Origin of the sequence: Micromonospora sp. NPDC049204, from assembly GCF_040647935.1 — a bacterium.
Classification (GTDB): domain Bacteria; phylum Actinomycetota; class Actinomycetes; order Mycobacteriales; family Micromonosporaceae; genus Micromonospora.
Genome location: NZ_JBEZDC010000003.1, coordinates 226,340 through 454,346, shown reverse-complemented (window position 1 = coordinate 454,346; position 228,007 = coordinate 226,340). Strand labels below are relative to the sequence as shown.

The window sequence follows — 228,007 nt, the reverse complement described above, 5'->3', positions numbered from 1 at the left end:
CGCGTCCGGCGAGTCACCGGCCGGCAGCGCCGGCAGTCGGCCCACGCTCACCCGGTCGGGCAGGGCGATCCGGCGCGGCGCGGCCAACTCCTCGCGCCACCGGCTGGCCGCCCAGGCGCGGTGGTAGGGGCTGAACACCCGGTAGTGGTCGCCGCCACCACCGGGCCGTAGGGCGCCCGGCTCGACCACGGTCAGTCCGGGAAACAGTCGGAGGTGCAGCCGGTGCCGCTCGCACTCCGCGCGCAGTCGCCGCTCCCGGCGTCGGGCGTGGTGGCTGACGTCGGCGGAGAGCGCGACGGCCGAGGCATCGACCTCACCGGCCAGCCGGATCGTCTCGGCGACCGGGTCACCGTGGCGTACCACCAGGTCGCCGCCGCGCTCGCGCAGCTCGGCGCGCAGGTCGGCGAGGGCCTGGTGCAGGAACCGGGTGCGGTTGGCCGACAGGTCGGCCAACTCCGGGTCGAGCACGTACAGCGGCACCACCCGGTCGAAGGCCGCGCAGGTGGTGGCCAGCGCCGGGTGGTCGTGCACCCGCAGGTCGCGGGTGAGGAGCACGATCGCGGTGCCGACGGTCACCGGGCCTCCGGGTCGACCGTCGGCCCGGGGATGGTGACCGGCGTACCAGTCGAGGTGAGCAGTGCGCGCGCGGCCACCGCCATCCGTCGCCGCTGCGGCACCAGAGCGCGCCCGGCGAAGACGTCGTAGTCCAGCGCGGCGACCTCGTCGAGGATGCCGCCGTACAGGGCGTACGCGGTGCGCATGCAGGCCTGCGAGGCCGGCTCCAGCATGGTGATGCCCGGCGCGGCGGCCGCGTAGTGCGCCTGGGCGCGGGTCACCTCGTACTCGATCAGCTCACGGGTCCGGGGCGTGCCGCGGCCCCGGGCCCGGGCCTCGGCCAGCTCGTCGCGGGTGACGCCGAACTTCGCCAGGTCCTCGTCCGGCAGGTAGGTGCGCCCCCGGTCGAGGTCCTCCGCGACGTCCCGGATGAAGTTGGTGAGTTGGAAGGCGAAGCCGAGCTGTCGCGCCGGCTCCCGTGCCGCCACCGGGTCGGAGGTGCCCAGGATCGGCAGCATCATGGTGCCGATCACCGCCGCCGAGCCCTCCATGTAGTCGAGCAGGTGGTCGTAGGTCGGGTACGCGGTGACGGTCAGATCCATCGCCATGCTCTTCAGAAACGACGCAAAGTCGTCCCGGTCGAGATCGAAGACGGCGATCGTGTGCAGCACGGCCGGCAACAGCGGGTCGTCGACGGCGGCGCCACGCAGGCCAGCCATGAACTGGCTGGCCCAGTCGTCCAGGCGGGCGGCCCGCTCGGCCGGCGGCAGGTCCTCGGTGCGATCGACGATCTCGTCGGCGTAGCGGGTGAACCCGTAGAGGGCGTGCACATGTCGCCGTTTCCATGCGGGCAGCAGTCGGGTGGCGAGATAGTAGGTGCGGCCGTGACGTCTGTGCAGCTCACGACTCCGGTCATAGGCAGCGGTGAGATCTGTTTCCACCGGCCCTCCCTCATTTATCGACGCACCAATCGACGCAACTCGTAGCCTAGGGTACGCTCAGCCGCATGGCCAACGACGCAGTTGCGGGCAATGCGACTCGTGTGGCGGCGGCAGAGCCGGTCGACCGGGACGACCCGGTCCAGGCCGTTCTGGCCGCGTACACCCATGAGCTGGTCACGGCCGTCGAGGAGACCCTGACGGCCTTCCTCGCCACCGAGGTCGACTCCCTGAGCGAGATCGACGCCTCGATGGGCGCCTTCGCCGCCTCCGCGCGAGAGGCCGTCCTGGTGGGCGGCAAGCGGATCCGGCCCACGTTCGCCTACTGGGGCTGGCGCGGGGCGGTCGGCGGCGACGAGGCCCTGTCACCCGTGCTGCCCGCGCTGGCCGCGCTGGAGTTGCTGCACACCTTCGCCCTGGTGCACGACGACGTGATGGACGCCTCCACGACCCGTCGCGGCCGGCCCACCGCACACGTCGCCCTCGCCGACCAGCACGTCCAGGCCGGCCACCGCGGTGATCCCGGGCGGTTCGGCGAGGCCGTCGCCGTGCTCATCGGCGACCTCTGCATGGTCTGGGCCGACCAGTTGCTGGCCCACGCCACCGTGCCACCGGCCCGACTGTTCGAGGTGCGCCGCTGCTACGACCAGATGCGGGTGGAGACGGTCGCCGGGCAATACCTCGACGTGCTCGGCGAGAACGATCCGGCCAGTTGGTCGGTCGATCGGGCGCTGCGGGTGGCTCGTTACAAAACCGCCAGCTACACCGTCCAGCGCCCACTGCTCTTCGGTGCCTGCCTGGCCGGGGTGCCCGCGAACGACCCACTGGTCTCCGCGTACACCCGCTACGGCCTCGCCGTCGGCGAGGCGTTCCAGCTCCGCGACGACCTGCTCGGCGTCTACGGCGATCCGGCCGCCACCGGTAAGCCGGCCGGTGACGACCTGCGCACCGGTAAGCCGACCGCGCTGCTCATGCTGGCTCGGGAGTTGGCCACGCCGGCCCAGCTGAGCGCGTTGGAGCGGGCTGGCGACGAACCGGTCGACCGGCTCGCCGAACTGGTGGCCGAGACCGGCGCGGTGGCGCGGGTGGAGCGGATGATCGCCGAGCGGGTGAGCGACGCGCTGGCCACGCTCGACGCCGCACCCGTGGACCGGACGGCGCGGACCGCGCTGACCGGTCTGGCCACCGCCGCCGCCAACCGGCGGGCCTGATGAGCGACTTGAGCAAGGAGGTGGTCACGTGCGGACGGTGACAGGACGGACGGACCGGGTGGTGGTCGTCGGCGCCGGGCTGGGCGGGCTCGCCTGCGCGCTGCACCTGGCCGGCAGCGGTCGACAGGTGACCGTGCTGGAGCGTGAGCCGGTGCCCGGCGGGCGGGCCGGACGCCTCGGCGTGGACGGCTACGAGTTCGACACCGGCCCGACCGTGCTCACCATGCCCGACCTGATCGCCGAGGCGCTCGGCGCGGTCGGCGAGGAGTTGCACGACTGGCTCGACCTGACCCCGCTCGACCCTGCCTACCGGGCGTACTACCCGGACGGCTCAACCCTGGACGTACTCACCGACACCACCCGGATGGCCGCCGAGATCTCCCGGGTCTGCGGGCCGCGCGAGGCCGACGGTTATCTGCGCTTCGTCGAGTACGCCCGCGAGCTGTGGCGGCTGGAGCGGACCGACTTCATCGAGCGCAACCTGGACGCGCCGACCGACCTGATCACCGGCAACCTGCTCAAACTGCTCGGCGGCGGGGCCTTCCGACGACTCCAGACGAAGATCAACCAGTTCTTCCGGGACCCTCGTACCCAGCGGATCTTCTCCTTCCAGGCCATGTACGCCGGCCTCGCACCGCACGACGCGCTCGCCATCTACGCGGTCATCGCGTACCTCGACTCGGTGGCCGGGGTCTACTTCCCACGCGGCGGCATCCACGCGGTCTCCAAAGCCATGGCGGGCGCCGCCGAGAAGCACGGCGTGCAGATCCGGTACGACACCACGGTGACCCGGGTGGAGACCGCGAACGGCCGTGCCACGGGTGTGCTCACCGCCGACGGCGAGCTGGTGCGGGCGGACGTGGTGGTGCTCAACCCCGACCTGCCGGTCGCCTACCGGGACCTGCTCCCCGCCGCGCCACGGCGCCGGCTCACCTACTCGCCGTCCTGCGTGGTTCTGCACGTCGGCTCCCGGCAGGGCTATGCGAAGATCGCCCATCACAACATCCATTTTGGACGCGCGTGGAAGGGCACCTTCGATGAGGTCATCCGGCGGGGAGAGCTGATGACCGACCCGTCGCTGTTGGTGACCAACCCGAGTCGGACCGACCCGTCGGTGGCCCCACCGGAGCGGCACACCTACTACGTGCTCGCCCCGGTGCCCAACCTCCACCGGGCCCCGTTCGACTGGCGCGGCGACCTGACCCAGCGCTACAGCGACCAACTGATCGGCACCCTGGAGGAGCGCGGTTACGTCGGTTTCGGCGCCGGCGTCGAGGTGCTGCGGGCCATCACCCCCGCCGAGTGGGAGGAGCAGGGGATGGCCGCGGGCACCCCGTTCGCCGCCGCGCACACCCTCTTCCAGACCGGCCCGTTCCGCCCGTCGAACCTGCACCGCGACCTGCCGAACGTGGTCTTCGTCGGCTCCGGCACCCAGCCCGGGGTGGGCGTACCGATGGTGCTCATCTCCGGCAAGCTCGCCGCCGGCCGAATCAGTGGGGAGATTCGATGAAGAGTCGAGAGGAACACCTGGTCGAGCTCGTCGACGAGACCGGCAAGGCCCACGGCGAGTTGACCGTCGCAGCCGCACACCAGCCCCCGGGGCAACTACACCGGGCCTTCTCGGTGCTGTTGGTGGACCCGGACGGTCAGGTGCTGCTCCAACGCCGGGCTGCCGTCAAGACCCGCTTCCCGCTGCGCTGGGCCAACTCCTGTTGCGGCCACCCCCAGCCGGGCGAGTCACTCGCCGAGGCGGCCAATCGGCGCCTGCGCGAGGAGTTGGGCGCGGGCCCGGTCGAGTTGACCGAGGTCGGCGTCTACGTCTACTACGCCGAGGACCCCGCCACCGGTCGGGTCGAATTCGAGTACGACCACGTGCTGCGGGGTGATTTCCTGCCCGCGGCCCCCCTACTGCCGGACCCGGACGAGGTTGCCGAGCTGCGGTGGGCCGACCCCGCCGCCCTCGAAGCCGACCTGGATCGCGACCCCCGGTCGTACGCGCCCTGGCTGGGCGGGGTGGTGAGCCGGCTACTGCGCCCCTCGGGCGCACCCGCTCCGGTCGTGCCCCCGCCCGGATCGTCGGCGGATGACACGGCGGAGCGGTCGGGTGGTCGATGAGGCGCTGAGCGCGGGCGCGGTCGCACGCCGGCTGGGGGTGGCGGTGACCACCCTGCGCACCTGGCATCAGCGCTACGGGCTCGGGCCCAGCGAGCACATCCCCGGCCACCACCGCCGGTACACGCCCACCGACCTGGCCCGCCTCGAGATCATGCGACGGCTCACCGCCGAGGGGGTGAGCCCCGCCGAGGCGGCCCGCTGGGCTCGCCAGGCACCGGAACCGGTGCCCACCGACACCGTCGCCCCAAGCCGGATCCATCGAGCGGGCCGGGACGGCGGCGGAACCATCCCGGTGGGCCGCGCCGGCCCGGCAGCCCGTGGGTTGGCCCGCGCCGCCATGCGGCTGGACGCGGCGGCGATCAGCGAGACGATCGCGCACGCCCTGGCGGCTGGCGGTGTCGTCGCCACCTGGGAGGGCCTGCTGCGCCCGGTCCTCGCCGGCATCGGCGAACGCCACGCCGCCAACGCCGGCCTCATCGAGGTGGAACACCTGCTGTCCCGCTGCATCTCGGAGTCGTTCGCGGCGGCCAGTCGGGCCAAGGTTCCCACCGGACCGGCCCGCATCCTGCTCTCCTGCGCGGACGAGGAGCAGCACACCCTGCCGCTGGAGGCGTTGGCCGCCGCTCTCGCCGAGGCCGGGGTCAGCTACCGGACGCTGGGCGCCCGGGTGCCGGTCGCCGCCCTCCTGGAGGCGGTCAACCGGACCGGGCCGGCCGCTGTGGTGCTCTGGTCGCACACCCGGGCCACCGCCGACCCGGGTCAGCTCAGCGCGCTGCTGGCGGCACCGCGCCGCCCGTTGCTGGTGCTCGCCGCCGGGCCCGGTTGGCGAGCCGACACGGTGCCGGCGGGGGTGGTGCGGCCCATCGACCTGGCCGAGGCCGTCTCGCTCGCCGTCGCGGTTCGGGACTCGCTGGACCAGTCGAGGCGTGACTGACCGCACTGTCGCCCATATCTCGGCGTGAACTACCGTCGGGGGTCCGCCCACCCCGACCCCTCCGGGAGCGAGCAGATGCAAGCCCGCGCCGTTCTGGCGTCCGTCCTCGCCATGGCGCTCGTCTTGTCCGGATGCGCCCAGCCGGACCGCACCATCGCAGCCGCCGGCGCACCGCAGCCGGCGACATCGCCCACGCCCACGGCGTCGCCGCACCCGACCGTCGCCAAGCCGCCCAAGCCCCCGTTGCGACCGTTGCCGGCCAAGCTCCCCGCCGGCCTGCGGCGCAACACCGGCGCGCGCCCGGTGGTCCTGACCTTCGATGACGGACCCAGCCCGGCCTGGACACCCAAGGTGCTCGACCAACTGAAGGCCTCCGGCGTGACGGCCACCTTCTGCGTCGTCGGTCGTGAGGTGCAGCGTCACCCGGAGTTGGTCCGTCGGATCGTCCGCGAGGGACACCAACTCTGCAACCACAGTTGGCGGCACGACCTCGACCTGGCTCGGCGACCGGTCGCCGAGATGAAGGCCGACCTGGAACGCACGAACAACGCCATCCGTGCCGCGGTTCCCGGGGCGAAGGTGCCCTTCTACCGGCAGCCGGGCGGCAGGTGGACGGCGGAGGTGCTCGGGGCGGCGAAGGATCTCGGCATGCGCCCCCTGCACTGGTCGGTCGACCCCCAGGACTGGGACAAGCCGAACGCCGCCACGATCGGCAAGCGGGTCCACGCCGCCGCCCGCCCCGGCGCCATCGTGCTGCTGCACGACGGGGGCGGCAATCGGGCTGCGACGCTCGCCGCCTGCCCCCACCTGATCGCGGACCTGAAGCAGCGCTTCGGCATCGCCCGACTCCGCTAGACCACCTTTGACCTGCTGTTATGGCCCGATCCGAGCCCCTGCCGATACCGATTTTGTTCACCGACCAGGCATCACGTATGCTTTCCAAGCCTCCGGCGGGGCCGGATGGGAGCAAGTCTGCTTGAAGTTGCAAATGTGCAATGATGGCGGGGCCGCCCTCATCGTCTAGCGGCCCAGGACGCCGCCCTTTCAAGGCGGTAGCACGGGTTCGAATCCCGTTGGGGGCACGACCGGCGCAAGCCGGAGCAACACAAGCTAGGTCCTGTGGAGCAGTTGGAGTGCTCGCCGCCCTGTCAAGGCGGAGGTCGCGGGTTCAAGTCCCGTCAGGACCGCAGCGCTGACGCCGCGCCTCGCGCGGCGTTCTGCGTATCGGAGCATGTCTCCCTACCGCCGGTTCGTCCGGTTGTTGGGTAACATGGTCCGAGCGACACGGCCAGGTAGCTCAGTTGGTACGAGCGTCCGACTGAAAATCGGAAGGTCGGCGGTTCGACCCCGCCCCTGGCCACATAGCCTTTCGCCGGGCTACAGAGGTCCCCACCAGCGGAAACGCAGGTGGGGATCTTGCTGTTCCGGCGCCTTTCTCGGCGGCCCGCCGGAATGTGATCGACTCGACTGCCCGGAATCGGGGCGTCCGAGTCGGCGGAACACCGCGCGCCAAAATCGATGGGATCATGGGCCGGTGGCGGGGCCGAGCGCACGGCCGTCAGTCGTCGCGGCCCTGCTGGCGGTGCTGCGCCACACCGGTCTGGATCGCCTCCCACACGCTGCGCCCGGCCTGTCGCAGCGTCTCCCCCGCCTGCTCGGCGAGCTGCGCAGCGCTCTGCGCCGCGGCCTGCGCCCCACCCAGAGGACCACCGCCGCCGTCACCGGCTCCGGACGGGCTCGGGCCGGCGGCGGGCGATGTACCGGGTCGGTTGCGCCCCTGCCCGGTCGACGACTCCGCCTCGGTGCCCCGACCCGCTCCGGACGGTCGCTTCCCGTCATCCGAACCTGCCGGCCGTTGCCCTTCCGGGTGGTGCCGCTCCCCGTGTCGCCGGCCGATCGGGTAGTGGCCCGGCATTCCGCCGGACTCCGGTCGTACGTGATCCCCCGGCCGAGGGCCACCGGTTGGGGACCCGGGTCCCCCAGCGCGGGGTCCCGGTCCACCAGCGTGCGGCTCAGAGCTTCCGGCAGGTGGCCCCGAGCCCGGCCGACCCGCTCCCGGCCGATCGACGCCTGGCCGACCCGCTCCCGGCCGACCCATTCCCGGGCGGTCGCCGCGCACTCGGTCGCCGCCCGACTGATCGGCGTCCACCCGACCGGCGCCCTCCCGGACCGGGCCGACGACGGTGCCGGCAGTGCCCCCCTGCTGGTCCGGCCCGCCGAGTACGCCGTCGGAGCGGCGCACCGACGTCTCGACCGCCCCGGCCCCGTGTGCTGCCTGCTGTGCGGCGCGGTCCACGCCGTCGAGGGTGGTGCCAGCCGTCCGAGCGAGCGCCTCGATGATCTGCGGGTTGCGATCGAGGGTGTCGAGTGCTCGTCCGAGAATCGTGGTCAACTGCTCCAACCGCACCCGCAACTGCGCCTCGGCGTGTACCCCGTTGATGTCCAGTTCACCGCTGTTCAGGCGCACACGTACGCCGGCGTCGACCTGGATCAGGTTGGCCACCCGGGCTCGCAGCGACAGGTCAGCGTCCAAGCCGTCGACCGCCACCCGGATCGAGTCGACGGAGACCTTCGGAATGTCGAGCAGGACGTCCGGGTCGACCCGGTCCGGCTCCCGCTGCTGCGCGCTCTCGCCCATGCTCTCCCGCCCGCCTGCACACCGGCCCGGTCGTCCGGGCCGTTCGGCGCGGTTACCCGCTTTCCGGCCGGGCATCCCGTCCGTGGGGCATCGACCGACGACATGTCCGGAACCGGGCATCGCACGAAGCTGCACACGCGGGCATCAGCCGGTATGGTCCGGGCCTATGGGACAGGAAATGACTGATCCGGCCGACATCCGGCATGACGTCGACCAGTTCTCCTTACGGTGCCGCCTGCATGTCCCGAGTTCCGCCGAGCGCGCGTTCGCGGTCTTCACCGACGAGCTGACCGACTGGTGGGTCACCGAATACACCTGGTCCGGCCCGGACGCGCTGGCCGAGCTGGGCATGGAGCCGCGGGCTGGCGGCATGCTCTACGAGATCGGCCCGTACGGCTTCCGCTCCGACTGGGGTCGGGTGCTCACCTGGGACCCGCCGCGCCGGTTGGTCTTCGTCTGGCAGATCGGCCCCGACCGGGCGCCGGTGCCGGACCCGGCCCGCGCGAGCGAGGTCGAGGTGCTGTTCCACAGCGAGGGGCCGGAGCGCACCCGGGTCGAGCTGGAGCACCGACACTTCGACCGGCACGGCGAGGCTGCCGAGGGATATCGCGAGGCGCTCACGGCCGGCTGGCACGAGTTGCTCACCCGCTACGTCGCGACGGTGTCACGCCACCAGCCCACCACCCCCGCCTGACCGTCCGCGCCACCAGCCCACCACCCCCACGGCCATCGGGGACCGAGCCTTCACACGGCCTTCAGTGGCCGAGTTGCCGGGCCGGCGTGGTGGCGCCGCCGAGGTCCCGACCACCCAGGTCCGCGTGGCGACCGGCCTCCGCCCCCGACCCGAAGCCGGTGCCGCCCAACCTGCGTGGCGGTGCGGTGCGCAGTCGCGGGTACTGCTCGGCGAGCCGCCGCTGCACCCGGTCGGAGCGGTCGGCCAGCACCAGCGCCACCGACGGGACCCCCGACTCGCTGGCCGCCGCCGTTTCCGCCGCCCAGAGCCGGCCTCCGATCACCTCCGCGAAACCGGCCAGCCAGGATCGGCGGAAGGCGGCGGGATGATCGTCGGCCGGCACCGCGGTGGCGGCCAGGCCGTGCGCCGCCTGCACGAGCAGTGAGGTGAAGAGCAGGTCCACCCGTTCCAGATCACTGGCGAAGCCGAACAGGTGCAGCGCGAAGCCGTTGCCCTGCCGGCGTCGTACGCAGCGGCAGCGCAGTGGTTCGGCGACCGCGGCGAGCAGGCCGACCTTGTCGCGGGCGTAGGGGGCGACGATGTCCAGGACCCGGTCGCCGACCGGGTCGGTGGTCGGGTCACGGGCGGCGAGCAGCGCCCGGTCCACGCCGTAGCGGGCGATCAGCTCGGTCGCCTTGGCGGTGAACGCCTCCGCCTCGGCGGGTGTGCAGGCCGGGTCCTCGGCCTGGGCGAGCAGCTTACGCACCTTGCTCAGCATGGCCTCGGACATGACTAAGAGCTATCACACGGGTCGGATGCCACCGGGGCCGCACCACGATCAATCGATCGTTATCATCGTCACTGATCGATGATCAGTCCAATACGGACGGTCAGCCAACCGTTTCCGGAGGAACGCATGCCATCCCCAACCGCTCGACTGTTCGCCGTCGCCACGGCCACCGCACTGCTCTTCGCCGGCGCGCCCGCACAGGCCGAACCGACCGGATCGGTCGCACCTGTCACCGCCGGGCCGAACGCCTTCGCCCCGCTCGCCACCTGTTACGGCGGGGCGGTCCGGTCCTTCTTCCAGACCGGCCGCTACGGCGGCCAGGCCGGCCAGTTCCGCACCACGACCCGCTGTCGCGACATCAACGTCCGCAACGCGAGCGTGTACGCCACCGAGGCGTGCGTGATCTTCGTCGACAAGACCAGTGGCTGCAACTACTGGACCTACCTCCCGGCCAACTCGGACTGGACCACGGTGGCGACGAACGTCCGGGACGGGGTCAACTTCCAGGTCCGCTTCGAGAACCTGCGGTACGAGTACGAGCCGCTGATCGCCTACCACGCGTTCTGAGCGACCGTGCGGGCGCGGCGTCCGTTCCGCCGGACGTCGCGACCCCACGGCGGTCACCCGGCGCGGCTGCGCAGGGTGGCGATCGTCGAGCCGGCCAGGGTGAGCAGGCAGTCCGGGAGCAGCCCGTCGGCCGCCGCCGCACCGAACAGCGCCTCTCCGGTCGGTTCGTCCCGATTGGCGTACGCGCTGACGAAGCGGGCCACCCAGCGGGTGTCGTAGTCAGCCTGATCGATTCCCGGGAAGTCGAGCGCCGCCCCGCTGGCGGCTGGCGCGTCGCCGACCATCGTCGCGGCCAGGCACCAGGCCACCCCGTACGCGCCGCTCAGGCCGGCCCGGTCGACGACCGCGTCGAATGCTCCCACCACCGCGTCTCCATCTCCGGTCAGCGCCGAGCGGAGCACGGCGGTCGCGTCGTCGAACGTCTGCTGTGGTAGGTCCGTCACGCAGCGCACAGTAGGACTGGCGGTCAAGTGATCCCGACGACCGTCACTGTCCGTGTTCAACGCGAGCTACCTGCGCTTTACGCCACCTCCACGGTCCCGCCGATGGCCTCGGCACGCTAATGTGCGCAGCGGACCTTCGCCGGAGGAAGGACGACCATGTTCGTATCACGCCGCTCGCGGGTAGCCTCACTGGCTGCCTGCGCGACGATCCTGCTCGCCACAAGCGCTTGCGGGGATGACAAGGCCAAGGAGTCAAGCGCCCAACAGGTGCGCCTCTACGGCACGGACGGCAACATGCTCAACTCCTACCCAGCGGAGTTGAAGGAACGAGCGAGTCTGGTCGACGGAATGAAGGGCACCACGCCACTCGTACCGCTGCCCGAGGACTTCAAGAGTCGGCTGAAGACCGTCAATCCGGCGCTGACGGACTATGTGTACTCCGCCGAGACGTACGACGCGGTGGTCGTCGCCGTACTCGCCGCTCAGCTGGCCGGAAGCACCGACCCGGCTGCCATCGCGAAGCAGATCGTCGCCGTGACCAACGACGGGCAGCGCTGCGAGGACCCGGCGACGTGCCTCGCCATGGCCCGTAACGGGCAGGACGTCGAGTACCGCGGTGTCTCGCTGACGCGGGCGGGCTTCACCGACAAGGGTGAGCCGGCCACCGCGAGCTACGCGACCCTGACCTTCGACGGGCAGCAGATCAACGACGGCAAGACCGAGTTCGTCGGCGCGGGTATCGAATCGGCGGCGAGCACCAAGACGCCGCCGAAGCCGAAGAAGCAGCGGCCGACCGTGGACCCCGACCAGCAGCCGCTGATCCTGGGCGGCCTGCTGCCGAAGACCGGTGACCTGTCGATCGCCTACCCGCCGATGGCGGCCGGCGCCGCGCTGGCGATCCGCGAGATCAACGCCGCAGGTGGCGCACTGGGCAAGCCGGTGACGTGGGTGGACGGCGACGACGGCACCAACCCGGCGGTGGCCAAGGCGACGGTGGCCAGGCACGTGACCGAGGGCGTCAGCGTGATCATCGGCGCGGGCGGTTCGGGCATCTCCCGGGCGGTGCTGCCGGACGTGGTGCAGGCCGGGAAGATCCTCTTCTCCCCCTCCAACACCGACAGCAGCCTGACCGACGTGGACGACGGGGGCCTCTACTTCCGCACGGCGCCGCCGGACAGCCTCCAGGGTCGGGCGCTGGCCGACGTCATCCTCCGCGACGGATCGCAGAAGATCGTCATCGTCGCCCGCAAGGACTCCTACGGTGAGGGCCTGCAGGGCACCGTGCGTGACGAGCTGGACAAGGCCGGCATCACCAGCGACCGCCTCAAGCTGCTCACCTACGAGCCGCCCGCCGACGCCAAGGCTCCCCCGGTGGACTTCTCCGGCGGCGCCAAGGAGATCAAGGACTTCGGCGCGGACGCCGTACTGATCATCGGCTTCGGTGAGTCGGCCTCGGTGATCCGTTCGCTGGCCGACAGCGGAGTGCAGATCCGGCAGTAGCACCACCAGAGGCGAGAACGGCCGCACCGATGCGAGCGTCGGTGCGGCCGTTTCGTTTGCGGGAATCACCGCGGCCGACGGCGCTCCAGGAACTCGGTCATCCGCCGGTGCTTCTCCTCGTCCTCGAAGAGCACCGCCTGACTGACCAGGTCGAGGTGAGGGTGCGCGGCGGCCGGCGCGTCCACCGCCAGCTTGGTCAGCCGCAGCGCCAGCGGGGAGCCCAGGGCGATCTCGTCCAGCACCGCGTGCGCCACCGTGAGCAGCTCGTCGGGCTCGTCCACCACCTGGTTCACCAGGCCGATGCGCAGCGCCTCCGCGGCGTCCACCCGCCGGCCGGTGAAGAGCAGCTCCTTGGCCCGGCCCTCACCGATCAACGCCGGCAGCCGGTGAGTCGCGCCCGCGCCGGCCAGGATCCCCAACCGCACCTCCGGCTGACCGAAGACCGCGCGCGCCGTGCACACCCGCAGATCGCAGGCGTACGCCAGTTCGGCGCCACCGCCCAGCGCCGGGCCGTCGACGGCGGCCACCGTGGGCATCGGCAACGCCCGGATCCGCGCGAAGGCGGCGGAATTGATCGCGGCCAGGGCGTCCGTGCGACCCCGCTCCCGGAGCTGGGCGATGTCGGCGCCACCGGCGAAGATGCCCGCCGTCCCACCGGTGAGCAGCAGCAGCCGGGGCCGCGCTTCCAACTCGGCGCAGACCTGGTGCAGCTCGGCGATCAGGTCAGCGTCGATGGCGTTGCGCTTCTCCGGCCGATCCAGGGTCACCACCAGCCGGTCCGGCCGCTCCTCGATTCGCAGCCCGCTCGTCGCGCTCACTGCTTGACCCCGCCGTTCCACTCGTAGAAGCCGTGCCCCGACTTCTTGCCCAGCCGCCCCTCGTCCACCATCTCCACGAGCAGTGGCGGCGGCGCGAAGCGGTCCCCGTACGCGGCCTGGAGGGTGCGGGCGATGTCCAGCCGTACGTCGAGGCCGACCAGGTCGGTGAGCTCCAACGGGCCGATCGGGTGCCGGTAGCCGAGCACCATCGCCTTGTCGATGTCGGCGGGGCTGGCCACCCCGTCGGCGACCATCCGGATCGCCTCCAGCCCGAGGGTGACCCCGAGTCGGGAGGTGGCGAAGCCGGGCAGGTCGCGTACGACGACGGGGTCCTTGCCCAACCGGCCGGCGAGCGCGACGGCCGCGGCGGTGGTCTCCTCGGCGGTGGCCGGGCCGACCACGATCTCCAGGAGGGCCATGGCCCAGACCGGGTTGAAGAAGTGCAGGCCGAGGAAGCGCTCGGGCGCGTCCAACCCGGCGGCCAGGTCACCGATGGCGATGCTTGAGGTGTTGCTGGCCAGCAGTGCCGGGCGCAGCGCCGCGGCGTCGCGCAGCACCGCCCGCTTCAGGTCCAGCCGCTCCGGCACCGCCTCCACGATCACCTCGGGGGCCGGGGCGACCTCGGCGAGCGCCGGCCGCAGCGTGACCCGCTGCCGGTGCGTGGCGGCCTCGTCGGCGCTCAGCTTTCCGCGTTGCACGGCCCGTTCCCACAGCTCGGCGAGCCGGTTCTGCGCGGCCCTGCCCCGCTCCGGGTCCACCTCGACCAGTTCGACCGTGTGCCCGGCCCCGGCCGCCACGTACGCGATGCCGAGCCCCATCGTGCCGGCACCGACGACCACGAAACGTCCGCTCATCACGCCTCCCTGTCCCGCCGGCCGGCGCGCGGGGTCCCCGCCACACCGAGCTGGGTGTTTCGCCTGCTCCGCTCGCTCATGTTGCGACCCTAGACAGCTCGACGATCCGGCCCATGCTTGGGGGAGCGCGGGATCGGGTAATGACGGCCCGTCAATCGAGGGAAGGACCAGTCGACATGAGCCAGGCACCGGAGAGCGTCACCGACTCCGCGATCGTGGAGACCCGGGGCGACGAGCGGGTCGAGCTGCTGCGCGCGGACACCAACAACGACGGCAAGACCGATGTGTGGGTGGTGGACACCGACGGCGACGGCAAGGCCGACCTGTTCCAGTTCGACACCGACGGTGACGGCAAGGTGGACATCACCATGGTCGACATCGACGAGGACGGCCAACCGGACGAGGTGGTCGACGGCGACGGCGGCCTCCCGCCCGAGCAGCTCCCCCCGACCGTCCAGGTCTGAGCGGTACGACGGCCCCTGCGCCCGCCGGCGCAGGGGCCGTCGCTCATTCGGCGAGGCGCAGGGTGGCCAGGTAGTAGGGGGCGTCCCGATCATCCACGTCGGTCAGCCGCCAGCCGGTGCCGTGCACCAGCGCGGCGAACTCGTCGGCCGAACAAACCAGGTAGTCGAACCATTCGGTGCTCAGCTCGCGGTAGCGCAGCCGGAGCCGGAGTTGACCGCCGAGCCGGCCCCGCCGGCGGTTGCGCTCGTGGTAGCTGGTGTGCAGCGGGTCGCGGGTGCCGTACGGGTCGGTGCCGTGCGCGATGATCTGCGCACCCGGTCGGGCCAGCGCGGCGAGCGCGGCCAGGAACTCGGGAGCGCGCTCCCGCCCCTCGAACAGCCCGAGGTTGTTGCCGAGCAGCAGGAACGTGTCGTACCGCCGTCCGTCGGCGACGTGGGTGTCGACGGTGCCGTGCACCAGCCGTCGGACGCCACGACGCCGGCTGACCGCCAGCGCACCCGCGGAGGTGTCCAGCCCGGTGACCGGTACCCCGCGCTCCTGGAGCAGTAGCGCGATCCGGCCGGCGCCGGTGCCGATGTCCAGCGTCTCGCCGCGTACCCGGTCCACGGCCCGGTGGTCGTACGGCTGCCACTCCTGCGGCCCGTCCAGGTAGTGCGCGGCCGGGGCGCCGTTGATCAGACCGTCGTCCCGCTCGATGATCTCGATGACCGGCCGGGGTAGTCGGCCGCCGACAAGCGGTCGCGGACCCACCCCGGTGGCCACGGCAAGCGTGTCCCGCAGCAGTTCGCCGATCACGTCACCGATTTGAGGCTCGCCCGTCACGGCGTTCACGCTATCTGTCCACTCGGCGGCCGGTGGCGGCCGTATCCTGGCGGCGTGACGACGCTGGACCGGCTGTCCGCCGAGAAGTATCTGCTGCTCACGACCTTCCGCAAGGATGGTCGGGCGGTGCCGACCCCGGTCTGGGCGGTCCGCGACGGTGAGGCGCTGGCGGTCTGGACCGGAGCCGACTCGGGCAAGGTCAAACGGATCCGCAACAACGGCAAGGTGACCGTGGCGCCCTGTGACGTGCGGGGGCGTCCACACGGGGCGGAGGTGTCAGCTCACGCCACGATCTACGGCGGCGGTGACACCGGTCGGGTTCGTGATCTGCTCAAGCACAAGTACCGGCTGATCGGCCGGCTGAGCCTGCTGGGCAGCCGCTTGCGCCGCGGCGAGGGCGGCACGGTCGGCATCCGCCTGACGCTGACCGAGGACCCGCGCCGAGGGTGACGCCGGCCTCGGGCGGCGCTGAGGTCGGTCATACCTGGCCCCGGCCATGGAAAGGGGCGGTGGATCGAGATCCACCGCCCCTGACCGGAAAAACTGGAGCCGCTCAGTCGCCCTGCCGTTGCTGCGGGATCTGACCCTGCAGCAACGCCCTGACCTCCGACTCGCGGTATCGACGGTGGCCACCCAGAGTGCGGATGGCGCTGAGCTTGCCCGCCTTGGCCCACCGGGTCACCGTCTTCGGGTCGACACGGAACATCGACGCCACCTCGGCCGGCGTGAGTAGCGGCTCTGGTTCGTGCGTTCGCGATGCCATCGGTCACTCCTCCACATGTATAGACATCGGCCGGGGTCCCGCCGGCCGACGCGTCTCCCATGGTCCGGCTAGTCCCCGATGTCCGACATGGGCCGAACGGATGAAGGTCCCTAGACGGACGGATGAACCATGCCCGATTTTTACGACTTTTACACGGCAGAATCTATCTTAATGGGACTCATGATCACGGTTCGTGATGCGTCGACTACGAGCACACTTCACCTTGGGAGCGCTCCTACGGGCATTTGCCCTAGTTGCACCGCTCCAGCAGCTGCACCGCACGCCACCGGGCCACCAGTTTGTCGTACGCGGCGGACGCCTCCTCCGCCTCACCCCGCGACAGCCCCGCCAGGCCCTCGGCGACCAGCTCGGGCGAGTCGTCCGCCGCGAGAGTCTCGTCGGGAAGCAGGTCGACCAGGCCGCCGTAGTCCAGTTCGACCACCGACCGAGGATGGAACTCCTCCAGCCAACGAGCCGCCTCCTCCACCGCCTCGGTGATCGGCGCCTCGCCCACCGACTTGCGCAGGACGGACAGCGCCCGGGACGACCGACGGCGGGCCTTGGAGATCTCCGTGCGGTAGCGCAGCGCCCGGCGACCGGGCTGGGTGACCAGGTCCCGCTCGGCCGGCTCGAAGAGCACGAACCAGCGCAGCGGCACGCCCCACGTGGCGATCTGCTCGTGCACCCGGGGCACCCCGTGCTCCAGCACCCGGGCACCACTGCGCCAGTCGTCGATCACCGCCCTGGCCTGCCCGGCCAGCACCGGCGGCACGAAGGCGTCGGCGAGCACCGGGGGCACCCCGTCCCGGGCGCTGAGCGCCGCCTCAGCGACCCGGATCCGCAGGTTCCAGGGGCAGACCAGCAGACTGTCGTCCGTCTCCAGGACGTACGCCTCCTCCGGCAGGTCCGGCAGTCGGGTCCAGCCAGCGCCCAGCGCCTCGATCACCGCCGTCCGCTGCCGGCCGGGACCCTCGACCGGAGCCACCGCCCGCCCCTCGGAGACATAGCGACGCCAGTAGCTCTGCCGGTCTCGGTCGAAGGCGGTCAGCGGTTCGTACACGCGCAGGTAAGAAGCGAAGAGCGACGGCACGGCGCGATCCTCCCACGAACCGCACCCGTACGCGGTCAGCGGCCGGACCACGCGCGCCGCAACGTGGGACGGCGGCGGCGCGTCGAGCGCTCGCAGGGCGGCCGATACTAGGCTCGATCACACCGGCAGCATCCCGCCGGCGTCCACCAGGTCCGCGTCCCACAAGGGCGCACACCACTCCAGGAGCCAACAATGGGTGTATTCGCGAGCACCGACGACCCGGTATCGACAGGTCACGAACAGGTCGTGTTCTGCCAGGACAAGCAGAGCGGCCTGAAGGCGATCATCGGGATCTACTCCACCGCGCTGGGGCCGGCGCTCGGCGGCACCCGCTTCTACCCGTACGACAGCGAGGACGACGCCCTCGCCGACGTGCTCGACCTGTCGCGCGGGATGGCGTACAAGAACGCGCTCGCCGGGCTGGACCTGGGCGGCGGCAAGGCCGTCATCTGGGGTGACCCGGAGCAGATCAAGAGCGAGGCGCTGCTGCGCGCGTACGGACGCTTCGTGGAGTCGCTGGGCGGTCGCTACTACACCGCCTGTGACGTCGGCACGTACGTGGCGGACATGGACGTCGTGGCCCGGGAGACCCGCTACGTGACCGGGCGCAGCGTGGAGCACGGTGGTGCCGGCGACTCGTCGATCCTCACCGCCTGGGGTGTCTTCCAGGGCATGCGGGCGGCCGCCGAGCACGTCTGGGGCACTCCGAGCCTGCGGGGCCGCCGGGTCGGGGTGGCCGGGTTGGGCAAGGTCGGCAAGTACCTCACCGGGCACCTGCTCGAAGACGGCGCCGAGGTGGTCGCCACCGACGTCAACCCCAAGGCGCTGGCGTGGGTGCGTACCAACCACCCGCAGGTCACCCTTCTGGACGACGTCAGCGCGCTGGCCGCCGCGGACATCGACGTGTACGCGCCCTGTGCGCTGGGCGGCGCCCTGAACGACGAGAGCGTGCCGGCGCTGCGCGCCAAGGTGGTGGCCGGCGCGGCGAACAACCAGCTCGCCCACCCGGGCATCGAGAAGCTGCTCGCCGACCGGGGCATCCTCTACACCCCGGACTACGTCGTCAACGCGGGCGGCGTCATCCAGGTGGCCGACGAGATCGAGGGCTTCAACTTCGAGCGGGCGAAGCTGCGGGCGACCCGGATCTACGACACCACGCGCGAGATCCTGCGCCTGGCTGACGCCGAGGGCGTGCCGCCGGCGGTGGCCGCGGACCGGCTGGCGGAGCGGCGGATGGCGGACATCGGCCGGCTGCGCGGGATCCACCTGCGCTGAGCGTTCCCGGAGGCGGATCGACGGGATCCGCCTCCGGGCCTCCCTGGCCGGCTCGCCTGGGTAAGCTGACGTCGGGTCAACTTTGATGCGGTTTGTCCGGTGTCACGGGTGCTAACCGATCCGCTCCTTACCCGGTACACTGGGTGACGGCCGGATCGACGCGACGCGCAGAGCCGGCTGACGGTAACCCGAGGTGCCGAACGGTGGCATCCCCATGTACCGTAAGAGCCACGAGAGATGCCTGACGTCATCGGGGCCCGCCTTCGGGCTGCCCCGCATTCTGTGCGAGGGGGTCGAGCCATGGGGCGCGGCCGTGCTAAGGCCAAGCAGACGAAGGTGGCCCGGGAGTTGAAGTACCACTCCCCGAACACCGACCTCACCGCCTTGCAGCGCGAACTGGCGGGTGCTGGTAAGTCTGAGCACCACTTCGACGACAACTCGAAAGAGTCCGTCGACGACGATGATGAGGATCACGCGGACGACGACCCGGATCCCTGGGTCCGTCCGACCCGCTGACCTCTCGACGCAACTGAGCACGCGGTAAGTCCGCGTGCTCACGCACGTTCCGTGCAGGTGTAGTAGCCGACGATCAGGGGCCTGACCCGACCGGAGTGACTCCGGTCGCCCGACAGGCCCCCGATCGTGGCTCACCTCAGCGTGGGCGATTGTTCCAGTTGTAGAACGTCGGGATGTTCTCGAAGTGGTTCCAGGCGCAGACCGCGCTGGCGCCGTCGCTTCCCGAAACCTCGGAGCGCAGCCTCCGCGCGTCTTCGGCCTCCTGCAACAGCGCGACGAGCGCGGGACCCGCCTCCCGCACCCGTTCGGTGACGCCGTCGTCCGCTTCGCGCTCAGGGCGCCGGTGACTGGTGGTCTCGGGCATGCTCCAACACTCCCTCCAATAGGCGGATCTTGCTGTTGCGGCAGTGCTCGGTCTCCGTACCGTCAAAACGCCCCAGCTCGAAGTAACGGTTGGCGGCGTGGCCACCCCCGCAGAAACCGAAGTACGGGCAGGACACCCGGCAGGCCTCCACCCCGGCCAGGAACTCGCCGACCCACGGCGTCGCCGCGGCACCGGCGATGATCTCCGCCAGCGGGGTCCGCAGCACGTTGCCGCTGCTGAAGTCGCCGTAGCGAGGGTCGCTGAAGCCGGCCAACTCCGGGGACAGCACGATCACCGAGCCGTCGTGACCGATCGTCGGGATCGGGTCCAGGTGGCGGGGCAGCACCCCGTCCTCCGAGTTGTCGAGCACGGCCGCGGCGTAGCGCAGCGACCACTCGATCTCGCGCAGGTGGATCCGGGGATCCCGACGCCAGGCCGCGACCAACTCGGCCCAGAAGCCGGTCACCGCAGCCGGGTCGTGGCTGTTGTCGCGGGTGTTGACCCCCTCGGTCTCCTCGATGTTGACGCCCAACACGTCGCAACCCAGGTCGAGGAAGTAGTCGTACAGCTCGGTGGCGAGCCCCGGCTCCGGCCGGGACACCACCGCCAGCGCGGAGAACGGCAGGCCGTGCCGACGCAGCGCGTCGACGCCCCGCAGGATCCGGTCGTACGCCGGCTGGCCGCCCCGGTTGACCCGGTCACCGTTGCGCGACCGGGGACCGTCGACGCTCACGCTCACCCGCATTTCGTGCCTGGTGAAGAAGTCACACCAGTCGTCGTCGATCAGGGTGGCGTTGGTCTGCACGTGATGTTCGACGTCGGGCCCGAACGGTGCCATCAGGTCGGCCAGGTGCTCCCGGCCGGCCGCCAGCGGCTCACCGCCGTGCCAGACCACCGAGAACCGGCCCGCCGCCGCCCAGGGGTTGACCGCCGCCGCGACCGCCGCGGCCACCGTCACCGGCATCCGCCGGTCGGCAGCCCGAAACGGCAGATAGCAGTACGTGCAGTCGAGGTTGCAGAGGGTGGTCGGCTGCATGACGACGTACGACGGGACGGCCGCCAGACCGCGCATCCCGCTGAACGACTGTCCCCGAGCAGCCATCGCCCTCCTCCGCCTAGCCTGAGCCCTTCAGGCTAGGCGGCATTGGCCACTCGGGTGAAGCCCTGATCAGGTGCCCGTACGATCACCAGCGCGTGATCAGCCGCGGGTGTGCTGACCGACCATCTGCACGTTGCCGGTGCCCTCGATGATCTCGCCGGCCTGCCACGCCTCGACCCCACGGCCGGTGAGCGTGGCTAACGCGCGGTCAGCATCCTCCGCCGACACGATCGCGAACATGCCGACACCCATGTTGAAGGTCGACTCCATGTCGTGGTCGTCGATGCGACCCTTCGACTGGATCAGGTCGAAGATCGGCTGCGGCTTCCACGTGGACCGGTTGACCACCGCGTCGACGTGCTCCGGCAGCACCCGGACCAGGTTGCCGGGGATGCCGCCGCCGGTGATGTGGGACAGCGCCCGCACCTCCGCCTCGGCGATCAGCTTGAGGCAGTCCTTGGCGTAGATCTTGGTCGGGGTGAGCAGTTCCTCGCCGAGGGTCCGCTGCCGACCGAAGTCGTCGATCACGATGTCGAGTCGCATCCGGGCCGCACCGAGCAGCACGTGCCGGACCAGCGAGTAGCCGTTGGAGTGCAGGCCGGAGGAGCGCATGGCGATCACCGCGTCGCCCACCTCGACCCGCTCCGGGCTGAGGATGTCGGCTTCCTCGACCACGCCGACACCGGTCGCGGAGATGTCGTACTCGTCCGGGCGGAGCACGCCGGGGTGCTCGGCGGTCTCCCCGCCCAGCAGCGCGCAGCCGGCGTAGCGGCAACCGTCGGCGATGCCCGCGCCGATCTCGGCGACCTTGTCCGGCACGACCTCGCCGGTGGCGATGTAGTCGAGCAGGAACAGCGGCTCGGCACCACAGGCCACCAGGTCGTCGACGACCATCGCGACCAGGTCGATGCCGACGGTGTCGTGGATGTCCATCTGCTGGGCGATAACCAGTTTGGTGCCCACCCCGTCGGTGGAGGACGCCAGGATCGGGCTCTTGTACTTCTTCGTGTCCAGCCGGAACAGGCCGGCGAACCCACCGAGGTCACCCATCACCTCAGGGCGGCGGGTCTGGCGCACCTTCGACTTGAGCAGTTCCACCGCGCGGTCGCCCGCGTCGATGGAAACTCCGGCGTCGGCGTACGAAACCGAGCGTTTGCGGGCCTGCCGGCTGGTGCCGGCAGTCCAGGGCTGTCGGTCGCCGCCGGCGCCGGTCGGGCTGCTTCCTGCGCCGTTGCGCTCGGACACGTGCGTCACGGTTCTCCCCTTTGGTTCTCGGTGCCGCGCCGACGGTGGCCGGGCCGCGCCGGTTGGTGCTACGGGCGGTTTGCGGTAACGCCACCCGGAGTGGCGACGGACGAGCCGTTTGTGTGCGGGGCTTCCGGCGCCGAGTTCGTGACCCGTCGACCCACCCCTTCGAGCACGTGCTTGCCGATCAGGTTGCCGGCCGGCAACTCGATCGGGTACTCCCCATCGAAACATGCCCGACACAGCCGGGTCTTCGGCTGCTCGGTTGCGGCGATCAGGCCGGGAAGGGAAACGTAACCCAGCGTGTCGGCGCCGATGGAGCGCCGGATGCCGTCGTTGTCCAACCCGTTGGCCAGCAGCTCCGCCCGGGTGGCGAAGTCGATGCCGTAGAAGCACGGCCAACTGACGGGCGGGGAGGAGATCCGGACGTGCACCTCCAGCGCCCCCGCCTCACGCAGCATCCGGACGATGGCGCGCTGGGTGTTACCCCGGACGATCGAGTCATCCACGACCACCAGGCGCTTGCCCCGGACGTTCTCCCGCAGCGGGTTGAGCTTGAGGCGGATGCCGAGCTGACGCAGGGTCTGCGACGGCTGGATGAAGGTGCGACCCACGTACGGGTTCTTCATGAGGCCGGCGCCGTAGGTGATGCCGGACGCCTCCGCGTAGCCGATCGCGGCCGGGGTGCCGGACTCCGGCACCGGGATCACCAGGTCGGCCTCGACCGGGTGCTCCTTGGCCAACTGTCGACCGATCTGCACGCGGGCCGCGTGGACGTTGCGCCCGGCGATCGTGGCGTCCGGACGGGCGATGTAGACGTACTCGAAGAGGCAGCCCTTCGGCTCGGGCGCGGCGAACCGGGTGGAGCGCAGCCCGTTCTCGTCGATCGCGATCAGCTCGCCCGGCTCGACCTCACGGACCACACTCGCACCGACGATGTCCAGGGCGGCCGTCTCGCTGGCCACCACCCACCCGCGCTCCAGGCGGCCGAGCACCAGCGGGCGGACGCCGTGCGGATCGCGGGCCGCGTAGAGCGTCGACTCGTCCATGAAGACGAAGCTGAACGCGCCGCGCAGCTGCGGCAGCACCTCCAGGGCGGCCGCCTCGACCGACAGGTCCGGTCGGCCGGCGAGCAGCATCGTCACCAGGGAGGTGTCGTTCGTCGAACCGTCCGCGACGAGGCCGCGCTCGGCGACCTCCTTCTCCAACTCGGCGGTGTTGACCAGGTTGCCGTTGTGGGCCAGCGCGATGGTCGTACCGGAGGTGGTGGACCGGATCGTCGGCTGGGCGTTCTCCCAGTTGGACGCGCCGGTCGTGGAGTATCGGGCGTGCCCGATGGCCAGGTGGCCGCGCAGGCTCGCCAGGGTGGGCTCGTCGAAGACCTGGGCCACCAGGCCGAGGTCCTTGTAGACCACCACGCCGGAGCCATCGCTCACCGCGATGCCCGCCGCCTCCTGGCCGCGGTGTTGCAGGGCGTAGAGGCCGAAATAGGTCAGGTTGGCGACCTCTTCGCCGGGCGCCCAGACGCCGAAGACACCACAGGCGTCTTGGGGGCCAGGTCGTTGGGGGTCAAGGTCGTGGCTCAGCCGGCCGTCGCCTCGGGGCACCTACCGCTCCCTCATGCTGGTCTGGACCGGCTGGGCGGGATCACGGGCGGATCCACACTCGTCTGCCGGGACCACTCTCATCGCCTGACAGTGTACGCGAATCGCCATCGGCACAGATAGTCACGTTTCCCATGCTGAGCGTCACGGTGAGTAGGACATCAGACGATCAGAGGGGAAGATAGGCCGAGAGGTCCGCCCGGACGCCGCTCATCTGGACGCGACCCTCGGTGACCGCCTCCGCCCATCCGATCCGCCCGGTGGCCAACTCCAACCACGTGTCCGCAGCCATCTCGACCACGTTTGACGGGTTTCCCCTGGTGTGTCGAGGGCCGGGTACGCACTGGATCGCACCGTATGGTGGTACGCGCACCTCCACCGATCGGCCGGGGGCGCGCTCCGCGAGGATGGCCAACAACGACCGGACCGCCTCCCGGAACACCGGCCGTTCGGGTGTACGCCCCTCATCGAGCGCCGACAACGCGGCCGCAACGGCAGCGGACTTACTGTGCGGAGAGGACACGAAGGGACGATACGACCCGAAGGCCAGCCACCTGACGTTGGCCCTGGGTCGCGCCAATCCAGTTGGACAAGGCATAGTTGCCGACGGCGTATTCGAACCGTGATGATCCCCGGCCCGGCGCCCCGCCGGTCAGAGGGAAGTCAGCCCGGAAGGCGGTGGACGTGTCAACACACCGACGTGCCTGGAAGCAGCGGGCCGGTGTGGTCGTAGCGCTGGTTGCCGGCGCTCTGCTCGCCGTCCCCGCCACACCAGCAATGGCCGCCAAGATCAGCACAGCTGACAACTCGGCCACGATCGACGCGGGCAAGAGCAGCACCGTCAACGTGCTCGTCCGACCGGACCCGGACGAGAAGTCCGCGGACATCGACATCACCGACCTGCCCGACGGCGTCACCTGCGGGGGCTGCGGGCCGATCAACTTCGACTCGGCCGACCCGAAACCAGTGACGCTGACCCTGACGGCAGCGGGCGACGCGCCTGCGGCCAACGGCGCCTCGGCGAAGATCACGGTGTCGGGAGACGGTGGTTCCCGCACGCTCCGGGTCACCGTCAAGGCGGCCGCCGCGCCGCCGCCGCCGCAGACGCCGACCGTGCAGTCGGTCTCCGGCAAGGTGGTCGTCCAGGCCGACAGCAAGGCAGTGCCGAACGCGGTGGTCATGCTGCTGGACAGCACCGGCAAGCGCTTCGACACCACGAGCGACGGTAGCGGCAACTTCCGCTTCACCGGCACCACGGAGAAGCCGATCGCGCCGGGTCGGATCGACCTGGGTGCCACCTTCGACAACGTGCAGGCCCGCAAGACACTGACCGCCTCTGCCGGACAGGCCATCACCGGGCAACGGATCAGCCTCGCCATCAAGGTCGAGGGGACACCCACCCCCACGCCGTCCACCACCGCCGAGGTCACTCCCTCCGAGGAGCCGGCCGACGAGGGCGCGGGCGACCAGGCCGCCGACGACGCCAGCGCGGGCCCGCCGGCGAACGCCTCGAAGACCGAGGAAGGCGGCAACGGCGCGGGCTCGTACCTGATCATTCTGCTCGGTGGTCTGCTGGTGGCCGCCGGCGTGGGAACGATCGTCCTGCTCTGGATGAAGCGCAAGGAGAACGGCGGCGACGACGACGCCCCGGCTGCGGCTGGTGGCGGCGCTGTGGTGCCGCCGGCACGGGGCGGTTACCGCGGCCCCGACGACCAGGCCCGGATGGCCGGCGGCCGGCCCGTCGGCGGCGCGGACCCGACCATGGTCGGCGGTGCGGCGCTGAGCGAGGCACCGACGATGATGCACCGCCCGGTGGTCGACGACGTTCCACCGGACCCGTACGGCGCCCCGGCGCAGGCGTACGGCGGCGCGGGGCAGCAGGGGTGGGGCGGCGCCGGCTACGGCGACGAGGCCGCGCCCGGCGGGTACGGGGCCGGCGGCTACGGCAACGCTCCCGCGTCCGGTGGCGGCTACGGCTCCCCGGCAGGTGCCGAGGGCGGCTATGGCCCCGCTGACGGCTACGGTGCGGCACCGGGTTCTGGTGCTGGTTACGGCAACGCACCCGCCTCCGGTGGCGGCTACGGCAATGCTCCCGCGTCCGGTGGCGGCTACGGCAACGCGCCGGCTTCCGGCGGTGGCTACGGCAGTCGCGACTACCCGGCCCAGCCCGGGGGGACCGCCGCCTACTCGCCCGCTCCCGCAGGCGGAGCGGCCTACGGCGAGCGGTACGACGAGCCCACCGGCCGGTACACCGGCGACAGCACCCAGTACCCGGCACCGGCCGACCCGTATGCCACGGGCGTCTACCAGCCGGAGCAGGGGCAGGGGTACGGCCAGCCCGATCCGGCTCCGTACGGCGGCGGTCGGGCCGCCGAGCCGACCGGAAGGTACGGCGGCCAGCAGGCCGGCGGGTACGAGCCGGGCGGCTACGGCCAACCGGCCGGCGGCTACGACCAGGGCGGCAGCTACGGCCAGGAGCCCCCGCAGCAGCGCGGCGGCTACGACGACCGAGGCTACGAGCAGGGCGGCTACGGCCAACCGGCCGGCGGCTACGACCAGGGCGGCACCTACGGCCAGGAGCCCCCGCAGCAGCGCGGCGGCTACGACGACCGAGGCTACGAGCAGGGCGGCTACGGCCAACCGACCGCCGGGCGGCCCCGACCGGAGACCCCGCCCCCGACCGACCGGGGTGGCCGACGTCTCGACTGGCTGGACGACTGACCGAACACAGCGCACGGAAGCGGCCACCCGGATCTCCGGGTGGCCGTTTCGCATTCACGATCTACTCGTGGTCAAGAAAGTCGTGGTGTCCCGCCTGCCTGGACCCCGCGGCTTCCCTGCACGCGGAGTGATCACTCAGGTACACGCTCAGGCGGCGGCGAAGACACCCTGGTTGAGCACCGGCACGACGTCCGACACGCCGATCCGGACGGCGACGTTCACGTCCTCGGCGAAGCCGCCCTCGGTCAACTCCCGCCCGGACACGCTCCCCCGCACGGCGGCTGGCACATCCGGGGTGCTCGCCAGCGCGGCGAGTGCCATGGCGGCCTCCACGGACAGCCCGCCCGGTACGCCGGAGAGAGCGTCGAGCACCGAGGCGGCACCGAGTTGGTCCTCCACCGACGGGCGCAGCGACCCGTCCGGCCACCGTTCCCCGGAGGCGATCACGCCGATCGGAGCGTCCACGGTGCCGTACCCCTGGCGTCGTAGCCAACGCCCAACGGCCGGTGCGTTACGCAGGCACGCCGCGACCACCGGCAGGCCGGTGGCGCTGGCGGCGGCGCTGATCGCGGAGCCGTTCGGTGAGGGGAGCACCAGATCCGCCACCACCGGTGCGGTGCTCAGCGCGGCGGGCGAGAGCGACCACGGGTGTTCCGCGCTCACCTGCCGTCTTCCCACCGCCGCGACCGCGCCGACGCGCACCGCGTACTCGGCGGCCTGCTCACCCCAGGGGAACGGGTGCACCCGCATGCCCCGGGCGACCGCCACCTCCACGGCGGTGGTGAACGACAGCACGTCCACCACCACCAGCGCCGCGCAGACCCGGCCGAGCTCGGCCGCCCCGGTCAGCCCCCAGTCGAACCGGGCACCGGAGCCGGGTTGGCCGTAGACAGCGGCCGCCAACGCCTCAGCGCTCGTCAGGCGACGGTTCGGTGACACCGGTGTCAGACTCGGACGACCGGCCAGGCTGTGCCGGACCGATCGGCTCGACAGCGCCGGTCTCCGGGGACGGCCCCGAAGAGGCGATCGGCTCGGAGAGCACCTCAGCCGGGTCGATCCGCTCCGCCGGGGCGACCGGCAGTGGGACGGCCTCGACCGCGCCCGCCACGCCGGTGGCCGGCGCGGGCACCTCGACGGCCGCCGAACCCCCGAAGAGGCGCGGCAACGTCTCGGTGTGCGCCCGGCGCAGCTCGTCCAGCTCGATCCGGAACTGGCCGTGCACCTCAAGGGCGCCGCCGGTCGGGTCGGTGACACCGATCAGCTCGAACGGCACCCCCCGCTCGGCGCAGAGCGCCGCGAACGCCTTGTCGTGGCCGCGCGGCACCGACACCAGCGCCCGCGTGGCGGACTCGCTGAACAGGTAGACGAACGGCATCGAGCCCTCGGCGAACTGCTCCGGCACCGCGATGCGGGCACCGACGCCGCGGCGCAGGCAGGACTCGACCAGGCTCTGGGCGAGGCCGCCGTCGGAGAGGTCGTGCGCGGAGGCCAGGTGACCCACCCGGGCGGCCTCGGCCAGCAGGTCGGCCAGCGCCTTCTCCCGGAGAAGGTCGACCTGCGGCGGGATGCCGCCGAGGTGCTCGTGCGTCACCCAGGCCCACTCCGAGCCGGACAGCTCCACGTTCGTCTCGCCGAGCAGGTAGAGCTGGTCGTGGTCGCCACCGGGCCGCGGGACGAAGCCCATCGGCACCCGGTCGGCGACGTTGTCCAGCACACCCAGCACACCGACCACGGGGGTCGGGTGGATGGCCGCCGCGCCGGTCTGGTTGTAGAAGCTGACGTTGCCGCCGGTCACCGGGATGCCCAGCTCCAGGCAGCCGTCCGCGAGGCCGCGCACGGCCTCGGCGAACTGCCACATCACGCCCGGGTCCTCCGGGGAGCCGAAGTTGAGGCAGTTGGTCACGGCGATCGGCTTCGCGCCGGTCACCGCCACGTTCCGGTACGCCTCGGCCAGCGCCAGCTTGGTGCCGTGGTACGGGTCGAGCCTCGCGTACCGGCCGTTGCCGTCCACCGACAGCGCCACGCCGAGTCCGGTCCGCTCGTCGATCCGGATCACCCCGCCGTCCTCCGGCTGGGCGAGCACGGTGTTGCCCAGCACGTAGCGGTCGTACTGCTCGGTGACCCAGGTCTTGTCGGCCAGGTTCGGCGACGCGATCATGCGCAGCAGGGTCTCCCGCAGCGCCTCCGGGTCGGCCGGGCGGGGCAGCGTCTCGGCCCGGTCGGCCTGGAGCAGGATCAGGTCGGCCGGCTCACGCATCGGCCGGGCGTAGACCGGACCGTCGTCGACAAGCGATCCCGGTGGCACGTCGACGACCAGGTGGTCCTGCCAGGTGATCAGCAGTCGACCGGGGCGGCCGTCCGGCTCCGGTGCGGTGACCTCACCGATCGCGGTGGCGAGCACGCCCCACTTCTCGCAGGTCTTGAGCACCGCGTCCAGCTTGTCCGGCTCGACGACCAGCAGCATCCGCTCCTGCGACTCGCTGGCGAGGATCTCGTGCGGGTCCATCGAGGGCTCGCGCAGCGGCACCCGCTCCAGCCAGACCCGCATGCCGGTGCCGGCAGCGGCGGCGGTCTCGGTGAGCGCGCAGGTCAGCCCGGCACCGCCGAGGTCCTGGATGCCGACGACCAGTTGGCCGTCGTACAGCTCGAGGCACGCCTCGATCAGCAGCTTCTCGGTGAACGGGTCACCGACCTGCACGGCCGGCCGGCGTGCCTCGCTGCCCTCGTCGAAGGTGGCGCTGGCCAGCACCGAGACGCCGCCGATGCCGTCCCGGCCGGTCTTGGCGCCCATCAGGACGACAACGTTGCCCGGGCCGGCGGCAGCCTTGTTCTGCAACCGGTTGACCGGCAGCACACCCAGGCACAGCGCGTTGAGCAGGGGGTTGCCCTGGTAGGAGGGGTCGAAGACCAACTCGCCACCGATGTTGGGCAGGCCGAGGCAGTTGCCGTAGCCGCCGACACCGGCGACCACGCCGGTGAGCACCCGGGCGGTGTCCGGGTGGTCCGCGGCACCGAAGCGCAGCGGGTCCATCACCGCGACCGGGCGGGCGCCCATGGCGAGGATGTCCCGGACGATGCCGCCGACGCCGGTCGCCGCACCCTGGTACGGCTCGACGAAGCTCGGGTGGTTGTGCGACTCGACCTTGAAGGTCACCGCCAGCTCGTCGGAGACCTGCACGACACCGGCGTTCTCACCGATGCCGGCGAGCAGCCGGTCGCTGTGCACGGCCTGCTCGCCGAACTGGCGCAGGTGCACCTTGCTTGACTTGTAGGAGCAGTGCTCGCTCCACATGATCGAGTACATCGCCAGCTCGGACTGCGTGGGCCGGCGGCCGAGGATCTGCCGGATCCGGTCGTACTCGTCGTCGCGCAGACCAAGCTCGGTGTACGGCTGGAGCTCGCCCGGGGTGCCACCGGCGCGCGGCACGGTGTCCACGCCCTCGGTCCACACGGCGGTGTCCAGCGGGGCCGGAGCGGCGGGCTGCGCCGCGCTCGGCTCGGCCGACTGCGCCGGGGCGGAGTACGCCTCGGGCGTGTCGCGTACCGGGTCCGGATGGGTGGTCATGACCTCTCCTCGCTGCGCTCGTGCCCGCCAGACCGACGGTTGAGCAGACCGATGATCGTGTCGCCGGTCATGCCGGCGTCCCCACCAGGTGCTTGAGGGCCGACGTGAAGAAGCCGAGGCCGTCCAGCGAAGGACCGGTGAGCGCCTCCACCGCGTGCTCGGGGTGCGGCATGATGCCGACCACGTTGCCCGCGGCGTTGGTGATCGCGGCGATGTCGCGCTGCGACCCGTTGGGGTTGCCGCCGACGTACCGGGCGACCACCCGGCCCTCGGCTTCGAGCTGGTCCAGCGTCGCGGTGTCCGCGACGTAGCAGCCCTCGCCGTTCTTGACCGGGATGAGCACCTCCTGGCCGGGCTGGAACGCGTTGGTCCACGCGGTGCCGGCCGACTCGATGCGCAGGACCTGGTCCCGGTTGCGGAAGTGCAGGTGCTGGTTGCGGGTGAGCGCGCCGGGCAGCAGGTGCGCCTCGCACAGGATCTGGAAGCCGTTGCAGATGCCGAGCACCGGCAGACCGCCCTGGGCGGCGTCCACGATCGTCTCCATCACCGGGGCGAACCGGGCGATGGCGCCGCAGCGCAGGTAGTCGCCGTAGGAGAAGCCGCCGGGCAGCACCACCGCGTCCACCCCGTACAGACCCGGGTCACCGTGCCAGAGCCGGACCGGCTCGGCACCGGCGATCCGGACGGCCCGGGCCGCGTCCCCGTCGTCGAGCGAGCCGGGGAAGGTGACGACACCGACCCGGGCGGTCACGAGCGGGCGCCCGCGGTCTCGTCGGCCTCGACCAGGCGGATGGTGAAGTCTTCGATCACCGGGTTGGCAAGCAACTTGTCGGCAATCTCCCGAGCGCGGTCCAGGTCCGGTTCACCTGTGAACTCGATCTCGATCCGCCTGCCGATCCGAACCGAGGCGACGTCACCGACGCCGAGCCGGGGCAGCGCGTTTGCGACGGCCTGGCCCTGCGGATCGAGGATCTCGGGCTTGAGCATGACGTCGACGACGACGCGAGGCACTGGGCACTCCTGACTGTGTACGCAGTTGGGTGCCGACCCACAACGGGCGAGCGCAGCCAGCGTACCTGGCAGATATCGCCACGGGCGCACCGGCCGGGTGCAGTTCAGGCAGTGATCGACATTACCGACGCTCAGGATGACCCAGGGAGCGCGACAGGTGGCCCCACCAGGACATATACGGCGCTTTCGGTAGCCGAATCGTTACATTGATCAATCCCGATCAAAATCTTGATAACGGCAGCCCCGAGGCTTATCGTGCATCGATGTAAGTCGATGTAAGCATTGGTGGGAACCCCCGCTGTCGCCCTCCCGCACCCGGCGACCCCGGGTCCGCCCGTCCAAGGAGTCCACCCGATGCGCATCCGCCCCCTGCTCGCCGTCCTCAGCACCGCGCTGGTCGGTGCCCTCGGCGCCGCCTCCGGCGCGTCCGCCGCCCCGCCCGGCCCGCAACCCATCATCGGCGGCAACACCGTCGCGTCCGCGCCCTGGGCCGCCGCGGTGCTGAGCAACGGCTCGTTCACCTGCTCCGGCAGCGTCATCGCCGCGCAGTGGGTGCTCACCGCCCGCCACTGCATCAGCGGCACCATGTCGGTGCGGGTTGGCAGCGTCTACCGCGCCTCGGGCGGAGTCACCCGTACGGTGAGCGCCACCTACACCCGCAACGACCTCGCCCTCATGCGGCTCTCCAGCACAGTCAGCACGTCGACGGTCACCCTGGCCAGCAGCAACCCGCCCATCAACTCGACCAACTCGATCTACGGGTGGGGCATGACCTGCTACAGCGGCTGCTCCGCGTCCAGCCAGCTCAAGACCGCCACCGTGCGGGTGACCAGCAACAGCGTCACCGACGCGTACGGCGGGCAGGCGATCCGCAGCACGGAGATCAGCGGTAACGCCTGGCGGGGCGACTCCGGCGGCCCCCAGTTCTACAACGGCCAGCAGGTCGGCGTCGCCTCCACCGCCGACGGCTACAGCATCCAGAATTACGGCAGCGTTGCGTACAACCGGGCCTGGATCACCTCGGTGGCCGGTGTCTGACGGTTAACGCCACACGCGGCGCGGATGGTCGGCCCCGTGTCGGCCGTCCGCGCCGCGCTGTTTTGCAGCATCCGATCAGGTGAACAATGCGCCCGATCGGGTCAGGCCACTCCTGACAGCATCGGAACCGTGCTGGTCGTGACGACGGAGCAACTGCCCGGCTATGAGATCCGCCAGATTCTGGGCGAGGTCGTGTCCTCGATGGCCAGGACACGCAACCCGTACCGCGAGGGGGTCAAGAACCTGCGCGGCGGCGCGTACGACCCGATGGCCCCGGACAACCTGACCCGGTGGCGCACCGACTCGGTGTCCCGGCTCGGCGAGGAGGCCCTGCGGCTCGGCGCGAACGCGGTGATCGGCATGCGCTTCGACAGCCGCGACTGCGGCGAGATGTGGATGGAGATCTGCGCGTACGGAACGGCGGTGGTCGCCGTACCCAAGATGCCCGAGGTCATGCCGGCCGACCAGCCGGCGGTCGCCGCGGAGACCGCGGAGGTCGCGGGCTTCACGGAATCGCCAGGTGGCATCGCCGAACCGGCAAGCGCCCCCAACCTGAGATCGGCAGCAGAAACCGCAACCGGCGACTAACCCACCCCACCCCACCCACCCCACCCCGCCCGAACCCCACCCCGCCCCCACCCACCCGCATCCCGTCCGGTGATCAAGAGGTTTGCGTCAGGTAGGAGATCAAAGTTGACGTAAACCTCTTGATCACCGAGGCGGGGCGGGGGTGGGGGGCGGGTGGGGTGGGGTGGTGGCTGGGCGGGGTGGGGGTTAGAGGATGGGGGGTGGGGCGTAGGTTGCGGCGTTTGGGTGAGTTTGGACTACCTTGGTGATTCGACGGGTGATCGCTTCGACCTGGGCGGCGGCGGCGCCGACGAAGGCGGATCGGTCCGCGACCAGGGCGTCGATGTCGGTGCGGGACAGGCCGAGCCGGCCGTCGGCCGCCAACCTGTCGAACAGGTCGTTCTCCGGCGAGCCCTGTTCGCGCATGGCCAGGGCCACCGCGACCGAGTGCTCCTTGATCACCTCGTGGGCGACCTCCCGGCCGACACCCCGCCGGACCGCCGCCACCAGGATCTTCGTGGTGGCGAGGAACGGCAGGAACCGCTCCAACTCCCGGTTGATCACCGCCGGGTACGCGCCGAACTCGTCGAGCACGGTGAGGAACGTCTGGAACAACCCGTCGGCGGCGAAGAACGCGTCCGGCAGGGCCACCCGGCGGACCACCGAGCAGGACACGTCCCCCTCGTTCCACTGGTCACCGGCCAGCTCGCCGACCATCGACAGGTAACCCCGGATGATCACCGCGAAGCCGTTAACCCGCTCCGACGAGCGGGTGTTCATCTTGTGCGGCATCGCGCTGGAACCGACCTGACCCGGCTTGAAGCCCTCGGTGGCCAACTCCTGGCCGACCATCAACCGGATCGTGGTGGCCAGCGACGACGGCGCGGCGGCGGTCTGCGCCAGCGCGGCCAGCACGTCGAAGTCGAGCGAACGCGGGTAGACCTGCCCGACGCTGTCCAGCACCCGGGAGAAGCCCAGGTGCTCGGCGACCCGCCGTTCCAACTCGGCCACCTTGTCGGCGTCGCCGTCGAAGAGGTCAAGCTGGTCGGCGGCCGTACCGACCGGTCCCTTGATCCCCCGCAGCGGATAGCGGGCGATCAGGTCCTCCAACCGCTCGTACGCGATGAGCAGCTCCTCCGCCGCCGACGCGAAGCGCTTGCCCAGCGTGGTGGCCTGCGCCGCCACGTTGTGCGAACGGCCGGTCATGACCAGCTCGGAGTGCTCGTACGCCAGCCACGCCAACCGGGCGAGGGCGGCCACCACCCGGTCCCGGATCAGCTCCAGCGAGGCACGCACCTGAAGCTGCTCGACGTTCTCGGTGAGGTCCCGTGAGGTCATCCCCTTGTGCACGTGCTCGTGCCCGGCGAGCGCGCTGAACTCCTCGATCCGGGCCTTCACGTCGTGCCGGGTGACCCGCTCCCGCTCGGCGATCGAGGCGAGGTCGACCTGGTCGAGCACCCGCTCGTACGCCTCGACCACGCCGTCCGGCACGGCCACACCCAGGTCGCGCTGAGCGCGGAGCACGGCGAGCCAGAGCCGCCGCTCCATCCGGACCTTCTCCTCCGGAGACCAGAGGGCGACCAGTTCGGGCGAGGCGTACCGGTTGGCCAGCACGTTGGGGATCGTCGTCACGTACCTCATTGTCCCGCACCCGCCGACCGGCGCCTGGACCGGGCCGGGCTGTCCGGGCTGCTGCGCTCAGCGTTCCAGGATCGCGGTCACACCCTGGCCACCGGCCGCGCAGATGGAGATCAGCCCGCGTCCGCTGCCCTTCTCGGCAAGCAGCTTGGCCAGGGTCGCCACGATCCGCCCGCCGGTGGCGGCGAACGGGTGCCCGGCGGCCAGCGACGAGCCGTTGACGTTGAGCCGGTCGGTGTCGATCGCGCCCAGCGGCGCGTCCAGGCCGAGGCGGTCCTTGCAGAACTCCGGCGACTCCCAGGCGGCGAGGGTGGCCAGCACCTGCGAGGCGAACGCCTCGTGGATCTCGTAGTAGTCGAAGTCCTGCAACGTCAGCCCGGCGCGGGCCAGCATCCGGGGCACCGCGTAGGCGGGGGCCATCAGCAGCCCCTCGTCGCCGTGCACGAAGTCGACGGCTGCCGTCTCCGACCAGCTGAACCAGGCCAGCACCGGCAGGTTGTGCGCGGCCGCCCACTCCTCGCTGGCCAGTAGCACGGTGGAGGCGCCGTCGGTGAGCGGCGACGAGTTGCCGGCGGTCATGGTGGCGTGCTCGGCGTCCGGGCCGCGGGTGCCGAAGGCCGGCTTCAGCGAACCGAGCTTCTCCAGGCTGGTGTCGGGGCGAAGATTCGCATCGCGGGTCAGCCCCAGGTACGGCGTCATCAGGTCGTCGAAGAAGTTCCGGTCGTACGCGGCGGCCAGCCGTTGGTGTGAGCGCAGCGCCAGCTCGTCCTGGGATCGCCTGTCGATCTGCCAGCGCAGGGCGGTGCGGGCGGCGTGGTCGCCCATGGACAGGCCGGTGCGCGGTTCGGCGTTGCGCGGGATCTCCGGTTTGAACGGCTGGAGTGGCCGCAGCTTCGCCGCGACCTTGAGTCGTTCGCCCAGGGTGCGGGCGGAGTTGAGTTTGAGCAGGGTGCGGCGCATCTCCTCGTTGACCGCGAGCGGGGCGTCGGAGGTGGTGTCGACGCCGCCGGCGATGCCCACGTCGAGTTGGCCGAGGGCGATCTTGTTGGCGACCAGGATCGCCGCCTCCAGGCCGGTGCCGCAGGCCTGCTGGATGTCGTACGCCGGGGTGTGCGGGTCGAGCCGGGAACCGAGGACCACCTCGCGGGTGAGGTTGAAGTCGCGGGAGTGTTTGAGCACCGCGCCGGTCACCACCTCGCCGACGCGCTGCCCGGCCAGCCCGTACCTGGCGATCAGGCCGTCCAGCGCGGCACCGAGCAGGTCCGAGTTGGACGCGTCGGCGTAGCGGGAGTTGGATCGGGCGAAGGGGATGCGGTTGCCCCCGATGACCGCGACCCGCCGGATGCTTTGCACGATCCGCCTCCTCGACCTGTGTTGCTCGAACCCTACTCGCCAGTAGGCTACGCCCATGACCGACAGGTACGCGAGCTTCGTCCAATCGGCCGCCGGCCGCGCGCTGGTCAAGCGCCTCGGGCTGCCCGACCCGCCCCGACTGCGCCGGCACCACCCCGGCGACCCGCTGCTGGCCGGGCCGGCCCTGCTCGGCGCGGCCACCGGCGGCCGGCTCGCCGAGCCGCTCGCCAAGATCCTGACCACCGCCGGGGTCGAGCTGCGCGACACCACCACCGCCGCGACAGAGGACCGCTTCGGAGCCCTGGTGTACGACGCCACCGGGATCACCGACTCCGCCCAGCTCCGCCAGCTCTACGACTTCTTCCACCCGCAGGCCCGGACGTTGCTGCCCAGCGGTCGGGTGATCGTGCTCGGCACCCCGCCGCAGGAGTGCGCGACGCCCCGCGAGGCGACCGCCCAGCGCGCCCTGGAGGGGCTGGTCCGCAGCATCGGCAAGGAGTTCGGCCGGGGCACCACCGCGCAGCTCGTCGCCGTCACCCGCGCCGGTGACGACGCCGGCACACTCACCAGCCTCGAATCGACAGTCCGGTTCCTGCTGTCCGGCCGGTCCGCGTACGTCTCGGGCCAGGTCATCCGGGTCGGCGTCGGCGCGGCGAGCGCCCCGGCGGACTGGGACCGCCCGCTGGACGGCCAGGTCGTGCTCGTCACCGGCGCGGCCCGGGGCATCGGTGCGGCGCTCGCGACGGTGCTCGCCCGCGACGGCGCGCAGGTCGTGGCGCTGGACATCCCGGCCGCCGGGGACGCCCTCGCCACGGTGGCGAACGACATCGGCGGTACGGCCGTGCAGCTCGACCTGACCGCGCCGGACGCGCCGACCCGGCTCGCCGACCACCTGGCCAGCAGGCACGGCCGGGTCGACGTGGTGGTGCACAACGCCGGCATCACCCGGGACAAGACGCTCGGCCGGATGGACGCTGACCGGTGGGACCAGGTCATCGACGTCAACCTCTCCAGCCAGGAGCGGATCAACGACGTGCTGCTGGAGCGGGGGCTGATTCCGGCCGGCGGGCGGATCGTCGCGGTCTCGTCGATCGCCGGGATCGCCGGCAACCGGGGGCAGACCAACTACGCGACGAGCAAGGCCGGCGTGATCGGGTTGGTCGACTCGCTCGCCCCGGCCCTGCGCGCGCGGGGGATCAGCGTCAACGCGGTGGCCCCGGGCTTCATCGAGACCCGGCTGACCGCGCGCATCCCGCTCGTGGTCCGCGAGGCGGGCCGACGCATGAACAGCCTGGCCCAGGGCGGATTGCCGGTGGACGTGGCCGAGACGATCGGCTGGCTCGCCTGGCCGGCCAGCGGTGCGGTCAGCGGCAACGTGGTCCGGGTCTGCGGCCAGAGCCTGCTGGGGGCGTGATGGGCCGCCGGAAGGAGCCGGACGACGACCTCTCCCTGCACGAGTTGATCGACGGCCCGACGGAGACGCTGTCGGCGGAGACGCGGGCCGCGGCGCTCCGGCCGGAGTCCGGCGGTCGTACCCCTGTCGAACTGGCTCGGATGCCGGCGGCCGGGGCGCTGCACCGGCGGGCGGTGCTCGGCGCGCTACCGGGTCTCGGTGGCGGGCGGCGACGTGGTCCCGACCTGCCGGCCGTCGAGCTGGCCGTGCGCGGCGTGACCGTCGACCGGGCACAGCTGGCCGACTACGACCGGGTCTGTGGGTTCCGGCTCGCCGACCGTCTGCCCGGCACCTTTCCGCACGTCCTGGGGTTCCCGCTGAGTCTGCGGCTGATGACCATGCCGGAGTTCCCCATTCCACTGATCGGCCTGGTGCACGTGGGCAACCGGATCACCGTGCGCCGCCCGATCAGCGCCGACGAGACCCTCGACTTCACGACGTACGCGGAGAACCTGCGCCCGCACGCCCGGGGACGGCAGGTGGACGTGGTGCTGGTGGGATCGGTCGACGGCGAGACGGTCTGGGAGGGTGTCTCGACGTACCTGGGTCGAGAACGCAAGCCCGGCGGCGGGGGCGACCGCGGTAGGCGTCCCGACGCACCGGCCGCCACGGCCCGTTGGCGGGTGGATCCCCGGGTCGGCACGACGTACGCGCGGGTCTCCGGGGACCACAATCCGATCCACACCTCGCTCCTGGGCGCGCGGCTGTTCGGCTTCCGCCGGCCGATCGCGCACGGCATGTGGAGCAAGGCCCGCTGTCTGGCCGCCCTGGAGAACCGGCTGCCGGACGCCTACACCGTCGAGGTCGCCTTCAAGGCGCCCGTGTCGCTGCCGAGCACGGTGAACTTCACCCTGTTGCCGGACGGCGGGTTCGCCCTGCACGACTCGCGCGGGCGTCCGCACCTGGCGGGTTTCGTGCGCTGACGATTTCCGGGTTGGCAGGGGTGCCCTCGTACGTTAAGTTATTCTCAGAGCGAGATGTTCTCAACCTGAGAGAGACGCGATGAACGAGCAGGAGTTCCTGGCCGCGTACGACCCACGGGCCTACCCGTCGGTCGCGGTGACCGTCGACGTGGTGGCGCTGACCATCCGCGACGGTGCGCTGCACCTGCTGCTGATCCAGCGCGGTCAGCAGCCCTTCGCGGGGCACTGGGCGCTGCCCGGCGGCTTCGTCCAACCCGACGAGGACCTGGCCGCCGGCGCCCGACGGGAGTTGGCCGAGGAGACCGGGCTCGGCGGCGACCGGCTGCGCCGCGTACACCTGGAGCAGTTGGGCAGCTATGGCACCCCCGACCGCGACCCGCGGATGCGTGTCGTCTCGATCGCGCACCTCGCGTTCGCCCCCGACCTGCCGGATCCGGCCGCCGGCACCGACGCCGACGCCGCGATCTGGCTGCCGGTCACCGCGTTGACCAGCCGACAGCTCGCCTTCGACCACGGCCGGATCATCGACGACGGGCTGGAGCGTGCCCGGTCCAAGCTGGAATACACCCCGCTCGCCACGCGCTTCCTCGACGCCGAGTTCACGATCAGCGAGCTACGCACGGTCTACGAGACGGTCTGGGGTCACCCGCTGCACGCCGGCAACTTCCACCGCAAGGTGCTCTCCGTGCCCGGCTTCGTGGAGAGCACCGGCGCCAGCACCGAACGCGGCGGCTCCCGCGGCGGCCCCCGCGCCCGCCTCTACCGGGCCGGCGACGCCCGCCTGCTGCACCCGGCGCTGCTGCGCCCCGCCCGCGAGGAGACGGTGCGATGAGGACGGCGGCGGCCATCGGCCTGGTCGCGGCGGCCCACACCGACGCCGACCTGTTCGGCACGGACCAGCCGGCCCGGCGTTACCGCGAGCTGGTCGCGGCCCTGCACCCCGACCGCCTGCCGGCCGACCCCGCGGTACGCGCCGAGGCCCTCGACGCGTTCGTCCACGTCACCACCCGGTGGCAGGCCCGGCAGGTCACCGTCCTCGGCGACTACCGGCTCGGCGCGCCGGCCCACTCCGGTGACCTGGCCGACCTCTTCGACGTCGGTGCCGACCGTCTGCTCAAGCTCCCCCGACGGCCCACCGACAACGACCTGCTGGCCCGCGAGGCACACGCCCTGCGCACCATCGCCGAGCGCGGCGACCCGCGCTACCTGCCGTACGTGCCCCGGCTCGTCGACGAGTTTCCGCACCGCGACACCGCGTCCGGCGCCGAACGACGGATCAACGTCATCGCCACCGCACCCGGGCTGCACGACCTGGACGAGGTGCGGCGCGCGTACCCCGACGGGTTGGACGCCCGGGACGCGGCCTGGATGTGGCGGCGGCTGCTGGTGGTGCTCGGCCTGGCCCACCGGGCGGGCGTGGTGCACGGCGCGGTCCTGCCCCGACACGTGCTGATCGAGCCGGACGGCCACGGCGTCGTGCTTGTCGACTGGTGTTTCTCCGCCCCCACCGGCACCACCATCCCGGCGCTCGTGCCCGGCCAGGAGGACTGGTATCCGGAGGAGGTCCCCTGCAAGCGGCCCGCCGGACCGGGCACCGACATCGCGATGGCCAGCCGCTGCATGAGCTGGCTGATGGGGTCGCGTGCGCCCCGCGAGCTGCACGCCTTCGCGCGGGGCTGTCGGCAGCGGTCCCTGGACGCCCGGCCCGACGACGCCTGGCGGCTGCTGCGCGAACTCGACCAGGTGCTGGACCGGCTCTACGGGCCACGCACCTTCCGACCCTTCACCCTCACCCCCTAAGGAGCTGTCATGGGCAGTGGAATCTGGTCCACCGACGTGTACGACGCCGCCGACCGCTACCGCCGGTCCACCGGCCGGAGCGCCTTCTCCTACAGCGACAGCGGGGCACGCACCGTGCACACCGCGCTCGATCCCCGCGACGCGATGCGCGAGAGCCGCGACTCCGACGAGCATCCCCGGTCGACCCCCGTCGCCGTGCTCTTCGACGTGACCGGCTCGATGCGCAACGTGCCACGCGTCCTGCAGACCAAGCTGCCGCAGCTGCTCGGACTGCTGCAACGGCAGGGGTACGCCAGCGATCCGCAGATCATGTTCGGCGCGATCGGCGACGCCACCTGCGACCGGGTGCCGTTGCAGGTCGGGCAGTTCGAGTCGGACAACCGGATGGACGACGACCTCGGCCGGATCGTCCTCGAAGGCGGTGGCGGCGGGCAGATGAGCGAGTCGTACGAGCTGGCCATGTACTTCATGGCCCGACACACCGCCACCGACAACTGGGACCGGCGCGGCCGGCGCGGCTACCTGTTCATCATCGGTGACGAACTGGCGTACCAGCAGGTGAAGGCTCGTGAGGTGGCCAAACTGATCGGCGACAACCTGGCCGAGGACGTGCCGCTGCGGCAGGTCGTCGACGAGGTGACCCGCCGCTGGGACACCTACTACCTGCTCCCCGCCGGCAGCCACTACGCCGGCAACGCCAAGGTGCTCGACTTCTGGCGGGATCTGCTCGGGCAGAACGCCGTCGTGCTCGACGACCTCGACGCGGTCTGCGAGACCATCGCGCTCACCATCGGCCTCGGCGAGCAGGCCATCGACCTGGACGAGGGCCTGCGCCACCTGGACCACGCCGGTTCCAGCGCCACCGGCACCGTCTCGAAGGCCCTGGCCCGCCTCGGCCGGGGACGACGGGCCGAGGTGTCGACGCTGCCCGCGTTCACCGACACCGCCGGTGGGGTGAGGAGGCTGTGAGGCATGTGGCGGTGGTCGACCTCGGCTACGGCGACGCCGGCAAGGGCACGGTGGTGGACTGGCTCTGCGCCACCCGGCCCGTGCACACGGTGATCCGCTTCAACGGGGGTGCGCAGGCGGCGCACAACGTCGTGCTGCGCGACGGGCGGCACCACACGTTCGCGCAGTTCGGTGCCGGGACGTTCCACCCCGGTGTCCGTACCCACCTGTCGCGGCACGTCGTGGTGGACCCGCTGGCGCTGGCCGCCGAGGCCGACCATCTCGCCACGCTCGGGGTGACCGACGCGCTCGACCGACTCACCGTCGACGGGGACGCGCTGCTCGCCACCCCGTACCACCGGGCCGCCAACCAGGCCCGGGAGATCGCCCGGGGAGCCGACCGGCACGGCTCCTGCGGGCTGGGGGTGGGCGAGGCTGTCGCGTACGGTCTCGCCCACCCCGACGACGCGCCCCGGGTCGGCGACTGCCGCAGCCCAGCGCTGCTGCGCCGTCGGTTGACCGCCCTGCGGGACCGGCTGACCGCCGAGCTGGGTCCGCTGGACGCGCCGCCGGTCGAGGACTGCCTGCCCGCGTTCACCGGGTTCGCCGGGCGGGTCGCGATCGTGGACGGAAACTGGCTCGCCGGAGCACTGCGCGCGGGGACCTGCGTCTTCGAGGGGGCACAGGGGGTGCTGCTCGACGAGTGGCACGGCTTCCACCCGTACACGACGTGGAGCACCACCACCTTCGCCAACGTGGACGGCCTGCTCGCCGAGGCGGGCCAGTCCGGCGACGCGACCCGGATCGGGGTGCTGCGGATCGTCACCACCCGGCACGGTGCCGGCCCGCTGGTGACCGAGGACCCGAGCCTGTCGTTCACCGACAGGCACAACGCCACGAACCCGTGGCAGGGCCGGTTCCGGTTCGGCCACTTCGATGCGGTCGCCCACCGGTACGCCCTCGCGGCGGCCGGTGGGGTCGACGGCCTGGCGCTGACCCACCTCGATCTGACCGGCCCCGACCTGCGGATCTGCCGCCGCTACGACACCACCGACCGGCTCACCCCCGGCCCACCCGGTGACCTGGACCGGCAGGCCGCGCTCACCGCCCGCCTGCTGCGCTCCCGCCCGCTCTACGACGATCCACCGGCGGACTGGGCGGAGGCGATAAGCACGGAGCTGGCCACCCCGGTGGTGCTGACCTCGCGCGGCCCCACCGCCGACGACAAGACCCCCCACGGCCCACTGCTCGCCCAACCAGCCCTGGTCCACTCGGCCTAACCCGACCCTCCCTATACCGCCGCTTCGGCACCGGGACCGGTCGTGCCCGGCGAGCATGGGGGCATGGACTCCGCGCTCGACCTGCTCCGACAGCTCGTCACCTCACCATGGGTGTACCTGCTGATCTTCGGGCTCACGGCGGTCGACGCGTTCTTTCCAGCCGTACCCGGTGAGGCGGCCGTCATCACCGCCGCCGTGCTCTCCACCAGCGGCAATCCCAACCTGGCGGCGGTGATCGTCGCCGCCGCCGTGGGCGCCTGCGCCGGCGACCACATCTCGTACGCCATCGGGCGCGGTGGCGGCGCGAACCGGCTCGCCAGGTTTCCCGACGGCAGCCGCCGACGGGCCAGCTCGGAATGGGCGAGACGCGCGCTGAACCGGCGCGGCGGGCTGATCCTGACCACCTCCCGCTACCTGCCGGGAGGCCGGACGGCGGTCACCCTCACCATGGGCGCGGTGCGCTATCCCCGCCGGTCGTTCCTGCTCTACGACGCGATCGCGACGGTCACCTGGGCTTTGTACTGCGGGCTGCTCGGCTACTTCGGTGGGCTGGCCTTCGAGCGCCACCCCGTCAAGGGCGTCCTCGCCGGGATCGGCCTGTCGGTGCTCGTCACCTTCGGCATCGAGGGCATCCGTTGGCTGCGACACCGGTCGCGCCACTGACCGGACCGGTGGCGGCGGGACACCCGTCACAGCAGGTCGGCGTCGTACACCAGGATGGCCAACTGCACCCGGTTGCCGGCCTGGAGCTTGGCCAGCGCGCGGCTGACATGTGCCTTCACGGTGGCCTCGCTCATCGTCAACCGCCTGGCGATCTCCGCGTTGCCGTGCCCGCGGGCCACCTCCCGGACGATCTCCAACTCCCGCGTGGTCAGCGGCGCCAGCCGCTCCCGAGCCGCCTCCCGGCGGGCCGGGCCACGCTCGGCGAACGAATTGAGCAGGCGCCTGGTGACCGTCGGGGCGAGCATCGCGTTGCCGGCGGCCACCGTGCGGACGGCTGCCGCCAACTCCCGGGGCGGGGTGTCCTTGAGCAGGAAGCCAACCGCGCCGGCCCGCAGCGCCCGGTGCACGTACTCGTCGAGGTCGAAGGTGGTCAACATGATCACCTTCGGTCCGGCGGCGACCACGTCGGGCGCGATGGTCAGCCCGTCGACGCCCGGCATCCGCACATCGAGCAGCACCACGTCGGGACGTAACCGCTGGGCCTGCTGCAACGCGCCGGCGCCGTCCGCCGCCTCGCCCACCACCGTGATGTCCTCGGCCGCCTCCAGGATCAGCCGCAGCCCGGCGCGGAGCAGGTGCTCGTCGTCGACCACCACCACCCGGATCACGCCGCACCCGCCAGCGGGATCAGGGCGCGGACCAGGAAGCCGCCGTCCACCGGGGTCGCCTCCAGTCGGCCGCCGAGCAACTCCACCCGCTCGCGCAGCCCGAGCAGCCCCTGACCGGAACCGGGCAGGGACTGGCCACCCTCGGACGGACCGTTTTGGACCCGCACCTCCAGCCCGTCGGGCAGGTAGCGCAGGCACACGGTCGTCTCGGCGTCGGCGGCGTGCTTGCGCACGTTCGTCAGCGCCTCCCGGACCACCCGGTACGCCGTGCGCCCCACCGTCGCCGGTAGCGCCGTCGGAACTCCCTCGTCCCGCCGGTGCACCCGCAACCCGGCGACACGGGACTCCCCGATCAACTCGTCCAACGCGTCGAGCCCCCGCTCCGGCAGCACTGCCGGACCGGCCTGCCGCAGCACACCCAGCACCTCGCGCAGGTCGGTGAGCGCCTCCCGCCCGGTCGTCCGGATCAGCGCGGCGGTTTCGACTGTCGCCGGAGCGGTCGCGGTCACCTCCAGCGCCCCGGCGTGCACCACCATCAGCGAGACCCGGTGCGCGACCACGTCGTGCATCTCGCGGGCGATCCGGGTCCGCTCCTCGGCGCGGATCCGGTCGGCGCGGGCCTCCTGTTCACGTTCCAACCGCTCGGCCCGGTCCCGCAGGGCGGCGAGCGTCTCCCGGCGCGCCCGCACCCAGAGGCCGAACACCAACGGAAGCCCGACCAGACCGGCGGCGAGGAAGAACACGTTGCCGGTGGTGGCGGTGGTGATCCGGCGTACGCCGCCCACCGCCAGCCCGACGAGCACCCCACCGGCCAGCACCGTGGCCGCACCGACGAGGTAGGCGGCAAGCCGACGGCCCCGCAGCCGCAGCCCCGCCTGGTACGAGGCGACCACTCCGGCGGCCGCGGCGGCGAGCACCAACCAGCTGGCCGTCGCGGCCAGGAACAACGGCCAGCGACGGGTCCGGACCGTACTGGCGGCCCAGCCCGAGCCCACGGCGATGGCCAGCACGACCGCGCCCGGCAGCGGCGAGCGGACTCCCAGGTCACCTGTCGCGCTGGCCCAGACGGCCACGGCGACCAGGACGGCGAGCAGCAGCGGGGCGTACCGCTGGACGACCCGCCGGAGGGCGACGGCGCTGGTGGCCACGGGGTGAGCGTAGGGCTCCGCCGAAGGCTCGGCTCGCCCCACACCGTCGGATGCGGGTGTCCTGGGGGATGACCCCTACCCGGCCTCCGGGCCGAACCAGACCTAAGTGATGGTGTCCCGCTGACCACTGGCCGATGGCAGGAACCGCCGCCCACACCAGCATCGGGGCATGGATCTGCTCGACCTGCTGCACGAGACGATGTCCTCGCCGTGGGTGTACCTGGCGATCTTCACGATCGCGGTGCTCGACGGCTTCTTTCCGGTGGTGCCGAGCGAGACGGCGGTGATCACCGCCGGGGTGTTCGCGGCCTCCGGCGCGCCGTACCTCCCCGCGGTGATCCTGGTGGCCGCGGCCGGGGCACTGATCGGCGATCACGTCTCGTACGCCATCGGCCGGGGTGGTGGCACCCGGCTACTCGACCGGCTCCCACCCGAGGGTCGGCGTAGGCGGGCCATCGAGTGGGCGCGTCGGGGCATCGCCACGCGGGGAGGACTCATCCTCACCGTGGCCCGCTACGTGCCGGGCGGCCGGACGGCGGTCACCCTCACCATGGGCGCGGTGCACTATCCCCGCCGACGGTTCCTGGTCTTCGACGCGCTCGCCGCCGGCTCGTGGGGGCTCTACTCCGGGTTGGTGGGATACCTCGGCGGGATGGCCTTCGAGCAGGACCCGCTGCGTGGGCTCCTGCTCGGTCTGGGCCTCGCCCTGGGGGTGACGACGATGGTCGAGGTGGTCCGCTGGCTCGGCCGGCGTCGCCGATCCGCGCGATCGGCGACGGCGGACGAGCCGGATGCCGGTGAGCTGATCTCGGGCGGCCAGCCGGCGCGCTGATCTCGGGGCGGCCCGGCCGGTGCGCGGGCTTCGGGGCGGGGTCAGTCGGCGGCCGGGCGCCAGACGACGCCGTGCAGGAGTTGGCCGGCGCCCAGCCAGGCCACGTTCATCATCCGGGTGGCCGTCTTCTCCGAGTCGGCTTCGGGGTGGTCCGCGAGCCAGTCGGCAAGCGACTCGGTGGCGCCGACCAGGGCGTACGCGACGACCTCCAGGTCGACGGCGGCGATCTCCCGACCCTCGGCGCGCAGTGCGTGGTCGAGCATTCCGGCGACGACCTCGACCAGCCGGGCACGCATGGTGGCCAGTTCGCCGGCGAACGGCTGCTCACCCCGAGCCTGCCGGTAGAGCACCGCCCAGCCGTCGCGGTGCGCGCCCACGAAGCCGAAGAACGCCTTCAGCCCTCGCCAGAGCCGAACGTCGGCCGGCAGGTCGGGGGCGGCGGCGCCGGCGATGGCCTGCATCATGCGGGTGCCCTCCCGGTGCAGGCAGGCGACGAAGAGTTCTTCCTTGGTGCCGAGGTACGCGTACACCATGGGCTTGGAGATGCCGGCATCCTCGGCGATCTCGTCCATGCTGGCGGCGTGGAAGCCACGTCGGGAGAAGACCTTGACGGCCGCGTCAAGCATCTGCTGCTCACGAACGGCGCGTGGCAGGCGCTTGAAGGCGGGCGGTGTGGACACCTTGCGAGCATACCTACTCGTGCGTAGGGTTACGCACGAGTAGCCATATCTTGCGGAAGGCGCACCTGATGACTGACTTCGACCCGGCCACCTTCGCCAACGTCGGCCCCAAGGAGTTCGCCCAGCTGGTCAAGTCCACCCCGGACGACAAGATCGCCCAGGTGATGTCCGGTGACCTGCGCGGCAAGGTGCTCGGCGAGGTGTTCGGCCGGATGCCGTCGCTGTTCCGCGCCGACCGGGCCGGCTCCACCAACGCGGTCATCCACTGGGTCATCACCGGTCGCCCCGACGGCGGCAACGACACCTACGAGGTGGTCATCGCCGACGGCACGTGCGTGGTGAACGAGACCCCGCAGCACGACCCGAAGCTGAGCCTGACCATGGGCCCGGTCGAGTTCCTGAAGATCGTCTCCGGTGGCGCCAACCCGGTGATGATGTTCATGACCGGCAAGCTGAAGGCGAAGGGCGACCTCGGCCTCGCCGCCAACATCGCCAACCTGTTCGACATCCCCAAGGCCTGACATGGCCGAGTTCTCGCTCGACCTGAACGAGGAACAGCGGGATCTGCGCGACTGGGTGCACGGCTTCGCCGCCGAGGTCGTGCGCCCGGCCGCCGCCGAGTGGGACGAGCGCGAGGAAACCCCGTGGCCGGTGATCCAGGAGGCCGCGAAGGTCGGCCTCTACGGCTTCGAGTTCCTCGCCACCTGCTGGGCCGACCCGACCGGGCTCTCCCTGCCGATCGCCAGCGAGGAACTCTTCTGGGGTGACGCCGGCATCGGCCTCTCCATCTTCGGCACCTCGCTCGCCGTCGCCGCCATCTACGGCACCGGCACGCCGGACCAGCTGGTCGAGTGGGTGCCGCAGTGCTTCGGCGACGTCGACTCACCCGCCGTCGCCGCGTTCTGCTCCAGCGAGCCGGAGGCCGGCTCCGACGTCGGCGCGATGCGCACCCGGGCCGTCTACGACGAGGCCACCGACGAGTGGGTGCTCAACGGCCAGAAGGCGTACGCCACGAACGGTGGGATCGCCGGCGTGCACGTCGTCACCGCCTCCGTCGACCCCGCGCTCGGCTCCCGCGGCCAGGCCGCATTCGTCGTACCCCCGGGCACCCCCGGCCTGGCCGCCACCCGCAAGCTGCGCAAACTCGGCCTGCGCGCGTCCCACACCGCCGACGTCTTCCTCGACGGGGTACGTGTGCCCGGCCGCTGCCTGCTCGGCGGACGAGACGCCCTGCTGGCACGCCTCGACCGGGCCCGCTCCGGTCAGCGGGCCACCGGGCAGGCCGCGATGCGCACCTTCGAACTGACCCGACCCACCGTCGGCGCGCAGGCGCTCGGTGTGGCGCGGGCCGCCTACGAGTACGCCCTGGACTACGCGAAGGACCGGGTCCAGTTCGGACGGCCGATCATCGAGAACCAGGCCGTCGCGTTCGCACTCGCCGACATGCGGATGGAGATCGACGCAGCCCGGCTGCTGGTCTGGCGTGCCTCGTGGATGGGCCGCAACAACCGCCCGTTCACGGCGGGCGAGGGATCGATGTCCAAGCTCAAGGCCGGCGAGGTCGCGGTGTCGGTCACCGAGAAGGCGGTGCAGCTACTCGGCGGTGCCGGTTTCCTGCGCGATCACCCGGTGGAGCGCTGGTACCGCGACGCCAAGATCTACACCATCTTCGAGGGCACCTCCGAGATCCAGCGACTGGTCATCTCCCGCGCGATCTCCGGGACGCAGATCCGCTGACTCGGCGGAGGCGGGCGTCGAGGCCGCGGGATTCACATACCGCGGCCGCCACCGGATTCCACGATCTGTGCCGTGTTCGTCACCCCACACGGACGTGAACTGGGCCTTCCGCCGGACCCAGTGCATGATCAAGGACGACGCCCTGACGGACGGGGAAGATCCGCTGCCCTGTCCGCGCACCACCCCGAGGAGGTCTGCGGCATGGACCTGCCGTTCATCATCGCCACGCTGACCCGCCGTGGACTGCTCACCCCCGGCAGCCCCGTCCGGGTCGCCGCGCAGCTCAACGCGTTGCGGACGTGGGGATGGAGCCTGGGCGGCGAGTTGCGCCAGGCAGCCGCCCGGGACCCCGGCCGGACGGCGGTCATCGACGAGAACGGCGTCGAGCTGACGTACCACGATCTGCTCGACCGGGCCGAGCGGATGGCCCGCTCGATGCGGGCGGGCCTCGGCGTCCAGGCCGGTGACCGGATCGGTGTGCTCTGCCGCAACCATCACGGGCTGATCGAGACGATCGTCGCGGCCACCCTGCTCGGCGTCGACGCCGTGCTGGTCAACACCGGGCTCTCCGCCGCCCAACTGGGCACCGTCACCGAGGAGCAGCGGCTGCGGCTGCTGGTGCACGACGACGAGTTCGCCGAGCGGGTCCTCGGCCTCCCCGCCGAACTGCCCCGCCTCGACGAACGAGGCCGCGAGGAACTGGTCGCCGGGGCGCTGCCGGGTGACCTACAGCCGCCGGAGCGGGACGGCCGGATCATCGTGCTCACGTCCGGCACGACAGGTGCGCCCAAGGGCGCCCGCCGACCCACGCCGAGCGGCTTCGGCCCGCTGGTGTCCATCATCGACCGCATCCCGCTGCACGCCCGGGACCGGGTGATGATCGCGGCACCGATCTTCCACACCTGGGGGTTCGCCGCCCTCCAGGTCTGTTTCGCGTTGCGGGCCACCATCGTGCTGCACCGGCGCTTCGACCCGGTCGCCACGCTCACCGCCCTGACCGCGCACAGGTGTGACGCGCTGTTCGCCGTACCGGTGATGGTGCAGCGACTCCTGGAGGTGCCCGCGCCCGACCCGCGCCCCCCGCTCAAGGTCGTCGCGGTCAGCGGTTCCGCCCTGCCCGGCGGGCTCGCTCCGAGGTTCATGGACGTCTACGGCGACGTCCTGTTCAACCTCTACGGCTCCACCGAGGTCTCCTGGGCCTCCCTCGCGGCTCCCCAGGATCTGCGCCAGGCACCCACCACGGCCGGCCGACCACCCCACGGCACCCGGCTGGAGTTGCTCGACGACAACGGGCAGCCGGTGCCGCCCGGCCAGGTCGGGCGGATCTTCGTCGGCAACGAGATGCTCTTCGAGGGGTACACCTCCGGTGCCAGCCGGGAGACCCACGACGGCCTGCTCGACACCGGTGACCTCGGCCGACTCAACCCCGACGGGCTGCTCTTCGTCGACGGACGAGCCGACGACATGATCGTCTCCGGTGGCGAGAACGTCTTCCCATCCGAGGTGGAGGACCTGCTCACCCAACTACCCCAGGTCCGCGAGGCGGCGGTGATCGGCGTGCCGGACGCGGAGTACGGCCAGCGGCTGTCCGCGTTCCTCGCCCTGCACCCGGGCGAGACGCTCGACCCCGAGGCGGTACGCGAGTACGTCCGACACTACCTGGCCCGATTCTCCGTTCCCCGGGACGTGATCCTCGTGAAGTACCTGCCCCGTAACGCCACCGGCAAGGTGCTCAGCCGAGAGCTACGCCGCTACTACGGCTGACCGCCCCGGAACCGCCGGCGAGAACCGGTGAGTTCCGGGGCGGTGACCGCGCCCGTCAGTCGACCATCAGCGAGGGCCGCCAGTCCTGCTTGGCCCCGGCGAGGTCGAGGCGCTGGAACAGGCCCTTCGTGCCCTGCTCATCGAGCGTGCCGCGGTGCGCGTCGATGCGGACCACCATCCCCCGCACGTCAATCACATCCAGCCTCTCCAACCCGCTCGGATCAGCGGCAGCGTAGAAGGCCGCCTGATGACCGTCGATGGTGGTGTTCGGCGGCTCGTGCAACAGCTTCCCGTTCAACTCGGCCCGAATCTTGTCGGTCATCTCGACGTACGGGGAGAAGCCGACGTCCAGCGTCTTCGACCACTGCGTACCGGGGCTAGCGGTGGCGGGTTCGGCGCTGTACATGACGTTGGCGTACCACCGCCAGCCGTCCGGGGTCAGTGGCCCCTGAACCGTGGCATTGATCAGCCGCAGGTTCTGCGGCACCCCCCTTACCTGGGCCGGCATCTTCACCCGCTCGGTCGTGCTGAACCTGAGCTTCTGCGCCACGTGCAGGGCGATCTCGCGGGCGTCCTGCCCCTCCGCCCAGGTTGCGACATCGACCTCGGCCCAGCCGTCCGGGGCGTACTGCCAGCGGAGGGAGAGCCGGTCAGTGCCGTCGACGTCGTACTGGGTGAAGGTCGCCGTCGCGCCCCGCACATCGGGCGCGGGCGCCGTGCTCACGACGGGTGCCCGTTGGTCAATGCCCATGACCTGCGGCGCCTGCGGCGTCACCCCCTTCGGGTAGAGATCGACCGAAACTCCCGCCCAGTTCTGCGGATCGCCGCCACTCCCGCTCAGAGAGACACCCAGACCAAGAGGCGACACACCCGCCGAGTAACTCAGCCTGGCCAGGCCCGACGGCAACCAACCGAACCGCATGTACTGAACGGTCGGGTCGATCGTCTCCAAGGCGGCCGGGATCCGGGACGTGTCGGGCGACGGCACCTTCCCGGTGTACGGCTCCAGCGGAGCCAGAGCGCCGAACAGGTTCAGTGACGACGGCGTCGCCGACGGCGACCCGTCCGGCGGCGCGACCAGGCCCGGCACCGTGACGGCACCGACGACCACCGCGACCACCGCCAGTGCGGCGCCCGCACTGCGCACGTACCAGCGCTGCCGCCGCCCGGCGGTCATCGCCCGTTCGATGTTCACCACGGCGGACGGTGTCTCGGCCGCCTCGACCTCGGCGCGCATCAAGCGCGCCACATCCATTTCGTCGATCATTGTCAACTCCCGTGGGCCCACGCGTTGGTCGGCGTGCCACTCGCCTTGCCGGTCTGCATGGCGGTCGGCACGTCGTTTCGGACGGGGGCGAGCAGTCCTCGCAGCGTCGCCAACCCCTTGGCGGTCTGGCTCTTGACGGTGCCCGGCGCGCAGCCCAGCGCCTGTGCCGTCTCCTCCACCGTCAGGTCCTGAAAGAACCGCAGCACCAGGACGGCCCGCTGCCGCGGCGCGACCTGGCGCAGCGCCGCAACCAGATCGAGCCGCTCCGTGGCATCCGGGGCGGTCGGTGCGGGCCGCTCCGGTAGCAGGTCGGTGAGCAGCACCCGAGCCCAGCCGCGTCGCCGCTCGTCGATCAACCGCCGCATCAACATCGTCCGGACCAGCGCATTCAGGCTGTCGGCCCGCCGAGCCCGGGGCCAGTTGCGGTACAGCTCGGTGAGCACCCGCTGCACGATGTCGTCGCCCTGATGCCAGTCACCGCACATCAGGTACGCCGTCCGGCGCCACTGCGGCAGACCAGCGCGAACGCACTCGGTGTAGTCCGCGTCGGCCGCGGACCGTTCGACCGATCTCCGGCTCAGCGGCATCCTCGGACCTGTCCTCCCACCGGCCACCAACAGCACGGTGATCGTCCGCAAACCCGCATCTCCACTCCTCCCGTCGCTGTGCCTCCGACACCGCTAAGTCGTGGCCCGAGCAACGTCGGGTTGCCCCACGGGGGCGACAACCTCACCAGACGGGCTCATCCACCCCTTCGGTCGGCACGCTGGACGAGGAGGGTGGTGTTGGACTGTCGGCGGGCCGGGTGGTGGCAGATCGTGCACGGGCCTCGGGTGTCGTGCGGCGGCACCGGAGCGTGGCGAACATCCTGGCCGCGCGCACGCCGATCCGCTCCGCCGGCACGGAGGCATCGAGCTACGGCCCGGAACCGGGGGTCGGATCCTCCATCAGCCCGACCGCCCCTGCGGACGTTCGCGGTGAGAGGCAGGCACCCGCCCACCGATGCGGGGAGTCAGCTCGGGATCGTGATCCGGCCGTCGATCGCGGCGGCGGCGATGTCGGTGCGGTGCTGCGAGCCGGCCAACTCCACGCCGTCCACCAGCGCGTACGCGGCATCCCGCGCGGCGGCCAGGTCGGGGCCGGTGGCCGTACCGCAGAGGACCCGGCCGCCGGCGGATACCAACGCGCCGTCGCTGGCCCGGCGGGCGGTGCCCGCGTGGATGATGCCCGGTCGGTCCGCGCCGGTGATCACGTCGCCGGTGTGCGGCGCGGCCGGGTAGCCCGGAGCGGCGAGCACCACGGTGACCGCGCTGCCGTCCCGCCACCGCAGCGGCGGATGCTCGGCAAGCGTGCCGGTCGCCGCCGCGCGCAGCAGCCCGCCCAGCGGGGTCTCCAGGAGCGCGAGCACCACCTGCGTCTCCGGGTCACCGAAGCGCGCGTTGAACTCGATCACCCGAGGGCCGGCTGCGGTGATCGCGAGCCCGACGTAGAGCAGGCCGGCGAACGGGGTGCCCCGACGGCGCATCTCGGCCAGGGTCGGGTGGACCACGTCACGCATGACCTCGTCGACCAGGCCGGCGGGGGTCCAGGCCAGCGGTGCGTACGCGCCCATGCCGCCGGTGTTCGGTCCGGTGTCGCCGTCGCCGAGCCGCTTGAAGTCCTGCGCCGGCAGCAGCGGCAGGGCCGCCTCGCCGTCGGTGACCACGAAGAGGCTGACCTCCGGGCCGTCGAGGAACTCCTCGATCACGACCCGTCCGCAGTCGGCGGCGTGCGCCAGGGCGGCGGACCGGTCGTCGGTCACCACCACACCCTTGCCGGCGGCGAGACCGTCGTCCTTCACCACGTACGGGGCACCGAACTCGTCGAGCGCCCGGGCGGTGCTCTCCGCGTCCGTGCAGACGTACGCTCGGGCGGTCGGCACGCCGGCGGCGGTCATCACGTCCTTGGCGAACGCCTTGGAGCCCTCCAACTGGGCGGCCGCACCGGAGGGGCCGAACACGGCGATCCCCTTGGCGCGTAGCGCGTCGGCGACCCCGGCGACCAGCGGCGCCTCCGGGCCGATCACCACCAGGTCGGCGGCTGTCTCCACGGCCAGCGCCGCGACCGCGGCCGGATCCGTCGGAGTCACGGTCCGCAGCTCAGCCACCGCGCCGATCCCCGGGTTGCCCGGCGCAGCAATCAGCGCCGAAACAGCCGGATCGCGCACCAACCCGAGCGCGAGCGCATGCTCCCGCCCGCCACCACCCACCAAAAGAACGCGCACGACCCCGCATCCTACTGCCCACCGCGCCAACCCCCGCGGACCGCCATCCGCCCACCCCCGACCACCCTCCGCCACCCTCCGCCCGCTGGTGATCAAGAGGTTTGCGTCAGGCATCGACCTGTTTCTGACCCAAACCTCTTGATCACGGACGCGAGAGTCGGGCCGCCGTGATCGCCTGGCGGACGGTCCAGGGGATGTAGTCGGGGCGCAGGGTGTCCTGCCAGGTGAAGCGGAGAATCGTCCGGCCGGCGTTGACCATTCGGTTCTGGCGGCGGCGGTCGGCGAAGGCCGCCTCCGGCGTGCCGTGGGCGTCACGACCGTCGGCCTCCGCAATCACTCTCGGGCCACGCCACCCGAGGTCGCCGACTCCGAGCAGGTATCCGTCGTTGTCACGGACCTCCAACTGCAGCGTGTCTGGCGACACCCGCCCGTCCACGCACCGCAATCGTGTGCGGGTCTCGAGCGGCGACTGGGCACGCCCGTCTGCCTCAGCCAGACAGGATCGTGCCGTGACCGCACCTCGTCGCCCCCGAATCAGGTTCGGGATCACGTCCAGGTGCGCCGGGGTGATGCGGCCCCGGTTCAGCGCCGAGTCGAGGATCGAGACGGCCGAAAAACGATCAACCCGGAGAATGGCGTCCGAGACCGTGCGGAGCGGAGCGGTCACGCGAACGCCCGCGACCTCCCCTATCTCGCCGGGGGCGACGGTCACCTGGTGGACGACCAGCCACGGTGCCAGGACGCGCTGAGGCCGCGGTCGATCGACCGGAACCGAGACATGAACGTCTGGACTCCGGCGAAGACCAGCGATGTCGTGCAACTCCAGCGCGGTGTCCAGGACGGCGAAGGCGCCCGGTCCGAGGCTTACGACCGCCGCCCGAATCCGCGCTCGCCGCAGTGTCGAATCACTCGGCTGCGCGTCCGGCAGGAAGCAGCCGCGCAGAAGCCGTTGCCACCTGCCGGACCGATGCAACTGCCGGACTTGGTCCCTGGTCAGTCCGGCGCGCAACGCCTGCGCCAGAGTGACCATCCCGTCCTGCCGGGCCGCGACGTCGCGCAGTAGCTGGTGTGCTCGCACACCAACACCCTGCCCACCGACCCAACCCCATCAAAGCCCCTGTGGACAACCCCCACCACCCTGTGGATAACCCTAGTACCCGACCCCTCCCCCACTCCCTCCCCGCTGCCCCTCGTGATCAAGAGGTTTGCGTCAATTCCGCGCCGAATACTGACGGAAACTTCTTGATCACCGGCGCCAGGGGGGGGTGGGGTGGGTGGTGGGTTGGGTTAGGGGAGGAGGGGGTGGAGGACTACGTTTTCTTCTCGGCCTGGGCCTACGCCTACGACGCTCACCCTCGTGTTGCAGAGTTCTTCGACCCTCGCGATGTAGCGGCGGGCGTTCTCCGGGAGGTCGTCGATGGTGCGGGCCTTGGTGATGTCCTCCCACCAGCCGTCGAACTCCTCGTAGACGGGCGTGGCGTGGTGGAAGTCCGTCTGGCTCATCGGCATGTCGTCGACCCGGACGCCGTTGATCTCGTAGCCGACGCAGAGCGGCACCTTGGGCAGGCCGGTGAGCACGTCCAGCTTGGTGATGACCAGGTCGGTTACACCGTTGAGGCGGCAGGCGTACCGGGCGACGACCGCGTCGAACCACCCGCACCGGCGCTCCCGCCCGGTGGTCGTGCCGTACTCCGCACCGATCTTGCGCAGGTGATCGCCGTTGGCGTCGAACAACTCGGTCGGGAACGGCCCCGCGCCCACCCGGGTGGTGTACGCCTTGCTCACCGCGATCACCTTGTTGATCGCGGTGGGCGGGATGCCGGCACCCACGCAGGCACCACCGGCGGTCGGGTTCGACGAGGTCACGAAGGGGTACGTGCCGTGATCCATGTCGAGCATGGTGGCCTGCGCACCCTCCAGGAGCACCGTGTCGCCGCGGTCCAGGGCGTCCCAGAGCATCGCCCGGGTCTCCGCGATGTACGGCTTGAGCCGCTCGGCGTACGCCAGGTACTCCTCGACGGTCGCCTCGAGGTCGATCGCCTTGCGGTTGTAGACCTTGAACAGGATCTGGTTCTTCTCACGCAGGGCTAGTTCCAGCTTCTTGCGCAGGATGCCCGGGTCGAGCAGGTCCTGCAGCCGGATGCCGATCCGGGCGACCTTGTCGCCGTACGCCGGGCCGATGCCCCGGCCGGTGGTGCCGATGCGCGACGAGCCGAGGTAGCGCTCGATCACCCGGTCCAGTGCCCGGTGGTGCGGCATGATCAGGTGCGCGTCACCGGAGATCCGCAGCCGGGAAACGTCGACGCCGCGCTCGGCCAGGCCGTCGATCTCGGCGAGCAGCACCTTCGGATCGACCACCACACCGTTGCCGATGACGATCATCGCGTTCGGTGAGAGCGCGCCGGACGGCATCAGGTGCAGCGCGTATTTCTGGCCGTCCGGGGTGATCACCGTGTGCCCGGCGTTGTTGCCGCCGGAGTAGCGCACGACGTAGTCGACCCGCTCACCCAGCAGGTCGGTAACCTTGCCCTTGCCCTCGTCGCCCCACTGAGCGCCGATGAGCACGATCGCTGGCATCTTTTCCGCCTCCAGAAGGCTCGGGTGCCAGGTGGCGACCGCTCGGCGAGCCCGGGGTGTCAGGTTAACAAGTAGTGACGGCGTGGCCGGCAGGGGTCGCGTCGAGAGGCAGGAGGCTCCTTCCGTGTACGACGTGGTGCTGCTCACCCTCGGTTCGGAGCGGGACGCTCCCGGGGGCTGTGGCAGCGGTGGGGCCTGCTGCGGCGGCGCGACCGAGTCCGCAACCGACCCGACGAAGCAGACCGACAGCGAGCAGTGCGCCACCGAGCGGCCCCGGGTGCCGGTGCTGGCCTGCTCGGACGCGCTGATCGCCAGGGGTGCCCGGGTGGAGATGGTCACCGCCCGCTCCGACGCGGAGATCGACGCGGTGTTGGCCCGGCTCGACGGTCCGGCCCGCCCGGACGGTCTCACCTGGCCCGACCTGGACGGCAAGACCCGGCTGGTCGTCGCCACGGCGAGCGACGGGCAGTTGCGCGCCGTGCTGCGCCGACTGGTCCGGCGGTACGCGCCGGCGCCGAGCAGAAGACCGGCGGATCTGCCCGGCAACCGGACCCTGCCCGACCTGCCGCCGGTGGCAGTACTCCCGCTTGATCCGGCCCGTGGCGGCACCCACCAGGACCTGGCCGCGCAGCTCGGGCTGCCGCGCGACCCGGCGGCGGTGGCCGAGGCGGTGGTGGATGGCACGGCGCGCCGACTCGATCTGCTGCGCAACGACGGTGGCTCGGTGACCCTGGACGGCGCGTTGCTCGGCGCCGCCGACGACGACGGACGGCCGATGCACTGGCGGGCCCGGGTGGAGGTGGACGACACCGTCCTCACCAACGGCGACGAACCGCTGCTGGCCTGCGTGGTCGGCAACGCCGGCGGGTACGCGACGCTCGACGACGTCGTGCTGCTGACCGCGCCGGACCCGACCGACGGCCAGATCGAGGTCGCGGTGGCCGTGCCGGTGGTCATCCGCTCGGCGTTGGGCCGTAAACGGGTCCGCCTGGAGGTGCGGCGAGCCCGTGGACGGGCCGTTTCGGTGCTGCCCCGGGAGGGGAAGATCCCCTATCTCGACGACGGTGTCGAGGCTGAGCTGACCCGAAAGCGTTCCTGGTGGATCGAGCCGGGTGCCTGGGCGGTCTGGTCGATCTGACCCTGCGGTCGCGCCGAGCGGCGGCGCGGCTGCGCCGACGGCCCCGCCTGGGTGGATGGGCCTATCCTCGCAGGAGGACTGGGAGGGGCCGTAATGGACGAGAATGCCGACCGGGCGCAGGTGCACGGCCAGCAGCCGGTGCCGGAGCGAGACATCGAACCACTCTGGCCACCGGATCCGGCCGACCGCGGCACGGGTAACGCGGTGCCGCCGTGGGCGGCGGGCGCCCAACAGCCGGGCGCCCAACAGCCGGGCGCGCCGGGGCCGGTGACGCCGCCGGTGGACGTGCCGCCGTTCAGCCGGCCGCCGGTGCCCGGGCAGCCCGGGGCCCCGGCCCAGCCGCCGCCTTCGCCGTCCGACTACCCGTCGCTCTCCGGTGCCGTTCCGGCGCCCGGCGGTTGGGGCGCCGGCGGCCCGAACGCCGCCACGTCCGGCTGGGCGCCGCCGCAGCCGGGTTGGCCGCCGCCGGCTGACTCGGCGGCACCGCCGGTCCCGGGCCTTCCACCGAACCCGGGCACGCCGGCGGGACCGGGCACGCCAGTGGCACCCGGCACGCCCGAACCGAGCGCCCCCGGCGCGGCCGGGAGGGCGCAGCCGCCGGTCGCACCGCCGATCCCCCCGGGAGGCGTCGACCTGAACCTGCCGTTCACCCTGGATCACTCCACCGCGGCCCCGACGCCCACCGACCGCCCGAACGGCACAACCCGAACCTCGGCCGACCCGCCAGCGGCCGGACCCGCAGCGGCAGGGCCGGCACCCGAGGTCGACGGGGCCGGCGGCGACGGATCCGTTGGCGGGGTGGGACGACCCACCGAGTCACCCTGGGCCTATCCGCCGCAACGCCCCGCGTCCCACGACGCCACGGCGCCGCCGCCGCCTCCCGCGCCGCCCGTACCGCAGCCGCCGCACCCCGGTCCCGGTCCGGCGTACCCGGCCCCGCCGGTGATCCCCGGTCAGGCCGGTCCCGGGTACATCCCGCCGCCGCCGGACCTGACGCAGTTCGGCAACCCGCCGCAGCAGGGCGGACCGGTGGCCCCACCGCCCGGGCCGTATCCGCCGTCTCCGGGTTGGTACCCACCGCCGTGGCAACAGGGCGCGCCAGGCGTCCAGCCCGGGCAGCCCTATCCGGAGGCCGACGGCGTGACCCGGATGCCCGGCACCGGGTACCCGGACGCGGCCGCGTACCCGGACGCGAGCTGGGCGTCGGAGGACACCGCGGTACCGACCGCCGAGGACTTCAGCCGACGCCGACAGGTCCGGCCCGCCGACCCGATGGCGACGATGGGTGTCCGCGCGGTGGTCAACAAGATGGGGCTGCTCCGGCTCTCTCCCGGACGGCACGAGCAGGAGCTGAAGCGGGACATCGAGATGGTGCGCCGCAACTTCGGCGGGCTGCGGCAGGTGACCGTGGTCAACCCGAAGGGCGGCGCCGGTAAGACGGTGGCCATCCTGCTGCTCGCCATGACGTTCGGTCAGAAGCGCGGTGGCTACGTGCTGGCCTGGGACAACAACGAGACCCAGGGCACCCTGGGGATGCGGGCCCAGCAGGACTTCCACTCTCGCACCGTGCGGGACATGCTGCGGGATCTCGGGCAGTTCCAGGGCGCGCACGGGCGGGTCGGTGACCTGTCGCAGTACGTCCGCTCGCAGGGCGAGGGCATGTTCGACGTGCTGGCCTCGGACGAGTCGGCCACCGGCGGCGAGATGCTGACCGCTGCCGCGTTCGCCGAGATCCGCGAGGTGGTCAGCCGGTTCTACAAGTTGATCTTTGTGGACACCGGCAACAACGTGCGGGCGCAGAACTGGCAGGCGTCGATGGACGCCACCGACCAGTTGGTGGTCACCATGTCGGCCCGTAACGACTCGGCGGAGACGGCCGCCCGGATGCTCGACCACCTGGAGCAGAGCGGCCGGCAGCGGCTGGTCCGCCAGGCCGTGACCGTGGTGTCGATGCCACCGTCCCGCAAGGAGATCGACCTGCCGGCCATCCAGGAGCACTTCGCGGCCCGCACCCGGGCGGTGCTGCTGGCCCCGTACGAGCGGCTCATCGACACGGGTGAGCCGATCCGGTACGGCGGGCTCTCCGCGGCCACCCGGGACGCCTGGTTGAAGATCGCCGCCTCGGTCGCCGAAGGGCTGTGAACCGCCGACGGCCGGCCCGATGTCGGGCCGGCCGTCGGATCGGGTCAGGTGCTCGCGAGCGCGTCCGCCGCTTCCGGGTCGCAGTCACGCAGGAACTGGGCGCAGCGGGCCGCCTCGTCGGCCTCGCCGATCTCGTCCGCGGCTCGGGACAGCACGTAGAGGCAGCGGAGGAAGCCCCGGTTGGGCTCGTGTGACCACGGCACCGGGCCGTGCCCCTTCCACCCGCTGCGGCGCAGCTGGTCGAGGCCACGGTGGTAGCCGGTGCGCGCGTACGCGTACGCCGTCACCACCTGGTCCTGTGCGAACGACCGGGCGGCGAGCTCCGCCCAGGCCGCGCTGTAGGTGGGGAAGCCGGCCGCCACGGTGGCGAGCGCCTCCTCGGTGCCGGCCTCCTCGGCGGCAGCCAGGGCGGCGTCGGCCTCGTCGTTCGCGGGCAGGCGGGTGGCCGGTGGCTCTGGCAAAAGGTTCTGCATCGCCCCATTCAACCCGCTGGACAGGGCGACACGCGAGCGGGTCGGCCGACGCGTTCGGCTGAACGGCTGAGGAGTTGGTCACGCCTGCGGCCTATGCCGCTGCCATGTGTTTTCCACTACAACTAATGGTCCGGAGCCTCCCCAGGAACCGGTAACGCAGGAGCCCGGTGGCCACGGTCACCGGGCTCCTGTCGGTCGCACCCCAGGCCCGAGGTTTGCCCGCCCCCGGCGGACGGGCAGGATGGCCGGGTGCCGACCCCACCTCCCGCGGACGTCATCGAGCCGCACCTGCACGCCGACGAGATCCAGACCCGCGACGAGTTCGACAGTCAGTTGGCCACCGGCCGACTGACCGGGCTGACCGTGCAGGGCCTGCGCCTCGACCTGGCGCCGGTGCCCGATCTCACCGGCATCGAGGTCGCCGGCACGCTCTTCGTGGGCTGCCGGTTCGCCTCCCGGGACGTCGGGGCCGACCTGGTCCGGCGCGGCGCGAACGTGGTGCCGCCGTTTTCCGGGTTGCCGTACCCGACCCAGCCGTCGCACCTCTACACCCCGGAGGAGTTGGCCGCCGGCTTCGCCGAGGGCGGGTTCACCGGCATGTACGACATCCGGGTGTACGACCACTACCGGGCGCACGGCGGCGCGATGCCGGACGTCAAGGAGGCGCTGGGTCAGCGGCTGCACGACCACGGCGTGGACAACGCGTTGACCGACGCCACCCGGGCCTGGCTGACCCGACACGGGCCGCAGTCGGTGGTGGGCATCATGGGTGGGCACGCGGTGCGGCGTGGCAGCCCGCCGTACCGGATGGCTGCCGTGCTGGGTTGGGAGCTGGCGCGGGCCGACCGGCTGGTGGTGACCGGTGGCGGTCCGGGGGTGATGGAGGCGGCGAATCTCGGCGCCTACCTGGCGGACCGGCCGGCGACCGAGTTGACCGAGGCGATCGACCTGCTGGCCGACGCCCCCGACTTCACCGACCACCACCGCTACACGGCCACGGCGTTGGCGGTGCGGCAGCGCTACGCGGGCGTGCCCCGGCAACGTGGTGACGACCTCGCCTGGGCACGGGCCGGCGGCCTGGCCATCCCGACCTGGCTGTACGGGCACGAGCCGGCGAACCTGTTCGCCGGGCGGATCGCCAAGTACTTCTCCAACGCGATCCGGGAGGACACCATCCTGCGACTCGCCCGTGGTGGGATCGTCTTCGCGCCGGGGCGTGCCGGCACGGTGCAGGAGGTGTTCCAGGCGGCCACCAAGACCTACTACGGCACCGACGGCGCCAGCGGCGCGTACATCTTCCTGGACCGCGGCTACTGGACCACCGAGCTGCCGGTGGAGGCGTTGTTGCGTCCACTGCTGGCCGCGTCGCCGTTCGGTGACCTGTCGTCGACGATCCACCTCACCGACGACGTACGCGAGGCCGTCCGCCTGCTCACCGCGTGAACGACGACGGCCGGCTCCCCGCGAGGGGAAGCCGGCCGTTCGTGGATGCGTCGTTACTTGGTCATCGTGGTGCCGGTCGAGCGCAGGTCCTCGCACGCCTGGACGACACGGGCGGCCAGGCCGGCCTCGGCGGCCTTGCCCCACGCGCGCGGGTCGTACTGCTTCTTGTTGCCGACCTCGCCATCGATCTTCAGCACGCCGTCGTAGTTGCGCAGCATGTGGTCCGCGACGGGGCGGGTGAAGGCGTACTGGGTGTCGGTGTCGATGTTCATCTTCACCACGCCGTAGTCGAGAGCCTCACGGATCTCGCTCAGCAGGGAGCCGGAGCCGCCGTGGAAGACCAGGCTGAGCGGCTTGTCCTTGCCGTACTTGGCGCCGACGGCCTCCTGGATCTGGTTGAGGATCTCCGGACGCAGCTTGACGTTGCCCGGCTTGTAGACGCCGTGCACGTTGCCGAAGGTCAGCGCCGCCATGTAGCGGCCCTTCTCGCCGAGGCCGAGCGCCTCGACCATGGCCAGGCCGTCATCGGTGGTGGTGTAGAGCTTGTCGTTGATGGCGTTCTCGACGCCGTCCTCCTCGCCACCGACGACGCCGACCTCGATCTCAAGGACGATCTTGCCCTTGGCGGCCTCGTCGAGGAGCTGGGCGGCGATCTGGAGGTTCTCCGCGACCGGCACGGCCGAGCCGTCCCACATGTGCGACTGGTACAGCGGCTCCTCGCCGCGCTTCACCCGCTCCTGCGAGATGGCCATCAGCGGACGGACGAACCCGTCCAGCTTGTCCTTCGGGCAGTGGTCGGTGTGCAGGGCGATGTTGACCGAGTACTTCTTGGCCACCTCGTGCGCGTACGCGGCGAACGCCACCGCGCCGGTGACCATGTCCTTGATCGAGGGGCCGGAAAGGTACTCGGCGCCACCGGTGGAGACCTGGATGATGCCGTCGCTCTCCGCGTCGGCGAAGCCCTTGAGCGCCGCGTTCAGCGTCTGCGAGGAGGTCACGTTGATCGCGGGGTACGCGTACCGGCCAGCCTTGGCGCGGTCCAGCATCTCCGCGTAGGCCTCGGGGGAAGCGATGGGCATGTGATGCGCTCCTTACTTACCACTCTCGGCCGTGCTGGCCGCTGTTGTTCACCTGTGCGCCGGACCGCGCTGTCCTCCGCCCGGCAGTATCCCGTAGGTGGGGTGTGCCGGAACAACCGACCCGGGTGCTAGCCGTTCATCGGCGGTCCAGGTTGTCCGGCACGATGACGCTGATCAGCCAGGTGACCACTGTCATCACGATGGCGCCCCAGAACGCCGCCCAGAAACCGTCCACCTCGAACGGCAGGTCGAGCCCCCGGGCGATCCGGTCGGTGAGCAGGAACAGCAGGGCGTTGACCACAAGCGCGAACAGGCCCAGGGTCAACAGGTAGAACACGCAGCCGAGCACCCGGATGATCGGTTTGAGCACCGCGTTGACCACACCGAAGATCAGCGCCACCACGATCAGGGTGAGCACGGTGTTGCCACCCGAGCGGCCGTGCACGTCGACCCCGGGCACGATCAGCGTGGTTATCCACAGAGCGACCGCGGTGATCGCCAGTCGGATGAGAAAGCCCACCGCACCATCCTGGCACCGGGTCGCGTCGCCGAGGGCTGATTCCGCCTACTCCGCTTCCGGGCGCGGTGCCCGCCCACCCCGTACGGTGGGTGGGAACCGTGCCCCGAGACCCCCCGGGAGGGACGATGGGTCAGCCCGTTGAGGACTTCACCCCCGGCGACCACCTCGCCCCGGACGAGCGCAACCCCGAGGCGGAGCCGGCGGACGCCGTCGAGCAGGCCACCTCGGCCGTCCCGCTGGACGGTGACGGAGCGCCGCAGCGCGGCCTGGAAGTCGACGACTGGGACGCGATGGAGCAGGCCCGGGTGGTCACCGGGGACGAGGACGACTACCGCTGAGCGTTCAGCGAGCGCCGTCCACCAGCTTCGGGTGGCGGCCCACCCAGTCGCCGAGCCGATCCTCGCGCAGCGCGGTCAGGAACTCCGGGGCGAGCTTCGGGTCCGCCTCCAGATAGTGGCTGGGCCCGGTCGACTCGTTCGCCGGCAGGCTGAGCCCGACCGGTTCCAACGAGCGCAGCGTCGGGATGAGCCTCATCAGGTCCAGCATGGTGGCCTCACCCGGTGACACGGCGAGGTCCGGCCCGACGGTGCTCAGCAGCTTGGCCAGTCGTACCGGATTGGTCAGCAGGCCCTGGTCGGAGGCCGAACGCACCAGCGCGGTGGCGAAGATCCGGGCATTGCGGTCGCGGTCCTGGCTGCCCTCGGGCAGCCCGTAGCGCTGGCGGAGCAGGTCGACCGCGGCGGCGCCGTCGAGACGCTGACACGCGGCCGGGAACACCCGCCGGGTGTGGGCCGACCGCACCTGCTCAGGCAGGCAGACCGGCACCCCGCCCACCTCGTTGGTCAGCGACCGCAGAGCGGAGTACGTCAACACCACACCGGTGTCGATGCGGACACCGGTCAGGTTCGCCACCGTCTGCCGGGTCAGCTCGTAGCCTTTGGCCAGGTCCGTCGACCCATAGCCTGCGCCGAACGCGAACGCCGCGTTCAGTTTGTCGCTGTCGTGACCGGGGATCGGCACCCTCAGGTCGCGGGGCAGTGAGATCAGGTACGGGCGGCTGCGGTCGGCCGGGAGGTGCAGCAGCAGTACCGAGTCGGCCAGCGGCGGAGCCGACGTGCGACTGTCGATGCCGAGCAGCAGGACGGTCACCGGACCCGTCGCCAATGGCCGATCCGACGCTCCGATCAGGTCGGCGGTCGGCGGCGTTCCGGCGCGTTCCGGGGTGAACAGCGGCACCCCGACGCCGAGTACGCCGAGCACGGCCAGGGCCACGCCACCGGCCTGCCAGCGACGCCGACGCTGCCGGCGACGTGCCGCCAGCCGGTCGATCGCGGCCCGCAGTGGGCCGGTCGGCGGGGTCAGCGGCTCGTGCCTGCCGAAGGCGGCACGCAGGTCGTCCTCAATCATGTTCACGCCTCCACGTACTCGGCCCGGAGCGTGGCCAGGGCCCGGGAGATGGACGAACGTACGGTCCCGACGGCACAGCCGAGGATGTCGGCGATCTCCGCGTCGGGTAGGTCCTCGTAGTAGCGCAGCACCAGGGTGGCCCGCTGCCGGCGCGGCAGCCGGGACAGCCAGGACCAGATCTGGTCCCGGTCCACAGCGGTCTGCGTGTGGTCGGTGGGCACCGGCACCGTCGCGTCGGCCTCCCCGCGCAGCAGCACCCGGCGGACCCAGGAGCCGCGCCGCCAGTCGACGTACTGGTTGGTGAGCATCCGGCGCACGTAGTGCTCGGGCGAGTCCGCCCGGGCGACCCGACGCCAGTTCAGTTGGACCCGGACCATGGTCTCCTGGACCAGATCCTGAGCCTGGTGCGGATCACCGGTGAGCATCACCGCGTACCGCAGTAGCGGGGCCAGCCGCGTGTCCGCGAACTCCTCGTACGTCACTGCACCTCCCGGGGCTCCTACCGCAGATGACGGAAGCGGACGGGCAGAACATTGCAGCGAGCGTGGTCAGCCTTTTGGATGATCTTGTTGGCCAGGTGGTTCCGAGGGGCTGCGTCCAGCCTTAACGGCTCCTTAAAATCCGCAGGCTCCACCTGAACCCCCAACTGGAGGAACCCCCTCATGCTCACCCACTCCGCCCGGCGCTGGCTCGCCGGACTGGGCGTAGCAGGCGCGTTCGTCGCAGCCTCCGCCACCCCGGCAGCCGCCGCCAAGGCTTCCTTCGACATCGTCACTCACGATCTGCTCGTCGCGCCCGGCCACCTGACCTACGGCTCCTTCTACGCCCAGTCGACCGGCAGCGAGTCCGAGCCGACGTTCGGTCGAACCTCGGTGGACGTCGACCTCTCCGCAGTCGCCGGCTTTGCCACGGTGGAGCCGACGTGGGGTTGGACCTGCGACGTTTCGCCAACCAAGCTGCACTGCGAGTCCGACATCGAGGATGGCCAGTCGCCCTCGTTCGACTACCTGGTCACGGCTGAGGACGACGCGAAACCAGGGCAGAAGGGCTCGTTGGCGATCAGCCTCACCGCCGGCGGCAAGACCGCCAAGGCGAAGGCCGACGTCAGCATCGCCGAAGGCGTGGACCTGGTGAGCGACCCGACCGTCGAGGCCAGCGGCGCTCCGGGCGGCAGCGCTGGCCTGCCGGGCATCGTTCGCAACGCCGGTGCGACCCGGGTCAGTGGTGCGGTCCTCGTCGTCCAGGCCGAGTACCTCGCCGCCTACGGCGGGGACTTCTCGAACTGCAGGTCGGACGAGTGGGGGATGACCACCTTCTGCACGTTCGACACGAAGATCGAGCCGGGTAGGTCGTACAAGCTCTCCGGGAACCTTCCCATCAAGGTCGCACCGGAGGCGCGTACCGGGGCCAAGTTCCCGGTCCTGCTGGACTGGTGGACCATTGCCGACTGGGAGTTGGCGTTCAAGGACTGGCACCTGGGCGACGTCGCGCCCGGTAAGGGCGGCAGGCTTCGCCTGGTCGAGCAGTCGACGGAGCGCGCGCGGGCGCCGCAGACCGACCTCGAGAAGTGGAACAGCACCACCCTCGGGACCGTTCGGGTGACCGGCGACAACCATGCGGATCTGGCCGCCAACGGCGCGTCCGCGAGCGGCAGGAAGGGTGACGTGGTCACCGTCGCGCCGAGCTTCACCAACCATGGACCGGCCGTCGTCGAGTATCTGGGCCAGAGCACGCCGGGTATCCAGCTCGCGGACCTGCCGGTCCGGATTTCCGTCCCGGCCGACACGACGGTGGTCGAGGCAGATTCCGAGTGCGTGCCATTCGCGCCGGAGAAGGAGTGGGATCCGTGGAACGCGGGTTGGGGTGAGCCGGGCGCCAAGGAGTACGCCTGCGCGGTCCTCGAGACCCCGAACGACAAGGACTTCAAGGGCTCGTACTCGTTCGCGCTCCGAATCGACAAGGTCGTCCCGGACGCCACGGGTGCCATCACTACCGTGCTGGCCGGCGACCCGAACAAGAGCAATGACACCGCCAAGATCATCATCAATCCGACCAGCACCGACGGCGGCGACAACGGCGGCGGTAACGGGAACGGCGGCGGCGACAACGGCGGCGGCAGCAACAACGGCACGGGTGGAAACGGCAACGGCGGCTCGGGCAACAACGGCACGGGCGCCGGCGGTAACGGCGGCACGGGCGGCGGCGACAGCGGTGACGGCGGCGGCCTGCCGGTCACCGGTCAGTCCACCGGACTGATCGCCGGCCTCGGCGCGTTGTTGCTCGCCGCGGGCGTCGGTGGCTATCTGGTGGCCAAGCGCCGCCGGACCCGCTTCGTCGCCTGACCGACTCCGCACCACAGGTGCCCCGCCCACCACCCGGTCGGCGGGGCACCGTCGTACGGACTCCACGACGCGGGCGGGTGGTGCGGGGCCGGTCCGGCGCGGCTGGGACCTTGGGCTTCGGTACCCTTTGTGGCCGTGGACACAGCTGAGAAGACCCGCGCTCTCGTGGAGAGCGTCGCCCTGAACCCGCTCGATCCCAAGGATCTGTTGCAGACCTTCGGCCTGATCGGTGTGTGGGTGATCCTCTTCGCCGAAACTGGCCTGCTGGTGGGCTTCTTCTTCCCGGGCGACTCACTGCTGTTCCTCGCCGGCGTGGCCTCGTCGCCGGTGGCGGACGCGATCTTCGGTGACGGCACCCGTCTTTCCCTTGCCGGCCTGCTGATCGGCGGCCCGATCTGCGCGATCGTCGGCGCCCAGCTGGGGCACTGGCTCGGTTCCCGCTACGGCCGGCCGATGTTCGAGAAGCCGAACTCCCGGCTCTTCAAGAAGGAGTACGTGGAGAAGGCCGAGTACTACTTCCAGAAGTTCGGCCCGGCGAAGGCCGTGGTGCTGGCGCGCTTCATTCCGATCGTCCGGACGTTCCTCAACCCGGTGGCGGGCGCGCTCGGCATGCCGGCCCGGAAGTTCCTGCTCTGGAACATCGTCGGCGCGGTGCTCTGGGTGGACGGCATCCTGCTGATCGGCTACCTGCTGGCCGAGCAGATCTACGACGCCATCGGTGACAAGATCGACCGCTACATCCTGCCGGTGGTGGCCCTGATCATCCTGATCTCGGTGCTGCCGATCTTCTTCGAGTTCCTCCGCGACCGGCGTGCCCGCAAGCGCGGCGAGGCGGTCGCGGTGGTCGCGGCGGCCAGCGCCGCCGGCGCGGTGGAGGCAGCCCGCGAGGCGTTCGACCACGACCGGCACCAGCACGGCCGGCACCGCCCGGAGCACGGCCAAGACCACTGAGCCCACGTACGACGACGACGGCCGGCCCCTGGTGCGGGGGTCGGCCGTCGGCATGTCGGACCCGGCCTCCGGCGGTGCGGCCGGGGACGAGCACAGGTGTTACCCACCGATGGCGCCACCCCTGGCTCGCCACCGGACGCCGTCCCGGCGCGGGACGGCGTTTGCTGCCTACGTCAGCGGGCCTTCTTGGTGGCCCGCTTACGCGGCGGGGTCAGCAGGTCGGCGATCGTCGCGATCGCACTCGGGACCAGGCTGTAGTACGCCCAGACACCGCGCTTCTCCCGCTGCAGCAAGCCCGCCTCGGTGAGGATACGCAGGTGATGACTGACCGTCGGCTGAGAGAGGCCGAGCGGCGCCGTCAGGTCACAGACGCACGCCTCGCCCTCGGGGGCCGACTGGATCAGGCTGAGCAGCCGCAACCGAGCAGGATCCGCAAGGGCCTTGAGGACCCCGGCGAGACGCTCGGCATCGGCACGTTCGATCGGCTCGCCGTTAAGCGGCGAGATCTGAGGCATAGTCATTTCGGCCAACGCAGTTCCCACGTATTCCATCCTTCCACCAGCAGCATCGATCCGCCTGCATATCAGCAGATCCGAATCGGTAAACTTTTACGCCACAAGGCCAAGGTCAGCCAACGTATAGGCCGCCCGGTAAGGCAATCCGGCGGCTCGCACCGCGTCGCCGGCGCCTCGATCAACAATAACCGCCACGCCCACGACTTCCGCCCCGGCCTCGCGAAGCGCCTCGACAGCGGTCATCACACTTCCGCCCGTCGTGGACGTATCCTCCACCGCCAACACCCGGCGGCCGGCCACCTCCGGTCCCTCGATCCGCCGCTGCAGACCGTGTGCCTTGCCCGCCTTGCGCACCACAAAGGCGTCCAGGGCACGGCCAGTCGGAGCAGCGGCGTGCAGCATCGAGACCGCGACGGGATCCGCGCCCAGGGTGAGGCCGCCAACAGCGGCGTAATCCCAGTCGGCGGTGAGGTCGAGCAACACCCGGCCGACCAGAGGAGCGGCCTGGTGATGGAGCGTGACGCGCCGCAGATCCACGTACCAGTCTGCCTCACGCCCCGAGGAGAGCACGACCCGCCCGTGGACCACGGCCAGGTCGGTAATGAATTTACGCAGGTCGTCGTGGTCCCCCATGGCGATAGAGGTTACTGCGCAAGTCTGAACGGTGTGTGCGGGGTCCACCCTGACCAGCCCGGCGAGGCACCGATGGTTGGCGATGTTCGACTACGCTCAGCGACTGTCCTGACAGCGGCGCGCCAACGTCTCCGCACCGGCCACCGGAGGCCGGCGGGTCGGTCGGGGCTCAGTGGTCGTCGCGACCGATCCGGCCGCGGGTGTCCCGGGCGACCGCCTGGAGCAGCCGACGCGGCGCATGCCGCATGCCGGCGACGGCCACCTTGTACTTCCATGCCGGGACACTGACCATCTTGCCTTTGCGCAGGTCACGCAGGGCTTCGTCGACCACATCCTCGGCCCGCAGCCACAGCCACTCGGGCGTCTTCGACATGTTGATGCCGGCCCGCTGGTGGAACTCCGTGCGGGTGTAGCCGGGGCAGAGGGCCATCACCCGGACCCCGAACGGCCGGGCGGACAGGCCAACGGACTCGCTGAAGTTGGTGACCCACGCCTTGCTGGCCGAGTACGTCGAACCGGGCATCGCCGCACCGAACCCAGCAACCGAAGAGACATTTATCACTGCCCCATTTCGGCGTTCGGTCATCGGTCGCAACGCCGCCAGGGTCAGCCGCATGACCGCGTGCACGTTGAGCCGCAACAGGCGCGCCTCGTCCTCCGCGGTGGACCGCAGGAACGATTTGTTCAGGCTGATCCCGGCGTTGTTGACCAGAAGGTGCACGGGACCGCCGTCGGCGAGCCGTTGCTCCACGATGGCGCACCCGTCGTCGGTGGACAGATCCGCGGGGATCGTCTCCACCTCGCGGCCGTGGGCGGAACCCAACTCGCCGGCCACCTCGGCCAACCGGGCCGCGTCGCGGGCGACGAGCACCAGGTGCCAACCATCGGCGGCCAGCCGCCGGGCGAACGCCGCGCCGATACCGGCGGTGGCCCCGGTGATCAGAGCCCGACGCTCGGCAGTCGTGGGGTCGAGCGGCACGGGGGCGGTCCTCACCTGGGCGGGTACGGGGGCGCGGGCGGCGCCGATGGCGGGTGGTACGGGGCGGACGTGAACGCGGGTGGCGCGGATGGTGGCGTCGGCGGCGCGGCCGAGCGGCGGTGACCGAACCAGGCGTTCGCCGCCGGCAGGGCCAGCAGCACGGCTACTACAAGGTAACCGAGCACCTGCCCGACGGAAAGCCCGGCGTTGAGCGGGATCCACCAGGACGGGTAGGCGTCCCCGATCAGGCCCAGCAACTCGGCGAAAGCCTGGTCGTCGGCACCCAGTTGCAGTGGCGCGGCTCGTTCACCGATGAGCACCGCCACGCTGCAACAGCCGCCGAGCACACCGAGCCCACTGACCACCCAGGTGGCCACGCGGGCGCCGTTTCGCGCCGCCAGCAACCCGAGGGCCAGGGCGGCGAGCACCGGCGCGGAGAGCGCCGCCACCACCGCCGACAGCACGGCGGACGCGCGCAGCAGGGTCACCACGTCGTCGATCTGCTCCGGGCTGGCCGAGGTGTCCCGGGCGGCGGAACGGAACGCGTCGACAGTCCCGCCCAACACCACCAGGTCGACCACGGTGTAGACGAGCGCGGTCACCGCCATCACCCACAGCACGGTTGCGGCCGACAGGACGACGGCGGGCCGGCGGGCCGATGCCGATTCGGGGTACGACACGACGAATCCCTCCGGTAGGCGTCGGGTTGCAACCTACTCGGAGGGATCGTCGGCGTCGTGCTTACCGGGCCGTCAACTCGTGGGTGGTGGGTTTGACCCGGGCCGATCCCCGGGCGGCGTGTCGTCCGGCCGGTTCGCCGGCGGCGGGTAGCTCGGCTCGCCACTTGACGGGTAGCCCGGCTCACCGGACGACTGCGGGTAGCCGGGCTGACCCGGGGTCTGCGGGGCACCCGGGTAGCTGGTGCCCGGGGTCGGCGGCTCCCAGGCCGCGGTGGCCTTGCGGAAGAACGGGTGGGCCTTCGGAAGCGCCAGCAGGATCAGCGCGGTGACAAGCGCGATCAGGCTGAGCACACCGAGCAGCAGGCTGACCGGGGTGACCCAGTCGGGCAGGGCCTCGTCCAGGCGGCGCTGGATCTCGTCGGGGCTGGGTCCGTCGCCGGTGTCGCCACCGGTGTTGAAACCGCCGCTCGCGTTGCTGAGCAGGCCACCGCCCACGCAGCAGACCAGGATGCCACCGACGATCCAGGTGGTGATCCGGGCGCCGTTGCGGCCCTGGTTGTTGAACAGGGCCAGGACGCCCAGCACGACCGCGAGCAGCAGCAGCAGGATGCCGCCGCCGATGCCGATGGCGACGAAGACATCGGCCACCTGGTCGCCGTCGACGCTGCTGTCCGCGTACGCGTCACGGAGCGCGTCACGCGTCTTGCCGAAGGTGGTGAGCGAGATGATCAGCGTGATCACCTGGAGCGCCAGGAACAGGTAGATCAGGTAACTGGAGATCGACACAACTGATGGCCGCTGACGGGCCGGCGTGCTCTGGGAATCGACCATGATTCTCCTTCCCTCAGATCGCCCACACCGTATCGGCAACCGGCCGTTTCGGCATGCCGTGGCGGGCCGGCACGCCCACCCGGCCCGGGCTCAGCGCTCGCCGGATCGGGGCAGGATCGTCAGGTCAGCGGGGTCCAGCAGGTCACCGCGGGCCACTCGCCAACCCTCTTCGCCGTACGCCTCGAAGGAGAGCCGCGCCGCGCCGCCGGACTGGTAGTCGTGATAGCGCATCGTCCCTGCCGACGGCAGCCCGACCTCCTCGGTCGCGGTGTAGCGCGCCTGCCCCGTCTCGGCCCAGGTGTAGCGCCGCCGGCCGAGGTCGATGGTCGGGGCACCCGGGGTGACGCTCGCGCCCGGCTCAGCCGTCCAGAGCACCAGCTCCAGTTCGGGGCCGTCCTCCACGGAGAGCCGGTAGCGGGTGCCGGAGTCGTCGTCGAGGAGGTGCTGCACCCAGCTCCAGTCCCCCTCGACGAGGCGGATGGTGCCGCTCACCGCGTACTCCCGATCGCGGATCCGCACGCGGTCGCCCAGGCCCAGGCGAAGGGGGTCGCCGCGCCGCGACTCCGCCGTGGCGTCCGACGACCGCCCGCCCGGCCGGGTAGACCGCCGGGTCCGCACGGCGACGACGATGACGACCGCCGCGAGTACGGCAAGCGCCACCACCAGGTACGTCACTGACCTGCCCACCCGACCATCTCCCCAGGTACCTCGGCGCAGACGGTAACAATCCTCGGCTCCGGTGCGACCCGTACCGTGACCGACAGCTCAGCTACCGAAGGCAGTCGCGGCGTCGCCTGTTGTGCACGATCGCACTGTGGACGGCCGGGTGGGCGGTGGTTCGTCCGTGTCCGCAGATGGATCAAGATGTGGCGAGCCGTTGGCTGGCGTAGTTGCCAAGGGTCTCGCGGTCCATCACACAGCCGACGAATGTGGTGAACTCGCTCGGGTCGTCCCGCAGCGAGGTCCAGGCCGCTCGGGCCGCCGCCGGGTCGACCCGCTCCAGCAGCGTGGCCGCGTACGCCCGGCCGGCGGGTGTGCCGTCGGCCAGCACACGGTCGAGCTGCCGGCGGACCTCGTCGGGGTGGTCGTCGACGGCCGCGGAAACCCGCTCGTACGCCAACGTCACCGGCAGCACCTGACCAGCGAGCCCCACGCCACCAAAGGCGAGCGTGTCAGCCGCGACCAACTCGTCGACGGCCGCGTCAAGCTCCCGCTCCCACTTCTTCCCAATCCCAAACATGCCCCAACCCTTTCCCCGTCCACGCCACCGCCACCCAGTTGACCATGAGGTTATTGCCTCGACACGCCGGCGCGGCGGGCAACAACCTCATGATCAACGTCGATGGGCGGGGGTTAGGCCGGGGTTACCGAGAGGGTGTTGGGCTGGGTGTTCAGGTCTACCTTGACCGTTTGGCCGTCGCGGATCTGGCCGGACAGCAGGGCCTTTGCCAGTTGGTCGCCGATCGCCGTCTGGACCAGCCTGCGCAGCGGGCGGGCTCCGTAGATCGGGTCGTAGCCGTGCTCGGCGAGCCACTGACGGGCGGACTCGGTGATGTCCAGGCCGAGCCTGCGGTCGGCCAGCCGCCGCCGCATCCGGTCCAGCTGGATGTCGACGATGATCCGCAGGTCGTCCCCACGCAGCGAGGCGAAGACCACGATGTCGTCCAGCCGGTTGAGGAACTCCGGCTTGAAGTGCGACCGGACCACGGCCAGGACACCCTCCCGACGCTGCTCGTCGGCGAGCGTCAGGTCACCGATCACCGACGACCCGAGGTTGGACGTGAGGATCAGGATCGCGTTGCGGAAGTCCACCGTGCGGCCCTGACCGTCGGTGAGCCGGCCGTCGTCGAGCACCTGGAGCAGCACGTCGAAGACGTCCGGGTGGGCCTTCTCCACCTCGTCGAGCAGGATCACCGAGTACGGCCGACGACGCACCGCCTCGGTGAGCTGACCACCCTCGTTGTAGCCGACGTAGCCGGGCGGGGCACCCACCAGGCGGGCGACCGAGTGCTTCTCGCCGTACTCGCTCATGTCGATGCGGACCATCGCCCGCTCGTCGTCGAAGAGGAACTCGGCGAGCGCCTTGGCCAGCTCCGTCTTGCCGACGCCGGTGGGGCCGAGGAAGAGGAAGCTGCCGGTCGGGCGGTCCGGGTCGGCGATACCGGCCCGGGCACGGCGTACCGCGTCGGAGACCGCGCCGACGGCCTCGCCCTGGCCGACCACCCGGCCGCCCAGCGACTCCTCCATCCGCAGCAGCTTGGCCGTCTCGCCTTCGAGCAGACGGCCGGCGGGGATGCCGGTCCAGGAGGCGACCACCGCGGCGATGTCGTCCGCGCCGACCTCCTCCTTGAGCATCGCGCCGTCGGCCTGAAGCTGGGCCAGCTCCTCCTCGGCCTGCTTCAGCTCGACCTTGAGGGCGGGAATCCGGCCGTAGCGCAGCTCGGCGGCACGCTCCAACTCACCGTCGCGCTCGGCCCGCTCGGCCTCGCCGCCGAGACGTTCCAGCTCCTCCTTGGCGGTGGAGAGCTTGGTGATGTGGCTCTTCTCCGTCTGCCAGCGCTCGGAGAGCACGGTGAGCTGCTCGCGCTTGTCGGCCAGTTCCTTGCGCAACCGCTCCAACCGCTCGGCTGAGGCCGCGTCCGGCTCCTTGGCCAGCGCCATCTCCTCGATCTCCAGCCGGCGGACCGCCCGCTCGATCTCGTCCACCTCGACCGGCCGGGAGTCGATCTCCATCCGGAGCCGGGACGCGGACTCGTCGACCAGGTCGATCGCCTTGTCCGGCAGGAACCGGTCGGTGATGTAGCGGTCCGACAGGGTGGCGGCGGCGACGAGCGCGGCGTCGGTGATCCGTACGCCGTGGTGCACCTCGTAGCGCTCCTTGAGCCCGCGCAGGATGCCGATGGTGTCCTCGATCGTCGGCTCGCCGACAAGCACCGGCTGGAAACGGCGCTCCAGCGCCGGGTCCTTCTCGATGTGCTCGCGGTACTCGTCGAGCGTGGTCGCGCCCACCATCCGCAGCTCACCACGGGCCAGCATCGGCTTGAGCATGTTGCCGGCGTCCATCGAGCCCTCGCCCTTGCCGGCGCCGACGACCGTGTGCAGCTCGTCGAGGAAGGTGATGACCTGCCCGTTGGAGTTCTTGATCTCCTCCAGGACGGACTTCAGCCGCTCCTCGAACTGGCCGCGGTACTGCGCGCCGGCGACCATCGCGCCGAGGTCCAGGCTGATCAGCTTCTTGTCGCGCAGCGACTCGGGCACGTCGCCGGTGACGATCCGCTGGGCGAGGCCCTCGACGATCGCGGTCTTGCCGACGCCGGGCTCGCCGATCAGCACCGGGTTGTTCTTCGTCCGCCGGGAGAGCACCTGGATGACCCGGCGGATCTCGGCGTCCCGACCGATCACCGGGTCGATCTTGCCGTCCCGGGCGCTGGCGGTGAGGTCGACGCCGTACTTGGTCAGGGCCTGGTAGGTCTGCTCCGGGTCGGCGGTGGTGACCCGGCGGTCGCCACCGCGGACCGTCGGGAACGCCGCGACCAGGGCCTCCTCGGTGGCACCTGCGGTCTTCAGCGCGCCGGAGACCGCGCCACCCACCCGGGCCAGGCCGGCGAGCAGGTGCTCGGTGGACGTGTACTCGTCGCCCAACGGGCGGGCGATCTGCTCGGCGGCGCCGATGGCGTTGACGAACTCGCGAGCCAACGTGGGCTCGGCGATGCTCGAACCGCGGGCGGCCGGCAGGGCGTCGACCGCGCGCTGGGCGGCCCGGCGCAGCTCGGCGGGGTCGGCCCCGACGGCGCGCAACAGACCGGTGGCGGTCGAGCCATCGGTGTCCAGGAGTGACAGCAGCAGGTGCCATGGCTCCACGGTGGCGTGGCCACGCTGGTTGGCCAGCGCGACAGCGCCGGTGATGGTCTCGCGGCTCTTGGTGGTGAGTCTTTCGGTGTTCATGGGCTCCCCCGGATCGGCGTTGTCCACTGAGAAGGACACAACCAGAGTTGAGCGTATTCCACTCAACCTTAGCGCGTGACGCCCATCACCCCCGAGGACGCCACCGCCAGTCGAACTCCCCGGCCGCCGGGGCCGGGCCGGGCAGCGGGTCCGCGTCCGGCACCGACGACAGACCGGCCAGCAGCACCGCGAGCTGACGGCGGCGCAACTGCCCGGTCCGCTCCGGATCGGGTACGCGCACCGCCGCGCACGACTCCAACAGCAACCCCAGATCGTGTACGACCGCGTCGGGGCGCAGCCGCCCGCTGGCGCGGGCCCGTTCGAACAGGGCGGCGGCCAACTCGCCGGCGCGCATCGCGTCCCGACCCATCTCCTCGGTCGGCGTGAAGGTGCCGGCCAGGTGGACGGTGAGCGAGTGCACGTCGGCGTCGACCACCCGGGTCAGGAAGCCGGTGAACGCGGCCCAGCCGTCCGGCTCGGCAAGGGCGGCCTCGGCCTCGGCGACGTACCTGCGCAACCCGTCGTGGCAGAGCTGACGCAGCAGGTCCTCCTTGCCCGCGTACCGCCGGTAGAGCGCGCTGATGCCCACGCCCGCGCGGTCGGCGACGGCGGCGATCGGGGCCTTCGGGTCGTCGAGGAAGACGGCGCGCGCGGCTTCGAGGATGACCTCGTCGTTGCGGGCGGCCTGGGCGCGGCGACCGCCCAGCATCCTGCCGGAAGTCGTTGACATGCCCTCAGCCTAACAGTGGAACGGATCGTTCCGCTCTGCTACTGTGATTGCAGAACGAAACATTCCGTTCCGAAGGAGTTCCGGCATGAGCGACACCTCGATCCGCCCGTTCCGCGTCGAGATCCCGCAGTCCGACCTCGACGACCTGGCCGCCCGGCTCGGCCGCACGATCTGGCCCGCCGAACTGCCTGGCACGGGTGACGCCTACGGGATGAGCACCGACCGGGTGCGCACTCTCGTCGACCGGTGGCGGGGCGGGTTCGACTGGCGGGCCGTCGAGGACCGGTTGAACGCCCACCCCCAGTTCGTCACCGAGATCGACGGCGAGCAGATCCACTTCCTGCACGTCCGGTCGTCCCGCCCGGACGCCACAGCGCTGGTGCTCACCCACGGCTGGCCCGGCTCGATCCTGGAATACCTGGACGTCATCGCCCCGCTCACCGAGCCCAGCGACCCGGCCGCGCCGGCCTTCCACCTGGTCATCCCGTCGCTGCCCGGCTTCGGCTTCTCCGGACCCACCCGCAGCGCCGGCTGGAACCGCTTCCGCACCGCTCGCGCCTGGGCCGAGCTGATGAACCGCCTGGGGTACGACAGCTACGGCGCGGTCGGCAACGACGCCGGCTCGATGGTCGCGCCGGAGGTGGGCCGGATCGACCGCGAACACGTCCTCGGCGTCCACGTCACCCAACTCTTCTCGTTCCCCTCCGGCGACCCGGCCGAGTTCGCCGGCCTCTCCGAGGCGGATCAGGCCGCGCTCGGGCACCTCCAGTGGTTCTACGAGAACAAGTTCTCCTTCAACCAGGTGCACAGCCAGCAGCCGCAGACCCTGGCGTACGCGCTGGGCGACTCCCCGGTGGGGCTGCTCGCCTGGAACGCCCAACTGTTCGACGAGAGCCTGGACGCCGACTTCGTCCTGGCCAACGTGGCCCTCTACTGGTTCACCGGCACGGCCGCCTCGGCGATCCGGCTCTACTGGGAGGACGCGCACGCCGGCGAGCCGCCGACCGAGCCGACCACCGCACCGACCGCGCTCGCGATGTTCCCCGGCGACTTCCAGTCCATCCGCCGCTTCGCCGAGCGGGACCACGCGAACATCGTCAGGTGGACGGCGTACGAGACGGACGTCGAGGGCCGGGGCGACGTCGGCGGTCACTACGCCGCCCACCAGGCCACCGATGTCCTGGTCGCCGACCTCCGCGAGTTCTTCGCCAGCCTCCGCTGACCACGGCGTGCCCAACTGCCCGCGCCCGCGCTGCCGGCGCGGGCACCGGCACGCCTGGCCCCGGCGCCCGGCGGGGTTGATCCACTCGGCTTTCCGGAAGTCGCGGTATCCGGGCCACCAGAACACCGCGACATCATGAAAACCGAGTTGATCACGATCTTGTACGCCCCTAAGGGCCGATTCGCCGGGGCAACCGGGCGGAGCACGGGGTTTCGTGATCGGCGCGGAGCACGCAACGAGGGCCACCATCCAGCCGCCGGTCGCAGAAGACCCAGTGCCGTACCCCCTGATCCTCCTCGGCCGAGACGGTGATCCCGCCAAGGTCGATCCGGGCAAGGAAGGCCAGCGACCGACCGGCGGTCCGCCCCAGCATCTTGGCCCGGGCCAGGTCGGGCGCGGATATTGGCAGGTGAATGACGAACCGCTCGCTCATCGCCGCTGCACCAGGTCGGGCATGGCTGGTGATCCTCTCTCACTGCGGGTCGCTGGCACGGCCGTCCACCCGGGGGAGCGCCCGGCCGTGCCAGCACTATGCGGACGACCCAGGCCGAGAGGCCGGTTGCCTACCAGGCTTTCCGCATCCCGAGTGCCCGCCCGGTCAACATACAATGCAAAGCATTGTAGGACAAGTAGTGACCATGCTTAGCACGCGAAGTGTTGGTCGCCCGGCCAACCGCATGGGAGGATCTTGGGGCCTACCAGGAGTTGCCCATGCCCCGAGTTTCGGACCGCCAACGCATCGCGCAGGACATCCGCGACAAGATCGCTTCCGGCGAGTACGCGCCCGGCGACAAGCTGCCGTCGTTGCGCGAGATGATCGCGCACTATGGCGTTTCCGCCGAGCCGGTCCGCTCGGCCCTGTTGATTCTGCAAGCCGAGGGCCTGATCGAAGGCCACCAAGGCAAGGGCACGTACGTGGCCGAGAAGTAGATCTTGGCGCGAAAGTGCCCCTGGAGGGGCCGGATTCCTCCAAGATCTCTGGGGGTCGTCAGGACCTGTCGAGGATGATCTCCGTCCAGCGGCGCTCGGCGACCTGGCCGACGCCGAGCAGGATGTCACCGTCCCCGCCGGCGGCCACGATCGTGCCGTCGGTGAGCACCGACAGGCTTCGGTCGGGGCCGATCGGCCAGGGCAGCTCGGTGTAGCGACCGTCGCCGACCGTGGCCGTACCCGTACCCGCCGAGCTGGTCACCGCGAGCAGCCCGCCGCCGATCGGCACGACGGATTGGATATGCGGCGGATGCCCCTCGGCCCGGATCGGATCCCACCCTCGGCCCAGTCGCCAGAGCGCCGGAAAGGACCTGCGGTCCGGCCGCTCCCCGACCAGCCATGCCGTCCCGTCCCGATCGACCACGGTCCGCAGGACGCCGACCGGCCCGTCGGGTGCCGGCACCGGGGTCTGCTGCCAGCTCCGCCCCCGGTCGAACGAGACCGCCGCGTACGGCTTCCCGTCCTTCTCCCCGGCCGCGACCACCAGCGGGCCGTCGCCCGCGTCGACCGTGTTCATTGCGGGTAGGCGCGGCTGTGTGGCGAGCGGGCGCAGCCGCTGACCGTCCCACTCGCCGACCTGACCACTGCCCTCGATCAACTGGAATCGACCCTGGGCGCCGAGCCACTGCGGCGGTGGCCCGTCCAGCGTGTGCGTGAACGAGGTACCGCCGTCGGTCGAGGTCCACCAGCCGTGCGGCTCACTCCACAGCGTCAGCACCCCCGGGGCGGCGTAGAGCTGGTGGTTCTCCGCCGCCGGATGGGGATGCCGCAACTCCCGCCAGGACCGTCCGCCGTCATCGGTGGCGAAGATCCACGCCGGGCAGTCGTCGCCGGGCGGCGGCTCGCCGCAGTTGGCGAAGAGGGCGTAGCCGTGCTCGGCGTCGACGAACTCGACGTACGGCGGGTCGTACCGTTGCGGGACGGCGACCCGGACGCGGCGGACCTCTGCGACGGCGGCCGATGGGGACGGCGTGGCGACGGCCGCCCGGGACGATGGTTCGGTCGGCGGATTTCGGCGGATGTCGCCGATCGAACACCCAGCCAGCAGGGGTACGAGCAGCAGCCCCACTGCCCGACCCGACCTCCGTCCGATCATCGGCGTCTCCGAAGCGGTAGCCTTGCCCGGGTGCGAGTACGTGTGGAACAGATTGCCCTACCCGGCATCGGAGTGCGTCACGATCTGGTGACCGAATCCGGCCGTCGGCTCGGCGTGGTCTCCCATCGCAACGGTCGTCGTGACCTTGTGCTCTACGACCCTGACGATCCCGACTCCTGCCAGGCGGACATCCCGCTGACCGACGACGAGGCTGAGGCGCTGGCCGACATCCTCGGCGCGTCGCTGATGCTCGGTCAGCTGTCCGGGCTGCGTGAGCAGGCCGCCGGTCTGCTCACCGAGCAGATCGCCATCACGGCCGGCTCGCCGTACGTCAACCGCAAGCTCGGCGACACCAAGGCGCGTACCCGCACCAGCGCCTCCATCGTGGCGGTCCTGCGCGAAGGCGAAGTGATCGTTTCGCCACTCCCCTCCTTCCGCTTCGCGGCCGGCGACGTGGTGGTCGTTGTCGGGACCCGTAGAGGTCTCGACGGCGTCTCCGCCATCCTCGCCGACAGTGACCCGGACGGCTGAGGCGGATGCACGATTTCACCACGCTGCTCATCGAAGTCGGTGCGCTGCTGCTGCTGCTCGGGCTCCTCAGCCGGCTCAGCCGGCGTTTCGGTCTCTCTCCCATCCCCCTCTACCTGCTCGCCGGGCTCGCGTTCGGGCACGGCGGGCTGCTGCCGTTGGACGCCAGCGAGGAGTTCTTCGCCGTCGGCGCCGAGATCGGCGTGATCCTGCTGCTGGTGATGCTCGGCCTGGAGTACTCGGCCAACGAGTTGGTCGGCAACCTGCGCTCGGCGGCACCGGCAGGGCTGATCGACGGCGTGCTCAACGCGCTACCCGGCGCGGGGTTCGCCCTGCTGCTCGGCTGGGACTGGGTCGCCGCCCTGGTGCTCGGCGGCATCACCTGGGTCTCCTCCTCCGGCGTGATCGCGAAGGTCCTCGCCGACCTGGGCCGGCTCGGTAACCGGGAAACCCCGGTGATCCTCTCGGTGCTGGTCATCGAGGACCTGGCGATGGCCCTCTACCTGCCGCTCGTCACCGCCGTACTGGCCGGCACCGGCCTGCTCGGTGGCGGGATCGCGCTCACCGTCGCGGTGGGCACGGTGCTGATCGTCCTGGTGGTCGCCATCCGGTACGGCCACCTGATCTCGTCCGCCCTGTCGGCGAAGGACCCGGAGGCGCTGCTGCTCGGCGTACTCGGTCTGACCCTGCTGATCGCCGGCCTCGCCGCGTCGCTCCAGGTGTCGGCGGCGGTCGGCGCGTTCCTGGTCGGCATCGCCCTCTCCGGCCCGGTGGCGCACCACGCCACCGAATTGCTCTCGCCCCTGCGGGACCTGTTCGCCGCGGTGTTCTTCGTCTTCTTCGGCCTGACCACCGACCCGCAGGACATTCCGCCGGTGCTGCTGCCGGCACTCGCCCTGGCCGTGGTCACCATGGCGACGAAGACGCTCACCGGCTACCTCGCCGCCCGCCGGGTCGGCATCGCGGAACCCGGTCGATGGCGGGCCGGCCTGGCACTCGTCCCTCGCGGCGAGTTCTCCATCGTCATCGCCGGCCTCGCGGTGGCCGCCGGGAGCGTCGAGCCACGGTTGGCGGCGCTGGCCGCGACGTACGTCCTGATCACGGTGGTGACCGGGCCGATCCTCGCCCGACTGCCGGACTTCCCGTGGTTCAAGCGGTGGCTGCGTACCCGCGCGGCGGCCCAGCGGCGGGAGTCGACCCCGGTCGTCGACTCACTGCACTGAGCTCCACCTGAACGCCGCGGCCGCGTGGGTCGCGCCTTCGCGGAGGTAGAAGCGATGGGCCTCGGTTCGTGCGAGGCCGGACTCCAGGAAGACGTAGTCAGCACCCTGTTCGTGCGCCCAGGCCCGGGCCGCTGCCAGGAGGCGGGAGCCGACACCCCGGGAACGCCACCCGGGGTGCACGGCGAGATCCTCGATCGAAGCCCGACGGCCGAAGCGCACCGAAAGGATGTCCACGTAGACGCTGGCCACGCCGACGAGCTGGCCCTCCTCCGATCGCGCTTCGAGGAGCGCGACGTCGTCGTGGGCGAGTACCTGCGCGGTGCGCTCGACGGCGCGGTCGCGGTCCCAATCAGCGGGACGGCGACCGGGAGGGGCGAAAAGCCACTCCAGCCCCGTGACGAACTCGGCCTCGGCACCCCGCTGTAACCGTCGAACGTGGATTGTCATGCAAGCATCATCGGCAGCGCTGTCGATGCCGTGAACCCGACCATGCCAACGGTTGCGGAATTGCTCCTCGCGGGTACTACCGCAGCAGGCCACGGCGGGTTACCGTTTCGCCCCAGCAGCCACGGTCCCCAGGCAGCGTTGCCACACGCGGCCGAGAGCGGAAGGTTGGCCGGTGAGCGTGCAGGAGTCGACGTTCCACGGCTTCGCCAACCCCGTCGATCCGAGTCCGGCGGAGTTGCGAGCTTGGGCGTACAAGCCCGATTCGGTGCCGTTGGCTTCGATGCCACCCGACTGGGACCTGCTGGTCTCCGGTGACCGGCTGGTGCTGACACTCTTCGAGTTGGCGATGGACCAGACCTGCCCGGCCCGGCGTTTCGCCCTGCACTGCCTCTACATCTATGCGGCCGACGGCATTCGGACGAACTTCCGCGCCCACCCCAAGCGCCGCTTCCGCAAGCTCGTCGAGCAGGCCGAGCGGGACGGCGACGAGCTGATGAAGATCTGGGCGCACAACGGGCGGGTGCTGCTGGCCCGCCCGGACCTCTTCGTCTACCGGGAGTGGTGCGAGGGCGGCCTGGTCCGCGAGAACCGCCGCCTCGGCTGAGCTGCGTCTTCTAAAACGGCGAACGGGCCGGGACCCCCACCCTGGCATCACCGCCTCCCGGCCCGCACTCTGACGGCGAACGGGCCGGGACCCCCCGTGGGTCCCGGCCCGTACGTCGGTCACCGGTCAGTCCTGCTTGCGATCAGTTTCGGCTCGGCTCCGGTCGCCGCCGTGGTCGCCCTGTTCGGCGAACCGGCCCTCGACGATCCGGTCCCGGTAGGTCCCCTCGGTCACCTTGTCGAACTTCTTGCGGACGGTCTCGGCCAGGTCTTCCAACCGATCTTCCGTCTGCTGGGCGACCTTCTTCGCCGGTTCCGCCATCGCTCCCCCTCGCCATGCCGGTAGGTCCGTATTAAGCCGATTGGACCCGTATCAACAGGCTAACCGAAGCGGCCCGGACCGCGCCGGGGAATCCGGTGCGGTCCGGGCCGAGAAGACAGCTCCGGATGTGCGGCAGGTCAACGATCGGGAGTACGACGGGGTCGCCACACCACAAGCGCGGTGGACGTGCGATTGGTCGGCACGAGATCCCGTCCCGGAAAGCGGGCGAGTGATTCCAGCTCGGCCACCCGTCGGTACGCGGCGTCCAGCTCCGCCTCCAGTCGGGCCACCCGCTGCTGCGCCTGCTCCAACAGCCGCTCCAGCCCGATGATCCGCTTGACGCCGGCCAAGTTGATCCCGTCGTCCTGACTGAGCCGCTGCACCTCGCGCAGCAGCACCACGTCACGGACGCTGTACCGACGTCCGCCACCAGCGGCCCGGCCGGGCTGCACCAGCCCCAGCCGGTCGTACTGGCGCAGGGTCTGCGGGTGCATCCCCGCCATTCGAGCCGCAACCGAGATCATCAGCACCTTGGCCTCGTAGGCAGGGTCACCCGAACCGAGGAACTCGCCCGACATCCCGCTCACCTCCGCGTCCCTTCCACCGGACTAACTGACCCGACGCACCCGAGCCTCGAGATGTTCCCGGGCCGCTGGCGGGCTCTGCTCGGCGAACGCCTCCAGTGCGGTGCGCGCCTCGTCGGACAACCGGGCCGGCACCACCACGTCCAGCGTGACCAGCAGGTCGCCGGCCTGCCCGTCGCGGCGGACCACACCCTTGCCCCGGGCGCGCAGCACCCGCCCGCTGGGCGTCCCGGGCGGGACCCGCAGGGTCACCGCGCCGTCGAGCGTGGGCACCCGCAGGTCCGTGCCGAGCACGGCCTCCGCGAAAGTGATCGGCACGCTCAGCGTCAGGTCGTCACCGGTACGCCCGAACAGCTCGTCCGGCCGGACCTTGACGTGCACGAACAGGTCACCGGCCGGGCCGCCGCGCTCGCCCGGCTCACCGCGCCCGGTCAGCCGGATGCGCTGACCGTCGGCCACGCCGGCCGGGAAGCGCACGTTCATGGTGCGCGTCTTGGTGACCCCACCGCTGCCGTGGCACTCGGGGCACTTCTCCTCGACCACCGTGCCGACACCCTGACAGTTGCGGCACGGTTCGGAGAAACTGAACGACCCCTGGTTGCGGGTGGTCACGCCGGCACCGTGGCAGACCGGGCAGGTCCGTGGCTGGGTGCCGGGCTTGGCCCCGTTGCCGTTGCAGGTCTCGCAGACGCCCGGCGCCCGCAGTGTCAGGGGCAGCGTCACCCCGCGCACCGCGTCGCCGAAGTCCAGTGCCACCTCGGTCTCCACGTCCCGGCCACGGCCCGGACCGCGGGGCGCCGCCTGCCCACCGCCCTGGCCGCCACTGAAGATCGAGCTGAACAGGTCCTGGAAGCCGGCGCCGCCGAAGCGACGATCGCCGGCCCCGCCGCCGCCGAACATGTCGGAGACGTCGAAGGGCATGCCGCCCGGCTGACCCGCGCCGCGGGCGTTGCGCCGGAACGCGCCCGAGCCGAACAGCGAGCGCATCTCGTCGTACTCGCGGCGACGGCCGGAGTCCGAGAGCACGTTGTACGCCTCGGACGCGGCCTTGAAGCGCTCCTCCGCCTTGGCGTCGCCCGGGTTGTGGTCCGGGTGCGACTCCCGGGCCACCTTGCGGTACGCCTTCTTGATGTCATCCGCGGAGGAGGCCTTGTCCACGCCGAGCACGGCGTAGAAGTCCTTCTCGATCCAGTCCTTGGAACTCACCGGTCCACCCCCTCTCGACCGTCGCGGCCCGGCCGTCCCGCCCACCGCGGTGCGGTGGGCGGGACGGCCCGGTCACTGCTTCGCACTATTCCGGGTCCGCGACCGCGACCAGCGCGGGGCGCAGCAGCCGCTCACCGAGCTGGTAGCCGCGCCGCATGACCTGCACGCAGGTCGGCTCGGTGACCTCGGCCGAGGTCTGGTGCGCGACCGCCTCGTGGCGCGTCGGGTCGAACGGGTCGCCCTGTTCGCCGAAGGCGTTCAGGCCGAACTTGCCCAGCGCGGTGGTGAGCTGTTCCGCCACCGTGCCGAACGGCCCGACCAGGTCGCCGTGTTCCCGAGCCCGGTCCAGGTCGTCGAGGATCGGCAGCAGCGCGGCAAGCACCGAACCGGTCGCCTGCTCCTGCACCAGGTTGCGGTCGCGGTCGACCCGCTTGCGGTAGTTGGCGTACTCCGCCGACACCCGCTGCACGTCCCGGGTCCGCTCGTCCAACTCGGCCCGGAGCGCCTCCAGCTCGGCGCCGAGCGACGTGCCCGTGCCGGCGCCGTCAACCGGCTGCGCCGGGGCGTCCACCACCGGCGGACCGGACGGCTCCGGACCATCGGTGGAGTTGACCTCGACCTCGATCTCGTCGACCACGACCTCGGCGTCCTCGACCAGACCCTCGGCCGGCACACCGGTCTCCGCGTCGGCGGCGGTGCCCTCCGGCTCCGCCGTGTCGACGAGCTTGCGCTTGTTGCGGATGACGACCCGCTCCCCGTCGCCGGTGGTCGGCTCCGTGGGCGCGGAGCCACCCGGCGTCGACCCGGTGTCGCCCGGGTCGGCGGCTCGTGGCTTCTGCGTCATGCGGCTACCTCATCCCCTTCGCCGTGAACAGGTGTCGGAGGCTGACGGTCACTTCTTGCCGTCCTCGTCCACGATTTCCGCGTCGACCACGTCGTCGGCACCGCCGGACTGCGGGCCGGGCTGTGCGCCGGTCGCACCCGGGCCGGCCTCGCCACCCGGCTGCTGACCCTGCTCGGCCTGCTGCGAGTAGAGCAGCGAACCGGCCTCCTGGGAGACCTTCGCCAGCTTCTCGTGGGCGGACTTGATCTTCTCGATGTCCTGACCGCCGAGGGCGCCGCGCAGCTCGCCGAGGGCCTCGTTGAGCTGCTCCCGGTTCTCACCGGGCAGCTTGTCGCCGCTCTCGGCGAGGAACTTCTCGGTCTGCCACTGGAGCGCCTCGGCCACGTTGCGAGCCTCGGCGTCGTCGCGGCGACGCTTGTCCTCCTCCGCGTGCTCCTCGGCGTCCCGGCGCATCCGCTCGATGTCGTCCTTCGGCAGCGAGGAGCCACCGGTGATCGTCATCTTCTGTTCCTTGCCGGTGCCCAGGTCCTTGGCGTGCACGTTGACGATGCCGTTGGCGTCGATGTCGAAGGCGACCTCGATCTGCGGCACGCCGCGCGGCGCCGGCGGGAGGCCGGTCAGCTCGAAGGTGCCGAGCTTCTTGTTGTAGGCCGCGATCTCCCGCTCACCCTGAAAGACCTGGATCAGCACCGACGGCTGGTTGTCGTCCGCGGTGGTGAAGACCTCGGAGCGCTTGGTGGGGATGGTGGTGTTGCGCTCGATCAGCTTGGTGAAGATGCCACCCTTGGTCTCGATGCCCAGGCTCAGCGGGGTCACGTCGAGCAGCAGGACGTCCTTGACCTCACCCTTGAGCACACCGGCCTGGAGGGCGGCGCCGACGGCGACGACCTCGTCCGGGTTGACGCCCTTGTTGGGGTCGCGACCGGTGAGCTGCTTGACCAGGTCGGTCACGGCGGGCATCCGGGTCGAACCGCCGACCAGGATGACGTGCTCGACGTCGGAGATCTTGATCCCCGCGTCCTTCACGGCCTGCTCGAACGGACCCTTGCAGCGGTCCAGCAGGTCCTGCGTCATCCGCTGGAACTCGGCGCGGCTGAGCGTCACGTCGAGGTGCAGCGGGCCGGCCGCGCCGGCGGTGATGTACGGCAGGTTGATGTTGGTGGTGGTGGCGGCGGACAGCTCGATCTTGGCCTTCTCGGCAGCCTCACGGAGGCGCTGGAGGGCCATCTTGTCCTGACCGAGGTCGATGCCGTGCTCACCACGGAACGTCTTGACCAGGTGGTCGATGATCCGCTGGTCCCAGTCGTCGCCGCCGAGGTGGTTGTCACCGCTCGTCGACTTGACCTCGATGACGCCCTCGGCCAACTCCAGCAGCGACACGTCGAAGGTGCCGCCGCCGAGGTCGAAGACCAGGACGGTCTGCTCCTTGGAGCCCTTGTCCAGCCCGTACGCCAGGGCGGCCGCGGTCGGCTCGTTGACGATCCGCAGCACGTTGAAGCCGGCGATCTCGCCAGCCTCCTTGGTGGCCTGGCGCTGGCTGTCGTTGAAGTAGGCCGGAACGGTGATCACCGCGTCGGTGATCTGCTCGCCCAGGTACGCCTCGGCGTCCCGCTTGAGCTTCATCAGCGTCCGGGCCGAGATCTCCTGGGGGGTGTACTTCTTGCCGTCGATGTCGACGGACCAGTTCGTGCCGACCTCGCGCTTGACCGAGCGGATCGTCCGGTCCGGGTTGGTCACTGCCTGGCGCTTGGCGACCTCACCGACGAGCACCTCACCGTTGCGGGCGAACGCGACGATCGACGGGGTCGTCCGCGAGCCCTCAGCGTTGGCGATGACGGTGGGCTCACCGCCCTCGAGAACGCTGACGCAGGAGTTCGTCGTGCCGAGGTCGATACCGACCGCACGTGCCATCTTCGCTTCCTCGCTTCATAAGGTTGTGCAGGTGACGGGCGTCGCCCGTGGGCTGCTGGCGAGCACCGCCCGCAGCGGGCCCCACCACAAGTTGAGTGAACTTGACTCAATAGTGCCACGCGTTGGCGAATCGTCAAGTCGGGTTGAGTCAACCCGACGCAACCCACCCGTTACTACCGTCCGGTTGTTTTCCCGTGCACCGGTCGGGCACGCTTTAGCGGTGACGACGCACGGCGATTCCGCCACCCGTTCCGGCGCGCCCGCCGTCGCAGCCCGCACCGGTCCGTCGGACGCCGCGGAGGAGCCGCCCGCCACCACCGGGGGCGACGGCCTCCCCGGTGCCCTGTCGGGCCTCCGGGAGGCGATCGGTGCGACCCGGTACCCCCTCGCACTGCCCTCCGCCGGCCCCGCCCGGCACACCGCCACCGCCCTCGCCGACCAGCTCGACGACTACCTGCTGCCCCGGCTCGCCCGGCTGGACGCCCCGCTTCTCGTGGTGGTCGGCGGTTCCACCGGCGCCGGCAAGTCGACACTTGTCAACAGCCTGGTCAAGGCCCGGGTCAGCGCCGCCGGCGTGCTCCGGCCGACCACCCGTTCCCCGGTGCTGGTCTGCAACCCGTCCGACGCGGCATGGTTCCGGCAGGGTGACCTGCTGCCGGGCCTGACCCGCACCACCGAGCCGAGCGACGACCCCCGCGCCCTGCACCTCGTCACCGCCCCCGCCCTCCCCGCCGGGCTGGCTTTCCTCGACGCGCCCGACATCGACTCGGTGGTCGACGCCAACCGGGCGCTCGCCACCCAACTGCTGGCGGCCGCCGATCTCTGGCTCTTCGTCACCACCGCCGCCCGGTACGCCGACGCGGTGCCCTGGGAGCTGCTGCGCAGCGCACGGGCGCGCGGCGCGGTGATCGCCATGGTGTTGGACCGGGTGCCCGCCGAGGCCACCGAGGAGATCGCCGCGCACCTGACCGAGATGCTCGCCGAACAGGATCTCGGCCGGGCGCCGCTGTTCGTGTTGCCGGAGACCTGGGTCGACGGGCAGGGGCTGCTGCCCGAGGGCGCGACCGCGGCACTCGCCGACTGGTTCGCCCGGCTGGCCGGCGACGCGGACGCTCGGGCAGCGGTGGTCCGCCAGACGCTGGACGGTGCGCTGGCCGCGCTGCACCCCACCGTCGAGGAGTTGGCCGACGCCGCCGACGAGCAGGTCACCGCCGCCGACGGACTGGACGACCGGGTCCGTTCCGCGTACCGGGGTGCCGAGCGCACCGTCGAGCAGGGGCTTCAGGACGGCCGACTGCTCCGGGGCGAGGTGCTCGCCCGCTGGCAGGAGTTCGTCGGCACCGGAGAGTTCTTCCGCACGCTGGAGGCACGGATCGGCCGCCTCCGGGACCGGGTCGTCGCCGCCGTCACCGGTCGACCGGCACCCGCCGTCGAGCTGCGCAACGCCATCGAGTCGCAACTGGTCACGCTGCTGCGCGGGGTGGCCTCGGAGGCCGCCGAGTCGGCGTACACGGGTTGGAAGGCGCATCCGGCGGGCAGCGGGCTGCTCGAACCGGCGCTCGCCCACCCGAGCGACGACCTGCCCGAGCGCGCCGAACGGATGGTCCGGGACTGGCAGCGCGGGGTGTTGGAGCTGGTCCGGGTCGAGGGCGGCGACAAGCGGTTCGTGGCCCGCACCGCCGCGTACGCGGTCAACGCCACCGGCCTGGCCGTGATGATCGCCGTCTTCGCCTCCACCGCGTTCATCCCGACCGGGCTGGAGCTGGCCACCGGGGCCGGCACCACGGTCGCCGCGCAGGCCGTACTCCAGGCGATCTTCGGCGACCAGGCGGTGCGTACCCTGGCCGCCAAGGCCCGCACCGACCTGCTGGCCCGGGTGCGGACGCTGCTCGACGCGGAGGCCGACCGGTTCCTCAGCCGCACCGCCGACGCCCGCCCCGCCGCGGACGCCGGCGACGGGCTGCGCCGGGCCGCCGGCCGGGTCGAGCTGGCCCGGCACCGCAGTGGCCTGTCCGCTGGCGGCGACACCCCGCCGGCCCGCGACGAGGAGGGCTTCCGGTGACCAACCTCACCGGCCGGGTACGCGAGGCGTTCCGCGGTGACCAGCGGGTGGACGCCGACGCGCTGATCGCCCGACTGGACGCGGTCCGGCGCTTCCTGACCGCGGTGGACGGCCTGCTGCCCGACGCCGAACTGGTGCCCGCGCACACCCTGGTCGAGCGGGCCGGCACCCGGCTGGCGCTGTCCCGGGACCACACAGTGGTCGCGCTGGCCGGTGCCACCGGCAGCGGCAAGTCGAGCCTCTTCAACGCGTTGGCCCAGTTGGAGCTCTCGCCGGTGGGGGTCCGCCGGCCGACCACCGGCGTCACCCACGCCTGCGTGTGGGGGCCGTTGGCGGGCGCCAACCAGTTGCTCGACTGGATCGGCGTGCTGCCCCGACACCGCTTCGTCCGGGAGAGCGCCCTGGACGCGGACGACGAGACGGCGCTGCACGGGCTGGTCCTGCTCGACCTGCCCGACTTCGACTCGGTGCAGCGTTCCCACCGCCTGGAGGTGGACCGGCTCCTCGGCCTGGTCGACCAGGTGGTCTGGGTGGTCGACCCGCAGAAGTACGCCGATCGGGTCATCCACGACAGCTACCTGCGCGAGTTCCACCGGCACCGCGACGTCACGGTGGTCGTGCTCAACCAGGCCGACCGGCTGTCCCCGGCCGAGGTGCCCCGGGTCCTGGACGACCTGCGTCGACTGCTCGACTCGGACGGGCTGACCGGGGTGCCGCTGCTGTCCACCACCGCCATCGACCCGGCCGGCATGGTGGGGCTGCGCGGCGCGTTGGAGCGGACCGTCGCCGAGCGGCAGGCCGCGCTGCGCCGACTCGCGGGTGACGTCGACACGGTCGTGGCCGGCCTGGACGAGTTGGTCGGCTCGGCCCGCCCCACGGGTGGACCGGGCAACTCGACTGTCGACGGGCTGAACCGGGCGTTGGCCGGAGCGGCCGGCGTACCCGCGGTCACCACCGCCGTGGAGCAGGCGTACCGGCATCGGGCCGGCGCGGCCACCGGCTGGCCCGTGGTCCGGGGTTGGCGGCGGCTGCGACCCGACCCGCTTCGTCGACTGCACCTGCCCGGCCCGACCGGCGGCCGGGACGACCCGGCGGAGAGCCTGGTCGCGGCCACGTCGGTGCCGGAACCATCGGCCGCCCAGCGCTCGGCGCTGAGCCTCGCGATCCGCGCGGTGGCCGACCGGGCCGCCGCCGACCTGCCCGCCGCCTGGCCCGGAGCGGTGACCTCGGCCGCCCGGTCGCGCCTCGGCGACCTGCCCGACGCGCTGGACCGCACGATCGCCGGCACCGACCTCGGCCTGGATCGTCGACCGCTGTGGTGGCGGGCCGTCGGCGGTGTCCAGTGGCTGGTCACCCTCGCCGCGGTGGTCGGGCTCGGCTGGCTGGCGCTCGGGTACGCGCTGCGGGCACTGGGCCTGCCGGCGCTGGACAACCCGATGGTCGGTCAGGTGCCGCTGCCCACCCTGCTGCTGCTCGGCGGCCTGCTGGCCGGGCTGCTGGTGGCGGGGTTGACCCGCCCGGTGGTGCGCTGGGCCGCGCGGCGTGCCCGAGCCCGAGCCGAGCAGCGGCTGACGGCGAAGGTCGCCCTGGTCGGCGAGGAGTACGTGCTGGCACCGGTGCGGACCGTGCTCGACTCGTACGCGCAGGCGCGCGACGCGTTGCGGGACGCCGCCGGCCGCTGACGCCTCGCACGGCTCGCTACCGCTCTCCATCGGCCCCGGGCGGCGTAGGGTCGGAGCATGGCCACGCCTGAGACCCCCTACGACGCGGTGCTGCACGCCGCACGCGACGTGACCAAGCTGGAGTCCGCCCTCGACGCCGAGATGCTCGGCAGCGCGCTGCTGGGCAGTGTCTACGCCATCGCGGAGACCGACCGCGACACCGCCGTACGGGAGTTCGTCACCGGGTTCCTCGCCGCCACCGCCCGTCGCCGGGTCGCGGCGGCGACCACCATCCGGCAGGTCTTCGCCGCGCTCGTCCCGGACGCCGGGGGCACCGATCGGGTCCGTCCGGGCAGCCAGGCGCCCGCCTGGTCCGGGCAGCTCGGCCGGGTGCACCTCACCGGCACCTGGGCGTACGGCGACGTGTACGGCGACCAGACCTCCTACCTCGCCACCTTCGCCTACGACGACGCGTCGGGCGGCACCGAGCACGCGTTGGTGGCCCTGGTGGACCACAACATCGGGATCACCAAGGACATCTTCGTCGGCGGCCCGGCGGAACGGATCCTGGACCAGGTCCGACAGATGTGCGCCGACGACGAGTTGACCTGGTTCCGTACCGAGAATCCGGCCCGGCTCCGGGGCGAGGTGGCCCGCCATCTCGCGGTGACCGACGACCTCAGTGAGCTGCCCGGCGAGGGTTCCCTCGCGACCGACCGGGCGCTCGTCGGTGCCCGGCTGGCGCTGCTGCCCACCGCGGCCGAGCCGACCGGCCCGGCGGCGGTCGAGCCGCTCTCCGCCGCTGAGCGCACCGACCTGGTCCGGCAGTTCCTCGCCGCGCCGGAGGCCGCCCGCTTCGGGTTGGACGCCGTCGACGGCGCGGAGTTGGCCTCACTGCACTTCTGCCTGAGCCTGGTGCTGGACCACTCGGCGAGCTTCCCGGACGGCGACCCGATGCGCTGGAGCCCGGCGGTGTCGGGGCTGTTCCTGCTCGACTGGGTGCACCGCCGTGCGGTCCTGGACATGGACGACGCGGCGATGCTGCCCCGGGTGCTGCGCGCCTGGGCGCGGTACGCGTCCCGCCAGCGCGGGTTGCCGGAGGCGGCCGCGACGCGCACCGACGAGGCGATCGAGGAGATGGTGCCGGAGTTCGCCCGCCTCTACTCGACGGGTGAGCGGCGCAGCCCGGCGACCGCGGCGGTGGCGCAGCTGATGGCCGACGGGGTGGACCCGGACGATCCGGCCGCTCTGGACGCCTGGATCGAGGCGAACCGGCACCGCCTCGCCGACGACGGCGCCTGACGGTCCACCCGGGGCGGGCGACACCCCGTCCGCCCCGGCTCTCGTCCGCCCCGGCGGCGCGCCTCGGTCGGGAGCAGATCGCGGTCAGCGCAGCGCGCCGAAGACCACCGCGGCGATCAGCGCGCCGAGCACGCCACCGGCGAGCACCTGCGACACCGTGTGGTCCCGGAGCCGCACCCTGGACCAGCCGACCACCACCAGCAGCGGCGCGGCGACGACCAGCCGTGTCCCGAAGGTCAGCATCAGGATGACGAGTGTGCCGGCGGCCACCGCCGAGTGGATCGAGATCTTCCACCAGTGGCTCACCGACACGGTGACCACGAGACCGACGAGCCCGGCCACGGCCAGCGCCAGCACCGGGCGGGGTGCGCCGAGCACGACGAGCAGGGCGAGCCCCGCCGTCACCGAGGCGAGGCCGACCAGCAGCGGCGCGCGGCGCTGCTCCCGGCGGCCGACGTGGTGGTCGGTGAGGCGGCCACGGCGTACCCCGCCGACGACGTAGGCGAACGGAATGCCGATGACGAAGAGCGTGGCGAGCAGACCCCAGACCAGGCCCTGACCCGGGCGCCGCGCGCTGTGCCAGCTCACGGTGACGATCAACAACGACACGAGCACGGCCGGCGCACTCACCTCGGTGACCAACCGGGCGACCCGCAGCCCCGGGCCGGGCCGGGCGATGACCGGGCGGAGTCTCGCACCGCCGCCCACGCCACCCCCTCCGGTACGCGCCTGACGCCGGCACACCGCCGGCACCGGATGGGTCACGCCTGAGGGTCACCGTACCGTCGGGGCGGGAACCGTGGGGTGCGTTGGTCAGGCCACCGGGGAACCACCGACCGGGGGCTTCTGCGGAACGACCGGTGGCGTCGGGACCGCTGGGCCGGGCCGGCTGGTCGGTGACGCGGGAGCGGCGGGTGACCCGGGGGTGGTGACCGGCGCCGACGGTGCCCTGGTCGGCGCGGCGGTCGCGGTGGGGACGTCGGTCGGGCTCGGGTCCAGCGTGGGCGTCGGGTCCAGCGTCGGGCTCGGGTCCGGCGTCGGCGACGGGTCCAGCGTAGGGGTGGGGGCGGGATCCGTCGGGTCCGGTTCGGTGGGGTCCGGGTCGACGGGGTCGGTCGGGTCGGGATCCGGGACGTCGGTCGGGTCGGGATCCGGGACGTCGGTCGGCGTACCGGTCGTCGGCGCTGGCGGGCCGGCCGGGGGCATGGCGGGCCAGGTGCCGCGGGGGGGCTTCGGCGCCAGCGGCGGGTAGGTCGCCGGCCGTCCGGGTCCCGGGCCGGTCACGGTCTCCGATCCGGGCCTCTCCGAGGTACGCCGGGGAGCGGCGGGCAGCCAGCCGCTGGTCGGGCCGACGCTGGGTGTGCCGGGTGGCGGCAACGCCGGCTGGCTGGTCATCGGCATCGGGATCACCACCGGCCCCATCGACGGGGTCGGGATGAACGGGGTGCTGCTGTCGGGCAGCGCGGTGCTGCCGGGGGTGGCCGAGCCCGCGCTGATCGCGGCGAGAATCGGCATCGACGCGGTGCCGGCCAGCAGTGCGACGGTCAGTAGGTAACCCCGGGAGGGCCCGCCCGCGCCGGGGGCGCGGTGGACGCCGACCACCCGGCGGTAGCCGCCGGCGGACCGATGCCGGCCGAGTGCTGGCGGGCCGGGACCGTCACCTGGCTCGTACACCGCGCACCCCTTGTCGTCGGCCGTCAGTGGACATGGATGGACGCCGCGTCATCGCTTGGCCGCCACCGCCGCCAGGCTCGCCGCCGTCAGCTACAAAACAGGCATATAACCCGATAAAGATGATCCGGCGGGAATCAGCCTGGCCCAGTCACCCTCCGTCAGCCAACCTCCACCGCGTGTCGACACGCCGGGCTGACCGAACCGTGACGAATCGTCGCCGGAACGTCTCGGAACGGCAGGTCGGCAGGAGGGCGACAAACAGCGGCAAAGGGTGGGCGGTCGGAATACGGGGCGGGCGTACTGTGGGCGCGCTCACCTGCTCTGCGAATATGGAGCACGACGGCAACGCAGCCGTGACCTCCGCGCACCCACGCGGCAGGCGCGGCCCGGGGCCGGCGCTCCCGATCCGGGTTCGGCCAGAACCCGGCTCACGCCGTGCGGCAACCCCCACCGGGGCTAGGCGCGGCCGCCAGGAACCGGTCCGGCAAGAGCCGGACAGGCGCACGAGTTGCGTGGCCGGGTGACCCCCCGGTGCCGACGCAGACACGACAGGGAGAGACCGATGGCAAAGGGCGACCCCGGGGGCACCACCCGCGGCAGGCGGGCGGCACCCCGCTCCAAGAAGGGCACGGCCGGCGACCCCGAGCTGGTGCAGCTGCTCACCCCCGACGGCGAGCGGATCGACAGCGCCACCGGGCCGGACGGCACCGAGTACCGCGTCGACTTCACCGACGAGGAATACCGCGGGCTCTACCGCGACCTGGTGCTCGTCCGCAAGCTGGACGCCGAGGCGACCGCTCTCCAGCGCCAGGGCGAGCTGGGTCTCTGGGCCAGCCTGCTCGGCCAGGAGGCCGCGCAGGTCGGCTCCGGGCGCGCGCTGCGGGCGCAGGACATGGCCTTTCCGACCTACCGGGAGCACGGCGTCCTCTACTGCCGGGGCATCGACCCGATCATGCCGCTCGGCCTGTTCCGCGGTGTCGACCAGGGCGGCTGGGACCCGAACGAGTTCAAGTTCAACATGTACACGATCGTCATCGGCGCGCAGACCCTGCACGCGACCGGGTACGCCATGGGCATCACCATGGACGGCAAGGTCGGCACCGACGACGGCGAGGCGGCGATCGCCTACTTCGGCGACGGGGCCACCAGCCAGGGCGACGTGAACGAGGCGTTCGTCTGGGCCAGCGTGTTCAACGCCCCGCTGGTGTTCTTCTGCCAGAACAACCAGTACGCGATCTCCGAGCCGCTGGAGCGGCAGACCCGCGTCCCGCTCTACCAGCGGGCCGCCGGCTTCGGCTTCCCCGGCGTACGGGTGGACGGCAACGACGTGCTGGCCTCGTACGCGGTCACCCGCACGGCGCTGGACAACGCCCGGCACGGGCAGGGCCCGAGCCTGATCGAGGCGTACACCTACCGGATGGGCGCGCACACCACCTCCGACGACCCGACCCGCTACCGCATCGCCAGTGAGGTCGAGGCGTGGCAGGCCAAGGACCCGATCGCCCGGGTCAAGGCCTTCCTGGAGAAGCAGCAGATCGCCGACGCGGCCTTCTTCGCCGAGGTCGACGAGCAGGCCCGCCGCGAGTCGGTGCACCTACGTGAGCGGGTGCTCGACATGCCCGACCCCGAGCCGGTGACGATGTTCGACCACGTCTACCCGAACGGCTCTCCGCTGCTCGACGAGCAACGTGCGCAGTTCAGCCGCTACATGGAGTCGTTCGAGGGGAGCGCCCACTGATGGCCACGGAGACGCTCACCATCGGCAAGGCCCTCAACACCGGTCTGCGCCGCGCCCTGGAGAACGACCCCAAGGTCATCATCATGGGCGAGGACGTCGGCAAGCTCGGCGGCGTCTTCCGGATCACCGACGGGCTCCAGAAGGACTTCGGCGACCAGCGGGTGATCGACACCCCGCTGGCCGAGTCCGGCATCATCGGCACGGCGGTCGGTCTCGCCATCCGCGGCTACCGGCCGATCTGCGAGATCCAGTTCGACGGCTTCGTCTACCCCGCGTACGACCAGATCGTGTCGCAGGTGGCGAAGATGCACTACCGCTCCGGCGGCCGACTCAGCATCCCGATGGTGATCCGGATCCCGTACGGCGGTGGCATCGGCGCCGTCGAGCACCACTCCGAGTCGCCCGAGGCGTACTTCGCGCACACGGCCGGTCTGAAGGTGGTGACCTGCTCCAACCCGCAGGACGCGTACGTGATGATCCAGCAGGCCATCGCCTCGGATGACCCGATCGTCTTCCTGGAGCCCAAGCGGCGCTACTGGGAGAAGGGGCCTGTCGACCTGGACGCGCCGTTGTCCGAGGCGTACCCGCTGCACTCGGCCCGCGTGGTGCGGCCCGGCACCGACGTGACCGTGCTGGCCTACGGGCCGATGGTGCGGACGTGCCTGGAGGCGGCGACCGCCGCCGCGGAGGACGGCCGGGAGTTGGAGGTCATCGACCTGCGTTCGCTCTCCCCGCTGGACCTGGCGGCGGCGTACGAGTCGGTGAAGCGCACCGGCCGCGCGGTCGTGGTGCACGAGGCGCCGTCGAACATCGGCCTCGGCGCCGAGTTGGCCGCCCGGATCACCGAGGAGTGCTTCTACTCACTGGAGTCGCCCGTGCTGCGGGTGACCGGCTTCGACACCCCCTACCCGGCCTCCCGGGTGGAAGAGGAATACCTGCCCGACCTCGACCGGGTGCTCGACGCCGTCGACCGCACCTTCGGCTGGTGATCGACATGTCCCGGATCAAGACGTTCAACCTGCCCGACCTGGGCGAGGGGCTGACCGAGGGCGAGATCCTGGCCTGGCTGGTCAAGGTCGGCGACACGATCGAGCTGAACCAGCCGATCGTCGAGGTCGAGACGGCCAAGGCGGCCGTGGAGATCCCGGCGAAGTGGGCCGGCCAGGTGCAGGCGATCCACCACCCGGAGGGCACCACGGTCGAGGTCGGTACGCCGATCATCGCGATCGACACCGACCCGGGTGCCGGCCCGCTGGACGCGCCGTCGACCACGGCCACGCCCAGCGCGGACCTGCCCACCCCGTCGGCGGCTTCGCTGGCGGCGGTGGAGGTGGCACCGGCCGAGGGCATGATCGAGCCGGGCCTGATCGGCGGTGCCGCCCCGGGCGGGCGGACGGCGGTGCTGGTGGGCTACGGCCCGCGTACGACCGCCGCGAAGCGCCGCCCGCGCAAGGGCGGTGTCCCGGCGCAGGCCACGGCGGCACCCGCCGCCCCCGCTGGGGTCGATCATGGAGTTGTGGTGGGTGACAAACCAGCCGCGACCTCTACGATTCCGGCACCACAAGTCCATGATCGACGCGGCGAGGCAAGTGGCAGGGCGGCCGGCGGCGTGCTGGCGAAGCCGCCGGTGCGGAAGCTTGCCAAGGATCTTGGGGTCGACCTCGGCACGGTGACCGGGTCGGGGCCGCTCGGCTCGATCACCCGGGAGGACGTGCAGCGGGCGGTGAGCGGCGCCGTCGTGGTGGCGGAACCGCTCGCGGCGACGACGGCTCCCAGCTTCGGCGCGGACCGGGAGCAGCGCATCCCGGTCAAGGGGGTCCGCAAGTTGACCGCCGAGAACATGTCCCGCTCGGCGTTCACCGCCCCGCACGTGACGGAGTTCCTGACCGTCGACGTGACCCGGGCGATGAAGGCACTGGACCGGCTCCGGGGTCGGCGGGAGTGGCGCGACGTGCGCGTCTCGCCGCTGCTGCTGGTGGCGAAGGCGGTGCTGTTGGCGGTACGCCGGCACCCGATGGTCAACTCGACCTGGGCCGGCGACGAGATCGTGGTGAAGGAGTACGTCAACCTCGGCATCGCGGCGGCCACCGAGCGCGGTCTGATCGTGCCGAACGTCAAGGACGCCGGCCGGCTCTCGTTGCGGGAGTTGGCGGACGCGCTGACCGACCTGGTGCAGACGGCGAAGTCCGGGCGTACCTCGCCGGCGGCCATGTCCGGCGGCACCCTGACCATCACCAACGTCGGCGTGTTCGGGGTGGACACCGGCACGCCGATCCTGCCGCCGGGTGAGTCCGCGATCCTGGCCTTCGGCGCGGTGCGGGAGATGCCCTGGGTGCACAAGGGCAAGGTCAAGGTGCGTCAGGTCACCACGCTGGGGCTGAGCTTCGACCACCGGATCATCGACGGTGAGCTGGGTTCGAAGTTCCTCCGCGACGTCGGCGACTTCCTCGCGGATCCGGAGGCGGCGCTGCTCGCCTGGACCTGATCGTTCGAGACGCCAGCCACGGCCGGTGTGCCACGGGTTAACGCCCGGCACACCGGCCGTGTCCGTTGGGCGACGTAACCGTTGGTCGGACGGCTTGTTGACCTTCGATTGTTAGGCAGGTGTCTCAGCTCACCTAATAATCGATGGAAGTTTCCCGGCTTCTGCTGTTGAATAGACACATCAGGGGCTGACAACCGAATAGCTAGGGGGACCCACCAATGAGCATGATCGAGCGAATCCGCAACCACCGCGACGCCACCCGCCGCGCCCGTGCCATCGAGCACGCGCTGCGCTCGGCGAACACGCCGGCAGTTCGCGAGGAACTCCTCGTCATCGCCCAGCGTCACATGAGCTGACGCTCCACGACATTCCGCACCTCCTCCAGATCGATGGCCCACCCGGCCCGCCGGGTGGGCCATCGGCGTTCCCGGCCACCCGCCACCGGGATTCCGCCCTGCCGCAGCGCCCGGTACGGTGGGCTTCGGTCGCCGCCCGCCGACCCGGCTGAGGCCGAGCAAACCGAAGCTGCTCGACACCGACCGGCAACGGGGAGTGACGACCGGGCTCCTTGGACGTGCCGTGCCCGCACCCGATACCGTGCGGGGAGCCGGCACAGCGGTACGCCGGTGACGCCGGCAGCCATGCCGAGGAGACCGATCGGCACCGGCGAGCCGACATGTGATGGAGGAGGCGCACCCATGACGTCCGAGGGCCCGCACCGCACCGGCCAGGAGCCGGACGAGGTGTCACCGGGCGCCGGCGGACCGGCGCCGTACGGCGACCGCCCGGCGCAGCCGGACAACGGCCACAACGCCGCCGGCCCCGACCTGGGCTGGGCACCCCCGCCACCGGCGCGGCCCGACGCGTCGACGCCGGCATGGGCGACTCAGCCCGAGCAACCGCCGGCCCCCGCCTGGGGTGCCGCCGCTGCTCCACAGCCCACCGACCCGCCGCAGCCCGCCTGGGGTGCCGCCCCCGTGGCGCAGCCCAACGACCCGCCGCAGCCGGCGTGGGCGTCCGGCGGTGGCGCGAGCGAGCCGCCGCAACAGCAGCCGGTCGCCTGGCCTGGCAGCGAGGGCGCAGCAGCCCCGGCGCAGCCGGCCTGGGCCGCACCGCAACAGCAGGGCTGGACGCCGGCTGAGCAGAGCCCGCCCGCACCCACCTGGACCGGAAACGCCGCCGAGCAGCCCGACTGGGTGCAGGCCCAGCCGCCCGCGCGGGGCGCCGCACAGGTGCCGCCCGCCACCACCGCCTGGCCCGCCCAGGAAGACCCGGCCACCTCCGGTGGCTGGGCTGGCGCGGCGCAGACCAACCCGCCCACCGCTGAGTGGCGCGGAGCCGAAGCCCCGCAGGCCGAGCCGCCGCAGGCCGCCACCTGGTCCGGCGGCGCCCAGCAGGACGAGGCATCCGGCAACGGTGGCTGGCCCGCCACCGCAGCGGGACGCGACGACCAGCCCGCGTGGACGCCGGCCGAACAGTCGCCGCCGGCCTGGGGTCAGTCCGCCGAACCGGCCGAGCCCGCCCCCGGGTGGGGTCAGGCCGCCCAGCCCACCGCGGCCCGTGGCGCAGCCCAGGTGCCGGCACCGGCGACGAACTGGCCCGGGCAGGACGACCGGGCCCACTCCGGTGGGTGGGCCGCGCAGCAGCAGGCGCAGCCCGCCGGGTGGGGTGACGGCGACGCGCGGCAGGACCAGCCCGCGCAGCCGGCCGCCTGGGGCGATGCCGAGAGCCGCCCGCAGCAGCCCGACTGGGTGCTCTCACCACAGGAGCAGCCCGCCGAGCGGCCGGAGCCGGTCGGGTGGACGCCCCCGGAGCAGAGCGCACTGCCCTCGCGTGCCAGCGCGCCCGGCAAGGACGGCCCGTCGGAGGTCGAGCCCTGGGCACCCGGCGAGGTGTGGGGTCGCGCCGAAGCGGAAGCCTCCGCGCAGGCCCGTGGCGGTTGGGAGGCGGACCGGGGCGACGAGGTTCCGGCCTACCAGCCCGGCCCCGCGCCGGGCATCTCACCGGCGAACGCGGTGCCGCTGCCTCCGCAGGAGCAGCGCGTGCCGGGCGCCAGCCTGGCGGCTGCCCCGCCAGCCGACTACGCGCCCCAGGCCGCCCAGTTCCCCCCGATCCCCGAGCAGCCCGCGTACGCCGAGCGGGAGATTCCGGACGCCGCCGCGCAGTACGAGGCGGACCAGGCCGGTTGGGGCCGCGCTGAGGACGTTCCCGCGAGTGGCGCCGTGGTGCCCGCACCGCGTACCTCTCCGGAGTCCGGAGCGGGCCGCGCGGTGGTGCCGGTGTCGGACGCCGAGTCGGCAGCCGGCGCGGCGGCCCGGGCCACGGCGAGCGCTTCGGTGCCGCTGGCCAGCCGGGTGATGCCCCCGACCGACCAGGCCATCCGTCCGACCGGCACGGCCACACCACAACCCCGCGTGTACGGCCGGCCGGCCCGACCCGAGCCGGAGAACGAGCCGGAGCCGGAGGCGTTCCAGGCCGACCCGGGTGCCGAGCGCCAGGCCGCCCCGGAGTGGCAGAACGACTCCCCGCACCAGGCCGCACCGGAGTGGGCGAACGAACCGTCCCGCCCGGCCACACCCGAATGGGCGAACGAACCGTCCCGCCCGGCCACACCCGAATGGGCGAACGAACCGTCCCGCCCGGCCGCACCCGAGTGGCCGAACGACCCGCAGCGGCAGGTCGGCCCCGGCTGGGGCGGCGAATCCGCCGCTGAGCCGCGCTTCGACGACCGGCAGCCCGCCCCGAACGCGTTCGGCGAGGCCCAGGCACCGCCGCCGGCGTTCCCGCCCGGCGTGCCGTCGTTCGTCGACGCGCCCGGCAACAACCGGCCGGTGAACGGCACGCGGCCGCACGGCGGTGCCGAGCGCCCGGCCGACCAGTTCGGCGGCCCCGGTTCGCCAGCCGCCGGCACTGCCGCGGTCGGCGGCGCCTCGACCTACGGCGCGCCGAACTTCGGCGGACCGGGCTCCGGCGGGCCGGGCTTCGGCGGGCCGGGCTTCGGCGGGCCGGCCATCGACTCGGGGCCGGGCAACAGCTTCCCGCCGGCCTTCCCGCCACCGCAGCAGCCCGTGCCGTCCTGGGGCCAGGAGCCCGGTAAGTCGGATCACGGTCGGTTCGACGCGTTCAAGCCGGACGCCGAGGAGCCCAAGGCGGAGCTGCCGACGCCGAAGGTACGCAACGGTCGGGTGCTGTCCGCCGTACTGATCGCCGCGGTGCTCATCCTGGCGGTGCCGCTCGGCCTGCTGCTGCTCCTCGGGAAGGTCGGCGAGGACGATCCACCGGCCTTCGACCCGGCGGTCGGCAGCTGCGTGAAGCAGTCCGGTCAGGGTGGCGCCTCGGCGGCGACCTGCGGCGAGGCGGGCTCCTTCAGCGTCGTCTCCAAGGTGGATGCGAAGGAGAAGTGCACCGACACGACGCAGCCGCACGTGGTGCTGCCGGGTAGCGGTGCCAACCGGGTGCTCTGCCTCAAGCCGGCCGCGAAGTAACTCCACCGTCGGCGGGGTCACGGGCAACCGTGACCCCGCCGTCGTCGTACCCTCGCGACGACGACGCGGTCTGTCGTCCGGGTCACGGCGGTCGGGACCGGGGCGTGGCAGGCTGACAGGCATGGGAACGACAGCGCGTGTACGTGCGCCCGAGCTGCGGGGCCGCCAGTGGCTCAACACGGGCGGACGGAACCTGACCTTGCAGGACCTTCGCGGCAAGATCGTGATCGCGGACTTTTGGACGTTCTGCTGCATCAACTGCCTCCACGTGCTGGATGAGCTGCGCCCGCTGGAGGAGAAGTACGGCGACGTGCTCGTCGTGATCGGTGTGCACTCGCCGAAGTTCGAGCACGAGAAGGACGCCGACGCGCTCGTCGCGGCCGTCGAGCGGTACGGGGTGCACCACCCCGTTCTCGACGATCCGGACATGGACATGTGGCAGCAGTACGCGGCCCGCGCCTGGCCGACCCTGTCGGTGATCGACCCCGAGGGTTACGTGGTGGCCACCATGGCGGGCGAGGGTCACGCCGAGGGGTTGGCCCGGTTGATCGACGAGCTGGTCGCCACCCACGAGGCCAAGGGCACCCTGCACCGGGGTGACGGGCCGTACGTTCCGCCGCCGGCCCCGGAGACGGCGCTGCGCTTTCCGGGTAAGGCGGTGCTGCTGCCGAACGGCAACCTGCTGGTCTCGGACTCGGCCCGGCACTCCCTGGTCGAGGTGGCCCCGGACGGCGAGACGCCGGTGCGCCGGATCGGCTCGGGCGAGCGGGGCCGGGCCGACGGGCCGGGTGCCGCGGCGACGTTCTCCGAGCCGCAGGGGGTGTGCCTGCTGCCCACCCATGTCGCCGAGGTCGCCGGCTACGACCTGGTGGTGGCCGACACGGTCAACCACCTGCTGCGGGGCGTACGGCTGGAGTCCGGCGAGGTGGTCACCGTGGCCGGCAGCGGCCGGCAGTGGCGTGCCGAGGTCGACGACCACGCCCACGACGCGCTCGCGGTGGATCTCTCCTCCCCGTGGGATCTGGCCTGGTACGACGACAAACTGATCATCGCGATGGCCGGCATCCACCAGCTCTGGTGGTTCGACCCGATCAAGCGGACCGCGGGCATGTACGCCGGCACCACGGTCGAGGCGCTGCGGGACGGCCCGTTGGCCGAGGCGTGGATGGCGCAGCCGTCGGGGCTGTCCGTCTCCACCGACGGCGCCCGGCTCTGGATCGCCGACAGCGAGACCAGCGCCCTCCGGTACGTGGAAAACGGCGTGCTGGGCACCGCCGTCGGGCAGGGCCTGTTCGACTTCGGGCACGTGGACGGTCCGGCGGAGTCGGCGCTGCTGCAACACCCGCTGGGTGTGTGCGCGTTGCCGGACGGCTCGGTGCTGATCGCGGACACGTACAACGGCGCGGTTCGTCGCTTCGACCCGGCCACCAACCAGGTCTCCACCGTGGCGGACGGGTTGGCGGAGCCGAGCGACCTGGTGCTCAGCCCGGCCGGCGAGGTGCTGGTGGTGGAGTCCGCCGCCCACCGGCTGACCCGGCTCGCCCCGGGTGCCCTGTCGGCGGCGGGTGCCAGCACGGTCGACGGTCCCCGGCACCGCACCGAGCGCAAGCCGACCGACGTCGCGGCCGGTGAGGTCACCCTGGACATCGTCTTCACCCCGGCGCCGGGGCAGAAGCTGGACGAGACGTTCGGGCCGTCGACCCGGTTGGTGGTCTCCGCGTCACCGCCGGAGCTGCTGGTGGATGGTGCCGGCACGGGCACCGAGCTGACCCGTCGGCTGGTGCTCAACGGCGACGTCACCGCCGGGGTGCTCCAGGTGACCGCCCAGGCGGCGACCTGCGACGCGGACGTCGAACACGCGGCGTGTCACCTGACCCGGCAGGACTGGGGCGTACCGGTGCGGGTCGTCGACGGCGCCGTGACCCGCCTGCCGCTGGTGCTGCGCGGCCTGGACGCCTGAGGTGATCGGAGGGGTCCGCCCGGACCCCTCCGATCTCACGCGAAGGGTGCCAGGGTGATGTCGGCGTCGATCAGGCTGGCCCGGACCAGTTCGGCGGCGGAGACCGCTCCCGGGGTGTCGCCGTGCACGCAGATCGAATCGACCGAGCAGGGAATGACGGTGCCGTCCACCGCCACCACGATCCGTTCGGTGGCCATCCGCGCCGCGCGTTCGGCCACCTGCTCCGGGTCGGTGATGACCGCGCCGGGTGTGCCGCGCGGCACCAGCGCCCCGTTGGGCAGGTAGGCACGGTCGGCGAAGGCCTCCGCGACGACCGGCAGGCCCGCGCCGACGGCGAGTTGGGCGAGCATCGAGCCGGGTAGGCAGAGGATGGGCAGCTCAGGGTCGTAGCCGGTGACCGCCGCGACCACCGCCGCCGCCTGGGACTCGTTGGTGCTGGCCGCGTGGTAGAGCGCGCCGTGCGGTTTGAGGTAGCGGACCCGGGTGCCGAACAGCCGGCAGAACGCGTCCAGCGCCCCCATCTGGTAGGTCACCTCGTCGCGCAGCTCGGCGAAGTCGTACGCGATGTGCCGTCGACCGAAGCCGGCCAGGTCCCGGTAGCCGACCTGCGCGCCCACCGCGACCCCGCGTCGCGCGGCGCCCTCGCAGACCCGCCGCATGGTGGACGGGTCGCCACCGTGGAAGCCGCAGGCGACGTTGGCGGAGGTGACGAGGCTCAGCAGCGCCTCGTCGTCGCCGAGACGCCAGATGCCGAATCCCTCGCCCAGGTCAGCGTTGAGGTCCATGAAATCTGACGGTAGTACCTGGCCGGGCCTGCGCGAGCGGGGTCACGTCGGTGACCACCCCGATGACGGGGTATCCGCCGGTGGTCGGATGGTCGGCGAGGAAGATCAGCGGCTGTCCGTTCGCGGGCACCTGCACCGCGCCGAGCACGATGCCCTCGCTTGGCAGTTCGCCGGCCACCGCGCGGGGCAGGGTGGCGCCGGCAAGCCGCGCGCCGACCCGGTTGCTCACCGGACTGACGGTGTACGAGGTGCCGAACAGCCGGTCGAACGCGGTAGGCGTGAACCAGTCCTCCCGAGGACCGGGACCCACCATCAGGTGCAGCTCCGACTCCGCCGCGGAGCAGACGGTCAGGTCCACCGGCGCGGGTGGGCCATGCGGCTCGCCGAGGGGCAGCCGGTCGCCGTCGCGCAAGGGAGCCGGGCCGAGCCCGGACAGGGTGTCGGTGGCCCGACTGCCGAGCACCGGCGACACGTCGATGCCACCCGCCACCGCCAACCAACTCCGTACGCCCCGACGGGCCGGGCCGATCCGCAGCACCGTCCCGGCCGGCACGGTGAGCGGTCGTCCGGTGTCACCGGGCCGATCGCCCGCCCGGACCGTCACCTCGGCCCCGGTGACCGCCACCGTGGTGGCCCGGGTCAGCCGCAGCGTGCAGCCGGACAGGGTGACCTCCAGGCCGGCGGCGTGCTCCGGGTTGCCGACCAGCCGATTGGCCAGCCGCAGAGCAGCCGGGTCGAGGGCGCCGGAGCGGGGTACGCCCAGGTGCGCCCAACCGGGCCGGCCCAGATCCTGCACGGTGGTGAGCGCGCCGGCGCGTAGGACCTCGACGACGGCCGGACGGGTCATGCCGCCACCATCCGCACCCGGGCACCCGGTCCGAGCCGGGCCGGCGGGTCGGCGTCCACGTCGAAGAGGACCAGCTCGGTCCGGCCGACCAGTAGCCAACCTCCGGGGGACGCGCTGGGGTAGATGCCGGCGTACGGGCCCGCCAGGGCGACCGACCCGGGCGGCACCCGGGGGCGGGGGGTGGCCAGCCGGGGCAACGCCAGCTCGGCGGGCAGCCCGGTCAGGTAGGGGAACCCGGGGGCGAAGCCGCAGAACGCGACCCGGAACCGGGTGCCGGTCAGCCGGCGCAGCACGGCGGGCACGTCCCCGCCCCAGTGCTCGGCCACCACCGGCAGGTCCGGCCCGTCGAAGGTGACCGGTACGACCACGTCCGCCGCGTCGTCGGCTCGGTCGTCCGCAGGGGCGTCGTGGTCTTCGGCTTCGCCATCGGCGTGGTCGGGGCCGGCGGTCGCGGCGGCGACGCCGGATGCCCACCGGGTCAGCTGCTCGGCCGCGGCGGTCGGGTCGGGCAGCCCGTCGAGCAGGATCGTGCTGGCCGCTGGCACGATCTCCACGGCGGTCAGGTCACCCCGCTCCCGACGCCGCCACAGCTCGGCGCGCCACGCTTCCACGAGCGCGGCTTCGGACGTGTCGGCGGGGGCGGTGCAGTCGAGTAGCAGGGCGTGCGCCCCGACCTGTCGGATCCGCATCCGCTCATCTTCGCCGATGTCGTGCCGGTACGGAGTTCACGAGGACCGTGCCGGGCGTCACCAACACCACTACTTGCAAGTAACCTACGGTGCCGTAACCTGACTGCGTGAGTACCTCCGCCCCGCTTCGCCTGAAGCCGGTCGACATCGGTAAGCCCCGGATGCGCGGCTGGCTGCACACGTACGCCTTCTTCGTGGCCCTGATCTGCGGCGTCGTGCTGTGCTCGATCGCCGCGACCCGGCCGGGGTGGGCACCCCTGGTCAGCTGCCTGATCTACAGCGTCACGGTGTGCGGGCTCTTCGGCACCAGCGCGCTCTACCACCGTCGGGTGTGGTCGGAACGCGGCTACCAGGTCATGCGCCGGATGGACCATTCGATGATCTTCGTGTTCATCGCCGGCACGTACACACCCCTCTGCACGATGCTGCTCACGCCCCGGCCGGCCACGGTGATGCTGGCCCTGGTCTGGGGCGGCGCGCTGGCCGGTGTGGCAGTCAAGGTGGTGTGGCCGCACGCGCCACGCTGGGTGTCCGCGCCGCTCTACCTGGCGCTGGGCTGGGTGGCCGTGGCCATGTTGCCGGACATCCTGCACGGCGGCGGCGTCGCGGCACTGGTGCTGCTGATCGTCGGCGGCGCGATCTACAGCGTCGGGGCGGTCTTCTACGCGCTGCGCCGGCCCAACCCGTGGCCGACCGTCTTCGGTCACCACGAGTTCTTTCACGCCTGCACGCTGCTGGCGGCACTCTGCCACCACATCGCGATCTACTTCGCGCTGTTCGCCTGACCCAGACGGCGCGGCCGAAACGCCACGGGTGGCAGCCGCCATGATCGTGCTGGAAACGCGAGCCGGGGTCCCGCGACGCTGCGGGACCCCGGAGTTCGCGAGCGAGGATCAGACTGGCCGGCCCGGCCGACGCACCTCGCGGTACTCCTGCACGACCTGGTCGCCCTGGACCGGCACGACCCGGTCAGCCACCACGCGCTCCTCGCGGACCGGCGCGGCGACCACGGTGCGACGGCGGCTGTTCCAGAAGTAGAGGGTGGTGATCAGGCCGGCGACACCGGCCAACATCAGCACCCAGCCGACCACGGACAGGTCCAGCCAGCCCAGATCGGCTTCCACGGCGAATGCGAGGATCGCGCCCAGCGCGATCAAGAAGATGCTGCCACCAATGCCCATGTCTCGCTCCTCGGCTCTAACCTGGCGTACGACGCGCCGCGGCCGTCGGTAGGGGTGCGGCATCCATCGACTTACCCAGGCACGGAGATCGCCAATCGGGCAAGCTGGGGGCATGACGGACGCCGACTCCGAGACGCGGACACTTGTGTTGCTCCGGCACGCGAAGGCCGAGCAGGGGAGTGACGCGGCCGATGATGCCCAGCGCCCGCTCAGTGCCCGCGGGACCGCCGACGCGGCAGCGGCCGGCGCCTGGTTGGCGCACCACGGGTTGCTGCCCGACGTGGTGATCTGCTCGACGGCGAGACGTACCCGGCAGACCTGGCACGGCGTGGCGATGGGGATGACCGGCACACCGCCGGAGGGCGGCCCGACCGGTCCCCGGCCGACGGTGCGTTACGAGCCCGGCGCGTACGACGCCCATCCGGAGGAGTTGTTGGCGCTGGTCCGTACGGTTGACGCGGCGGCCGGCACGGCACTGTTGATTGCCCACAACCCGGGCATCTCCCTGCTCGCGGCCCTTCTCGACCCGGAGGGTGCGTCCGACGAGGGGTTACGGACCGCCGAACTGTCGGTGCACCGTGGCCGGTTCGCCTGGACGGAGTTGGGGCGGGCGGGAGCGCCGATCACGGCACGGCACATCGCACGCGGCTGAGCCACCCGTCGATAAGCGACGGGTGGCTCAGGGGCACGTCCCGGCGTCAGGACGGCGGCGCGGTTGGTGGCGGTGGGTCTGGCGGTGGCGGCATCATCGCCGTCGGATGGGAGAGCCGGTTCTCCTCCACGATGAGGGTCCGGGCCCGCTTGCGTCGGTCCTGCCAGAACCAGACCGTGGTCAGCAGTACGGCCAGCCCGGCCAGGATGAACACCCAGCCGACCGCCCGTACGTCGATCCACCAGACGTTGGCCCTCAGTGCGAAGGTCAGGATCGCGCCGATCGCGATGAGAAAAATGCCGCTTCCTACACCCATGTGCGCTGCACTCCCCCGTGCGGTGGCTCTGGGCGTTCCCTTTCGAGGTCACGCGACGGTTACCCGCCACGCCAGCGGCATACCCGACCGGCCCCGCCCAATACGCGGCGACGGCCGGCGGGGCAGCGCCCCACCGGCCGTCGGTGTGTCCGGTCCCGGGTGGTGCGACCCGGAAGGTCAGCCGTGCCGTGGCACGGTCAGAAGGCCTCCTCCGGGAGGTCCATGATGTCGAGGTCGGTGCTCTCGATGATCCGTCGGTCGGCGCCGATGCGGGGCAGCACCTCGCGGGCGAAGAAACGGGCGGCGGCCACCTTACCGGTGTAGAACGCCTTGTCACTGACGGTGACCTCGCCGGCCAGCGCCTTCAGCGCCACCTCGGCCTGCCGCTGGAGCAGCCAGCCGACCACCAGGTCGCCGATCGCGAGCAGGAAGCGCCGGCTGCTCAGCCCGACCTTGTAGAGCGCGCGGGTGTCGCCACCCTGCGCCTCGCCCAGCCAGCCGGTCAGCGCACCGAGGATGGTCTGCACCTCGACGAGCGCCTTGCCGAGCGCCTGCCGTTCCTCCTTGAGCTGGCCGTTGCCCGCCTCGGAGGAGATGAACTCCTGGATCTCGCCGGCGACCGCCATCAGCGCCTTGCCGTTGTCCCGGACGATCTTGCGGAAGATCAGGTCCAGGCTCTGGATGGCGGTGGTGCCCTCGTACAGGGTGTCGATCTTGGCGTCGCGGACGTACTGCTCCAGCGGGTAGTCCTGGAGGAACCCGGAGCCACCGAAGGTCTGTAGTGCCTCGTGCCCGAGCATCTCGTACGCCCGCTCCGAACCGACGCCCTTGACCAGCGGCAACAGCAGGTCGTTGACCCGCTTGGCCAGCTTGGTGGCCTTCTCGTCGCCGGCGGCCTCGGCGATGGCGACCTTGTCCTGCCAGGTGGCGGTGTAGAGGACAAGGGCACGAAGACCCTCGGCGTACGACTTCTGCAGCAGCAGCGAGCGGCGGACGTCCGGGTGGTGGGTGATGGTGACCCGCGGGGCGGTCTTGTCCGCCTGCTGGATCAGGTCGGCGCCCTGCACCCGGCTCTTCGCGTACTCCAGGGCGTTGAGGTAGCCGGTGGAGAGGGTCGCGATGGCCTTGGTGCCGACCAACATCCGGGCGTACTCGATGATCATGAACATCTGCCGGATGCCGTCGTGCTTGTCGCCCAGCAGCCAGCCCTGGGCCGGTACACCGTGCTCGCCGAAGGTCAGCTCGCAGGTGTTGGAGACCTTCAGGCCCATCTTGTGCTCGACGTTCGTGGTGTAGACGCCGTTGCGCTCACCCAGCTCGCCGGTGGTCTCGTCGAAGTGGAACTTCGGCACCACGAAGAGCGACAGGCCCTTGGTGCCGGGGCCACCGACGCCCTCCACGCCGACCGGACGGGCCAGCACGTAGTGCACGATGTTGTCGCTCAGGTCGTGCTCGCCCGAGGTGATGAAGCGCTTCACGCCCTCGATGTGCCAGGAGCCGTCGGGCTGCTGGGTCGCGCGGGCGCGGCCGGCGCCCACGTCCGAGCCGGCGTCCGGCTCGGTGAGGACCATCGTCGAGCCCCACTGCTTGTCGATGAAGAGCTTGGCCCACTTCTTCTGCCGCTCGGTGCCCTCGACGTGCAGCACGTGCGCGAAGGACGGGCCGGAGGCGTACATCCAGATCGGGGCGTTCGAGCCGAGCACCAGCTCGGCCATCGCCCACCAGAGGGCGCGCGGCGCGTTCGTCCCGCCCAGAGCCGGCGGGAGGTCGAGCCGCCAGAACTCGGAGTCCATGAACGCCTGGTAGGACTTCTTGAACGACGCCGGCAGCGGCGCGGTGTGCGTGGCCGGGTCGAACACCGGCGGGTTGCGGTCACTGTCGGTGTAGCTGGCGGCCAGGTCCTCGCGCGCGAGGCGGTCGAGCTCGGCGAGGAAGCTGCGGGCGGTGTCGGTGTCGAGATCCGAGTACGGCTCCTGGCCGAACGACCGGTCGGCACCGAAGACCTCGAACAGGTTGAACTCAAGGTCCCGCAGGTTGCTCTTGTAGTGGGTCATGCTCACTGGCCCCGCTTCCGGACAGGTGTTACCGATCAGTAACCCTGACTGTATTACTCGCGGGTAGGCAGCGACAAGCGGATCACCCAAGTGACAGCGATTACACACAACTCCGTAACCCAGCCCGGTCAGCTCTCGGCGGCACCGACCTCCCAACTCGGGACGGCCGCCGCCGCGCCGGCACGGGCACCGACGTACTCCATCAGGACCAGGGCGATGTCGTCGTCGAGGTGGCCGTGCACCCACTCGGCCAGGGCGGTCTCCAGGGAGGCCAGCCCGTCGGCGACCGTGCCGTGACCGAGCAGCCGCCAGGCGCGGTCGGCGGTGGGGAAGAACTCACCATCCCGCCGCGCCTCGCCGAGGCCGTCGGTGAACAGCAGCAGCCGGTCTCCCGGCTCCAGGCGCTCGACCCGGGGGCGGACCACCGGCATGAACCCGAGCGGGGGTGCCGGCGCCGGCGGTTCCAGCGGGATCACCGCACCCCGGCGCAGCAGCAGCGGTGCCGGATGCCCGCAGTTGACGATGGTGAGCGTGCCGCCGCGCTCCTCGACGAGCGCCGCGGTCACGAAGTCCTCGTCGCCGACGTTGCGGGCCACCGCGCGGTCCAGATCGGCGACGACGGCGCGCAGGTCCGCACGCTCGTAGGCCACGTGCCGGTAGGAGCCGAGAACGATGCTCGCCAGCCGAACCGCGTCCAGGCCCTTGCCGCGCACGTCACCGATGATCATGCGGACGCCGTAGGGCGTGTCGATCGCCTCGTACAGGTCACCACCGATCTCGGCAGTCGCGGTGGAGGAGATGTAGCGTCCCGCGACCGAGAGCGTCCCGACCTGTGGCCCGAGTGGACGCAGTACCGCCTGCTGGGCCACCGAGGCGAGCTTGGTCAGCTCGACGATCTGCTCCGCCTGCCGCTGCCGGACCGACGCCACCGTCACCGCCAGTCCGGTGACGACCGCGACCGAGACCACGCTGACCGGCGTGATCATTGACATCTTCGGCTCGGTCAGGGCGAAGCCGGCCCCGGTCAGGGTCGCCACGACACCCACACCCAGCACCACCGGCCACGACGCCACGGCGGCGGCCAGCAACGGTACGGCCGACAACAGCGCGACGTAGTGGGCGAAACGGCCATCCGCCGCCTCCACCGCCGACACGATCGCGAGCAGGACAAGGGCCGCGCCGAGGCCGGCGCGGGATCCGGGGCTCAGCGGGCGACGGCCCGACTGGAGGAGTCGCGTGGGTACGACTGACAGTTTGCCTGATCCACGTGAACCGGTGAATGAACCTGACCCGTCGTCCGAGAAGGTTCTGTCCGGCCGGCCCGGTCGACCGGCCGAATCGGCGCGACCCGACCCGGTCAGCCGAGGACCTCGTAGCGGACGGTGAGCGCGCCCACGTCGACCGAGGCGATGGTGGCGAACGCCGCCCGGGAGAGGTCGAGGCAGCGGCCGTCGATGAACGGGCCGCGGTCGTTGATCCGCACCACGACCGACTTGCCGTTGGCCGGGTTGGTCACCCGGACCTTGGTGTTGAACGGCAGCGTCTTGTGCGCGGCGGTCAGCGCGCTCGGGTTGAACGACTCACCGTTGGCCGTCAACTGCCCGTCGGAGTAGAACGACGCGCCACACGAGCCGCTCTCCACCACCTTCGGCGCCGGGGTGGTCTTCTTCGCGGTCGGCTTGGGCTTCGGCGGCGCGGTACGGGCCTTGCCCCGGGAGGCCGCCTGCTGCGACCGGATGGCCGACGGGCTGGCGGACACGCTCGGCGAAGGGCTGGCGGTCGGGGAGGTGGCCGGGGAACTGGGGGTGAGGCTGCTCGCCGCGGTGGTCGGGGTGAAGTCGAGGGTCGTCTGCCCCGACTGAGCGGAGCCGGAGGTCAGCTGAACGGCACCGACCGTGCCCCCGACCGCGAGGGCGACGCCGACCGCCGCGGTGGCCACGATGCCCGCCGGGGAGGAGAAGATGCGGGTACGGGAGTGCTTGGCTGCCACCGGCCCGGTCCTTTCGTCGTCTGAACAAACCGGGTCGGACCGTAACGAGAGAAGCACTTCCGACGTCAACGTGATCATGGTGGTATGCCCGTATTTGCACAGGTACGTGTAGCCGATCATCCGACCCCGGGTGGGCCGGCCGGCCCGGGTGCCGACCGGCCGGCCTTGGGTGTCGCAGGATGAGCGGATGCCCGCCGACCTGACCGCACGCCTGGCCGCCCTGTTCCAGTGGATCGACCCCGGGCCGGGCACCAGCCACCTGGTCAGCGACATCTCCGGCTGGTGGCGGGACCCGACGGTGCTGGCGGAGCTGGGACCGGCCCTGGTCGCGCCGTACCGCTCCGCCCGGCCGACGGTGGTGCTCGCCCCAGCGGTCACCGGGTTGCTGCTCGGGCCGTTGGCCGCCACCGCCCTCGGGGTCGGCTTCGTGGCCGCCCACAAGCCCGCCGACGGGCGGTTGCCGGCCGGGCCGCTCACCTGGGCGCAGAGCCCGCCGGACTACCGGGGCCGGCGAGTCGACCTGGCCGTACGGGACCGACACCTCGGCCCCGGCGACCGGGTCCTGGTGGTCGACGACTGGGTGCGTACCGGCGCTCAACTCCACGCCCTGTACGACATCTGTGCCGCACGCGGCGCCGAGGTGCTGGGCACCGCCGTGGTGGCGGTCGACTGCCCACCGGAGGTCGCGGCTGAGCTGCGCGTCACCGGCCTGATCAACGCGGCCGATCTGCCCACGTGACGGCGGTTTGCGGCGGCGGTACGGGGCGCACTGGCCTAGCCTCGGCAGGATGTGGCCTCGGATCGGTGGACTGCGCACCCTCGCCCTCGGCACTCCCGGTGAGCTGCGGGCGACCCTCAACACCCTGGTACTCGCCGGCGTGAAGACCGCGACGGCCGGACGGCTCGCCTACTACGCGGAAGAAGGCGAGGAGTTGGAGCACGTCGGCGAACGGCTGGCGCTTGTCGACGACGACGACGCGCTGGCCGGCGTGGTGGAGGTCACCGGGCTGGAGGTGGTCCGCTTCGCGGACGTGTCCTGGGACTTCGCCCACTCCGAGGGCGAGGGTGACCGGTCGATCGAGGAGTGGCGGGCCGGGCACTCGGCCTACTGGGCGCGGCTTGGCACCCCGGTCGATGACGACACCCCGATCGTCTGCATCCGCCTGCGGCTGGTCTCCGGCGGGGAGGGCGGCGTGGCCAGCGGCGACCTCGGCACCTGAGCCGGTCGCGGCGGCGGCGCGGTCCCTACCGGGGATGCGTGTTCAGCCGCGCAACTGCGGGAGCAGTCGGGTCGCCACGTCCGCCAGGACGGCCTCGTCGCCCGCGTACCAACTGCTGGCCCGCGGCCAGTGCGCCACCACGTCGGTGAAGCCGAGGTCGGCGGCCCGGCCGACCTGATCGGCGAAGAACTGCGCGCTGCTGAGCGAGAAGACCGGTGCGGCGTCCAGCGAGAGATAACGGTCCAGGGTTGCCGGATCGCGGCCGGCCTCGTCCAACGTCCGGTCCATCCGCGCGGACAGGGCGGCCACGCTGTCCCACCAGCCGGCCAGGTCGTTGTCGTCACCGGTGCCGGTGGTCACCCAGCCCTGGCCGAAGCGGGCCACCAGCCGCATCGACCGTGGCCCGTTGGCGGCCACCACGAACGGCACCCGGGGCTGCTGAACGCAGGCGGGGTTGTTGCGGGCGTCCACGGCGGCGAACCAGTCACCACGCCAGGTGGTGCCGTCCTCGCGGAGGATCAGATCCAGCAGCTCGCTGAACTCGGCGAACCGTTCGACCCGCTGGCGCGGCGGCAGCGTCTCGCCGCCCAGCACCGCCGAGTCGAAACCGATGCCGCCCGCGCCGAGGCCGAGGACCAACCGACCAGCGGAGACGTCATCCACGGTGGTGATCTGCCGGACGAACGCGGCCGGGTGCCGGAAGTTCGGCGACGCGACGAGGGTGCCCAGCCGGATGCGGGAGGTCACCGTGGCGGCGGCGGTCAGCGTGGCCATCGAGTCGAACCACGGGCCGTCGACAAGGTCCCGCCAGCCCAGGTGGTCGTACGTCCAGGCGTGGTCGAAGCCCCACTCCTCAACCTGCCGCCAGCGATGCCGCGACTCCGCCCACCGCTGGTCGGGCAGAATCACGATGCCAATCCTCATGATCACCAGCCTAGTCGTGCCCGCCGGAGCTGCCCTAACATCGTGGTGATGCGGAGGATCGGGCCGACGGTACGACCGGCGGGACTGTCAGATGTGCCGGCACTCGTGGATCTGCGCCTGGCGAACGCCGAAGCTCACCTCTCCCTGGCCCCCGACGTCTACCGGCTGCCGCAGCGCGAGGCGGTCGCCCACCATTTCACGGCAGTGCTGACCAAGGGGGCTGGCGGGGACGCGATTCTCGTCGCGGAGTTGGACGGGCAGGTGGTCGGAATGGTCGAGCTGCTGCGCCTGCCCGAGCCGCCGGCGCACCAGATCCTGCGTCCCGAGCCGTCGGCACAGATCCACACGGTGGTGTCCGGCACGGCCCGGGGACGCGGGGTCGATTCGGCCCTGGTCGACGCTGCCGGCCGATGGGCGGCCGAGAACGGGATCACCAGCCTGTCGGCGGGCATCCACCACCGCAACGACGGTGCGGTGCGCTTCTACCGCCGCCACGGCTACGCCCCCTCGGGCACCTTGCTGAACCGGCAACTCGAGGGCTAGCCAAGCCTGCCCGATGTGTCGAGTGCTGCCGAGGAGGTCACCGACGTCGACCGCGCAGGGCACCGCGCGGCGCTGGTTCCCGCTACCGTTCCGGCGTGGACCTACCGGCGCAGCGGGTCGAGACCGTACGAGCACTCGGCACGGTGTCGCTGGTTGCCGGGTTCATGATCTCGCTCATCACCATGGCGTCCGACTACAGCGGGCTTGATCCGCACATCCTCGCCACCTTCCTCATCCTGACCGGCCTCGGTCTGCGGATCGAGGCGGCGATCCGCAACCGCAGGTCGTAGCCGTCCCGGCCGGAGCAACAGGTGACGCGCGTCACACTTCGGCTCGGTAGGGCGCCGGCGTTCGGCTCCGACCCCTCGGGGAGCGACACCCGGGTCGAGGTGTCAGCCGAGGAGAGGACCAGGCGCGATGACGAAGGTGACCGCACAACTGTCCGTGTCGATGGACGGCTTCTACGCCGGCCCCCAGTTCGACGGGAACGGCAACTGGATGGACTCGGCGGAGAGCGCCGGGTTCTTCCGGGTGACCCGCTGGGCGACCGAGGTCGCGGCGTGGCGTGAACGACAGGGCTTCGCCGGCGGGGAGCGGGACGCCAACTCCGAGGTCGTCGCCGAGTCGTTCGGGGCCGCCGGGGCGTACGTGATGGGGCGCCGGATGGCCGACGGCGGTGAGGTGCCGTGGGGCGAGGAGCCGCCGTTTCGCGCGCCGGTCTTCGTCGTCACGCACCGCCCCCGTCCGACTCTGCTGCGCGGCGGAGGCACCAGCTTCACCTACGTCACCGAGGGCGTGGCCAGCGCCGTCGAGCAGGCGCGCGCCGCGGCCGGCGGTAAGAACGTCGCCGTGGCCGGAGGCGGCGCCCTGGTGCGGCAGGTGCTCAGGGCCGGCCTGCTCGACGAGTTGGAGCTGCACGTCGTACCCGTCGTTCTCGGCACCGGACTCCGGCTGTTCGACGCGGACCTCGACCTCGGCGAGAAGGAGGCGATCGAGCTGACGCCGACCCGGGTCATCCACACGCCGCAGGTCACCCACATCCGGTACGAGGTGAACGGTCGGGCGCCCCTCGTGCTCGACGATCGGGGCAGCGGCGGTGGCCCGACGGCGACCACCAACTGAATCCGACACGTCGAACCGAGAGGAGATGGCCATGCCGCAGCTGCTGCGGGTGCAGTGCTTCAACGTTTCGCGGGACGGATTCGGCACCGGAGAGGGACAGAGCCTGGAACGGCCCTTCGGCCACGCGGACCCCACCCCGCTGTTCTCCTGGCGGGCCGCCACCGCCAGCTTCGTGTATCGCACCGAGCCGGGCGGCACTCGCGGCCTGGACGACTACCTGACCCGCGACGCCGAGTGCAACATCGGCGCGGAGATCATGGGTCGCAACAAGTTCGGCCCCCAGCGTGGCCCCTGGGAGAACCATGACTGGCAGGGCTGGTGGGGCGACAACCCGCCGTTCCACACGCCGGTCTTCGTGCTCACCCACCACGAGCGCCCGTCGTTCAGCCTCTCCGACACCACGTTCCACTTCCTCGACGCCAGCCCGGCCGAGGCCCTGGCCCAGGCGAAACAGGCAGCCGACGGTCGGGACGTACGCCTCGGTGGTGGGGTCGACACCATCCGCCAGTTCATCGAGGCCGACCTGGTCGACACGATGCACATCGTGGTCGCGCCCGTCGATCTCGACCGGGGCGAGCGGTTGTGGGACAGCCCGGACGACCTTCTCGACCGCTTCCACCGTGAGTCGGTGCCCAGCCCGAGCGGGGTCACCCACCTGCTGTTCTGGCGACGGTGACGGCAGCCGATCCTAGGACAGGCGGGACAGCACCAGCATGCGGTTGCCGTCGGGGTCGGTGACCCGGGCGGACCGCTCACCCCACGGTTGGTCGACCGGCTCCTCGACGACCGTCGCGCCGGCCGAGCGCAGAGCGGTCACGGCGGCGTCGCAGTCATCGGCGTAGACGCACAACTCCCAGCGGTTCGCATCGGCCGGCCCGCCAGCCTCCGGGTTGGCGGCCAGGCCGAGCTCGCTGTTGCCCAGGCGGAGGGCGACGAACTCCGGAACGCCGTCGGCGGGGAACCGGTACGTCAGCTCGAAGCCGACCACGTCCCGGTAGAACCCGATCAGTCGTGGCAGGTCAGGTGTCGTCACGATCGGAAAGGCTTCGGTGAACACGGACCACCTCCACGCCGGACCCTAGCCGCGCCGAGGCTCCGGTGGAACCACCACTGTCGATACCGGTGGATGGCGTTGTTCGGTGGCCTTCTTGCGCAAAATGGTTTGCGATGCAAACCTATTGGTGATGCAGCAGCGCCAAGCGGCCTGGAGGTCACCGTGTCGGAGCAATCGAGCACCGCGCCGAACAGCAGAGACAACCCCGCGGAACTCCTCGCGACGGTGGCCGCGCTCCGCCGGCGCGCCCGGGTCGCCCGGCACGCCTACTGGTTGCCGCTCCTGCTGTTCGGTCTCCTGATCGCGGCAGCGGCACCCCTGTACGTGGAGTCGGCCGACCCGCTCGCCATGCGCGGGCCGCAGGACAATCCCGCGCTGACCGGCCTCGGTGGGGACTTCCTCGAACGCTCGGCGGGCCTCGGGTGGTACTGGTTGGTGGCACTCGTCGGCGGCTACCTGCTCACCCTCGGGTGGTACCGATGGCACGGCGCGCGGGTGGGCGTACGGACCCCGACCCGGACGTACGTCCTGGCCGGCATCATCGGCACGCTGGGCGGGCTGGTGCTGCCGATCGTGCTGCGGTTCCTGTTGCTCAACTCGGCGAACTCGGTGTCGAGCGCGACCAGCTGGGTGACCACACCACTGTTGGGCGTCTCCAATCGCGGCATGTTTCCGCATCTGGTCATCGCGGTGGGTCTGCTGGTCCTGGCCCGACTGGAACGCAGTCGCGGGCTGACGGTCGTGACCGTCTGCTACGTCGCCGCGGTCGTCCTGGTGAACGTCTACTTCCAGACCGCGGACTTCCAGCCGGGTGACCTGAACCGCTACAGCGTCCTGCTGGCGGCCCTGCTGCCGGCGCCGATCCTGCTCGTCGGTGGCATCATCGCTCTTTTCACCACGGGTAAGAGGTCGACATGAGCACCGGCACCGGCCCCGGCGGGCACCCGACCAACGGGCTCAGCGACACCGTCCACCAGCGCAACCGGCTCGGCATCCTCACCATCGCCGCCGAGGCCGAGCAGGTGGAGGTCGCCTACCTGCGCGAGGCACTCGAACTCACCGCAGGCAACCTCTCCCGACACCTCGCCGTGCTGGAAGAGGCCGACCTGATCCACATCGAGAGGGGCTACCACGGACGCAGGCCCAAGACCTGGATCAGGATCACCGAGCAGGGGCAGGCCGCGTTGACTGCCGAGATCAACGCGCTGCGGGAACTCCTCCAACGCCACCAACAGTCGGGCAGTGCCTCACCATCGGGCGGGCACGAGCAGTGACCTGTCGTACGGGTGGCATAGGTTGCCGGCCATGAATGCGTCGATGCCCGCACCGGATCCGATCACCCGGCGCGTCGAGCGCCAGGAGACACCCGTCCTGTTCATCTCGACCGCCGACGAACAGGACGCGATCACCGAGGCGTGGGATCGCCTGGAGGCGATCGTCGGGTCACTCCACGGGCGGAAGTTCTTCGGGGTCTTCGGCCCGCCCGACGGGTCATACCGGGTCTGTGTGCAGGTCCAGGACGACGACGTTGCCGCGCTGAACGGGCTTGAGTCCGGGTCGATCCCCGGGGGTCACTACCTGTCGACGACCGTGCGGGGCGAGCCGCCCGCGGTCTACTCGCACATCCCCACCCGGTACGCGGAGCTGAAGCAGGTCGCCGACCACGACTCGACGCGTCCCAGCATCGAGTTCTACCGCCGGCGCGATCAGATCGACCTGCTGATCCCGGTGAACGCCCGATAGCGACGCGGCGGTTCACCGGGCTCGCCTATCGCCCCCAGGGCTCGGCGGGTCGGCAGTCCGTTCCCGGCTTGCCGTAGACGATGGTGCCGGCAGAGTCCACGTAACAGTGGTCTGACTCGTCGGACGGCGGAAACAGCGGACGGCGGTCGATCTCGGCCCCGGTGCTGTCATAGCTGACCAACTCGGCGTCCCTGGTGACCTCTGCGTGATCGGTGAGCAGGCCGAACACCCCGTGCGCCAAGCGCGCCGTGGTCGTCTGCCCGTCGCCGTGTTCCAGCACCAGCCGTTGCACCCGAGCGGCGACCCGGCCGCTCACCGCGACGTCGCCCCCGTCGACTTCGGTCGACATGAGCAGGAGCCGCTGGATCGAGCCAGGCAACCAGGCCCGTTGCGGCCAGACGCGTTCACCGGTGGCACCCCCACTGATCTCCTCACCCGGCCGCATCGAGACATTGCAGGTGAAATAGCCGGTGTCCGTGATGAACAGCGCCACGCCGTCGTGGTCCTGTTCGGCGGCCACGGCCAGATCGTCTATTGACAGTGGAATCCGCTCCATCTGCCCGTTCCACTCCAGGCACTTCTCCACCGCCCGGTGCAGCGTCGGGGACAGCTCACCCGAACCCATCGCCAGATGCCGCACCTCGTCTCCCCTCGGCACCGTCGCCACCCCGACCACCACCGCGGCAGCCGTCGCCACGGTGGCGATCCCGAGTCGCACCGCCCTGCGGCGTCGAGGCCGGCGGATCGACGTCATCAGGTCCGCTCGCATCCGCGCCGCCCTGCCCGGCGGCAGATCGCGCTCGGCGGGCGGGTCGAGAATCTCCTTCATCGTTCCTCCTTGTTGCCGTCGGTAACCATTCGTGCCAGCCGAGCCCGTGCACGACTCACGCGCGAACGGAGCGCGCCCTCGCTGATGCCGAGGACCGTCGCCGCCTCGCCGTACGGCACGCCGGACCACAGACACAGGGCCACCGCCTCGCGTTCCGCGCGAGGTAATCGGCGGACCACCGCCAAGACGTCGGTCATCTGCCGTTCGTCATCGAGCCGCGCGACGATGTCGCCGGCCGGGTCCGCGGTCGCCTCCCGCTCCGGTGGCAACCTCCGCAGGGCCGCCAACCACCGGCGGGCCGAGCGCCACTCGGTACGGGTCGTATTGGTGGCGACCACCAGCAGCCACGGCAACGCCGACCCGTCCACCAGGACCGCCGCTTCGCCGCGTCTACGCCACGCGACCAGGAAGGTCGCCTGCGTGACGTCCTCAGCGAGCGTCCACGAGCCGGTGAGCCGGAACACGTGGTTGTAGACCGCCCGGGCGTACCTGTCGAAGAGCCGGCCGAAGGCGACCTCGTCACCGGCCGCGATGGTCGACCACAGATCCTGGTCGGACGGTTGTATCTGGCTCGTCACACCTGACTATTGCCGGTCGCGGTGGATCCGTTGCAGTCCTGCTCGAAGTCGCGGGGCGGGACGAGGTGGGACACCGTGTCAGTGGCCGTGTCACGGTCGCGTCAGGGCGGTGACAGGCCGGCCGCCGATGGTAGCCACATGACGAGTTCAGCGATTGCGGTCTCCGGGCTGCGAAAGGCCTACAAGGACAAGGTCGTGCTCGACGGCATCGATCTGGATGTCCCCGCGGGCACGATCTTCTCCCTGCTCGGCCCGAACGGGGCGGGCAAGACGACGACAGTGAACGTGCTGACCACACTGGTGAAGGCCGACGGCGGGACCGTACGCGTCGCCGGACACGATGCCGCCACCCAGGCCAAGGCGGTACGCGCCGCGATCGGGGTCACCGGTCAGTTCGCGGCCGTGGACGAGCTGCTGACCGGACGCGAGAACCTGCAACTGATGGTGGACCTGAGCCAGGTGCCCGCCAAGGACGGCAGGAGGGTCGTCACGGAACTGCTGGAGCGGTTCGATCTGACGGAGTCCGCGCAGAAGCCGGTGTCGACCTATTCCGGCGGTATGCGCCGCAAGCTGGACCTGGCGATGACGCTCGTCGGCGAGCCGCGGATCATCTTCCTCGACGAGCCGACGACGGGCCTTGATCCACGCAGCCGCCGCACGATGTGGTCGATCATCCGGGACCTGGTGGCCGACGGTGTGACGATCTTCCTCACGACCCAGTACCTCGAGGAAGCCGACCAGCTCGCCGACCGGATCGCCGTCCTCGACCAGGGGCGCGTTGTCGCCCAGGGCACGCCCGACGAGCTCAAGCGCCAGATCCCCGGCACCCACGTCCGACTCCGCTTCACCACCGTCGCCGAACTCGACACCGCCGCCCGGGTGCTCGGCGACGCCACCCGGGACGACGAGGCGCTGACCCTGCGGGTACCCAGTGACGGCGGAACCGCCTCGCTGCGGGCCCTGCTGGACCGGCTCGACGAGTACGCGATCAGCGCCGAAGGGTTCTCCGTGCAGACGCCGGACCTCGATGACGTCTTCCTCGCCCTGACGGGCGCCCGCACCCCGGAGGTTTCCGCGAAATGAGCGCCAAGTCCCACTCGATCGTCATGCTGCGTCGCAACTTCACGCATCTCACCCGCAACCCGACCTCGGTGTTCAACGCGGTCCTGATGCCGATCGTGATCATGTTGATGTTCGTCTACATGTTCGGCGACGCCTTCAACGTCGGCGTCGACTACATCGACTACGCCACTCCGGGACTGATGCTGTTGGCAGTCTGCTACGGGCTGGGGGCCACCGCGACGGCGGTGAACTCCGACATGACGAAGGGCATCATCAACCGGTTCAAAGTCATGCACGTCTCCCGGGGCGCGGTGCTGACCGGTCACGTCGTCGCCAGCGTACTGACCAACCTGGTCGCCATCGCGGCCCTGGTCGGGGTGGCCTTCCTGCTCGGATTCAGTCCGTCGGCGAGCCTCCTCGGCTGGCTCGGCGTGCTCGGCGTCATCGTGCTGCTCGGCTTCGCCGCCGGCTGGCTCACGGTCGCCCTGGGGCTCTCGGCGAAGTCTCCGGAAACGGCGGGGCTGGCTTCCGTACCGCTGGTCATGCTTCCGTTCTTCAGCAGCGCGATCGTCCCGGCGGACAAGATGGGACCCGGGCTGCGGCAGTTCGCGGAATACCAGCCCTTCACGCCGATCATCGAAACGCTGCGCGGCTTCCTCAACGGCACGCCGTCCAGCGGTGACGTGATCCCCGCCCTCGCCTGGTGCGTCGGGATCGCTCTCGTCGGATACCTGTGGGCACGTTCCACGTTCACGAAGCGAGCGTGACCGCGACCAACCGATTCCACTCCGTCCGACCGCCTTCTCGCGCCGCCTCTGCGAATCTCACTTCGCCGAGGCGGCGCCGTACTTCCCGCTCGATCCGGGCCACATCCGGCTGGGAGTGATCCTGCCGTCCCCGCACGCCGGCGCTCGCGGCGAGCAGCCGCGCGGCCAGCTCATGCTGGTCACGGCGCAGCGCCAGGTCCGCGACACCGACGAGTACCCGCGCGATCGAGGGTGCGTGCCCCGTCGCGGCTGCCGCCTCGCAGGCCAGGGAATGGTGTCTGCGCGCCGCATCGAGATCGTCCGCGACATAGCCGAGCAGGTCGTGTGTCAGCACGCGGATGTGCGCCTGTGTCGCCTCGTCGCGCAACAGGCTGGTCGCGACACCGACCTGGTGGGCGACCTCTTCGGCCTGGCCACACCAGCGAGCGAGTTCCGCCTGGGAAAGGGCCAGCATGGCCAACGCACCGGGCCACGTGACCCGCGCCGCGCATCGCCGTGCCTCGGCCATGGCAGCCGCACTGGACTTCTCATCGCCGAGCAACCAGTACAGCTGAGCCTGCCGGGACCGCATCCGGATGATGTCCTCGACGGTGCCGACCTCGGTGACGACCGCGGTCGCCTCCTCGTAGAGCTCGCACGCACGGGCGAACTCCCCGCGTACGGCAATCAGCTCCGCCAACTCGGTCAGGGCGAACGAGATCCCGAACCGTTCGCCGAGTGCCCGGAACTCGGCGAGCGCCGCCACGAGATGCGCTTCCACATCCCGACCGTCCTGGCCGAAGATGATCCGCATCTTGCCCAGCTGCAACCGGGCCAGCGCGCGTACCCAGGGATCCTCGTCGTCCAGCAGCGGTTCCCACGCTTGCAGGATCGCGTCCGGGGCTCGCAGCATGCGTTCCAGCGGGACGACGAGCGCCGTCCCCGGGTGGCTGCCGTTACCACGTTGGCTGAACTCGTACGCCTTGTGGATCCACTCCGCCGCCTGGTGTTCGTCACCCGGTCCCGAGTTGATGAAGAGCACGACGAGCGCGTACACCGTGGCCCGGATCTCGTCGCTGACCTCGCCAGGCGTCTCGGTGGCCGCCGTGATCAACTCCATGCCTTCGGTCCGGTGACCACCCAGCCACCAGTACCAGCCGGCACCCGCGGCCAGCCGCATGGCCGCGTGCGCCTCGCCCGCGGCGAGCGCACCGCGCATCGCGGATCCGATGTTGTCATGTTCGAGCTCGAGAGTGGCGAGCCAGGTCACCTGGTCCGCGCGACGAAGCTGCGGCTCCGCGGTCGCGGTCAGTTCGATGAAGTACGTCAGGTGCGCATGGCGCGCCAGGTCCGATTCCCCCGCCTCAGCGAGGCGGTGTGCGGCGTACTCCTTGATCGTGCCGAGCATCCGGTAGCGCGGAGCCTCATCGCCCTCGGCGACCACCAGCGACTTCTCGGCCAGTGCGGTGACCAACTCGAGCACATCCTCCGGCTCGACCTCGTCGCCGGCGCAGACCCGTTCGGCCGCTTCCAGGCTCGCCCCGCCCGAGAACACCGAGAGCCGGCGCAGGACCGCCCGCTCCGCGTCGGTCAGCAGCTCCCAACTCCAGTCGACCACCGCGCGCAGCGTCCGGTGCCGGGGCAACGCGGTACGGCTGCCGCCGGTCAGCAGGCGGAACCGGTCGTCGAGCCGCCTGGCGAGCTGGTCGATGGACATGGTGCGCAACCTGGCGGCGGCCAGTTCGATGGCCAGCGGCATCCCGTCCAGCGCCCGACAGATCCGCGCCATCGTGGACAGCGTGAGATCGTCGACCGCCAGATCCCTGCGCACCGCGCCCGCTCGGTCCCGCAGCAACCGGACAGCGGGAGAGGTCTCGATCTCACCGGGGCCGGCATCGACGTCCGGCAGGGCCAGCGGCGCGACCGGCCAGAGCGCCTCGCCGGTGATGCCGAGCGGTTCCCTGCTCGTCGCGATGATCCGCAGCCGCCGACACTCCCCGAGCAGCCGGTCCGCGAGCACCGCCGCCGGCTCGATGACGTGCTCGCAGTTGTCCAGGATCAGCAACGCCTCCCGCTCGCGGATCGCGGCGACGAGCCGGTCGATCAACTCCATGCTCGGTGGCTCACCGAGCAGGGCGTCCCGGAGTCCGAGCCCCGCGAGCGTCGCCTGCACCACGTCACCGTCCGCACCGATGGCGGCGAACTCGACGAGCCAGGCGCCGTCCGGCAGGTCGTCGAGCATTCTGCGCGCGGTTTCGGTGGCCAACCGGGTCTTCCCGGAGCCACCCGGCCCGATCAGGGTCGTGAGCCGGTGCTCGGCGACGAGCGCGCCGACCTCGGCGACGGCCTCGTCCTTGCCGACGAAGCTGCTCAACTCGGCACGAAGGTTGGTCTTCCGGTGCTCCTCGCGCCGCTGCTGCACCTCACCCCGCAGGAGCGCGACGTGCAACGCCGAGAGTTCCGGCGAGGGGTCGACGCCCAGCGCGTCGGCCAGCGCCGCACTCGTGCGCTGATACACGAGCAGCGCCTCGTTGTCTCGGCCGCTCGCGGCGAGCGCCCGCATCAACGAGAGGACCAGCCGCTCCCGTACCGGGTGCGCGGCCACCAGATCGGTCAGCTCCGCGATCAACTCCGGACCGTGGCCGACGCCGACCTCCACGTCGAAGCGATCCTCGAGGGCGGTCAGCCGCAGCCTGTCGAACCGGGTGACCGCCGCGTCGAGCGCCGCGCTGTCGGCCAGGCCGACGTCCTGCATCGCCGCACCGCGCCACAGATCGAGGGCCTCGCGCAGCCGCCGTCCCCGCTGCGCGCCCTCGTCATCGCGAGCCAGGCCGACGAGCCGTTCGAACCGTACGGCGTCCACGTCATCGGGTTCGACGATCAACCGGTAGCCGTCCGCCTGCCCCTCGATCGACCCCTCCGGCAGCGCCTTCCGCAACCGGGAAACCAGGCGGTGCAGGGCGTTTGCCGCATCGGAGGGCGGATGTTCACCCCAGATCCAGTCGACGAGGGTCCCCTTCGGGACCACGCGACCCGGGTTGAGCGCGAGGGCGGTCAGCAGCCCGCGCAGCCGCGCGCCCGGCACGTCGATGACGGTGCCGACGTCCGCGCGAACCTCGAATGGACCAAGCATCCTGACCTGCACCTGGCAGATCCTGCCACGAACGTGAGAAGCATCCGTGTCGCCGTGGTGCTCTGCCAACGGCTCTCCGGGCCGAGGTCGACCACGCATTCCTGGTCCTGTGCCACGCCGGTGGCACGCGGGGTCACCCAGCGCGGTTGCGCCGGGTGGCGTTGTCGTACGACTCTCGGGCGTCGAGCAACTGGTCCCAATGCTGCTCGGTCCAGGCGCAGGCAACCGCGATCGGTTCGAGCATGCTGCGGCCCACCGGCGTCAGCTCGTACTCCACGTGCCGGGTGGCCTCGGCCAGGACGGTGCGCTTGACCAGCCCGTCCCGTTCGAGGGAACGCAGCGACTGGGTGAGCACCTTGGGGGTGACGCGGCGCAGCGGCACGCGCAGCTCGGAGAACCGACGAGGCCCCTGCTCAAGACAGCGGACGATCAGCGCCGCCCATTTGTCGCCGAATCGGATCGGGGTGAGCGAGGACGGGCACAGCTCGTCGAACATGTCGGCGGGCAGAGGTTGCCTCATCACCAAACGATAACTGGTATCCCGGTGGTAACCACGACCCTCGATAGCGTCGGCACACCGGCCGGGCGCACGGGCTCCGGCCTCTGGTGAGAGGCGTGACCCATGAGGATCGTGGTCTTCGGCGCGGGCGGTCGGGCCGGACGGCAGGCCGTCGCCGAGGCGCGACGACGCGGCCACCAGGTCACCGCCCTGGTGCGCAACCCCGCTGACCACGGCGACCTGACCGACGTACGGGTGGTGGCAGGCGACGTCACCGACGCCGGAAGCATCGCCCAGGCAGCCGCCGGGCACGACGCCGCCATCAGCGCTGCCGTCGACCTGTCCGTACCGCCGCACGACTTCTTCACCGCATCGGCACGCGCCCTGGCCGCCGGCCTGACCACGGCAGGTGTACGTCGCCTGGTGGTGGTCGGCCTCGCCTCGATCATGCCCGGCGCATCCGGCGCCGCCCTGATGGACCACCCCGGCTACCCGAACGAGTACCGGCCCTTCTACCTGGGGCACGCAGCGGGCCTTGACGAGCTTCGGACCTCCGACCTCGACTGGGCCTACCTGGCCCCCGCCGGTGACTTCGACCACGGCGGCACACGCACCGGCCACTACCGGATCGCCGAACATGGCGACCCGGCCAGTCGGATCAGCTGTGCGGACTTCGCGATCGCACTTGTCGACGAGATCGAGGCACCCCGCCACCACCGCGCCGCCGCAAGTGTCCGGGAGGTGTGATGACCGAGGTCCACGACAGCCCGACGGCCTGGATCGCCGAGCACATCCGCCGGTTCGAGGAAACCGGCGGCCGGCCCCGGCCCGGCGTGAACGACCTGCTCCTGACGACCCGAGGCCGAAAGACCGGTCAACTGCGCCGCACCGCGCTCGTCTACGAACGCGATGGCGACCACTACGTGCTGGCCGCCTCGAACCGCGGCGCGGACCAGCACCCCGCGTGGTACCTCAACCTGCTCGCCGACCCGTACGTCACGGTGCAGGTCGGTACGGAGACCTTCGGCGCGTACGCGCGCCCCGCCGCAGCCGGGGAGCGTCCGCATCTGTGGCGCTTGATGGTTTCGGCCAGGTCGGAGTACGCCGCCTACCAAGAACGGACCACGCGGGAGATCCCCGTGATCCTCCTGGAACCGGTAACGAAATGAGATGCGTACGGACTGGCGTACCTGTTGGATCTCGGCATGACGCATGAGCTTGTTCGTCCTCGGAAGGCCCGACCCGGGGACAAGATCGCGGTTCTCTCGCCGTCCTTCGCCGCGGCCGGCGCCTTTCCCGAAATCCACGAGCAGGCCCTGCGACGGCTCGCCGACCTGACCGGCCTCGTACCGGTCGAGTACCCCACCACCCGGCAGGTCGGTGCGACCGCGGCGGCGCGGGCGGCGGACATCAATGCCGCCTTCGCAGACCCTGAGGTACGCGGCATCCTCGCCGTCGTCGGCGGCGAGGACCAGATCACGGTCATCCCGCACCTGGACGCGGACCTCGCCCGAGCCGATCCCAAGCCGTTCCTCGGCACCAGCGACAACACCAACCTGCACCACTGGCTCTGGGGCCTCGGCGTCGCCAGCTTCTACGGCGGGTCGTCCCAGGTACACCTCGGCCCCGGGCCGGCCGTGGACGACATCCACGTCCAGTCGCTGCGAGCGGCGCTACTCACCGGCGAGCGGTTGGAGATCACCGACCCGGGCGAGTCCGAGGATGTCGGGTTCGACTGGGCCGATCCGCGGGCGTTGACGTCCTTCGGAGAACGCGAACCGACGGAGCCGTGGAGCTGGCACGGGCCGCGTCGCGCGGTTACCGGCCCCACCTGGGGTGGATGCCTGGAAGTCATCCAGTGGATCCTGACGGCGGGACGTTTCCCGTTCACTCCGGAGGCTCTGCGGGGCGGGGTGCTGGTCATCGAGACGTCGGAGGAACTCCTTCCCGCGCGCGAGGTCGGCTGGATCGTCCGCTCCCTGGGTGAACGCGGCCTCCTCAGCGCCGTCGACGCGGTGCTGGTAGCCCGTCCGGCGGTCTCCGACCACACCCGGCGGCCCGCTACCGCGGATCGGGCACGGCTACGCGAGCAGCAACGCGACACGGTCGTCGACGTGGTGGCCCGCTACAACCCGGAGGCAGTCGTCTGCGTCGGCATCCCCTTCGGCCACACCCGACCGCAGTGGATCCTTCCCCACGGCGGCCAGGTCACCGTTGACGGCGTGGAACGGCGAGTGTTCGCCGACTATCGATAGAGCACGCTTACTCGACACGCCTTTGGCTACCGCTGCCCGCTCCTGCATCGAGCGCGCCACGGGCACCTGTCCGCACCCGGATGATTGCTGCCGCCGACAGTTCGGGTCGCACCGGGCATCGCCACCATCAACCCATAAATCAGCCTGAATGAGTGTGGAATTCATTCCTCATCACTCGGACTCTTCCCCGGTCCGGCGCCTTCCGGCTCGTGCCCGAAGCAGCAGCACGGCTGAAACCAGGTGGCCAACGGCAAGCAGTGCTGCCAGCGCGGCGATGAATATCGACCAACTGATCGGCCTCCTGATGGAAAACACCACGTACGTCACGACAAGAAGGAGCCAGACACCTCCCAGGAGGAAACCCTGCTTGGGCGTCTTCGTTGTCTGCCACCACGGGCTCCCGGCCGTTCCCATCTATGCGATCCTGCCATCGTCGGAGGAAAATCAGACTCGCGTGGCTCACCGATTGGATGGCCAGATGAGGATTCCGCCGTTCGCGTTCAGGCTGCTGTATCACCTGCGTCGGGCGTACTGGCGGATCGTCAAGCCGACCATCTACGGCGTGAAGGCGCTGATCATCCACCCGGTCGACGCCGATCGAGTCCTCCTCGTCCGACACAGCTACGGTGACCAGTCCCTCTGGAGGCTGCCCGGAGGCGGATACCGGCCGGCCCGAGAGACACCTCAGCAGGCAGCCAGGCGCGAGTGCATCGAGGAGCTGGGCGTTCAATTGGACTCGTCCGCTCTTGTGCTCGAGGAACGCGTGACCACCAACGGGGGCAAACGGGGCTACCTGGCGGTTGTCCGCCTGCACGCGACCTCGACCGAACTCAACCCAAACGGGGAGATCTCCCAGGCCCGGTGGGTAGCCGTGGACCTTACGGACCTACCCAACGACTCGGCGGTCTCCACGGGTGTGCATTCGGCCCTGGAAAGGCACCGAAGCTGAACTGGTGGCCCCCTGCCCTGTTCAGCATGGCCTAGAACCACGGAAGCCCCGGCAGGACGTGGGTCCTGACCAGGGCTTCCGTGCGTGGAGCGGGTGACGGGAATCGAACCCGCACTGTCAGCTTGGGAAGCTGATGTTCTGCCATTGAACTACACCCGCAAGCGGCACCACTGTACCCGAGTCGTCGAGCCCGTGCACCCAGGTACCCCGCCCGCCGCTCGGCCCGGGTTGATCCACTCGGGTGTCTTGGAAGTCGGGGTATCCGAGCTGCGGGACACCGCGACATCACCGAAACCGAGTTGGTCATGCCGGGCGACCGCCGGCCGGACGCGGGGCGGACAGCCGAATGCCGGCTCCGTCAGCACGGAGCCGGCACCGGCTGTCGCTGGGCCGTGGTCTAGGCGGCCGTGCACTGGACGTCACGGCTACGGCGGGTCGGGCGGGTCTGCGGCACGCTGAGCGGCGCGGGCGCCATCGCCGATGGCGCCCGCGGGTCGAGCCAGACCCGAACGGCCGGCCGGCCCGGCGCGAGGCCTGGGACGCCGGTGATGTGCTGCTCGCGGCGGGTCAGCATCGCCACGTCGATGGTGAACTCGAACAGCTGCCAGTCGACCTGCGGCTCGGCGCGGGCGCCCTGCGCCAACCGGGCGACTCGCGCCGGATCGGTCACCGGGCGGGCATGACCCGCCACGTACGCCTCGTCGTCGCTCTCCTCCGGCGGGAACGAGTGCAGCGCGTAGCGGCCGTCGCGTTCGAGGTCACGGCGCTTCGGGGAGTCGATGATGAAGCAGAACAGACCCTCGTCGGTGATGACCGGGGAGACCGGATGGACCCGGGGCCCGCCGTCGGCACGGACCGTGGCCAGATAGCCGAAGCCCGGCCCGTACTGCTGGAGGAGAACGCGGATCCCGTCGGCGAGTCGGGGCTCGTCGGCGGCGAATTCGGACCAGGAAGCCATGTGGGCATTCTATCGAACAAATGTACGAGCGGCGACCTCGACGCGCTGGTCACCGGCACCGAATTCGGGGGTTTTGAGGCCCGCGGCTAAGGTGGTCCGATGCTGCTCTCCGACCGCGACCTGGTCTCCGAGATCAAGGCCGGCACGCTGGGCCTGGAGCCGTTCGAGCCCACCCTGGTCCAACCTTCCAGCATCGACGTACGGCTGGACCGGCTTTTCCGGGTCTTCAACAACCACCTCTACACCCACATCGACCCGGCGATGCAGCAGGACGACCTGACGTCGGCGGTCGAGGTGCCCGACGGGGAGCCGTTCGTGCTGCACCCCGGGGAGTTCGTGCTCGCCTCGACGCTTGAGGTCATCTCGCTGGGCGACCAGCTCGCCGGCCGGCTGGAGGGCAAGAGTTCACTGGGGCGGCTCGGGCTGCTGACGCACTCCACCGCCGGCTTCATCGACCCCGGCTTCTCCGGTCACGTCACGCTCGAACTCTCGAACGTGGCGAACCTGCCCATCACTCTCTGGCCGGGCATGAAGATCGGGCAGCTCTGCATCTTCCGGCTCTCCTCGCCGGCCGAGCACCCGTACGGCTCGGCGGTCTACGGCTCGCGCTACCAGGGGCAGCGGGGGCCGACGCCCAGCCGCGCCTGGCAGCACTGGCGCACCTGGCCCACCCGCTGACCCCGTGAACGACGAGGGCCCGCCGCGACGAGTCGCGGCGGGCCCTTCGGTCAGTACCCCTGATCAGCCTGGACGGCCGTAGCTGTGGATCGGGCCGTCGTCGACCTTCTTCATCTTGACCGGTTGACCGGCCTGCGAGGCGTGCACCACCCAGCCGCCACCGACGTACATGCCGACGTGGTGGATGTCGCTGTAGTAGAAGACCAGGTCGCCGGGGCGCAGGTCGGCCTTGCTGACGTTCTTGGTGACGCGGCTCTGCGCGGCGGCGTTGTGCGGCAGGGACACCCCGGCCTTCGCCCAGGCGGCCAGCATCAGCCCGGAGCAGTCGTACGAGTTCGGACCCTCGGCACCCCAGACGTAGGGCTTGCCGATCTGCGCGCAGGCGAACTTGACCGCCGTGCCCGCGGCGCCGCCGGGATAGCTGCCGGGGCAGGGAGCTGGGCGCAACGGACCGCCGCCACCGCTGCCGTACACCTTGAGGCGCAGCTTCTGCAGCTTGTCGATCTCCTCGTTGATCTGCTTCTTCTTCGCCGCCAACTGAGCCTCGGTACGGGTCAGCTGGGTCACCATCTCGTCGAGTGGCGCCTTCTGCCTGGCCAGCTCGTCGCGCAGGTCGGCCACCTCGCGGACGTCCTGCTGCTGGTTGTGCGCGAAGCGGTCGAGCATTTCGAGCTGGCCGACCACCTCGCTGGGTGACTGGCTGCCCAGCACCGCGTTGACGGTCAGCACGTTCTCGCCCTTGTAGGCGCGTACGGCCAGGGCACTGACCTTGTCCATGGCGGCGTCGACCTGACGCTCCAGCGGGGCGATCCGGGCGGCCAGCGCCTGGGCCTGCCTGCGCTTGTTGGCGAGGTCGATGCGGGTGGCGTTGTGCTGTTCGATGACCGGTTCGAGTTTGTTCCAGTCGGCGTCGATCTGGCGTTCGATCTCGGCGACGGACGGGTCGGCGTGGGCCGCCGTGGCGCTGCCGGTCAGGACGACGGCGACGCCGGCCAGGGCGGCGAGCGCGGTGGTGAAGCGGGACCAGCGTGGGCGCGGCGCGATCGACGGCGGGCCGGCTGCTGCCGACCGCTCGGACGACGGCCGCGGGGCATGGAGTGCCACCGGGGTTCCGTACTCCTTCTTCCTGACCGCCTACCGGGTTAGCTGACGGGTTCGGGCGGGAAGTGGGCGCCCTACCGCAGGGACTGCGGATTCACCCCGGGGGACGTGGGTCCCCGGTTCGTTCGGAAACGACTCGGCGGTGTCGGACCGTTACCGCCCGGGCTGGACGGAGCTGCTATCGGGCCGACGAATGACCAGAGTAGAGACGCTTGTTACCACTCCGCAACCCGTGCGGCCGTGACACTCCGTACCGATCGGAGAGGATCACCGGCCGTAGGTGAAGAATTCTTTCCCAACGAGTCGACACATAGAAAGGTATTGACGCGGACTCCCGGACGGCGCGAGGGTGACCTCACCTTCATCCGTGAAATCTAGGGGGTTCGATGCACCATCCAACCCTGCTCCTCGGCCGGCGTGCGCTGCTCGCCGCCGCCGTGGTCGCCGCCGCGACCGCGGTCCCACCACCCGCAACCGCCGCCGCACCCACGGCCGACCGCCAGCAGCGGTACGCCGCCGCGGCGGCCGAGTACGGCGTACCGACCGACGTGCTGCTCGGCGTCTCCTACCTGGAGTCCCGCTGGGACAGCAACGCCGGCACACCCAGCACCAGTGGCGGCTACGGCCCCATGCACCTGACCGACGCCCGACACGTGACCGCCCTGCCCGTGGGCGGCCACCACGACACCGGCACCGAGGACCCGCGTGGCGACAACTCCCGCACCGCGCTGGCACCCGCGCCCCGGCCGGCCGAGGACCCGGCGCCACCCGCCGCCGCCTTGCAGACCGTGGATGCCGCCGCCGCGCTGACCGGCGCGACCCCCGACGCGCTGCGCACCGACGCCGACGTCAACATCCGGGGCGGGGCCGCGCTGCTGGCCTCGTACCAGCGGGAGTTGGGCGCGCCGGTCGGTGCCGGCACCGACCCGGCCAGCTGGTACGGCGCGGTGGCCCGCTACGCCGGCGCGGACAGCGCCGACGCCGCGGCGGCCTTCGCCGACGAGGTCTTCACCACCATCGGCAGCGGCGAGTCGCGGGTGACCGACGACGGCCAGCGGATCACGCTGCCGGCCCGGACGATCCGGCCGCAGCGATCGTGGCTGGACCGGCTGGGTCTGCGTCGGCTCGCCCGCCCGGACGGGCTGGAATGCCCCCGGACCATCTCCTGCGAGTGGATCCCGGCGCCCTACGCGGCGTTCGGCGACGGGGACTACGGCAACCACGACCTGTCCGACCGGCCCGCCCGGCAGAAGATCGAGTACATCGTCATCCACGACACCGAGGGAAGCTGGGCCACCACCCTGCGACTCGTCCAAGACCCGACCTACGTGAGCTGGCACTACACGCTGCGCTCGGTGGACGGGCACATCGCCCAGCACGTCAAGACCAAGGATGTCGCCTGGCACGCCGGCAACTGGTACGTCAACGCCAAGGCGGTCGGGCTGGAGCACGAGGGCTTCGCGGCGCAGGGCACCTGGTACACCGAGGCGATGTACCGGACCTCGGCGAAGTTGGTCCGACACCTCGCGCTGCGGCTGGGCGTCCCGCTGGACCGCCAGCACATCATCGGCCACGACAACGTGCCCGGCACCATCGCCGCGAACGTCCGTGGAATGCACTGGGACACCGGCCCGTACTGGGACTGGAACCACTACTTCGAGCTGCTGCACGCGCCCCGGTTGGACACCGGCACCCCCGCCACCGGTCTGGTCCGGATCGACCCGGACTTCGCCACCAACCAGCCGGCGTTCGTCGGCTGCGTCACCGCCGGCGTGCCGTGCGCGCCACGCGGCTCCTCGGCGGTGGTGCTGCGCTCCGCGCCGGCCGCGGACGCGCCACTGGTGAACGACGTCGCGCTCCGCCCCGACGGCACCCCGAACACCATGGAGGTGTCGGATCACGGCGCCCGCGCCTCCGCCGGCCAGACGTACGCGCTGGCCGGCCGGCAGGGCGACTGGACGGCGATCTGGTATCTCGGGCAACGCGCCTGGTTCCACAACCCGGCGTCCGCGCCCACCGCCAGCTGGACGGTCGGCCTGGTGGCCACTCCGAAGCCCGGCCGGACCACCATCCCGGTGTACGGACGGGCCTACCCGGAACAGGCGGCCTACCCGGCCGGCGTGCCCTACCAGACGATCTCGCCACTGCAGTACACCCTTGCCGCCGGGCAGCGGTACGCCGTCGGCGCGGTGCTGCCGGGCGAGTACTACCGGGCCAGCACTGTCGACGGCTCCTCGCCCGGTGACTGGACGGTGATCCGCGGCAAGAACAGGTACGCGCAGATCCAGTTCGGCCACCGCATCATGTACGTCGACCTGGCCGACGTGCAGCTCCTGCCGTCCCCGGTGGGCGCACCCCGCTGACAACGACGACGGCCCCCGGTCGGTGACCGGGGGCCGTCGTGTCGCACGGGGTGGATCAGCCAGGTCTGCGGAACCCGGCGACGGGCATCGTGTTGATGCTGGACACCTGCACCGGTTTACCGGCTCGTGGTGCGTGCACCATCTGGTTGTTACCCAGATACAGCCCGACATGACTCAGGCCCGAGTAGAAGAAGACCAGGTCACCAGGACGAGCCTCGGATCGCGGCACGGCCTTGCCCTCGTTCCACTGGTCTCCGGTGTGGTGGGTGAGGGAGATCCCGGCCGACCGGTAGGCGTACTGGGTCAGCCCCGAGCAGTCGAACGAGTTCGGGCCGGTGGCACCCCAGACGTACGGGTCGCCGACCTGCTGGCAGGCGGTTTTGATCGCCTTCTGGGCGGCCACGGCGAGCACACCGTTGATGGTCGGGCAGCCGGCGGTCTTGACCGTGGTCTTCGGCATCGACGCCTCAAGCTGCTTGATCTCGGCGTCGATCTGCTTCTTCTTGGCCGCCAGCTCGTTCTGCTGCTTGGTCTGCGTGGCGATCAGGGTGTCCAGCTTCTGCTTCTCGCCGTCGTACTTGGCCCGCACGGCGAGGACGCCCTCGACCTCCTTGCGCTCCTGCGCGGCCAGCCGGTCGAGGATGGTGAGCTGCTCGGTGAGCGTGTCCGGCTTGGCGCTGACAAGTAGTGCGCCAATGTCGTGCGACGGGCCCGAGATGTAGTAGCGGGAGGCGAGATCGCCGACCCGGTTGAGCGCCAACTCGCTCTGCAACGCCAGCGGCTCGATCTTCTTCTGCAGGTCCGCCGACTTCTGCCGATTGACCTTCAGCTGCGCCCTGACCTTGTTGTACTGCTCGATAGTGGGCTCCAACTGCTCCCACTTCTTGTCGATCTGCGCCTCAATCTCGTCGACCGTGGGCGCGGCGTGCACCGGGGCGGCAAGCAGGCCCGCGCCGACCACCGCGGCGGCGACCAGGACGAGCAGACGACGACCGGCCCGGCGCAGACCACCCGGCCGAGCAGACGCGGACAGGTCGTGACGATGAGGGGGCATGGTTGCCACCGGCACCGACTCCTTTGCAACCGACCGCCGGGCGCCTCGCGTGAGGGAAGGGCCGAGGCAGACGACCCACAGCGGTCGGTGCCCCACATTAGGGAAGCGCGAGGCGGTAATCAAGGCGAGTGGAGTAACCGTCACTGTCGTGCAACCGCTTGCACACCAAGGGTATTGGCGCGTCAGCCAACGATTGCCGTCAATACATCGTCGAGAGTGACGACACCGAGCGGGCGCCGGCCGTCGCTGACCAGCACCATGTGCCGCCGTTCGCGGCGCATCGCCAGCAGCAGGTCCGCCAGCGTACGCTCCGGCGGCACCACCGCCAGCGGCCGGTAGACCTGGGCCGGCACCGGCGACCGGCGACCCTGCCCCGCGTATCCGAGCACGTCCTTGACGTGCACGAAGCCGAGCACCCGCCGGGTCGACCGCTGCACCACCGGGAACCGGGACCGGCCGGTCCGGGTCGCCAACACCTCCAACGACGCCGGCGAGACGTCCTCGGCGACCGTCACCACCGTCGACCACGGCTGCAGGGCGTCCGCCGCCGTACGGCTGTGCAGGGCCAGCGCGCCGGTGATCCGGGCGTGCTGCTCCGCGTCGAGCAACCCCTCGGTGCGGGCCTGCGAGACGAGCCCGGCCAACTCCTCGGCGGTGAACACCGTCTTCACCGCCTCGGACGCCTCGATCCGCCAGATCGCGAGCACCCGGCGGGCCGCCCACTTCATCGCCAGCAGCAGCGGCTTCGTGGCCACGCAGAACGCCAGCATCGCCGGGCCGAGCCACAGCGCGGAGACCTCCGGACCGGCCAGCGTGATGTTCTTCGGCACCATCTCACCGACGACCGTGTGCAGGAAGACCACCACACCCAGGGCCAGCACGAAGGCCACCGGGTGCACCGCCCGCTCCGGCAGGCCGGCCGCGTGGAACGGTGGCTCCAGCAGGTGCGCCAACGCCGGCTCGGCGATCGCGCCCAGGCCCAGCGAGCAGACCGTGATGCCGAGCTGCGCACCGGCGATCATCAACGGGATCTGGTTCATCGCCGACAAGGCCCACCGGGCGCGTTTCGACCCGGCGGCCAGCGGCTCGATCACCGTCCGGCGGGACGCGATGAGCGCGAACTCACTGCCCACGAAGAAACCGTTGCCGAGCAGCAGCAGGACGGTCACCAGCAGCTCAGTCATCGTCGTCCGGTTCCGCCGGGCGCAGCACCCGGACCTGCTCGATCCGGTGCCGCTCCACCTCGACCACGGTGAACTCCCAGCCGCTCGCCTCGACCGTCTCGCCGGCCAGCGGGATGTGCCCGAGCTGGGCCATCAGGAACCCGGCCAGCGTCTCGTACGGCCCCTCGGGCAGCCGGAAGCCGGTCTGCTCGGCCACCTCGTCGGAGCGGAGCACCCCGTCCACGAGCACGGTGCGCTCGCCGCCGGGCACTCTCAACTCGACCGGCTCGGCGTCGTCCACACTCGCCGGGTCGAACTCGTCGGCGATCTCCCCGACCAACTCCTCGACGAGGTCCTCGATCGTCACCACGCCGTCCGTGCCGCCGTACTCGTCGACCACGATGGCCAGGTCGGCCCCGGCCGCCTTCAACGCGGCCAGCACGCCGTCCAGGTTGAGGCTCTCCGGCACGTAGACCGGCTCCCGGGCCACCGAGCCGACCATGGTCGACGCCCGGTCGGCAAGCGGTACGCCCAGCGCGTCGGGCACCCCGGCCACACCGGTCACCAGGTCCAGGGTCTCCTCGTACACGGGGAACCGGGTCCGCCCGGTCTGCCGGGACTGTTCGAGCAGCTCGGCCACGGTGGCCGTGGCACGCAGCGCGACCACGTCCACCCGGGGGGTCATCGCCTCGGCGGCCCGCTTGTCACCGAAGCGGATGGTGCGGCGCAGCAGCATCGCGGTGTCGGTCGGCAGCGCGCCGGCCCGAGCCGAGATGGCCGCCAGCAGACCCAGTTCCTCCGGCGAGCGGGCGCTGGCCAACTCCTCCTGCGGTTCCACACCGAGCGCCCGGACCAGTCGGTTCGCAGAGCCGTTCAAGCCCCGGATCAGCCAGCCGAACGTCCGGGAGAAGGTGTGCATCGGCCCGGCCGTGGCCAGCGCCGCCGGCATGGGCCGGGCCAGCGCCGCGTTCTTCGGCACCAGCTCACCGAAGAGCATGGAGAGCAACGTGGCCAGTGCCAACGCCAGGAACGGGGTGTAGCGCTCGGTGCTCTCCCCGGCCAGGGGGCGCAACAGCGGGGTGAAGAGCCGCGCCAGGGCCGGCTCGGCCAGGTAGCCGGTGAGCAGCGCGGTGATGGTGATGCCGAGCTGTGCGCCGGAGAGCTGGAAGGAGAGTTCGCGCAGCGCGGTGCGTACCGTCAGGGCGGCCTGGTCGCCGGCGGCGGCCCGCCTGTCGATCTCCGCGCGGTCGACCGTGACCAGGGCGAACTCGGCCGCGACGAAGAACGCGTTGCCCGCGGTCAGCGCAACGAAGCCGACCAGGGGCAACAGCGTCATCAAGAGCAGGCCGTCGATGTCGCCTCACCTCGGCGAGATTCTTGCACGACGGCGGCGGACCCTGAGGGCCGCCGCCGTCGATCTGCGCACCGCGGGGGGGTACGGCCTCAGCCGCCGACCGGCGCCGTCTCCCTGCCGCCCTGCGGCTGCTCCGGCTTGACCGAACGGAGCAGCACACTCGCCACGTCGATCACCTCGACCTGCTCGCCAGCGCCCTTGCCGTTGACGCCGTCGCTGAGCATCGTCGAGCAGAACGGGCAACCGACCGCGACCGTCTTCGCCCCGGTGGCCATGGCCTCCTCGACCCGGTCCACGTTGATCCGCTTGCCGATCTTCTCTTCCATCCACATCCGGGCGCCGCCAGCGCCGCAGCAGAAGGAACGCTCGCTGTTGCGTGGCATCTCGGTCAGCTCGCCCGCGATGGCGTCGCCGAGGACCTCCCGGGGGGCCGCGAAGACCCGGTTGTGCCGGCCCAGGTAGCAGGGGTCGTGGTAGGTGACCCCACCGTCGACCGGCTGCACCGGGGTGAGCTTGCCGGTGGCGACCAGGTGGGCCAGCAACTGGGTGTGGTGGACCACCTCGAACTCGCCGCCGAGCTGGCCGTACTCGTTGCCCAGGGTGTTGAAGCAGTGCGGGCAGGTCGCGACGATCTTTCGTTTGGCCTTCTCCCGACCCTCGAACGCCTCGTTCAGCGTCTCCACGTTCTGCTGGGCGAGCATCTGGAAGACGAACTCGTTGCCGATCCGCCGCGCCGGGTCGCCGGAGCAGGTCTCGCCCTCGCCCAGGATCGCGAACGACACCCCGGCCTCGTTGAGCAGCGTGGCCACCGCGCGGGTGGTCTTCTTGGCCCGGTCCTCGAACGCGCCGGCGCAGCCGACCCAGAACAGGTACTCGAAGTCGTCCACCTCGCCGACCCGGGGCACCTCGAAGTCGAGACCCTTCGTCCAGTCCTCGCGGGTGTTCTGCGGGGCGCCCCACGGGTTGCCCTTGTTCTCCAGGTTGCGCAGCATCACGCCGGCCTCGGAGGGGAAACTCGACTCGATCAGCACCTGGTAGCGGCGCATGTCGACGATGTGGTCCACGTGCTCGATGTCCACCGGGCACTGCTCCACGCAGGCGCCGCAGGTGGTGCAGGACCAGAGCACGTCCGGGTCGATGACACCGCCCTCCTCGGCGGTGCCGATCAACGGCTTGTCCGCCTCGGCCAGGGCCAGCACGTCCAGGTGCGCGAGCTGCGCCTGGGTGGCCTTCTCCTCGCCGGTCAGGTCCTTGCCGCCGCCGGCCAGCAGGTAGGGCGCCTTGGCGTACGCGTGGTCGCGCAGGCTCAGGATGAGCAGCTTGGGCGACAGGGGCTTGCCGGTGTTCCAGGCCGGGCACTGCGACTGGCAGCGGCCGCACTCGGTGCAGGTGCTGAAGTCCAGCAGACCCTTCCAGCTGAACTGCTCGACCTGGGCGACACCGAACTGGTCCTTCTCCGGGTCGGCCTCCTCGAAGTCGAGCGGCTTGCCCTGGCTCGTCATCGGCCGCAGCGCGCCGAGGCCGGAACCGGCCGGCCGGGCCGGCTCACGCTTGAAGAAGATGTTGGGGAACGCCAGGAAGCGGTGCCAGGCGACACCCATGGTGACGTTCAGCGAGATGACGATCAGCCAGGTCATCGAAATGATGATCTTGATGGCGGCGGCGACGCTGACGCCGTCCGCCCAGTCGGGAAGCACCGCGCCGACCGCGTGACTGACCGGGGTGGCCCAGAACGGGAACTCGAAGTGGTCGGTGGCGACCTTGAATCCCCGGATCACGAACCCGAAGATCAGGACCAGCAGCACGATCCACTCGACGAAGTAGCCCTGCCACATGGTCGAGCCGGTGAACCGGGACCGCCCGCCCGGCCGCGTCGGCCTGTTGCGCAGCCGGATCGCCATCAGCACCAGGATGCCGACCAGGCCCAGCACCCCGATGATCTCGGTGACCAGGCCGAAGACCGTCCAGTGCCCGATGATCGGCAGGCCACCGTCGGTGGTGACCACCTCGAAGTACGCCTCGAGCACCAGCAGCGACAGGACGACGAAGCCGACCATCACGAACCAGTGCGCGGCACCCACCACGCCCCACTTGAGCATCCGGGTGTGGCCGGCCGTCTCGACCAGCATGGTCCTGGCGCGGGTGACCTTGTCGGTGAACCGTTCCGGTGCCGGCTGCCCGAGCCGGATGACTGCCACCATCTTCAGGACCGCACGCACCGCAAGCCACACCGCTACGGCGGTGATGGCGGCCGCGAGGATCGTGGTGACGATCTGGACGCTGCCCATCGAGTTGGCCTCCCCGGTCTGCTGCCTGATGACCTCGCTTAGCTCGGTCATGCAGTGCAGCCTACGCGAAGGTTACCCAGCGGTAACGTGAGTCATCTCGCAGTAGGCCACGCTGCCTGCGGACACCATAGGGGTCCCCACCCGCGCCTGCCGGACAGGGGCGCGGTGGGTTGACGTGGGACCGCCGACACGACGGCCCCCGAGCCGGCTCAGCGCCAGCGGGAGAGCAGCCCCAGCGAGGCGACCATCGCGCCGAAGCCGACCGCGAGGTTCCAATAACCCCACGCGGCGACCGGGTACTCCTGCTCGGACAGGTAATAGAGCACCAGCCAGCCGATGCCCACGACGATCAGGGCGACGGCGGTGGCCGGCAACCACACCGGGCTAGGCTTGCGCGTCGACGCCGCCGTCGTCGGACGAACGTCCGTCGGCGGGGTGTACACCTTCTTCTTGCGGACCTGAGACTTGGGCACGACGCTCTCCAGAGGGGTGACGACCTCGTCCGGCCTGACAACCGGGCGCGGGGGCGACGGTCCATGGCCAATAATGTTCGACAGCTAGCGTAGTCCCGATTGCCCGTCCGGACCATGAATGGGGTCAGGCCGGTGCACGGAGTGACCGAAAAAGGCGGGACTGTTCGCATCACCGGCCCGGCCGGGGCGGACCGATCCCCGACACGCGGAAGGAACGCTCGGTGGAGTACACATCCGGCGCAACCTCCTGGCAGAAGGTCCTCCGACGGGCCGCCGCCGGGCTACTGCCCCGGCGACCGCGTCAACGCCGACCGGGCTGGTCGATCGGGGTGCCCCTGATCGCCGCCGCGGCGGGGCTGCTCTTCACCACCACCGCGACCACCGCCGGTGGCACCGCGCTGCGTGAGGACCGACGGCCCCAGCTCAACCAGTTCATCGAGGACCGGCGCGAGCAGGTGGCGGCGAGCGAACGCCGGGCCGCCACGCTGCGCGACGAGGTCCAGCAACGCACCAACATGCTGGCCGGCTCGGACGCCCCGATCAAGGATCAGCAGGATCGCGCCCAGGGCAGCCTCCAGGCCGCCGGATTCACCGCCCTCGGCGGACCCGGGGTCACGGTCGAACTGAACGACGCGCCGCAGCTCGACCAGACCCAGTCGGACGCCGACAACGACGACCTGGTGGTGCACCAGGCGGATGTGCAGGCCGTGGTCAACGCGCTCTGGGCCGGCGGAGCGGAGGCCATGTCAATCATGAACGTCCGCGTCCTCGCAACCAGCGCGGTACGCTGCGTCGGTAACACCCTGCTGCTCCACGGCCGGGTGTACTCCCCACCGTTCAAGATCGTAGCGATCGGCGATCCCGCTGCCCTCCAGCAGGCCCTCGCCAGCTCTGAGGGAGTCCAGTGGTTCAAGGACGCGGTCGACGACTACCAGCTCGGCTACAACGAAACGGCTTCCACGGTGCGAGTCCCGGCATTCGAAGATTCGACCTCCCTACGCTCGGCCACGGTGCCTAAGTGAGCGCGCCGGACGAGCGTCGGGACGGGCGACACCGGAACCAGACCGACGATCCGACCGCCTTCCTGCCCAAGGTCGACCGGCCCGAGCCGGCGCCGGTCCGCCCGACCCCGGCCGGCAACTGGCCCGAGCCGATGCTGCCCGCCCGACCCGGCACGTCGCGTCCGCCGGCCCCGCCGGAGCCCCCCCGCCCGGCCGACCCGACCCCCGCCCCCCGGGCTGTCGACGCACCCCCGCCGTGGCCAGGCAGCCCCGCCCCCCGATCCGGCTCGCACGGAGGGTCCGAGGGTCCGACCGCGCCCGGCCAGCCGGCCGTGGCCAATCCGGGCCCGATCCGGCCCGCTGCCCCGGACGACGCCCCGACCCGGGCGACGACCTCCGGCACACCGGGTCAGCAGGCCCCGTCCGGCCCGTCCACCCCACCGGTGGCCGACTCACCGACCGCGTTCATCCCCCAGATCGCCGCCCGACCCACGCGCCCGACCGGCTCCCCGGTCGCTCCGTCCGCGCCCGGCCCTGGCCCGGATGCCTCCTCTTCCGCCGGCCCGGGCCGTGTCCCGCCCACCGGGCCGGATCGCGTCGCCGACCCGGCCGCCACCGCGTTGATTCCCGCCGTGCCCGGCACCACCGCCACCCGGCCACCAACCCTGGACTCGACCGCGCTGATGGGTGCCGTCCCCCGCACGGCGGGCCCCCAGGAGCCGACCGACGGCGGCGACAACCCCGGCGAGCCGCCCCGGCCCCGGCGCGGCGAGCGCGTGGTCCAACTCCGGCCCCACCAGACCGGCGAGGGCTACAAGAGCGTCTACTCCGAGCTCACCCGCCCGTCGCTCGGCTCCCGAATCCGCACCGGTGTCCGCGTCACCGGCGAAGTCCTGATCACCTTCGGCCTGGTGGTGCTGCTCTTCGCCGGCTACGAGGTGTGGGGCAAGTCGGCAATCGTCGACGCCCACCAGAACGACCTCAACAAGGCCCTGGCCCAGGAGTGGGGCCCGTCCGACGACCCGACTGTCGCTCCGTCGGCCGGCCCGAGCGTCAAACCGACGCCCCCGGTACGCGGCAAGCCGCTCGCCGGCCTCTACATCCCCAAGCTCGACAAGAACTGGGTCGTGGTCGAAGGCGTCACCCAGCAGGACATCCGCTACGCCCCGGGCCACTACCCGGCTAGCGCCCTGCCCGGCCAGGTGGGCAACTTCTCCGTCGCCGGCCACCGCAACCGGGCGACCTTCTGGCGGCTGGACGAGCTCGACGAGGGCGACGCGATCGTGGTCGAGAGCAAGACCGACTGGTACGTCTACCTGGTGTCGCGGTCACAGATCGTCCGGCCCACCCAGGTCGAGGTGGTGGCACCGGTGCCCGGCGAGCCGAACAAGAAGCCGACCAAGCGGATGCTCACCCTGACCACGTGCAACCCGAAGTTCGACAACTACCAACGCCTGATCATCCACGCCGAACTGGAACGCACCCAACCCAAGACGGCGGGCCGCCCGGCGGAGCTGGGAGGCTGACCCGATGTATTCGTTCATCTGGCGGAAGCTTCCCTTCGGCCTGGCCGGAAAGCTGATCGGCTCGGTGCTGCTGGTGGCCGCCACGGTGGCCCTGCTCTGGTATGTCGCCTTCCCCTGGGCCGAGCCCCTGCTGCCCTTCGACGACGTGCAGGTCGAGTCCCCCGCGGAATCGGGCGGCGGCGGCCCGGCGACCGGCGACGCCCCGGCCGGCGACGAGCACGAACTTCCGTACGACACCGATCAGAACAACCCCGCGCCACCCTCCCCAAGCAGGTGACAATGCGCATCCTGGTGATCGACAACTACGACTCGTTCGTCTTCAACCTCGTGCAGTATCTGGGTCAGCTCGGCGTGACCTGCGAGGTCCGCCGCAACGACGAGATCGACGTCGACGCGGTGGGCAGGGTGGGCGCGGCCGGCATCCTGCTCTCCCCGGGGCCGGGCAGCCCGGACCGGGCCGGCATCTGCCTGGACGTCATCCGGCAGTACGCGGGCGAGCTGCCGATCTTCGGTGTCTGCCTCGGTCACCAGGCGATCGGTGAGGCGTTCGGGGCGACCGTGACGCGAGCGCCCGAACTGTTGCACGGCAAGACCTCCGAGGTACGGCACGAGTCGGTGGGCGTACTCGCCGGCCTGCCCGACCCGTTCACCGCCACCCGGTACCACTCGCTCGCCGTGCTGCCCGACACGCTCCCGGACGAGCTGGAGGTCACCGGCTGGACCGGCTCCGGCGTGGTGATGGCGATGCGGCACCGGACCCTTCCCATCGAGGGCGTCCAGTTCCACCCGGAGTCCGTGCTCACCCAGGGCGGTCACCTGATGCTGGCCAACTGGCTGGCCGGCTGCGGTCACCAGGAGGCGTTGGAGCGTGCGCCCGCACTGGCCGCCGAGGTCGACGCCCGCCGCCGGTCGGCCTTCGTCACCACCTGAGGCCGCGCCGCCCGATCAGCGGGCCGGTGGACGGCACGTAGGCCGGATCAGCCGCGCAGCGCGTCCCGCACCGCCGGATCCGCGGGCGAGCGGACCGCGGGCGGGCGACCACGGACCGCGTCCCACGCCGCTTTGCCGCTGGCGAAGTAGTCCCGGACCGACTTCTCGGCCAGCAGGAACGGGCCGCAGTCGTCACATCGTGCGGTGACCCCGTCGACGTCGAGGCCGAGATGCCGGCACAGCGTCACCGCCCGGGACAGATGGTAGGACTGGGTCACGATCAGAGCCTGCTGGACGCCGTACACCTCGCGCGCTCGGGCGCAACTGTCGTACGTGTCCAGGCCGAACGGGTCGGCCACCACACGACGCGCGTCGACACCGAGCCCGGTGAGATACGCCGTCATCACCGCGGGCTCGTCACCCGACGTGCCGCCCCCGTCGCCCGAGACGAGCACGACCTTGGCCCGCCCGCTGGTCACCAACTCGGCGGCGGTCTCCAGGCGGCCGGCGAGCCGTTCACCGGGCCGCTGCCGATCGGCCGCCACGGCGGTACCGAGGACGATCACCACGTCGGCGGCCGGCGCGTCGGCCTCGGCGTACACGTGGCCGCGAGCGGCGAGCGTCGTCCACAGCCACGGAAGACTGGCGAGCAGCAGCACGGCGACCCCGAGGATCACCAGACGTCTGCGGCGTCGCGGACGTCGACGCACCACCGACCCGCCGCCGGCCACCTCGGCGTCACTCACACCGCCGCCTGGAGCGGCCACCGGCCAGCCAGGGGCTTCGACACGCCCTAGTCCTCGGGGAGCCGGCTCGGCGGGGGCGGGAACGGCAGACCGACGCCGCCCCCGGTGCCGGGCGTGGTCGGCGTGGCCGACGGCGTGCTGGTCGGTGTGCCGGAGGGCGGCGGTTCGACGACCTTCTCCGGTACGCCGACCTCGATGGTCACGGTCCGGTCCTTGGCCAGTGTGGTGCCCGCGCTCGGACTCTGCTTCTCGACCCGACCGGCCCGGTCCGCCGGCACCTCGTCACCGTCGCGGACCTCGACGTTGTAACCCGCCTCGCGAAGCTCCGCGGTGGCCTCTTCCCGCGTCGAGTTGAGCACGTTTGGCACCTTGCTGACGTTGCCCTTGGAGACCTCGACGACCACCGTGCTTTCCTGCTCGACGGTGGTCCCCGACGACGGAGTCAACTTGATTACGGTGCCCTTCGTCGCCGGATTGTCCACCGGCTTTTCCTGGACCTTCAACCCCTGGGCCTCAAGCTGGGACTTGACCAGCTCGAACTGGGAGTTGGCCAGGTTGGGGGGGATCTTCACGTCGGGCTTGCCGTCGCAGAGCTGGATGGTCACCGTGCTGGACTGCGCCCGCCGAGTACCCGGCGCCGGATCCTGCTTGGCGACCGTGCCCTTCGTGCAGTCGTTGTCCTGGACCGGGTCACCCAGCTTCGGCTGCAGGTTGGCCTTCTGGATCTCGGTGACCGCGACCGCCTGGGTCTTGCCGGTGACGTTCGGTACCGCCTTGTTGGCCTTCTCCTGCTGCTGGTTCCAGAGGAGGGCGACGACCAGGGCGATCACCGCCAGCACGCCGACCGCGCTGAACGTCGCGATCAACCAGGAGGACGCCTTGCGCTGGCGCGGATCGCCCACCCGGGCCATCTGCCCGGTCTGCGGCCCACCGGCGGGAGCGGGGTAACCGCCCCGGCCGCCGGCCGGGGCCATCGCCACCGTCTCCGCCTCGCGCAGCACCGGGGTGGCCAACACGGGCCGGCCGGCGGCGGCGCGGAGCAGGTCGGCACGCATCTCGCCGGCGCTCTGGTAGCGGTTGAGCGGGTTCTTCGACAACGCCTTCAGCACGATCGCGTCGACCGCCGGGGTGACGTCCGGGTTGATGTCGCTCGGCGTCGGCGGCGTCTCCCGTACGTGCTGGTAGGCAACGCTGACCGGGCTGTCCCCGACGAACGGCGGGTGCCCACACACCAGCTCGAAGAGCACGCAGCCGGCCGCGTACACATCGGAGCGGGCGTCGACGGCCTCTCCCCGCGCCTGCTCCGGGGACAGGTACTGCGCCGTGCCGATCACCGCGCTGGTCTGCGTCATGGTGGTCGCGCCGCTGGCCAACGCGCGGGCGATGCCGAAGTCCATCACCTTGACCTGGCCGGTCTGGGTGAGCATCACGTTGCCGGGCTTGATGTCCCGGTGGATGATCCCGTGCCGGTGGCTGAACTCCAGCGCGGCACACATGTCGGCGCAGATCTCCAGCGCCCGGCGCGGCTGCAGCCGACCCTCGGCTCCGAGGACCTCCTTCAGGGTCCGCCCGTTGACGAACTCCATCACGATGAACGGCAGTGTCTCGCCGGTCGGCGCGGTCTCCTCGCCGGTGTCGTAGACCGCCACGATCGCCGGGTGGTTGAGTGAGGCGGCGTTCTGCGCCTCCCGGCGGAACCGCATCTGGAACGTCGCGTCCCGGGCGAGGTCGGTCCGGAGCATCTTGATCGCGACGTCCCGACCAAGCCGGAGATCGCGACCGCGGTGCACCTCGGCCATGCCGCCGTAGCCGAGCAGCTCGCCGACCTGATACCTGCCACCGAGCAGGCGGGCCTGCGCTGTCATCGCGTCTGTCGTCCTTCGCTCGTCGTCGTCCCGCCGTCGCTCGGCTGGAGTCGTATCTCCCGACGGTACGACGTCTGGGTCGGATCGTCGCGTCCGTCGAGTCGCAGCGCGCCGGACGTCGCGGTGCGCCCACTCGTCCCGACGGGTTCGGCGGCCTGCGACTGCTTGTTCAGGTAGTAGGAAATCACGCCGGAGCAGAGCAGGACCAGCACGGCCAGGAAGATGGCGAGGAGCACCAGGCCAGGCCGGGACCGCCGGGGCTCGGGGGACGGCGCCGACGGTACGGCCTGCCGGGCGTACGCCGCCGGTTGCTGCTGCCGGGGCGGTGCCGACGGCACCGACGCGGCACCGCGCGGGTACCCGTTCGGTGCGGCCGGCGGCCGGGCGGACGGGACGGACGGCGCGACGGCGGTGGGGCGCGGCTGTTGGACGGGCGCGATCGCTGTCGGCCTCGGCCCGGCCACCGGCGGGCGGGCGGTCGGCGGACGCATCTGGTGCGCCTGCGGCACCTGGGCTCGGCCGGGCGCGGCCGGCGAGGCGGGCGCCGCGGAGACCGGCCCGGAGTTGGCGCCGGCCCGGGCCTGCTGGGAGAGCGCGGCCTTGAGCTGACGGGCCACCCCGGCGAGAGCGGCGGCGCTCGGCCAGCGGGCGGCCGGGTCCTTGGCCAGCGCCCGTTCCACCACCGAGCGGACCTGCGGGGGGATGTCGGCGGGCAGCGGTCGGGGCGTCTCCCGCACGTGCCGCATCGCGATGTCGAGCGGGTTGTCACCCTCGAACGGACGCCGCCCGGCGAGACACTGGTAGGCGACCACGCCGAGCGCGTACACATCCGAGGCCGGGGTGGCCACGCCTCCGGTGGCCTGCTCGGGTGAGATGTACGAGGCGGTGCCGAGCACCGAACCAGCGGCGGTGAGCTGGCCGACCAGGTCGGAGCGGGCGATGCCGAAGTCGGTGAGCACAAGCGTGCCGTTCGGCCGGACGAGCAGGTTGCCCGGCTTCACGTCGCGATGCACGATGCCCTTCTCGTGCGCCGCGTGCAACGCGTCCGCGGCCTGCGCGACGAGGGCCATCGTCCGGGCCGGGGTGAGCCGGCCGACCCGGCTCAGCGTGGACGACAGGGCGTCGCCCTCGACGTACTCCATGACCAGGAACGCGATCTGCTGGTCGTTGCCGAAGTCGTAGACGTCCACCACGCCCGGGTGGTTGATCGTGGCCATGGTGCGGGCCTCACCACGGAACCGCTCGGCGAAGTCCGGGTCGTCGAGCAGGGCGGGAAGCAGGCTCTTGACCGCGACCGTCCGGCCGAGCACCTGGTCGGTGCCGCGCCAGACGTCGCCCATGCCGCCGCTGGCGATCCGCTCGTCGAGACGGTAGCGGTTGCCGAGCTGGACGCCGGGGCTGAGCATGTCAGCGGCCCCCGGGGTCGGCGATGGCGGCCTTCATGATCTGGCCGGCGATCCGGGCTGCCTCGCCGCTGCCACCGGAACCGGCCTGCTCGAGCATCACGCAGACCGCGGAGACCGGAGTGCCGTTCTTGTCCAACGCGAAGCCGATGAACCAGCCGTGGTCGGGCCGGTCCGGCGCGGACTGGGCGGTGCCGGTCTTGCCACCGACCGTGTAGCCGGGGATCGCGGCCCTCCGTCCGGTGCCGTTCTGGACGACGCTGACCATCATCTCGCGCAGGTCGGCGGCGACCTGCGGTTCGATGGGCTGACGCAGCTCACGCGGCTTCGCGGTGTGGTAACTGGTGGTCCGGTCCGGGGCGAGCAGCTGCTGCACCAGGTACGGCCGCATCTGGCTGCCGTTGTTGGCGATCGCGCTGACGATCATGGCGCCTTCGAGCGGAGTCATCCGGACGTTGTTCTGGCCGATCGAGGACTGGGCCAGTGCGGCCTGGTCGGGGGTGCCGTCCGGGTTCTGGATGTCTCCGGTCCGGCTGGCCGCCGTGGGCAGACCGTCCTCGCCGAGGTGACCGACGGTGAGGTCCTCCTGCTCGAAACCGAACTGGCGGGCCTTCTCCTTGATCGTGTCGGCGCCGAGCCGTACGCCGAGCTGGGCGAAGCCGGTGTTGCACGAGTCGGTGACCGCGGTCAGCAGGGTGACCTTCGGCTGCGGGCAGATCGACGGATCGGCGTTGCGGATCGGGGTGCCGGAGGTGGGCGGAGTCCAACTGGGGCCGGCCGGGATCTGGGTGGTCTTGGTGACGCCGTTCTCCAGCGCCGCCGCGGCGACCACGATCTTGAACGTGGAGCCCGGCGGCAGCGTCTCGGAGAGCGCCCGGTTCTTCAACGGACCCGCCGGGTCCTGATCCAGCTTGTTGAACGCCGCGGCCGCCTCCTTGTCGGTGTGGCTGGCCAGCGGGTTCGGGTCGAAGCTGGGCATGGAGACAAGCGCCTGCACCGCCCCGGTACGCGGGTCGATGGCGATGGCCGCGCCCCGCTTCGCCCCCACCTGGTTGTTCCGCAGCTGGTTGTACGCCGCGTCCTGGGCCTTCTTGGAGAGGCTGAGCAGCACGTTGCCGCCACCGCTCTCGTCGCCGGTGAACATGTCCTTGATCCGGTCGCCGATCAGCTGGTCGCTGGTGCCGGCCAGGAAGTCGTTCTCCACCCGCTCGATGCCCGTGTCGGCCAGGCTGACCGGCTTGTAGCCGAGCACGTGGGCGTACTCCGCGCCGCCCGGGTAGGTGCGCTGGAACTTCAGCTTGCCCGTGGTCTCCTTGCTGGTCGCCACCGCCGTGCCGCCGGCCTCGATGTTGCCGCGCTTGCGCTTGTAGTCGGCGACCTGGACCCGACCGTTGTAGTCGCTGGTGCGGTACTCGTCGGCCTTCTGGAACTGCACCCAGTTGAGGTTGGCGAAGAGCAGACCGAACAGGACCATGACGACGACGCCGACGCGGCGCAGTGGTGCGTTCACGGCTTGATCACCTCCGTGGGAGCACCGTGCAGCTGCTCCGGGGCACCACCGGTGGGTCGGGCGGCCTTGCTGACGCTCCCGCCGACCGGCCGGCGGGCGCCGTCGGAGACCCGCAGCAGCACCGCGATGAGCAACCAGTTGGCCATCAACGACGAGCCACCGGCGGACAGGAACGGGGTGGTCTGACCGGTCAGCGGGATGAGCTTGCTGATCCCGCCGACGATCACGAAGACCTGGAGGCCGAGAGTGAACGCGAGACCGCCGGCGAGGAGCTTGCCGAACGAGTCCCGGACCGCGAGCGCGGCCCGCAGCCCACGCTCCACGATCAACAGGTAGACGACGAGCAGGGCGGAGAGGCCGAAGAGGCCGAGCTCCTCGCCCATGCCGGCGAAGATGAAGTCGTTCTGCACCTCGGGCAGAATGTCCGGCTGGCCGCCGCCCGGCCCGGCGCCGAAGAGCCCGCCCGTGCCCAGGGCGAGCAGGCCCTGGACAAGCTGGTAGCCCTTGTCGGTCGGGTCGGCGAACGGGTCGAGCCAGATCTCCGCCCGGACGTAGAAGTTGGCGAACGGGCCGCCGACCGTCGAGCCGAGGACGTAGGCGAGGTAGGCCCCGCCGAAGAAGAGGACGAGACCGATCAGCAGCCAGCTGACCCGTTCGGTGGCGATGTAGAGCGTCACCACGAACATGCCGAAGTACAGCAGCGAGGTGCCCAGGTCCTTCTCGAACACGAGCACCAGGAGGCTGACCAGCCAGACGCCGACCACCGGGCCGAGGTCGCGCCCGCGCGGGAAGTCGATGCCGAGGAAGCGTCGGCTCGCCAGCGAGAGCACCTCACGCTTGCGGACCAGGTAGTAGGCGAAGAAGACAAGCAGCGCCAGCTTGGCGAACTCACCCGGCTGGATGGAGAAGGCGCCGAGATCGATCCACAGCTTCGCGCCGTTTCTCTCCGAGATGCTCGCCGGCAGTACCGCCGGGAGCATCACCAGCACGATGCCGGCCAACCCCAGGGTGTACGCGTATCGCGAGATCGACCGGTGGTCGCGCATGATGGCGAGCAGGCTGGCGGCGAGGATCACCGCACCGAGCGTCCAGGCCAACTGGCGCCCGCCCTGCCCCGCGAAGACGGCCAGGCTCTCCCGCTCGGCCACCGGGGCGTCGCCCAGGTCGATCCGGCGGAGGAAGCCCACCCCGAGCCCGTTGAGCAGGGCCACCGCCGGCAACAGCGCCGGGTCGGCGAACGGGGCGAGGAATCGGATGACCAGATGCAGACCGAGGAAGACCGCGCCGAGCACGGCCGCGGGTATCCAGAAGTCCGGGGTGACGGTGTCCAGCAGGTTCGCCTCGACGGTCGCCCCGTACGCGGCCACCAACGCCATGGCGAGCAGCAGCAGGGACAGCTCGGCGTTGCGGCGCGACCGCGCCAGGCGTACGCCGGACTGCTCGCCCGCGGTGGCGGGCGAGGGTGCCGGTGTGGCCGCTACGGTCACAGGTGGAGTCCTTGGGATCTCAGCCGACGCTCACTCAGGAGACCGGCAGGTGGCCGGGTCGAGCGCCGGCGTGGCCGAGTCGGAGGGCGTGTTGTCGGGCGTGGTGGACGAACCGGTCGCACCGACAGCGGCGGTGGCACCGACGGTCGGGCTCGCGCTGGCAACTCCGTTGGAGGTTGGCGACGCGATGGTGCTCGGACTGCCGTTCGGGCTCGGCGACGGATCGGCCGGTGTCGGCGTACCGCTCGCCGCGGCGGTCGGATCGAGCGCGCAGAGCGGCTTCAGGTTGGGATTGCTCGGGGTGTCGCTGGTCAGCTCGGCGAGCTGGCGTTCGGCGTCCGGCTCGCTCTTGGCCCGGATGCCGACCTTGACGGTGTCCTGCGCCGCGACCGTGAGGTCGTCCAATCGGGTGCCGCTGCGGCGGTGCACGGTGGAGAGGTCCATCCCGGCGATCTGACCTTGGACGCCACGGAAGACGGCGACCTGGCCCTCCTCGGTGGCTCCCACGTAGTACTGCCGCTGGGTGTACGTCCAGCCCCCGAACGCCGCGCCGCCGATGATCACCAGCAGGGCGACCGCCATGGCGGCGGTCCGCACCGGGCGGCGCTTCGGCCGGTCCGGTTCGTCGTCCGAGGCCGCCGGCTCCTCCGGGACGGCCGGACGCGGCGCGGCGAGAGCCGAGGCTCGGGCGGCCGGAGTGGAGTCGTCCGCCGAGGTCGCCATACCCCGGTCCCGGGCGGCGGCACCGCCGACGATCGGGCTCGCCTCGACGATGTCCTGATCCGTGGCATCGGCGATGATCACGGTGATGTTGTCCGGTCCGCCGCCGCGCAGCGCGAGCTGCACCAGCCGCTCGACGCACTTCTGCGGGTCGGTGTACTCCCGCAGGGTCTCGCCGATGGTCTCAGCGCTGACCACACCCGACAGGCCGTCGCTGCAGATCAGGTAACGGTCGCCGGGCAGCACCTGGCGCACCGAGTATTCCGGGTCGATGTCCCGGCCGTCGAGGGCCCGGGTGAGCAGCGATCGCTGCGGGTGGCTGCTCGCCTCCTCGGCGCTGATCCGACCCTCGTCGACGAGCATCTGGACGTACGTGTCGTCCTTGGTGATCTGCGCGAACTCACCGTTGCGCAGCAGGTAGGCCCGCGAGTCACCGATGTGGACCATCCCCAGCTTGCTGCCGGTGAAGAGGGTCGCCGTCAGTGTGGTGCCCATCCCCTCCAACTGCGGGTTGGCGTCCACCGTGTCGCGGAGTTGTTGGTTGGCGGTGCCGACGGCCGAACGCAACGCGTCGACGAGAGCGTCCCCGGGGACGTCCTCGTCGAGCGGCGCCATGGCACCGATGACGATGTTGCTGGCGACGTCACCGGCGGCCATGCCGCCCATGCCGTCGGCAACGGCGAGTAGCCGCGGCCCGGCGTAGACGGAGTCTTGATTGCCGTCTCGGATCAGACCGCGGTCGCTGTGGGCCGCATAGCGCAGGGTCAGAGTCATGGCCGTAATTCGAGGGAAGTGCGGCCGATCCGGATCGGCACGCCGAGGGGGACGGGGGTTGGTCCGGTGACCTTAGCGCGATCGAGGTACGTGCCGTTAGTCGAGCCGAGGTCCTCAACGAACCACTGCCCGTCACGCGCCATGAGCCGGGCGTGTCGCGCGGAGGCGTAGTCGTCGGTGATGACCAGGGTGGAGTCCTCAGCTCGCCCAATGGTGATCTGCGCGTCACCGAGAGTGATCTTGGTGCCGGCCAGCTGACCGGCTGTCACTACCAGCTGGTGCGCCGCCCTGCCCCGTTTCACCTTCGCCGGCTTCGCCGCCTGACCGGTCGAGGCGCCGACCGCGCGTGGCGCGGCCACCAGACGACCGGAGCGGGCGCCCGCGAAGAGATCCCTTCGGATCACGCCCACCACGGTGAACACGAAGATCCACAGCAGGATCAGGAACCCGAACCGGGCAACGGTGATGACCAGTTCCGGCAAGGCGGGTCAGCCGTCCACGCGGAAGGTCAGCGTCGTCGTCCCGAGCTGGACCATGTCACCAGGGTTCAGTGCGACAGCGGAGACCCGCTGCCCGTTGACCATGGTGCCGTTGGTCGAACCCAGATCGGTCAGCACGACCTGGCCCCCGTCGAAATCCAACCGGGCGTGTCGCCGGGAGATGCCGACGTCGGGCAGACGCAGGTTGGCCTGATCGCCGCGACCGATCACCGTCGACCCCATCTGGAGGGGGTAGGTGCGACCGTCACCGGAGACCAGCCGCACGTTGCGACCGCCACCGTGCCCGGGCGGAGGGCCGTAGCCACCACCCTGGTCGTACGCCGGGTAGGCGGGCGGGCCGGCGTCGTAGCCGGGCGCCGACACCGGGGCGACCTCGCCACCGGTGTAGACCTCGGCTGTGACACGGAACATGCCCGTGTCCAGGCCCTCGCCTCGCTCGATCTCGACGATCACGTCGCCGTAGACAGTCCAGGCCTGCTCGCCGATGAACTCCGCCTGCGACTGGGCCAACTCCTGGGCCAGCGCAGCGGCGTACGGCGCCAGCCGACTGTGGTCGAACGGCGAGAGATCGATCACGTAGCGGTTGGGCACCAACGTGCGCCCACCGGCCAGGATCGCCTTGTGCGCCTCGGCCTCCCGCTGCATGGCGTTGAGGATCTCCACGGGGTGGACCACCCCTTTGAAGACCTTGGCGAAGGCCCCTTCGACCAGGCCTTCCAGACGCTTCTCGAAGCGTTGCAGCACGCTCACCGGCTCCTCCTCGGGTCCCGAGGACATGATGGTATCCGGCCGGCGCGCGCGCAGCTCACACGCCGCTCGGCCACCTGCTCCCGACCCGTTCGGAAGGGTCGGGACTGCCGTGCTAATCTTTCGTCCGCCACGAACGGTAACCGCTCGTGGCGAGCACCTGGGACAGCGTAGTATTCCCGAGGCCGTTGGAGACAGCGGGCCGGGGCGGCTACAGTGTTCCGGGTTGTGCCACGGGGATGTGGCGGAATGGCAGACGCGCACGGTTCAGGTCCGTGTGCCCGAAAGGGCGTGGGGGTTCAACTCCCCCCATCCCCACCAGCGACGAGGGCTCCGCTTACTGCGGGGCCCTTCCGTCATATCGGGGCGTGTCGGACGCCAGGCTATGCTGCGATGGATTCTGTCTCCGATGGACCAGGAGTGGCGTGTGAGTGTCGCGTTGGTGACAGGGTCGGGTGGCCTGATCGGCTCCGAGGCGGTCCGGCACTTCGCCGGCCTCGGTCTGGACGTCGTCGGCATCGACAACGACATGCGCCGGTATTTCTTCGGCGAGGACGGCTCCACATCCTGGAGCCTGGATCGGCTCACCCGTGACCTGGGCGGGGCGTACACCCATTTCGCGGTGGACATCCGGGACCGGGACGGCCTGGAACAGGTGTTCAAGAAGTACGGCTCGGACATCGCCGTGGTGATCCACAGCGCGGCTCAGCCGAGCCACGACTGGGCGGCCAAGGAGCCGTACACGGACTTCGACGTGAACGCCGGCGGCACGCTCAACATCCTGGAGAACACCCGCCGGCACGCGATCGACGCGCCGTTCATCCACTGCTCGACGAACAAGGTCTACGGCGACCGGCCGAACACCCTGCCGCTCGTCGAGCTGGAGACACGGTACGAGCTGCCCGAGGACCACCGCTGGTACCAGGGCATCACCGAAGAGATGTCGATCGACCACTCGCTGCACTCGGTCTTCGGCGCCTCGAAGGTCGCGGCGGACGTGATGGTTCAGGAGTACGGGCGCTACTTCGACATGAAGACCGCCTGCTTCCGGGGTGGCACGCTCACCGGTCCGGCGCACTCGGCGGCCGAGTTGCACGGGTTCCTGGCGTACCTGATGCGCTGCGTGATGGAGGGCCGGACATACAACCTGTTCGGTTACAAGGGCAAGATGGTCCGGGACGCGATCCACTCCCGGGACGTACTGACCGCCTTCGAGGCGTTCTTCCGGGCCCCGCGCTCCGCGGAGGTCTACAACCTCGGCGGCGGCCGGCACTCCAACACCTCGCACATCGAGGCGTTCCGCATCGCGGAGGAGATCACCGGCCGCGAGGCGCGGATCAACTACGTCGAGCAGGCCCGCACCGGCGACCACCAGTGGTATGTCAGCAGCATGGCCCGGTTCGAGGAGCAGTACCCGGACTGGAAGATCACTTACGACGTGCCGATGATCCTGCGGGAGATCTACGAGGCCAACGTGGGTAAGTGGGTATTCAAGGCATGACCGCGCGGACCAAGCGCAACGTACTCGGCGTCCTGGTCGACGCCACCGACTACGCGACGGCGACCGATGCGGTGGTGACCGCGGCACATGAGCGGCGTCCGCTCGCGCTCACCGCGTTGGCCGTGCACGGCGTGATGACCGGGGTGCTCGATCCGGCGCACAACGCGCGGCTCAACTCCTTCGACGTGGTCACCCCGGACGGGCAGCCGGTGCGGTGGGCGCTCAACCTGCTGCACCACGCCGGGCTCTCCGACCGGGTCTACGGGCCGACGTTGACCCTGCACGTGCTGTCGCGCTTCGCCGACGAGGGGCTGCCGATCTACCTGTACGGGTCGACCGAGGAGACCCTCTCCCGGTTGATTCCGGCGCTGGAGCGGATGTTCCCGGCCCTGAAGATCGCCGGGGTGGAGCCGTCCAAGTTCCGGGCCGCCCAACCGGGCGAGGACGCCGAGATCGCCGACCGCATCCGATCCAGCGGTGCCCGGCTGGTCCTGGTCGGGCTGGGCTGCCCGCGCCAGGAGGTCTTCGCGTACGCCATGCGACCGCTGCTGGACATGCCGTTGATGGCGGTCGGCGCGGCCTTCGACTACCACGCCGGCTTGCTCCGTCAGCCCCCGCGCTGGATGCAGCGTGCCGGTCTGGAGTGGTTCTGGCGTCTCGGTCTGGAGCCGAAGCGGCTCTGGCGGCGCTACGTCATCCTCAACCCGGCCTACCTGAGCCGGCTCGCCGCCCAGAAGCTCGGCCTGTGGAAGGCCCGCCCGCCGGCGCCGGCCAGCGAGCGGCCGGCGACCTTCTCGGTCTGATCGATCCGTACGGCACGAGGCCCCACCCGGTCCACCGGATGGGGCCTCGGCCGTCAGAAACCGTCAGACGGTCAGGGTCCAGGTGTTGATGTAGCCGGTGTCGGCCGAGTAGGTGTCCCGCACCTGAAGCCGCCAGATGCCGTCGGCGGCCTCACCGGAGACGTTCACCGTGTACGTGGCGTTCACGTTGTCGGCGCTGTCCGAGGTGCTGCTGTTCTTCAGCCGGTACGCGCTGCCGTCCGGCGCGAGCAGGTCGATGACCAGGTCACCCCGGTAGGTGTGGACGATGTTCACCGCGACGGTGGAGGCCGACGAGGCGTTGCGTCCACAGCCGGAGATGGTGATGGAGCTGGTCACCGCCGAGCCGACGTCCGGGATCGACACGTCGGTGCCGTTGGTGCCGGTGCAGCCGGTGGGCGGCGGCGGGGTGGTGCCGGTACCCACGTAGAGCAGCAGGTTCGGTGAGCCCGAGCCGGGGTTGCTCACCACGTTGGGTGTCGCGTTGGCCACCAGTTGGTTGCGGACCTGCGCGGGCGTCCAGCCCGGGTTGGCGCTGGCCACCAGGGCCGCCGCTCCGACCACGTGCGGCGTGGCCATCGAGGTGCCGCTGATCGTGTTGGTCGCGGTGTTGCTGTTGTACCAGGCCGAGGTGATCGACGAGCCGGGCGCGAAGATGTCCAGGCAGGTACCGACGTTGGAGAACGACGAGCGGGCATCCGAGCTCGTCGTCGAGCCCACCGTGATGGCCTCGGTGGTACGTGCCGGCGAGGTGTTGCAGGCGTTCGCGCCGTTGTCGTTGCCGGCCGCCAGGCCGTACGTGACGCCCGAGGCGATCGAGTTGCGGACCGCGTTGTCGAGTGAGGTGTTCGCGCCGCCGCCGAGGCTCATGTTCGCCACCGCCGGCTTGATCGCGTTCGCGGTGACCCAGTCGACGCCGGCGATCACACCGGCGTTGGTGCCGCTGCCGGAGCAGTTGAGCACCCGTACGCCGACGAGTTGGACGGCCTTGGCCACCCCGTACGCGGACCCGCCGACGGTGCCGGCGACGTGCGTGCCGTGCCCGTTGCAGTCGTCGGCCGACCCGCCGTCGACCGCGTCGTAGCCGGAGGTGGCCCGGCCGCCGAAGTCGTTGTGGGAGAACCGGATGCCGGTGTCGATGATGTAGGCGTGCACGTTGCTCGCCGTGTTGGGGTAGGTGTAGGAGCTGTCCAGCGGCAGGTTGCGCTGGTCGATCCGGTCCAGGCCCCAGGAGGGCGGGTTGGCCTGCGTGCCGAAGATGGACACGGTGTGGTTCTGCTCGACGTACGCCACCGCCGGGTCGGCCGCGATCCGCGCCGCCGCGCTCGCGCTCACCGTGACCTCGAAGCCGCGCAGCGCCGCGCCGTAGGTGCGGGCCACCGTGCCGCCGTGGCGGCCGGAGAGCCGCTTCGCGGTGTCGCCGACGCGGTCGCGGGCCACGGCGCTGTCCTTGAGAACGACGATGTAGCTGTCCGGCACGGCGGTGGCTCCGCCGGCCGCCCTGACCACACCGGCAGGTTCGGCGGCCAGGGCCGGCGTGCCGACGGCCAGCACCGTCGCCGCGGCCACCCCGACCAGTACGGACCTTCGTGGAAGACCCATTTCCTACCTCCCTCTGACCGGCGGCGGAACGTGACCACCGGTCCCAACATCAATCGACGCTTGCCGATCTAGCTGAGAGTAGGTCAGTGAGCGGGCTGTTGGACATGCCGGAACGTCCATATCTCCGTGGGATGACCCCTACGGGCCAGTCGTCCGGGGCGAACTGGGGACCGGCCCGGATTCGCCCGACCGTGATTCGGGAAAGACTCTCGAACATGGAGAGTCACCTCACCATCCTGCTTCCGATCGCCGCCGTCTGGCTGGCCGCCGGAGTCCTCGCCGACGGGCTTCCCCGGCTGCGTAACACCCGCATGCTGCGCCGGCGTACCGGATGGTTGCTGGTGCTGTCCCTCATCGGCGTGGCGCTCACCGCGGCCGTGGTCGGTGGCGGCCTGCTCAGTGCCGGCACCGCGCCCGTCGACCGGGCCGCCGCCGGGCTCACCCTGGCCGCCGGTCCGGCGCTGGTGGCGACGGTCTGCTCCCTACGGCGGATCCGCCGGCTGCGGGCCGGGGCGGGCGCGTTCGCCAACGCCCCCGGCACGCCTGCGCCCCACGGGCTGCGCGCCGCCGCGGCCCACCCACTCGTCGGCCTGCCACTACAGGTGACCGCCCTGGCCACGGTGCCGGCGGTGATCGAGGCGGTCGGCACCGACCTGAGCGCCAACCCGGGGGTCACCGGGCCGGCGATCACCGTGGGCGCACTCGCGGTGATCGCCATCGGAGTCCGGCACGCGCTGCGGCACAGCCGGTTCGCCGAGCGGGCGCAGCCCGCCGTTCCGCGATCAGCGCGGACGACCGGCCCCCTGCACGTATAGCAACTCCAGGATCGCCCTGGTCGCCTCGAACCAGCGGTCCAGCCACTCCGCTGGCGGCAGGCTGCCCTTCGGCGGCAACTCCATCAGCAGGCCACGAAGCAGCGGATGGTCGGCCAGCGACCCGCGGGGCTCCATCGGCCAGCCGGTGGGCGGAAACGACGGCTCGACAAGTGGGTTCGTGTCCAGCGAGGGCAGCGAGAGCGGCAGGTCCGCCGACTCGGAGGCCGACGTGTCCCGCCCACTCATCTCCTGGTCGGTCGACACCACCTCGGTCAGTACGCTGTCCCGACGCGCTCCGCGGTACTTGCCACCGAACCGCTCCGGTTTACCCGGACCGCTGGTGAGATTGTCTGACCCGATCGTCGTCATCCGTCTCGCCTACCTCGCTCGGTTGCCGGTCGGTGCGACGGGTCGTCGACCTGCGCCGTACCGACCAGTTCAACGAGACGGGCGGCCTGTGGCGACGGGAATCCCGGCGGAACCTCGCCGACCGCCCCACCCGCCCGGCCCGCCCCGGACACGGCAAGGCCCTCGTCCGGATCCGAATCCGGACGAGGGCCTCAGTTGACCACTCGGTCAGACCTCGCCGAACGCACCGCCTCGGGTGCCGCCGACGAAGGCGTGCCAGTCACTCGGTGCGAAAACCAGGGCCGGGCCTGTCTTGTCCTTCGAGTCCCGCACTCCGACCGCCCCCGTCACGTACGCCACCTCCACGCAGTTGTCACAGTTCGGCCCGCTTTTTGAGCTCTTGAACCATGCTGCCTGCGTCAGGTCCACGGGGAACCTTTTGGTCGCCATTTCCACAACGGCTCCTCTGCCAGTTTTGCGATGTGTGCGACGGACTCCTCTGGACGTATGGCCGCAGCGCGGATGTGATCGAAGATGAAGCTGTACTTCTGCAGTTCGTCGCTCTTCTCGAGGAAAAGCCCACCCGTGGCGTTCTCCGCGTACACAACATCAGGATCACCGGGCTCAGGGAAGCTGAGGATCGTGAAGGTGCCGTCCATGCCGGCGTGCGCGCCCACCTCGAAGGGCAGGATCTGCAACGTCACGTTCGGCAACTCGGCCACCTCGACCAACCGCTTGAGTTGGCCACGCATCACCTCGTCCCCGCCTACCGGCCGACGTACCACCGCCTCATCGAGTACCACCCACAGATCGACCGGATCGTCCTGGGTCAATAACGACTGACGGCCCAGACGGACACGCACCCTCTGGTGCACCTGATCGGCGGTGAAGTCTGGCCGAGCCGCGCGGATCATCGCTCCGGCGTACTCCTCGGTCTCCAGAAGACCCGGTACGACCTGCTGTTCGTACGCCCGGATCGAACTCGCGGCCGCCTCCAGCCCGACGTACGCGCCGACGAGCACCGTGCTGTACGGATGCCACCAACCTTTTTGTCGGGCCTCCCTGGCGATCTGCACCAGCTCGTCGCTCTCGGCACCGACCACCCCGTAGATCCGCAGCATGTCCCGGACGTCGCGAGGGGTGGCGGTGGTGTGCCCGGTCTCGATCCGGGAGACCTTCGACGCCGAGCACTCCAACTGCTCGGCGACCATCTCGATGGTGATCCCGGCGGACTCCCGCTGCCGCCGCAGCTCGGCACCGAGCCGCCGCCTTCTGATGGTGGGACTGCGCCGCTCACTCATCGCGCAACCCGTGAGTCGCTGATCCCCGCGGCTGGCTGCTCGGCCCCACTCGGGCTACCTCCGGTCGACGCGCCACTGGCTGACACCCGCCGGGGGCGCGACCGTCGTCCGGCGAACGTTCGCGACGAAGGGGGTGGTGCCGGTCCTCGGCCGGCCGCGACGGGCGAAACCGGCTCCCAGTGTGCCGCCCGTACGCGGAAGGCTTCAATAGGCCTTTCGCGGGACTCGCTCACGTATCGGCAAAAGTCGACGTGCAACTTGCATGCAGCACGTCCCTCATGCACTCTGTCCGTATGGCACGGGTTACTCAGCGTCTCGATCCGCTCCCTCGCAGTGGTGAACCCACCGAGGCGGGGAAGCCCGACGCGGCGCGGACCCGGCCGGCACAACCGAGACGTGCTCCGGGGTAATGACCCCGCCGCTGCAAGCCGGCAAGCTGCGGCGGCGGGCGCGGTTCCCGGAAGCATCCGGGTGATGGTCGGGTGGCGGCACGCCACCAGCGAGGTACGGCCCGGCCACCACCATCCGCACCACCGGTTCACGAGGCACGACCCCGTCACCGGCCGAGACGTCCCCCGATCAGGCACCGCCGGCACAGTTGCCGGCCATCCTCCCCAGGAGCCCATGTGCTTCCCCGCACCGGTGACGTACTGCTCGTGACTCGCGCGGCGAGTGTCCAGTTCCTCAAGCCCATCAAGTTCCGGGTGATCCGGGTGCTGGACTGGCCCACCTACGACGGTTGGCTCTGGCTCGACGGCTATGAGCTGAACGCCGCGGGCGACGCGGTCAACCGACGATCGATCTTCGTCCAGCGCGACGGGCTGGAGCAACTACAGGCCGCCCCCGAGCCCCGCCCGCACACCGTACGGGCCCGGCGACCGGTCACCCGTACCCCGCTCCGGGTCGGCTGACCGACCCGATCCGCCGCCGGTGGGCGTGCCGTCGCCATAGAATCGGTACGCCCACCCCGGCACCGTTCCACCCGCGCGTCCAGGACCCTGACCCTGGGATGGTCATGGTCAATCAGCCCGCCCTGCGGCACCACCGCTCCCGTATCGCCTATGCATGTGGACTGCTCGTCCTCCTCGGGGCGATGGTCACAGCCCTGGTTCTCGTCCGCGACCCGGCGATGTCGTCCACCCGGCTGACCGCACCGGTGCCCGCACCGGAGATCACCGTGGTCGACGACCACCCACCGACGGAGGACTCTCCACCGGCAGCCGGGAACTCCGACCGGACCGGCGCGGATGCCCCGGGCAGCCAGGCCGGCGTCACCACTCCAACCGGGTCGGCGGCCGGCCGTGGCGCCGGCAGCCAGTCCGACGACCGTCCGCAGGTCACCGAAGCGGCTCCGGCCGGACGCACCGCGGCGGACACCCGCCGCTCCCTGTTCTGGTCCGGCATCTTCGGCCTCGCCATCGCACTGGCCGGCCTCGGCCTGGTCGGCACCCGCCGGCGAATGTGGTGACCACCGGTCAGGGCGTACTGGTCACCGTCGGGCTCGGCGCGGTCGGACTCGGCAGGGTCGGACTCACCCCGGTCGAGGGCCGGGCCTGAGAGATGATCAACAGCACCTCGTCGTCGGTCGACACCGGCGTGCCCGTTCCCGGCTCGGTGCCCACCACAGTTCCGGGCGGCAACTCCGAGGACCGGTACACCACCTGGTAGGCAAGGCCGAGCCGGCCCAGTAACCCCTCGGCGGTCGCCTGCGGCAGGCCGACGAGCGGCGGCACGGGCACCTGGACCGGCGCGCTGGTGGCCGGCGCGCTGCTCGGTGCCTCGCTCGTCGGCGCGGCCGAGGTGGGCGATGCGCTGGTCGGTGCGGCACTTGTGGCACTGGCCGACGGGGTGGGGTCGGGATCGTCCCGGTCGTCATCCTGCTTGGCGAGCACCAACCAGAGCGCCCCGCCGAGCAGGCCGGCGAGCAGCAGCGCGAGCACACCCCACAGGATCGGCAGCCACCAGCGCCGACCGCCCTGCTCCTCGACGTACCAATCCCCGGATGCCTCATCCGGCCGGGGCGGCCGGACCTCGGCCCGCCCGGCCCACGAAGGCGTACCCGGGCTGGGCGGCGTACCCGGGCTGGGCGGCGCGGTGGCGGCGGCACGGTCGATCGGCATGGTCTGGTCGGACGACCCGGTGGGACGAGCCGGGACCGTCCGGTCGATCGGCGCCGTCTCGTCCGGCTCGCCGGTGGGTCGGGTCGGTTGCGGTGGCTCCGCCCGGTCGGCGGACGGTGGCAGTGGGCGGGTCCGATCGTCCTCGTGCTCGCCGGCGGGAGGCTCCTGGCGGTCGTCGCTCATCGCACGTCCTTTCCGCGAACCGGACGGGCGGCATGGCCCTCGACCGTCAACCTAGTCGCCCAACCTGCCATCGGTGGGGATCAGCGTGCCGTGCCGCGCCGTTCGCGGGTACGTCGCTCCGCCTCGGCTGCGTCGACGATCGGCGCACCGGTCTCAGCTCAGGGAGTGGGTTTCGTCGAGGGTTGTTCGGGGGCGCCCGCCCCGCACCAGATGCTGACCTCGTCGTTCCACCGGGCCGAGCCGTCCTCGACCGGCTCCTGCCGGGCGACCTTTCCGTTGCGACCGCTGATGTAACGCGGGTAGAGGCCCTCGTCGATCAGCTCGTCGACGGCCTTGGCGCAGTCCTTGCCGACCACGTCCGGCACCTCGGCCGCTGGCGCTGGCCCCGTCACCTGAAGTTGCACGGTCGTGCCCCGGGCGACCTCGGTGCCCACGGCGGGTACGGCGCTCTCGACAGTGCTACCGGCTCCGCCGCCGAAGACCAGCCGCCAGCCCAGCCGATGCTCGCGCAGCATGTCCCGCGCCTGCATGAACTCGACGCCGATCACCGGTGGCACGGTCAGGCCGGTGCCCTTGGTCGGTGTGGCGGAGGTCCGGACGGCCGACGGCGTGGCCCGACCGGTGCTCGGTCGAGCCGAGGTGGCCCGGCTGCTCGGCGGGTTGGTCGTGGTCGCGGCGGTCAGCGGGTCCCCCGGGGATTTCTCGCCGTCGCCGGCCAGCAGCCAACCGCCGGTCGCGCCGATCGCGGCGAGCAGCACGACGGCCAACCCACCACCCAGCCACATACTGGCCCGGCTCGCACCGCCGCCCGCGGCATCCTGCGGGTTCGTGCTCGTGTCCGTCATACCGTCCACCGCCTCATCACCGGCGACGGTACCGCCCGCCGCCCAATCCGCCGCACCGACGGTCGGCCCACACCGGCGGGTCGTTGCGACTCGCCGCGCCGACGACGGGACGTTACGCTGCCCGGCATGGCCAGACAGGGCTGGGGAGTGTCGATCGCGACCGCGATCGGGGTCGCTGCCGGCGCGGGTGCCGCGCAACTGGGCTTCGGCTACGGGCTCGGCGTCATCACCTGGACGCCCAGCGATGCCGGCGCCAGCGACACGGCCTGGGCCGACGGCCTCGCCTGGGCCACCTGGCTCGCCGCCAGCTCGACGGTCCTCGGCGCGGTCTGCGCGCAGCGGCTCCACCAGCGCGGCGGCGCACCGGTGACGCCCACGCCGCCAGTGACGGCCACGCCACCGGCGACCGACCCGGCAGCGACCGAGGAGTCCGACCCGGCCACCGCCATGGATCCACCTGCCGCCGACCGGCCCGACCCGGAGCCGACGGACAGCCGATCACCGCAGGTGGCCGAGGTGCCGTCCGCCGACCGGGCGGGCCTGCTGCGACGGGTTGTCCTGGCGCTCGGTGCCGGGATCGGCGGGCTGGTCACCGTGCTGCTGATCGCCGTTCCCGCGCGGGTCGCCACCGGCGCCGACACCGGGGCACCGCAACGGACCGCCGCCGTGCAGGCGATGCTGGGCATCCTGATCGGCGTGCTCGTCGCCGGCTGGGCGCTTCGCTCCCGGGCCGCCGCGATCAACGTGACCGCGACGGCCGCCTGGCTCTGGCTGCTCGCGGTGGTCTCGGTGATCGACGGGGTACGCGTCGGACGAGGGCTGACCGGAGCCCAGCTCGGCACCTGGCAGCTTGATCCGGACCACCCGCGGTACTGGATCTCCGACCAGCTCTACTGGCCAGGTGCGCTGTTGGCACTCGTGCCGGCGCTGCTGATCGGCGTGCTGGCCGCTCGGCGGACGGCCCGATCGGCCGGGCACCGCGTCGGGGCCGCTGCCTCCGGGGCCGCTGGTCCGGTGCTCGTCGCGCTCGCCTACCTGACCACCCTGCCGCACTGGTCGACGCTGGGTCCCGCGCAGCTCTCCACCCAACTGATCGCCCCGTACGCGGTGATCGCCGGGATCGGCGGCTCCGTACTCGCCGCTGTCCTCGCCGATCGCGCCGAGCGGAGTCGGGCGGCTCATCGGAGCGCCTCAGTCGCGGCCCCGAAACCCGAGCCGCACCCGGCAGTTCAGGTCGACTCGACGCAGATCACCGTCGACGGGCCTCGGACCGATCCGGCTCCGAACGCCGAGCCCGAGCCGTCGACTTTCCGCTCGTCCATCACCGCCGCGGGCCGACGCGGCAGGACCGACGCCGCGCACCGGACAACCACGACAGGCGCCGCACCTGGTGCGGATGCCACGCCAGGTGCGGATGCCACGCCGCGGGTGCCCGCGCCCAGGGTGCCCGCGCCGCGCACCGAACCATCCATCTCCGCCCCCGCAGAGGATCCGACACCAAGCGCCCGCCGCAGCCGCGCAACTCGCCGCCCCACCCGCCCCACCTCCGACTAACCACCCCCGGCCCCCGGCCCCTCGGCGACCCCGAGCGGCGTGTCGCGGCAATAAACCCCATGATCAACGCGATCGGGGGGTGGGGTGGGGTCAGGGGACCGGCCAGGTGTGGACTGGTTCGTTGGCGCGCTGGAGTTCCGCGTAGCGCTGGACCATGTGGTGCAGCGCGGCCGCCCGGTCCATGCCGTGCCGCCGCTCCGCCGCCCACACCGCCTCGGTCTGCCAGACGGCACCGTTGCGGCCGGTGCGGCAGCGCTGCTCGATGATGCCGAGCAGCCGGTCCCGCTGCGCCGGGGAGACGCCGAAGCCGTCCAGGCCGGCCGCGGCGGTGGGCAGCAACTGCTCCAGCACCAGCTTGGTGACCGGTACGTCGCCGAGCCCGGGCCAGTGCAGCACGGCGTCGAGACCACGTCGGGCGGCGGCTTGGAAGTTCTCCTCGGCGGAGGAGAAGGTGAGTTGGCTCCAGATCGGGCGGTCCGCCTCGGCCAGACCCCGTGCCAGCCCGAAGTAGAAGGCCGCGTTGGCGAGCATGTCCACCACCGTCGGGCCGGCCGGCAACACCCGGTTCTCCACCCGCAGGTGCGGCCGGCCGTTCATGATGTCGTAGACCGGGCGGTTCCACCGGTAGACCGTGCCGTTGTGCAGCCTCAACTCCCCGAGTTTCGGGACGCCGCCGGCGTGCAACACCTCCACCGGGTCCTCGTCCTCGCAGATCGGCAGCAGCGGCGGGAAGTACCTGACGTTCTCCTCGAAGAGATCGAAGATCGAGGTGATCCACCGTTCGCCGAACCACACCCGGGGCCGTACGCCCTGGGCCTTCAGCTCGTCGGGACGCGTGTCGGTGGCCTGCTGGAACAGCGCGATCCGGGTTTCGGCCCACAGGTGGCGCCCGTACAGGTAGGGGCTGTTCGCTCCGATCGCCACCTGGACCCCGGCGATGGCCTGGGAGGCGTTCCAGTAGTCGGCGAAGCTGTCCGGTGCGACCTGGAGGTGGAACTGGAGGCTGGTGCAGGCAGCCTCGGGGGCGATCGAGTCGGTGTGCGTCCGTAACTGCTCGACGCCGCGGATGTCCAGCTCGATGTCCTCGCCACGGGCGCCGACGATCTGGTCGTTGAGCACCCGGTAGCGCTCGTTGGTGGAGAGATTGTCCTCGACCAGGTGCCCCTCGGTGAGGGTGGGCAGGATGCCGACCAGGACGATCTTCGCGTCGGACTTCGCCGCGCGTTCGTCGGCCCTGGAGAGGCTGCCGCGCAGGTCGTGCTCGTAGTCGGCGAAGCCGGTGCCCTCGATCAGTCGGGGTTCGGCGTTGAGTTCCAGGTTGAACTGCCCCAACTCGGTCTGGAACAGCGGGTCGGCGATGTCGGCGAGGATCTCCTCGTTGCGCATCGCCGGCTCGGCCGCCGAGTCGACCAGGTTGAGCTCGATCTCCAGGCCGGTCATCGGCCGGTCGGCGTCGAACCCGAAGTCGTCCAACATGAGGGCGAAGACGTCCAGGCAGCGTCGTACCTTCTGCCGGTAGCGGACGCGGTCATCCCGGGTGAAGGCGCCCTGTGCGACGTCCCTGCCCATGTGTCCTCCCGACAGCCGGCGCGGTCGGGATTCGTCCGTCCCGGAAAGCGCATTGTGAACCCTCCACGGTAAGAGCGCCCACCTGACCGGAGCCAGAGGCCGACGGCGGTGATCCGACATCGACCGGAGCGGGCGCGCTCGTGGCGCCATCTGTACCCCGTTCACCGAGCGAGCGGACGCGATGGCGGCGCGAGCCGCTCGTGACGAATACCACGACATCGGCGTCGGAGGTGGAGACGACACCGGGCCCACGCCGACGTGCGGCGTGGGCCCGGTGTACCGGCGATGCGGGGAAGATCAGGCCTGGCGGACAGCCTCGCCCTCGATCTCAATCTTGATCTTGCGGCTGACCAGCACGCCCCCGGTCTCCAGGGCGACGTTCCAGGTCAGGCCGAACTCCTCGCGGTCGATCTCGGTGCTCGCGGAGAAACCGAAGATGTCCTGACCGAACGGGCTGCGGCCGACACCCTCGAACTCCACCTCCAGCTCGACCGGCCGGGTGACGCCCTTGATGCTCAGCTCACCGGTGAGCACGAACTCGCTGCCACTACGGGACTTGACCCCGGTGCTGCGGAACTCGAGCGTCGGGAACTTCTCGACGTCCAGGAACTCGGGGCTGCGCAGGTGTGCGTCCCGGTCGGTCTGGGTGGTGTCGATGCTGGCCGCCTGGATGGTCGCGACGACCGACGTCTGCAGCGGGTCCTCGGCGATGGTGATGGTGGCGGTCGCGTCCTTGAACTCACCGCGAACCTTGCTCACCATCATGTGCCGGGCCACGAAGCCCACCCGCTTGTGCGCCACGTCGAGGACGTAGGTGCCAGCCGCCGGGATGGTGAGGCCGTCCCATTCGCGGGTAACGGCATCGATGCTGCTGGTCATGCTGCTGTCCTCCAGGAGATTGTTTAGTAGCCCAACGACTGCTTGAGCAAATATAACCCCAACAATATTCCTCCTGTCAAGTACTGCTAGGATTAACGAGTGACCAACGTCTTCGACGATCCCCGGATCACCGCCGTCGGCCTGCTCTTCGAGGCACACGCCGGGCTGTCAGCCCGGTTCAACGCTCAACTGGAGGAGCACGGCCTGTCCTCGGTCGAGTTCGAGGTCATCACCCGACTGGCCCGCTCGCCGGGCAACCAACTACGCATGACCGACCTCGCCGCGCAGACCTCGTTGTCGACGAGCGGCGTGACCCGTGTGGTGGACCGGATGGAACGCGACGGGTTGCTCACCCGGCGGGCCTGCCCGAACGACAGGCGCAGCTCGTACGCGGTGGTCACCGCAGCCGGGATGCAACGCCTGAACGAGACGCTACCCGGGCATCTCCAGATGATCGAGCAGTGGTTCACCGGCCAACTCGACCCGGAGGCGCTGACCGCCCTGCTCGACGGGCTGCGCCGGGTACGCGACGCCGCACACCCGTGCGCCACCGCCGGCAGCGACGACGTCAGCCCCGAGCAGGAGTCCGCCGCCACCCAGCCCTGAACACCGGCTGTCCGCACCGGCAGAAAGACCGGCAGAACTGAGCGAGCCAAGGCGAAGAATTTCGGCTAATCAGACTTTTCGCTCTGCTGGCGGTGGCAGGCTTCCTGCACCGGGGAATCACCGGGGGGTGACGGCGCGGGCGAACAGCGAGGGGTAGCACCAAGGGGGCTCTTCGTCCGCGCCACTCTCCCCGCCCGCGCACGGGCACCTACGGTGCTTCCGGCCCACTACGGGTCGCCGTCAGCGCGTAGAGCAGTCCCGACTCCTGCGGCAGCAGCCGAATGCCGCTCTCCTCGCAGACCCGTTCCAGCCGCTCCAGGACCGCCGGGTCCGCGGTGCTCGCAGCCAGTCCCACAAGCGCCTCCACCACGTCTCGGCGCTCCTGACCTTTGGCGTCGACGGCCGCGGCGAACCACTCTGCGGCCAACTCCCGGTCACCCCGGTGCAGCGCCAGATTCCCTTCGATCAACGCACCGAGACCCACCTCCGGCCCGCCCGCGGACAGCGCCGACTCCCCCGAGCGTTGCCTCGGCGCCACGGCCCGGCGAGCCGGCGCTCGCGGTGATTCGGCTGCCACCGCCTCAGCGGTCCCCGCGCGCAGCTCGGTGAGCACCTCTGTCGCTTCCACGGCACGCCCGTCCTGAGCGAGCGCCAACCCGATCTTCCCGAGCACCCGGCGACGGCGTCTCGGATCACCCAGCTCGGACAACGCCGCGAGCGCCCGCCGGCCCTGGTCGACGGCGTCCGCGTACCAGCCCTCCAGGCGGGCGACCTCGGCTCGATTGGCCCAGGCCAGCACCCGGAGGCGCTGCTCGCCACTCTCGGCGGCGAGGCGGTCCACCGCCGCGAGCCTGCGACGGGCGGCGGCCAGGTCACCGGTCCGGATCTCGTGCCAGGCAAGACTGTTCTGGGCCACCGCCAGATCCCGGGTACGTCCGTTACGGGCGGCCAACCGCAGCGCCGTCTCGGCCTGCTCGCGAGCCTCGTCCTGCCCGCCGACGGAGATCAGCAGGATGCCGAGGATGTTTCGCGCCTCCAGCTCCCCGGTGACGTCGCCGGCCTGGCGAAAGATGCCCAACGCCGTACGCGCCGTCGACAGTTCCTCGGCACCCGCACCGTGCTCGGCTGCGAGCTGGGCAACCCCGAGCGCGGCCCAGCCACGCAGGATCGGATCGGCGTCGGCGGTCCGGGGGTCCGCCAGCAACCGCCGCAGCCACTGTCGCCCGGCGACGTCTCGCCCACGGAACCGCCACCAGCGGGTCAGGCACGCCGCCAGCCGCAGCGCGGTGAGCGGGTCGTCCGTGGTCGCGTGGGCCAGCGACGAGCTGATGTCACTGCTCATCTCGTCCAGCCGGTGCACCGCGTCGGGCAGCCGGGGGCCGACCAGGTCGCTCGCGATCCGCGCCACCAGGCGCGCGATCACCTCGGCGTGCCGACGTCGGATGCAGGTCAGCTCACCCGCGGCGGCCGCCTGCTCGATGGCGTAGTCGCGGACCGCGTCGAGCAGGCGGAACCGGAACGGCCCGGTGCCGCGCACGCCCAGCAACCCCAGCTCGACGAGCCGGTCCAACAGCGGAACCGGGTCGATCGCCACCGCGCCGTCCCGGTCGGCCCGGTCGCCGAGCATCTCCTCGGCCAACTCCACCGACCAGCGGTCGCCGAACACGGCGAGCTGCCGCAGCGCCGCCCGCTCGTCGGGGGCCAGCAATCGGTAGCTGGTCGCCACCGCGTCGCGCAGGGTGACCGACACCGCCGCCGCCGCGCCGGGGTGGACCACCGGATCGGCGGGAGTGGCGAGGTCGAGCACGTGGTCGCCGTACCGGTCCAGCAGCTCGGTGAGGTCGAGCAGTCGACCTCGGGCGGCCATCAGCTCGATGGCCAGCGGCAGCCCTCCCAGCCGGCGGACCAGCGCGACAAGGGCGGGCAGCTCATCGGGACTGGGCGGCTCCCGACGCACCTGAGCCAGTCGGGTGGTGAACAACGCGACCGCCGGCCACGATTCGAGCGGGGCCGCTCCAGCGCGTCCGTCGCCCGGCGGCGGCACATCGAGTGGTGCGACCGGCCAGACCCTCTCGCCGGGCAGTCCGACCGGATGCCGCCCGGTGACCAGCACCCGAAGTGACGGCACCGCACCGATCAGCCGGTGCAGCGTCGCGGCCACCGGGTCCGGCGCATGCTCCACCGCGTCCAGCACCAGCAGCGCCGGCTGTCCGGCGAGCCGGGTCAGGAGGTCCGGCAGCCGTGCCGCGCCCAGTACGGCCATCGCGGCGGCGAACACGTCCGGCCCGTCCGAGCCCTCAGCGACAAGCACTCCGGCCACACCGCCCGGGTGGTCGACGGCCACCAGATGTGCCACCGCCGTTGCCAGCGCGGTCTTGCCGACCCCGGCCAACCCGACCAGGCTCACCAGCCGAGGCCCGCGCTCCGCGGTCAGCATCTCGGCCAGCTCGGCGAGGTCGCGATCTCGGCCGACAAGCGCGACCGGCGGCGGGAGGGTGGCCGGCGGGTTGGTGGAGAGCGACTGGGAGGTCGTCCGGTCGCCGGTCCCGAGCGCCGTCGGGGTGGCGTCCGGCCCGGGTGACTCGGTGCCGGAGTGCCCGCGGGCGGCGGCCAGGAACGCCGCCCGGCTGGTGCCGGTCAGCGCCAACGCCGTGGCGAGCAACTCGACGGTGGTGCGTTGCGGCCGGACCGACCGGCCGCGCTCCAGGTCACGCACCGTCCGCACGCCCACCCCGGCCCGGGACGCCAGCTCGGCCTGGGTCAGGCCGGCGGCGCGTCGATGCCCGCGGAGCAGCTCCGGCAGGGGGGTACGACCAGCCGGGCTCCGTGACCCTTCATGATCCGGAGTCATGGCCACGAAGAGTACGGATGAACTACGACCGTCGGCAGCCGAACGTCGGGCTGCCGACGCCCGTTCGCCGATAATCCGACAGCCCTACGGGCAGCCTTGCCGGGCCGATCGGTAGGCCTACGCGGCGGACCTTCAGAGACCCAGGTCCCGAGCGATGATCATGCGTTGCACCTCGCTGGTGCCCTCGCCGATTTCCAGGATCTTGGAGTCCCGCCAGAAACGGGCCACCGGGTACTCGTTCATGAAGCCGTACCCGCCGTGGATCTGGGTGGCCTCCCGGGCGTTGTCCACGGCGATCGTGCTGGCGTGCAGCTTGGCGATGGCGGCCTGCCGCTTGAACGGTTCACCGGCGAGCATCCGCGCGGCGGCGTCGTAGTACGCCAGGCGAGCGGTGTGCGCCTTCAGCTCCATGTCGGCAATCTTGAACTGGATGGCCTGGTTGGCGCCGATCGGCTGGCCGAAGGCGTGCCGCTCCTTCGCGTACTTGATCGACTCGTCGACGCAGCCCTGCGCGAGGCCGACGGCCAGCGCGGCGATGGCGATCCGGCCCTCGTCGAGGATTCGCAGGAACTGGGCGAAACCCCGGCCCCGCTCGCCGAGCAGGTTGGCCGCCGGCACCCGGCAGTCGTCGAACGTCAGCTCGTGGGTGTCCGAGGCCGTCCATCCCACCTTCGAGTAGCCCGGCGCCACGGTGAACCCGGGCGTGCCGGTCGGCACGATGATCGTCGACAGCTCCTTGGAGCCGTCCGGGTTCGTGCCGGTCACCGCGGTGACGGTCACCATGGCCGTGATGTCGGTACCCGAGTTGGTGATGAACGCCTTCGAGCCGTTGATCACCCACTCGTCGCCGTCCAGCACGGCCCGCGTCTGGGTTCCGGCGGCGTCCGAGCCGGTGCCCGGCTCGGTGAGCCCGAACCCGGCCAGCGCCTCGCCGCTGAGCAGCCGGGGCAGCCAGGTCGCCTTCTGCTCCGGGGTGCCGAAGCGGTAGATCGGCATCGCGCCCAGCGAGACCGCCGCCTCCAGCGTGATGGCCACGCTCGAGTCGACCCGGGCCAACTCCTCCAGGGCCAGGCAGAGCGCGAAGTAGTCGCCGCCCATGCCGCCGTGCTCCTCACCGAAGGGCAGGCCGAACAGGCCCATCTTGCCCATCTGCCGGATCACCTCGTACGGGAACGTGTGCTGCTCGTAGTGCTCGGCGATGACCGGGGCGACCACCTGGCGCGCGAAGTCCCGCACGCTCTCGCGCAGCGCCGCTTGTTCGTCGGTGAGCCGGAAGTCCATCTCATCCTCCTGTAAGGACGGTCCGTCCCGGCGCTCGTGACGCCGAAAGCGGGTCGCGGTGCGGGTCTGGGTGGGTGATCAGACCGGGGTGACGCCGTGCCGACGGCGGGAGAAGTGCCGATCCTTCGTACGCGCCGCCGCGAAGCGACGGACCAGCTCGGTGCGCAGGTCGTGCGGTTCCACGATGGCGTCCACCACCAGCTCGCTGGCGAGCCGGACGACGTCGATGTCCTGCTCGTACTCGGCCCGCTTGGCGGCCACGAAGGCGGCCCGCTCGGCCTCGTCCTCGATCGCCGCGATCTTGTTGGCGTAGACCGCGTTCACGGCAGCCTCGGCGCCCATGACCGCGATCTTCGCGCTGGGGAGCGCGATGGTGGCGTCCGGCTCGAACCCGGGGCCCGCCATCGCGTAGAGGCCGGCACCGTACGCCTTGCGCACCACCACGCAGATCTTCGGCACCGTCGCCTCGGAGATCGCAGTGATCATCTTGGCGCCGTGCCGGATGATGCCCTGCTTCTCGACCACGCTGCCGACCATGAACCCGGGTACGTCGCTGAGGAACAGCAGCGGCACATTGAACGCGTCGCAGAGCTGCACGAACCGGGTGGCCTTGTCGGCCGAGTCGACGAAGAGCACGCCGCCCTTGAACATCGAGTTGTTGCCGATGACCCCGACGACCTGACCGTCGAGCCGGCCGAACCCGATGGTCAACTCCTTGGCCCAGAGCGCCTGGATCTCGAAGAAGGAGCCCTCGTCGAGCAGGCCCTTGACGTACCGACGCATGTCGAACGCCTGCCGCTCGCTGGCCGGCACCAGCGCGGCCAGGTCGGCCTTGGCGGGGGCGGCGACGGCCGGCGCGGCCGGCGGCGCCTGCGTCCAGTTCGCCGGCAGGTACGACAGGTAGGTCTTCACCACGTCGAGCGCGTCCGCCTCGGTCTTGCAGAGGAAGTGCCCGACGCCGGACTCGGCGGTGTGCACCTTGGCCCCGCCCATCGCCTCCAGGGTGGTCTTCTCCCCGGTGACCATCTCGACCATCCGGTCGGAGCCGAGGTACATGCTGGCGTTGCCGTCGACCAGGGCGACCACGTCACAGAACGCCGGAATGTACGCCCCTCCGGCGGCGCTCGGGCCGAACAGCGCGCAGACCTGCGGGATCGAGCCGGAGGCGCGGACCTGGTTCCAGAAGATCTTGCCGGCGCCGCGTCGGCCGGGGAAGAGATCGACCTGGTCGGTGATCCGGGCACCGGCCGAGTCGACCAGGTAGACCATCGGCACGCCGGCGCCGTACGCCCGCTCGATGATCCGGATGATCTTCTCGACGGTGCGGGCGCCCCAGCTGCCGGCCTTGACGGTGGAGTCGTTGGCCATCAGGCAGACCTGTCGGCCGTCGATGGTGGCCGTGCCGGTGACCACGCCGTCGGCGGGCAACCCCTCGGCGAGTGCGTTGGCGTAGAGGCCGTCCTCGACGAACGAGCCCTCGTCGACCAGGAGCGCGACCCGCTCCCGGGCGAAGAGTTTGCCCTTGGCCGCGTTGGCCGCGTGGTACTTGTCCGCACCACCGGACCGGGCCCGCTTGCGCAGCTGCTCCAGTGCCTCACCGTCGAGCGTCACGCCGACCCCCTACTGCCGCCACCCCCGGCCGGCGGCCCGTCCGGGCACACCTACCGACCTAAACGATCGTTAGGCTAACGTACCCGGACGGGTCGCGGCGACCCAACCGCCGGTTACGACAGGCCGGAGATGGAGCGCCGACCAGGGGGCCGAGCGGACGGGGATGGGGTCAGACGCGCGGCTTCTGGCCGATCCACTTCTCGTAGAGCGCGTCGTACGTGCCGTCCTGCTTCGCCTTGGCCAGCTCCTCGTTGATCGTCTTGAGCAGTTCCGGGTTGCCGTCCTTCTTCACCGAGATCCCGTACTGCTCGCCGGTGTCGAACTCGGCCGCCACCTCGAAGCCGCCCGGGTTCTCCTTGATGTACTCGGCCCAGACCGGCAGGTCGTTGATGGCGGCCTCGATCTGCCCGGTGGCCAGAGCCTGCTGCTCGGCGGCGAGGTCCTCGAACTCCACGAGTTGGAGGCTCTTCTCCTTCTCGAACTTGCGGGCGTAGTCACGGCCCGTGGTCGCCGCCTGCACGCCAACCTTCCGACCCTTCAGGTCATCCAGCGACTTGTACGACTTGCCGGTCTTGACCAGCAGCGCCTGCGTCGCATCGAAGTAGGGGGCGGAGAAGTCCATCACCTTCTGCCGCTCCTCGGTGATCGTCATGCCCGCGGCGGCGGCGTCACACTTGCCCGTGTTGAGATCCTGACCGGACTTGATCCCCTCGAACGGCGTGTCGACGATCGCCTGCTCGACGCCCAACTTCTTGGCGACGAGATCCATCACGTCGACGTCGAACCCCACCACCTTGCCGCTGGCGTCCTTGGACTGGAACGGCGGGTACGGCAGATGGGTGCAGATGGTCAGGGTGCCCGCCTTGATGAGCTTGACCCCGCTGGTCTGGACCTCACCCTGATCCTTTTTGGCACATCCGGCACTGAGGACAAGTGCACCGACAGTAACAACAAGACCGATGGTTCGGACCGGCTTATAGATATTCACAGTTATGCCCCTTTGTTTCCCCGAAGTAACGGCAGGACAGGGTGATGGCAGAGGGACCGTACCTGATTACCCGGATTGCCGACTAGATCCAAAGGCACTGACCAGTGGGTCCGCTCAGACGAGGCGGTGACACCCCGAAGTCGTCGATCCCGAGTCGTGAGAATCGTTGACGGCACTGGGATTTCCCTGCTAGCTGCCGGACGTCAGCGGGGTCGGCCCCCACCCCGGCTCGTGGACCCGCCGTCGCGGCCGACCAGAGATCATTCGACGCTGACCGATTTCGACGCTTCGCCCTGTTCGTCGGTGGCAAATTACCGCTGTCGATGCATAGACAATTTCAAAAGTTCGCAGTTACGATGCGATGCAGTCAACGGGGACTATCCACCCTGTCCACGGTGCCGCCGCAACGGCATATTGTGAACTGCTCGGGAGAGGTGCCTCCGTGGTGTCCTCAGAAACACCTTGACCGTCACCAGAACAGAGCGCCTGCGCCCCAGTCCTGCCCAGGTCGGCGCTCTCCTCAACGGGCCGGTCCGGCCACGTCCGATCCACCAGACAGTCGCCGACCTCATCGACGAGACGATCCGCCGGCATCCCGACGCCACCGCGATCGTCCATCCCACCGGCACGCTCACCTATCGGGACGTGGATCGGCTGGCCGACGCGGTCACCACCGATCTGCTCGCCGTCGGCGCCCGGCGGGGTGACTTCGTCGCGCTCCTGCTCGACGACCGGGTCGGGCTCCTCGTCGCCATGCTCGGCACCATGCGGTCGGGTGCCGCGTTCGTGCCGTTCGACCGCGCCTGGCCGGCGCTGCGCCAGGTCCGGATGCTCGACGGCCTCAGCCCGGTCGCCACCGTCGGGTCGCCGCCGGACGGCGCACCCGCCCTGCCGGTGATCGACGTGCGGACGGAGCCGACCACACACCGGAGCCCCGCGCCCGCCACCGACCGTCCCCGGCCGGAAGACCCCATCTACGCCTTCTTCACAAGTGGTTCCACCGGTCTGCCCAAGTGCGCGGTCAACCTGCACCACGGGCTGGTCAACCGCTTCCTGTCCATGACCGAGCGGTTCGCCGCCGACGGCGCGGTGGTGCTCCAGAACTCCGCGCACACCTTCGACTCGTCGATCTGGCAGCTGCTCTGGCCGCTGACCCGCGGCGGCACCGTGGTCATCCCGGACCGCACCGGCATCCTCGACTTCGACGCGACGCTGGCCCAGATCCACCGGCACGGCGTCACCATGACGGACTTCGTCCCCAGCATCTTCGACCTGCTCGTCGAACGCCTCGAGCACCGGCCACAGGACCGGCACCTGCTGGCGTCCATGCGCCAGGTCTTCATCGGTGGCGAAGCCGCGAAACCGCACACGGTCCAGGCCTTCCGACGGATGTTCGCCGACATCCGGGTGACCAACACCTACGGTCCGACCGAGGCGTCGATCGGCTCGGTCTTCCACGCCGTGCACGACGACGACCGCCAGGTCATCCCCCTCGGCCTACCCCTGCCCAACACCTCGGTGCTGCTCCTCGACGAGGACGGTCAGCCGACACCCCGGGGCGAGATCGGCGAGATTCACCTCGCCGGCGTCTGCCTGGGCGCGGGCTACCACGGCGACGCGGAGCGCACCCGGCAGGTGTTCGTCCCGAACCCGTACGACGAGGTCGAAGGCGACCTGCTCTACCGCACCGGTGACTTCGGCTGGGTACGCGAGGACGGCCTGCTGATGTTCAGCGGCCGCCGGGACGCCCAGGTCCAGATCGCCGGGATACGTGTCGACCTGGGCGAGATCGAGCACGCGCTCACCACGCTGCCCGACGTGCACCAGGTGAAGGTGATCGTCGACGAGGCCGGCGCGGCGGCCACGATGGTCTGCTTCTACTCGGCCGAGCGGGCCGTGACCGAGGAGGCGCTGCGTGAGCACGCCCGGACCGCGCTGCCCGCCGCGTTGGTGCCCGGCAGATTCGTCCGCCTCGCCACCCTGCCGCTGCTCTCCAACGGCAAGGTCGACCAGGAGCGACTGCGCCGCCGACTGGCCGGTGCCGCACCGAGGGCCACCGACACCGACGCCGCCTACCCGGCGGACAGCGTCGAGGCGCGGATCGCCGAGATCTGGACGCGGGTGCTGGGCTTCAACGCCAACGACGACGACTTCTACTGCCTCGGTGGAACGTCACTCGGCGCCGCCCGGCTCGCGGTGGAGTTCGAACGCGCCTTCGCGATCCGGTTGGACGTACGCGACCTGATCCGTTCGACCACCATCGCGGCACAGGCCGAACTGGTCCGCCGGGGCAGCCCGCTGCCCCCGCCCGTTGTCACGCCACACGAACTGGCCGACGACCTGCGCCTCGGTGAGCTGGGCCGGGTGCGGGTCCGGCGGCCCGACGACCCGGGGGCGATCCTGCTGGTCGGCGCGACCGGCTTCATCGGTTCACACGTGCTGGCCGCCCTCACCGCGCAGGGTGGTCGACCGGTCGTCTGCCTGGTCCGCGCCACCGACGACGAGGCGGCCCGGCACCGGGTCGGGTCCGCGCTGTCGGCCGGCGGCTACGGGCCGGCGGAGCTGACCGGGTGGTCGGCCCTCGCCGGTGACCTCGACAAACCCCACCTCGGGTTGGTGGCCGCCGACTGGCGGCGGCTCTGTCGACAGGTCGGCACCATCGTCGACGCCGGCGGTCGGGTCGACACCCTCCGCGACTACGTCGACCTACGGGCCACCAACGTGCACGGCCTGCGTACCCTCATCCACCTCGCGGGCACCCACGTCCGCAAGCGGATCATCTCGCTGTCGACGACCACCGTGCGGCACGCCCCCGGCACACCGCTCACCGAGTCGTTCCTGCCGCCCTGGTCGACGTTGCCACCCGACGGTTACAGCCAGTCCAAGTGGGTCGGTGAGCAACTGCTGCGGGCGGCCAGCGAGCAGGGTGTCCCCGCCGCCGTCGTCCGGCTCGGGGAGGTCGCCGCCCACTCCCGGACCGGGCACGCCAACCCCCGGTCCTCGGTCACCATGATCCTGCGGCTCTGCCTACGGCTCGGCGTACGGCCGCCGACCCGCCTGCACGTGGACTGGACCCCGGTCGACCTGGTCGCCCAGGTGGTCGCCGCGCTGACCGACCCGCACCACCCGGTGCTGCCGGGCACCGTGCTGAACGTGGTGGCGCCGACGTCGGTGCCGGTGACCGAGCTGCTGTCCCTGCTCCGCGCCGAGGCGGGCGCGCTGCCGGAGGTCCCGTACGACCGGTTCCTCGACCGGGCCGCCGACCTGGTCGGCGATGACGAGACAGCCCGCTGTCTCGCTGTTCTTCGGCCCCGCAGCGCCGCGGCGACCGACGCACTGACCGGGGTGTGCCACGACGCCCTGGTCGGCACCGACACGGTCCGCGCCGCCCGGCTGGCTCGGGATCTCGGCCTCAACTGGGGCACGAGTCGGGACGTGGGGGTCGACACGATGGTCGACCGTCTCGCGAGGACCTTCCTGTCAGTGAACCGTCCGCACCTGTCCACCGCGACAGTCCAGTGAACCGCGACCTAACGGCCCAGGAGACGCCATGAAGGTGAACCTCTACTACGCCCCGTTCCCCTCACAGATCTTCCAGGGGGAGAGCGAGCCGATCAACACCGAGCGGCCACTCAACCCGAAGAGCGCGCTGACCACCATCGCCGCCGGGCTGCGGGCGTACGCACCGCACTTTGGCTACTCCTGCGACATCGAGATCATCGATCTCCAACTCGGTGGGCAGCGGGTCAAGTACAAGTCGCTGCCGTACGGCCCTCGGATCATGGACTGTTACCGGTACGGCACCCCGTTCGAGGAGGCCGACGAGAAGATCCGCTCGGCCGAGGTGCACGGGATCACCTGCAACTTCACCAACAGCGCGCACATCGTCAGCGACCTCGCGCAGCACATCAAGCGGGTCAACCCGAAGGCCATCGTCGTCGTGGGCGGTGTCGACTGCACCGCCCGTCCGCAGTACTACCTGTCCCGGGGCGCGGACGTGGTGGTGCGTGGTGAGGGCGAGCTGACCTTCGCCCGGATCATCGACGCGCTCAACCGCAAGCAGGACCTGGGCACCGTGCCGAACATCTCGCTGCAGGGCCGGCTGATCCCCACGAAGGTCGACACGGGCGAGACCATACCGATGGATTCCATCGAGCCGATGGCCCTCGACCTGATCCCCGATCTGTCGGTCTACACGGACACGGCGGAAGGTCCGCCGCCGGAGGGCGTGCAGGGCAGCTTCATCTGCTGGGAGACGTCCCGCGGCTGCGCGTGGCGGTGCTCGTTCTGCACGGCCCCGTCCCGCGGCGGATACCGCTACATGAGCCTGCCGACGATGGAGAAGCACCTCAAGACGTTCCAGGAGTACGGCATCAAGACGATCGTGTGGCAGGAGGACAACCCGCTGTCCCGGATCCAACAGAACGGCACCGGTCGCTACCTGTACGACTCCGGGCGCGAAGACGTGCTCGCGATGTTCCACATGTTCCGGGACTACGGCTTCGCCTGGGAGTTCGCCAACGGCATCGAGTTCGGCAAGTTCATGCAGAACGGCAGATTCGACCACGAACTCGCCGACGCGCTGCTCGGCAGCAAGATGGTCGACGGCCAGTGGGTCGGTTGCTACCGGGTGCAGATCCCGCTGGACAACATGAACGTCAAGAAGCGCCGGTTCCCCAAGCTGCTCGGCTTCGACGAGCAGGTGGACGTCCTGGCCACGATGCTCACCGACCACGGCGTCGGCCACCAGACGTACGACCTGTTCATCGGCTATCCCGAGCACGACCGCGAGGGCATCGACATGTTCACCGACTACTGCCTCCGGTTGAAGGAGGAGCTCACGGCCGTCGGGCAGGGAAAGTACAAGCCGTACTTCAACGTGTTCAACCTGTCGTTGCTGCCGGGAGCCCGGGACTGGACCACCCTGCACTCCCTGCTCCAGTTCGACATCGACGAGAACCCGGAGGTCATCGGGATCTTCCTGTCGGCGATCAACACCGACCACTTCACGTACTGGGACATCTACCAGAAGCGTCTCGAGATGACGACCATGCTCAACGATCGCGAGATGCACCGTCTCTACGACGGCATCTACGCGGGCTGACCAGGAGGTTAGGGCCATGCGTGTCACCCTGTTGTACGCCCCGTACCCCGGGCAGTCGTTCCGCGACGAGGACACCACCATCAGCCCGGTGCGGGTCCGCAACCCCAAGAGCGCGCTCGTCACGTTGGCGGCCGGTGCTCGCGCCTACCTGCGCGAGTGGGGGGTCGACGCGGAGTTCAAGATCGTCGACACCCAGGTGGACGACGGCGAGCCGCTGCACTACGCCTCGTTCCAGTACGGGCCGCGCACCATCGACTGCCATCGCTACGGCGGCCCGTTCGAGGCGTACGCGGACGAGGCGCGTGCCGCCGACATCATCGGGATCTCCAACAACTTCACCAACTCGGCCCGGGTGGTGACCGAGTTCGCCACCTTCCTCAAGCAGGTGAACCCGAACGCGCTGATCGTCGGCGGGGGGATGGACGTCACCGCCCGACCGGACTGGTATCTGGCGAACGGCTTCGACGTGGTGATCCAGCTCGAGGGTGAGCTCACCTTCGCCAAACTGATCCAGGCCCGGGCGACCGGCCAGCCCATCGAGGGGATGGTGATGACGCGGCGGGTCGGCGACGGGCTCGTCATCATGGGTGGCGCCCAGCTCAACCTGGCCGAACTGCCGCCGATGGCACTCGACCTGATCGACGACCTGTCGGTGTACGACGACACCGGCGAGGGCCAGCCGCCGATGACCGTACGGGCGCCGTTCACCTGTTTCGAGACCTCGCGCGGCTGCTACCGGACCTGCTCGTTCTGCGCGACCCCCATGCGTGGGCACTACCGCTACATGAAGCCGGACGTGGTGCGGCGGCACTTCGAGTACCTGAAGTCGATGGGGATCTCGAACATCCTGTTCCAGGAGGACAACACGCTGTCCCGGATCCAGCGCTCGGGGCGGGGGACGCTGCTGCACGACAGCGGGCGGGAGGACACTCTGGAGATCTTCCGGATCGCCCGCGAGATGGAGTTCTCCTGGGAGTTCGCCAACGGACTGGAGTTCGGCAAGTTCCTCGACCTGGGTGAGGTCGACCGGGAGCTGATGGAGACCCTGTTCTGGAACGACACCAGCGGGGACCGCTGGGTCGGCTGCTACCGGGTGCAGATCCCGCTCGAGTACCTCGGTGACGAGCCCACCAAGAAGTTCAACAAGCTGCGGCCCTTCCAGGAGCAGCTCCAGATCGTCACGTCGATGCTGGACCTCGGCGTCCGCTATCTGACCTTCAACATGCTGATCGGGCATGACGACGACGACCAGGCGATGATCGACATGTACCTCGACCGGTGCCTGCAGTTGAAGGCCCGGCTCAACGAGGCGAGCACCGAGGCCACCAACTACTTCAATGTCTTCAACCGGACTCTGCTCCCGGGCACCGCGGACTTCCGGAAGAAGGCGGACCGACTATCGTTCGACATCGAGGAGACGCCGGAAGTGATCAGCGTCTACCTTTCGCCGATGCCGTCGAACCACCTCTCCTACTACGAGCTGTTCGAGCAACGCCTGCGACTCACCGAGGCGTTGAACGGCTCGCTGATCGACCAGTACGACGGCATCTACCGGCCGCGCACGCAGAAGGAGTCCGTCCCCGTTGTCTGAACTGGTGACTGATGTCGCTGGGTGAGGCCGTCGGGCGTTACGCCGCACTGTGGCGTACGCCCGGCGTTCCCCGGGTGATGTTGCCCGCGATGCTCGCCCGGCTACCGGTGGCCATCGAACCCCTCGCGATATTCCTGCACATCAGCGCCAAAACCGGTTCCTACACGTCCGGCGCGACGGCCCTCGGCGTCTTCTCGGCGGCGTTGGCCGTCGCCTGGCCGCTGCACGGCCGACTGATCGACCGACGCGGGCTGCGGGTCGTACTGCTGACACTGGCGGCGCTGCACGCGGTGGCGCTGGCCCTCTTCCTCGTCGCGAGCAGCGGCCCGACCTGGTTGCTGGTGGCCTCGGTCGCGCCCGTTGCGCTCACCATGGCACCGGTGGGCTCGACCGTCCGCGCGGCCTGGGCGCTGATCCTGCCGCCCGGAGCGGCACTGAACACCGCCAATGCCCTGGAGGCGGTGCTGATCGAGGTCTTCTTCGTGATCGGCCCCGCCCTGACCGGCCTGTTGACCGGCGTGTTCAGCGCACTCACCACGACGCTGCTGGCCGGCGGAATGCTCGTCGTCGGCTCCCTCCTGTACGGCACCGCACCGGCCGTCTCGACGATGCGCCGGGAGGCCGAAAACAGCGAGCCCGGCGCACCCGACGCTGGGCGCAGCACCGCCCGGGGCGGGCGGAGGCCGTGGCGCATTCCCGGCGTGGTGGCGATCCTGGTGGCCGCCGGCGGGGCGGCCGCGGCGTTCGCCGTACTCGAGGTCACCGTGCCGGCGACCGTGTCGGCGCACGGCGACGCCGCGGCGACCGGCGTGGCGCTGCTGTCCCTGCCCCCGGCGGCCAGCGTCCTCGGCGGGTTGGTCTACGGCGCGCGGCACCACACCCGGCTGCCGGTCAACCGCTACCTCGTGCTGCTGGCGGTGGCGTTCGCGTGCATGGTGCCGCTGGTCTTCGCCACGTCGGTCCCGGTGCTCGCGGTGTGCCTGTTCCTCGCGGGTCTTCCCCTGGCGGCGCTCAGCTCGGAGGAGTTCGGGCTGCTCGGCAGCCTGGTGCCCAAGACAGTGATCAACGAGTCGTTCGCCCTGGCGGCCACGATGATGGCGGTGGGCAGCGCGGCCGGGACGCTTGCGGCGGGCGCGGTCCTGGGCTGGCTCGGCCCCACCGAGGCGCGGCTGCTGTCCCCGATGGCTGCCCTGATCGCGTTGGCGGCCGTCTTGTCGATGCGGGCTACGCTGAGCAGCGTCGATTCAATGGTCACTGCCGACAGCGGAGCGTGACGGGACAGCGAGGTCGAAGAACGCCCGGGGGGTGGGGATCGCAAAGGCGGGGGGACACGTGTCCGGAAACGGCGCGGAAGATTACTACGGCCTGCGCAGATGCATCGTGACGGCGCAGGAGGCACTGGACCGACGGTGGGCGGACGACGCGGACGTGGTCGTCGTGCCCGACCCACCCCGGGAGCACTGGGCGAGCCTTCAGGCCGCCGGCTTCCGGATCAAGCCAGGGTGGGTGACCTGGGGGCGACCCACCCCGGCCCGCGCGGAGGACTTCCTCGCCGGGCTCTCCAAGGCGGAGCGCCGCAACTTCCGGGACGTGCGCCGGTACGTCGACACGCAGGGGCTCACCATCGAGGTGCACGCCCGGCTCACCCCGGAATTGTTCGCCGAGTTCCTCGCCGTCTACGACGCGCAGATCGCCGCCATGCCGCACGGTCTGCCGGCGGCGCACGGGGTCGACCCCACCGAGGCCGGGCTCGCCGACTTCTTCCTCGTCGCGGCGCGCGCCGGTAACGAGTTGATCGCCGGTGTCGTCTGCCGCGTCGCCGCGTCCGACCTGGCCATGCGGATCGCCTTCTCCGCCGCGCGGCCGCAGGTCCGCCAGGCGATGATCAGTCGGGCGCTCTACCTGGCCGCGTTCGAGGAGGCCCGCCGGCGTGACTTCGCCTGGATCTCGCTCGGCACCGACCCCACCCTGTACGGCCACATCGCCCAGGCCGGACTGTTCACCTTCAAGAGCCGACTCGGGTTCGTGCCGGTGCCGCTGCACCACCTCGACCCCAACGACGACGGCTGCGACGAGGCCGAGTTGGTGCTCAACACCGAACGGCTCAGCGAGCCGGCGTTGAGCCTCTGTTACGCCCGGCCACCGGATCGGCCGGGCACCTGGGCGGATCCGCTGCCGATGCGGCTCGACGTACTCAGCCCGGCGCACGGCCTCGACCTGCGCCCGTACCGGGCCTCCTTCGTCACGGAGACCGTCGTGACTCCACCGGGCGCCAGGGCGGCCGCGGGCGAGGTGGTCGTGATCGTCGACCCGTTCTCGACCGGCGCGCTGCTGGCACCCGCCTTCAACCAGCAGGGTCGGCGCTGCGTCGCGGTCCTCACCGGCACCATCAACGAGCGGTACGCCGCCGGTCTGCGCCGCGACGACTTCCGGACCGTGTTGACCGTGCGTGGCGAATCTCCGCAGGCCCTCGGCGCGGCCGCCGAGATGCTCGCACCGATGCGTCCGGTCGAGGTGATCGCGGGCAGCGAGTGGGGCGTCAACGTGGCCGACGACCTCGCGGAGCTGCTGGGGCTGCCCGGCAACGTCCGCTCGGCCGACCGTCCCCGGCGGGAGAAGCCCGCGATGATGAACGCGGTCGCCGGCGCGGGGTTGCGGGTGCCGCTCGGCGCGAAGGTGGGCAGCGTCGAGGAGCTGGACGACTGGCTCGCGACCAGCCGGGTGTTGCCGGTGGTGGTCAAGCCGGCCGCCAGCGCCGGCTCCGAAGGGGTGTACTTCTGCACGGACGAGGCCCAGGCGCGGGCGGCGACCGCGAAGCTGCTCGGCGCTACGAACGCCATGGGCCAGCCGAACGACTCGTTGCTGGTGCAGGAGCAGCTCGTCGGCCAGCAGTACTTCGTCAACAGCGTGAGCCTCGACGGCCGCCACCACATCCACGAGATCTGGCGCGACGACCGCTTCTTCATCGACGGCCGCCCGGTGTACGACAGGCAGGTCCTGCTGGACGGGACCGGTGCGATCGAAGGTGTGCTCCGCCCGTTCGTCGAGAAGGTGCTGGACGCGCTCGGTGTGCGTACCGGCCCGGCGCACACGGAACTGCTGGTCGACGACCGGGGGCCGGTCCTGATCGAGTCCGGGGCGCGGCTGGAGGGTGGCGTCACCCCGGCCGGGCCGGAGCGGGCGACCGGGGTGAGTCAGTTGTCGCTGACCGTCGAGCGGTACACCGACCCGGACCGCTTCGCCCGGCGGATCGGCGCCGGCTACCAGCGGCAGCGCGCCCTGATGGTCGTCTGTCTGGTGGCGCCCCACGACGGCACGGTCGCCGAGGGCGCGGCGCAGCGGCTGGCCGAGATTCCCTCGGTCTTCTGCGGGTCGGCGTTGGATCTGCTGCCCGGCACCCCGGTGCACCGGACCATCGACCTGTTCACCTCGCCCGGCCACCTCTACCTGATCGCGGAGGATCCGAGCCAGCTGGAGGACGACTACCAGCGGATTCGTGCCCTCGAACAGAAGGACCTGTACGAGTACAGATAAGGGGTAGATCTTCGTTGGGTGGGCGATATCCTGAGCGCTGATCTCCCGAATGAGGATTTTATGGATGAGTTCACCTATCGCGACGGTTCCCTCTGGTGTGAAGGGGTGTCGCTGACCTCGGTGGCAGAGCAGTACGGCACACCCACATACGTCTACTCCGCGAGCACCCTGATTGATCACTACCGCCGATTCGCCAAGGCCTTCGACGCGGTCAGCCCATTGGTCTGCTTCTCCGCGAAAGCGCTGGGCAACGTCCACCTGCTCAGGCTGCTGGGCCGGGAGGGCGCCGGCATCGACGCGGTCAGCGGGGGCGAGCTGCACCGGGCGGTGGTGGCGGGGATCGACCCCGAGCGGACGGTGCTGGCCGGGGTGGGCAAGTCCGAGGCCGAGCTTCGGGAGGCGGTCCGCCGCAACATCCGCTGCATCAACGTCGAGTCCGAGGCGGAGGTCGAGCTGCTGTCACGGATCGCCCGTGAGGAGGGCGTACGTCCTCGGCTGGCGATCCGGGTCAACCCCGACGTCGCGCCTGACCAGCGCACCCCGGCCCGGACGACCACCGGCACCCGGGGCGGCAAGTTCGGTGTCGACATCGAGCGGGCCGGCGCGCTGTTCGCTCGTGCCGCCGACGACGACGCGCTGCGGATCGAGGGCTTCCACATCCACCTGGGCAGCCCGATCTTCGACCCGCAGGTCTACGCCATCGCCCTGGATCGGCTGCTCGCCCTGGTCGCCCGACTGGAGGCGGCCGGGCACCGGATCACGACGCTCAACCTGGGTGGCGGTTTTCCGGCTGAGTACATCGATCGCACCGCACCGAGCTGGGACGATTTCGCCGAAGTGATCGTGCACCGGCTCACCGCGTTCACCCGGCAGGGCGGTCAGGTCATATTCGAGCCGGGCCGCACCATCGCCGCCAATGCCGGAATTCTGCTCAGCACGGTCCGCTATCTCAAGCAGGCCGGTGACCAGCAACTCGCCGTGATCGACGCCGGCATGACGCACATCGCCCGCGCGGCGATGTACGACAGCTACCACTTCATGTGGCCGGTGCAGCCATCCGCGGAGGCGATCCCCAGTTCCCGCGACGTGTCCGGCATCGAGGGCCTGACGACGTACGACGTGGTGGGCCCGATCTGCGAGTCGAGCGACTACCTGGCCCGGGGCCGGTCGTTGCCGGCGCTGAAGGCCGGCGACCACTTCGCGATCTTCACGGCTGGCGCCTACGGCATGTCGATGACCAGCAACTACAACAGCCAGTTGCGCCCCGCCGAGGTGCTGGTGCACGGCGACCAGATCTCGTTGATCCGTCGGCGGGAGACATACGACGACCTGGTGGCGCTGGAGCTGCTCGACGACGGTAGCGACCGGGACGGCTGATGAGCGACGACGTGTCGGTCACGGCCCTGCGGTCCGTCCGCGAGATCGGCGAGCAGGTGTGGAACGGCCTCGCCGAGGGTGAGGGGTTCTACCTCGGTTACCCGTGGATGGCCTGGGCCGAGACCGACCCGTCGTTCGTCACCACCTATCTGGTGGCCCGGGACGCCACGGGTGCCACCGTGGCGGCGGTGGCGACCTATCTCTGGGCCGGCGCGAGCGTGCCGTCGATGAACCTGGCGTACAGCCCGGGTCACATCGCCGAGGAAAATCTGGAACGGCCGCTGTCGCCGGAGGAACACGCGGCGTTCCTGCCCGCGTTGCTCGTGGGTTCGCGCGCCGGCTATCACGGCGCTGTCGCGATCTCCAAGGAGTTGCCCGGCGACCGGCGGGACGCCGTGCTGACCGCCCTCTTCACCGAGGTGGAGGCGCTCGCCGGGCGGCTCGGGGCGGCCAGTGTCGCGCTGCTCTACACCCCTGCCGAGCACGTGGCCGCGTACCAGGCGGCCTGGCATCGGGCGGTCGGCCCGGCCGGCCGCGGTCCGGTGGCGGCGATGCTGTCGGCCGAGGCGGTGTTGCCCGCCCCGGGCGGCGAGGTCTCCGACCGGGCCGCCGAGGCGGCGGACCGGCGGGAGTGGCGACGCGAACGCCGACGGTACGACGACGCCGTGGACCGGATGGAGACGGTCCGCCTCTCCGAGTGCGTGGACGTGATCGCGCCGCTGCTCGGCGCGACCCAGCGCAAGTACGGCGGCCCGGACACCGACGCCGACATGCACCGCTACTTCGCGTCCCAGGTGCCGGCGCTGGACGCGTACAGCCTGGTGCTCCTGGAATTCGCCGGCGACGACGTCGTCGGGTTCAGCCTCAACTACCTGTGGCCCGACGGGGTGTACGTCCGCGCGGCCGGCTTCGACCCGCTGGCGGCGGCGTACTCGTACTTCAACCTGACCATGTACCGCCCACGGGGTCTGGCCGCGGAGCGCGGCCTGCCCCTGGTGCACCTCGGTGCCGGCACCTACGGCGCCAAGCGCGCCCGGGGTGCCGAGCCGAGGTGGACGGCAAGCCTGGTCCGGCCTCCGGTGGACATCCCCGACGAGCTGACGCGCGCCTTCGCGATCGACGGCTCGGACTACCGGCAGGCGGTGCGGACCTGGGGCGGTCCCGTCCCCACCATCCCCTCACAGCAGGAAGGTGACCATGCACTATCGCAGGTTCGGTCGGCTGGGCTGGCAGGTCAGTGAGATCTCGTACGGCATGTGGGGGGTCGGCGGCGGCCTCCACGGCTGGACCGGTGTCGAGGACGACGAGAAGTTCGCCGCCCTCCAGCGGGCCGTCGACCTGGGCTGCAACTTCTTCGACACGGCCTGGGTGTACGGGCGCGGGCACAGCGAGCAGGTGCTCGGCGACCTGGTGCGGGCCAACCCCGGCACCCGGCTGTACGTGACCACGAAGGTGCCGCCGAAGGACATGAAGTGGCCGTCGACCCGGGACTCCACCCTCGATGACGTCTTCCCCCCGGAGCACATCGAGGAGTACGTGCACAAGAGCCTGGACAATCTCGGGCTGGAGTCGATCGACCTGCTGCAACTGCACGTCTGGGAGGATTCCTGGACGGACGACCCGCGCTGGCGGGACACGCTCACCGGGCTGCGGGACGCGGGCCTGATCGGTGGGATCGGCATCTCGGTCAACCGTTGGGAGGCGTGGAACGGCGTACGGGCGATCGAGACCGGGCTGATCGATGCCGTCCAGGTCATCTACAACATCTTCGACCAGGATCCCGAGGACGAGTTGTTTCCGGCGGCCACGGCACAGGACGTCGCGGTCATCGCCCGGGTTCCGTTCGACGAGGGCACCCTGACCGGCACGTTGACCCTGGAGTCGACGTGGCCGGAGGGGGACTGGCGCAACTCGTACTTCGTGCCGGAGAACCTGGCCGAGAGCGTCGCCCGAGCGCAGGCGCTGAGCGAGGACCTGCCGCCCGGGATGCCGATGCCGGAGGCGGCGCTGCGCTTCATCCTGGCGGATCCCCGGGTCTGTACCACCATCCCCGGGATGCGACGGATCGCGCACGTCGAGAGCAACATCGCGGTGAGCGACGGGAAACCGCTGGAGCCGGAGGTGCTGGCGACGCTGCGTCGGCACCGCTGGTCCCGGCAGCCGACCTGGTGGTCGCAGTAGCGGCACTGATCCGGATGGGCGGTGACCAGGCATCAACGAAACAGGCATTGATATTTACAGATATCTATGGCTAGGCTCCTGGCACCCCCTTCCAGATCGGAGTCAGCGATGACCTCACGACTCAGTCGAATCGCGGTAGCGATGCTCGCGACCGCAGGTGCCACCCTCGCCGTCACGGTCGCCAACCCGGCACCCGCGTCGGCCGCGATGACCATCTGCTACAACACCAGCCAGGCAGGCAGCTACGCCGGCACCGCCAGCCAGGCCGCGTCGATCTGGAACAACGCCACAGTCAACCTGACGCTCTCCGCGAACTGCGGCTCCAACCTGCGGATCTACCAAATCACCGGCGGCGGCTCCTACGCCGTGCGGACCAGCCTCGGCAACGGCCGGGTCTACATCGACACCCAGCAGGCCGCGCAGTACAGCCCACTGCGGATCATGACCCACGAGATCGGGCACATCCTCGGCCTGCCGGACAACTACAACGGCAACTGCGCCCTCCTGATGTCCGGCGGCAGCGCCGGCACCGGCTGCACCAACCCGTACCCGAGCAGCGCCGAGGCGAACCGGGTCAGCAACCTGTTCGCCGGCACCCGCATCGCCACCGAGCGCAGCACGGACAGCGCCGGGGCGGACATCTTCCGGGACAGCTGGCCGAGCGTGCTCACCCCGGTGAGCTGATCGACCAGGCACGTCAGAGGGGCCGGCCTCCGGGCCGGCCCCTCTCCGCGTGTCCTGACGGTCAGCTCGGCAGCGGCGTCAGCCGGGTACGCGGACCGGCCCGCAGCACACCGGACGGCAGCTTCTTGCCGAGCAACTCCTCAGCCAACTCCGCCACCTCGATCAGGGCGGCCAGGTCGATGCCGGTGTCGATGCCCATGTCGTGCAGCATGTGCACGGCCTCCTCGGTGGCCAGGTTGCCGCTCGCCCCCGGCGCGTACGGGCAACCACCGAGGCCACCGACGCTGGCGTCGAACTCGGTCACCCCCAATTCCAGGGCGGTCAACAGGTTGGCCAGGGCGGTACCCCGGGTGTTGTGGAAGTGCAGCAGCACCGGGACGTGCGCGTTGCGGTCGCGTACCGCGGTGAGCAGCTCGCGAACCCGACGCGGAGTGCCCATTCCGGTGGTGTCCCCGAACGCCACCCGGTCCGCGCCGTCGCGGACCACCCGGTCGACGATGCCGGCCACCCGCCGCGGATCGATGTCCCCCTCGTACGGGCAGCCGAAGCTGGTCGCCACGATCACCTCGACCCGCGCGGACGCCCCGTGCAGCAGGTCGATCAACTCGGCGATGTCGTCAAGCGACTCGTCGGTGGATCGGTTGACGTTGCGCCGGTTGTGGGTGTCACTGGCCGAGACCACCACCTCGATCTCGGTGAAGCCGGCCGCGAGGGCCCGCTGGGCGCCCCGGGTGTTCGGCACCAGCGCCGAGTAACGCACCCCGTCGGCCTTCACCGCCCGCTGCCACACCTGGTCGGCGTCGGCCATCTGCGGAATCGCCAACGGGTGCACGAACGACACCGCCTCGATCCGGCGGACGCCGGTGGCGGAGAGCGCGTCGAGTAGCCGCACCTTGGCGTCGGTCGGGATCGGGTCCTCGTTCTGCAACCCGTCCCGTGGCCCGACCTCACGAATCGAGACCGAATCCGGTAGATCAACCATGAAAGGCCCACCCCTTTGTGCAGCCACCAACCTCAACGTCTCCCAGCATGCCACCCGACCAACGGTCGCATTGATCAAGAAGGGGTCAGCGCATGCGGGAGACGATGCCGGTGTCGTAGACGCCGGAGCGGAACTCCGCATTCTCCAGCAGCTCACTGAAGAAGGGGACGTTGTTCTTCGGCCCCTCGATCTGGAAGGCCGCGACCGCCGTCTTCGCCCGTTCGAGCACCTCGTCCCGGGTCGCGCCGGTGACGATCAGCTTGGCCAGCAGGCTGTCGTAGAACGGGGTGACGGTGTTGCCCTCGGTGTAGCCGGAGTCCACCCGGACCCCCTCGCCCGTCGGCTCCACCCACGTCCTGATCACGCCAGGGCCGGGCAGGAAGCGCTTCGGGTCCTCCGCGTTGATCCGCATCTCGATGGCATGGCCACGCGCGGTCAACGCGTCCGGGTCGAACGTCGGCGCCAGCCCGGACGCCACCCGCAACTGCTCCTCGACCAGGTCGATGCCGTAGACGTACTCGGTCACCGGGTGCTCCACCTGCAACCGCGTGTTCATCTCCAGGAAGAAGAACTCGCCGGTGGCTGGATCGAGCAGACACTCCACGGTGCCGGCGTTGCGGTAGCCGACCGCCTCACCCGCGCGCACCGCCGCCGCCAGGAAACGCTCCCGCAGCTCCGGTGAGACCGCCGGCGACGGGGACTCCTCGACCAGCTTCTGGTTGCGCCGCTGCACCGAGCACTCGCGCTCGCCGAGCGCCACCACCCGGCCGTCGGCCAGGCCGAGGATCTGCACCTCGACGTGCCGTACCCGGGGGAAGTACCGCTCGATCAGCACCGAACCGTCGCCGAACATCCGCTCGGCGAACGCGCGTACCTTGTCGTACTCGGTGCGCAGCGCGGCCTCGTCGACGGCCACGCCCATGCCCATGCCGCCACCGCCGGCCGCGGCCTTGACCATCACCGGGTAACCGATCTCGGCCGCCGCCGTCACGGCCGCGTCGAGGTCGGCCGCCGGGTCGGTGGTGCCGGGCGCGACCGGGACGCCGGCCGCCGCCATCAGGTTCCGAGCATTGATCTTGTCGCCCATCGCGGTGATCGCGTCCGCGCCGGGCCCGACCCAGATCAGGCCGCTCGCCTCGACGGTACGGGCGAACTCGGCGTTCTCCGACAGGAAGCCGTACCCGGGGTGGATGGCCTGGGCACCCGTCGACTTCGCGGCGGCCAGGATCGCCTCGGTGTTGCGGTAGCTCTGCGCCGGGTTCGGCGGGCCGATGAGGACCGCCTCGTCGGCCTCGACGACGAACGGCAGGTCGGCGTCCGCCTCCGAGTAGACCGCTATCGCGCGGATGCCGAGGCGCTTGGCGGTACGGATGATCCGGCGGGCGATCTCGCCCCGATTGGCGACCAACAGTGACTCGATCATGTTTCCTCCCGGCGTCCGGATGGTGGGACGATGTCAGGGAATCATGACCGGCCTGCTTCTGACGAGTCGGCTCAGGCGAGCAGCGCGGCGAGGGCCGCCCCGCGCAGCAGCTCGGCGCGACGCCGCCGGTCCACCTCGCCACCGAGGAACGGGGTCGAGTTCATCAGACCGAACGCGGCGTGCGCGAGCACCCGCGCCTCCCCATCCGGCATGCCCGGGTGCAGCGCGGTGAGCACTGTCACCCACTCCTCGACGTAGAGCCGTTGCAGGCGACGGATGCGTCGCCGCGGCTCCTCCGGCAGGCGGTCCAACTCGTGCAGGTGCAACGCGATCACCGCAGGGTTGGCCAGCGCGAACTCGACGTGGAAGTCGATCAGCGACTCCAGCACCTCGCGCGGAGCGTCCGGGTGCCCGGCCGCGCGTTCCCGCCCGCCGGCCAGCAGCCCCTCACTCACCGGGATGAGCGCGGCGGCCAGCATCGCCTCCTTGCCGGCGAAGTGGTGGTAGAGCGCCGGACCGGTGACCCCAGCGGCCGCGCCGATGTCATCCATCGACACACCGTGGTAGCCACGGGCGGCGAACAGACCAACCGCGATCTCCAGAATCTCGTCCTTGCGGGACCTGCGCCGGCCCGCACCCGCCGCGCCCCGTGCCTGCTGCTCCACCGTCACCGGGCAAGCCTAGACCGCAAACCGGCAGTGGTGGTTGCCGGTGAGTTTCGCTCGCACCGGGTCGGGCCGCCCCTGACCTGGCCGGGGGGCGGCCCGTTCCGGGTCAGTCGTCCTCGTCCAGATCGTGCTCCGCACGCAGTGCGGCGGCCTCCGCGGGCCGATCGAGCAGATCCAGCGCACGAGCCAGCAGCCAGGCCGTCTGGCGGACCGGCTGCGCGTCCACCGGCAACCCACCGAGCACCCGGCGCAGGAGCACCTCCGCCTCGGCCGGGCGGTCCAGGCGTAGCAGCAGCTCACCGGCGAGGCGCTCGGCCATGGCGGCCTCACTGAACGCCCCGATCGACCGCAACCGGTCGGGCACCCCGTCGAGCCGGCCCAACGCCTCGTCCAGTCGACCCTCCCCGATGAGCACCCGTGCTCCGACCTCGGCTGCCATCGCCAGCTCGTACGTCACCGGTGGCTCGGCCTGCCCGGCCAACGTCGCCGCCACCGCGTCGACCACCTCGACGGCCCGCACCGCCGCGTCCCGGTCGTTGGCCCAGAACCAGGCGTACGCCTCCCGTCGCCGGGCGCGCAGTTCGTCCAGCGGCAGTTCGCCACGCCGGTACTCCTCAGCCGCGGCGGCGAACCGCTCGCCCGCCACCGCGTCCCGGTCGGCGTCGAAGAGGATCCCGCCGGCCTCCTCCAGCACCTGAGCCCGGTAGGGGAGGTTGTCCGGTCCGTCCAGGTTGACGGCCAACTGCTCCAGCAGTGCCAACGCCGGGTCAACCTCGCCGAGCCCGGCATAGACGCCGGCCAACAGGTGTCGGCAGCGGTCGGCCTCGGCCTGGGCGCCCATCCGGTCCAGACCGAGCACGGCCTCCTCGGCGACCTCGGCGGCCTCGGCGAGCCGGCCCACCATCTGGTAGGCGTTCGCCAGCTCCCACCGCAGGATCGCATCCCCCCCGGCACCCTGCTCCACGCACAGCGTCACCGCCTCGACGAAGTCGTCCACCGCGTCGACGGCCCGGCCGGCCGACTGCAAGGCCCGAGCGCGGGCGACTCGGACCGGCAGCTCCGCGTCCGCCGGTGCCGCCTCCAACGCCTCGTCGCAGGCAGCCACGGCGTCCGCCGGATCGTCCGCCATCCGCGCGTGGGCCAGGCAGGCGGTCACGATCACCTCGCCGACACCCAGCTCACGGCCGAGCTGGCGAGCCTCGTCGACGGCGGCGCGGGCCTCGTGGACGCGGTCCAACTGCTCCAGCAGGTGCGCCCGGTACGTCGCGATCCGGGCCAGCAGATGCCGGTCGCCGCCCGCGTCGGCCGGTGCCCGGTCGAGCGCGGCGAGCGCGTCCGCCCAGCGTTCCCGCTGCAGCAGCGCCGACGCCAACCGGACGTGTCCGCCCGCCCGCTCCCGGGCGTCGCCGGACCGGTCCAGGGCCTCGGCCGCCTCGCGAACCAGCATCAGCCCCTCCTCGGCGCCCTCGTCGGACCGGGCCAACAGCACGCCGAGCCGCCCGGCGACCACCTGGGCGGGCACGTCCTCGCCCACCTCCCGGTACAACTTCAGCGCCGTCCGGTTCAGCTCGACGGCGCTCTCGAGGTCTTCCTCGTCGGCACGCTCGCCCGCCCGCAGCGCCAACCGGTGCGCGGACGTACGTGCGGGCAGCTCGGCGGAGCCGAACCGTTCGTCGAAGGCGACAAGCGCCGCCCGGAAGGTGGTCTGGTCGTGTCGACCCCAGCTCTGGTCCGCGAGGTCCAGCAGGTCGTCGGGGCCGGCGTCGGCGGGCAGGTCGACGGTGGGTCGTTCACCCTTGCCGGACCGCACCCGCTCCGCCCGGTCGGCGGTCCGACCGACCGGGCGTCGGACGCTCGCCGACAGCGGCAGATGCTCCCCGCTCGCCCGCACCGCCAGCCGACGGGCGACCCACTCCGACTGGTGTGCGGTGCCGTTACGGGCGTCGAAGCGGACGGCCAGACCGGTGGCGGTCTCGGCCAGCTCGTCCGCCAGCGCCGCCGCGGACACCTCGGCGGCCGGCCGGCCCTCGGCGGCCCGGCGGTACACGGTCGACTCGCCGGCCTGACGCAGTGCCGCGGCGGCGGCCGCCGCGAAGTGCATGGCGGCGGCCGGCGACGGCGGCCGGTCCAACCAGTCCAGGTGTCGCTCGACCAGCTCGACCGCCCGCGCCCCGTTGCCGGTCACCGTGCAGAACTCGACGTGGTCGCCGATCTCCCACAGGTCGGCGAGGTTGCCGCGCAACCGGCGGTACGCCTCCCGGTGCGCGTCCCGCGCCTCGTCGCCCCGCCCGGTCCGCAGGTACGGCAGGAGCAGCGCGGTGAGGATCGCCTGCGGCTGCTCGTTGCAGTTGAGCCGGCCGGCGAGCACCGGCTCGGCCAGCTCCACCGCCTCGGCGTCCCGCCCGGTGTCGGCGAGGTATTCCACCTGACTCGTCGGATCGCAGCCGGCGCAGTCGGAGAGGTCGTCGCTCGGGGTGGTCTGCCAGAGCCGGTACCAGTGCGCGGCCGCCTCCGCGTCGCCCACGTGGTCGGCGATCCGGAACCGGTACTTGTGGACGGTCCGCAGGCTGTGTCCGCCCTCCCGGTAGCGGCGTTCCATGTCGTCGAGCACGGCGTACGTGCGGTCGAGCGGCACCTCCGGGAAGTTCAGCAGGCCGTTGACCATGTACTTGAAGTGCCAGAGCAGCTTGTGCAGGTGACGCTGGTGGTAGGGCTGCGGATCCTGGTCGAACTCGGACAGGCACCAGGAGAAGGTCACGAAGGACTTCGCCGGCTCGCCGCCGTAGATGTAGCCCTCGGTGGCCTGCATCCGGGTGACGAAGGCAAGGTGCCGGTCGTCGGCGGCGTCGACCCGACGCAGCAACTGCTCCAGCGCGGCGATCTGCCCCGCCCCGTACGGCATGTCGGTGATGCCGCGCAGCACCCGCCACAGATCCTCGTCGCTCATGGTCACTCCTGTCCTGGCACGGCCCGGCCGAGCAGGCCGAGGAAGGAATCGTTCAGCAGGGCGGCGTCGGCCGCGCGGATCGGATGGTGCCCGAGCAGCAGCGCCTGCCCGTAGAGCGCCTCGACGGCGAGCCCCACCAGCTCCGGGTCGGTCAGCGAGGCCACCCGTCGTACCAGCGGGTTGCGGTGGTTGAGCACCAACTGCGGGCGGTCCGGTGGCGCGGTGGCGGCGAGCGCGTCGAGCACCCCGCCCCACAGGTCGTCGGCCCGGTCCCGGCTGGCCGCGAGCTGGTCGTTGAACGCGGCCGTGCGGCTCACCAGGTAGAGCGCGGGCAGCGAGACCGGCTCGTACGCCCGGATGACCACCTCGCAGCCGGACCGTTCGACGGCCCGTTGCGCCGCGGTGAGGAACGGGCGCAGCGCCAACTCCACCTGCGGGTCGAGTGCGTCGAAGCGGGTGGTGAGGTCGCTCGGTTCCAGCCGCTCGATCAGCACCGAGCGGTCCACCACCGGCAGCCGCTCGATCAGTTCGGTGTCGTACGTGTAGCCGGCGTTGACCACCGCCAGGTCCTGCGCGGCGGCCACGGCGGCGAGCTGACGGAACTCGTCGAGGCTGGCCGCGTAGCGGACCACGCCGTAGCGCTCGCGGAACTCGGCGAGGGTGAGCGTGCCGACGTTGCTGTCCATGGGCCACCACCTGTCGACCAGCCGGAGCATCTCGTCGTCGTGCAACGCCAGGGCCTTCACGCCGAGGTGGTGCACCTGGAGAAACTGCGCGAGCCGGTGCGGGTCGTGCCGCGCCAGCCGGACCAGCCAACCGCGCACCTGGTCGCCGAGCGCCTCCCGGGTCGCCGTCAGCAGCGTGTCCTCGTAGAGGGCCTCCCGACTGGCGGTCGGACGCAGCTCGGTCGCGTCCACCACGCAGTGCGCGAAGAACGCCCACTCGGGCAGCAGCCCGTCGGCGTTCTCGGTGAGCAGCATCCGTTTGAGGTAGACGCGGTGCCCGGCCCGGGCCGCCGGGTTCACCGGGGTGGGCAGGATGACGGCGACGCCGGTCAGCCCGGCCTCCGGCACGGCCAGCGGCAGGACGTCGAACGGGTCGACGCCGAGCGTCTCCCGCGCGTACCGCACCAACGCCGCGCGGTCCAGCGGCGCACCCGGCGTGGTCGGCCACGGCGGTGCCCCGGTGGTGGTGACGACGTCGCCGACGCGGACGGTGACCGGCAGCAGCGCCCCGAAGAGTCGGGCCAGGTCGGTGACGGTCGGGGTGGTGAACCACTGGTCGGCGTCGCGGCGGGGCACCAACGTCACAGTGGTGCCCGGTTCGGCGCGGGCGGCCTCCGGCGGGGCCAGCGTCACCGCGTAGCGACCGTCGGCGTACCCGGTCCAGCGAACGGTCGGATCGTCGCCGTGCCGGGTGAGCACCTGGATCTCGTCGGCCACCAGGAAGCAGGACAGCAGGCCGATGCCGAACTGGCCGAGGAACTCGTGCCGGGAGAACCCCAGCTCGTCGCGCTTCGAGCTGCGGCCGATGGTGGCCAACAGCTCGTGCACCTGCGCCTCGGTCAGGCCGATGCCGGTGTCGTGTACCCGCAGCGTGCCGTCCCCGGTGCGGTCCGGTGTTTCGATGCGGACCAACGCCGGCGCGTCCGGCTCGACCGCACGTCGGGCGGTGATCGCGTCCACCGCGTTCTGGAGCAGCTCGCGGACGTAGACCCGCGGGCTGCCGTAGAGATGATGACTGAGCAGATCGACCACGCCACGTAGGTCGACCTGGAAAGTGTGGTCCACGACTGATTTCTCCCCGGTCCAATGCCGGCGCTCACCGTACCGATGATCACCGACAGGCGCGTCCCTCTTTCGTCCGGCGGCTTGACCCTCGACCCGGTCGAACCCGCACGGTCACCGGATGACCTCCCCTCCTCTCGGCCGAAACTTCCGGCTGCTCTGGTCCGCCGCCGTCTCGTCGAGGCTCGGGGACGCGCTGCGTACGCCGGCACTGGCGTTGCTGGCCGCGACCGTGACCCGCGACCCGCGGATCATCGCGGCGGTCACCGTGGCCGGTCAGTTGCCGCCGCTGCTGTTCGGCCTGCTCGGGGGCGTGTACGCGGACCGCTGGGACCGCCGTCGGACGATGGCTCTGGTCGACGGGGTACGCGCCACCGTGGTGGCGGCGCTGGCCGTGGCGGTCGCCCTCGACCGGGTCGGCGTCGCGGTGCTGCTGCTGGCCGCGTTCCTCCTCGCCGCGCTGGGCACGCTCTTCGACTCGGCGTCATTCGCCCTGCTTCCGGCGCTGGTGCCCCCGGACGCGCTGCCCCGGGCGAACGGTCGGCTTCAGGCGGGGTCCGCGGTGGCTGGCGGCTTCCTCGGCGCACCCGCCGCCGGTGTCCTCTTCGCCGTCGCCCCGGCCCTGCCGTTCGCCCTCGACGCCGTCACCTTCGCCGCCGCCGCCCTGCTCGTGCTGGCCCTGGCGCCGCTTCCGGTCGCGGTTCCCCGCGCGAGCACTCGACGCCTGTCGGTGGGGAGCGAGATCGCCGAGGGGGTGCGCTGGTTGCGCGGCCACCGGACACTGTGGCGGGTCACCGTGCTCGCCGCCGCCAGCAACCTGGCGATCAGCGGGATCATCGCGGTGCAGGTGCTCTATGCGCTCGACGTGCTGCGGGTGCCACCCGCCGGGTACGGGTTGTTCGCCGCGGCCGCCATCGTCGGCGGTGTGGCGGGGGCGCTCGGGGCCGGCCGGCTCGCCGCCCGGGTCGGCACCCTGCCGGCGCTGCGCGCCGTGCTCGCCGCGCAGACGGTGGCGCTGACCGGGTTCGCGCTGGCCCGCGATCCGGTGCTCGGTGGCCTCGCGTTGGCCGTCTTCGCCGCCGGGACCGTGGTGTGGAACAGCCTGTGCGCGTCGTACGGGCAGAGGTACGTGCCGGCCGGGCTGCTCGGCCGGGTCGGTGCGGCCCAGCGGATGGTCGGTCTGCTCACCGCACCGGTCGGGGCGGTGCTCGCCGGCCTGGCCGCCGCGGCGTACGGCACGGTGCCGGTGGTCGGCGCGGCGGCACTGACGTTCGCACTTGTCACAGTGGCCGCGTGGCGGACACTGCGGACCGCGCCCAGCGTGCCGAGCCCCAGCGGGGCCGCCTAGCCGGACGCCGGCTGCCGGTGGGACAACCCGGACAGGCGTAGCGCGACCTTCCGGCGGGCCGGCGGCAGCGCGCCGAGCAGCCGGATCAGCACGTCCCGGGCGGGACGGCGGGCCGGGGAGACGGTCGCCAGTCGAGTCAGCCCGGCGGCGAAACTCAGCACGTCCTCGGCCATCGGCCGCTGCCCGGCGCTGTAATCGTCGAGCAGCGATTCCGGGCCTCCGTCGAGCACGTCCGCCACGGCGGTGCCGAGGGCGACCGCGTCGCAGATGCCGAGGTTCATGCCCTGACCGCCGGCCGGGCTGTGCACGTGCCCGGCGTCCCCAGCCAGCAGCACCGATCCGGCTCGGAAGGTGTCGGCGATCAGGTGGTGCACCCGGAACCGGGAGCCCCAGAGCACCTCGGTCACCCGGTCGGGTCGTCGCGCCGGGCCGCGCTCGTCGAGCAGCGCCTGGAGGAACGCCGCATCCGGATCCGCCGGAGCCGTCGCCACTGCGGCCACCAGCCGGACCACTCCGTCCGGCAGCGGCGCCCAGATCAGCGGGCCGGACCGGGCCAGGAAGAGCGCGACCTCGTCGCCGGGCAGGACGCTGTCCACCCGCACGTCGGCGAGCACGAAGGATTCCTCGTCGCGGGGGCCGGTGAGGCCGATGCCGGCTGCCTGCCGGACGGTGCTGTGCAAGCCGTCGGCACCGACGACGTACCGGGCGCGCAGCTCCGTCCCGTCGATCCGCGCGAGCACCCCGTTGTCGGTCGGGCTCAGGCCGGTCAGCCGGGACGGCCGTCGTACCCGGACGCCGAGGGCGGCCAACTGCGCGGTGAGCACCTCCTCGGTGACCGACTGCGAGACCAGCAGCGCGTAGGGGAAGCGGGAGGGCAACTCGTGGAACGGCACCGTCAGCAACACCCGGTCCCGGTCGCGGACGGTGAAACGCGGCGACCGGATCCCCCGGGCGACAAGCGGCGCCGCGGCGCCGACCCGGTCCAGCACCTCCAGGGTGTACGCGTGCACGACCGCCGCACGGGAGGTCGTCGGCGGCACGGCCAGTTGGTCCAGCACGGTCACCTCGATCCCGCGTCGGGCCAGCGTCAGCGCGGTCGCGAGACCGGTCGGACCAGCGCCGACCACCAGCACATCCGTGCTCTCGGGCAGCATGGCCACCTCCGGAGAACCGTTGCCAACAGGCGTTGGCAAACGCTTGTTGGCAACGCTAGGGCGCTGCTGATTGTGTGTCAACAGTTGTTGGCATACGGTCGTTGGCATGACCGCGTCCACCCAACCGACCCACCCCCGCCGCTCCGACGCCACCCGGGCGGCGATCCTGCGGGCGGCGCGGGAACGCTTCGCGGCGGACGGATACGAGCGCGCCACGATCCGGGCCATCGCCACGGACGCCCAGATCGACCCGTCGATGGTCATGCGCTACTACGGCAGCAAGGAGGGGCTCTTCGCGGCGGCCGCCGAGTTCGACCTCCGCCTGCCCGATCTGGCCGCGGTGCCGCCCGCTCACCTCGGCGAGGTGCTGATCCGGCACTTCCTCGCCCGCTGGGAGGGCGACGAGACGCTCGTGGCGCTGCTCCGGGCCGCCAGCACCAACCCGGGCGCCGCCGAGCGCATGCGCGGCATCTTCGTCGATCAGCTCGCCGCCGCCGTGGCCAGCTTCGGCACCGATCCCGCGACGACCGCCCGCCGTGCCGGTCTGGTGGCCAGCCAGATCCTCGGCCTGGCCTTCACCAGGTACATCGTCCGCCTGCCACCCATGGTGGACGCGCCGGCCGAGGAGCTGGTCCCCTGGATCGCACCGACTCTGCAGCGCTACCTGACCGGGGTGCCGGAAAACTGACCCAACCTTTTACCCCTCCCCGTGCGTCTGGCAGGTGACGCCCAACGCGACGGCCGGGAGGGGGCGGATGGCACCGACGGGACACGACGGCCGTGACGGCTACCTCGCCTTCGTGGAGAACCACCAACACCGGCTGCTGCGTGCGGCCTACCTGATCTGCGGCAACCAGCATCAGGCCGAGGATCTGCTCCAGGACGCCCTGCTCAAGCTCGCGCTGCGCTGGGCGTCGGTCCAGAACGGCGACCCCTCCGCCTACGTGCGCGCCATCCTCTACCGGGATGCCGTCTCCTGGTGGCGTCGACGACGGCGGGAATGGCTGAGCGCCACACCACCGGACCGGGTGACCCACGACCGGGACGGCGCCCTACGGCTGACCATGCACGACGCACTGAGCCTGCTGCCGCCCCGGCAGCGGGCCGTCCTGGTGTTGCGCTACTACGAGGATCTGACCGAGGTCGCCACCGCCGAAGCACTCGGGGTGACCGTCGGCACCGTGAAGAGCCAGTGTCATGCGGCGCTGCGCCGCCTCCGCGAGGTCGCCCCGGACCTCGCCCGGGACGCCCGGCCACGGCAGGGCACGGCCGATCTGGCCGCCGGCTTGGAGGTGAACCCGTGAACGAACAGGACCTGCGGCGGCTGCTGACCATCACTGTCGAGGACGTTCTGCCCAGCCAACCGGCAACGGCCGGTTGGGACCGGGCTCGGCGCAGGCGACGGACCCGACGGGCCGTCGGCATTGTCGCCCTGGCCGTGACACTTGTCGGCGGCGGCGTGGTGGCGGCCCTGCGACCGCCCGATCCACCACCGAATCTCACGGTGGCGCCAACCCCGACCGCCGTCCCCACGCACGGCGATCCCGTGCAGCACCCACCCGCCGAGCTGACCTTCGCACCCGATCCACTCGCCCGGCTCGGCGGCCCGGCGACCGTGGCGCTCTCCGAGCGACCGGTCCAGCGGGCGCTGGCACTGTTCCAGCCGACGGACGAGGAAAATCGCGCGGACGGTCCGGTGCGGGTGCTCGGCAACGACGGCGTGGTACGCAGCCTCGACGTGGTGACGCTGCAACCCACCCGGGATGCGGGCTACAACGAGGCACCCGCCGTGAAGCCGGGAGTGCTGTCGCCGGACGGCAAGTCGGCGGCGTTCGCGCAGACCAAGGAACTGGTCATCGTCGACCTCACCACCGCGCAGGTACGCCGGATCCCCCTCGACGGCTATCTGGAGCTGGTTGTCTGGGCGAACGACCGGGTGCTGGTCGGCGGCGAGGACCGGACGTACGCGGTGGACCGGGCCACCGGGGCGGCGAGCAGGATCGACGTGTCGACCTGGGTCCTGGCCGCGCCCGACCCGGAGGCGGGTCGGGAGGCGCCGCTGGTCGAGCTGATCGGCGAACGAGATGGCTTGGAACTGCGTACCCGGACCGCCCGCGAGGCGACGATCCGTTCCGAACAGCCGATCACCACCGACGGACTGCCCTCGCCGTATCAGATCAACGAGTTCTACGGCCGGGGCTGGCTGCACGGCGGGCGGCTGGCCAGCGCGGCATGGATCACCAGCGGTGAGATCGACGGCGCCGAGGGGACGGCGGTGCTGGACGCGCGGACCGGTGCCGTGTCCCACCTGCTCGACCTGGGCCGGGAGCGCAGTAAGGGCTGCTGCGAGGTGCTGGGCTGGGACAACAAGGGTGCGGTGCTGCTCCGGCTGGAACCGGCCGCGCTGGCCCGCTGGAACCCGGAGACCGGTGAGGTCACCGGCATCATCCGCGATCTGCGTGGCGTGATCGCAGTCGCTGGTTGAACGACCGTCCCCGCGCGACAGGGCATCGCGCGGGGACGGTCCACACCGATACCGGCCGGTCAGGCGGCCAGGCCACCGGGCTGGTCGCCCTTGACGACGGGTGCCCGGACCAGGTTGCCCCACTCGGTCCACGAGCCGTCGTAGTTGCGTACCTGCGGGTAGCCCAACAGGTGCCGCAGCACGAACCAGGTGTGGCTGGACCGCTCGCCGATCCGGCAGTACGCGATCACGTCGTCGTCGGGGCTCAGCCCGAGCTGGTCGGCGTAGATCGCCTTCAGCTCGTCGGCCGACTTGAACGTGCCGTCCTCGTTGGCGGCCGACTTCCACGGCTTGCTGACCGCGCCCGGGATGTGGCCGCCCCGCAGCGCGCCCTCCTGCGGGTAGTCCGGCATGTGCAGCGTCTCGCCCGTGTACTCACCCGGCGACCGGACATCGACAAGCGGCCGGCCGGCGGCGATGTGCGCCATGACCTGCTCACGGTAGGCCCGCAGCGGCGCGTCGTCGCGCAGCGGCACCGGGTAGTCGGCGCGGGGACGGGCCGGCTTGTCGCGGGTCACCTCGCGCCCCTCGGCGATCCACTTCTGCCGGCCGCCGTCGAGCAGCCGCACGTCGGCGTGGCCGAAGAGCGAGAACACCCAGAGGGCGTACGCGGCCCACCAGTTGAAGTTGTCGCCGTAGAAGACGACCGTGTCACCCCGGCCGATGCCCTTCGCGGCGCACAACTCGGCGAAGCGCTCGGCATCCAGATAGTCGCGGGTCACCTGGTCGTTCAACTCCAGGTGCCAGTCGACCTTGACAGCACCGGGAATGTGACCCGATTCGTAGAGCAGTACGTCCTCGTCGGACTCGACAACCACGAGGCCCTCGTCGCCCAGGTGCTCGGCCAGCCACTCGGTGGTGACCAGCCGTTGCGGATCTGCGTACGACTGAAGGCGGGGATCAGGATCGTTCGGCACAGACATGATCCCCAAACTACGCCGTAACCCGGGCCGGTGAACGGCCATCGGGGTGCGACGGAGCGCACGTGACGGGCCTCAGGCGCGGCGGTGGGCGATCCGGCCGGCGACCACGGTCACCAGGCAGACACCGTCGGCGGCATGGACCGCGAGATCGGCGCGCTCACCCGGACGCAGCGTGGGCGGCACCGCGGCGGGCAGCGCGAGCAGGTCGCCCCGGTCGACGGCGACCCGCAGCGCCGGGTCGGCCAGGTGCTCTGCCAGCACCGCTGTCACCCCGGTCCGCAGCAACGCGTGCACCCGCTCGCGTGGGGTGGGCGCTGCCGGCAGCGGGGCGTCGTGCAGCAGGCCCGGCCCCAGGGTGCCGGGCCACCGGCGGACCCGGACATCCGCGTACGCCGCGCGCAGGTCGGCCAGCGGTCCGACGGCCTCGATGCGGTCCCCGCTCACCAGCACGGCGTGATCGGGTTGCGACGCACCATCGGCGGTACGTCGCAGCAGTGGAGCGGTGTGCAGCGTGCGCACGGTCAGTCGACGATCGGCCCGAGCAGCGGGCGCTTCGCCGTCACGGTGTCGCCGGACGACCGGCCGGTCAGCCGTCGCTTCACCCAGGGTGCGAGGTGCCGACCGGCCCACCGCACGTCGGCGGCACGGGCCGCCAACCACGGCGACGGCGCCGGGTGCGGCGGGACCATCAGCCACTCCTCGTCGCAACCGACCCCGAGCGCGTTCAACACCTGCCCCGCGACCCGCCGGTGACCTGCCGGGGAGAGGTGCAGCCGATCGGTGCTCCACAGCATCGGGTTGAGGAACACGTCGTCGGCGTACAGGTCGACCATGATCGCGCCGTGCCGCTCGGCGGTCTCACCGACGGCCTGGTTGAGCAACTGCACCCGGGGGGCGACGAGGCGCTGGCCGGGCAGTCGGGCCATCACGTCGGCGAACCGGAAGAGCAGCACGTCCGCGCCGCCCGAACGCAGTTGCCGGACCACCTCGTCGAAGCGGGACACCAGCGTGTCCGGATCGAAGGTACGGCGCAGCACGTCGTTGCCGCCGGCCGCGAAACTGATCAGGTCCGGCTTCATCGCCACGGCCGACGGCACCTGCTCGGCTACCACGCTGGGGAAGAGCCGACCCCGGATGGCCAGGTTCGCGTACCGGAAGTCGGGTCCCGCCTCGGCGGCGAGTCGGGTCGCCACCAGGTCTGCCCAGCCCCGGAAGGTGCCGTCCGGGTACGCGTCATCCATGCCTTCGGTGAAACTGTCCCCGACCGCGACAAAACTGCGCCAGCGCACCCGCGCCCCCTCACACCGCTCGTTGCCTGCGGCGACCAGTCTGTCACCGCGGGCGCGGCGGGTAGTGCCCCGATCGGGCGACGTGGCGGAGGTCATTGGCGGGCCGGATCGTCCGGCGCAGTCGCGGGTTGGGCCTCCGGCCGGTCGACCCCGCCCTGATGAGCGCGTTGATGATCTGCATGTCCCGCAGGCTCGCCGGCTCGGCCTGCTCGGCGAACTTGATGCCCTTCCAGACGTCGCGCTGATCGCCGATGGTTGCCGCCCTGGGCGCCAACTTCGACAGTGACGCCCCCCGTCGGGCCGAATTGGATCGTCGGGCCGGGCGCACACGCTCTAGGCTGCGCGAATGCTGCTACGCATGTCGACCCTGTTGCTCCGGACCCTGCGCGAGGACCCGGCCGACGCGGAGGTGCCGAGCCACCGGCTTCTCCTGCGCGCCGGTTACATCCGCCGCGCCGCGCCGGGCGGCTACACCTGGCTGCCGCTGGGCAAGCTGGTGCTGGACCGGATCACCGACGTGGTGCGTGGCGAGTTGTTCGCGATCGGCGACCAGGAGGTGCACTTCCCGGCGCTGCTGCCCGCCGAGCCGTACCGGACCAGCGGGCGGTGGACGGAGTACGGCGACGACATCTTCACCCTCGCCGACCGGCGCGGCGCCGAGCACCTGTTGGCACCCACCCACGAGGAGATGGCGGCGCTGCTGGTCAAGGACCTGGTCACCTCGTACCGGGACTTCCCGCTGACGCTGTTCCAGGTGCAGACGAAGTTCCGCGACGAGGCCCGACCCCGGGCCGGACTGCTGCGCGGCCGGGAGTTCCTGATGAAGGACGCGTACTCCTTCGACCTGGACGACGCGGGGCTGCGGGACGCGTACGCCCGGCATCGCGCGGCGTACCGGCGGATCTTCGACCGGTTGGGCCTGGACTACACGGTGGTGCACGCGATGTCCGGGGCGATGGGTGGTTCCGCGTCGGAGGAGTTCCTGGCGGCGACACCGGTCGGCGAGGACACCTTCGTCGGCTGCACCGCCTGCGACTACGCGGCCAACACCGAGGCGGTGGTCACCCGGGCGCCGGCCGCCGGTGACCCGACCACGCAGCCGGCCGTCGAGGTGCACGACACCCCGGACACCCCGACGATCGCCGGTCTGGTGGAGCTGGCGAACGCCCGCCGGTTGGGCGGTCGGGACGGCTGGACCGCCGCCGACACCCTGAAGAACGTGGTGCTGTCCGTTCGGCAGCCGGGTGCCGACCGGGCCGAGCCGCTGGTGATCGGGCTGCCCGGGGACCGGGAGGTCGACCTGAAGCGGGTCAGCGCCGCACTGGCGCCGGCCCAGGTGGCTGTCTTCGACGAGTGGACCGAGCATCCCGAGCTGGTCCGCGGGTACCTCGGGCCGCAGGTGCTCGACAAGCTGGGCATCCGCTACCTGACCGATCCCCGGGTGGTGCCCGGCTCGGCGTGGCTGACCGGGGCGAACGAGCCGGGCCGGCACGCGACCGACGTGGTCTGCGGGCGGGACTTCACGCCCGACGGGACGATCGAGGCGGCCGAGGTGCGCGCCGGGGACAGCTGCTCGGCCTGCGCCGACGGCGAGCTGACGATCCGGCGGGGCATCGAGATCGGCCACATCTTCCAGCTCGGTCGCCGCTACACCGACGCGTTCGCGGTCGACGTGCTCGGACCGGACGGTAAGCCGGTCCGGCCGACCATGGGCTGCTACGGCATCGGAGTGTCCCGGGCGGTCGCGGCGATCGCCGAGCAGCACCACGACGACCGGGGTCTGGTCTGGCCGGCGGCGATCGCGCCGTGCGACGTACACCTGGTGGTTGCGGGCAAGGGGCCGCAGCTCGACGCGGCGCTGGAGTTGGGCGGACGTCTCGCCGCCGCCGGCCTGCGGGTGCTTGTCGACGACCGCACGCACGTCTCGGCCGGGGTCAAGTTCACCGACGCGGAGCTGATCGGCATCCCCCGGGCCGTCGTGGTCGGCCGCCGACTCAACGAGGGGTACGTCGAGCTGCGCGTACGGGCCGGCGACGGGCGCGCCGAGGTGCCACTTGACGGTCTGGTGGCCCGACTCGTGCACGAGGTACGTCAGGAACGTGGAAACCTGGTGTAGCTACCGCGTCACCGGGTAGATCAGTTCGATCGGGTGTATTCGTCTTCGGAGGCTCTCATGACCGGTTACCGGGTCAGTGACGTGATGACCAAGCAAGTCGTGTACCTGCCGGCGGAGACCACCCTGGACGAGGCGGCCAGGGTGATGAAGGAGGCGGACATCGGTGACGTGGTGGTCACCGACGGCGCCAGCCTCGCCGGCATGCTCACCGACCGGGACATCGTGGTGCGGGCCGTGGCGGAGAACAGCTCGCCCGCGGCCACCACCATCGGCTCGATCGTCACCCGCGAGGTGGTCATGATCGAGCAGCACTGCACGGCGGGCGAGGCGGCGGCGCTCATGCGGGACCGGGGCATCCGCCGGGTGCTGGTCTGTGACAGCGATCGCAAGCTGGTCGGGATCGTCTCGCTCGGCGACCTGGCCATGCAGCTCGACCCCACGAGCGCGCTCAGCGAGATCAGCGAGCAGTCTCCGACGGTGTGACGAACGGGTCGGGGGCTCGGTATGCGCCGCCGACCTGTTCGCGAATGGCCGGCGGTAGCCTCGACGCATGGCTGACATGCCGGCCCGACTGGCCGAGATCGTCGACGAGTTCGCTGCCGCGCCGCGCGACCTGGTGCTGGAGATGCTCCTGGAGTACGCGGACGTCATCCCGGTGCTGCCGGAGGGCACCGTCGAACGCGAGGGCATGGAGCAGGTGCCCGAGTGTCAGACGTCGTTCTTCCTGCGCGCCAAGGTGACCCCGCACGGCACCGTGACGACGATCTTCGACTGCCCGCCGGAGGCGCCGACCACCCGGGCGTTCGCCGGGATCCTCGCCGAGGGGTTGGCCCTGGCCAGCCCGGAGGAGGTGCTGGCCGTGCCGGACGACCTCTACCAGCGGATGGGCCTGGCGCAGGCGATCAGCCCGCTGCGGATCCGCGGTGGCACGGCGATCCTGGGCCGGCTCAAGCGTCAGGTGCGGGAACAACTCGCCTGACCGCGAGGTTGCCACCGATCATGGAGATCGAGATCTACGCGGACGTCATCTGCCCGTGGTGCTACATCGGCAAGCGCCGCCTGGACGAGGCTCTCGCCAGCTACCCGGGCGAGGTGACGGTCCGCTACCGGCCGTTCCAGCTCGACCCGTCGCCGGTCGCCGAGCCGCTCCCGCTGGTGCAGGCGCTGGCCGGCAAGTTCGGCGGGCCGGAGCGCGCCCAGCAGATGGTCGCGCACGTGACCCAGGTCGCGGCCGCGGACGGGCTTCGGCTGGACTACGACCGCGCGGTGATCGCGAACACCTTCGACGCGCACCGGCTGGTCTCCTACGCCACCGACCACGGTCGGGCGGCCGAGATGGTGGAGGCGCTCTACCAGGCGCACTTCAACAACGGGCTCGACGTGGGCTCGCGGGAGGCGCTGGCCACCCTGGCCGGCACGATCGGCCTGGACGCGGCCGACGCACGCCGCTTCCTCGACTCCGACGAGCGCGTCACCGAGGTCGCGGCCGAATTGGCCACCGCCCGGGACCTCGGCATCACCAGCGTGCCGACCTTCGTCCTGGCCGGGAAGTACGCGGTCAGCGGCGCACAGGAGGTGCAGACCCTGCTCGCCGCGCTCAGCGAGGTCGAGCAGCGCGAGGCAGCGGAAGGCGAGCAGCGCGAGGCAGCGGAAGGCGAGCAGCGCGAGGCCGCGGCACGCTGAGCCACCCGGGCACCCGGCATCGATGATCACGATGTTTCACGTGCAACAACATCGATGCCGGTGTCTGTTCAGGCTGGCCTGGCCAGCCCTTCCACGACCTGCGCGCCCGGCAGTGCGCCCAACGCCGGCCCCGGCAGCGCGATCTTGCTGTGCCGTACGCCGGATCCGATGATCACGTGCGGAGTGGCGATGACCCGTGCGTCCACCAGGATCGGCCACTGCGCCGGCAGCCCGATCGGGGTGATGCCGCCGTACTCCATCCCGGTCAACTCGACCGCGTCGGCCATCGGGGCGAAGCTCGCCTTGCGGACGTCGAGCGCCCGACGGGCCACCCCGTTCACGTCGGCCCTGGTGGTGGCCAGGACGATGCAGGCCGCGTAGCGGACCACACCCTCACGCTTGCCCGCCACCACGACACAGTTGGCCGACACGTCCAGTCCCACCTCGTACGCCGCACAGAACGCGGCGGTGTCGGCGAGTTCGGCGTCGATCGGCGCGACCAGCACGTCGTTGACGTCCACCGGCGCCTCGGCGGGCCACTGCGCGATGGCCTCCGCCACCGGCGGGGCGAGCAGGTCCAGGCGGGCGCGGGCGGGTTCGGTCTTCAGCGTTCCCATCACGGGTGCGATCCTCGCATCCGCCACGCTGAACCGCCCGACGGCTCCCGGTCCGTTTCGGGACGCCACCGGCCCGGGCCGAACCGATCCGGTGCTCAACTGCCGGCGAGGAACGCGTTGTCGCGCAGGAACGACTGGTCCCTGGCGGCCGCCAACTCCTCCTCACGCCGGGCCCTGGCCCGTTGCAACTCCAGGTCCTCCAATGCGTGCCGGACTCCCAGCCGGATCACGCCGTAGAGGAAGACGAAACCGAAGACGTAGAGGATCACCGTGGTGACGACAGCGAACATGGCGTCACCGTAAAACGAACATGAACCGTTGTTGCTCTCATTTCCGCCCCGTTCCCCCGTACGTGTCGGCGAGGTGGTCGGCCCAGGTACGAGCACCCCGGGGCAGTGCCTCAGTGACCAGGCCACCGGCGCGCAACTCGCGACCGAGCCGGCCGGGGATCCGTACCGGCAGCAGCGGTCGACGCGAGCCTCGGGCCTCCCGCCACGCCCGGGCCGCCTCGTCGAAGCGCAGCACCTGCGGTCCGCCGTACTCCTCGACGGCGCCCAGCGGGCCGGCGACCAGCCGAGCCGCCAGCCGGGCCGCCACCTCACCCGGGTCGACCGGCTGGGCGAGCACCGCCCGGTCCCCGATCACCGGCCCCAGCCGCGCGCTGGAGGCGAGCAGGTCGTCCAGGAACTGCGGGAACTGGGTGGCCCGCAGCACCGACCACGGCACCGGACCCGCCGCGACCACCTCCTCGGCGGCGAGCTTGTGCCGGTAGTACGGGATCGGCACCCGGTCCACGCCGACGATCGAGACGTAGACGAGGTGTCCCACCCCCGCCGCGCCAGCGGCCACCACCAGTCGGCGGGTGCCCAACACGTCCACCTGATAGGTCTGCCCGCCCTTCGGTGCGGACGCCAGGTGCAGCACCGCGTCCATCCCGGACAGCGCCTCGGGCAGCCCGCGGCCCGTCGCGAGGTCCGCCACCACCCACTCGGCCTCGGACCTGGCGTGCGGGCGTCGGCTGGTGGCCCGGACACCCACCCCGGCACTGTGCAGTCGGGCCAGCACCGCACGTCCCAGGCGACCGCCCGCTCCGGTGACCAGAACCCTCATCTCGTCCTCCTCCTCTCCTGCTGGGGACCACGGCACGCCGTCGGCGCACGCGGGGTGGACGAGACGACATGGCGGTTCGTTACCGGCTCTGCCCCGGCTCACGCCGAGCGGATCAGGTCCAGCACGGTCAGCAGTGCGAAGAACGAGATCACGATCTCGTTGACGATCCAGGCATGACCCTCGGCCCACTCCCGCATCTCGCCCGCCATCCTCCTGGCCCAACCGGGCCGGCCGCGACCGAATCCCCGGATCACCCGCCCGGCCGGGCGGTACCGCCCACCACGACGCGGCCGGCCAACAGGGCCCCGAGCAGTGCCAGGCCCGCCGTCACCGCCAGAGTCGCCGCGTAACTGGCCGGGCCGGGCGCGCTCCCCGCAGCCAGCACGGCACCTGTCAACGCGAGCACCGTCGCCGCGAAGAGGGAGTCGCCCAGTTGCAGGGAGGAACTGTTGCGGCCCTGTTCGCCGGGGGCGGACAGCTCCAGGGTGAGCACCGACAACGACGGGTAGAGCAGCCCCATGCCGAGGCCGGCCGCCGCCCACCCGAGCACGGCGACAGCCACCGGCAACTCCGGCCAGACGGCCAGCGCCACCGTGACCGTGCCGACCGTGATGCAGCTCAACCCGGCGCGCGGCAGGCTGGCCCGCGACGCCGGCACCGGGATCCGGCCCTGCAACCAGGAGCCGGCCGACCAGGCCAGCGCGCCGACCGTGAGGACCAGCCCGGCGGCGGTGGGCGAGAGGCCCCGCTCCCGGGAGAGCATCAACGGGATGACCACCTCGGCGCCGACGAAGGCCGCCGACGCCAGCCCGCGCAGGCCCACCACCGTGGGAAGCCCCCGGGCCGCCCGCAGGAACCCGGCCGGCAGCAGGCGCGGGGCACAGACCAGCAGGCCGACCACGGCAAGCGCGATGAGCGTCAGGGCGGGAACGCCACGCTGCTGCCCCCCGATGTGCAACAGAGCGGCGCTCACCGCGGCCCCGCACGCCCAACCAATCCGTGCCGCCGCGCCGGCCGGTAGCCGGGTAACCGCGCTCCGCCCCAGCGACCGCAGGCCGGGATGGATCAACAACACCGCCGGCACCGCCACCGCCGGCACCGCGAGGAAGACCCACCGCCAGTCCAGGTACTCCACGATCAGGCCGGCCACCGCCGGCCCCACCAGCGACGGTACGACCCACGCCGCCGCGAACGCCGCGAAGATCCGCCGGTGCAGTTCCGGCGGGTACGCCTGCCCGACGATCACGTAGAGCGCCACCGAGAGCAGCCCGGAGCCGAATCCCTGCACCACCCGCCCGACGACCAGCACACTCATCACGGGGGCGGTCCCGGCGATCAGCAACCCGACCACGAACCAGGTGACCCCGTGCCACATCGGACCTCGGGGGCCTCTGGCGTCACACCAGATGCCGGAGACCACCATGGCCAGCACGCCCGTGGCGAACGGGCCACCGAACGCGATCCCGTACAGCGCCACCCCGTCGAGGCTGCGGGCGACGGTCGGCATCGCCGTACCGACCGCCAGCGCCTCGAACGCGAGCAACGAGATCAAGGCGACGCTGCCCACCGTCATCGCGCGCAACCGGGGTGCGAACAACCCCGGTACGGCCGGTGCGTCGGTGGCGACTGTGCTCGGCATGACCCGAGCATGCGACTTCAACCTGGATTCAGGTCAATCGCCGGTGACCCGGCTCTCCTCAGGCGTCCTGAAGCGCCTGCCCGACCCCGCGCACCACTCCCGACAGATGCTGGTCCGCCAGCAGGTGGCCGGCCGTGATCACCAGGGCGATCGGCCACTCGATGACCTGGAGTGCGGCGAGCACACCGAGCCCCGCGTAGTAGGCGACCTTGTCCGGTGGCGGCACCGCCACGTCACCCAGCATCGGTAAGGCCACCTGCCGGTTGTACATCCGGACGTTCTCCCCCGAGCCGTTCAGATGTCGCGTCAGCGTGCTCATGTCGGCCTCCCCATGTCCGGTGATGGTCGTCGGGTTCCACGGCCCACCCCGTCCATGCACCGGCGGCCACGCAAAATTCCGCCGCTCAGGGGGCATAACGGATGGCAGGTCGGGAAGCCAGGCCGCCGGACGTGAGTGCGGTGGGAGGACGAAATGGCCAAGGTCAGGACCAGCAGCAACAGGGAGTCGGACCGGCGTCCGTCCAGCCGTACGCCTCGATGACGGCGGCGGGTCGCGCAGCCGGCCGCATCCTGCCGTCCTTCGGCATGCCGCACCTGGTCGGCGAGGCGTCCCGGACTGTCGGTTCGGCGGCGACCCGGCTGGCCCGGACGGCCGGGCTGACGCGGCGGCGGGTCTGGTCCCGGCCGGGCCGACACCACATCGAGGTGCACGGTGTCTGCCAGGACGGCGGAAACCGGCTGGCCCGTCAGGTGGAGGGCGCGCTGGAACGTCTGCCCGGCGTCGCCTGGGCTCGGGTCAACGCCCCGTCCGGGCGGGTGGTGGTTGCCGTCGAGACCCCCGAGCCGGCGTTGCGCGACCTGATCGCCACGATCAGCCGGGTCGAGCGGACCTGTGACCACGAACCCGACCCGGAGATCCCACCACCGCATCCGCCGGAGGAGGGGCCGCGCACCCCCCGTACCCTCGGCGCGCTCGCCTCCGACGCCCTGGGCCTGACCATCTCGGCGGCCACCCGGATCCTGCCGTTCGCGCCGCTGCCCGGTGAGGTGGCCGGCGTGCTCGCCGCGGTCGATCTACAGCCGAAGCTGCACGAGTTCATCGGCAAACGGCTGCGCTCCGACCCCCGCGCCGACATCCTCTTTCCGCTGGCCGAAGCGGTGGTGCAGGGCCTGACCGGCCGTTGGACCGGGATCGTCCTGGACGGTGCCCAGCGGGTGGTGCAGTGGGGCGAGGCGCGGGCGCAACTCGCCGCCTGGGAACGGGCCGAACCGCATCTGACCGGCGAGGCGGATCGAGCCACCGCCCGCTGGCCGGTCGTCGAGCGTCCCCGGCCGAAGCCGGACGGGCCGGTCGAGCGGTACGTCAACCGCATGCTCGGCGCGGGTGCGGCGGCCGGTGCGGCGGCGATGCCGTTCGCCGGGCCGAAACGGGCCATCGCGGTGGGCTTGTCGACGCTGCCGAAGGCGCCCGGCAGCGGACGCGAAGGGTACGCCGCGCAACTTGGCTGGATGCTGGCCCGGCGCGGAGTGATCGCGATGGACCGCAGCGTGCTGCGGGAGTTGGACCGGATCGACACGCTCGTGCTGGACGCCGCCGTGCTCGGCTCGGACCGGGGTGTCCTCGCCGATCTGGCGCCGGCGCCGGGCGCGGACGTCGACCAGGTGGCGGAGCAGGCCTTCGCGCTGTTCAACCCGGACGATCCGGCTGCTTCCCGCACGGCGGACGGCTGGCGGCTCGGACCGCTGGATCAGCTGCCCGGCACCGACCCGGTTGACATCCCGGACGGCGACCGGCTGCGCTCCGCCGGTGGCCAACTGCTCGGTCTCGTCCACGGCGACCGGCTCGCCGCGCTCCTGCGGGTCGAGCCGGAACCCGCGCCCGGCGTCGACGGCCTCCCGGCCGCCGCGCGGCAGGCTGGCCTGCGGCTGGTGGTGGCCGGCGGCGACGAGCAGCGGTACGGCTTCGCCGACGCGATGCTGCCCGGCGGCGACCAGCTGACCGAGTCGGTACGCGCGTTGCAGCGCGACGGCGCGGTGGTGATGCTGGTCTCGGCGGACCGCAGGGCGCTCGGCGCGTCCGACTGCGGTCTGGGGCTCGCCGCGCCGGAGGAACTGCCGCCGTGGGGCGCACACCTGCTGGTGGGCGCCGACCTGCGGGTGGTGGCCCTCGTGGTCGAGGCGACCGGGGTGGCCCGCCGTACGGCCCAGCAGAACATCCGACTGGCCATGGCGGGCACCGGTCTCGGAGCACTGGGCGCGTTCACCGCTCCGCCGACCCAACTGCCGCACAAGGCGCTCGTCGCGGTCAACGGCGCGGCCGGGTTGGCCTTCGCGAACGGGGTCTGGCAGGCCCGCCGGCTACGCGACCAGTCGGACACCCCGGCACCGGTGGCGACCGCCTGGCACCTGATGCCGGTCCGAACCGTGCTGGACCACCTGCACACCACGCCGGACGGTCTGGCCAGCGCGGAAGCGCAGCGCCGGCACCACGACGGTGGCGGGAACGGCGATGCCGGACCGGGACGCGGCGGTCTGCTGCGCGCCTTCGTGGACGAGTTGTCCAACCCGCTGACCCCGGTCCTGGCCGCCGGGGCGGTGCTGTCCGCGTCGTTCGGTTCGCTTGTCGACGCCGCGCTCGTGGGCAGCGTGGTCGGCGGATCCGCACTGATCGGCGCGGTGCACGAACGCAACACCGAACGGTCACTCGCGGAACTGCTGTCCCGTTCCGCGGTGACCGGGCGGGTCCGCCGGGACGGTGGCGAGCAGGTTCTCGCCGCCGAGGACCTGGTCCTCGGTGACGTCATCGCCCTGGAGCCGGGTGACTCGGTGCCCGCCGACTGCCGCGTCCTCGAATCGGTGGGCCTGGAGGCGGACGAGTCGTCACTGACCGGTGAGTCACTGCCGGTCGCCAAGTCCAACCGGCCGGTGGTGGCCGCCGCCATCGCCGATCGACACTCGATGCTCTACGAGGGCACCACCGTCGCCGCCGGGCACGGCACTGCCGTGGTGGTCGCGACCGGGTCGGACACCGAAGCCGGCCGCAGCCTGGCGCTCGTCCGGCAGGCCCCACCGACAAGTGGGGTGGAGGCCCGCCTCGGTTCGTTGACCAGCGCCGCCATCCCGTTGGCCGCTGGTTCGGCGGTGGCGGTGGCCGGCGCGGGCCTGCTTCGGGGCGTACCCCTGGCCGAGACGGCGGCGACCGCGGCGAACCTCGCCGTGGCGTCGGTGCCGGAGGGGTTGCCGTTCCTGGTCAGCGCGGCGCAGTTGGCCGCCGCCCGGCGGTTGGCCGAGCACGGCGCGTTGGTCCGCAACCCGCGCACCATCGAGGCGCTGGGTCGGGTGGATGTGCTCTGCTTCGACAAAACCGGCACCCTCACCGAGGGCCAGTTGCTGCTCGCCGGGGTCGGCGACGGCGTGGGCGACCGGTACGCCCCGGTGGACCGGCTCGACGACCGGCTCCAGTTGACGCTGGCCGCCGCGCTGCGCGCCACCCCCGCCGCGGCCAACCCGGAGGAGTTGGCGTTGCAGACCGACCGGGCGGTGCGGCGGGGCGCGGGCGTGGCCGGGGTGGTGGAGCAGACCGGCGCGGCTGGTTGGCGGGCTGCCGGCGGGCTGCCGTTCGAACCGTCCCGTGGCTATCACGCGAGCGTCGGGGAGACCGACGGCCGCCTGTTGTTGAGTGTCAAGGGCGCTCCGGAGACGGTGCTGCCGCGTTGTTCGGCCCGGCGCACCGACGGCAGTCAGGAGCCGCTCGACGACGCCGGGCGCGCGGAGCTGGAGCGGATGCTCGCCGATCGGGCCGGAGCGGGAAACCGGATCCTCGCCGTCGCCGAGTGCCAGGTGGACGACCCGAAGGTGACCGACAACGACGTCCGAGGGCTGACCTTCGTGGGTTTCCTGGCCCTCGCCGACGGGGTCCGGGAGAGCGCCGCCCCGGCGGTGCGCCGCATCCGGCAGGCCGGTGTGCACACCATCATGATCACCGGTGATCACCCCGCCACCGCCGAGGCGATCGCCGCCACCATCAGCGAGCACGACGAACAGCGGGTGGTCACCGCCGGCGAACTGGACCAACTGGACGACGACGCGCTCGCCGAGCGGTTGGCCAACACCGATGTGGTGGCCCGCTGCACCCCGGCGCACAAGGTGCGGATCATCCAGGCGTTGCAGAAGTGCGGGCGGACCGTCGCGATGACCGGTGACGGCGCCAACGACGCCCCGGCGATCCGGCTGGCCGACGTCGGCATCGCCCTCGGCCAGCGGGGCACCCCGGCCGCCCGCGCCGCAGCCGACCTGGTGGTCACCGACGACCGGCTGGAGACCATCATCGCCACCCTGATCGAGGGGCGGGCGATGTGGTCGTCGGTGCGGCACGCGCTCAGCATCCTGGTCGGTGGCAACCTCGGCGAGATCGCGTTCAGTGTGCTGACCGCCGCGGCCACCGGCCGCTCCGCGCTCACCGGACGACAACTGCTGCTGGTCAACCTGCTCACCGACCTGGCGCCGGCGCTGGCCATCGCGGTCCGGCCACCCGCGTCGGACCGCACCGACGCGCTGCTCCGCGAGGGTCCGGACACGGCGCTCGGTGAGAGCCTCACCAGGGAGATCGGCCTCCGGGCGGCAGCGACCACGCTGGGCGCGACCGCGGGTTGGACGTTGGCCCGATACACCGGACGCCGTCAGCGGGCCGGGACGGTCGCCCTGGTCAGCCTGGTCGGCACCCAACTCGGGCAGACCATCCTGGCCGGCGGCACCAGCCCCGCCGTGCTGGCGTCCACGGCGGCATCACTGGGCGTGCTCGTCGTGGTGGTGCAGACGCCGGGGGTGAGCCAGTTCTTCGGCTGCACCCCACTCGGACCGGTGGGCTGGACCATCGGGGCCGGCTCGGCGCTCGGCGCGACCTTCGCCAACGGCGCGCTCACCAGGCTGATGGAACACGTGCCCCAGGCCCGGCCGAACACCGCGCCCACGGACAGCTGAGCCGCATGCCCACCGCCCACCGGGGTACCGGAGCCGGAGGAGGTGGGCACTATGGTGGAGCAACCCCAGGTGACGTTCATCGGTACCGCGACGACGGTGCTGCGGATCGGCGGGTTCACCCTGCTGACCGACCCGAACTTCCTGCATCGGGGTCAGCGGGCGTACCTGGGCAAGGGTTTGTGGTCGCGCCGACGCACGGACCCGGCGCTGCGGATCGCCCAGCTCCCGGAGCTGGACGCGGTGGTCCTCTCCCACCTGCACGGCGACCACTTCGACCGGGTGGCCCGCCGCGAACTGGACCGTGACCTGCCCATCGTCACCACGCCAGCGGCCGAACGCCGCCTGCGTCGCTGGGGCTTCCAGGCCGCCCAGGGCCTGCCGACCTGGTCGTCCCGGGAACTGCACCGCGACGGTACGACACTGCGCCTGACCTCGATGCCCGGCCAACACGGCCCGGGTGCCCTGGACCTGCTGATGCCCGACGTCATGGGCACGATGATCGACGTGGAACGCGCCGGTGCTCGAGAGTTCCGGCTGTACGTCACCGGCGACACCCTCAACCGGCCGCTGCTCACCGCCATCCCCGAGCGCTACCCGGACATCGACGCCATGCTCATCCACCTCGGCGGCACGAGGGTCGCCGGGGTGCTGCTCACCATGGATGCCAGCCAGGGTGCCGACCTGACGGAACTGGTCCGCCCGAAGCTGACCGTGCCGATCCACTACGACGACTACCCGGTGTTCCGGTCCCCGCTCGCGCACTTCGTCGACGAGGCCCGCCGCCGGGGCTGGGTGAAGCAGGTACGCACCATCGCCCGCGGCGAGACCGCATCCCTCACCCCGCCCGACTGACCACCGATTCGCGCAGACCCCCGACACGGCGATCGCCGCCCACCCGGGGCGGCGATCGAGGACGGATGCGACGGTCAGCCGCGCTCGGAGATGGCCTCGATGAGGTCACCCACGGGCCGCTCCGGCAGGGAACGGGCCACGTCGGCGACGGCGACGATGCCGACCAGCTCATGCCCGTCGATCACTGGCAGCCGGCGTACCTTGTGCTGGCCCATGGTGCGCAGGATCTCGGCCGCGTCGTCGTCCGCGCCGATGGTCACCGCCTCGCCCTGGGCCAGCTCGCCCACCGTGACGTTGGCCGGATCGCGGCCTTCCGCAAGCACCTTCACCACGATGTCACGGTCGGTCAGCATGCCCTTCAGCCGGTTGTCCTCGCCGCAGATCGGCAGGGCGCCGACCCCCAGCTCTGCCATCTGCTTCGCGGCCGACTTCAGGTCGTCCTGCTCGCGGACACAGGTCACGTCGTTCGTCATGATCTCGCGTGCCGTAGGCATTGGTAAGACACCTCACTTCCGGGGGGTTGTTGCCGTTTCTCCTACCCCGGTCGGCCACGGCCATGCCGCCCGCCTTCACCTCACCGCGCCCGAGTCGTCACCCCGCGTCCGGGCGAAGGGGTCCCGGGACGGGCCCTGCTCGGCCCAGCAGAGGCCCCCGCGAAACTCCACTCCCGGAATGCCGTCGACCAGCTGGCTGATGTCCACGATGCTCGACACGGAGGTCGCCAGGTCCGATCGGAGCTTTTTGACCGCCGTCTCCAGGTCTCCTCTGTGGACCAGTCGATGTCCGCCGCACGCCGGTCGGCGACCGCGTGACCGGTGACCGCCGCCGGGTCGGTGACGAGCACCGACTGTTCATCCATGCACGGATCATGACAAAGGGCGGCGTCCCTTGACCGGGCACCGTCGGTGGTGTCACCCCCGACTGTCGGCGCGACCGAGCATCGCCTCCGTCTCGGGATCGGGCATGAGCTCCCGGACCTCCTGCGCGCAGCGGCAGGCAGCGGCAATCTTGGCAGCCCACGCCAATCCCTCCTCGCGGGTGGCCACGTCGACGACGACGAAACCGCCGATGACCTCCCTGGTCTCCGGGTAAGGGCCGTCGGTGACCGTCCCGTCGGGGGTCACGATGCTCGCCTGCTGCCTTTCGAGGCCGATGCCGTACACCCACGCGCCGGCGTTCACGGCCTCCTGGACCACCGCGTGCGCGGCCTTGCCCACGTCGGGCATCTCCTCAGCGGGGATGTGGTCCATCGCGCCGTCGTTGAACGAGATCAGGTATCGCGCCATCCTCGTGACTCCTTGTCCCGGCGGCCACCTTCGGCCACCTCTCGTCTCCTCTACGAACGACTCGTTCCGGATTCGACGCCCCACCGGAAAGATTTCGCCGGATCCTCGTCGGCCAGCGGCGACCCGTGGACGGCCGCCAACCTTCCGGCCGGCCCAGGGTGCCGGGTGCGAACTACCCTGACCGCCATGACGACCATCGAGCAGCTTGAACGGGACGTGCGGCCGGACCTCGGCCCGGACGCCACGTCTCTGACGAGACGGTGCACGGAGCTGCGACGCACGCCGTTGACCGAGTTCACGGTCGAAGACCTGCGCATCATGCTCGGGCAAGAGATTGGCGTACCCGCACTGCTGCCTCTCGCGATACAGGTCCTGCTCCGCGATCCGTTGGCCGAGGGAGATTATTACCCAGGTGACCTGCTCGCCAACGTGCTGCGGCTACCCGACACGGCCTGGTCGGACCTGCGACCGGAGCGGAAGCGGCTGGAGTCTGTTCTGACTGAGCTCATTGCCGGTACCCCGTCGTCCGCCCCTGACCATGAGCCTCGCGACCTGGACCGGCCTCTTCGCGACGCGATCGTACGGTTCCTTGGTCGATGAGAGCGGATCTCAGCGTCGGCCTGTCGTCAGGCGGTCCAGCCCCAGAGGAGGGTCGCCGGCGCGACGACGACGGGACATCGCTCGGGTTCGGCAGTTGGTATCGACGCTGGCTGACAGCGGCCGAAGGCCAGGTGTCACGCGGCGTCCGCGCTTAGCACGCTGACCCGCTAGCTCGACCCTCCCAACCCGCTCCTGGTCGTGTTGGGGGCAGTTAACGAAGTGGAGCAGGAAGGGGGACATCTCCCTTGAGCGCCTTCTCGGCCAGCTCCATACGAGCCGGGTGGAGGACGTTGTCCTGTAGAGGGTTCCTGGGCGCGCTGATACAGCGCTGACCTGGGGAGACGCCGCAGACGGGGCACTGGAGAAAGAGCCCACTTGAGGGCACTAGCTCAACACCTTGAGAAAGCGCGGCCCTGCCGATCTTGACGATCGACTCGTACAACTGTGGATCGCGATGCCGGGCGGCAGCACTGGCTACTTCCCGCATCCCTTCCCAGAACCGTTCGGCAGCCCTCGGCTCGTTCACGTCGATGCGCACCACTGTGCCTCCCCGCCGTCGGACCTCAGGAACCTTGGCATGACCCCGGCTTGTTGAAGGGCAACAGACCTCAAACCTCAGCCCCCGCCCGGACTACCCGCGATGCCCACCCGTATGCAACCGACCGCCCTTCGGGAGGCGGGCCACCGGCCCGCTTCGTCGTCAAGCGAACTTCGATGCCTCCGGGTGACCGGCGACGAGTCGAGGGTGAGGGTTGGCGGCGCGTTTTGCCCGTCGCGGGCCGCCTTGAAGACGTACGGACCCCTTGGTCGACATCACCTCCGGCGACCTGTCCGGTCTCGTGACCTGCGTGACCGATCGGTGTCAGGACCTGCCTGACGAACCGCCGTATGCTGCTCGGCGAATGTCATGACGCCGGGCGCTGGCTGATGCGCGGCAGCGAAGGGGTCTCGTGAGCTACGACCTTGAGTGGACTGACCTACCCGAACCTGCTGCCACTGCCCGCTCGCGCTTCGAAGCGTGCTCTGAGCTGCGGGACCTGTGCGTGCACGCTCCTCCATGCCTGCACGAGTACGAGACGCTTGCGGCTGCATATCAGTTCCATCTGAACATCGCCGGCATGGGCCTCTGCCGCGACGGTATGCGCCGAACCGGCATGACCTACCACGGAGCCCCGCAGCCCTTCCCCGCCTGGCCGTTCCAGGGCATCGACGACTGGCAGTCTGCTGATCAGAGTCGGCGCGACGCGTACAACGAGGCCGAACGGGCGGCGTCGGCCCAGACGGTCCCTGGAATGCTTGGTATCCCAGAGTTCAAGCTGACGAGCAATGGTCCCTGGCTGGTTGGAGCGAGGGAGATCGACGAAGCGCTCGACTGCTATCAGGCTTCGTCGCCGAGCGTCCGTGCAGAGTTGGATGGGGATGACCTGTGGGCGGCCTGGCTTGACTGGTTGAGAGAGACCGTCAGCCACGGGGGTTTCACCGTACGGTGACGAGGGCTTGGCTGTGCGGATGGCCGTATGACGGGCGCCGATGATCCTCACGATGCTCGAGCTGGTGGCGTGGTACTTCCGATGGTCCTGGTGCAGGATGCAGCGGTGAAGTCGATCTATCGGACTCCTGCGGGCAGGGACAGCATTCGCCAGTGGTGCGAGGAGCAGTTGAGTGCGTGGCCGGTCCGACACGATCGACGCATGATTCGCGCCAAAGGCGAAGACACACACGTATTCACCGCTGGCGGAGGCCCACTGACTGTCGTATTCGTCGCTGGGGACCGCTTCAGCACGGCCGCCTACCTGCCGTTGCTCACAACCTTGGCTCAGCGGTACCGGGTGGTCGCTGCCGACGTTCCGGGCCAGCCTGGATTGAGTTCCGGTGAAGCGGATGCCGCCGGCGGCCGGCTCACCTGGTACGGCTCCTGGCTGGAAGAGGTCATCGAGAAATCCACAAGCGGGCCGGTCGTGGTGTTCGGGCATTCGTTCGGCGGCGCTGTCGCGCTCACGGCAGATCATTCGCGGATTCACGGCAAGGTCGCGGTGGCTCCTGGAGGGCTGTGCCGACTCAGGGTCACTCCCCGTGTCTTGTTGGCGTTCCTGAGCTGGCTGGTACGGCCACGATCTGCTTCGAGCCTTCGTCTGCTGCGAATCCTGTCTGCTACCGGCCGAGCGCCCCGCGCAGACCTGGTGGAGTGGATGACGTTGGTCGCCCGACACACCCGTCCGGTGAGTTCCGATGATCTCGTCCCGCCGGTAACGCGCACGGTGCCGGTCGTGATCGCTAGCGGAGACCAGGACGTGTTCTTGCCGCCGAACCGATTGCGATCAGGGGCACAACAGCGGCTCCATGTTGACCCTGACATTATTTTCAGCGCCGGCCACTTGGTCACCGATGAGCATCCCGATCAGCTCGCCGCCATGGTCGGCCGACTGGTCAACTAAGGCTCAAGCACCTCGCGCGCAGGGCACGTGGCGGTAGGCGTTGACAGTGCGGTGGTCGACACCTCGTCGGATCGACGGGAGCGGAAACGGAAGTACGTCGACCAAGAGCGAGCGGAAGCGGTCCACAGCGGGACAAGCTGCGGCACGCCTTCGCCTCGCTCCTACTCGATCAGGGCGAGGAGTTGCCCTCAGCCATCGATCGCGCGCCGGGCGAGGAGGGGACGACAGGACCGCGTGGCTGCCCTCAGGACCGAGATCAACCGGGGGAAGTGCTGGTGGAGCCCAGGGGACTCGAACCCCTAACCCCTGCCTTGCAAAGGCAGTGCTCTGCCAGTTGAGCTAGGGCCCCGTGGCCGACCGCTTGTCGCCGCCTCAGAGGTCAGCGCAGGTCGGGTGCGGTGGTCGCCTCGTGCCAGAGGGCACGCTCGTCGCTCGAGGCCTTGATCTTGTTGTACACGACGGCGGCCACGCCGACGACGCCAGCCAGAATCAGCAGCTTCTTGAACATTGGGGCGACCCCTCGTGCTCGACTAACGTCGGACGACCGTGCGGTGGGGCTAGATGGAATCGAACCATCGACCTCAGAGTTATCAGCTCTGCGCTCTAACCGACTGAGCTATAGCCCCGCGTTGCGACGAGCAAGATTAACCCATCCGCTGCGCCGGCCCCAAATCGGGGTCCGCACCCACGAGCCGGGCCGTCGTCGCCTGCCAAAACCTACCCGAGTACGGGACGCCGGAGCGACCGCGTTTCGCGGTGCCCCGGCGTCCCGGTCGCTCAGTCCCGCTCGGCGAGCGTCAGCTCGATCCCGCCGACCAGGTCGGCGCAGACGTTGTAGACGAACGCTCCCAGCGTGGCCAGCGCGGTGAACAGCACCACGTTGACCAGACCGATCAGCGCCGAGCTGAGGATCACGCCCTTGGCGGTGATCTGGAAGCCGCTGGTGCTCTGCCCACCGCCGGCGTTGACCAGGTCGCTCAGGCTCTCGTTGACGCTCTTGAACACACCCATCGCGTCCAGCGCGAGGTAGAGCACCGAGGTGGCGACCACCACGACGATGAAGAGCACCACCGAGACGGCGAACGCGAACTTCATCACCGACCACGGGTCGATCCGCTTCAGGTTCAGCCGAGCCCGGCGGGGTCCTCGGGACGCAGCCGAGCTGACCGACGTACGTGCCGCGCGTACCGCGTCACCGACACGGGCGGCCCCGACGGCCGACGCGTTGCCGATGCCCGGCGGCAGGCCACCGCCGCTGACCGGGCGGCCGCCAGCGGAGGTACGCGCACCGTCCGACGGCGGCTGGGTCATGCCGGGTGTGATCCGCGGCTGGGTGCCGGTGGCCCCGGTCGACGCGGCCTGGCCGGGCCGGACGTTGATCGGCTGGGTGGTCGCCGGTCGGGCCGAGGGTGTCGCCGAACCCGAGGGTGTGGCGGCAGACGTCGGCGCCTCGGCTCCGGACGCCTCGGTCTTGTCACCCTTGCCAGCGTCATCGCTGGTCGGCTCAGGCGGGGGTGTCATGCCCGGGGCCCTGGTGAATTTCGGGGCAGGCGCGTCGGCGGGGACCGTCGCCCGGCCTACGGCCGCGCGGCCGGTCGCTGGTGTGCCGCCCTTGGCGGCCTCCTCGTCGACCGGGTTGGCCGAGGTCCCCGTGTTCCCCGACTTCGCCTGTGTCTCCGTCATTCAACTAGTCCTGTTCGTCAGGCTCGTCGGCATTGCGAGCAATCGCCACGATAGTCACGCCGTCCGGGAGGTCCATCAGCTTGACCCCCATTGTGTTCCGGTCACGCGTACGGCGTACAGGCTTCACCGGAGTCCGGATGACACCACCGTTGCTGGTGATCGCGAACAGCTCGTCGTCCGGATCGATCACCACCGCGCCGACCAGACCACCGCGCCGTTCGGTGATCTTTGCAGTCAACACGCCCTTACCTCCCCGGCCCTGCACCGGGTATTCCTCGATCGGGGTCCGCTTCGCGTATCCCCCGTTCGTGGCCACCAGAACGTCCAGACCCTCCCGAACGACCTCCATGGCCAGCAGGACGTCGTCGTCCGTGAAGCGCATGCCGATCACCCCCGAGGTGGCTCGGCCCATCGGCCGCAACGCCTCGTCCGAGGCGTTGAACCGGATCGCCTGCGCCTTCTTGGAGACCAGCAGCAGGTCGTTCTCCGGCGCAACCAACGCAGCACCGACCAGCTCGTCCTCATCGCGCAGGTTGATCGCGATGATGCCGCCGGAACGGTTGGAGTCGAACTCCTCGAGCCGCGTCTTCTTCACCAGGCCGTTCTTCGTGGCCAGTACCAGATAGGGGGCTACCTGGTAGTTCGGGATCTCAATGATCTGCGCTATCTGCTCGTCGGGTTGGAAGGCAAGCAGGTTGGCCACGTGTTGGCCCTTGGCTACCCTACTGGCCTCCGGCAACTCGTACGCCTTGGCCCGGTACACACGGCCCTTGTTCGTCAGGAACAGGATCCAGTCGTGGGTCGAGCAGACGAAGAAGTGGCTGACGATGTCGTCCTGCCGCAGCGTAGCGCCACTGACGCCCTTACCCCCGCGTCGCTGCGAGCGGTAGAGATCGACCTTGGTGCGCTTGGCGTACCCGGTCCGGGTGATCGTGACGACCACATCCTCGCGGGCGATGAGGTCCTCCATCGAGACCTCACCGTCGAACGGGATGATCTGCGTACGCCGGTCGTCGCCCCACTTGGCGACGATCTCGCCGAGCTCCTCGGAGACGATCTTCCGCTGCCGCTCCGGCTTGGCCAGGATGTCCTTGAAGTCGGCGATCTCGATCTCGAGCTTGGCCAGGTCGTCCACGATCCGCTGCCGCTCCAACGCGGCGAGACGGCGCAGCTGCATGTCCAGGATGGCGGTCGCCTGGATCTCGTCGATCTCCAGCAGCCGGATCAGGCCCTGCCGGGCGTCGTCCACGGTCGGCGACCGCCGGATCAGCGCGATCACCTCGTCCAGCGCGTCCAGCGCCTTGCCCAGACCGCGCAGGATGTGCGCCCGCTCCTCGGCCTTGCGCAGCCGGAACGCGGTCCGCCGACGGATCACCTCGATCTGGTGCTCGACGTAGTAGCGGATGAACTGGGCCAGGTTGAGCGTGCGCGGCACCCCGTCGACCAGGGCCAGCATGTTGGCGCCGAAGGTCTCCTGGAGCTGGGTGTGCTTGTAGAGGTTGTTCAGCACGACCTTCGCGACCGCGTCGCGCTTGAGCACCAGCACGATCCGCATACCGGTACGGCCGGAGGACTCGTCGCGGATGTCGGCGATCCCGGCGAGCTTGCCCTCCTTGATCAGCTCGGCGATCCGCTCGGCCAGGTTGTCCGGGTTGACCTGGTAGGGCAGCTCGCTGACGACCAGGCAGGGACGGCCGCGCTTGTCCTCCTCGACCTCCACCACGGCGCGCATCCGGATCGAGCCACGACCCGTGCGGTACGCGTCCTGGATCGCGGTCTGGCCGACGATGAGGCCGTAGGTCGGGAAGTCCGGACCCTTGACGATGCCGAGCAGGGCTTCGAGGGTGGTCTCCTCGTCCTCCTCGGGATTGTCGAGGCACCACTGCACCGCCGTGCCGATCTCCCGCAGGTTGTGCGGCGGGATCTTGGTGGCCATGCCGACCGCGATGCCCTCGGAGCCGTTCACCAGCAGGTTGGGGATCCGCGACGGCAGGATCGTGGGCTCCTTGGCCCGGCCGTCGTAGTTGTCCTGGAGGTCGACGGTGTCCTCGTCGATGTCCCGCAGCATCTCCATGGCCAGCGGGTCGAGCTTGCACTCCGTGTTGTGGCTGACAAACCCGTCCGAGACGAACGAGTGGTCGTCGGTGTCGACCCGGACGCTGTAGACCGGCTGCACACCGGCATCCGTGATCTCCGCCACCTCGGCGTAGTAGAACCGACCGTCGACCAACGGCTCGACCACGTCGAGCACCTCGGTGTTGCTGATCCGGGCGGCGATCTCGTCGCGGTCCCGCTCCCACCGCTCCACCCGGTCGACGTTGTGCCGGCGAAGCCAGTCCCGCTCGGTCCAGCGCTGCGCGCCATGCTCGCGGATGAACTCACCGACCAGCGGTACGTGGTCGCTGGAGAGCGCGGTGCTCCTCGCCGGCACCTGGGCCAGCTCCGCCTCCAGCTTGGCCTGCTTGCGGCCGAGGAAGCCGACGTGCGCGGCGAAGATCCGGGCGTCGCGGCGGTTGGTGACGACGACCTTGATCTCGCCGTCGTCGTAGCGGGTCTGCCGGCTGATCACGCCGAACTCCAGCAGCAACTGCTGGACCTCGCGGGCCAACCGCTGACTGCGCGTGGAGTACGAGACCTGGATCGTGTTGCGCGGCAGCAGCGAGGACGAGCCGTCGCCCTCGAAGAGCGCCTGGAGGAAGGCCCGCTTGACCGCGGCCGGCCCCTGCCAGACGAACTCGGGGACGAACTTCGCGGCGCTGCGGGCGCCCAGCAGGTCACCGAGGAGGCTCTTGCGCAGCGCGCTGAGGTCCTGCACGTCGAGTTCGTGCAGAGTGCTGCCGGAGGCGATGACCCGCTCGCTGACGTAACGAGGGCCGCCCACCGCCAGGTCGTAGGCCGCGAGGACGCGGACGAAGAAATCCCGGTCCACGTTGTTGAACCCGGCCCGCCCAGGGGAGACCAAGCCCTCGCTGACAAACGCGCCGGCGAGGACCGCCGCCTCGACGTGCTCCAGCATCGGGTAGCCGATCTCGTCCGGCACCGAACGCTGGAGCACCACCCGGTCGCCCGGGGAGATCTCGGCGAGCAGCTTCCACAGCAGGGTCGGCACACCGGCCACGTCCACCAGGCAGAGCACCGGGTGGTTGTGGGTGCCGGTCAGCTCGTACCCCTCGCGGGTACGCAGCCGCAGCGTCGGGTGCTCGCCCGAGTGGAAGAACTTCGATGCGCGAACCAGGTCGCCGTTGCGGTCGCGGACCTTGAGGTCGACGTCGGTCTCGCTGGACGGCTCCGCGCCCGGCACGACGTCGGCGATCCGCACGCTGCCCTCGGCGGTACGAATACGGACATCTGCCGTGACGCAGTAACGCATCGCGGCGGCCGGGTCGTTTCCGGGCGAGCCGAAGTTGCCGTTGCCGTCGACCAGCGGGTAGCGCAGCGACCAGGGCTGCGCCATCCGGACCAGCGCGTCGTAGATCGCCGAGTCGCCGTGCGGGTGGAACTGGCCCATCACGTCGCCGACGACCCGGGAGCACTTCACGTAGCCGCGGTCCGGGCGGTAGCCGGAGTCGAACATCGCGTAGAGGATCTTGCGGTGGACCGGCTTGAGGCCGTCCCGGACGTCCGGCAGCGCACGCCCGACGATGACGCTCATCGCGTAGTCGAGGTAGGAGCGCTGCATCTCCACCTCGAGCCCGACCGGTTCGATCCGGTCGTGTGCGACCACGGCGGCGATGGCCTCGGCGGGGACCTCGGGCTCGTTCGGTGTGGACTCGGGAGAATCGGTCACTGTATACCCTTATCAGACTCAGAGTCGTTTTCGTGCTGTGGATAACCGCTGTGGATACCGGCCAAGCTGTGGATAACTCTGTGGACCGCCGGATCGGCCGGGCACTGCCCGGCCGATCCACCGCAGTCCGTCAGATATCCAGGAACCGCACGTCCTTGGCGTTGCGCTGAATGAACGACCGGCGCGCCTCGACGTCCTCACCCATCAGCACACTGAACAACTCGTCGGCGGTCGCCGCGTCGTCGAGAGTGACCTGACGCAGGGTACGCGTTGCCGGGTTCATCGTGGTTTCCCACAGCTCGGGATAGTTCATCTCGCCGAGGCCCTTGAAGCGCTGGATGTCGTCCGGCTTGGCGTTCGGCTTCTTCTGCTGGCGCAGCACGATCAGACCGTCCCGCTCGCGGTCGGAGTACGCGTACTGGGCGTCGTCGCCCTTCTTGTTCCACTTGATCTTGTAGAGCGGCGGGGCGGCCAGGTAGACGTGCCCCATCTCGACAAGCGGACGCATGAAGCGGAACAGCAGGGTGAGCAGCAGCGTCTGGATGTGCTGGCCGTCGACGTCCGCGTCGGCCATCAGCACCACCTTGTGGTACCGCAGCTTCTCCATGTCGAAGTCGTCGTGGATGCCGGTGCCCAGCGCGGTGATCAGCGCCTGGACCTCGTTGTTCTTCAGCACCCGGTCGATCCGGGCCTTCTCCACGTTGAGGATCTTGCCGCGGATCGGCAGGATCGCCTGGGTCCGTGGGTCGCGGCCCTGCTTGGCCGAGCCGCCGGCCGAGTCACCCTCGACGATGAACACCTCGGACTCGCGCGGGTCGGTCGACTGGCAGTCGGCCAGCTTGCCCGGCATCGAGCCGGACTCCAGCAGCGACTTGCGTCGGGCCAGCTTGCGCGCCTGCTGCGCGGCGATCCGCGCCCGGGCCGCCTGGGACGCCTTCGTGATGATCATCTTGGCCTCGGCCGGGTTGCGGTCGAACCAGTCGACCAGCCGGTCGTTGCAGACCCGCTGCACGAAGCTCTTCACCGGGGTGTTGCCCAGCTTGGTCTTGGTCTGCCCCTCGAACTGCGGGTTGGCCAGCTTGACCGAGATGATCGCCGCGAGCCCTTCGCGGATGTCCTCGCCGGAGAGCTTCTCGTCGCCCTTGAGCAGCTTCTTGTCGGTGCCGTACCGGTTGACCACGCTGGTCAGCGCGGACCGGAAGCCCTCCTCGTGGGTGCCGCCCTCGTGGGTGTTGATCGTGTTGGCGAAGGTGTAGACCGACTCGCCGTACGACTCGTTCCACTGCATGGCGATCTCGAGGGACATGCCCTCCTCTTCGGCCTCGAACTCGACCACGGTCTTGTGGATCGGGCTCTTCGAGGCGTTGAGGTGCCGGACGAAGTCCGCGATGCCGCCCTCGTAGTAGAAGGTGACCTCGCGCTGCCGGCCGTCCTCCTCCTCGGCCACCCGCTCGTCGAGCAGGTGGATGCGCAGGGCGCGGTTGAGGAAGGCCATCTCCTGCAGGCGCCGGTAGATGGTCTGGAAGTCGAAGTCGACGGTTTCGAAGACGTCGGGGTCGGGCCAGAAGGAGACCGCCGAGCCGGTGCTGTCGGTGGTCTCGCCCTTCTCCAGCGGGCTCGGCTTGGAGTTGGTGTAGTGCTGCCGCCACACGTTGCCGGACTTGTGGATCTCGACGAACATCTTGGTGGAGAGCGCGTTCACGACGGATACACCGACGCCGTGCAGACCGCCGGAGACCGCGTACGCCTTGCCGTCGAACTTGCCACCCGCGTGCAGGATGGTCAACGCGACCTCGACACCGGGCTTCTTGAGCTTCGGGTGAAGGTCGACCGGGAACCCACGGCCGTTGTCGGTGACCCGGACGCCGCCGTCGGCGAGCAGCACCACGTCGATGGTGTCGCAGTATCCGGCGAGGGCCTCGTCGACCGCGTTGTCGACGACCTCCCAGACGAGGTGGTGCAGACCGCGCTCGCCGGTGGACCCGATGTACATACCGGGCCGCTTGCGAACTGCCTCCAGCCCTTCGAGAACGGTGATCGACTCTGCGCCGTACTCCTGCTTGTCCTGCGCTGCCACCCTCGGCCACTTTCTCGCGTCAGCCGCGCCGGTAGGGCGCGGCGGGCGCGGGTTCGGCGGACAGGACGCGACGTCGGCGCGTGGACCGGTGCCGGAGACCTCCGGACAGCGGGTCGAACGCGCCGGTCGCCGCGGTTGCCCGCGGATCGCGATCGGCTCAACCCGACGTGGAGAATGAACCTGGGGCCACCGGCCCCATCCCTCTCCCGCACCGGGTCTTCGTCTCGCTGTCAATCCTACTGTGCGCGGGGGACAGAACCACCACTCGGCACCCTCAGAGAGGCGGCTGAGAAGTCCGTAGCCGGCAGAACCCCGTTGCCCGCGACTCCCCCCACACGCCAGGGTCCGATCGCACGCGCCGTCCCCGAACGGGTTGACCCGCGCTCGGGCGGGTCGGGGGTCGCGGCCGAAGCCCCCGTGCCGTACGTTTGCGGCGCTCCGGAACCAGGCTTGATCTTTACCGGCCGGAACCGGGACGATCGACCCGATCGACCCGACACGTGCTCTCTAAGAGGTGACAGATGGGGCTGGACAACGTCGCGGTGCACTGGCCGCGGACCGGCCGCTTCTATGATCCGGTCGCGCCGGCCGAGTTCGTCGACTTCGGCGAGAT

213 protein-coding genes, 7 tRNA genes, 1 pseudogene and 1 riboswitch (2 of these 222 cut by a window edge) are annotated in these 228,007 nt (G+C 71.0%); of the genes and pseudogenes, 103 read left to right on the top strand and 118 right to left on the bottom strand.

The features are described from left to right. Positions 1–576: the 5' portion of a deoxyribodipyrimidine photo-lyase gene (locus tag AB0A90_RS08235; protein WP_357243610.1), read on the bottom strand. It extends 750 nt beyond the left edge of the window; 576 of the gene's 1,326 nt are visible here — the first part of the coding sequence; it begins with the start codon at positions 574–576; the stop codon falls past the left edge of the window. After that, positions 573–1,496, bottom strand: a complete 924-nt coding sequence (locus AB0A90_RS08230; RefSeq protein ID WP_357243607.1) for a phytoene/squalene synthase family protein — start codon at positions 1,494–1,496, stop codon at positions 573–575. The genes AB0A90_RS08235 and AB0A90_RS08230 overlap by 4 nt, the downstream gene beginning before the upstream one ends. A gap of 65 nt (positions 1,497–1,561) precedes the next feature. Between AB0A90_RS08230 and AB0A90_RS08225 the strand changes: the two genes are divergently transcribed. The 8 genes from AB0A90_RS08225 to AB0A90_RS08190 all read left to right on the top strand — a co-directional run bounded on the left by AB0A90_RS08225 (position 1,562) and on the right by AB0A90_RS08190 (position 7,113). Continuing rightward, on the top strand, positions 1,562–2,704 hold the full coding sequence (locus AB0A90_RS08225; RefSeq protein ID WP_357243603.1) for a polyprenyl synthetase family protein: 1,143 nt from the start codon (positions 1,562–1,564) through the stop codon (positions 2,702–2,704). Between the two features lie 28 nt (positions 2,705–2,732). Then, complete coding sequence (crtI, locus tag AB0A90_RS08220; protein WP_357243600.1) at positions 2,733–4,214, top strand: phytoene desaturase family protein; 1,482 nt, start codon at positions 2,733–2,735, stop codon at positions 4,212–4,214. Then, positions 4,211–4,819 carry an isopentenyl-diphosphate Delta-isomerase gene (idi, locus tag AB0A90_RS08215; RefSeq protein ID WP_357243597.1) on the top strand — a complete coding sequence of 203 codons (609 nt, stop codon included), beginning with the start codon at positions 4,211–4,213 and terminating at the stop codon, positions 4,817–4,819. The genes crtI and idi overlap by 4 nt, the downstream gene beginning before the upstream one ends. Next, entirely contained in the window at positions 4,809–5,753 is a 945-nt protein-coding gene (locus tag AB0A90_RS08210; protein ID WP_357244095.1) for a MerR family transcriptional regulator, read from the top strand. Before idi ends, AB0A90_RS08210 begins: the two co-directional genes overlap by 11 nt. Before the next feature lie 75 nt (positions 5,754–5,828). After that, complete coding sequence (locus AB0A90_RS08205) at positions 5,829–6,608, top strand: polysaccharide deacetylase family protein (protein WP_357243594.1); 780 nt, start codon at positions 5,829–5,831, stop codon at positions 6,606–6,608. 154 nt (positions 6,609–6,762) lie between these two features. Continuing rightward, positions 6,763–6,835: transfer RNA gene (locus tag AB0A90_RS08200), tRNA-Glu, on the top strand. A 31-nt stretch (positions 6,836–6,866) separates the two neighbouring features. After that, positions 6,867–6,940 (top strand) — tRNA-Asp (locus tag AB0A90_RS08195). Positions 6,941–7,039: 99 nt separating this feature from the next. Beyond that, positions 7,040–7,113: transfer RNA gene (locus AB0A90_RS08190), tRNA-Phe, on the top strand. A 198-nt stretch (positions 7,114–7,311) separates the two neighbouring features. On the opposite strand, the gene AB0A90_RS08185 is transcribed toward AB0A90_RS08190, so the two are convergent. After that, positions 7,312–8,391, bottom strand: coding sequence for a hypothetical protein (locus tag AB0A90_RS08185; protein ID WP_357243591.1), 1,080 nt, complete (start codon positions 8,389–8,391; stop codon positions 7,312–7,314). Positions 8,392–8,557: 166 nt separating this feature from the next. Between AB0A90_RS08185 and AB0A90_RS08180 the strand changes: the two genes are divergently transcribed. Beyond that, positions 8,558–9,085, top strand: a complete 528-nt coding sequence (locus AB0A90_RS08180) for an SRPBCC family protein (RefSeq protein WP_357243588.1) — start codon at positions 8,558–8,560, stop codon at positions 9,083–9,085. 61 nt (positions 9,086–9,146) lie between these two features. On the opposite strand, the gene AB0A90_RS08175 is transcribed toward AB0A90_RS08180, so the two are convergent. Then, a complete protein-coding gene (locus tag AB0A90_RS08175; protein ID WP_357243585.1) occupies positions 9,147–9,854 on the bottom strand; it encodes a DUF2786 domain-containing protein in 708 nt (235 codons plus the stop codon). 126 nt (positions 9,855–9,980) lie between these two features. On the opposite strand from AB0A90_RS08175, the gene AB0A90_RS08170 reads away from it, so the two are divergent. Continuing rightward, positions 9,981–10,421: a hypothetical protein gene (locus tag AB0A90_RS08170; RefSeq protein ID WP_357243582.1), complete on the top strand. Its 441-nt coding sequence runs from the start codon at positions 9,981–9,983 to the stop codon at positions 10,419–10,421. 53 nt (positions 10,422–10,474) lie between these two features. On the opposite strand, the gene AB0A90_RS08165 is transcribed toward AB0A90_RS08170, so the two are convergent. Further along, complete coding sequence (locus AB0A90_RS08165; RefSeq protein ID WP_357243579.1) at positions 10,475–10,864, bottom strand: hypothetical protein; 390 nt, start codon at positions 10,862–10,864, stop codon at positions 10,475–10,477. Positions 10,865–11,020: 156 nt separating this feature from the next. Here AB0A90_RS08165 and AB0A90_RS08160 point away from each other — a divergent pair, with 156 nt between their 5' ends. Continuing rightward, positions 11,021–12,364, top strand: coding sequence for an ABC transporter substrate-binding protein (locus AB0A90_RS08160; RefSeq protein WP_357243576.1), 1,344 nt, complete (start codon positions 11,021–11,023; stop codon positions 12,362–12,364). A gap of 65 nt (positions 12,365–12,429) precedes the next feature. On the opposite strand, the gene AB0A90_RS08155 is transcribed toward AB0A90_RS08160, so the two are convergent. Both AB0A90_RS08155 and AB0A90_RS08150 read right to left on the bottom strand, forming a co-directional pair. After that, positions 12,430–13,182 (bottom strand): enoyl-CoA hydratase/isomerase family protein, encoded by a 753-nt coding sequence (locus AB0A90_RS08155; RefSeq protein ID WP_357243573.1) that lies wholly within the window; start codon positions 13,180–13,182, stop codon positions 12,430–12,432. Continuing rightward, positions 13,179–14,036, bottom strand: a complete 858-nt coding sequence (locus AB0A90_RS08150) for a 3-hydroxyacyl-CoA dehydrogenase family protein (protein ID WP_357243569.1) — start codon at positions 14,034–14,036, stop codon at positions 13,179–13,181. The genes AB0A90_RS08155 and AB0A90_RS08150 overlap by 4 nt, the downstream gene beginning before the upstream one ends. A gap of 176 nt (positions 14,037–14,212) precedes the next feature. On the opposite strand from AB0A90_RS08150, the gene AB0A90_RS08145 reads away from it, so the two are divergent. Further along, positions 14,213–14,500: a hypothetical protein gene (locus tag AB0A90_RS08145; protein ID WP_357243566.1), complete on the top strand. Its 288-nt coding sequence runs from the start codon at positions 14,213–14,215 to the stop codon at positions 14,498–14,500. 43 nt (positions 14,501–14,543) lie between these two features. On the opposite strand, the gene AB0A90_RS08140 is transcribed toward AB0A90_RS08145, so the two are convergent. Next, positions 14,544–15,323 carry a class I SAM-dependent methyltransferase gene (locus AB0A90_RS08140; protein ID WP_357243563.1) on the bottom strand — a complete coding sequence of 260 codons (780 nt, stop codon included), beginning with the start codon at positions 15,321–15,323 and terminating at the stop codon, positions 14,544–14,546. Positions 15,324–15,377: 54 nt separating this feature from the next. Between AB0A90_RS08140 and AB0A90_RS08135 the strand changes: the two genes are divergently transcribed. Next, complete coding sequence (locus tag AB0A90_RS08135; RefSeq protein WP_357243560.1) at positions 15,378–15,773, top strand: PPOX class F420-dependent oxidoreductase; 396 nt, start codon at positions 15,378–15,380, stop codon at positions 15,771–15,773. A 103-nt stretch (positions 15,774–15,876) separates the two neighbouring features. On the opposite strand, the gene AB0A90_RS08130 is transcribed toward AB0A90_RS08135, so the two are convergent. Continuing rightward, complete coding sequence (locus tag AB0A90_RS08130) at positions 15,877–16,086, bottom strand: BldC family transcriptional regulator (RefSeq protein WP_007073996.1); 210 nt, start codon at positions 16,084–16,086, stop codon at positions 15,877–15,879. A 250-nt stretch (positions 16,087–16,336) separates the two neighbouring features. Continuing rightward, a complete protein-coding gene (locus tag AB0A90_RS08125; RefSeq protein ID WP_357243557.1) occupies positions 16,337–17,176 on the bottom strand; it encodes a hypothetical protein in 840 nt (279 codons plus the stop codon). Between the two features lie 192 nt (positions 17,177–17,368). Between AB0A90_RS08125 and AB0A90_RS08120 the strand changes: the two genes are divergently transcribed. Both AB0A90_RS08120 and AB0A90_RS08115 read left to right on the top strand, forming a co-directional pair. Next, positions 17,369–18,451 (top strand): Glu/Leu/Phe/Val dehydrogenase, encoded by a 1,083-nt coding sequence (locus AB0A90_RS08120; protein WP_357243554.1) that lies wholly within the window; start codon positions 17,369–17,371, stop codon positions 18,449–18,451. A gap of 300 nt (positions 18,452–18,751) precedes the next feature. Beyond that, positions 18,752–18,967 carry a DUF3073 domain-containing protein gene (locus AB0A90_RS08115; RefSeq protein ID WP_357243551.1) on the top strand — a complete coding sequence of 72 codons (216 nt, stop codon included), beginning with the start codon at positions 18,752–18,754 and terminating at the stop codon, positions 18,965–18,967. Positions 18,968–19,103: 136 nt separating this feature from the next. On the opposite strand, the gene amcA is transcribed toward AB0A90_RS08115, so the two are convergent. The 5 genes from amcA to AB0A90_RS08090 form a co-directional block, all read right to left on the bottom strand. Further along, a complete protein-coding gene (amcA, locus tag AB0A90_RS08110) occupies positions 19,104–19,331 on the bottom strand; it encodes a multiple cyclophane-containing RiPP AmcA (RefSeq protein WP_357243548.1) in 228 nt (75 codons plus the stop codon). Next, a complete protein-coding gene (gene amcB / locus AB0A90_RS08105; protein WP_357244092.1) occupies positions 19,300–20,403 on the bottom strand; it encodes a cyclophane-forming radical SAM peptide maturase AmcB in 1,104 nt (367 codons plus the stop codon). The genes amcA and amcB overlap by 32 nt, the downstream gene beginning before the upstream one ends. Positions 20,404–20,529: 126 nt before the next feature. After that, on the bottom strand, positions 20,530–21,684 hold the full coding sequence (purM, locus tag AB0A90_RS08100) for a phosphoribosylformylglycinamidine cyclo-ligase (protein ID WP_357243545.1): 1,155 nt from the start codon (positions 21,682–21,684) through the stop codon (positions 20,530–20,532). Positions 21,685–21,743: 59 nt separating this feature from the next. Further along, positions 21,744–23,282: an amidophosphoribosyltransferase gene (gene purF, locus AB0A90_RS08095; protein WP_357243542.1), complete on the bottom strand. Its 1,539-nt coding sequence runs from the start codon at positions 23,280–23,282 to the stop codon at positions 21,744–21,746. Positions 23,283–23,448: 166 nt separating this feature from the next. Continuing rightward, entirely contained in the window at positions 23,449–23,802 is a 354-nt protein-coding gene (locus tag AB0A90_RS08090) for a sterol carrier family protein (protein WP_357243539.1), read from the bottom strand. A gap of 161 nt (positions 23,803–23,963) precedes the next feature. On the opposite strand from AB0A90_RS08090, the gene AB0A90_RS08085 reads away from it, so the two are divergent. After that, positions 23,964–26,000, top strand: coding sequence for a hypothetical protein (locus AB0A90_RS08085; RefSeq protein WP_357243536.1), 2,037 nt, complete (start codon positions 23,964–23,966; stop codon positions 25,998–26,000). Between the two features lie 147 nt (positions 26,001–26,147). Here the strand turns inward: AB0A90_RS08085 and AB0A90_RS08080 are convergent, their stop codons facing one another. The 4 genes from AB0A90_RS08080 to purS form a co-directional block, all read right to left on the bottom strand. Continuing rightward, positions 26,148–26,903: a 2-phosphosulfolactate phosphatase gene (locus tag AB0A90_RS08080; protein WP_357244089.1), complete on the bottom strand. Its 756-nt coding sequence runs from the start codon at positions 26,901–26,903 to the stop codon at positions 26,148–26,150. A gap of 4 nt (positions 26,904–26,907) precedes the next feature. Beyond that, complete coding sequence (purL, locus tag AB0A90_RS08075; RefSeq protein ID WP_357243533.1) at positions 26,908–29,565, bottom strand: phosphoribosylformylglycinamidine synthase subunit PurL; 2,658 nt, start codon at positions 29,563–29,565, stop codon at positions 26,908–26,910. Between the two features lie 67 nt (positions 29,566–29,632). Further along, a complete protein-coding gene (gene purQ / locus AB0A90_RS08070) occupies positions 29,633–30,316 on the bottom strand; it encodes a phosphoribosylformylglycinamidine synthase subunit PurQ (RefSeq protein ID WP_357243530.1) in 684 nt (227 codons plus the stop codon). Continuing rightward, positions 30,313–30,576, bottom strand: coding sequence for a phosphoribosylformylglycinamidine synthase subunit PurS (purS, locus tag AB0A90_RS08065; RefSeq protein WP_357243527.1), 264 nt, complete (start codon positions 30,574–30,576; stop codon positions 30,313–30,315). The genes purQ and purS overlap by 4 nt, the downstream gene beginning before the upstream one ends. A gap of 354 nt (positions 30,577–30,930) precedes the next feature. Between purS and AB0A90_RS08060 the strand changes: the two genes are divergently transcribed. Next, the gene (locus AB0A90_RS08060; RefSeq protein WP_357243524.1) at positions 30,931–31,614 is read left to right on the top strand and encodes a trypsin-like serine protease; all 684 of its coding nucleotides are present in this window, start codon (positions 30,931–30,933) and stop codon (positions 31,612–31,614) included. Positions 31,615–31,638: 24 nt separating this feature from the next. Beyond that, complete coding sequence (locus AB0A90_RS08055) at positions 31,639–32,202, top strand: YbjQ family protein (protein ID WP_357243521.1); 564 nt, start codon at positions 31,639–31,641, stop codon at positions 32,200–32,202. Positions 32,203–32,388: 186 nt separating this feature from the next. On the opposite strand, the gene purB is transcribed toward AB0A90_RS08055, so the two are convergent. Then, on the bottom strand, positions 32,389–33,813 hold the full coding sequence (purB, locus tag AB0A90_RS08050) for an adenylosuccinate lyase (protein ID WP_357243518.1): 1,425 nt from the start codon (positions 33,811–33,813) through the stop codon (positions 32,389–32,391). Positions 33,814–33,879: 66 nt separating this feature from the next. Beyond that, entirely contained in the window at positions 33,880–35,172 is a 1,293-nt protein-coding gene (locus tag AB0A90_RS08045; protein ID WP_357243515.1) for an acetyl-CoA C-acetyltransferase, read from the bottom strand. Positions 35,173–35,227: 55 nt separating this feature from the next. Between AB0A90_RS08045 and AB0A90_RS08040 the strand changes: the two genes are divergently transcribed. The 7 genes from AB0A90_RS08040 to AB0A90_RS08010 all read left to right on the top strand — a co-directional run bounded on the left by AB0A90_RS08040 (position 35,228) and on the right by AB0A90_RS08010 (position 42,239). Then, complete coding sequence (locus tag AB0A90_RS08040; RefSeq protein ID WP_357243512.1) at positions 35,228–36,586, top strand: 3-oxoacyl-ACP reductase; 1,359 nt, start codon at positions 35,228–35,230, stop codon at positions 36,584–36,586. A gap of 140 nt (positions 36,587–36,726) precedes the next feature. After that, on the top strand, positions 36,727–37,548 hold the full coding sequence (locus AB0A90_RS08035; protein ID WP_357244085.1) for a MaoC/PaaZ C-terminal domain-containing protein: 822 nt from the start codon (positions 36,727–36,729) through the stop codon (positions 37,546–37,548). 79 nt (positions 37,549–37,627) lie between these two features. Further along, positions 37,628–38,380 carry an NUDIX domain-containing protein gene (locus AB0A90_RS08030; RefSeq protein WP_357243509.1) on the top strand — a complete coding sequence of 251 codons (753 nt, stop codon included), beginning with the start codon at positions 37,628–37,630 and terminating at the stop codon, positions 38,378–38,380. Continuing rightward, positions 38,377–39,348, top strand: coding sequence for a serine/threonine protein kinase (locus AB0A90_RS08025; protein WP_357243506.1), 972 nt, complete (start codon positions 38,377–38,379; stop codon positions 39,346–39,348). The genes AB0A90_RS08030 and AB0A90_RS08025 overlap by 4 nt, the downstream gene beginning before the upstream one ends. Before the next feature lie 9 nt (positions 39,349–39,357). Next, on the top strand, positions 39,358–40,317 hold the full coding sequence (locus AB0A90_RS08020) for a hypothetical protein (RefSeq protein ID WP_357243503.1): 960 nt from the start codon (positions 39,358–39,360) through the stop codon (positions 40,315–40,317). Beyond that, positions 40,314–41,576 carry an adenylosuccinate synthetase gene (locus tag AB0A90_RS08015; protein ID WP_357243501.1) on the top strand — a complete coding sequence of 421 codons (1,263 nt, stop codon included), beginning with the start codon at positions 40,314–40,316 and terminating at the stop codon, positions 41,574–41,576. The genes AB0A90_RS08020 and AB0A90_RS08015 overlap by 4 nt, the downstream gene beginning before the upstream one ends. A 63-nt stretch (positions 41,577–41,639) precedes the next feature. Continuing rightward, positions 41,640–42,239, top strand: a complete 600-nt coding sequence (locus AB0A90_RS08010; RefSeq protein WP_357243497.1) for a DedA family protein — start codon at positions 41,640–41,642, stop codon at positions 42,237–42,239. A gap of 26 nt (positions 42,240–42,265) precedes the next feature. Here the strand turns inward: AB0A90_RS08010 and AB0A90_RS08005 are convergent, their stop codons facing one another. After that, positions 42,266–42,907, bottom strand: coding sequence for a response regulator transcription factor (locus AB0A90_RS08005; RefSeq protein WP_357243494.1), 642 nt, complete (start codon positions 42,905–42,907; stop codon positions 42,266–42,268). Continuing rightward, positions 42,904–44,055, bottom strand: a complete 1,152-nt coding sequence (locus tag AB0A90_RS08000) for a histidine kinase (RefSeq protein ID WP_357243491.1) — start codon at positions 44,053–44,055, stop codon at positions 42,904–42,906. Before AB0A90_RS08000 ends, AB0A90_RS08005 begins: the two co-directional genes overlap by 4 nt. A gap of 169 nt (positions 44,056–44,224) precedes the next feature. Between AB0A90_RS08000 and AB0A90_RS07995 the strand changes: the two genes are divergently transcribed. Next, positions 44,225–44,887, top strand: a complete 663-nt coding sequence (locus tag AB0A90_RS07995; protein WP_357243489.1) for a DedA family protein — start codon at positions 44,225–44,227, stop codon at positions 44,885–44,887. Between the two features lie 41 nt (positions 44,888–44,928). Here the strand turns inward: AB0A90_RS07995 and AB0A90_RS07990 are convergent, their stop codons facing one another. Further along, the gene (locus AB0A90_RS07990) at positions 44,929–45,567 is read right to left on the bottom strand and encodes a TetR/AcrR family transcriptional regulator (RefSeq protein WP_357243486.1); all 639 of its coding nucleotides are present in this window, start codon (positions 45,565–45,567) and stop codon (positions 44,929–44,931) included. Between the two features lie 68 nt (positions 45,568–45,635). Between AB0A90_RS07990 and AB0A90_RS07985 the strand changes: the two genes are divergently transcribed. From AB0A90_RS07985 to AB0A90_RS07975, 3 genes are all read left to right on the top strand, one after another. Continuing rightward, positions 45,636–46,088: an SCP2 sterol-binding domain-containing protein gene (locus AB0A90_RS07985; protein ID WP_357243483.1), complete on the top strand. Its 453-nt coding sequence runs from the start codon at positions 45,636–45,638 to the stop codon at positions 46,086–46,088. Between the two features lies 1 nt (position 46,089). Then, on the top strand, positions 46,090–47,304 hold the full coding sequence (locus AB0A90_RS07980) for an acyl-CoA dehydrogenase family protein (protein ID WP_357243480.1): 1,215 nt from the start codon (positions 46,090–46,092) through the stop codon (positions 47,302–47,304). Positions 47,305–47,505: 201 nt separating this feature from the next. Beyond that, positions 47,506–49,068: an AMP-binding protein gene (locus AB0A90_RS07975; RefSeq protein WP_357243475.1), complete on the top strand. Its 1,563-nt coding sequence runs from the start codon at positions 47,506–47,508 to the stop codon at positions 49,066–49,068. Positions 49,069–49,123: 55 nt separating this feature from the next. On the opposite strand, the gene AB0A90_RS07970 is transcribed toward AB0A90_RS07975, so the two are convergent. The 5 genes from AB0A90_RS07970 to AB0A90_RS07950 all read right to left on the bottom strand — a co-directional run bounded on the left by AB0A90_RS07970 (position 49,124) and on the right by AB0A90_RS07950 (position 55,175). Next, on the bottom strand, positions 49,124–50,335 hold the full coding sequence (locus AB0A90_RS07970) for a hypothetical protein (protein WP_357243472.1): 1,212 nt from the start codon (positions 50,333–50,335) through the stop codon (positions 49,124–49,126). A 2-nt stretch (positions 50,336–50,337) separates the two neighbouring features. Continuing rightward, positions 50,338–50,922, bottom strand: coding sequence for a SigE family RNA polymerase sigma factor (locus AB0A90_RS07965; protein ID WP_357243469.1), 585 nt, complete (start codon positions 50,920–50,922; stop codon positions 50,338–50,340). Between the two features lie 425 nt (positions 50,923–51,347). Further along, positions 51,348–52,598 (bottom strand): phosphoribosylamine--glycine ligase, encoded by a 1,251-nt coding sequence (purD, locus tag AB0A90_RS07960; RefSeq protein WP_357243467.1) that lies wholly within the window; start codon positions 52,596–52,598, stop codon positions 51,348–51,350. Between the two features lie 142 nt (positions 52,599–52,740). After that, positions 52,741–53,310: a hypothetical protein gene (locus AB0A90_RS07955; protein ID WP_357244129.1), complete on the bottom strand. Its 570-nt coding sequence runs from the start codon at positions 53,308–53,310 to the stop codon at positions 52,741–52,743. 575 nt (positions 53,311–53,885) lie between these two features. Continuing rightward, positions 53,886–55,175, bottom strand: coding sequence for an adenylosuccinate synthase (locus AB0A90_RS07950; protein WP_357243464.1), 1,290 nt, complete (start codon positions 55,173–55,175; stop codon positions 53,886–53,888). Positions 55,176–55,299: 124 nt separating this feature from the next. Between AB0A90_RS07950 and AB0A90_RS07945 the strand changes: the two genes are divergently transcribed. Further along, entirely contained in the window at positions 55,300–56,313 is a 1,014-nt protein-coding gene (locus AB0A90_RS07945) for a diacylglycerol kinase family protein (RefSeq protein ID WP_357243461.1), read from the top strand. 93 nt (positions 56,314–56,406) lie between these two features. Continuing rightward, the gene (locus tag AB0A90_RS07940) at positions 56,407–58,455 is read left to right on the top strand and encodes a chromosome partitioning protein (RefSeq protein WP_357243458.1); all 2,049 of its coding nucleotides are present in this window, start codon (positions 56,407–56,409) and stop codon (positions 58,453–58,455) included. A 44-nt stretch (positions 58,456–58,499) separates the two neighbouring features. Here AB0A90_RS07940 and AB0A90_RS07935 read toward each other — a convergent pair whose 3' ends face one another. Then, complete coding sequence (locus tag AB0A90_RS07935; RefSeq protein ID WP_357243455.1) at positions 58,500–58,928, bottom strand: DUF3151 domain-containing protein; 429 nt, start codon at positions 58,926–58,928, stop codon at positions 58,500–58,502. Between the two features lie 249 nt (positions 58,929–59,177). Between AB0A90_RS07935 and AB0A90_RS07930 the strand changes: the two genes are divergently transcribed. Further along, entirely contained in the window at positions 59,178–60,371 is a 1,194-nt protein-coding gene (locus tag AB0A90_RS07930; RefSeq protein ID WP_357243452.1) for a hypothetical protein, read from the top strand. 53 nt (positions 60,372–60,424) lie between these two features. Here the strand turns inward: AB0A90_RS07930 and fbaA are convergent, their stop codons facing one another. Further along, a complete protein-coding gene (fbaA, locus tag AB0A90_RS07925) occupies positions 60,425–61,450 on the bottom strand; it encodes a class II fructose-bisphosphate aldolase (RefSeq protein WP_357243449.1) in 1,026 nt (341 codons plus the stop codon). A gap of 136 nt (positions 61,451–61,586) precedes the next feature. Further along, positions 61,587–61,970 (bottom strand): phage holin family protein, encoded by a 384-nt coding sequence (locus AB0A90_RS07920; RefSeq protein ID WP_357243446.1) that lies wholly within the window; start codon positions 61,968–61,970, stop codon positions 61,587–61,589. A 125-nt stretch (positions 61,971–62,095) separates the two neighbouring features. Here AB0A90_RS07920 and AB0A90_RS07915 point away from each other — a divergent pair, with 125 nt between their 5' ends. After that, positions 62,096–62,308 carry a hypothetical protein gene (locus AB0A90_RS07915; protein WP_357243443.1) on the top strand — a complete coding sequence of 71 codons (213 nt, stop codon included), beginning with the start codon at positions 62,096–62,098 and terminating at the stop codon, positions 62,306–62,308. A 4-nt stretch (positions 62,309–62,312) separates the two neighbouring features. Here AB0A90_RS07915 and AB0A90_RS07910 read toward each other — a convergent pair whose 3' ends face one another. Further along, complete coding sequence (locus tag AB0A90_RS07910; RefSeq protein WP_357243440.1) at positions 62,313–63,377, bottom strand: LCP family protein; 1,065 nt, start codon at positions 63,375–63,377, stop codon at positions 62,313–62,315. 2 nt (positions 63,378–63,379) lie between these two features. Further along, positions 63,380–63,859, bottom strand: coding sequence for a SigE family RNA polymerase sigma factor (locus AB0A90_RS07905; RefSeq protein ID WP_357243436.1), 480 nt, complete (start codon positions 63,857–63,859; stop codon positions 63,380–63,382). Between the two features lie 180 nt (positions 63,860–64,039). On the opposite strand from AB0A90_RS07905, the gene AB0A90_RS07900 reads away from it, so the two are divergent. Together AB0A90_RS07900 and AB0A90_RS07895 are read left to right on the top strand one after the other, a co-directional pair. Further along, positions 64,040–65,719, top strand: a complete 1,680-nt coding sequence (locus tag AB0A90_RS07900; protein ID WP_357243433.1) for an LPXTG cell wall anchor domain-containing protein — start codon at positions 64,040–64,042, stop codon at positions 65,717–65,719. A gap of 129 nt (positions 65,720–65,848) precedes the next feature. Continuing rightward, complete coding sequence (locus tag AB0A90_RS07895) at positions 65,849–66,670, top strand: DedA family protein (RefSeq protein ID WP_357243430.1); 822 nt, start codon at positions 65,849–65,851, stop codon at positions 66,668–66,670. A gap of 173 nt (positions 66,671–66,843) precedes the next feature. Here AB0A90_RS07895 and AB0A90_RS07890 read toward each other — a convergent pair whose 3' ends face one another. The 9 genes from AB0A90_RS07890 to AB0A90_RS07850 form a co-directional block, all read right to left on the bottom strand. After that, on the bottom strand, positions 66,844–67,221 hold the full coding sequence (locus AB0A90_RS07890; RefSeq protein WP_030332125.1) for a metalloregulator ArsR/SmtB family transcription factor: 378 nt from the start codon (positions 67,219–67,221) through the stop codon (positions 66,844–66,846). A 57-nt stretch (positions 67,222–67,278) separates the two neighbouring features. Continuing rightward, positions 67,279–67,818 carry an orotate phosphoribosyltransferase gene (gene pyrE, locus AB0A90_RS07885; RefSeq protein ID WP_357243427.1) on the bottom strand — a complete coding sequence of 180 codons (540 nt, stop codon included), beginning with the start codon at positions 67,816–67,818 and terminating at the stop codon, positions 67,279–67,281. A gap of 169 nt (positions 67,819–67,987) precedes the next feature. After that, the gene (locus AB0A90_RS07880) at positions 67,988–68,797 is read right to left on the bottom strand and encodes an SDR family oxidoreductase (protein ID WP_357243424.1); all 810 of its coding nucleotides are present in this window, start codon (positions 68,795–68,797) and stop codon (positions 67,988–67,990) included. 11 nt (positions 68,798–68,808) lie between these two features. Next, positions 68,809–69,477, bottom strand: coding sequence for a hypothetical protein (locus AB0A90_RS07875; protein ID WP_357243422.1), 669 nt, complete (start codon positions 69,475–69,477; stop codon positions 68,809–68,811). Between the two features lie 72 nt (positions 69,478–69,549). Next, positions 69,550–70,308 (bottom strand): hypothetical protein, encoded by a 759-nt coding sequence (locus AB0A90_RS07870; RefSeq protein WP_357243419.1) that lies wholly within the window; start codon positions 70,306–70,308, stop codon positions 69,550–69,552. 90 nt (positions 70,309–70,398) lie between these two features. Next, complete coding sequence (locus AB0A90_RS07865; protein WP_357243416.1) at positions 70,399–70,995, bottom strand: DUF4178 domain-containing protein; 597 nt, start codon at positions 70,993–70,995, stop codon at positions 70,399–70,401. A gap of 172 nt (positions 70,996–71,167) precedes the next feature. Then, positions 71,168–71,548, bottom strand: coding sequence for a hypothetical protein (locus tag AB0A90_RS07860; protein WP_357243413.1), 381 nt, complete (start codon positions 71,546–71,548; stop codon positions 71,168–71,170). 113 nt (positions 71,549–71,661) lie between these two features. Next, positions 71,662–74,253, bottom strand: coding sequence for an ATP-dependent chaperone ClpB (gene clpB / locus AB0A90_RS07855; protein ID WP_357243410.1), 2,592 nt, complete (start codon positions 74,251–74,253; stop codon positions 71,662–71,664). Between the two features lie 85 nt (positions 74,254–74,338). Then, a complete protein-coding gene (locus tag AB0A90_RS07850; RefSeq protein ID WP_357243407.1) occupies positions 74,339–74,983 on the bottom strand; it encodes a helix-turn-helix domain-containing protein in 645 nt (214 codons plus the stop codon). Between the two features lie 85 nt (positions 74,984–75,068). On the opposite strand from AB0A90_RS07850, the gene AB0A90_RS07845 reads away from it, so the two are divergent. Further along, positions 75,069–76,205, top strand: coding sequence for an epoxide hydrolase (locus AB0A90_RS07845; RefSeq protein WP_357243404.1), 1,137 nt, complete (start codon positions 75,069–75,071; stop codon positions 76,203–76,205). A gap of 169 nt (positions 76,206–76,374) precedes the next feature. Here the strand turns inward: AB0A90_RS07845 and AB0A90_RS07840 are convergent, their stop codons facing one another. Continuing rightward, a complete protein-coding gene (locus tag AB0A90_RS07840; RefSeq protein ID WP_357243401.1) occupies positions 76,375–76,638 on the bottom strand; it encodes a hypothetical protein in 264 nt (87 codons plus the stop codon). Between the two features lie 278 nt (positions 76,639–76,916). Here AB0A90_RS07840 and AB0A90_RS07835 point away from each other — a divergent pair, with 278 nt between their 5' ends. Beyond that, complete coding sequence (locus AB0A90_RS07835) at positions 76,917–77,135, top strand: winged helix-turn-helix domain-containing protein (RefSeq protein WP_357243398.1); 219 nt, start codon at positions 76,917–76,919, stop codon at positions 77,133–77,135. A gap of 58 nt (positions 77,136–77,193) precedes the next feature. On the opposite strand, the gene AB0A90_RS07830 is transcribed toward AB0A90_RS07835, so the two are convergent. Next, entirely contained in the window at positions 77,194–78,291 is a 1,098-nt protein-coding gene (locus AB0A90_RS07830) for a hypothetical protein (RefSeq protein WP_357243395.1), read from the bottom strand. 30 nt (positions 78,292–78,321) lie between these two features. Between AB0A90_RS07830 and AB0A90_RS07825 the strand changes: the two genes are divergently transcribed. Beyond that, positions 78,322–78,822 carry a TrkA C-terminal domain-containing protein gene (locus AB0A90_RS07825; RefSeq protein ID WP_357243392.1) on the top strand — a complete coding sequence of 167 codons (501 nt, stop codon included), beginning with the start codon at positions 78,322–78,324 and terminating at the stop codon, positions 78,820–78,822. Between the two features lie 5 nt (positions 78,823–78,827). Beyond that, complete coding sequence (locus AB0A90_RS07820) at positions 78,828–80,042, top strand: cation:proton antiporter (RefSeq protein WP_357243389.1); 1,215 nt, start codon at positions 78,828–78,830, stop codon at positions 80,040–80,042. On the opposite strand, the gene AB0A90_RS07815 is transcribed toward AB0A90_RS07820, so the two are convergent. After that, on the bottom strand, positions 80,031–80,489 hold the full coding sequence (locus tag AB0A90_RS07815; protein ID WP_357243386.1) for a GNAT family N-acetyltransferase: 459 nt from the start codon (positions 80,487–80,489) through the stop codon (positions 80,031–80,033). The two genes, AB0A90_RS07820 and AB0A90_RS07815, sit on opposite strands and share 12 nt — an antisense overlap. A gap of 172 nt (positions 80,490–80,661) precedes the next feature. Between AB0A90_RS07815 and AB0A90_RS07810 the strand changes: the two genes are divergently transcribed. Beyond that, positions 80,662–81,093 carry a hypothetical protein gene (locus AB0A90_RS07810; RefSeq protein ID WP_357243383.1) on the top strand — a complete coding sequence of 144 codons (432 nt, stop codon included), beginning with the start codon at positions 80,662–80,664 and terminating at the stop codon, positions 81,091–81,093. A 126-nt stretch (positions 81,094–81,219) separates the two neighbouring features. Here the strand turns inward: AB0A90_RS07810 and AB0A90_RS07805 are convergent, their stop codons facing one another. From AB0A90_RS07805 to dnaK, 5 genes are all read right to left on the bottom strand, one after another. Beyond that, positions 81,220–81,414, bottom strand: coding sequence for a hypothetical protein (locus AB0A90_RS07805; protein WP_357243380.1), 195 nt, complete (start codon positions 81,412–81,414; stop codon positions 81,220–81,222). Positions 81,415–81,551: 137 nt separating this feature from the next. Further along, entirely contained in the window at positions 81,552–81,992 is a 441-nt protein-coding gene (locus tag AB0A90_RS07800; protein WP_030332087.1) for a helix-turn-helix transcriptional regulator, read from the bottom strand. 30 nt (positions 81,993–82,022) lie between these two features. Then, positions 82,023–83,204, bottom strand: coding sequence for a molecular chaperone DnaJ (dnaJ, locus tag AB0A90_RS07795; RefSeq protein ID WP_357243377.1), 1,182 nt, complete (start codon positions 83,202–83,204; stop codon positions 82,023–82,025). Positions 83,205–83,289: 85 nt separating this feature from the next. Further along, positions 83,290–84,048, bottom strand: a complete 759-nt coding sequence (grpE, locus tag AB0A90_RS07790) for a nucleotide exchange factor GrpE (protein WP_357243374.1) — start codon at positions 84,046–84,048, stop codon at positions 83,290–83,292. 48 nt (positions 84,049–84,096) lie between these two features. Then, complete coding sequence (gene dnaK, locus AB0A90_RS07785) at positions 84,097–85,959, bottom strand: molecular chaperone DnaK (RefSeq protein WP_357243371.1); 1,863 nt, start codon at positions 85,957–85,959, stop codon at positions 84,097–84,099. 220 nt (positions 85,960–86,179) lie between these two features. On the opposite strand from dnaK, the gene AB0A90_RS07780 reads away from it, so the two are divergent. Genes AB0A90_RS07780 through AB0A90_RS07770 form a run of 3 tightly spaced genes read left to right on the top strand, consistent with a single transcriptional unit; the run spans position 86,180 to position 90,984 of the window. Then, complete coding sequence (locus AB0A90_RS07780; RefSeq protein ID WP_357243369.1) at positions 86,180–88,021, top strand: GTPase domain-containing protein; 1,842 nt, start codon at positions 86,180–86,182, stop codon at positions 88,019–88,021. Further along, on the top strand, positions 88,018–89,703 hold the full coding sequence (locus AB0A90_RS07775) for a GTPase (RefSeq protein ID WP_357243366.1): 1,686 nt from the start codon (positions 88,018–88,020) through the stop codon (positions 89,701–89,703). Before AB0A90_RS07780 ends, AB0A90_RS07775 begins: the two co-directional genes overlap by 4 nt. 57 nt (positions 89,704–89,760) lie before the next feature. Continuing rightward, entirely contained in the window at positions 89,761–90,984 is a 1,224-nt protein-coding gene (locus AB0A90_RS07770) for a hypothetical protein (RefSeq protein ID WP_357243363.1), read from the top strand. 84 nt (positions 90,985–91,068) lie between these two features. Here AB0A90_RS07770 and AB0A90_RS07765 read toward each other — a convergent pair whose 3' ends face one another. Together AB0A90_RS07765 and AB0A90_RS07760 are read right to left on the bottom strand one after the other, a co-directional pair. Continuing rightward, the gene (locus AB0A90_RS07765; RefSeq protein ID WP_357243360.1) at positions 91,069–91,749 is read right to left on the bottom strand and encodes a phosphatase PAP2 family protein; all 681 of its coding nucleotides are present in this window, start codon (positions 91,747–91,749) and stop codon (positions 91,069–91,071) included. 48 nt (positions 91,750–91,797) lie between these two features. After that, entirely contained in the window at positions 91,798–92,658 is an 861-nt protein-coding gene (locus AB0A90_RS07760; protein WP_357243357.1) for a hypothetical protein, read from the bottom strand. Positions 92,659–93,220: 562 nt separating this feature from the next. Here AB0A90_RS07760 and pdhA point away from each other — a divergent pair. From pdhA to AB0A90_RS07730, 6 genes are all read left to right on the top strand, one after another. Further along, the gene (gene pdhA, locus AB0A90_RS07755; protein ID WP_357243354.1) at positions 93,221–94,396 is read left to right on the top strand and encodes a pyruvate dehydrogenase (acetyl-transferring) E1 component subunit alpha; all 1,176 of its coding nucleotides are present in this window, start codon (positions 93,221–93,223) and stop codon (positions 94,394–94,396) included. Beyond that, positions 94,396–95,385, top strand: a complete 990-nt coding sequence (locus tag AB0A90_RS07750) for an alpha-ketoacid dehydrogenase subunit beta (RefSeq protein ID WP_357243351.1) — start codon at positions 94,396–94,398, stop codon at positions 95,383–95,385. The genes pdhA and AB0A90_RS07750 overlap by 1 nt, the downstream gene beginning before the upstream one ends. Further along, positions 95,382–96,881, top strand: a complete 1,500-nt coding sequence (locus tag AB0A90_RS07745; RefSeq protein ID WP_357243348.1) for a dihydrolipoamide acetyltransferase family protein — start codon at positions 95,382–95,384, stop codon at positions 96,879–96,881. Before AB0A90_RS07750 ends, AB0A90_RS07745 begins: the two co-directional genes overlap by 4 nt. 218 nt (positions 96,882–97,099) lie before the next feature. Continuing rightward, positions 97,100–97,237, top strand: a complete 138-nt coding sequence (locus AB0A90_RS07740) for a hypothetical protein (RefSeq protein ID WP_357243345.1) — start codon at positions 97,100–97,102, stop codon at positions 97,235–97,237. 342 nt (positions 97,238–97,579) lie between these two features. After that, the gene (locus tag AB0A90_RS07735) at positions 97,580–100,366 is read left to right on the top strand and encodes a hypothetical protein (RefSeq protein ID WP_357243342.1); all 2,787 of its coding nucleotides are present in this window, start codon (positions 97,580–97,582) and stop codon (positions 100,364–100,366) included. Positions 100,367–100,487: 121 nt separating this feature from the next. Beyond that, positions 100,488–102,326, top strand: a complete 1,839-nt coding sequence (locus AB0A90_RS07730) for an NHL domain-containing thioredoxin family protein (RefSeq protein WP_357243339.1) — start codon at positions 100,488–100,490, stop codon at positions 102,324–102,326. 35 nt (positions 102,327–102,361) lie between these two features. Here the strand turns inward: AB0A90_RS07730 and AB0A90_RS07725 are convergent, their stop codons facing one another. Genes AB0A90_RS07725 through AB0A90_RS07715 form a run of 3 tightly spaced genes read right to left on the bottom strand, consistent with a single transcriptional unit; the run spans position 102,362 to position 104,647 of the window. Beyond that, positions 102,362–103,111 (bottom strand): 5-oxoprolinase subunit PxpA, encoded by a 750-nt coding sequence (locus AB0A90_RS07725; RefSeq protein ID WP_357243335.1) that lies wholly within the window; start codon positions 103,109–103,111, stop codon positions 102,362–102,364. Then, entirely contained in the window at positions 103,095–103,958 is an 864-nt protein-coding gene (locus tag AB0A90_RS07720; protein WP_357243332.1) for a biotin-dependent carboxyltransferase family protein, read from the bottom strand. The genes AB0A90_RS07725 and AB0A90_RS07720 overlap by 17 nt, the downstream gene beginning before the upstream one ends. Next, positions 103,955–104,647 (bottom strand): allophanate hydrolase subunit 1, encoded by a 693-nt coding sequence (locus AB0A90_RS07715; protein ID WP_357243329.1) that lies wholly within the window; start codon positions 104,645–104,647, stop codon positions 103,955–103,957. Before AB0A90_RS07715 ends, AB0A90_RS07720 begins: the two co-directional genes overlap by 4 nt. A gap of 107 nt (positions 104,648–104,754) precedes the next feature. Between AB0A90_RS07715 and AB0A90_RS07710 the strand changes: the two genes are divergently transcribed. Next, positions 104,755–105,432, top strand: coding sequence for a hemolysin III family protein (locus AB0A90_RS07710; RefSeq protein ID WP_357243326.1), 678 nt, complete (start codon positions 104,755–104,757; stop codon positions 105,430–105,432). Positions 105,433–105,540: 108 nt separating this feature from the next. Here the strand turns inward: AB0A90_RS07710 and AB0A90_RS07705 are convergent, their stop codons facing one another. Continuing rightward, entirely contained in the window at positions 105,541–105,828 is a 288-nt protein-coding gene (locus AB0A90_RS07705; protein ID WP_357243322.1) for a DUF6458 family protein, read from the bottom strand. Positions 105,829–105,940: 112 nt separating this feature from the next. On the opposite strand from AB0A90_RS07705, the gene AB0A90_RS07700 reads away from it, so the two are divergent. Then, positions 105,941–106,480, top strand: coding sequence for a histidine phosphatase family protein (locus AB0A90_RS07700; protein WP_357243318.1), 540 nt, complete (start codon positions 105,941–105,943; stop codon positions 106,478–106,480). Between the two features lie 46 nt (positions 106,481–106,526). Here the strand turns inward: AB0A90_RS07700 and AB0A90_RS07695 are convergent, their stop codons facing one another. From AB0A90_RS07695 to AB0A90_RS07680, 4 genes are all read right to left on the bottom strand, one after another. Further along, positions 106,527–106,796 (bottom strand): DUF6458 family protein, encoded by a 270-nt coding sequence (locus AB0A90_RS07695; protein ID WP_030487564.1) that lies wholly within the window; start codon positions 106,794–106,796, stop codon positions 106,527–106,529. Positions 106,797–106,993: 197 nt separating this feature from the next. Next, entirely contained in the window at positions 106,994–108,850 is a 1,857-nt protein-coding gene (locus tag AB0A90_RS07690; RefSeq protein WP_357244081.1) for an acyl-CoA dehydrogenase, read from the bottom strand. A 128-nt stretch (positions 108,851–108,978) separates the two neighbouring features. Next, positions 108,979–110,103 (bottom strand): PP2C family protein-serine/threonine phosphatase, encoded by a 1,125-nt coding sequence (locus AB0A90_RS07685; protein ID WP_357244078.1) that lies wholly within the window; start codon positions 110,101–110,103, stop codon positions 108,979–108,981. A 104-nt stretch (positions 110,104–110,207) separates the two neighbouring features. Beyond that, positions 110,208–110,840, bottom strand: coding sequence for a septal ring lytic transglycosylase RlpA family protein (locus tag AB0A90_RS07680; RefSeq protein ID WP_357243315.1), 633 nt, complete (start codon positions 110,838–110,840; stop codon positions 110,208–110,210). 187 nt (positions 110,841–111,027) lie between these two features. Between AB0A90_RS07680 and AB0A90_RS07675 the strand changes: the two genes are divergently transcribed. Together AB0A90_RS07675 and AB0A90_RS07670 are read left to right on the top strand one after the other, a co-directional pair. After that, positions 111,028–111,579 (top strand): phosphoribosyltransferase family protein, encoded by a 552-nt coding sequence (locus tag AB0A90_RS07675; RefSeq protein WP_357243312.1) that lies wholly within the window; start codon positions 111,028–111,030, stop codon positions 111,577–111,579. 49 nt (positions 111,580–111,628) lie between these two features. Next, entirely contained in the window at positions 111,629–112,060 is a 432-nt protein-coding gene (locus AB0A90_RS07670) for an ASCH domain-containing protein (RefSeq protein ID WP_357243309.1), read from the top strand. A gap of 42 nt (positions 112,061–112,102) precedes the next feature. Here the strand turns inward: AB0A90_RS07670 and AB0A90_RS07665 are convergent, their stop codons facing one another. Then, positions 112,103–112,990: an LLM class flavin-dependent oxidoreductase gene (locus AB0A90_RS07665; protein ID WP_357243306.1), complete on the bottom strand. Its 888-nt coding sequence runs from the start codon at positions 112,988–112,990 to the stop codon at positions 112,103–112,105. A 42-nt stretch (positions 112,991–113,032) separates the two neighbouring features. On the opposite strand from AB0A90_RS07665, the gene AB0A90_RS07660 reads away from it, so the two are divergent. The 4 genes from AB0A90_RS07660 (at position 113,033) to AB0A90_RS07645 (ending at position 115,325) form a co-directional block, all read left to right on the top strand. Next, complete coding sequence (locus AB0A90_RS07660; RefSeq protein WP_357243303.1) at positions 113,033–113,527, top strand: GNAT family N-acetyltransferase; 495 nt, start codon at positions 113,033–113,035, stop codon at positions 113,525–113,527. 95 nt (positions 113,528–113,622) lie between these two features. Further along, complete coding sequence (locus AB0A90_RS07655) at positions 113,623–113,817, top strand: hypothetical protein (RefSeq protein WP_357243300.1); 195 nt, start codon at positions 113,623–113,625, stop codon at positions 113,815–113,817. Between the two features lie 127 nt (positions 113,818–113,944). After that, entirely contained in the window at positions 113,945–114,649 is a 705-nt protein-coding gene (locus AB0A90_RS07650; protein WP_357243297.1) for a dihydrofolate reductase family protein, read from the top strand. Positions 114,650–114,680: 31 nt separating this feature from the next. Then, positions 114,681–115,325 (top strand): dihydrofolate reductase family protein, encoded by a 645-nt coding sequence (locus AB0A90_RS07645; RefSeq protein ID WP_357243294.1) that lies wholly within the window; start codon positions 114,681–114,683, stop codon positions 115,323–115,325. A 12-nt stretch (positions 115,326–115,337) separates the two neighbouring features. On the opposite strand, the gene AB0A90_RS07640 is transcribed toward AB0A90_RS07645, so the two are convergent. Beyond that, positions 115,338–115,682: a VOC family protein gene (locus AB0A90_RS07640; RefSeq protein ID WP_357243291.1), complete on the bottom strand. Its 345-nt coding sequence runs from the start codon at positions 115,680–115,682 to the stop codon at positions 115,338–115,340. A 183-nt stretch (positions 115,683–115,865) separates the two neighbouring features. Here AB0A90_RS07640 and AB0A90_RS07635 point away from each other — a divergent pair, with 183 nt between their 5' ends. The 3 genes from AB0A90_RS07635 to AB0A90_RS07625 are packed head-to-tail and all read left to right on the top strand — an operon-like array spanning position 115,866 to position 117,446. Continuing rightward, on the top strand, positions 115,866–116,621 hold the full coding sequence (locus AB0A90_RS07635; protein ID WP_357243288.1) for a hypothetical protein: 756 nt from the start codon (positions 115,866–115,868) through the stop codon (positions 116,619–116,621). Next, on the top strand, positions 116,618–116,977 hold the full coding sequence (locus AB0A90_RS07630) for a transcriptional regulator (protein WP_357243285.1): 360 nt from the start codon (positions 116,618–116,620) through the stop codon (positions 116,975–116,977). Before AB0A90_RS07635 ends, AB0A90_RS07630 begins: the two co-directional genes overlap by 4 nt. A gap of 31 nt (positions 116,978–117,008) precedes the next feature. Then, the gene (locus AB0A90_RS07625) at positions 117,009–117,446 is read left to right on the top strand and encodes a GyrI-like domain-containing protein (RefSeq protein ID WP_357243282.1); all 438 of its coding nucleotides are present in this window, start codon (positions 117,009–117,011) and stop codon (positions 117,444–117,446) included. Between the two features lie 25 nt (positions 117,447–117,471). Here AB0A90_RS07625 and AB0A90_RS07620 read toward each other — a convergent pair whose 3' ends face one another. After that, the gene (locus AB0A90_RS07620) at positions 117,472–118,275 is read right to left on the bottom strand and encodes a hypothetical protein (protein ID WP_357243279.1); all 804 of its coding nucleotides are present in this window, start codon (positions 118,273–118,275) and stop codon (positions 117,472–117,474) included. Further along, positions 118,272–118,853: an RNA polymerase sigma factor gene (locus AB0A90_RS07615; protein WP_357243276.1), complete on the bottom strand. Its 582-nt coding sequence runs from the start codon at positions 118,851–118,853 to the stop codon at positions 118,272–118,274. Before AB0A90_RS07615 ends, AB0A90_RS07620 begins: the two co-directional genes overlap by 4 nt. 138 nt (positions 118,854–118,991) lie before the next feature. Between AB0A90_RS07615 and AB0A90_RS07610 the strand changes: the two genes are divergently transcribed. Next, positions 118,992–119,936, top strand: a complete 945-nt coding sequence (locus tag AB0A90_RS07610; protein ID WP_357243273.1) for an ATP-binding cassette domain-containing protein — start codon at positions 118,992–118,994, stop codon at positions 119,934–119,936. Next, positions 119,933–120,682, top strand: a complete 750-nt coding sequence (locus AB0A90_RS07605; RefSeq protein WP_357243269.1) for an ABC transporter permease — start codon at positions 119,933–119,935, stop codon at positions 120,680–120,682. The genes AB0A90_RS07610 and AB0A90_RS07605 overlap by 4 nt, the downstream gene beginning before the upstream one ends. Here AB0A90_RS07605 and AB0A90_RS07600 read toward each other — a convergent pair. Next, the gene (locus tag AB0A90_RS07600) at positions 120,666–123,806 is read right to left on the bottom strand and encodes a BTAD domain-containing putative transcriptional regulator (protein ID WP_357243265.1); all 3,141 of its coding nucleotides are present in this window, start codon (positions 123,804–123,806) and stop codon (positions 120,666–120,668) included. The genes AB0A90_RS07605 and AB0A90_RS07600 overlap by 17 nt on opposite strands. Before the next feature lie 121 nt (positions 123,807–123,927). Then, a complete protein-coding gene (locus tag AB0A90_RS07595; protein ID WP_357243261.1) occupies positions 123,928–124,314 on the bottom strand; it encodes a helix-turn-helix domain-containing protein in 387 nt (128 codons plus the stop codon). A 102-nt stretch (positions 124,315–124,416) separates the two neighbouring features. On the opposite strand from AB0A90_RS07595, the gene AB0A90_RS07590 reads away from it, so the two are divergent. The 4 genes from AB0A90_RS07590 to AB0A90_RS07575 all read left to right on the top strand — a co-directional run bounded on the left by AB0A90_RS07590 (position 124,417) and on the right by AB0A90_RS07575 (position 127,497). After that, positions 124,417–125,040, top strand: a complete 624-nt coding sequence (locus AB0A90_RS07590) for an NAD(P)H-binding protein (RefSeq protein ID WP_357243258.1) — start codon at positions 124,417–124,419, stop codon at positions 125,038–125,040. Then, on the top strand, positions 125,037–125,462 hold the full coding sequence (locus AB0A90_RS07585) for a nitroreductase family deazaflavin-dependent oxidoreductase (protein ID WP_357243255.1): 426 nt from the start codon (positions 125,037–125,039) through the stop codon (positions 125,460–125,462). Before AB0A90_RS07590 ends, AB0A90_RS07585 begins: the two co-directional genes overlap by 4 nt. A gap of 36 nt (positions 125,463–125,498) precedes the next feature. Then, positions 125,499–126,548 carry an LD-carboxypeptidase gene (locus AB0A90_RS07580; RefSeq protein ID WP_357243252.1) on the top strand — a complete coding sequence of 350 codons (1,050 nt, stop codon included), beginning with the start codon at positions 125,499–125,501 and terminating at the stop codon, positions 126,546–126,548. Positions 126,549–126,822: 274 nt separating this feature from the next. Beyond that, entirely contained in the window at positions 126,823–127,497 is a 675-nt protein-coding gene (locus AB0A90_RS07575; protein WP_357243249.1) for an NUDIX domain-containing protein, read from the top strand. 85 nt (positions 127,498–127,582) lie between these two features. On the opposite strand, the gene AB0A90_RS07570 is transcribed toward AB0A90_RS07575, so the two are convergent. Continuing rightward, positions 127,583–127,656 (bottom strand) — tRNA-Gly (locus AB0A90_RS07570). Positions 127,657–127,894: 238 nt separating this feature from the next. Continuing rightward, a complete protein-coding gene (locus AB0A90_RS07565) occupies positions 127,895–128,455 on the bottom strand; it encodes a pyridoxamine 5'-phosphate oxidase family protein (protein WP_357243246.1) in 561 nt (186 codons plus the stop codon). 99 nt (positions 128,456–128,554) lie between these two features. On the opposite strand from AB0A90_RS07565, the gene dcd reads away from it, so the two are divergent. Then, on the top strand, positions 128,555–129,133 hold the full coding sequence (gene dcd, locus AB0A90_RS07560) for a dCTP deaminase (RefSeq protein ID WP_285792496.1): 579 nt from the start codon (positions 128,555–128,557) through the stop codon (positions 129,131–129,133). A 63-nt stretch (positions 129,134–129,196) separates the two neighbouring features. Here dcd and AB0A90_RS07555 read toward each other — a convergent pair whose 3' ends face one another. After that, entirely contained in the window at positions 129,197–130,237 is a 1,041-nt protein-coding gene (locus tag AB0A90_RS07555; protein ID WP_357243241.1) for an NlpC/P60 family protein, read from the bottom strand. Between the two features lie 13 nt (positions 130,238–130,250). Beyond that, a riboswitch (cyclic di-AMP (ydaO/yuaA leader) is annotated at positions 130,251–130,386 on the bottom strand. A 234-nt stretch (positions 130,387–130,620) separates the two neighbouring features. On the opposite strand from AB0A90_RS07555, the gene AB0A90_RS07550 reads away from it, so the two are divergent. Further along, positions 130,621–132,597 carry an N-acetylmuramoyl-L-alanine amidase gene (locus tag AB0A90_RS07550; RefSeq protein ID WP_357243237.1) on the top strand — a complete coding sequence of 659 codons (1,977 nt, stop codon included), beginning with the start codon at positions 130,621–130,623 and terminating at the stop codon, positions 132,595–132,597. Positions 132,598–132,652: 55 nt separating this feature from the next. Here AB0A90_RS07550 and AB0A90_RS07545 read toward each other — a convergent pair whose 3' ends face one another. The 5 genes from AB0A90_RS07545 to AB0A90_RS07525 form a co-directional block, all read right to left on the bottom strand. Beyond that, the gene (locus tag AB0A90_RS07545; RefSeq protein WP_357243234.1) at positions 132,653–133,666 is read right to left on the bottom strand and encodes an NlpC/P60 family protein; all 1,014 of its coding nucleotides are present in this window, start codon (positions 133,664–133,666) and stop codon (positions 132,653–132,655) included. 167 nt (positions 133,667–133,833) lie between these two features. Further along, complete coding sequence (locus AB0A90_RS07540; protein WP_357243231.1) at positions 133,834–134,835, bottom strand: hemolysin family protein; 1,002 nt, start codon at positions 134,833–134,835, stop codon at positions 133,834–133,836. Further along, a complete protein-coding gene (locus tag AB0A90_RS07535) occupies positions 134,828–136,150 on the bottom strand; it encodes a hemolysin family protein (protein WP_357243228.1) in 1,323 nt (440 codons plus the stop codon). Before AB0A90_RS07535 ends, AB0A90_RS07540 begins: the two co-directional genes overlap by 8 nt. Positions 136,151–136,257: 107 nt before the next feature. Beyond that, positions 136,258–138,456 (bottom strand): (Fe-S)-binding protein, encoded by a 2,199-nt coding sequence (locus tag AB0A90_RS07530; RefSeq protein ID WP_357244075.1) that lies wholly within the window; start codon positions 138,454–138,456, stop codon positions 136,258–136,260. A 209-nt stretch (positions 138,457–138,665) separates the two neighbouring features. Continuing rightward, positions 138,666–138,929: a cell division protein CrgA gene (locus AB0A90_RS07525; protein ID WP_357243225.1), complete on the bottom strand. Its 264-nt coding sequence runs from the start codon at positions 138,927–138,929 to the stop codon at positions 138,666–138,668. A 221-nt stretch (positions 138,930–139,150) separates the two neighbouring features. Between AB0A90_RS07525 and AB0A90_RS07520 the strand changes: the two genes are divergently transcribed. Genes AB0A90_RS07520 through AB0A90_RS07505 form a run of 4 tightly spaced genes read left to right on the top strand, consistent with a single transcriptional unit; the run spans position 139,151 to position 142,386 of the window. Next, positions 139,151–139,951 carry a DUF881 domain-containing protein gene (locus AB0A90_RS07520; protein WP_357243222.1) on the top strand — a complete coding sequence of 267 codons (801 nt, stop codon included), beginning with the start codon at positions 139,151–139,153 and terminating at the stop codon, positions 139,949–139,951. After that, the gene (locus AB0A90_RS07515; RefSeq protein WP_357243219.1) at positions 139,948–141,456 is read left to right on the top strand and encodes a class E sortase; all 1,509 of its coding nucleotides are present in this window, start codon (positions 139,948–139,950) and stop codon (positions 141,454–141,456) included. Before AB0A90_RS07520 ends, AB0A90_RS07515 begins: the two co-directional genes overlap by 4 nt. A gap of 4 nt (positions 141,457–141,460) precedes the next feature. Next, positions 141,461–141,733, top strand: coding sequence for a hypothetical protein (locus AB0A90_RS07510; RefSeq protein ID WP_357243216.1), 273 nt, complete (start codon positions 141,461–141,463; stop codon positions 141,731–141,733). 2 nt (positions 141,734–141,735) lie between these two features. Then, positions 141,736–142,386 carry an aminodeoxychorismate/anthranilate synthase component II gene (locus AB0A90_RS07505; RefSeq protein WP_357243213.1) on the top strand — a complete coding sequence of 217 codons (651 nt, stop codon included), beginning with the start codon at positions 141,736–141,738 and terminating at the stop codon, positions 142,384–142,386. A 47-nt stretch (positions 142,387–142,433) separates the two neighbouring features. On the opposite strand, the gene AB0A90_RS07500 is transcribed toward AB0A90_RS07505, so the two are convergent. The 8 genes from AB0A90_RS07500 to AB0A90_RS07465 are packed head-to-tail and all read right to left on the bottom strand — an operon-like array spanning position 142,434 to position 152,168. Continuing rightward, complete coding sequence (locus AB0A90_RS07500; RefSeq protein WP_357243210.1) at positions 142,434–143,132, bottom strand: ElyC/SanA/YdcF family protein; 699 nt, start codon at positions 143,130–143,132, stop codon at positions 142,434–142,436. Positions 143,133–143,179: 47 nt separating this feature from the next. Then, positions 143,180–144,997: a Stk1 family PASTA domain-containing Ser/Thr kinase gene (gene pknB, locus AB0A90_RS07495; protein ID WP_357243207.1), complete on the bottom strand. Its 1,818-nt coding sequence runs from the start codon at positions 144,995–144,997 to the stop codon at positions 143,180–143,182. Next, positions 144,994–146,403 (bottom strand): protein kinase, encoded by a 1,410-nt coding sequence (locus AB0A90_RS07490; protein WP_357243204.1) that lies wholly within the window; start codon positions 146,401–146,403, stop codon positions 144,994–144,996. Before AB0A90_RS07490 ends, pknB begins: the two co-directional genes overlap by 4 nt. 1 nt (position 146,404) lies before the next feature. Beyond that, positions 146,405–147,910, bottom strand: a complete 1,506-nt coding sequence (locus AB0A90_RS07485; RefSeq protein ID WP_357243201.1) for a penicillin-binding protein 2 — start codon at positions 147,908–147,910, stop codon at positions 146,405–146,407. Continuing rightward, positions 147,907–149,397 (bottom strand): FtsW/RodA/SpoVE family cell cycle protein, encoded by a 1,491-nt coding sequence (locus AB0A90_RS07480; RefSeq protein ID WP_357243198.1) that lies wholly within the window; start codon positions 149,395–149,397, stop codon positions 147,907–147,909. Before AB0A90_RS07480 ends, AB0A90_RS07485 begins: the two co-directional genes overlap by 4 nt. 30 nt (positions 149,398–149,427) lie before the next feature. Next, complete coding sequence (locus tag AB0A90_RS07475) at positions 149,428–150,891, bottom strand: PP2C family serine/threonine-protein phosphatase (RefSeq protein WP_357243195.1); 1,464 nt, start codon at positions 150,889–150,891, stop codon at positions 149,428–149,430. Beyond that, the gene (locus AB0A90_RS07470) at positions 150,888–151,373 is read right to left on the bottom strand and encodes an FHA domain-containing protein (RefSeq protein ID WP_357243192.1); all 486 of its coding nucleotides are present in this window, start codon (positions 151,371–151,373) and stop codon (positions 150,888–150,890) included. Before AB0A90_RS07470 ends, AB0A90_RS07475 begins: the two co-directional genes overlap by 4 nt. A gap of 6 nt (positions 151,374–151,379) precedes the next feature. Beyond that, positions 151,380–152,168, bottom strand: coding sequence for a DUF3662 and FHA domain-containing protein (locus tag AB0A90_RS07465; protein WP_007454122.1), 789 nt, complete (start codon positions 152,166–152,168; stop codon positions 151,380–151,382). A 205-nt stretch (positions 152,169–152,373) separates the two neighbouring features. Here AB0A90_RS07465 and AB0A90_RS07460 point away from each other — a divergent pair. The 3 genes from AB0A90_RS07460 (at position 152,374) to AB0A90_RS07450 (ending at position 154,442) form a co-directional block, all read left to right on the top strand. Beyond that, positions 152,374–152,459 (top strand) — tRNA-Leu (locus AB0A90_RS07460). Positions 152,460–152,523: 64 nt separating this feature from the next. Further along, entirely contained in the window at positions 152,524–153,639 is a 1,116-nt protein-coding gene (locus tag AB0A90_RS07455) for an NAD-dependent epimerase/dehydratase family protein (protein WP_357243189.1), read from the top strand. After that, a complete protein-coding gene (locus AB0A90_RS07450; RefSeq protein ID WP_357243186.1) occupies positions 153,636–154,442 on the top strand; it encodes a WecB/TagA/CpsF family glycosyltransferase in 807 nt (268 codons plus the stop codon). Before AB0A90_RS07455 ends, AB0A90_RS07450 begins: the two co-directional genes overlap by 4 nt. A 63-nt stretch (positions 154,443–154,505) precedes the next feature. Here the strand turns inward: AB0A90_RS07450 and AB0A90_RS07445 are convergent, their stop codons facing one another. Beyond that, positions 154,506–156,062, bottom strand: a complete 1,557-nt coding sequence (locus AB0A90_RS07445; protein WP_357243183.1) for a S8 family serine peptidase — start codon at positions 156,060–156,062, stop codon at positions 154,506–154,508. 215 nt (positions 156,063–156,277) lie between these two features. Between AB0A90_RS07445 and AB0A90_RS07440 the strand changes: the two genes are divergently transcribed. Next, entirely contained in the window at positions 156,278–156,877 is a 600-nt protein-coding gene (locus tag AB0A90_RS07440) for a hypothetical protein (protein WP_357243180.1), read from the top strand. Here the strand turns inward: AB0A90_RS07440 and AB0A90_RS07435 are convergent. From AB0A90_RS07435 to AB0A90_RS07425, 3 genes are all read right to left on the bottom strand, one after another. Beyond that, entirely contained in the window at positions 156,845–157,246 is a 402-nt protein-coding gene (locus AB0A90_RS07435) for a hypothetical protein (protein WP_357243177.1), read from the bottom strand. The genes AB0A90_RS07440 and AB0A90_RS07435 overlap by 33 nt on opposite strands. A gap of 207 nt (positions 157,247–157,453) precedes the next feature. After that, positions 157,454–157,675: a DUF397 domain-containing protein gene (locus tag AB0A90_RS07430; protein WP_357244072.1), complete on the bottom strand. Its 222-nt coding sequence runs from the start codon at positions 157,673–157,675 to the stop codon at positions 157,454–157,456. Continuing rightward, complete coding sequence (locus tag AB0A90_RS07425) at positions 157,645–158,526, bottom strand: helix-turn-helix transcriptional regulator (RefSeq protein ID WP_357243174.1); 882 nt, start codon at positions 158,524–158,526, stop codon at positions 157,645–157,647. The genes AB0A90_RS07430 and AB0A90_RS07425 overlap by 31 nt, the downstream gene beginning before the upstream one ends. A gap of 626 nt (positions 158,527–159,152) precedes the next feature. On the opposite strand from AB0A90_RS07425, the gene AB0A90_RS07420 reads away from it, so the two are divergent. Together AB0A90_RS07420 and AB0A90_RS07415 are read left to right on the top strand one after the other, a co-directional pair. Beyond that, a complete protein-coding gene (locus AB0A90_RS07420) occupies positions 159,153–159,437 on the top strand; it encodes a hypothetical protein (protein WP_357243171.1) in 285 nt (94 codons plus the stop codon). Positions 159,438–159,541: 104 nt separating this feature from the next. Continuing rightward, entirely contained in the window at positions 159,542–159,994 is a 453-nt protein-coding gene (locus AB0A90_RS07415) for a hypothetical protein (RefSeq protein WP_357243168.1), read from the top strand. A gap of 7 nt (positions 159,995–160,001) precedes the next feature. Here the strand turns inward: AB0A90_RS07415 and AB0A90_RS07410 are convergent, their stop codons facing one another. After that, entirely contained in the window at positions 160,002–160,829 is an 828-nt protein-coding gene (locus AB0A90_RS07410; protein ID WP_357243164.1) for a PASTA domain-containing protein, read from the bottom strand. 158 nt (positions 160,830–160,987) lie between these two features. Next, on the bottom strand, positions 160,988–161,674 hold the full coding sequence (locus tag AB0A90_RS07405) for a PASTA domain-containing protein (protein ID WP_357243161.1): 687 nt from the start codon (positions 161,672–161,674) through the stop codon (positions 160,988–160,990). A gap of 126 nt (positions 161,675–161,800) precedes the next feature. Here AB0A90_RS07405 and AB0A90_RS07400 point away from each other — a divergent pair, with 126 nt between their 5' ends. Then, entirely contained in the window at positions 161,801–163,228 is a 1,428-nt protein-coding gene (locus tag AB0A90_RS07400; RefSeq protein WP_357243158.1) for a hypothetical protein, read from the top strand. Between the two features lie 90 nt (positions 163,229–163,318). On the opposite strand, the gene AB0A90_RS07395 is transcribed toward AB0A90_RS07400, so the two are convergent. Further along, positions 163,319–164,797: a glutamate--cysteine ligase gene (locus tag AB0A90_RS07395; RefSeq protein ID WP_357243155.1), complete on the bottom strand. Its 1,479-nt coding sequence runs from the start codon at positions 164,795–164,797 to the stop codon at positions 163,319–163,321. 297 nt (positions 164,798–165,094) lie between these two features. Continuing rightward, positions 165,095–165,676 carry a YceI family protein gene (locus tag AB0A90_RS07390; protein WP_357243152.1) on the bottom strand — a complete coding sequence of 194 codons (582 nt, stop codon included), beginning with the start codon at positions 165,674–165,676 and terminating at the stop codon, positions 165,095–165,097. A 99-nt stretch (positions 165,677–165,775) separates the two neighbouring features. On the opposite strand from AB0A90_RS07390, the gene AB0A90_RS07385 reads away from it, so the two are divergent. Beyond that, positions 165,776–166,282 (top strand): MarR family transcriptional regulator, encoded by a 507-nt coding sequence (locus AB0A90_RS07385; protein ID WP_357243149.1) that lies wholly within the window; start codon positions 165,776–165,778, stop codon positions 166,280–166,282. 208 nt (positions 166,283–166,490) lie between these two features. Here AB0A90_RS07385 and AB0A90_RS07380 read toward each other — a convergent pair whose 3' ends face one another. The 4 genes from AB0A90_RS07380 to AB0A90_RS07365 form a co-directional block, all read right to left on the bottom strand. After that, the gene (locus AB0A90_RS07380) at positions 166,491–169,133 is read right to left on the bottom strand and encodes a helix-turn-helix domain-containing protein (protein ID WP_357243146.1); all 2,643 of its coding nucleotides are present in this window, start codon (positions 169,131–169,133) and stop codon (positions 166,491–166,493) included. A gap of 132 nt (positions 169,134–169,265) precedes the next feature. Beyond that, the gene (locus tag AB0A90_RS07375; protein ID WP_357243143.1) at positions 169,266–170,414 is read right to left on the bottom strand and encodes an acyl-CoA dehydrogenase family protein; all 1,149 of its coding nucleotides are present in this window, start codon (positions 170,412–170,414) and stop codon (positions 169,266–169,268) included. A gap of 78 nt (positions 170,415–170,492) precedes the next feature. Next, complete coding sequence (locus AB0A90_RS07370; protein WP_357243140.1) at positions 170,493–172,025, bottom strand: acyl-CoA carboxylase subunit beta; 1,533 nt, start codon at positions 172,023–172,025, stop codon at positions 170,493–170,495. A gap of 169 nt (positions 172,026–172,194) precedes the next feature. Next, positions 172,195–173,013, bottom strand: coding sequence for a basic amino acid ABC transporter substrate-binding protein (locus AB0A90_RS07365; RefSeq protein ID WP_357243137.1), 819 nt, complete (start codon positions 173,011–173,013; stop codon positions 172,195–172,197). A 462-nt stretch (positions 173,014–173,475) separates the two neighbouring features. Here AB0A90_RS07365 and AB0A90_RS07360 point away from each other — a divergent pair, with 462 nt between their 5' ends. From AB0A90_RS07360 to AB0A90_RS07320, 9 genes are all read left to right on the top strand, one after another. After that, the gene (locus AB0A90_RS07360; protein WP_357243134.1) at positions 173,476–176,535 is read left to right on the top strand and encodes an amino acid adenylation domain-containing protein; all 3,060 of its coding nucleotides are present in this window, start codon (positions 173,476–173,478) and stop codon (positions 176,533–176,535) included. A 28-nt stretch (positions 176,536–176,563) separates the two neighbouring features. Continuing rightward, complete coding sequence (locus AB0A90_RS07355) at positions 176,564–178,117, top strand: cobalamin-dependent protein (RefSeq protein WP_357243131.1); 1,554 nt, start codon at positions 176,564–176,566, stop codon at positions 178,115–178,117. Positions 178,118–178,133: 16 nt separating this feature from the next. Beyond that, positions 178,134–179,708: a cobalamin-dependent protein gene (locus tag AB0A90_RS07350; RefSeq protein WP_357243128.1), complete on the top strand. Its 1,575-nt coding sequence runs from the start codon at positions 178,134–178,136 to the stop codon at positions 179,706–179,708. 11 nt (positions 179,709–179,719) lie between these two features. After that, on the top strand, positions 179,720–180,982 hold the full coding sequence (locus AB0A90_RS07345) for an MFS transporter (RefSeq protein WP_357243125.1): 1,263 nt from the start codon (positions 179,720–179,722) through the stop codon (positions 180,980–180,982). Between the two features lie 106 nt (positions 180,983–181,088). Beyond that, a complete protein-coding gene (locus tag AB0A90_RS07340) occupies positions 181,089–183,242 on the top strand; it encodes an ATP-grasp domain-containing protein (RefSeq protein WP_357243122.1) in 2,154 nt (717 codons plus the stop codon). A gap of 60 nt (positions 183,243–183,302) precedes the next feature. Further along, positions 183,303–184,619 carry a diaminopimelate decarboxylase gene (gene lysA, locus AB0A90_RS07335; RefSeq protein ID WP_357243119.1) on the top strand — a complete coding sequence of 439 codons (1,317 nt, stop codon included), beginning with the start codon at positions 183,303–183,305 and terminating at the stop codon, positions 184,617–184,619. Then, complete coding sequence (locus AB0A90_RS07330) at positions 184,619–185,860, top strand: GNAT family N-acetyltransferase (RefSeq protein WP_357243116.1); 1,242 nt, start codon at positions 184,619–184,621, stop codon at positions 185,858–185,860. Before lysA ends, AB0A90_RS07330 begins: the two co-directional genes overlap by 1 nt. Next, the gene (locus AB0A90_RS07325; protein ID WP_357243113.1) at positions 185,817–186,800 is read left to right on the top strand and encodes an aldo/keto reductase; all 984 of its coding nucleotides are present in this window, start codon (positions 185,817–185,819) and stop codon (positions 186,798–186,800) included. The genes AB0A90_RS07330 and AB0A90_RS07325 overlap by 44 nt, the downstream gene beginning before the upstream one ends. 108 nt (positions 186,801–186,908) lie before the next feature. Further along, the gene (locus AB0A90_RS07320) at positions 186,909–187,484 is read left to right on the top strand and encodes a snapalysin family zinc-dependent metalloprotease (RefSeq protein ID WP_357243110.1); all 576 of its coding nucleotides are present in this window, start codon (positions 186,909–186,911) and stop codon (positions 187,482–187,484) included. Between the two features lie 61 nt (positions 187,485–187,545). Here the strand turns inward: AB0A90_RS07320 and AB0A90_RS07315 are convergent, their stop codons facing one another. From AB0A90_RS07315 to AB0A90_RS07295, 5 genes are all read right to left on the bottom strand, one after another. After that, positions 187,546–188,466, bottom strand: a complete 921-nt coding sequence (locus tag AB0A90_RS07315) for a hydroxymethylglutaryl-CoA lyase (protein ID WP_357243107.1) — start codon at positions 188,464–188,466, stop codon at positions 187,546–187,548. Between the two features lie 85 nt (positions 188,467–188,551). Further along, positions 188,552–189,889, bottom strand: coding sequence for a biotin carboxylase N-terminal domain-containing protein (locus tag AB0A90_RS07310; protein WP_357243104.1), 1,338 nt, complete (start codon positions 189,887–189,889; stop codon positions 188,552–188,554). Positions 189,890–189,960: 71 nt separating this feature from the next. Then, positions 189,961–190,560, bottom strand: a complete 600-nt coding sequence (locus AB0A90_RS07305) for a TetR/AcrR family transcriptional regulator (protein WP_357243101.1) — start codon at positions 190,558–190,560, stop codon at positions 189,961–189,963. A gap of 103 nt (positions 190,561–190,663) precedes the next feature. Then, positions 190,664–193,504: a hypothetical protein gene (locus AB0A90_RS07300; RefSeq protein WP_357243098.1), complete on the bottom strand. Its 2,841-nt coding sequence runs from the start codon at positions 193,502–193,504 to the stop codon at positions 190,664–190,666. A gap of 2 nt (positions 193,505–193,506) precedes the next feature. Continuing rightward, positions 193,507–195,294 carry an HSP90 family protein gene (locus tag AB0A90_RS07295; RefSeq protein ID WP_357243095.1) on the bottom strand — a complete coding sequence of 596 codons (1,788 nt, stop codon included), beginning with the start codon at positions 195,292–195,294 and terminating at the stop codon, positions 193,507–193,509. 118 nt (positions 195,295–195,412) lie between these two features. On the opposite strand from AB0A90_RS07295, the gene AB0A90_RS07290 reads away from it, so the two are divergent. After that, a complete protein-coding gene (locus AB0A90_RS07290) occupies positions 195,413–196,639 on the top strand; it encodes an MFS transporter (RefSeq protein ID WP_357243092.1) in 1,227 nt (408 codons plus the stop codon). Here the strand turns inward: AB0A90_RS07290 and AB0A90_RS07285 are convergent. After that, on the bottom strand, positions 196,636–197,793 hold the full coding sequence (locus AB0A90_RS07285; protein WP_357243089.1) for an FAD-dependent oxidoreductase: 1,158 nt from the start codon (positions 197,791–197,793) through the stop codon (positions 196,636–196,638). The two genes, AB0A90_RS07290 and AB0A90_RS07285, sit on opposite strands and share 4 nt — an antisense overlap. Positions 197,794–197,899: 106 nt before the next feature. On the opposite strand from AB0A90_RS07285, the gene AB0A90_RS07280 reads away from it, so the two are divergent. From AB0A90_RS07280 to AB0A90_RS07270, 3 genes are all read left to right on the top strand, one after another. Further along, the gene (locus AB0A90_RS07280; protein ID WP_357243086.1) at positions 197,900–198,481 is read left to right on the top strand and encodes a TetR family transcriptional regulator; all 582 of its coding nucleotides are present in this window, start codon (positions 197,900–197,902) and stop codon (positions 198,479–198,481) included. 67 nt (positions 198,482–198,548) lie between these two features. Beyond that, positions 198,549–199,097: a SigE family RNA polymerase sigma factor gene (locus AB0A90_RS07275; RefSeq protein ID WP_357243083.1), complete on the top strand. Its 549-nt coding sequence runs from the start codon at positions 198,549–198,551 to the stop codon at positions 199,095–199,097. Further along, on the top strand, positions 199,094–200,278 hold the full coding sequence (locus AB0A90_RS07270; protein ID WP_357243080.1) for a hypothetical protein: 1,185 nt from the start codon (positions 199,094–199,096) through the stop codon (positions 200,276–200,278). The genes AB0A90_RS07275 and AB0A90_RS07270 overlap by 4 nt, the downstream gene beginning before the upstream one ends. 59 nt (positions 200,279–200,337) lie before the next feature. Here the strand turns inward: AB0A90_RS07270 and AB0A90_RS07265 are convergent, their stop codons facing one another. From AB0A90_RS07265 to AB0A90_RS07250, 4 genes are all read right to left on the bottom strand, one after another. After that, positions 200,338–201,240 (bottom strand): sulfurtransferase, encoded by a 903-nt coding sequence (locus AB0A90_RS07265; RefSeq protein ID WP_357243077.1) that lies wholly within the window; start codon positions 201,238–201,240, stop codon positions 200,338–200,340. A gap of 72 nt (positions 201,241–201,312) precedes the next feature. After that, a complete protein-coding gene (locus tag AB0A90_RS07260) occupies positions 201,313–201,759 on the bottom strand; it encodes a hypothetical protein (RefSeq protein ID WP_357243074.1) in 447 nt (148 codons plus the stop codon). Between the two features lie 2 nt (positions 201,760–201,761). Further along, on the bottom strand, positions 201,762–202,529 hold the full coding sequence (locus tag AB0A90_RS07255) for an SGNH/GDSL hydrolase family protein (RefSeq protein ID WP_357243071.1): 768 nt from the start codon (positions 202,527–202,529) through the stop codon (positions 201,762–201,764). A gap of 43 nt (positions 202,530–202,572) precedes the next feature. Then, positions 202,573–202,803 carry a hypothetical protein gene (locus AB0A90_RS07250; protein WP_357243068.1) on the bottom strand — a complete coding sequence of 77 codons (231 nt, stop codon included), beginning with the start codon at positions 202,801–202,803 and terminating at the stop codon, positions 202,573–202,575. A gap of 72 nt (positions 202,804–202,875) precedes the next feature. Between AB0A90_RS07250 and AB0A90_RS07245 the strand changes: the two genes are divergently transcribed. The 4 genes from AB0A90_RS07245 to AB0A90_RS07230 all read left to right on the top strand — a co-directional run bounded on the left by AB0A90_RS07245 (position 202,876) and on the right by AB0A90_RS07230 (position 206,328). After that, the gene (locus AB0A90_RS07245) at positions 202,876–204,645 is read left to right on the top strand and encodes a proline--tRNA ligase (RefSeq protein ID WP_357243065.1); all 1,770 of its coding nucleotides are present in this window, start codon (positions 202,876–202,878) and stop codon (positions 204,643–204,645) included. Between the two features lie 57 nt (positions 204,646–204,702). After that, positions 204,703–205,128 carry a CBS domain-containing protein gene (locus AB0A90_RS07240; protein ID WP_030487636.1) on the top strand — a complete coding sequence of 142 codons (426 nt, stop codon included), beginning with the start codon at positions 204,703–204,705 and terminating at the stop codon, positions 205,126–205,128. Between the two features lie 67 nt (positions 205,129–205,195). Next, positions 205,196–205,624 (top strand): SufE family protein, encoded by a 429-nt coding sequence (locus AB0A90_RS07235; protein ID WP_357243062.1) that lies wholly within the window; start codon positions 205,196–205,198, stop codon positions 205,622–205,624. 20 nt (positions 205,625–205,644) lie between these two features. After that, positions 205,645–206,328, top strand: a complete 684-nt coding sequence (locus tag AB0A90_RS07230; RefSeq protein WP_357243059.1) for a DsbA family oxidoreductase — start codon at positions 205,645–205,647, stop codon at positions 206,326–206,328. Positions 206,329–206,396: 68 nt separating this feature from the next. On the opposite strand, the gene AB0A90_RS07225 is transcribed toward AB0A90_RS07230, so the two are convergent. The 5 genes and pseudogenes from AB0A90_RS07225 to AB0A90_RS07205 all read right to left on the bottom strand — a co-directional run bounded on the left by AB0A90_RS07225 (position 206,397) and on the right by AB0A90_RS07205 (position 210,069). Beyond that, entirely contained in the window at positions 206,397–206,945 is a 549-nt protein-coding gene (locus AB0A90_RS07225; RefSeq protein ID WP_357244069.1) for a YbaK/EbsC family protein, read from the bottom strand. A gap of 95 nt (positions 206,946–207,040) precedes the next feature. After that, positions 207,041–207,235 carry a hypothetical protein gene (locus AB0A90_RS07220; RefSeq protein ID WP_357243056.1) on the bottom strand — a complete coding sequence of 65 codons (195 nt, stop codon included), beginning with the start codon at positions 207,233–207,235 and terminating at the stop codon, positions 207,041–207,043. A 37-nt stretch (positions 207,236–207,272) separates the two neighbouring features. Next, the gene (locus AB0A90_RS07215) at positions 207,273–208,055 is read right to left on the bottom strand and encodes an NAD(P)H-binding protein (RefSeq protein WP_357243052.1); all 783 of its coding nucleotides are present in this window, start codon (positions 208,053–208,055) and stop codon (positions 207,273–207,275) included. 250 nt (positions 208,056–208,305) lie between these two features. Beyond that, entirely contained in the window at positions 208,306–209,694 is a 1,389-nt protein-coding gene (locus AB0A90_RS07210; protein WP_357243048.1) for an MFS transporter, read from the bottom strand. Between the two features lie 58 nt (positions 209,695–209,752). Then, positions 209,753–210,069 (bottom strand): annotated as a pseudogene (locus AB0A90_RS07205) (hypothetical protein). 162 nt (positions 210,070–210,231) lie between these two features. Between AB0A90_RS07205 and AB0A90_RS07200 the strand changes: the two are divergent. Beyond that, positions 210,232–214,674: an HAD-IC family P-type ATPase gene (locus AB0A90_RS07200; protein ID WP_357244066.1), complete on the top strand. Its 4,443-nt coding sequence runs from the start codon at positions 210,232–210,234 to the stop codon at positions 214,672–214,674. A gap of 51 nt (positions 214,675–214,725) precedes the next feature. Continuing rightward, positions 214,726–215,526: an MBL fold metallo-hydrolase gene (locus AB0A90_RS07195; RefSeq protein WP_357243045.1), complete on the top strand. Its 801-nt coding sequence runs from the start codon at positions 214,726–214,728 to the stop codon at positions 215,524–215,526. Between the two features lie 74 nt (positions 215,527–215,600). Here the strand turns inward: AB0A90_RS07195 and AB0A90_RS07190 are convergent, their stop codons facing one another. Next, a complete protein-coding gene (locus tag AB0A90_RS07190; RefSeq protein WP_357243042.1) occupies positions 215,601–216,020 on the bottom strand; it encodes a CBS domain-containing protein in 420 nt (139 codons plus the stop codon). 417 nt (positions 216,021–216,437) lie between these two features. Further along, positions 216,438–216,812, bottom strand: coding sequence for a YciI family protein (locus AB0A90_RS07185; protein ID WP_357243038.1), 375 nt, complete (start codon positions 216,810–216,812; stop codon positions 216,438–216,440). 186 nt (positions 216,813–216,998) lie between these two features. Here AB0A90_RS07185 and AB0A90_RS07180 point away from each other — a divergent pair, with 186 nt between their 5' ends. The 3 genes from AB0A90_RS07180 (at position 216,999) to AB0A90_RS07170 (ending at position 219,847) form a co-directional block, all read left to right on the top strand. Next, entirely contained in the window at positions 216,999–217,412 is a 414-nt protein-coding gene (locus AB0A90_RS07180) for a contact-dependent growth inhibition system immunity protein (RefSeq protein WP_357243035.1), read from the top strand. A 950-nt stretch (positions 217,413–218,362) separates the two neighbouring features. Beyond that, on the top strand, positions 218,363–218,902 hold the full coding sequence (locus tag AB0A90_RS07175) for a hypothetical protein (RefSeq protein ID WP_357243032.1): 540 nt from the start codon (positions 218,363–218,365) through the stop codon (positions 218,900–218,902). An 81-nt stretch (positions 218,903–218,983) separates the two neighbouring features. Further along, positions 218,984–219,847, top strand: coding sequence for an alpha/beta hydrolase (locus AB0A90_RS07170; RefSeq protein ID WP_357243029.1), 864 nt, complete (start codon positions 218,984–218,986; stop codon positions 219,845–219,847). Between the two features lie 273 nt (positions 219,848–220,120). Here AB0A90_RS07170 and AB0A90_RS07165 read toward each other — a convergent pair. The 6 genes from AB0A90_RS07165 to gyrB form a co-directional block, all read right to left on the bottom strand. Then, positions 220,121–220,196 (bottom strand) — tRNA-Ala (locus AB0A90_RS07165). A 30-nt stretch (positions 220,197–220,226) separates the two neighbouring features. After that, a complete protein-coding gene (locus tag AB0A90_RS07160) occupies positions 220,227–220,355 on the bottom strand; it encodes a DLW-39 family protein (protein ID WP_357243027.1) in 129 nt (42 codons plus the stop codon). Positions 220,356–220,399: 44 nt separating this feature from the next. Then, a tRNA-Ile gene (locus AB0A90_RS07155) sits at positions 220,400–220,473 on the bottom strand. A 151-nt stretch (positions 220,474–220,624) separates the two neighbouring features. After that, positions 220,625–221,530: a DUF3566 domain-containing protein gene (locus tag AB0A90_RS07150; RefSeq protein ID WP_357243024.1), complete on the bottom strand. Its 906-nt coding sequence runs from the start codon at positions 221,528–221,530 to the stop codon at positions 220,625–220,627. A 4-nt stretch (positions 221,531–221,534) separates the two neighbouring features. Further along, a complete protein-coding gene (gene gyrA / locus AB0A90_RS07145; protein WP_357244063.1) occupies positions 221,535–225,254 on the bottom strand; it encodes an intein-containing DNA gyrase subunit A in 3,720 nt (1,239 codons plus the stop codon). Positions 225,255–225,447: 193 nt separating this feature from the next. Continuing rightward, positions 225,448–227,394, bottom strand: coding sequence for a DNA topoisomerase (ATP-hydrolyzing) subunit B (gyrB, locus tag AB0A90_RS07140; RefSeq protein WP_357243021.1), 1,947 nt, complete (start codon positions 227,392–227,394; stop codon positions 225,448–225,450). 521 nt (positions 227,395–227,915) lie between these two features. Between gyrB and AB0A90_RS07135 the strand changes: the two genes are divergently transcribed. Further along, a protein-coding gene (locus AB0A90_RS07135; RefSeq protein ID WP_357243018.1) for a hypothetical protein crosses the window boundary here: on the top strand, positions 227,916–228,007 show its 5' portion. 463 nt of this gene lie beyond the right edge of the window; 92 of the gene's 555 nt are visible here — the first part of the coding sequence; it begins with the start codon at positions 227,916–227,918; its stop codon lies beyond the right edge, outside the window.

Coding starts and splice junctions, on each gene's coding strand:
- AB0A90_RS08225 (WP_357243603.1), top strand. CDS start 1,562: ATGGCCAACGACGCAGTTGCGGGCAATGCGACTCGTGTGGCGGCGGCA.
- idi (WP_357243597.1), top strand. CDS start 4,211: ATGAAGAGTCGAGAGGAACACCTGGTCGAGCTCGTCGACGAGACCGGC.
- AB0A90_RS08205 (WP_357243594.1), top strand. CDS start 5,829: ATGCAAGCCCGCGCCGTTCTGGCGTCCGTCCTCGCCATGGCGCTCGTC.
- AB0A90_RS08185 (WP_357243591.1), bottom strand. CDS start 8,391: ATGGGCGAGAGCGCGCAGCAGCGGGAGCCGGACCGGGTCGACCCGGAC.
- AB0A90_RS08180 (WP_357243588.1), top strand. CDS start 8,558: ATGGGACAGGAAATGACTGATCCGGCCGACATCCGGCATGACGTCGAC.
- AB0A90_RS08175 (WP_357243585.1), bottom strand. CDS start 9,854: ATGTCCGAGGCCATGCTGAGCAAGGTGCGTAAGCTGCTCGCCCAGGCC.
- AB0A90_RS08170 (WP_357243582.1), top strand. CDS start 9,981: ATGCCATCCCCAACCGCTCGACTGTTCGCCGTCGCCACGGCCACCGCA.
- AB0A90_RS08160 (WP_357243576.1), top strand. CDS start 11,021: ATGTTCGTATCACGCCGCTCGCGGGTAGCCTCACTGGCTGCCTGCGCG.
- AB0A90_RS08150 (WP_357243569.1), bottom strand. CDS start 14,036: ATGAGCGGACGTTTCGTGGTCGTCGGTGCCGGCACGATGGGGCTCGGC.
- AB0A90_RS08145 (WP_357243566.1), top strand. CDS start 14,213: ATGAGCCAGGCACCGGAGAGCGTCACCGACTCCGCGATCGTGGAGACC.
- AB0A90_RS08130 (WP_007073996.1), bottom strand. CDS start 16,086: ATGGCATCGCGAACGCACGAACCAGAGCCGCTACTCACGCCGGCCGAG.
- AB0A90_RS08120 (WP_357243554.1), top strand. CDS start 17,369: ATGGGTGTATTCGCGAGCACCGACGACCCGGTATCGACAGGTCACGAA.
- AB0A90_RS08115 (WP_357243551.1), top strand. CDS start 18,752: ATGGGGCGCGGCCGTGCTAAGGCCAAGCAGACGAAGGTGGCCCGGGAG.
- amcA (WP_357243548.1), bottom strand. CDS start 19,331: ATGCCCGAGACCACCAGTCACCGGCGCCCTGAGCGCGAAGCGGACGAC.
- amcB (WP_357244092.1), bottom strand. CDS start 20,403: ATGCGCGGTCTGGCGGCCGTCCCGTCGTACGTCGTCATGCAGCCGACC.
- purL (WP_357243533.1), bottom strand. CDS start 29,565: ATGACCACCCATCCGGACCCGGTACGCGACACGCCCGAGGCGTACTCC.
- AB0A90_RS08060 (WP_357243524.1), top strand. CDS start 30,931: ATGCGCATCCGCCCCCTGCTCGCCGTCCTCAGCACCGCGCTGGTCGGT.
- AB0A90_RS08055 (WP_357243521.1), top strand. CDS start 31,639: ATGGTCGGCCCCGTGTCGGCCGTCCGCGCCGCGCTGTTTTGCAGCATC.
- AB0A90_RS08040 (WP_357243512.1), top strand. CDS start 35,228: ATGACCGACAGGTACGCGAGCTTCGTCCAATCGGCCGCCGGCCGCGCG.
- AB0A90_RS08035 (WP_357244085.1), top strand. CDS start 36,727: ATGCCGGCGGCCGGGGCGCTGCACCGGCGGGCGGTGCTCGGCGCGCTA.
- AB0A90_RS08030 (WP_357243509.1), top strand. CDS start 37,628: ATGAACGAGCAGGAGTTCCTGGCCGCGTACGACCCACGGGCCTACCCG.
- AB0A90_RS08025 (WP_357243506.1), top strand. CDS start 38,377: ATGAGGACGGCGGCGGCCATCGGCCTGGTCGCGGCGGCCCACACCGAC.
- AB0A90_RS08020 (WP_357243503.1), top strand. CDS start 39,358: ATGGGCAGTGGAATCTGGTCCACCGACGTGTACGACGCCGCCGACCGC.
- AB0A90_RS08010 (WP_357243497.1), top strand. CDS start 41,640: ATGGACTCCGCGCTCGACCTGCTCCGACAGCTCGTCACCTCACCATGG.
- AB0A90_RS07995 (WP_357243489.1), top strand. CDS start 44,225: ATGGATCTGCTCGACCTGCTGCACGAGACGATGTCCTCGCCGTGGGTG.
- AB0A90_RS07985 (WP_357243483.1), top strand. CDS start 45,636: ATGACTGACTTCGACCCGGCCACCTTCGCCAACGTCGGCCCCAAGGAG.
- AB0A90_RS07980 (WP_357243480.1), top strand. CDS start 46,090: ATGGCCGAGTTCTCGCTCGACCTGAACGAGGAACAGCGGGATCTGCGC.
- AB0A90_RS07975 (WP_357243475.1), top strand. CDS start 47,506: ATGGACCTGCCGTTCATCATCGCCACGCTGACCCGCCGTGGACTGCTC.
- AB0A90_RS07970 (WP_357243472.1), bottom strand. CDS start 50,335: ATGATCGACGAAATGGATGTGGCGCGCTTGATGCGCGCCGAGGTCGAG.
- AB0A90_RS07965 (WP_357243469.1), bottom strand. CDS start 50,922: ATGCCGCTGAGCCGGAGATCGGTCGAACGGTCCGCGGCCGACGCGGAC.
- AB0A90_RS07950 (WP_357243464.1), bottom strand. CDS start 55,175: ATGCCAGCGATCGTGCTCATCGGCGCTCAGTGGGGCGACGAGGGCAAG.
- AB0A90_RS07940 (WP_357243458.1), top strand. CDS start 56,407: ATGGACGAGAATGCCGACCGGGCGCAGGTGCACGGCCAGCAGCCGGTG.
- AB0A90_RS07935 (WP_357243455.1), bottom strand. CDS start 58,928: ATGCAGAACCTTTTGCCAGAGCCACCGGCCACCCGCCTGCCCGCGAAC.
- fbaA (WP_357243449.1), bottom strand. CDS start 61,450: ATGCCCATCGCTTCCCCCGAGGCCTACGCGGAGATGCTGGACCGCGCC.
- AB0A90_RS07915 (WP_357243443.1), top strand. CDS start 62,096: ATGGGTCAGCCCGTTGAGGACTTCACCCCCGGCGACCACCTCGCCCCG.
- AB0A90_RS07910 (WP_357243440.1), bottom strand. CDS start 63,377: ATGATTGAGGACGACCTGCGTGCCGCCTTCGGCAGGCACGAGCCGCTG.
- AB0A90_RS07900 (WP_357243433.1), top strand. CDS start 64,040: ATGCTCACCCACTCCGCCCGGCGCTGGCTCGCCGGACTGGGCGTAGCA.
- AB0A90_RS07890 (WP_030332125.1), bottom strand. CDS start 67,221: ATGGAATACGTGGGAACTGCGTTGGCCGAAATGACTATGCCTCAGATC.
- pyrE (WP_357243427.1), bottom strand. CDS start 67,818: ATGGGGGACCACGACGACCTGCGTAAATTCATTACCGACCTGGCCGTG.
- AB0A90_RS07870 (WP_357243419.1), bottom strand. CDS start 70,308: ATGGTCGATTCCCAGAGCACGCCGGCCCGTCAGCGGCCATCAGTTGTG.
- AB0A90_RS07860 (WP_357243413.1), bottom strand. CDS start 71,548: ATGTTTGGGATTGGGAAGAAGTGGGAGCGGGAGCTTGACGCGGCCGTC.
- clpB (WP_357243410.1), bottom strand. CDS start 74,253: ATGAACACCGAAAGACTCACCACCAAGAGCCGCGAGACCATCACCGGC.
- AB0A90_RS07850 (WP_357243407.1), bottom strand. CDS start 74,983: ATGTCAACGACTTCCGGCAGGATGCTGGGCGGTCGCCGCGCCCAGGCC.
- AB0A90_RS07845 (WP_357243404.1), top strand. CDS start 75,069: ATGAGCGACACCTCGATCCGCCCGTTCCGCGTCGAGATCCCGCAGTCC.
- AB0A90_RS07840 (WP_357243401.1), bottom strand. CDS start 76,638: ATGAGCGAGCGGTTCGTCATTCACCTGCCAATATCCGCGCCCGACCTG.
- AB0A90_RS07835 (WP_357243398.1), top strand. CDS start 76,917: ATGCCCCGAGTTTCGGACCGCCAACGCATCGCGCAGGACATCCGCGAC.
- AB0A90_RS07830 (WP_357243395.1), bottom strand. CDS start 78,291: ATGATCGGACGGAGGTCGGGTCGGGCAGTGGGGCTGCTGCTCGTACCC.
- AB0A90_RS07820 (WP_357243389.1), top strand. CDS start 78,828: ATGCACGATTTCACCACGCTGCTCATCGAAGTCGGTGCGCTGCTGCTG.
- AB0A90_RS07815 (WP_357243386.1), bottom strand. CDS start 80,489: ATGACAATCCACGTTCGACGGTTACAGCGGGGTGCCGAGGCCGAGTTC.
- AB0A90_RS07805 (WP_357243380.1), bottom strand. CDS start 81,414: ATGGCGGAACCGGCGAAGAAGGTCGCCCAGCAGACGGAAGATCGGTTG.
- AB0A90_RS07800 (WP_030332087.1), bottom strand. CDS start 81,992: ATGTCGGGCGAGTTCCTCGGTTCGGGTGACCCTGCCTACGAGGCCAAG.
- grpE (WP_357243374.1), bottom strand. CDS start 84,048: ATGACGCAGAAGCCACGAGCCGCCGACCCGGGCGACACCGGGTCGACG.
- dnaK (WP_357243371.1), bottom strand. CDS start 85,959: ATGGCACGTGCGGTCGGTATCGACCTCGGCACGACGAACTCCTGCGTC.
- AB0A90_RS07770 (WP_357243363.1), top strand. CDS start 89,761: ATGGCCACGCCTGAGACCCCCTACGACGCGGTGCTGCACGCCGCACGC.
- pdhA (WP_357243354.1), top strand. CDS start 93,221: ATGGCAAAGGGCGACCCCGGGGGCACCACCCGCGGCAGGCGGGCGGCA.
- AB0A90_RS07750 (WP_357243351.1), top strand. CDS start 94,396: ATGGCCACGGAGACGCTCACCATCGGCAAGGCCCTCAACACCGGTCTG.
- AB0A90_RS07740 (WP_357243345.1), top strand. CDS start 97,100: ATGAGCATGATCGAGCGAATCCGCAACCACCGCGACGCCACCCGCCGC.
- AB0A90_RS07735 (WP_357243342.1), top strand. CDS start 97,580: ATGACGTCCGAGGGCCCGCACCGCACCGGCCAGGAGCCGGACGAGGTG.
- AB0A90_RS07730 (WP_357243339.1), top strand. CDS start 100,488: ATGGGAACGACAGCGCGTGTACGTGCGCCCGAGCTGCGGGGCCGCCAG.
- AB0A90_RS07725 (WP_357243335.1), bottom strand. CDS start 103,111: ATGGACCTCAACGCTGACCTGGGCGAGGGATTCGGCATCTGGCGTCTC.
- AB0A90_RS07720 (WP_357243332.1), bottom strand. CDS start 103,958: ATGACCCGTCCGGCCGTCGTCGAGGTCCTACGCGCCGGCGCGCTCACC.
- AB0A90_RS07715 (WP_357243329.1), bottom strand. CDS start 104,647: ATGCGGATCCGACAGGTCGGGGCGCACGCCCTGCTACTCGACTGCACC.
- AB0A90_RS07705 (WP_357243322.1), bottom strand. CDS start 105,828: ATGGGCATTGGTGGCAGCATCTTCTTGATCGCGCTGGGCGCGATCCTC.
- AB0A90_RS07700 (WP_357243318.1), top strand. CDS start 105,941: ATGACGGACGCCGACTCCGAGACGCGGACACTTGTGTTGCTCCGGCAC.
- AB0A90_RS07695 (WP_030487564.1), bottom strand. CDS start 106,796: ATGGGTGTAGGAAGCGGCATTTTTCTCATCGCGATCGGCGCGATCCTG.
- AB0A90_RS07690 (WP_357244081.1), bottom strand. CDS start 108,850: ATGACCCACTACAAGAGCAACCTGCGGGACCTTGAGTTCAACCTGTTC.
- AB0A90_RS07675 (WP_357243312.1), top strand. CDS start 111,028: ATGCCCGCCGACCTGACCGCACGCCTGGCCGCCCTGTTCCAGTGGATC.
- AB0A90_RS07670 (WP_357243309.1), top strand. CDS start 111,629: ATGTGGCCTCGGATCGGTGGACTGCGCACCCTCGCCCTCGGCACTCCC.
- AB0A90_RS07660 (WP_357243303.1), top strand. CDS start 113,033: ATGCGGAGGATCGGGCCGACGGTACGACCGGCGGGACTGTCAGATGTG.
- AB0A90_RS07650 (WP_357243297.1), top strand. CDS start 113,945: ATGACGAAGGTGACCGCACAACTGTCCGTGTCGATGGACGGCTTCTAC.
- AB0A90_RS07645 (WP_357243294.1), top strand. CDS start 114,681: ATGCCGCAGCTGCTGCGGGTGCAGTGCTTCAACGTTTCGCGGGACGGA.
- AB0A90_RS07630 (WP_357243285.1), top strand. CDS start 116,618: ATGAGCACCGGCACCGGCCCCGGCGGGCACCCGACCAACGGGCTCAGC.
- AB0A90_RS07625 (WP_357243282.1), top strand. CDS start 117,009: ATGAATGCGTCGATGCCCGCACCGGATCCGATCACCCGGCGCGTCGAG.
- AB0A90_RS07620 (WP_357243279.1), bottom strand. CDS start 118,275: ATGAAGGAGATTCTCGACCCGCCCGCCGAGCGCGATCTGCCGCCGGGC.
- AB0A90_RS07610 (WP_357243273.1), top strand. CDS start 118,992: ATGACGAGTTCAGCGATTGCGGTCTCCGGGCTGCGAAAGGCCTACAAG.
- AB0A90_RS07605 (WP_357243269.1), top strand. CDS start 119,933: ATGAGCGCCAAGTCCCACTCGATCGTCATGCTGCGTCGCAACTTCACG.
- AB0A90_RS07595 (WP_357243261.1), bottom strand. CDS start 124,314: ATGAGGCAACCTCTGCCCGCCGACATGTTCGACGAGCTGTGCCCGTCC.
- AB0A90_RS07590 (WP_357243258.1), top strand. CDS start 124,417: ATGAGGATCGTGGTCTTCGGCGCGGGCGGTCGGGCCGGACGGCAGGCC.
- AB0A90_RS07580 (WP_357243252.1), top strand. CDS start 125,499: ATGACGCATGAGCTTGTTCGTCCTCGGAAGGCCCGACCCGGGGACAAG.
- AB0A90_RS07575 (WP_357243249.1), top strand. CDS start 126,823: ATGAATATCGACCAACTGATCGGCCTCCTGATGGAAAACACCACGTAC.
- AB0A90_RS07565 (WP_357243246.1), bottom strand. CDS start 128,455: ATGGCTTCCTGGTCCGAATTCGCCGCCGACGAGCCCCGACTCGCCGAC.
- dcd (WP_285792496.1), top strand. CDS start 128,555: ATGCTGCTCTCCGACCGCGACCTGGTCTCCGAGATCAAGGCCGGCACG.
- AB0A90_RS07550 (WP_357243237.1), top strand. CDS start 130,621: ATGCACCATCCAACCCTGCTCCTCGGCCGGCGTGCGCTGCTCGCCGCC.
- AB0A90_RS07540 (WP_357243231.1), bottom strand. CDS start 134,835: ATGACTGAGCTGCTGGTGACCGTCCTGCTGCTGCTCGGCAACGGTTTC.
- AB0A90_RS07535 (WP_357243228.1), bottom strand. CDS start 136,150: ATGACGCTGTTGCCCCTGGTCGGCTTCGTTGCGCTGACCGCGGGCAAC.
- AB0A90_RS07530 (WP_357244075.1), bottom strand. CDS start 138,456: ATGGGCAGCGTCCAGATCGTCACCACGATCCTCGCGGCCGCCATCACC.
- AB0A90_RS07510 (WP_357243216.1), top strand. CDS start 141,461: ATGTATTCGTTCATCTGGCGGAAGCTTCCCTTCGGCCTGGCCGGAAAG.
- AB0A90_RS07505 (WP_357243213.1), top strand. CDS start 141,736: ATGCGCATCCTGGTGATCGACAACTACGACTCGTTCGTCTTCAACCTC.
- pknB (WP_357243207.1), bottom strand. CDS start 144,997: ATGACAGCGCAGGCCCGCCTGCTCGGTGGCAGGTATCAGGTCGGCGAG.
- AB0A90_RS07490 (WP_357243204.1), bottom strand. CDS start 146,403: ATGCTCAGCCCCGGCGTCCAGCTCGGCAACCGCTACCGTCTCGACGAG.
- AB0A90_RS07475 (WP_357243195.1), bottom strand. CDS start 150,891: ATGACTCTGACCCTGCGCTATGCGGCCCACAGCGACCGCGGTCTGATC.
- AB0A90_RS07465 (WP_007454122.1), bottom strand. CDS start 152,168: ATGTCCTCGGGACCCGAGGAGGAGCCGGTGAGCGTGCTGCAACGCTTC.
- AB0A90_RS07455 (WP_357243189.1), top strand. CDS start 152,524: ATGCTGCGATGGATTCTGTCTCCGATGGACCAGGAGTGGCGTGTGAGT.
- AB0A90_RS07450 (WP_357243186.1), top strand. CDS start 153,636: ATGACCGCGCGGACCAAGCGCAACGTACTCGGCGTCCTGGTCGACGCC.
- AB0A90_RS07445 (WP_357243183.1), bottom strand. CDS start 156,062: ATGGGTCTTCCACGAAGGTCCGTACTGGTCGGGGTGGCCGCGGCGACG.
- AB0A90_RS07440 (WP_357243180.1), top strand. CDS start 156,278: ATGGAGAGTCACCTCACCATCCTGCTTCCGATCGCCGCCGTCTGGCTG.
- AB0A90_RS07435 (WP_357243177.1), bottom strand. CDS start 157,246: ATGACGACGATCGGGTCAGACAATCTCACCAGCGGTCCGGGTAAACCG.
- AB0A90_RS07430 (WP_357244072.1), bottom strand. CDS start 157,675: ATGGCGACCAAAAGGTTCCCCGTGGACCTGACGCAGGCAGCATGGTTC.
- AB0A90_RS07425 (WP_357243174.1), bottom strand. CDS start 158,526: ATGAGTGAGCGGCGCAGTCCCACCATCAGAAGGCGGCGGCTCGGTGCC.
- AB0A90_RS07415 (WP_357243168.1), top strand. CDS start 159,542: ATGGTCAATCAGCCCGCCCTGCGGCACCACCGCTCCCGTATCGCCTAT.
- AB0A90_RS07410 (WP_357243164.1), bottom strand. CDS start 160,829: ATGAGCGACGACCGCCAGGAGCCTCCCGCCGGCGAGCACGAGGACGAT.
- AB0A90_RS07405 (WP_357243161.1), bottom strand. CDS start 161,674: ATGACGGACACGAGCACGAACCCGCAGGATGCCGCGGGCGGCGGTGCG.
- AB0A90_RS07400 (WP_357243158.1), top strand. CDS start 161,801: ATGGCCAGACAGGGCTGGGGAGTGTCGATCGCGACCGCGATCGGGGTC.
- AB0A90_RS07395 (WP_357243155.1), bottom strand. CDS start 164,797: ATGGGCAGGGACGTCGCACAGGGCGCCTTCACCCGGGATGACCGCGTC.
- AB0A90_RS07390 (WP_357243152.1), bottom strand. CDS start 165,676: ATGACCAGCAGCATCGATGCCGTTACCCGCGAATGGGACGGCCTCACC.
- AB0A90_RS07380 (WP_357243146.1), bottom strand. CDS start 169,133: ATGACTCCGGATCATGAAGGGTCACGGAGCCCGGCTGGTCGTACCCCC.
- AB0A90_RS07375 (WP_357243143.1), bottom strand. CDS start 170,414: ATGGACTTCCGGCTCACCGACGAACAAGCGGCGCTGCGCGAGAGCGTG.
- AB0A90_RS07355 (WP_357243131.1), top strand. CDS start 176,564: ATGAAGGTGAACCTCTACTACGCCCCGTTCCCCTCACAGATCTTCCAG.
- AB0A90_RS07350 (WP_357243128.1), top strand. CDS start 178,134: ATGCGTGTCACCCTGTTGTACGCCCCGTACCCCGGGCAGTCGTTCCGC.
- AB0A90_RS07345 (WP_357243125.1), top strand. CDS start 179,720: ATGTCGCTGGGTGAGGCCGTCGGGCGTTACGCCGCACTGTGGCGTACG.
- lysA (WP_357243119.1), top strand. CDS start 183,303: ATGGATGAGTTCACCTATCGCGACGGTTCCCTCTGGTGTGAAGGGGTG.
- AB0A90_RS07330 (WP_357243116.1), top strand. CDS start 184,619: ATGAGCGACGACGTGTCGGTCACGGCCCTGCGGTCCGTCCGCGAGATC.
- AB0A90_RS07325 (WP_357243113.1), top strand. CDS start 185,817: ATGCACTATCGCAGGTTCGGTCGGCTGGGCTGGCAGGTCAGTGAGATC.
- AB0A90_RS07320 (WP_357243110.1), top strand. CDS start 186,909: ATGACCTCACGACTCAGTCGAATCGCGGTAGCGATGCTCGCGACCGCA.
- AB0A90_RS07315 (WP_357243107.1), bottom strand. CDS start 188,466: ATGGTTGATCTACCGGATTCGGTCTCGATTCGTGAGGTCGGGCCACGG.
- AB0A90_RS07310 (WP_357243104.1), bottom strand. CDS start 189,889: ATGATCGAGTCACTGTTGGTCGCCAATCGGGGCGAGATCGCCCGCCGG.
- AB0A90_RS07300 (WP_357243098.1), bottom strand. CDS start 193,504: ATGAGCGACGAGGATCTGTGGCGGGTGCTGCGCGGCATCACCGACATG.
- AB0A90_RS07290 (WP_357243092.1), top strand. CDS start 195,413: ATGACCTCCCCTCCTCTCGGCCGAAACTTCCGGCTGCTCTGGTCCGCC.
- AB0A90_RS07285 (WP_357243089.1), bottom strand. CDS start 197,793: ATGCTGCCCGAGAGCACGGATGTGCTGGTGGTCGGCGCTGGTCCGACC.
- AB0A90_RS07280 (WP_357243086.1), top strand. CDS start 197,900: ATGACCGCGTCCACCCAACCGACCCACCCCCGCCGCTCCGACGCCACC.
- AB0A90_RS07275 (WP_357243083.1), top strand. CDS start 198,549: ATGGCACCGACGGGACACGACGGCCGTGACGGCTACCTCGCCTTCGTG.
- AB0A90_RS07265 (WP_357243077.1), bottom strand. CDS start 201,240: ATGTCTGTGCCGAACGATCCTGATCCCCGCCTTCAGTCGTACGCAGAT.
- AB0A90_RS07245 (WP_357243065.1), top strand. CDS start 202,876: ATGCTGCTACGCATGTCGACCCTGTTGCTCCGGACCCTGCGCGAGGAC.
- AB0A90_RS07240 (WP_030487636.1), top strand. CDS start 204,703: ATGACCGGTTACCGGGTCAGTGACGTGATGACCAAGCAAGTCGTGTAC.
- AB0A90_RS07235 (WP_357243062.1), top strand. CDS start 205,196: ATGGCTGACATGCCGGCCCGACTGGCCGAGATCGTCGACGAGTTCGCT.
- AB0A90_RS07230 (WP_357243059.1), top strand. CDS start 205,645: ATGGAGATCGAGATCTACGCGGACGTCATCTGCCCGTGGTGCTACATC.
- AB0A90_RS07225 (WP_357244069.1), bottom strand. CDS start 206,945: ATGGGAACGCTGAAGACCGAACCCGCCCGCGCCCGCCTGGACCTGCTC.
- AB0A90_RS07220 (WP_357243056.1), bottom strand. CDS start 207,235: ATGTTCGCTGTCGTCACCACGGTGATCCTCTACGTCTTCGGTTTCGTC.
- AB0A90_RS07215 (WP_357243052.1), bottom strand. CDS start 208,055: ATGAGGGTTCTGGTCACCGGAGCGGGCGGTCGCCTGGGACGTGCGGTG.
- AB0A90_RS07210 (WP_357243048.1), bottom strand. CDS start 209,694: ATGCCGAGCACAGTCGCCACCGACGCACCGGCCGTACCGGGGTTGTTC.
- AB0A90_RS07200 (WP_357244066.1), top strand. CDS start 210,232: ATGACGGCGGCGGGTCGCGCAGCCGGCCGCATCCTGCCGTCCTTCGGC.
- AB0A90_RS07195 (WP_357243045.1), top strand. CDS start 214,726: ATGGTGGAGCAACCCCAGGTGACGTTCATCGGTACCGCGACGACGGTG.
- AB0A90_RS07190 (WP_357243042.1), bottom strand. CDS start 216,020: ATGCCTACGGCACGCGAGATCATGACGAACGACGTGACCTGTGTCCGC.
- AB0A90_RS07185 (WP_357243038.1), bottom strand. CDS start 216,812: ATGGCGCGATACCTGATCTCGTTCAACGACGGCGCGATGGACCACATC.
- AB0A90_RS07180 (WP_357243035.1), top strand. CDS start 216,999: ATGACGACCATCGAGCAGCTTGAACGGGACGTGCGGCCGGACCTCGGC.
- AB0A90_RS07170 (WP_357243029.1), top strand. CDS start 218,984: ATGGTCCTGGTGCAGGATGCAGCGGTGAAGTCGATCTATCGGACTCCT.
- AB0A90_RS07160 (WP_357243027.1), bottom strand. CDS start 220,355: ATGTTCAAGAAGCTGCTGATTCTGGCTGGCGTCGTCGGCGTGGCCGCC.
- AB0A90_RS07150 (WP_357243024.1), bottom strand. CDS start 221,530: ATGACGGAGACACAGGCGAAGTCGGGGAACACGGGGACCTCGGCCAAC.